This is a genomic window from Sphingomonas oligoaromativorans, from assembly GCF_011762195.1.
In the GTDB taxonomy this organism is placed as follows: Bacteria; Pseudomonadota; Alphaproteobacteria; order Sphingomonadales; family Sphingomonadaceae; genus Solisphingomonas; species Solisphingomonas oligoaromativorans.
The window spans coordinates 223,530-401,896 of record NZ_JAASQK010000005.1 but is presented as its reverse complement, the minus strand read 5'-3'; the positions used below and the strand labels follow the sequence as shown (position 1 = coordinate 401,896).

The 178,367-nt window shown below is 65.6% G+C and carries 183 protein-coding genes and 2 tRNA genes (1 of these 185 only partly in view); 102 read left to right on the top strand and 83 right to left on the bottom strand.

All coding sequences use genetic code 11. From position 1 onward, the window contains the following. Nucleotides 1-175 precede the first annotated feature (175 nt). The 3 genes from FHS98_RS12745 (at nt 176) to FHS98_RS12735 (ending at nt 2,559) form a co-directional block, all read left to right on the top strand. On the top strand, nt 176-769 hold the full coding sequence (locus tag FHS98_RS12745) for a hypothetical protein (protein WP_167105337.1): 594 nt from the start codon (nt 176-178) through the stop codon (nt 767-769). Between the two features lie 285 nt (nt 770-1,054). Continuing rightward, nucleotides 1,055-1,885, top strand: a complete 831-nt coding sequence (locus FHS98_RS12740) for a hypothetical protein (protein WP_167105334.1) — start codon at nt 1,055-1,057, stop codon at nt 1,883-1,885. Nucleotides 1,886-1,890: 5 nt separating this feature from the next. Continuing rightward, complete coding sequence (locus FHS98_RS12735) at nt 1,891-2,559, top strand: hypothetical protein (RefSeq protein WP_167105331.1); 669 nt, start codon at nt 1,891-1,893, stop codon at nt 2,557-2,559. Between the two features lie 63 nt (nt 2,560-2,622). Here the strand turns inward: FHS98_RS12735 and FHS98_RS12730 are convergent, their stop codons facing one another. Then, nucleotides 2,623-3,570 carry an HTH domain-containing protein gene (locus tag FHS98_RS12730; RefSeq protein WP_167105328.1) on the bottom strand — a complete coding sequence of 316 codons (948 nt, stop codon included), beginning with the start codon at nt 3,568-3,570 and terminating at the stop codon, nt 2,623-2,625. A gap of 194 nt (nt 3,571-3,764) precedes the next feature. Beyond that, nucleotides 3,765-3,841, bottom strand: a tRNA-Arg gene (locus tag FHS98_RS12725). A gap of 96 nt (nt 3,842-3,937) precedes the next feature. Between FHS98_RS12725 and FHS98_RS12720 the strand changes: the two genes are divergently transcribed. The 3 genes from FHS98_RS12720 (at nt 3,938) to FHS98_RS12710 (ending at nt 8,872) form a co-directional block, all read left to right on the top strand. Next, nucleotides 3,938-4,681 carry a queuosine precursor transporter gene (locus tag FHS98_RS12720; RefSeq protein WP_167105325.1) on the top strand — a complete coding sequence of 248 codons (744 nt, stop codon included), beginning with the start codon at nt 3,938-3,940 and terminating at the stop codon, nt 4,679-4,681. A gap of 62 nt (nt 4,682-4,743) precedes the next feature. Continuing rightward, nucleotides 4,744-7,065 carry a DNA topoisomerase IV subunit A gene (gene parC / locus FHS98_RS12715; RefSeq protein ID WP_167105322.1) on the top strand — a complete coding sequence of 774 codons (2,322 nt, stop codon included), beginning with the start codon at nt 4,744-4,746 and terminating at the stop codon, nt 7,063-7,065. 154 nt (nt 7,066-7,219) lie between these two features. Further along, on the top strand, nt 7,220-8,872 hold the full coding sequence (locus tag FHS98_RS12710; protein ID WP_167105499.1) for a putative bifunctional diguanylate cyclase/phosphodiesterase: 1,653 nt from the start codon (nt 7,220-7,222) through the stop codon (nt 8,870-8,872). 1 nt (nt 8,873) lies between these two features. Here FHS98_RS12710 and FHS98_RS12705 read toward each other — a convergent pair whose 3' ends face one another. Genes FHS98_RS12705 through FHS98_RS12690 form a run of 4 tightly spaced genes read right to left on the bottom strand, consistent with a single transcriptional unit; the run spans nt 8,874 to nt 11,836 of the window. Beyond that, complete coding sequence (locus FHS98_RS12705) at nt 8,874-10,082, bottom strand: CCA tRNA nucleotidyltransferase (RefSeq protein ID WP_167105319.1); 1,209 nt, start codon at nt 10,080-10,082, stop codon at nt 8,874-8,876. Further along, entirely contained in the window at nt 10,079-10,666 is a 588-nt protein-coding gene (locus FHS98_RS12700; RefSeq protein ID WP_167105316.1) for a CoA pyrophosphatase, read from the bottom strand. Before FHS98_RS12700 ends, FHS98_RS12705 begins: the two co-directional genes overlap by 4 nt. Further along, nucleotides 10,663-11,247 carry a DUF1285 domain-containing protein gene (locus tag FHS98_RS12695; protein ID WP_167105313.1) on the bottom strand — a complete coding sequence of 195 codons (585 nt, stop codon included), beginning with the start codon at nt 11,245-11,247 and terminating at the stop codon, nt 10,663-10,665. The genes FHS98_RS12700 and FHS98_RS12695 overlap by 4 nt, the downstream gene beginning before the upstream one ends. Nucleotides 11,248-11,287: 40 nt before the next feature. After that, the gene (locus tag FHS98_RS12690; RefSeq protein ID WP_341786060.1) at nt 11,288-11,836 is read right to left on the bottom strand and encodes a GNAT family N-acetyltransferase; all 549 of its coding nucleotides are present in this window, start codon (nt 11,834-11,836) and stop codon (nt 11,288-11,290) included. Nucleotides 11,837-11,971: 135 nt separating this feature from the next. Here FHS98_RS12690 and FHS98_RS12685 point away from each other — a divergent pair, with 135 nt between their 5' ends. Then, the gene (locus FHS98_RS12685) at nt 11,972-12,349 is read left to right on the top strand and encodes a dihydroneopterin aldolase (RefSeq protein ID WP_167105311.1); all 378 of its coding nucleotides are present in this window, start codon (nt 11,972-11,974) and stop codon (nt 12,347-12,349) included. After that, nucleotides 12,346-13,137 (top strand): SDR family oxidoreductase, encoded by a 792-nt coding sequence (locus FHS98_RS12680; RefSeq protein ID WP_167105309.1) that lies wholly within the window; start codon nt 12,346-12,348, stop codon nt 13,135-13,137. Before FHS98_RS12685 ends, FHS98_RS12680 begins: the two co-directional genes overlap by 4 nt. Here the strand turns inward: FHS98_RS12680 and FHS98_RS12675 are convergent. Then, entirely contained in the window at nt 13,134-13,847 is a 714-nt protein-coding gene (locus FHS98_RS12675) for a hypothetical protein (RefSeq protein ID WP_341786059.1), read from the bottom strand. The genes FHS98_RS12680 and FHS98_RS12675 overlap by 4 nt on opposite strands. A gap of 427 nt (nt 13,848-14,274) precedes the next feature. Between FHS98_RS12675 and FHS98_RS12670 the strand changes: the two genes are divergently transcribed. From FHS98_RS12670 to FHS98_RS12650, 5 genes are all read left to right on the top strand, one after another. Then, the gene (locus FHS98_RS12670; protein ID WP_167105491.1) at nt 14,275-14,934 is read left to right on the top strand and encodes an energy transducer TonB; all 660 of its coding nucleotides are present in this window, start codon (nt 14,275-14,277) and stop codon (nt 14,932-14,934) included. Between the two features lie 90 nt (nt 14,935-15,024). After that, nucleotides 15,025-15,783: a MotA/TolQ/ExbB proton channel family protein gene (locus tag FHS98_RS12665; protein ID WP_167105306.1), complete on the top strand. Its 759-nt coding sequence runs from the start codon at nt 15,025-15,027 to the stop codon at nt 15,781-15,783. Nucleotides 15,784-15,906: 123 nt separating this feature from the next. Then, on the top strand, nt 15,907-16,392 hold the full coding sequence (locus tag FHS98_RS12660; protein WP_167105303.1) for an ExbD/TolR family protein: 486 nt from the start codon (nt 15,907-15,909) through the stop codon (nt 16,390-16,392). Nucleotides 16,393-16,424: 32 nt separating this feature from the next. After that, complete coding sequence (locus tag FHS98_RS12655) at nt 16,425-16,853, top strand: ExbD/TolR family protein (protein WP_167105300.1); 429 nt, start codon at nt 16,425-16,427, stop codon at nt 16,851-16,853. A gap of 83 nt (nt 16,854-16,936) precedes the next feature. Further along, entirely contained in the window at nt 16,937-17,785 is an 849-nt protein-coding gene (locus tag FHS98_RS12650; protein WP_167105297.1) for a DUF2071 domain-containing protein, read from the top strand. A gap of 87 nt (nt 17,786-17,872) precedes the next feature. On the opposite strand, the gene FHS98_RS12645 is transcribed toward FHS98_RS12650, so the two are convergent. Next, a complete protein-coding gene (locus tag FHS98_RS12645) occupies nt 17,873-18,154 on the bottom strand; it encodes a DUF3297 family protein (RefSeq protein ID WP_167105294.1) in 282 nt (93 codons plus the stop codon). A gap of 253 nt (nt 18,155-18,407) precedes the next feature. Between FHS98_RS12645 and acnA the strand changes: the two genes are divergently transcribed. Together acnA and FHS98_RS12635 are read left to right on the top strand one after the other, a co-directional pair. After that, nucleotides 18,408-21,086 carry an aconitate hydratase AcnA gene (gene acnA, locus FHS98_RS12640; protein ID WP_167105291.1) on the top strand — a complete coding sequence of 893 codons (2,679 nt, stop codon included), beginning with the start codon at nt 18,408-18,410 and terminating at the stop codon, nt 21,084-21,086. Nucleotides 21,087-21,263: 177 nt separating this feature from the next. Beyond that, entirely contained in the window at nt 21,264-22,253 is a 990-nt protein-coding gene (locus FHS98_RS12635; protein ID WP_167105288.1) for a glucokinase, read from the top strand. Nucleotides 22,254-22,353: 100 nt separating this feature from the next. Here FHS98_RS12635 and FHS98_RS12630 read toward each other — a convergent pair whose 3' ends face one another. Next, the gene (locus FHS98_RS12630) at nt 22,354-24,492 is read right to left on the bottom strand and encodes a TonB-dependent receptor (RefSeq protein WP_167105285.1); all 2,139 of its coding nucleotides are present in this window, start codon (nt 24,490-24,492) and stop codon (nt 22,354-22,356) included. Nucleotides 24,493-24,732: 240 nt separating this feature from the next. Here FHS98_RS12630 and FHS98_RS12625 point away from each other — a divergent pair, with 240 nt between their 5' ends. Both FHS98_RS12625 and FHS98_RS12620 read left to right on the top strand, forming a co-directional pair. Then, the gene (locus tag FHS98_RS12625) at nt 24,733-25,689 is read left to right on the top strand and encodes an alpha/beta hydrolase (protein WP_167105282.1); all 957 of its coding nucleotides are present in this window, start codon (nt 24,733-24,735) and stop codon (nt 25,687-25,689) included. A gap of 38 nt (nt 25,690-25,727) precedes the next feature. Then, nucleotides 25,728-27,104 carry an MATE family efflux transporter gene (locus FHS98_RS12620; RefSeq protein ID WP_167105279.1) on the top strand — a complete coding sequence of 459 codons (1,377 nt, stop codon included), beginning with the start codon at nt 25,728-25,730 and terminating at the stop codon, nt 27,102-27,104. Here FHS98_RS12620 and FHS98_RS12615 read toward each other — a convergent pair. From FHS98_RS12615 to FHS98_RS12605, 3 genes are read right to left on the bottom strand one after another with little or no spacing between them, the layout of a single operon-like run. After that, complete coding sequence (locus FHS98_RS12615; protein WP_167105276.1) at nt 27,101-27,550, bottom strand: YaiI/YqxD family protein; 450 nt, start codon at nt 27,548-27,550, stop codon at nt 27,101-27,103. The two genes, FHS98_RS12620 and FHS98_RS12615, sit on opposite strands and share 4 nt — an antisense overlap. After that, nucleotides 27,547-29,262: a DEAD/DEAH box helicase gene (locus FHS98_RS12610; protein WP_167105273.1), complete on the bottom strand. Its 1,716-nt coding sequence runs from the start codon at nt 29,260-29,262 to the stop codon at nt 27,547-27,549. Before FHS98_RS12610 ends, FHS98_RS12615 begins: the two co-directional genes overlap by 4 nt. Before the next feature lie 48 nt (nt 29,263-29,310). After that, the gene (locus tag FHS98_RS12605; protein WP_167105270.1) at nt 29,311-30,534 is read right to left on the bottom strand and encodes a glycoside hydrolase family 27 protein; all 1,224 of its coding nucleotides are present in this window, start codon (nt 30,532-30,534) and stop codon (nt 29,311-29,313) included. Between the two features lie 179 nt (nt 30,535-30,713). On the opposite strand from FHS98_RS12605, the gene FHS98_RS12600 reads away from it, so the two are divergent. Then, nucleotides 30,714-32,117: a sugar porter family MFS transporter gene (locus FHS98_RS12600; RefSeq protein ID WP_167105267.1), complete on the top strand. Its 1,404-nt coding sequence runs from the start codon at nt 30,714-30,716 to the stop codon at nt 32,115-32,117. A gap of 55 nt (nt 32,118-32,172) precedes the next feature. Then, nucleotides 32,173-32,823, top strand: coding sequence for a glutathione S-transferase N-terminal domain-containing protein (locus FHS98_RS12595; protein ID WP_167105263.1), 651 nt, complete (start codon nt 32,173-32,175; stop codon nt 32,821-32,823). Here FHS98_RS12595 and FHS98_RS12590 read toward each other — a convergent pair. Then, nucleotides 32,816-34,246 carry an efflux transporter outer membrane subunit gene (locus FHS98_RS12590; protein WP_208402230.1) on the bottom strand — a complete coding sequence of 477 codons (1,431 nt, stop codon included), beginning with the start codon at nt 34,244-34,246 and terminating at the stop codon, nt 32,816-32,818. The genes FHS98_RS12595 and FHS98_RS12590 overlap by 8 nt on opposite strands. 282 nt (nt 34,247-34,528) lie before the next feature. On the opposite strand from FHS98_RS12590, the gene FHS98_RS12585 reads away from it, so the two are divergent. From FHS98_RS12585 to FHS98_RS12575, 3 genes are read left to right on the top strand one after another with little or no spacing between them, the layout of a single operon-like run. Next, nucleotides 34,529-35,266: a DUF2334 domain-containing protein gene (locus tag FHS98_RS12585; RefSeq protein WP_167105485.1), complete on the top strand. Its 738-nt coding sequence runs from the start codon at nt 34,529-34,531 to the stop codon at nt 35,264-35,266. 2 nt (nt 35,267-35,268) lie between these two features. Next, the gene (locus FHS98_RS12580; protein ID WP_243847999.1) at nt 35,269-36,246 is read left to right on the top strand and encodes a hypothetical protein; all 978 of its coding nucleotides are present in this window, start codon (nt 35,269-35,271) and stop codon (nt 36,244-36,246) included. A 1-nt stretch (nt 36,247) separates the two neighbouring features. Further along, nucleotides 36,248-37,423 (top strand): glycosyltransferase, encoded by a 1,176-nt coding sequence (locus tag FHS98_RS12575; protein WP_167105258.1) that lies wholly within the window; start codon nt 36,248-36,250, stop codon nt 37,421-37,423. A 4-nt stretch (nt 37,424-37,427) separates the two neighbouring features. Here the strand turns inward: FHS98_RS12575 and FHS98_RS12570 are convergent, their stop codons facing one another. The 7 genes from FHS98_RS12570 to FHS98_RS12540 form a co-directional block, all read right to left on the bottom strand. Beyond that, entirely contained in the window at nt 37,428-39,359 is a 1,932-nt protein-coding gene (locus FHS98_RS12570; RefSeq protein ID WP_208402229.1) for a potassium transporter Kup, read from the bottom strand. A 208-nt stretch (nt 39,360-39,567) separates the two neighbouring features. Further along, complete coding sequence (locus FHS98_RS12565) at nt 39,568-41,031, bottom strand: hypothetical protein (protein ID WP_167105255.1); 1,464 nt, start codon at nt 41,029-41,031, stop codon at nt 39,568-39,570. Nucleotides 41,032-41,479: 448 nt separating this feature from the next. Further along, entirely contained in the window at nt 41,480-43,705 is a 2,226-nt protein-coding gene (locus tag FHS98_RS12560; protein ID WP_243847998.1) for a M3 family metallopeptidase, read from the bottom strand. A gap of 68 nt (nt 43,706-43,773) precedes the next feature. Then, entirely contained in the window at nt 43,774-45,438 is a 1,665-nt protein-coding gene (locus FHS98_RS12555; RefSeq protein ID WP_167105252.1) for a S10 family peptidase, read from the bottom strand. Nucleotides 45,439-45,545: 107 nt separating this feature from the next. After that, on the bottom strand, nt 45,546-45,944 hold the full coding sequence (locus FHS98_RS12550) for an acyl-CoA thioesterase (RefSeq protein WP_208402228.1): 399 nt from the start codon (nt 45,942-45,944) through the stop codon (nt 45,546-45,548). Continuing rightward, nucleotides 45,941-48,004, bottom strand: a complete 2,064-nt coding sequence (locus FHS98_RS12545; protein ID WP_167105249.1) for a S9 family peptidase — start codon at nt 48,002-48,004, stop codon at nt 45,941-45,943. Before FHS98_RS12545 ends, FHS98_RS12550 begins: the two co-directional genes overlap by 4 nt. A 151-nt stretch (nt 48,005-48,155) precedes the next feature. After that, the gene (locus FHS98_RS12540; protein WP_167105246.1) at nt 48,156-48,665 is read right to left on the bottom strand and encodes a hypothetical protein; all 510 of its coding nucleotides are present in this window, start codon (nt 48,663-48,665) and stop codon (nt 48,156-48,158) included. Between the two features lie 142 nt (nt 48,666-48,807). On the opposite strand from FHS98_RS12540, the gene FHS98_RS12535 reads away from it, so the two are divergent. Beyond that, complete coding sequence (locus FHS98_RS12535; RefSeq protein WP_167105243.1) at nt 48,808-50,604, top strand: aminopeptidase P family protein; 1,797 nt, start codon at nt 48,808-48,810, stop codon at nt 50,602-50,604. 42 nt (nt 50,605-50,646) lie between these two features. Here the strand turns inward: FHS98_RS12535 and FHS98_RS12530 are convergent, their stop codons facing one another. Then, nucleotides 50,647-50,850, bottom strand: coding sequence for a hypothetical protein (locus FHS98_RS12530; RefSeq protein WP_167104270.1), 204 nt, complete (start codon nt 50,848-50,850; stop codon nt 50,647-50,649). 45 nt (nt 50,851-50,895) lie between these two features. Here FHS98_RS12530 and FHS98_RS12525 point away from each other — a divergent pair. Then, nucleotides 50,896-50,970, top strand: a tRNA-Thr gene (locus FHS98_RS12525). A gap of 282 nt (nt 50,971-51,252) precedes the next feature. Here the strand turns inward: FHS98_RS12525 and FHS98_RS12520 are convergent. After that, the gene (locus tag FHS98_RS12520; RefSeq protein WP_167105240.1) at nt 51,253-51,780 is read right to left on the bottom strand and encodes a methylated-DNA--[protein]-cysteine S-methyltransferase; all 528 of its coding nucleotides are present in this window, start codon (nt 51,778-51,780) and stop codon (nt 51,253-51,255) included. A gap of 95 nt (nt 51,781-51,875) precedes the next feature. Here FHS98_RS12520 and FHS98_RS12515 point away from each other — a divergent pair, with 95 nt between their 5' ends. The 3 genes from FHS98_RS12515 to FHS98_RS12505 all read left to right on the top strand — a co-directional run bounded on the left by FHS98_RS12515 (nt 51,876) and on the right by FHS98_RS12505 (nt 53,480). After that, nucleotides 51,876-52,148 (top strand): DUF1272 domain-containing protein, encoded by a 273-nt coding sequence (locus FHS98_RS12515; RefSeq protein ID WP_167105237.1) that lies wholly within the window; start codon nt 51,876-51,878, stop codon nt 52,146-52,148. 83 nt (nt 52,149-52,231) lie between these two features. Continuing rightward, a complete protein-coding gene (locus FHS98_RS12510) occupies nt 52,232-52,750 on the top strand; it encodes a TetR/AcrR family transcriptional regulator (RefSeq protein WP_208402227.1) in 519 nt (172 codons plus the stop codon). 34 nt (nt 52,751-52,784) lie between these two features. Then, nucleotides 52,785-53,480, top strand: coding sequence for a TetR/AcrR family transcriptional regulator (locus FHS98_RS12505; RefSeq protein ID WP_167105234.1), 696 nt, complete (start codon nt 52,785-52,787; stop codon nt 53,478-53,480). Between the two features lie 18 nt (nt 53,481-53,498). On the opposite strand, the gene FHS98_RS12500 is transcribed toward FHS98_RS12505, so the two are convergent. From FHS98_RS12500 to FHS98_RS12490, 3 genes are read right to left on the bottom strand one after another with little or no spacing between them, the layout of a single operon-like run. Further along, nucleotides 53,499-54,077, bottom strand: coding sequence for an alpha-ketoglutarate-dependent dioxygenase AlkB (locus FHS98_RS12500; protein WP_167105231.1), 579 nt, complete (start codon nt 54,075-54,077; stop codon nt 53,499-53,501). A gap of 35 nt (nt 54,078-54,112) precedes the next feature. Continuing rightward, nucleotides 54,113-54,640, bottom strand: a complete 528-nt coding sequence (mug, locus tag FHS98_RS12495) for a G/U mismatch-specific DNA glycosylase (protein ID WP_167105228.1) — start codon at nt 54,638-54,640, stop codon at nt 54,113-54,115. Then, nucleotides 54,637-55,221 carry a TetR family transcriptional regulator gene (locus tag FHS98_RS12490; RefSeq protein ID WP_208402226.1) on the bottom strand — a complete coding sequence of 195 codons (585 nt, stop codon included), beginning with the start codon at nt 55,219-55,221 and terminating at the stop codon, nt 54,637-54,639. Before FHS98_RS12490 ends, mug begins: the two co-directional genes overlap by 4 nt. A gap of 108 nt (nt 55,222-55,329) precedes the next feature. On the opposite strand from FHS98_RS12490, the gene FHS98_RS12485 reads away from it, so the two are divergent. The 4 genes from FHS98_RS12485 to FHS98_RS12470 all read left to right on the top strand — a co-directional run bounded on the left by FHS98_RS12485 (nt 55,330) and on the right by FHS98_RS12470 (nt 58,759). Continuing rightward, the gene (locus tag FHS98_RS12485) at nt 55,330-56,097 is read left to right on the top strand and encodes an SDR family NAD(P)-dependent oxidoreductase (protein WP_167105225.1); all 768 of its coding nucleotides are present in this window, start codon (nt 55,330-55,332) and stop codon (nt 56,095-56,097) included. A gap of 89 nt (nt 56,098-56,186) precedes the next feature. Continuing rightward, nucleotides 56,187-57,326, top strand: a complete 1,140-nt coding sequence (locus FHS98_RS12480; RefSeq protein ID WP_167105222.1) for an oxidoreductase — start codon at nt 56,187-56,189, stop codon at nt 57,324-57,326. An 81-nt stretch (nt 57,327-57,407) separates the two neighbouring features. Then, entirely contained in the window at nt 57,408-58,166 is a 759-nt protein-coding gene (locus tag FHS98_RS12475; protein WP_167105219.1) for an isocitrate lyase/PEP mutase family protein, read from the top strand. A 65-nt stretch (nt 58,167-58,231) separates the two neighbouring features. After that, a complete protein-coding gene (locus FHS98_RS12470) occupies nt 58,232-58,759 on the top strand; it encodes a hypothetical protein (protein WP_167105216.1) in 528 nt (175 codons plus the stop codon). Nucleotides 58,760-58,915: 156 nt separating this feature from the next. On the opposite strand, the gene FHS98_RS12465 is transcribed toward FHS98_RS12470, so the two are convergent. Beyond that, complete coding sequence (locus FHS98_RS12465; protein ID WP_167105213.1) at nt 58,916-59,563, bottom strand: histidine kinase dimerization/phosphoacceptor domain -containing protein; 648 nt, start codon at nt 59,561-59,563, stop codon at nt 58,916-58,918. Nucleotides 59,564-59,859: 296 nt separating this feature from the next. On the opposite strand from FHS98_RS12465, the gene FHS98_RS12460 reads away from it, so the two are divergent. Then, nucleotides 59,860-60,399: a helix-turn-helix domain-containing protein gene (locus FHS98_RS12460; protein WP_167105210.1), complete on the top strand. Its 540-nt coding sequence runs from the start codon at nt 59,860-59,862 to the stop codon at nt 60,397-60,399. 44 nt (nt 60,400-60,443) lie between these two features. On the opposite strand, the gene FHS98_RS12455 is transcribed toward FHS98_RS12460, so the two are convergent. Continuing rightward, on the bottom strand, nt 60,444-61,022 hold the full coding sequence (locus FHS98_RS12455) for a TetR/AcrR family transcriptional regulator (protein WP_167105207.1): 579 nt from the start codon (nt 61,020-61,022) through the stop codon (nt 60,444-60,446). Between the two features lie 323 nt (nt 61,023-61,345). Here FHS98_RS12455 and FHS98_RS12450 point away from each other — a divergent pair, with 323 nt between their 5' ends. The 16 genes from FHS98_RS12450 to FHS98_RS12375 all read left to right on the top strand — a co-directional run bounded on the left by FHS98_RS12450 (nt 61,346) and on the right by FHS98_RS12375 (nt 80,681). Continuing rightward, complete coding sequence (locus tag FHS98_RS12450) at nt 61,346-64,273, top strand: winged helix-turn-helix domain-containing protein (RefSeq protein ID WP_167105205.1); 2,928 nt, start codon at nt 61,346-61,348, stop codon at nt 64,271-64,273. Between the two features lie 134 nt (nt 64,274-64,407). Beyond that, the gene (locus FHS98_RS12445) at nt 64,408-65,289 is read left to right on the top strand and encodes an SDR family NAD(P)-dependent oxidoreductase (protein ID WP_167105201.1); all 882 of its coding nucleotides are present in this window, start codon (nt 64,408-64,410) and stop codon (nt 65,287-65,289) included. 16 nt (nt 65,290-65,305) lie between these two features. Beyond that, the gene (locus FHS98_RS12440) at nt 65,306-65,776 is read left to right on the top strand and encodes a hypothetical protein (protein ID WP_167105197.1); all 471 of its coding nucleotides are present in this window, start codon (nt 65,306-65,308) and stop codon (nt 65,774-65,776) included. 461 nt (nt 65,777-66,237) lie between these two features. Then, the gene (locus FHS98_RS12435; protein WP_167105194.1) at nt 66,238-67,467 is read left to right on the top strand and encodes an efflux RND transporter periplasmic adaptor subunit; all 1,230 of its coding nucleotides are present in this window, start codon (nt 66,238-66,240) and stop codon (nt 67,465-67,467) included. Between the two features lie 5 nt (nt 67,468-67,472). Then, nucleotides 67,473-70,679: an efflux RND transporter permease subunit gene (locus tag FHS98_RS12430; RefSeq protein ID WP_167105191.1), complete on the top strand. Its 3,207-nt coding sequence runs from the start codon at nt 67,473-67,475 to the stop codon at nt 70,677-70,679. After that, complete coding sequence (locus FHS98_RS12425) at nt 70,676-72,178, top strand: efflux transporter outer membrane subunit (protein WP_167105188.1); 1,503 nt, start codon at nt 70,676-70,678, stop codon at nt 72,176-72,178. Before FHS98_RS12430 ends, FHS98_RS12425 begins: the two co-directional genes overlap by 4 nt. 184 nt (nt 72,179-72,362) lie before the next feature. Continuing rightward, complete coding sequence (locus FHS98_RS12420) at nt 72,363-73,637, top strand: acetyl-CoA C-acyltransferase (RefSeq protein ID WP_167105186.1); 1,275 nt, start codon at nt 72,363-72,365, stop codon at nt 73,635-73,637. After that, nucleotides 73,594-74,214: a DNA-3-methyladenine glycosylase I gene (locus FHS98_RS12415; protein WP_167105183.1), complete on the top strand. Its 621-nt coding sequence runs from the start codon at nt 73,594-73,596 to the stop codon at nt 74,212-74,214. The genes FHS98_RS12420 and FHS98_RS12415 overlap by 44 nt, the downstream gene beginning before the upstream one ends. Beyond that, nucleotides 74,211-74,534, top strand: coding sequence for a winged helix-turn-helix transcriptional regulator (locus FHS98_RS18975; RefSeq protein ID WP_167105179.1), 324 nt, complete (start codon nt 74,211-74,213; stop codon nt 74,532-74,534). Before FHS98_RS12415 ends, FHS98_RS18975 begins: the two co-directional genes overlap by 4 nt. Before the next feature lie 336 nt (nt 74,535-74,870). After that, the gene (locus tag FHS98_RS12405; protein WP_243847997.1) at nt 74,871-75,542 is read left to right on the top strand and encodes an isochorismatase family protein; all 672 of its coding nucleotides are present in this window, start codon (nt 74,871-74,873) and stop codon (nt 75,540-75,542) included. Nucleotides 75,543-75,687: 145 nt separating this feature from the next. Continuing rightward, a complete protein-coding gene (locus FHS98_RS12400) occupies nt 75,688-76,476 on the top strand; it encodes a type 1 glutamine amidotransferase domain-containing protein (protein ID WP_167105176.1) in 789 nt (262 codons plus the stop codon). Nucleotides 76,477-76,515: 39 nt separating this feature from the next. Beyond that, a complete protein-coding gene (locus FHS98_RS12395) occupies nt 76,516-76,989 on the top strand; it encodes a DUF4437 domain-containing protein (RefSeq protein WP_167105173.1) in 474 nt (157 codons plus the stop codon). Nucleotides 76,990-77,141: 152 nt separating this feature from the next. Then, entirely contained in the window at nt 77,142-77,534 is a 393-nt protein-coding gene (locus FHS98_RS12390; RefSeq protein WP_167105170.1) for a nuclear transport factor 2 family protein, read from the top strand. A gap of 40 nt (nt 77,535-77,574) precedes the next feature. Continuing rightward, the gene (locus FHS98_RS12385) at nt 77,575-78,951 is read left to right on the top strand and encodes an MFS transporter (protein WP_208402225.1); all 1,377 of its coding nucleotides are present in this window, start codon (nt 77,575-77,577) and stop codon (nt 78,949-78,951) included. Nucleotides 78,952-79,001: 50 nt separating this feature from the next. Then, nucleotides 79,002-79,508 carry a DUF1993 domain-containing protein gene (locus tag FHS98_RS12380; RefSeq protein WP_167105167.1) on the top strand — a complete coding sequence of 169 codons (507 nt, stop codon included), beginning with the start codon at nt 79,002-79,004 and terminating at the stop codon, nt 79,506-79,508. Nucleotides 79,509-79,670: 162 nt separating this feature from the next. Then, nucleotides 79,671-80,681, top strand: a complete 1,011-nt coding sequence (locus tag FHS98_RS12375; RefSeq protein ID WP_167105164.1) for a LysR family transcriptional regulator — start codon at nt 79,671-79,673, stop codon at nt 80,679-80,681. Here the strand turns inward: FHS98_RS12375 and FHS98_RS12370 are convergent. The 12 genes from FHS98_RS12370 to FHS98_RS12315 all read right to left on the bottom strand — a co-directional run bounded on the left by FHS98_RS12370 (nt 80,654) and on the right by FHS98_RS12315 (nt 90,591). Then, on the bottom strand, nt 80,654-80,902 hold the full coding sequence (locus FHS98_RS12370) for a DUF2274 domain-containing protein (protein WP_167105161.1): 249 nt from the start codon (nt 80,900-80,902) through the stop codon (nt 80,654-80,656). The two genes, FHS98_RS12375 and FHS98_RS12370, sit on opposite strands and share 28 nt — an antisense overlap. 9 nt (nt 80,903-80,911) lie before the next feature. Next, a complete protein-coding gene (locus FHS98_RS12365) occupies nt 80,912-82,144 on the bottom strand; it encodes a TraB/TrbI/VirB10 family type IV secretion system protein (protein ID WP_167105158.1) in 1,233 nt (410 codons plus the stop codon). After that, nucleotides 82,141-83,151: a P-type conjugative transfer protein TrbG gene (gene trbG / locus FHS98_RS12360; RefSeq protein WP_167105155.1), complete on the bottom strand. Its 1,011-nt coding sequence runs from the start codon at nt 83,149-83,151 to the stop codon at nt 82,141-82,143. Before trbG ends, FHS98_RS12365 begins: the two co-directional genes overlap by 4 nt. Next, nucleotides 83,148-83,831, bottom strand: coding sequence for a conjugal transfer protein TrbF (gene trbF, locus FHS98_RS12355; protein WP_167105152.1), 684 nt, complete (start codon nt 83,829-83,831; stop codon nt 83,148-83,150). The genes trbG and trbF overlap by 4 nt, the downstream gene beginning before the upstream one ends. Nucleotide 83,832: 1 nt before the next feature. After that, nucleotides 83,833-85,077: a P-type conjugative transfer protein TrbL gene (gene trbL, locus FHS98_RS12350; RefSeq protein WP_167105149.1), complete on the bottom strand. Its 1,245-nt coding sequence runs from the start codon at nt 85,075-85,077 to the stop codon at nt 83,833-83,835. Next, entirely contained in the window at nt 85,074-85,334 is a 261-nt protein-coding gene (gene trbK-alt, locus FHS98_RS12345) for a putative entry exclusion protein TrbK-alt (RefSeq protein WP_167105146.1), read from the bottom strand. Before trbK-alt ends, trbL begins: the two co-directional genes overlap by 4 nt. Before the next feature lie 11 nt (nt 85,335-85,345). Then, entirely contained in the window at nt 85,346-86,092 is a 747-nt protein-coding gene (gene trbJ, locus FHS98_RS12340; protein ID WP_167105143.1) for a P-type conjugative transfer protein TrbJ, read from the bottom strand. 4 nt (nt 86,093-86,096) lie between these two features. After that, on the bottom strand, nt 86,097-88,523 hold the full coding sequence (gene trbE, locus FHS98_RS12335) for a conjugal transfer protein TrbE (protein WP_167105140.1): 2,427 nt from the start codon (nt 88,521-88,523) through the stop codon (nt 86,097-86,099). Between the two features lie 7 nt (nt 88,524-88,530). Next, on the bottom strand, nt 88,531-88,797 hold the full coding sequence (locus tag FHS98_RS12330; protein WP_167105137.1) for a VirB3 family type IV secretion system protein: 267 nt from the start codon (nt 88,795-88,797) through the stop codon (nt 88,531-88,533). Next, nucleotides 88,797-89,129 (bottom strand): TrbC/VirB2 family type IV secretion system protein, encoded by a 333-nt coding sequence (locus FHS98_RS12325; RefSeq protein WP_167105134.1) that lies wholly within the window; start codon nt 89,127-89,129, stop codon nt 88,797-88,799. Before FHS98_RS12325 ends, FHS98_RS12330 begins: the two co-directional genes overlap by 1 nt. Next, nucleotides 89,126-90,061 (bottom strand): P-type conjugative transfer ATPase TrbB, encoded by a 936-nt coding sequence (trbB, locus tag FHS98_RS12320; protein ID WP_167105131.1) that lies wholly within the window; start codon nt 90,059-90,061, stop codon nt 89,126-89,128. The genes FHS98_RS12325 and trbB overlap by 4 nt, the downstream gene beginning before the upstream one ends. A 197-nt stretch (nt 90,062-90,258) precedes the next feature. Further along, nucleotides 90,259-90,591, bottom strand: coding sequence for a hypothetical protein (locus FHS98_RS12315; protein ID WP_167105128.1), 333 nt, complete (start codon nt 90,589-90,591; stop codon nt 90,259-90,261). A 282-nt stretch (nt 90,592-90,873) separates the two neighbouring features. On the opposite strand from FHS98_RS12315, the gene FHS98_RS12310 reads away from it, so the two are divergent. Together FHS98_RS12310 and FHS98_RS12305 are read left to right on the top strand one after the other, a co-directional pair. Continuing rightward, nucleotides 90,874-91,371 (top strand): hypothetical protein, encoded by a 498-nt coding sequence (locus tag FHS98_RS12310; RefSeq protein ID WP_167105125.1) that lies wholly within the window; start codon nt 90,874-90,876, stop codon nt 91,369-91,371. Nucleotides 91,372-91,626: 255 nt separating this feature from the next. Further along, nucleotides 91,627-92,526 (top strand): IS1595 family transposase, encoded by a 900-nt coding sequence (locus FHS98_RS12305; RefSeq protein ID WP_167105122.1) that lies wholly within the window; start codon nt 91,627-91,629, stop codon nt 92,524-92,526. Between the two features lie 129 nt (nt 92,527-92,655). Here the strand turns inward: FHS98_RS12305 and FHS98_RS12300 are convergent, their stop codons facing one another. Together FHS98_RS12300 and FHS98_RS12295 are read right to left on the bottom strand one after the other, a co-directional pair. Next, nucleotides 92,656-93,042 (bottom strand): virulence factor, encoded by a 387-nt coding sequence (locus FHS98_RS12300; protein WP_243847996.1) that lies wholly within the window; start codon nt 93,040-93,042, stop codon nt 92,656-92,658. Between the two features lie 135 nt (nt 93,043-93,177). Beyond that, on the bottom strand, nt 93,178-93,774 hold the full coding sequence (locus tag FHS98_RS12295) for a hypothetical protein (protein ID WP_167105121.1): 597 nt from the start codon (nt 93,772-93,774) through the stop codon (nt 93,178-93,180). Between the two features lie 248 nt (nt 93,775-94,022). Between FHS98_RS12295 and FHS98_RS12290 the strand changes: the two genes are divergently transcribed. Then, entirely contained in the window at nt 94,023-94,247 is a 225-nt protein-coding gene (locus FHS98_RS12290; protein WP_167105118.1) for a hypothetical protein, read from the top strand. 63 nt (nt 94,248-94,310) lie between these two features. Here the strand turns inward: FHS98_RS12290 and FHS98_RS12285 are convergent, their stop codons facing one another. Continuing rightward, entirely contained in the window at nt 94,311-95,714 is a 1,404-nt protein-coding gene (locus FHS98_RS12285) for a transposase (RefSeq protein ID WP_167105115.1), read from the bottom strand. Between the two features lie 380 nt (nt 95,715-96,094). On the opposite strand from FHS98_RS12285, the gene FHS98_RS12280 reads away from it, so the two are divergent. The 3 genes from FHS98_RS12280 to FHS98_RS12270 all read left to right on the top strand — a co-directional run bounded on the left by FHS98_RS12280 (nt 96,095) and on the right by FHS98_RS12270 (nt 99,334). Next, nucleotides 96,095-97,051: an ArdC family protein gene (locus FHS98_RS12280; protein WP_167105112.1), complete on the top strand. Its 957-nt coding sequence runs from the start codon at nt 96,095-96,097 to the stop codon at nt 97,049-97,051. Then, a complete protein-coding gene (locus FHS98_RS12275; protein ID WP_167105109.1) occupies nt 97,048-97,461 on the top strand; it encodes a DUF2958 domain-containing protein in 414 nt (137 codons plus the stop codon). Before FHS98_RS12280 ends, FHS98_RS12275 begins: the two co-directional genes overlap by 4 nt. 85 nt (nt 97,462-97,546) lie before the next feature. Beyond that, entirely contained in the window at nt 97,547-99,334 is a 1,788-nt protein-coding gene (locus tag FHS98_RS12270; RefSeq protein WP_167105106.1) for a ParB/RepB/Spo0J family partition protein, read from the top strand. A gap of 128 nt (nt 99,335-99,462) precedes the next feature. On the opposite strand, the gene FHS98_RS12265 is transcribed toward FHS98_RS12270, so the two are convergent. The 3 genes from FHS98_RS12265 to FHS98_RS12255 are packed head-to-tail and all read right to left on the bottom strand — an operon-like array spanning nt 99,463 to nt 100,547. After that, nucleotides 99,463-100,083: a Shedu anti-phage system protein SduA domain-containing protein gene (locus FHS98_RS12265; protein ID WP_167105103.1), complete on the bottom strand. Its 621-nt coding sequence runs from the start codon at nt 100,081-100,083 to the stop codon at nt 99,463-99,465. Next, nucleotides 100,084-100,332: a hypothetical protein gene (locus FHS98_RS12260; protein WP_167105100.1), complete on the bottom strand. Its 249-nt coding sequence runs from the start codon at nt 100,330-100,332 to the stop codon at nt 100,084-100,086. Beyond that, nucleotides 100,329-100,547, bottom strand: coding sequence for a hypothetical protein (locus FHS98_RS12255; RefSeq protein ID WP_167105097.1), 219 nt, complete (start codon nt 100,545-100,547; stop codon nt 100,329-100,331). Before FHS98_RS12255 ends, FHS98_RS12260 begins: the two co-directional genes overlap by 4 nt. A 238-nt stretch (nt 100,548-100,785) precedes the next feature. On the opposite strand from FHS98_RS12255, the gene FHS98_RS12250 reads away from it, so the two are divergent. The 3 genes from FHS98_RS12250 (at nt 100,786) to FHS98_RS12240 (ending at nt 102,326) form a co-directional block, all read left to right on the top strand. Next, nucleotides 100,786-101,106, top strand: coding sequence for a DUF736 domain-containing protein (locus FHS98_RS12250; RefSeq protein ID WP_167105094.1), 321 nt, complete (start codon nt 100,786-100,788; stop codon nt 101,104-101,106). Nucleotides 101,107-101,270: 164 nt separating this feature from the next. After that, a complete protein-coding gene (locus tag FHS98_RS12245) occupies nt 101,271-101,732 on the top strand; it encodes a hypothetical protein (RefSeq protein WP_167105091.1) in 462 nt (153 codons plus the stop codon). A gap of 285 nt (nt 101,733-102,017) precedes the next feature. Further along, on the top strand, nt 102,018-102,326 hold the full coding sequence (locus FHS98_RS12240; protein WP_167105088.1) for a DUF736 domain-containing protein: 309 nt from the start codon (nt 102,018-102,020) through the stop codon (nt 102,324-102,326). 78 nt (nt 102,327-102,404) lie between these two features. Here the strand turns inward: FHS98_RS12240 and FHS98_RS12235 are convergent, their stop codons facing one another. Further along, the gene (locus FHS98_RS12235) at nt 102,405-102,653 is read right to left on the bottom strand and encodes a helix-turn-helix domain-containing protein (RefSeq protein WP_167105085.1); all 249 of its coding nucleotides are present in this window, start codon (nt 102,651-102,653) and stop codon (nt 102,405-102,407) included. A 182-nt stretch (nt 102,654-102,835) separates the two neighbouring features. Here FHS98_RS12235 and FHS98_RS12230 point away from each other — a divergent pair, with 182 nt between their 5' ends. The 14 genes from FHS98_RS12230 to FHS98_RS12170 all read left to right on the top strand — a co-directional run bounded on the left by FHS98_RS12230 (nt 102,836) and on the right by FHS98_RS12170 (nt 113,374). Beyond that, nucleotides 102,836-103,132: a DNA -binding domain-containing protein gene (locus tag FHS98_RS12230; RefSeq protein WP_243847995.1), complete on the top strand. Its 297-nt coding sequence runs from the start codon at nt 102,836-102,838 to the stop codon at nt 103,130-103,132. A gap of 23 nt (nt 103,133-103,155) precedes the next feature. Then, nucleotides 103,156-103,632, top strand: a complete 477-nt coding sequence (locus FHS98_RS19155; RefSeq protein WP_425057343.1) for a transcriptional regulator domain-containing protein — start codon at nt 103,156-103,158, stop codon at nt 103,630-103,632. After that, complete coding sequence (locus FHS98_RS12225) at nt 103,571-104,050, top strand: DNA -binding domain-containing protein (RefSeq protein ID WP_167105082.1); 480 nt, start codon at nt 103,571-103,573, stop codon at nt 104,048-104,050. The genes FHS98_RS19155 and FHS98_RS12225 overlap by 62 nt, the downstream gene beginning before the upstream one ends. 113 nt (nt 104,051-104,163) lie before the next feature. Then, the gene (locus tag FHS98_RS12220; protein ID WP_167105079.1) at nt 104,164-104,430 is read left to right on the top strand and encodes a helix-turn-helix transcriptional regulator; all 267 of its coding nucleotides are present in this window, start codon (nt 104,164-104,166) and stop codon (nt 104,428-104,430) included. An 8-nt stretch (nt 104,431-104,438) separates the two neighbouring features. Continuing rightward, on the top strand, nt 104,439-105,308 hold the full coding sequence (locus FHS98_RS12215) for a replication initiator protein A (RefSeq protein WP_167105076.1): 870 nt from the start codon (nt 104,439-104,441) through the stop codon (nt 105,306-105,308). Between the two features lie 187 nt (nt 105,309-105,495). Beyond that, complete coding sequence (gene parA / locus FHS98_RS12210) at nt 105,496-106,134, top strand: ParA family partition ATPase (protein WP_167105073.1); 639 nt, start codon at nt 105,496-105,498, stop codon at nt 106,132-106,134. Further along, nucleotides 106,131-106,382, top strand: a complete 252-nt coding sequence (locus tag FHS98_RS18855) for a ribbon-helix-helix protein (protein ID WP_167105070.1) — start codon at nt 106,131-106,133, stop codon at nt 106,380-106,382. The genes parA and FHS98_RS18855 overlap by 4 nt, the downstream gene beginning before the upstream one ends. Then, nucleotides 106,379-106,840 carry a DUF2840 domain-containing protein gene (locus FHS98_RS18850; protein WP_167105067.1) on the top strand — a complete coding sequence of 154 codons (462 nt, stop codon included), beginning with the start codon at nt 106,379-106,381 and terminating at the stop codon, nt 106,838-106,840. The genes FHS98_RS18855 and FHS98_RS18850 overlap by 4 nt, the downstream gene beginning before the upstream one ends. Then, entirely contained in the window at nt 106,837-107,367 is a 531-nt protein-coding gene (locus FHS98_RS12195; protein ID WP_167105064.1) for a S26 family signal peptidase, read from the top strand. The genes FHS98_RS18850 and FHS98_RS12195 overlap by 4 nt, the downstream gene beginning before the upstream one ends. A gap of 14 nt (nt 107,368-107,381) precedes the next feature. Then, on the top strand, nt 107,382-107,720 hold the full coding sequence (locus FHS98_RS12190) for a DUF736 domain-containing protein (protein ID WP_167105061.1): 339 nt from the start codon (nt 107,382-107,384) through the stop codon (nt 107,718-107,720). Nucleotides 107,721-107,750: 30 nt separating this feature from the next. Continuing rightward, nucleotides 107,751-108,356 (top strand): lytic transglycosylase domain-containing protein, encoded by a 606-nt coding sequence (locus tag FHS98_RS12185; protein ID WP_243847993.1) that lies wholly within the window; start codon nt 107,751-107,753, stop codon nt 108,354-108,356. Between the two features lie 306 nt (nt 108,357-108,662). Continuing rightward, complete coding sequence (locus tag FHS98_RS12180) at nt 108,663-108,830, top strand: hypothetical protein (protein ID WP_208402223.1); 168 nt, start codon at nt 108,663-108,665, stop codon at nt 108,828-108,830. A gap of 283 nt (nt 108,831-109,113) precedes the next feature. Then, complete coding sequence (locus FHS98_RS12175; protein ID WP_167105455.1) at nt 109,114-110,859, top strand: relaxase/mobilization nuclease domain-containing protein; 1,746 nt, start codon at nt 109,114-109,116, stop codon at nt 110,857-110,859. Nucleotides 110,860-111,538: 679 nt separating this feature from the next. Then, nucleotides 111,539-113,374 carry a cation:proton antiporter domain-containing protein gene (locus FHS98_RS12170; RefSeq protein ID WP_167105055.1) on the top strand — a complete coding sequence of 612 codons (1,836 nt, stop codon included), beginning with the start codon at nt 111,539-111,541 and terminating at the stop codon, nt 113,372-113,374. A gap of 125 nt (nt 113,375-113,499) precedes the next feature. Here FHS98_RS12170 and FHS98_RS12165 read toward each other — a convergent pair whose 3' ends face one another. The 5 genes from FHS98_RS12165 to FHS98_RS12145 form a co-directional block, all read right to left on the bottom strand. Beyond that, nucleotides 113,500-113,796 carry a hypothetical protein gene (locus tag FHS98_RS12165; RefSeq protein ID WP_167105052.1) on the bottom strand — a complete coding sequence of 99 codons (297 nt, stop codon included), beginning with the start codon at nt 113,794-113,796 and terminating at the stop codon, nt 113,500-113,502. 98 nt (nt 113,797-113,894) lie between these two features. Beyond that, nucleotides 113,895-114,053, bottom strand: coding sequence for a hypothetical protein (locus FHS98_RS12160; RefSeq protein WP_167105049.1), 159 nt, complete (start codon nt 114,051-114,053; stop codon nt 113,895-113,897). Continuing rightward, nucleotides 114,050-114,439 carry a hypothetical protein gene (locus FHS98_RS12155; protein WP_167105046.1) on the bottom strand — a complete coding sequence of 130 codons (390 nt, stop codon included), beginning with the start codon at nt 114,437-114,439 and terminating at the stop codon, nt 114,050-114,052. The genes FHS98_RS12160 and FHS98_RS12155 overlap by 4 nt, the downstream gene beginning before the upstream one ends. 190 nt (nt 114,440-114,629) lie before the next feature. Then, entirely contained in the window at nt 114,630-115,484 is an 855-nt protein-coding gene (locus tag FHS98_RS12150; protein ID WP_167105043.1) for a transglutaminase family protein, read from the bottom strand. 43 nt (nt 115,485-115,527) lie between these two features. After that, nucleotides 115,528-115,785 (bottom strand): GlsB/YeaQ/YmgE family stress response membrane protein, encoded by a 258-nt coding sequence (locus FHS98_RS12145; protein WP_167105040.1) that lies wholly within the window; start codon nt 115,783-115,785, stop codon nt 115,528-115,530. 292 nt (nt 115,786-116,077) lie between these two features. On the opposite strand from FHS98_RS12145, the gene FHS98_RS12140 reads away from it, so the two are divergent. The 7 genes from FHS98_RS12140 to FHS98_RS12110 all read left to right on the top strand — a co-directional run bounded on the left by FHS98_RS12140 (nt 116,078) and on the right by FHS98_RS12110 (nt 121,165). Continuing rightward, nucleotides 116,078-116,662 (top strand): DUF4142 domain-containing protein, encoded by a 585-nt coding sequence (locus tag FHS98_RS12140; RefSeq protein ID WP_167105037.1) that lies wholly within the window; start codon nt 116,078-116,080, stop codon nt 116,660-116,662. A 69-nt stretch (nt 116,663-116,731) separates the two neighbouring features. Further along, nucleotides 116,732-117,178, top strand: coding sequence for a ferritin-like domain-containing protein (locus tag FHS98_RS12135; RefSeq protein WP_167105034.1), 447 nt, complete (start codon nt 116,732-116,734; stop codon nt 117,176-117,178). A gap of 72 nt (nt 117,179-117,250) precedes the next feature. Continuing rightward, complete coding sequence (locus tag FHS98_RS12130; protein WP_167105031.1) at nt 117,251-117,640, top strand: PRC-barrel domain-containing protein; 390 nt, start codon at nt 117,251-117,253, stop codon at nt 117,638-117,640. 191 nt (nt 117,641-117,831) lie between these two features. After that, nucleotides 117,832-118,854 (top strand): sensor histidine kinase, encoded by a 1,023-nt coding sequence (locus tag FHS98_RS12125; protein WP_167105028.1) that lies wholly within the window; start codon nt 117,832-117,834, stop codon nt 118,852-118,854. 239 nt (nt 118,855-119,093) lie between these two features. Then, complete coding sequence (locus tag FHS98_RS12120) at nt 119,094-119,504, top strand: low affinity iron permease family protein (protein ID WP_167105452.1); 411 nt, start codon at nt 119,094-119,096, stop codon at nt 119,502-119,504. A gap of 133 nt (nt 119,505-119,637) precedes the next feature. After that, the gene (locus FHS98_RS12115; RefSeq protein ID WP_167105025.1) at nt 119,638-120,174 is read left to right on the top strand and encodes a hemerythrin domain-containing protein; all 537 of its coding nucleotides are present in this window, start codon (nt 119,638-119,640) and stop codon (nt 120,172-120,174) included. A gap of 52 nt (nt 120,175-120,226) precedes the next feature. After that, nucleotides 120,227-121,165, top strand: a complete 939-nt coding sequence (locus FHS98_RS12110) for an NAD(P)/FAD-dependent oxidoreductase (RefSeq protein ID WP_167105449.1) — start codon at nt 120,227-120,229, stop codon at nt 121,163-121,165. A 12-nt stretch (nt 121,166-121,177) separates the two neighbouring features. Here the strand turns inward: FHS98_RS12110 and katE are convergent, their stop codons facing one another. Then, nucleotides 121,178-123,406 carry a catalase gene (gene katE, locus FHS98_RS12105; protein WP_208402222.1) on the bottom strand — a complete coding sequence of 743 codons (2,229 nt, stop codon included), beginning with the start codon at nt 123,404-123,406 and terminating at the stop codon, nt 121,178-121,180. A gap of 259 nt (nt 123,407-123,665) precedes the next feature. Here katE and FHS98_RS12100 point away from each other — a divergent pair, with 259 nt between their 5' ends. The 5 genes from FHS98_RS12100 to FHS98_RS12080 all read left to right on the top strand — a co-directional run bounded on the left by FHS98_RS12100 (nt 123,666) and on the right by FHS98_RS12080 (nt 128,189). Further along, nucleotides 123,666-124,412 carry a Crp/Fnr family transcriptional regulator gene (locus tag FHS98_RS12100; protein WP_167105022.1) on the top strand — a complete coding sequence of 249 codons (747 nt, stop codon included), beginning with the start codon at nt 123,666-123,668 and terminating at the stop codon, nt 124,410-124,412. Between the two features lie 2 nt (nt 124,413-124,414). Then, a complete protein-coding gene (locus FHS98_RS12095; protein ID WP_167105019.1) occupies nt 124,415-124,621 on the top strand; it encodes a hypothetical protein in 207 nt (68 codons plus the stop codon). After that, the gene (locus tag FHS98_RS12090) at nt 124,614-125,090 is read left to right on the top strand and encodes a hypothetical protein (protein ID WP_167105016.1); all 477 of its coding nucleotides are present in this window, start codon (nt 124,614-124,616) and stop codon (nt 125,088-125,090) included. The genes FHS98_RS12095 and FHS98_RS12090 overlap by 8 nt, the downstream gene beginning before the upstream one ends. 757 nt (nt 125,091-125,847) lie before the next feature. Next, a complete protein-coding gene (locus FHS98_RS12085; protein ID WP_167105013.1) occupies nt 125,848-127,842 on the top strand; it encodes a conjugal transfer protein TraG in 1,995 nt (664 codons plus the stop codon). Further along, a complete protein-coding gene (locus tag FHS98_RS12080) occupies nt 127,839-128,189 on the top strand; it encodes a CopG family transcriptional regulator (protein ID WP_481883004.1) in 351 nt (116 codons plus the stop codon). The genes FHS98_RS12085 and FHS98_RS12080 overlap by 4 nt, the downstream gene beginning before the upstream one ends. A gap of 92 nt (nt 128,190-128,281) precedes the next feature. Here the strand turns inward: FHS98_RS12080 and FHS98_RS12075 are convergent, their stop codons facing one another. Together FHS98_RS12075 and FHS98_RS12070 are read right to left on the bottom strand one after the other, a co-directional pair. After that, complete coding sequence (locus tag FHS98_RS12075; protein WP_167105010.1) at nt 128,282-129,784, bottom strand: site-specific integrase; 1,503 nt, start codon at nt 129,782-129,784, stop codon at nt 128,282-128,284. A 272-nt stretch (nt 129,785-130,056) separates the two neighbouring features. Then, entirely contained in the window at nt 130,057-130,524 is a 468-nt protein-coding gene (locus FHS98_RS12070; RefSeq protein WP_167105007.1) for an Lrp/AsnC family transcriptional regulator, read from the bottom strand. A 122-nt stretch (nt 130,525-130,646) separates the two neighbouring features. Between FHS98_RS12070 and putA the strand changes: the two genes are divergently transcribed. The 8 genes from putA (at nt 130,647) to FHS98_RS12030 (ending at nt 143,103) form a co-directional block, all read left to right on the top strand. Further along, nucleotides 130,647-134,291 carry a trifunctional transcriptional regulator/proline dehydrogenase/L-glutamate gamma-semialdehyde dehydrogenase gene (gene putA / locus FHS98_RS12065; RefSeq protein ID WP_167105004.1) on the top strand — a complete coding sequence of 1,215 codons (3,645 nt, stop codon included), beginning with the start codon at nt 130,647-130,649 and terminating at the stop codon, nt 134,289-134,291. A 57-nt stretch (nt 134,292-134,348) separates the two neighbouring features. After that, entirely contained in the window at nt 134,349-134,822 is a 474-nt protein-coding gene (gene ybaK / locus FHS98_RS12060) for a Cys-tRNA(Pro) deacylase (RefSeq protein ID WP_167105001.1), read from the top strand. 104 nt (nt 134,823-134,926) lie between these two features. Continuing rightward, on the top strand, nt 134,927-136,006 hold the full coding sequence (locus tag FHS98_RS12055) for a catalase family peroxidase (protein WP_167104998.1): 1,080 nt from the start codon (nt 134,927-134,929) through the stop codon (nt 136,004-136,006). Next, a complete protein-coding gene (locus tag FHS98_RS12050) occupies nt 136,003-136,539 on the top strand; it encodes a cytochrome b (RefSeq protein WP_167104995.1) in 537 nt (178 codons plus the stop codon). Before FHS98_RS12055 ends, FHS98_RS12050 begins: the two co-directional genes overlap by 4 nt. 91 nt (nt 136,540-136,630) lie before the next feature. Continuing rightward, nucleotides 136,631-137,698 (top strand): LacI family DNA-binding transcriptional regulator, encoded by a 1,068-nt coding sequence (locus tag FHS98_RS12045; RefSeq protein ID WP_167104992.1) that lies wholly within the window; start codon nt 136,631-136,633, stop codon nt 137,696-137,698. Nucleotides 137,699-137,869: 171 nt separating this feature from the next. Continuing rightward, the gene (locus FHS98_RS12040) at nt 137,870-139,510 is read left to right on the top strand and encodes a DUF5597 domain-containing protein (protein WP_167104989.1); all 1,641 of its coding nucleotides are present in this window, start codon (nt 137,870-137,872) and stop codon (nt 139,508-139,510) included. Between the two features lie 19 nt (nt 139,511-139,529). Beyond that, nucleotides 139,530-142,391, top strand: coding sequence for a TIM-barrel domain-containing protein (locus tag FHS98_RS12035; RefSeq protein WP_167104986.1), 2,862 nt, complete (start codon nt 139,530-139,532; stop codon nt 142,389-142,391). Between the two features lie 64 nt (nt 142,392-142,455). Next, nucleotides 142,456-143,103 (top strand): MOSC domain-containing protein, encoded by a 648-nt coding sequence (locus FHS98_RS12030; protein ID WP_167104983.1) that lies wholly within the window; start codon nt 142,456-142,458, stop codon nt 143,101-143,103. On the opposite strand, the gene FHS98_RS12025 is transcribed toward FHS98_RS12030, so the two are convergent. After that, nucleotides 143,100-143,357 carry a hypothetical protein gene (locus FHS98_RS12025; protein ID WP_167104980.1) on the bottom strand — a complete coding sequence of 86 codons (258 nt, stop codon included), beginning with the start codon at nt 143,355-143,357 and terminating at the stop codon, nt 143,100-143,102. The genes FHS98_RS12030 and FHS98_RS12025 overlap by 4 nt on opposite strands. A 53-nt stretch (nt 143,358-143,410) precedes the next feature. Next, nucleotides 143,411-145,051: an alpha-L-fucosidase gene (locus FHS98_RS12020; RefSeq protein ID WP_167104977.1), complete on the bottom strand. Its 1,641-nt coding sequence runs from the start codon at nt 145,049-145,051 to the stop codon at nt 143,411-143,413. A gap of 147 nt (nt 145,052-145,198) precedes the next feature. On the opposite strand from FHS98_RS12020, the gene FHS98_RS12015 reads away from it, so the two are divergent. From FHS98_RS12015 to FHS98_RS11985, 7 genes are all read left to right on the top strand, one after another. Then, complete coding sequence (locus FHS98_RS12015; protein ID WP_167104974.1) at nt 145,199-146,419, top strand: MFS transporter; 1,221 nt, start codon at nt 145,199-145,201, stop codon at nt 146,417-146,419. Between the two features lie 38 nt (nt 146,420-146,457). Then, nucleotides 146,458-147,978, top strand: coding sequence for a FumA C-terminus/TtdB family hydratase beta subunit (locus FHS98_RS12010; RefSeq protein ID WP_167104972.1), 1,521 nt, complete (start codon nt 146,458-146,460; stop codon nt 147,976-147,978). A gap of 271 nt (nt 147,979-148,249) precedes the next feature. Beyond that, nucleotides 148,250-148,918, top strand: a complete 669-nt coding sequence (locus FHS98_RS12005; RefSeq protein ID WP_167104969.1) for an outer membrane protein — start codon at nt 148,250-148,252, stop codon at nt 148,916-148,918. A gap of 79 nt (nt 148,919-148,997) precedes the next feature. Then, complete coding sequence (gene uvrB / locus FHS98_RS12000; RefSeq protein ID WP_167104967.1) at nt 148,998-151,199, top strand: excinuclease ABC subunit UvrB; 2,202 nt, start codon at nt 148,998-149,000, stop codon at nt 151,197-151,199. 71 nt (nt 151,200-151,270) lie between these two features. Further along, nucleotides 151,271-151,825, top strand: coding sequence for a hypothetical protein (locus FHS98_RS11995; protein WP_167104964.1), 555 nt, complete (start codon nt 151,271-151,273; stop codon nt 151,823-151,825). Nucleotides 151,826-151,871: 46 nt separating this feature from the next. After that, nucleotides 151,872-152,021 (top strand): hypothetical protein, encoded by a 150-nt coding sequence (locus FHS98_RS11990; RefSeq protein WP_167104961.1) that lies wholly within the window; start codon nt 151,872-151,874, stop codon nt 152,019-152,021. A gap of 3 nt (nt 152,022-152,024) precedes the next feature. Further along, nucleotides 152,025-152,300 carry a DUF3175 domain-containing protein gene (locus FHS98_RS11985; protein WP_167104958.1) on the top strand — a complete coding sequence of 92 codons (276 nt, stop codon included), beginning with the start codon at nt 152,025-152,027 and terminating at the stop codon, nt 152,298-152,300. Nucleotides 152,301-152,548: 248 nt separating this feature from the next. Here FHS98_RS11985 and FHS98_RS11980 read toward each other — a convergent pair whose 3' ends face one another. The 4 genes from FHS98_RS11980 to FHS98_RS11965 form a co-directional block, all read right to left on the bottom strand. Next, complete coding sequence (locus tag FHS98_RS11980; protein ID WP_243847992.1) at nt 152,549-153,019, bottom strand: DUF2721 domain-containing protein; 471 nt, start codon at nt 153,017-153,019, stop codon at nt 152,549-152,551. 38 nt (nt 153,020-153,057) lie between these two features. Further along, nucleotides 153,058-153,639, bottom strand: coding sequence for a carboxymuconolactone decarboxylase family protein (locus tag FHS98_RS11975; protein WP_167104955.1), 582 nt, complete (start codon nt 153,637-153,639; stop codon nt 153,058-153,060). Between the two features lie 5 nt (nt 153,640-153,644). After that, the gene (locus tag FHS98_RS11970; protein ID WP_167104952.1) at nt 153,645-154,073 is read right to left on the bottom strand and encodes an OsmC family protein; all 429 of its coding nucleotides are present in this window, start codon (nt 154,071-154,073) and stop codon (nt 153,645-153,647) included. A 122-nt stretch (nt 154,074-154,195) separates the two neighbouring features. After that, a complete protein-coding gene (locus tag FHS98_RS11965) occupies nt 154,196-154,615 on the bottom strand; it encodes a hypothetical protein (RefSeq protein ID WP_167104949.1) in 420 nt (139 codons plus the stop codon). Between the two features lie 13 nt (nt 154,616-154,628). Between FHS98_RS11965 and FHS98_RS11960 the strand changes: the two genes are divergently transcribed. Continuing rightward, entirely contained in the window at nt 154,629-154,979 is a 351-nt protein-coding gene (locus FHS98_RS11960; protein ID WP_167104946.1) for a hypothetical protein, read from the top strand. 167 nt (nt 154,980-155,146) lie between these two features. On the opposite strand, the gene uvrA is transcribed toward FHS98_RS11960, so the two are convergent. The 5 genes from uvrA to lnt all read right to left on the bottom strand — a co-directional run bounded on the left by uvrA (nt 155,147) and on the right by lnt (nt 161,975). Beyond that, on the bottom strand, nt 155,147-158,065 hold the full coding sequence (gene uvrA / locus FHS98_RS11955; protein ID WP_167104943.1) for an excinuclease ABC subunit UvrA: 2,919 nt from the start codon (nt 158,063-158,065) through the stop codon (nt 155,147-155,149). 79 nt (nt 158,066-158,144) lie between these two features. Beyond that, the gene (locus tag FHS98_RS11950) at nt 158,145-158,699 is read right to left on the bottom strand and encodes a DUF2585 domain-containing protein (RefSeq protein WP_167105440.1); all 555 of its coding nucleotides are present in this window, start codon (nt 158,697-158,699) and stop codon (nt 158,145-158,147) included. A gap of 93 nt (nt 158,700-158,792) precedes the next feature. Continuing rightward, nucleotides 158,793-158,978 (bottom strand): hypothetical protein, encoded by a 186-nt coding sequence (locus FHS98_RS11945; protein ID WP_167104940.1) that lies wholly within the window; start codon nt 158,976-158,978, stop codon nt 158,793-158,795. Nucleotides 158,979-159,162: 184 nt separating this feature from the next. Then, a complete protein-coding gene (gene metK / locus FHS98_RS11940) occupies nt 159,163-160,377 on the bottom strand; it encodes a methionine adenosyltransferase (RefSeq protein WP_167104937.1) in 1,215 nt (404 codons plus the stop codon). Between the two features lie 41 nt (nt 160,378-160,418). Then, entirely contained in the window at nt 160,419-161,975 is a 1,557-nt protein-coding gene (gene lnt / locus FHS98_RS11935; RefSeq protein WP_167104934.1) for an apolipoprotein N-acyltransferase, read from the bottom strand. A 101-nt stretch (nt 161,976-162,076) separates the two neighbouring features. Here lnt and FHS98_RS11930 point away from each other — a divergent pair, with 101 nt between their 5' ends. After that, on the top strand, nt 162,077-162,505 hold the full coding sequence (locus FHS98_RS11930; RefSeq protein WP_167104931.1) for a VOC family protein: 429 nt from the start codon (nt 162,077-162,079) through the stop codon (nt 162,503-162,505). A 61-nt stretch (nt 162,506-162,566) separates the two neighbouring features. On the opposite strand, the gene FHS98_RS11925 is transcribed toward FHS98_RS11930, so the two are convergent. The 6 genes from FHS98_RS11925 to FHS98_RS11900 form a co-directional block, all read right to left on the bottom strand. Further along, the gene (locus FHS98_RS11925; RefSeq protein WP_167104928.1) at nt 162,567-162,833 is read right to left on the bottom strand and encodes a hypothetical protein; all 267 of its coding nucleotides are present in this window, start codon (nt 162,831-162,833) and stop codon (nt 162,567-162,569) included. A gap of 163 nt (nt 162,834-162,996) precedes the next feature. Further along, complete coding sequence (locus FHS98_RS11920; RefSeq protein WP_208402221.1) at nt 162,997-163,296, bottom strand: hypothetical protein; 300 nt, start codon at nt 163,294-163,296, stop codon at nt 162,997-162,999. A 73-nt stretch (nt 163,297-163,369) separates the two neighbouring features. After that, a complete protein-coding gene (locus FHS98_RS11915; RefSeq protein WP_167104925.1) occupies nt 163,370-164,740 on the bottom strand; it encodes a PQQ-dependent sugar dehydrogenase in 1,371 nt (456 codons plus the stop codon). 50 nt (nt 164,741-164,790) lie between these two features. Next, entirely contained in the window at nt 164,791-165,687 is an 897-nt protein-coding gene (locus FHS98_RS11910) for a hemolysin family protein (RefSeq protein WP_167104922.1), read from the bottom strand. Between the two features lie 95 nt (nt 165,688-165,782). Continuing rightward, entirely contained in the window at nt 165,783-166,289 is a 507-nt protein-coding gene (gene ybeY, locus FHS98_RS11905) for an rRNA maturation RNase YbeY (protein ID WP_167104919.1), read from the bottom strand. A gap of 197 nt (nt 166,290-166,486) precedes the next feature. After that, nucleotides 166,487-167,482 carry a PhoH family protein gene (locus tag FHS98_RS11900; RefSeq protein WP_167104901.1) on the bottom strand — a complete coding sequence of 332 codons (996 nt, stop codon included), beginning with the start codon at nt 167,480-167,482 and terminating at the stop codon, nt 166,487-166,489. A 186-nt stretch (nt 167,483-167,668) separates the two neighbouring features. On the opposite strand from FHS98_RS11900, the gene FHS98_RS11895 reads away from it, so the two are divergent. Further along, on the top strand, nt 167,669-168,469 hold the full coding sequence (locus FHS98_RS11895) for a GDSL-type esterase/lipase family protein (protein ID WP_167105434.1): 801 nt from the start codon (nt 167,669-167,671) through the stop codon (nt 168,467-168,469). Between the two features lie 85 nt (nt 168,470-168,554). Here FHS98_RS11895 and FHS98_RS11890 read toward each other — a convergent pair whose 3' ends face one another. From FHS98_RS11890 to FHS98_RS11850, 9 genes are all read right to left on the bottom strand, one after another. Further along, nucleotides 168,555-168,818, bottom strand: coding sequence for a hypothetical protein (locus FHS98_RS11890; RefSeq protein ID WP_167104898.1), 264 nt, complete (start codon nt 168,816-168,818; stop codon nt 168,555-168,557). 61 nt (nt 168,819-168,879) lie between these two features. Beyond that, a complete protein-coding gene (gene miaB, locus FHS98_RS11885; RefSeq protein WP_167104895.1) occupies nt 168,880-170,232 on the bottom strand; it encodes a tRNA (N6-isopentenyl adenosine(37)-C2)-methylthiotransferase MiaB in 1,353 nt (450 codons plus the stop codon). Between the two features lie 9 nt (nt 170,233-170,241). Further along, nucleotides 170,242-170,943, bottom strand: a complete 702-nt coding sequence (locus FHS98_RS11880; protein WP_341786058.1) for a lysophospholipid acyltransferase family protein — start codon at nt 170,941-170,943, stop codon at nt 170,242-170,244. Nucleotides 170,944-171,013: 70 nt separating this feature from the next. Continuing rightward, a complete protein-coding gene (locus FHS98_RS11875; protein ID WP_167104892.1) occupies nt 171,014-171,433 on the bottom strand; it encodes a Fur family transcriptional regulator in 420 nt (139 codons plus the stop codon). Nucleotides 171,434-171,504: 71 nt separating this feature from the next. Continuing rightward, complete coding sequence (locus FHS98_RS11870) at nt 171,505-171,921, bottom strand: Ros/MucR family transcriptional regulator (protein ID WP_167104889.1); 417 nt, start codon at nt 171,919-171,921, stop codon at nt 171,505-171,507. Between the two features lie 100 nt (nt 171,922-172,021). Continuing rightward, entirely contained in the window at nt 172,022-172,522 is a 501-nt protein-coding gene (locus tag FHS98_RS11865) for a GNAT family N-acetyltransferase (protein WP_167104886.1), read from the bottom strand. Beyond that, nucleotides 172,519-173,145, bottom strand: a complete 627-nt coding sequence (gene tsaB / locus FHS98_RS11860; protein ID WP_167104883.1) for a tRNA (adenosine(37)-N6)-threonylcarbamoyltransferase complex dimerization subunit type 1 TsaB — start codon at nt 173,143-173,145, stop codon at nt 172,519-172,521. Before tsaB ends, FHS98_RS11865 begins: the two co-directional genes overlap by 4 nt. 4 nt (nt 173,146-173,149) lie before the next feature. Next, on the bottom strand, nt 173,150-173,740 hold the full coding sequence (locus tag FHS98_RS11855; protein WP_167104880.1) for a malonic semialdehyde reductase: 591 nt from the start codon (nt 173,738-173,740) through the stop codon (nt 173,150-173,152). 34 nt (nt 173,741-173,774) lie between these two features. Further along, the gene (locus FHS98_RS11850) at nt 173,775-174,350 is read right to left on the bottom strand and encodes a NifU family protein (RefSeq protein WP_167104877.1); all 576 of its coding nucleotides are present in this window, start codon (nt 174,348-174,350) and stop codon (nt 173,775-173,777) included. Nucleotides 174,351-174,761: 411 nt separating this feature from the next. On the opposite strand from FHS98_RS11850, the gene FHS98_RS11845 reads away from it, so the two are divergent. Beyond that, the gene (locus FHS98_RS11845) at nt 174,762-176,327 is read left to right on the top strand and encodes a DEAD/DEAH box helicase (RefSeq protein WP_167104874.1); all 1,566 of its coding nucleotides are present in this window, start codon (nt 174,762-174,764) and stop codon (nt 176,325-176,327) included. 61 nt (nt 176,328-176,388) lie between these two features. On the opposite strand, the gene FHS98_RS11840 is transcribed toward FHS98_RS11845, so the two are convergent. The 3 genes from FHS98_RS11840 to FHS98_RS11830 form a co-directional block, all read right to left on the bottom strand. After that, nucleotides 176,389-177,018, bottom strand: a complete 630-nt coding sequence (locus FHS98_RS11840) for a DedA family protein (RefSeq protein WP_167104872.1) — start codon at nt 177,016-177,018, stop codon at nt 176,389-176,391. A gap of 48 nt (nt 177,019-177,066) precedes the next feature. Beyond that, a complete protein-coding gene (locus FHS98_RS11835; protein WP_167104868.1) occupies nt 177,067-177,951 on the bottom strand; it encodes a DMT family transporter in 885 nt (294 codons plus the stop codon). Nucleotides 177,952-178,022: 71 nt separating this feature from the next. After that, on the bottom strand, nt 178,023-178,367 hold the 3' portion of the coding sequence (locus FHS98_RS11830) for a TlpA family protein disulfide reductase (protein WP_167104866.1). Its footprint extends 150 nt past the window's final position; the window shows 345 of its 495 coding nt (coding positions 151-495); its start codon lies beyond the right edge, outside the window; the stop codon is at nt 178,023-178,025.

Sequence of the window (178,367 nt, the reverse complement as noted above, 5' to 3'; positions counted from 1 at the left end):
CCCCCATGACCTGATGATCAAACAGGCGGCATGAACGACAACCGGGATTAGCTTAACTCAGCCGCCAAACTGTCCAAGAAGGCGGGACCACCTCAAACCTTCTTCGGTCCCGACCGTATGGTTCGACGATCCTCTCGGCGATGATCGGGCGACCGATGGTCTAATCAGGACTTCGATGCGGCGCATCGCACGCGTTGCCGTTCTCGCAGCCGATGTCGGCGCTCGGTTTACGCGGGAGGGAATCGAGCACGATCCAGCCGCATGGCTGATGGCGCCGCGCCGCTTGTTTGGAGGAGGTAGTGCGATTTTCGCCTGCCAGGACCGCGATAATTTCATCCGGGGTCTGTTGCTCCACGGACTTTCGCTCGGATTGGACGCAGATCCTGGGCTGATTGATGTGCTGCTGACTGAAGAGGCGAGCTGCTCAGATACAGAAGAGCCGATGGGTGGTGGGGGTCGGAAAGGTGGCAAACCTGCCCTCTATTCCGCTGTCGTTGTTGAGGTCAGCGAGGGAGAGGTGCTTCTCGCCTTCTTCGCCACAATCGCGCCGTCCAGGGCGGCATTCGAAGATCGGCTGCGCATCCGTTTGGGAACCTATGAAGCGGCTCTGGCAGACGTGCGAGAAGGATTTGAGGCTTCGGAGCAGGTTGTCCGATCGCTTGTTCCCCAAGCCCTGTCAGACGTTCTTGAAACGATAGCGGCTGACCCGTCAGCCGCAGATGATGGTGGGATCGACGTTTTCCATCGTCAGCGATTGTCGCATCGATGATCAAACCTTTGGAATGTAAGCAGGAGTCGTCCGAAGATTATGCGGGTGCCTGTCCGGCCGGACAAATTTCAGTCACAAATCGTGCAGAATTGAGCCATCTCGGGCGTGATATCGCTTCATCTCGGGGATGCGCTCAAATAGAGGGTGCCGATTCCGAGTTCGGGGGTGGTTGAGTTGATTGAAAAGCGTAGCCGATTTCTGCGGCGTTATCAGTTTCGGTTCTCACCGAGGGCGCGTAATGGGTATGTTCTGCCGATAACGGCAGCGGAGGGGCAGCTTTCCGTCTTGGACGCTCTGCGTGTGGCGCAGAGGAGCAAGAAGCTTTCGGTGAGGCAACCCAACGGGGATGACGTCGATCTGATTGCGATCGTCCATGACGAGAAGGCGAAGCTACTGACTTTGCTGTTCCACCGGACGAGCCCCGATGCGGCCGATCCCGCGTATCGAAAGGTTATCGAGGATCGGATCTCCCTTCGGCAGACTACGAAGGAGCGTGACGAGGAGCAGGCGGTGTCAGCGCATCTGGTGATCGACACCCGATCATTTGAGGCTGGGGCATATAACGCAGCGCTGGAGGAAATGCCGGGTCTGAGCCTGAGCGTCGTAAAGCAGATCATCGCCGGCGCACTAACCGACTATAAATATGCCTATGAGGATAAGAAGGGGAACGAACAGGAGACGTATTCGACCTTCAAGGCCTTGGGGCAGAAATCAGAGAATTTGACGGACGCCCTGAAGAAGAAGGGCTCGATCAATTATTTGACGCTCACTCGCACGAAGATTCCAGATGCGCCTGATAGCGAGGGCATCGCGGAACCGACGCTTGAGCGTTTGCGCTATAAAATCGTCGGTGACCCGACTTCGAAGGGCTGGCGGGAAGGGCTCGCCAAGTTCGTGACGAAGGTCCGCGAGCAGGAGTGGGACGATGTCTCATTGGATCTCAGCCTTGATGATGATCGTCACCGGACGGTGAAGCTCGAGCGCGAGGCGGAAGCGGCAGAAATCATGTTTGTGCGAGCCGAGCAGGTTGTTGTCAGTCGGGATCTCACGCCGTGCACGATGGAGGTCGTTCCGGAGCTGGTTGAGGCTGCTCAAAAGCTCATGGCGAAGGGCTGAGGGCGATGGGGCTCACCGGCTTCCCGCTTCGCTACCTCACCCTGGAGGATGCACGCGGTCGTCGCCTGGTGTGGCGAGACATGCCGGGGATGCTGGGGCTGTTGGCGTTGATGTCGCTGCCGTTCCTGTTCATTCCCGGCGCCAATTTTTTCCACAAGGACGGATTCGTCGACAAGATCGGCACTTTCTCGTCTGTGCTAACTGGCTTTTACGTGGCCGGTCTGGTGGCGGTGGCGACGTTTCCTCGCAATCTTGATGGTCTCGATAAAGTCATCGAGATCGGTGCGATCCTGCTTCCATCAGCAGATGGAGAACGCGAGCGTCTGACGCGCCGCGAATATGTGTGCGCGATGTTCGGCTATCTGGCCTTCATGTCGATGATCGTGACGATCGTCGCCATTGGCTGCGTTACGGTGTCGGATTGGTTTCAGCATATATCCGGCCTGCACGCGACAATTGGCAACAGGCAGGTGGGCATTCCGAGGCGATGGTTGCGGGGGGTCCCGCTGGTTGGCGGTAACATCGTGTTGTCGAGCCTCTTTATGACGACGATCCGAGCGCTCTATTATTTGATCGATCGCCTATACGTGACGTCGCCCAAGCCGCTTCCCCGGCCAATGGGTGTTGAGGCATCCTCTGAATCGACACCGCCGTCGGAAGAACCGATCAGATAGCTCAGTCCGTGGTGCGGATCCGTTGGTAATCGATAGCGGGTCGATCGAGCATCATGACGGCTTTTAATTTCGGTCGAAGACAAAGCTTTGGGGCTGAGCGGATAATTGCGACGGATTTGTAGTCTCGGGCGCCGTGCTGAGGTGATCGAGCACGGCGCGCGAATAAAGATCGAGGCGATCGATGCCGAGGGGCGCCTCTGCATCGATCCAACGGAGGTCGCGCACCGAGAGGCTACGGGCGTGCCCTTCGAACCAGTCATCCGCTTCGTAACGCACGATGCCTAGCAGAAGCGGGCCGCCGCGACCGCCGACTAACGAAAAGCCCATGACTTGGGCGATCGGCTCTTGGCGACTAGAGAGCGCGATTTTTTCGGTGCCGATGTGCATCGACAGCGTTGTGATGCCGCGATTGACGACGCCGTGGTTGTTCAGGTCAAAAAGCGTCTGATCGTCGTCGTGCACGGGTGCGGGAAAGCCAAGCGCCTTCCGCCTGTAGACACGTTCTGAGCCGATTTTCTGACGGCGGTGCTCGTAGCTCAGCAGCTGTCCGCGCCTTGTGACGTAGACGACAGACCACACGGGGACGAAGTTTTGGCCAGGCGGCTGATCAACCGGTGCGAAGTGCATTTGGTTGGCGTTGAATCGGCGGACGTAGGGGCTGGTGTTGTCGCGATCCAATGCGGATGCGATCTCCATGGGCGCGAACATCTGCTTTGGCTGGTATCGTCGCGAACGGCGCGAGACGAATATACGCCGCCGCTCAGCCGGAATGGTTAGATCATCGAGCTGGGAGCGCAGAAGGAAGCGGCCGGGGGCAGTCCGAACGAAGCGACCGTGCTCGTTTCGAACATCCTTGGCGAGCCTTGTGAACAACGAAGCAGCGACGGATCGCCCGTGGAAGCGATGGGGAAGTCTCCCTGACCCACGAGCCGCTTCGGCGATTTCCGCCGCTGAGAGCGGTTGGCGGAATTCAAGCATGATGGATTCGGCGATGGAAAGGAGAGTCGTCACGCGGCTCGTTATGGCGTGCGGCGACCGATGATGTGTTAACTATGTGGTTGCCGGCGTTGGATTTTGATCACCAGCCTCTCGTGCTCTGATCCGTGGTTCTCCCGCCCTTGATCATTCAGGGCCGCAGGAAAAGGCGCTGCAAGGGTGGCTGGGGGGGCAGGGTAAGGTTGTCCCAACACCAGCCGACTTGAAATTGGCGCGCCCGGCAGGGTTCGAACCTGCGACCACAAGCTTAGAAGGCTAGTGCTCTATCCAACTGAGCTACGGGCGCCCATCGGTCGCCTTAGCCCGGATTGCGCGGGCTGGAAACCGCGATACTGTGCCCGGCCATGACGACTGCGCAACAACCGCTCCGCCCGGCCACGCGATGAACGACGTGTCCCCCATCCAGCCCGTCGAGGCCGGCACGCTCCATGGCCGGCCGATGCGCTATTACGATTTCACCATGGCGGCGTTCGTCACCATCCTGCTGCTCTCCAACGTGATCGGCGCGGGCAAGGTGGCCAAGGTGGATCTGCCCGTGATCGGCGAATGGCCCTTCGGTGGCGGCATCCTCTTCTTCCCGGTCGGCTATATCCTCGGCGACGTGCTGACCGAGGTGTACGGCTATGCCCGCGCGCGGCGCTGCGTGTGGGCGGGGTTCGGGGCGGTGCTGTTCATGGCGTTCATGTCGTGGGTGGTGGTGTCGCTGCCGCCCGCGCGCGACTGGACGGGGCAGGCCGCTTACGAGCAGGTGTTCGGGCAGGTGCCGCGCATCGTCTTCGCCTCGGTCGCGGCCTTCTGGGCGGGGGAGTTCGTCAACTCCTACGTCATGGCCAGGATGAAGATCCTGACGCGCGGCAAGCATCTGTGGACGCGCACCATCGGATCGACGGTGTGCGGGCAGGCGGTGGACAGCCTCGTCTTCTATCCGCTTGCCTTCCTCGGCGCGCCGAGCTGGACGCCGGCGCTGGTGCTGAAAGTGCTCCTCACCAACTGGGCGCTGAAGGTGTCGTGGGAGGTGATTCTCACCCCCGTCACCTATGCGGTGATCGGCTTCCTCAAGCGCAAGGAAGGCGTCGACGTGTTCGACGAGCATACCAACTTCACGCCGTTCCGCACCGCGCTTTGAGCGAGAACATAACGGGACGTTGGCGCTTCCCAAGCGCGGGGAGCGCCTGCTAACCAGAGGGCATGGCCTCGACCGACATCATCGAACCCGAACCCTTCACCGATTCTCCCTTCGATGAGGCGCTGTCGCAGCGCTACCTCGTTTATGCGCTCTCGACGATCACGGCGCGCTCGCTGCCGGACGTGCGGGACGGGCTGAAGCCGGTGCATCGCCGGCTGCTCTGGGCGATGCGGTTGCTGCGGCTCGATCCGGCGGCGGCCTACAAGAAGTGCGCGCGCGTCGTCGGCGACACGATCGGCAAGTACCACCCGCATGGCGACCAGTCGGTCTATGACGCGATGGTTCGCCTCGCGCAGACCTTCTCGCTGCGCTATCCGCTGGTCGACGGGCAGGGCAATTTCGGCAATGTCGATGGCGATAACGCCGCCGCCTACCGGTACACCGAGGCCCGCCTGACCGCGACCGCCGTCGATCTGATGTCGGGGCTCGACGAAGGCACGGTCGGCTTCAAACCCACCTACAATGGCGAGGAAGAGGAGCCCGAGGTCTTCCCCGGCCTGTTCCCGAACCTGCTCGCCAATGGCGCGGCCGGCATCGCGGTCGGCATGGCGACCTCGATCCCGCCGCACAACGCGGCCGAACTGATCGACGCCGCGATCCACCTGATCGAGCATCCGGGCGCGCCGACGGCCGATCTGCTGCAATATGTGCAGGGGCCGGACTTCCCGACCGGCGGCATCGTCGCCGACGGCCCGGCCACCATCCGCGAAGCCTATGAGACGGGCCGCGGCGCCTTCCGCACCCGCGCGCGCTTCGCCGAGCCGGAGAAGCTCTCGGGCGGCACCTGGCAGCTCGTCATCACCGAAATCCCCTATCAGGTGCAGAAGGCCAAGCTGATCGAGCAGATCGCCGCCCTCATCACCGAGAAGAAGCTGCCGATCCTCGCCGACGTCCGCGACGAATCGGACGAGCAGATCCGCATCGTGCTGGAGCCGCGCAGCCGTACGGTGGACGTCGATACGCTCAAGGACAGCCTCTACCGGCTGACCGACCTTGAGGTGCGCGTGCCGCTCAACCTCAACGTGCTGGACGCGACGCGCACCCCGCGCGTGATGTCGTTGGCCGAGGCGCTGTCGGCCTATGTCGCGCACCAGATCGAGGTGCTGGTCAATCGCTCGAAGCACCGGCTGGCCAAGATCGACGACCGCATCGAGCTGCTCGACGGCTTCCTGATCGCCTATCTCAACCTCGACCGCGTGATCGAGATCATCCGCGGCGAGGATGAGCCCAAGCCGATCATGATGGCCGAATTCGGCCTCACCGACCGGCAGGCCGAAGCGATCCTCAACATGCGCCTGCGCAGCCTGCGCCGTCTTGAGGAGATGGAGATCAAGAAGGAGCGCGACGCGCTGGCCAAGGAGCGTGACGGCCTCGCCGCACTGCTCGAAAGCCCAACGAAGCAGCGCAATCGCCTCAAGAAGGATCTCGCCAAGCTGCGCGAGCGCTATGCGCCCGAGACGGCGCTGGGCGCGCGCCGCACGACGGTGGCGGAAGCCGGCCCGGCGCGCGAAATCCCGCTGGAGGCGATGATCGATCGCGAGCCGATCACCGTCATCCTCTCCCAGCGCGGCTGGATTCGCGCCATGGCGGGGCATCGCGATCTCGCGGCCGCCGATACGCTGAAGTTCAAGGAAGGCGACGGGCCGCTGTTCGCCTTCCACGCGCAAACCACCGACCGGCTGCTGCTGGCGGCGGCGAACGGGCGCGTCTTCACGCTGGCGGCGGACAAGCTGCCGGGCGGGCGCGGCTTCGGCGAGCCGGTGCGCCTGATGGTCGATCTGGAGGGCGAGGGCGCGCCGGTGGCGTTGCTCCCCGTGGTGCGTGGCGGAGGCGAGGATCGCGTGCTGGTCGCCTCGTCGGACGGACGCGGCTTCCTCGCCAAGGTCGCCGACATCGTGGCGGAAACGCGCAAGGGCAAGCAGGTGCTGAACCTGCGTCCCGGCGCGGAGTTGCGCCTCTTCCGTCCTGTCGTGGCGGGCGCCGATTATGTCGCGGTGGTTGGCGACAACCGCAAGATGGTGGTCTTCCCGATCCGCGAGCTGCCCGAGATGGCGCGCGGTTCGGGCGTCCAGCTCCAGCGCTACCGGGACGGAGGGCTGTCGGACGCGATGGCGATCGTCTTCGCGGGCGGCATCAGTTGGGCGATGGGTGGCGAGACCGGCCGCGTCCGCACCGAGTCGGACCTCACCCCATGGCGCACCGCGCGCGGGGCAGGCGGGCGCATGGCGCCGCTGGGCTTCCCGCGCGACAATCGCTTCGGGCAGGTGACGCCGCCTTCGCCGCCGGCTCCCGCGGCAGAAGAAATCAGCGAAAGCAAAGATTAACCCGATCGATGTACGCCTGATGGCCATGCGTATGGCTGAGGCTAGTCGGGAAAGCGAAACGCCGCCTGAGGAGAGGGCGGTGCTGGGTGTCCTGCGGCCTGTGCCGGAGGCGACCCTGCCCAGCAACGTCTCGCCCGAAGCCTGGGCTCATGCGATGCGCGTGCGCGAATCCTTCCTGGAGGCGCTGCCGATCGCGGCGGCCATGGTTTCGGCGCTGCCCTCCGGCCAGTTCGAGCTGGGCGTCTGCAACGAGCGCTATCAGCAGCTCGATTCGTCGCGCCCCTCGAACCAGCCGCTGCCGGTGATCGCCTGCCACGATATCGTGCGCGGGCTCCAGACATTCTTCCAGAGCGGCGGCGAGGAGCCGACGCGATTCGAATGGCGCGACGGCGATGCCGTGTCGGGCCGCCATTTCCACGTCAACATCGCGTCGCTGATCCGGATCACGGGCAGTCCGCCGCGCTGCCTGCTGACGCTGGTCGATCGCACCACCGAGATCGAGAATGCCCGCTCGCTGCGTGCCGAACTGCTGCACGACAGTCTGACCGGCCTGCCCAACCGCAGCGCCTTCGCGGAAGCCGTGGACGATGTGATGGCCGAGGGCGCGGGCGCCAGCTACGCCGTGCTGCTGGTCGACCTGTCGCGCTTCAGCCGTATCAACGAGAGTTTGGGGGGCGTCGCGGGCGACGAGGTCATCATCACGGTGGCGCGGCGGCTGATCTCGACGCTGCGTGCGGGCGATCTGCTGGCGCGCATCGGCGGGGACGAGTTCGGCATCCTGCTGCGGCTCAGCCACGGGCCGGACGATGCGCCGGCGGCGGCGCGGCGGATTCAGGCGGTGCTTTCCACGCCCTTCCGGCTGGCGCGGTTCGAGGTGGGGCTCGAATGCGCGATCGGCTGCGCGCTGGTCGGCGAGGAGCAGACCAGCGGCGAGGAGCTGGTGCGCAACGCCCAGTTCGCGCTGAAGCGCGCCAAGTCGACCGGACGGGTCGAGGTCCATCATCCCGGCGAGGCAGCCTGCGCGCGCTACAAGCTCGATCTGGAGACGGAGCTGCGCCGCGCCATCGATCAGGGCGATCTCAGGCTCGCCTACCAGCCGATCATCGATCTGGCGGCGAACAGGATCACCGGTTTCGAGGCCCTGTCGCGCTGGAAGCATACGACGCGCGGACCGATCGATCCGGGCGAGTTCATCCCCGTGGCGGAGGAGGCGGGCCTGATCGTGCCGCTCGGCCGCTGGGCGCTCGACAGTGCGCTCTCGACGCTGGCGGCGTGGGACAAGGATGCCGGCGGCCCGGTGCCGCTGTCGATGAGCGTCAACGTCTCGGCCATCCAGCTCGCGCGCGACGATGTGCCCGGCATGATCGCCGCCGCGCTCGCCACCCACGGCATCGCGGGAGAGCGGCTGACCATCGAGTTGACCGAAAGCGCCATCGTGCAAGACCCGGATCGCGCCACCCGCGCGCTTCAGGCGCTGCGCGGCCTCAACGTCCGCGTCGCGATGGACGATTTCGGCACCGGCTATTCCAGCCTCAGCTATCTGCGGCGCCTGCCGATCGACAATCTCAAGATCGATCGCAGCTTCGTCTCCGGGATGCTGGCCGATCGCGACAAGGTGGCGATCGTGCGCGCCGTGCTCAGCCTCGCCGACGCGCTCGGCATGACGACGACCGCCGAGGGCATCGAGACGATCGAACTGTCCCAGACGCTGGCGGCGCTTGGGTGCAGCCATGGGCAGGGCTATTTCTACTCGATGCCGCTGCCGGCCGACGAGGCCGCCGCTTACTGGCGCAGCCGGCTCGGCTGAGTCAGCCGGCCGGCCCCACCACCGCCGTCACCGCTTCGCGCGCATAGCCGTCGAGAACGGCTTTGGCGGGAAAGCCTTCCCGAACCCAGCGCTGCTCGATCGCGCGGAGCGTCGTCGCGACCGCAGGGCCGGCCGTCAGCCCCATCGCGATGAGATCGCCGCCGGACAGCGGGAAGGACGGGCGCTGCCAATGTTCGATCCGGCGCGCGGCCTGGGGCTCGTCGGCGAGCAGCAGCCGGTCGACCGCCGATTCCACGCCGATCGCATAGGCTTGGCGTTCGGCCACCGTGGTCCCGTCGGGCTCGGCGGCGAGCGCGAGCCGCTTGCGCTCCAGCTTGGAGAGGCGCAGCCGCGCCGCCACCTGCTCGGCGACGACGGGCGAGGGGGGGAGCAGCGCGGCGAGCCTCCGCAGGCCGTCGGGCGCGACGCCGGCGGCGCGTTCGGCCGATAGCAGGGCCGCGAGCCGGGCGGCATCGGTGATCTCGGGGACGACGGGCGCGAACAGGCCGCCTTCCAGCATCGCCTCCACCGTCGCCAGAGGATCGGCGACCGCCAGCAACTTGACGAGTTCGGCGGCGATCCGCTCGCGCGAGAGCGCCATCAAATCCTTCGCGCGCGCCACGCAGGCGGCGTAGGACGCCGCGTCCGGCGTGCCCTTGCCGAAGCGGGCGTGGAAGCGGAAGAAGCGCAGGATACGCAGATGATCCTCGGCGATGCGCTGCGCGGGCTCGCCGATGAAGCGCACACGGCCTTCGGCGAGATCGTCGAGCCCGCCGAAATAATCATGCACCTCGCCGGTCAGCGGATCGGCGGAGAGGGCGTTGATCGTGAAGTCGCGCCGCGCCGCGTCCTCCTGCCAGTCCTCGGTGAAGGCGACGGTGGCGTGGCGGCCGTCGGTCGCGACGTCGCGGCGCAGCGTCGTCACCTCGAAGGACTTGCCGCCCACCACCACGCCGATCGTGCCGTGGGCGATGCCCGAGGCCGAACTCCAGGTGTTGAGCCCCGCGGCCTGCGCGCGGCTCTCCACCTCCTGCGGGGAGAGGCGGGTGGCGACGTCGATATCCTGCGGAGCCTGCCCCAGCAGCGTGTCGCGCACCCAGCCGCCGATATAGCGCGTGGCGCCGCCGGCACCGTCGAGCGCCTCGATCAGGCGCTCAAGCCCCTGCGGATCGGTCACGGGCGGGGGGACGGGAACGGCGCGCGCGGTCATGCGCCGATCCGGCGGCTGAGATTGACGATCATCGCGGCGGTGGCGCCCCAGATCCGGCGATCCTGCCACATGATTTCGTAGTAACGGCGCATCTGTCCCCGGAATTCGGCTTCGGCCTGTATCTGGTTGGCGGGATCGAGCACGAAGCCGAGCGGCACCTCGAAGATGTCCGCCACCTCGAACTCGAGCGGCACGAGCGGCAGGTCGGGCGGCACCACGGCGACCACCGGCATGATCGAGAAATTGGTGATGGTGCGATAGGGCGCGTCGCAGCCGATCACCGAGACGAGGCCGCGCGGCAGGCTGATCTCCTCGCACGCCTCACGCAGCGCCGTGTCGACCGGGTCGATGTCGGTCGGGTCGGCGCGGCCGCCGGCGAAGGCGATCTGCCCCGGATGCTTGCGCAGCGCCTCGTTGCGCCGGGTGAGCAGCAGGCCGGGCTCGGGCCGGTCGGTGATCGCGACCAGCACGGCGGCGGGCACCGGAGGCTCGTCCGTCAGAGGCGGGGCGGCATCGCCCGCCAGCGGCGCCGGGATATGGGCGCTGGCGTGGAAGCGGGAGCGGATGGCGTCGACGGCGCTCACGATTCCGCCTGCTCCAGCGGGAAGAAGGTGCCGTCGCTCCACAGCCCGATCGCGCCGCCGGGGCCGGCCGGCCCGGTGATGGCAAGGTCCGCCAGCGCATAATAGACCGGCCGCGCCACCAATGCGTCGAGCCCGTCGCGCACACGCAGATACGGGTGCGCGCCATGGCCGCGATCCTCGATCGTCAGCGGATGCTCGGGGCCGAGGAACAGGATGTCGCCGACATTGGTGCGCAGCGCGATGCGGCTGGTCTCGGCCGAGCCCTCGCTCTCCATCTCGACCGCGACGAAGGGCGCGTCGTCCACCGCGATCGAGAGCTTCTCGACCGGCGTCACCAGCACATGGCCGCCGTCCGCCTCGCGCCGGAGCAGGGTCGAGAACAGCCGCACCATCGCCGGCCGCCCGATCGGCGAGCCTTCGTGCAGCCAGGTGCCGTCCGCGAGGATCCGCATGGCGCTGTCCCCGCAATGCTCCGGGTTCCAGCGCTCGACGGGGGGAAGCTGTCCTTCGGCGGCGAGCCTGGCGATCTCGCTCAGCGACAGGCCGGCGATCGCATCGGGGGGAGGGGCGGTAAGCGGCATCGCCACTCCCCTAAAGCGATTTTCCCTCGGGGGGAAATGTTCAGCCGCGTGGGGCCAGCCGCCCTCGCGCCGGAAGGCTCTGCCCCTCGTCGAGCCGGGCGAGAAGGCGTCGGCGCTCGAACGGGCCGGGCAGTTCCCATCCCCCGGTCGCCTCGGCCGTGAAGCCGAAGGGGCCGTAATATTCCGGGTCGCCGATCAGCACGGCGGGGATACCGGTTCCGTCGATCGCGGCGAGCGCGCGACGCAGCATCGTGCGGCCGATGCCCTCGCTGCGGCGATCGGGGTGGACCGCGATCGGCCCGACCAGCCAGAGCGGCGTCACGCTGTCGTCTTCCCCGACGAGGGCGAGAGGCCAGCTCTGGAGCGAGCCGACCAGCCGGCCATGCTCGTCGAAGGCGGCGCAACTGGCGACGGGTTCGGCGGCGACGCCGTCTCGCAGGCGATAGGCGGTGCGTTGGCGTCGCTCGTGGCCGAAGGAGAGATCGAGCAGGGCCTCGATCGCCCTGCCATCCGCCAGCCCCAGCGGCGCGAGATGGGCGCCATGCGCCTCCGCAGCCTTGATTGCGCCTGTAGCCGTCACCGTATCCACCCGTTCCGATCCTCCTTGTGCGATTCGAAAGGCTGCGCGCTCTAGCGCTTCCTGGGCGCGCTGTGAAATCCGTGCGCCTTGCCGCCCGCGCATGGGCTGGCTAGGCGAACGCCATTGCAGATGGATGAAAGCGATATGGCGTACGATCTTCTTCAGCTTGAGGTCTCGGGAATCGAGACGATGGTGCTGACCGGCATCTATTCGGAGGAGACGCACCTGCCGCAGCCGCTGCGTGTCTCGGTGACGGTGGACCTCGCGCTGCCGGAGGCGAAGTTCGCGCCCGATACGCCGCTTCATCAGTCCAAGAACTATATGGACCTCAAGAAGGCGGTGACCGAATCGCTGCCCGAGGGCCTGCATTTCACGCTGGTCGAGGCGGTGGCCGAGCATATCATCGCGGCCATGTTCGCCGGGGACGAGCGGGTGCGCCGCGTCGAGGTGAAGATCGTGAAGCTCGCCATCTCGCAGGGCGGCGAGGAGATCGGCATCCGTCTGGTGAGGCATCGCGCGTGACGGCGGTGCGCCCGCTGGCGCTGGTGACCGGCGGTTGCCGGCGGCTGGGGGCGGCGCTGTGCGCGGCGCTGGCCGAGGCGGGCTACGATCTCGCCATCCACAGCGGCGCAATCTCCACGCCCGAGGCGGGGCTGGCCGAGCGGCTGGCGGGCGCGGGCGCGGTGTGGCGCCACTTCGCCGCCGATCTCGCGGACGAAGCGGCGGTGGCGGACCTGTTGCCGGCGGTGGAGGCCTCCTTCGGCCGCGCGCCGGCCCTGCTCGTTAACAATGCCGCGCGATTCGAATACGACTCGCCGGAATCCGTTACGCAGGCGGGGATGCTCAGCCATTATGCGGTGAACAGCGCCGCGCCGGTGCTGCTGGCGACCGCGCTCGCCGCCAGGGCGGGGCCGGCGCACCGCGTGGCGATCGTCAACATCCTCGACCAGCGCATCGCCGCGCCCAATGCGGACCAGTTCAGCTACACGCTGTCCAAACTGGCGCTGGCGGAGGCGACGACCATCCTCGCGCGGCGATTCGCGCCCTATGTTCGGGTCTCCGCCGTGGCGCCGGGGCTGACGTTGCCGACCGCCGATTATGACGCCGCGCGGCTGGCCGAGGCGGCGAAGCGGATGCCGCTCGCGGCGCTGCCCGCTCCGGCGGAGATCGCCGAAGCGGTGCTCTATCTGGCGCGCGCGCACGCGGTGACGGGGCAGACGCTGTTCGTCGACGGCGGCGCCCATCTCTGCCATTTTCCGCGCGACTTCCTGTTTCTGGAAGGCGGAGAGGAGGGCGAGACGCGGGCCTAGTCGGCCGGCGCCTCCGCTCTCGTCGTGGTGCGGCCGCAGGGGCCGAGCCCCTTCAGCACCAGCCGGTAATCGTCGCGCGCCTGCGCCGCGTCGTCGGCCGCCTGATCGGCCACCGCGTCGTCCGGCAGGGTCGACGGAAGCCCGCAGGCGAGGCGATACCAGAGCAGGGTCTCATGCTTGGGCGCCGCCGCCTGATCGTCGACGATCTCGCCGAGCGACACGGACCAGCGCGGATCTTCGCCGGGATGACGCTGGATATTGAGCGAAACCGGGCGGTTATCCGCGGTTTTCAGGAAAATCTGGGTCTCGCCCTCGCCGGGAATGCTGCCCGCGACGTGGAAGGCGTGGCCCACCCCCGTCACCACCGGCGGCGCCGAGGGGGAATTCGCCTCGGACAGGATCGCGCGGAGCCGCTGCTCGCGCTCGGGCGTCCATGCCAGTTGCGCCTTGCGGGAGACGAGCTGGAGCGTCCCTGCCTTGCCGGGAATCGGGCGGGCGAGCAGAATCAGTTTCTGCTTCTTGAGCTTCGGAGGGTGATTCGCGGCGTCCAGCGGCATGTCCACCAGCCAGGAAACGGTCGCCGGGAGGCCTGTGCGACCCGCGATCAGCGCATCGACATCACCCTCCACATAGAATCGCACATATCCCGGCGCGACCCCCACCGCATCCGGCCCCTTGAGGTGGATCGTGTTGCGCACGGTGACGATCACGGTTGCGCGTGCTGCAAGTGCGAGATCGGTCAGGTCTGCATAGCTTTCCGCGGCAGAGTTCTGCGATAGCGCAGGTGTCTGCGAAGATGCTGCGCTAGCGAAGGTCAAGGCGCCGAATAGGAGCAGGCCTGCCAATTTCGGCTGACATTTCATGGGCGACCAACCTCCACTCTTCAATCTGTCATGGTTCGTAATGCACCCTTTTTCCCTGCCGTTTTGGCTCGCGGGATTCAAGGGACGGAGGAGAATATGACTCCCGGGATGCCAAGACATTGCCCGATCGTATATGTAAGGGATGGACATCAAATCGATCGCTGCATAGCATGAAGTGACGGCAAGGGGGGTCTGACGGCCCGCGATGTTTCGCGGCCATCTGACCCCCATTGCCATGCCGCAGCCTTTCGACAGCACGGAGTGGCTCTCTTTAATGGCCTACGTCGACCAAAATCAGAGTAAGGAGAAGACGATCGCGGCGGTTATCACCGCGATCCTCATCGCCGCTGTCGGCTACGCATTCTACACTGGCCTCGCCTTCAATATCGTTAAGAAGGTGGCCAAGCAGATGACCGTACTCGACATCAAGGAACCGCCGCCCCCGCCTCCGAAGCAGCCGCCGCCCCCGCCGAAGGAGCAGCCGAAGGTCGAGTCGCCGCCGATTGTCACGCCGCCGCCGATCGTGCAGCCGCCGGTCGTTACGGCGCCGCCGATCGTGACGACGCCGAACCCGCCGCCGGCGCCGATCATCCAGGCTCCGCCTTCGCCGGCCCCCCCTCCGCCGAAGCCCAGCGCTGCGGTCCGGGCCAAGCCGCGCGGCAGCTTCCAGTCCCTCATGTCCACGGATGACTATCCGCCGTCGGCGCTTCGCAACAACGAAGCGGGAACGGTCGGGTTCAAGCTGGATGTGGGTACGGACGGGCGTGTCACCAACTGCACCGTCACGTCTTCGAGCGGCTTCGCCGATCTTGACCAGACGGCCTGTCGCCTGCTGACGAAGCGCGCGCGCTTCACGCCGGCGAAGGATGCGGGAGGTGCCGCCATCGGGGACTCGTTCTCGAGCCGCTTCACCTGGCAGATTCCGAAGGACTGAACCTGATCCGGCCGGTGGCTTCCCAAGAACACCGGCCGCCCGATCGCGTTTTTCCTCAATTCCGATTCTTATCTCAAGGAACCGACGACAATGACGACCCCCGCTACCGCCGCCGCCGGTGCCAATCCCTACGGTCTGGTCCCCGCTCTTCAGCAGGGCGGCCTCATCACGCAGACCGTGTTCGGCCTGCTGGTGGTTTCGCTCGCCTTCTCGCTGTTCATCATCTTCTCGAAGCTGTTCGAGCAGCAGAAGATCATCAACCAGGCGAAGAAGGTTCGCGGCTCTTTCTGGAGCGCGCCGAACATGCGTGACGCGGCCGCCAAGCTCGACAAGAACTCGGCCTATCGTCAGATCGTCGACGACGGCATCATCGCCGAGGAGCAGCACTCGAAGCTGACCGATCCGATCGACCAGCACGAGTGGATCCACAGCTCGATCATCCGCAGCCAGAACTCGATCGCCTCGAAGCTCGGCACCGGCCTCGCCTTCCTCGCCACCGTCGGCTCGACGGCGCCGTTCGTGGGTCTGTTCGGTACGGTTATCGGTATCTACCGCGCGCTCATCAAGATCGGCATGGCCGGTCAGGCCTCGATCGACGCCGTCGCCGGCCCGGTCGGTGAAGCGCTCATCATGACCGCGCTCGGCCTCGCCGTCGCCGTTCCGGCGGTGCTCGGCTACAACTGGCTGGTCCGTCGTAACAAGACGATCATCGAAGGCCTGACCGCTTTCGCCAACGACGTTCATGGCTACATGATCTCGAACGGCGCGGTGCGTCCGTCCTACGGCACGACCAAGGTTGGTCAGCCGAAGGTCGCCACCACCGCTTCGGGCGTGCAGACCAAGGCGTAATCCGGTGACGGCCGCCGCCTCTCCTTCGCGGAGGGCGGCGGCCGTGGCAGGCGGGCTCCGGCCCGTCCGCCGCGGTTACAAGGCGCCTCAGGGCGCTCGCGAGAACGATAGGAATCTTATCCGATGGCAATGAGTGTGGGAGCCGAGGGCGGCGACGACGTGCCAATGTCGGACATCAACACGACGCCGCTCGTCGACGTCATGCTGGTGCTTCTGATTATCTTCCTGATTACCGTGCCGGTCGTGGTGCAGACCGTGCCGCTCAAGCTGCCCAACGTGCGCAACGAGCCGACGCAGACCAAGCCGGAGAATGTGAACCTCTCCGTCAAGGCCGACGCCGCGGGCACCTGCGAAGTCTATTGGGGTCGCCAGAAGGTGACCTCGCAGGAGTTGCTCGACCGCTCGGTGGCGAAGCTCAAGGCCCAGGTCGACAAGCTCGGCGGGCCGGCCAACGTGACCCCGGACAACCTGCCCGAGGCGCATATCCGTGGCGACGTGAACACCCCCTACAAGTGCATTGGCGGGACGGTGACGATGTTGCAGCGGGCCGGCTTCCTGAAGGTTGGCTTCATTTCCGAGCCGCCGCCGGGTGGCAATCCGCGCATGTAATGCCGGCTCGAGCAATTCTGGAGTAACGACCAATGGCAATGGCCGCAGGCACCGCCGAAGGCGAGCCCATGATGGACATCAACACGACGCCGCTTATCGACGTCATGCTGGTGCTCCTCATCATGTTCATCATCACCATCCCGATCCAGACTCACGCCGTGAAGCTGGATCTGCCGGTGAACACCAACACCAATCCGCCGCCCATCAACCCGACCAAGAACACCATCTCGACCGACGCGGCCGGGGCGATCTTCTGGAACGGTCAGCCGGTGCCGGATCTGGTGACGCTGCGTCAGTATATCGATCTGACGAAGAACCTGCCGGACGAGCCCGAGCTGCATCTGCTGCCGGACCCGAACACCCGCTACGACACCATCGACAACATCCTGGCGGTGGTGAAGAAGTCGCAGGTCGGCAAGTTCGGCTTCGAAGGCAACGAGCGTTACGCCGACGCCTTCTGATCCGGTTCGATCGGACGAAGAATATAAGGGCGGTCCCAGCGATGGGGCCGCCCTTTTTTTATTGACTTCCCGCGGGAGCGCGCATGATCGCCTGTCGTTATGTCGCCTCGACCCCCGGATGGATGGGGCGTTGCCAGGAAGGGCTGGCCAATTCTCCGACGCTACGGAGCCTCAGGCGGAAGATATTCCGCCATATTCCGTTCCCCGTGCTCGCCAGCGACGTGCGGGACGTCCTCTACGCGAACTGGCTTGTTCCCGTAGAGGCGGTGGCATCCCTCGTTCCGCCCGAGATCGAGTTGACTGATATCGATGGCACCGCGCTGCTGACCGTATTGAGCTACCGACATCACCACTTCGGGCCGGCGCTTGCCGGGCCGCTGCGCGTGCTTTTCCCGTCACCGCTCCAGAGCAATTGGCGCCTCTATGTGCGGGCCGTCAGGGGAAGGACACCGCCTCGTCCCACGGTGCTGTTCATCCGCAACATCTTCGATCAGCCGCTCTACGCCGTCGGGACACGCTTGTTCAGCGATGCGTTGCCGTCCCTTCTTGCCGGGCGGTTCAAGCATCAGCGCGAGGCCGGGACATGGGAAACGACGATCGACGACGCCAGCGGCGCAGGTGATATCGTACTGGTTGCGGAGGAGTGCGATCGTCCGGCCTTGCCGCAGTCCTTCGCATCTTTCGCTTCCGACTGGGCGGAGGCGATCCGCAGGATTTGCTTGCAGGATGCGGCAATCGCCCATGTCGGGGACATCGGCCGGCTCGCGAGGGGCGATATTGACCTGCCGATCGATCCCGTCACCGCGAGGCCGCTCCATGTCCTTCGTTATGAACCGGGGCCGTCGCTGCGGAACTGGGGGGCGACTGCCGAGCCCTTTTGCTTTGGCATCCCGGCCGTGCGCTTTCGCGTATTGGGCGAGCAACTGACCTAAAGGCTGCGGGGTCGACGGAAACAGAAAGGGATTTGTCCGGTTTTGCGCCGGCACCCACCCGACAGGGTGGGGCCGGAGCAAATGGCCTCAGGCTTCGCCTTCAGCCACATCATTGCCGGCCGCGTCCGCTGCCGGGTTCTGGAAATACGGCTCAACCTGACCCTTGAGCTTCAGCGTCATCGGCATCCCGTTGCGATCGAGCGAGCGGCCGGCGGCGACCTTGATCCAGCCTTCGGAGACGCAATATTCCTCGACATTGGTCTTCTCGACGCCGTTGAAGCGGATGCCGACGCCGCGCTGGAGCACTTCTGCCACATAAAGCGGGCTGCGCGGGTTGACGGAAAGCCGGTCGGGGGGAGTGTCGCTCATCGAAATCATCCGCTGTTGAGGAGAAGGGCCGCACGGCCCGATGCCGCGGGCTGATAGCCGGTTCGCGCCCGCTTTCCAAATTCTCGTCGGCCGGCCCGGCGGAATGGCTATGCCTCGCTTCCAGATCAGAATGTACGATTGCAATTTTCGCATGTCGAGAGGAGGGCAACGGTTCATCGCGCCCTTTCCCCCGGATAAGCCCCTTGCTAAGGGCCTCGCCAGATATTCCCTTCCCCAACACAGGAACCGCGCCATGACCGCGATCGGACAGGACACTCTCTCCACCCGGGATACGCTGGAAGTCGGGGGCAAGACCGTCCACTTCTACTCGCTGGAGAAGGCGGCCGCGCAGATCGGCGATGTGTCCCGTCTGCCCTTCTCGATGAAGGTGCTGCTCGAGAACCTGCTCCGCTTCGAGGACGGCACGACCGTCACCGTCGACGACATCAAGGCGATGGTGCAGTGGCTGGCCGACAAGACCAGCGAGCGCGAGATCCAGTATCGCCCGGCCCGCGTGCTGATGCAGGATTTCACCGGCGTGCCCTGCGTGGTCGATCTTGCCGCGATGCGCGACGCGATGAACCATCTCGGCGGCGATGCGCAGAAGATCAATCCGCAGGTGCCCGTCCACCTCGTCATCGACCACTCGGTGATGGTCGACGAGTTCGGCACGCCCAAGGCGTTCGAGGACAATGTCGAGCTGGAATATCAGCGCAACTCGGAGCGTTATGAGTTCCTGAAGTGGGGCTCCAAGGCGCTCGACAATTTCAAGGTGGTGCCGCCGGGGACGGGCATCTGCCACCAGGTCAATCTGGAGCATATCGCGCAGGCGGTGTGGACCAGCGAAGCCGCCGACGGCTCGACTGTCGCTTACCCCGATACCTGCGTCGGCACCGACAGCCACACCACGATGGTGAACGGCCTCGGCGTGCTCGGCTGGGGCGTGGGCGGCATCGAGGCGGAAGCCGCGATGCTCGGCCAGCCGGTGTCGATGCTGATCCCGGAAGTCGTCGGCTTCAAGCTGACCGGCGAGCTCAAGGAAGGCATCACCGCGACCGACCTTGTGCTCACCTGCACCCAGATGCTGCGTGCGCGTGGCGTGGTCGGCCGTTTCGTCGAATATTTCGGTCCGGGCCTTGCCTCGCTGTCGCTCGCCGATCGCGCGACGCTCGCCAACATGGCGCCGGAATATGGCGCGACCTGCGGCTTCTTCGGCATCGACGAGAAGACGCTCGATTATATGCGCCTGACCGGCCGCGACGAGGATCAGATCGCGCTGACCGAGGCCTATGCCAAGAAGCAGGGCCTGTGGCTCTCGGCCGACATGGCGGACCCGGTCTTCACCGACACGCTTGAACTCGACATGTCGACGGTCGTGCCGTCGCTCGCCGGCCCGAAGCGCCCGCAGGACAAGGTCGTGCTGACCGAGGTGGACGACACCTTCAACGCCGATCTCGCCAAGGTCTACAAGCATGAGACCGCCAAGCGCGTCGCGGTCGAGGGCAAGGATCACGACATCGGCGACGGCGACGTCGTCATCGCCGCGATCACGAGCTGCACCAACACGTCGAACCCGTCGGTGCTGGTCGCCGCCGGCCTCGTCGCGCAGAAGGCGAACGCGCTCGGCCTGAAGCCGAAGCCGTGGGTGAAGACCTCGCTCGCGCCGGGCTCGCAGGTCGTGACCGACTATCTCCAGAAGTCGGGCCTCCAGACCGATCTGGACGCGATCGGCTTCAATCTGGTCGGCTATGGCTGCACCACCTGCATCGGCAATTCCGGTCCGCTCGCGGAGCCGATCTCGAAGGCGATCAACGGCAACGACATCGTCGCGGCCTCGGTCCTCTCGGGCAACCGCAACTTCGAGGGCCGCGTCTCGCCGGATGTGCGCGCCAACTTCCTCGCCTCGCCGCCGCTCGTCGTCGCCTATGCGCTGAAGGGCACCGTCACCGAGGATTTCACCACCACGCCGATCGGCACCTCGAAGGACGGCCAGCCGGTGTTCCTCAAGGACATCTGGCCGACCAACGCCGAAGTCCGCGCGCTGATGGACGCCAATATCGACCGCGCCATGTTCTCGTCGCGCTACGCCCATGTCTTCTCGGGCGACGCCAAGTGGCAGGCGATCGACGTCACCGGCTCCAACACCTACGCCTGGAACCCGGCGTCGACCTATGTCGCCAACCCGCCCTATTTCGAGGGCATGGGCATGGCGCCGAAGCCGGTCGTCGACATCATCGACGCGCGCCCGCTCGCGATCTTCGCCGACTCGATCACCACCGACCACATCTCGCCGGCCGGCTCGATCAAGGCGGACAGCCCGGCGGGCCGCTACCTGACCGAGCATCAGGTCGCCCGCGCCGACTTCAACAGCTACGGCTCGCGCCGCGGCAACCACGAGGTCATGATGCGCGGCACCTTCGCCAACATCCGCATCAAGAACGAGATGGTGCCGGGCATCGAAGGCGGCATGACGAAGTACGTCCCCACCGGCGAGGTCGAGGCGATCTACGATGCCGCGATGCGCTACAAGGCGGACGGCACGCCGCTCGTCGTGGTGGCGGGCAAGGAATATGGCACGGGCTCTTCGCGTGACTGGGCGGCCAAGGGCACCACGCTGCTCGGCGTCCGCGCGGTCATCACCGAGAGCTTCGAGCGCATCCACCGCTCGAACCTCGTCGGCATGGGCGTGCTGCCGCTCCAGTTCGCGGACGGCGTCGACCGCAAGACACTGAAGCTCGACGGCAGCGAGAGCTTCACCATCCGGGGCGTCGCGAACCTGCGCCCGCGTCAGACCGTGACGGTGGAGCTGACCCGCGCCGACGGCTCGAAGGAAACCTTCGAGACCCGTTGCCGGATCGATACCGTCAACGAGCTGGAATATTTCCTCAACGGCGGCATCCTGCCTTATGTGCTGCGCAAGCTCGCGGCGTAACGGCTAAGGCCTTCCGAGGCTCGATCGAGGGGCGGGGCGCGGCGTCAGGCTGCGTCCCGCCCTTCGCGTTTTCCCTGTCCGAAGGACCATTTCGCTTCCTCTCGCGTTCTTTACGCCCCGGCAAGGCGCGCTGGCGTAGGGTGCGCCGCAAGAACATAGAAGGTTGAGAGGATTGCCATGTACGGGTTCGTCGATGACGAGAGCCGGCTCGCCATCGTGGGCGACGTCGGGCGCCGGGCGGTGCGTCTGGGGCTGACCGACGGCGAGGGACGGCTGCGCCGCGACACCATCTGCTCCTATGGCCCCGGCGAACAGAGCACCATTGCCGGCGCGCTCGCCGCCTTCGGGCAGGCGCACCGCCTGCCGCGCCTGCCGCGCCGCTGCGCCATCGCGGTATCGGGCGCCCCGGTGGGCGAGACGATCGCGATCACCAACAGCCGCTGGTTCATCTCCCGCTCGGGCCTGCGCGCCATGCTCCAGGCCGAGCCGCTGATCCTCAACGATTTCGCCGCCAATGCCTGGGCGCTCACTCGCCCCAACGGCGCGGAGCGGCTGCGCCCGCTGGAAGGAGCGATCCCGGCGCTGGAGGAGGTGGGCACGACCTGCCTGATCGGTATCGGCAGCGGCCTCGGCGTCGCCGTCATCATGCGCGACGGAGCCGGGCGGCCGCATGTGCTGCCGACCGAGGCGGGGCATTGCCATTTCATGAGCGGCTGCCCCGAGCTTGCCCCCGTGCTCGCCGGCCTCAACGACGGACGCGGGCCGCTGACGGCCGAGCGCCTGTTGTCGGCGGACGGGCTGGCGGCGCTCTATCGCTGGTATGCCGCGCAGGAGCGGTGTGCGGTGCGCGGCACGTTGCCGGCCGAGATCGCGCGCTCCGCCGCCAGCCATGGCGACCGCGCGGCGCGGCTCGCGGTCGACAGCTTCGCGACGGCGCTCTGGTATTTCGCCGGCAACATGGTGCTGGCCTATGGCGCGTGGAACGGCGTGGTGCTGACCGGCAGCGTGACGGCGGCGCTGCGCGATCTGCTGCGCCAGCCCGCGCTGACGCAGCATTTCATGCTCCATGGGCCGCACCGCCGTGCGTTGGCGACGGTGCCGCGCGCGACGGTGGAGCTGGATCATGGCGAACTGGAAGGCGCCACGCAGGCGCTGCTCGCCAGCTAGAGCGATTTCGAAGCAGATGGAATCATCTGCTGACTCAGAAATCGCGTAAAATCAAAAATCTAGAGCGGTCATCCGATGCGATCGGATGGCCGCTCTAGGTTCAGATATCCTTGGTGATGCCGACGAACACGCCCCGGCGCGGGCCATATTGCGGCGCGCCGACGCCGACGCCGGTTCCGTCGCGGATCTCGTATTTATGGTCGCCGATGTTGGTGACGTCGACGCGGACCTCGATCCCCGGCGTCTCGAACTTGTGGCTCGCGGTCAGGTTGAACTGGGCGTAGCCGGGCAGCGCATCGCCGTTCGGCACCGCGCCGTCGGTGCGCAGGCCTGAGCCGTAGAGCATGTCGCCGCCGATCTTGGTGCCCGCCAGGAAGCCGTCGCGGAAGCTGTAGGAGATGCCCGCGGACGCCGTGTAGGTCTGGTCATGATCCAGGTAGATATAATGGTTCTGGATGTAGGCGAGGTCGGCGGGATCGAAGCTGAACTGGCTGGAGACGATGTCCTTCCCCTGCGCCTTGGCATAAGCGAAGTTGCCGTACACCAGCCACGGCCCGCGCTGATAGGTGATGTTGCCCTCGACGCCGTGGATGCGCCCGCGGCGATAGTTGAAGGGCGTCAGGATGATCGGCGCGCCGAATTGTCCCTCGTCGACCAGATTCTTCGAGGTGCGGTAATAGCCGTCGATGCTGACCGTCACGGCGCCAAGCTTCTGCTGGGCGCCGACGTCGAAATAATTCTGCCGCTCGGCGAAGGGCGTGGTGTTGACCGCGCCGTCGGGCGCGGCTGCGCTGGTGCCGGCGAATTTCGAGATGCTGGTGGTCGCGACATTCTCGAATGGCGGCGGCGAGAAATAGCGGGCGTAGCCAGCGTGGAGCGTCGTGCCATGGCCTGCCTCCCACACCGCGTTCACACGCGGGCTGAACTGCTGCTCGCAGCGGAAGCCGCAATAATGATCGTAGCGGCCGCCGAAATTGAGCGTGACGGCGGGGAGCACCTTCCACTCGTCCTGAAGGTAGACGCTCTCGGTCCACTCGGTCTTGCCGCTATTGTCGACGATGCCGATCGGCTGGCCGGTCTGCGCGCCCGTGTCGTCCACCGGGAAGACGAAGGTGTCGGTGTCGCTGGTGCCGCGATCGCGGCTGATGATGACGCCTGCGCGCAGCGTGTGGTGGTCGGAGAGCTTGTAGGCGGCCTCCGATTGCAGGCCGACGGTGAAGTCCTGCTTCTTGGCCTGCTGCGCCTGCCCGTTGAAGAGCAGCTCGCCGGTGATGTCCGGGCGATAGACCAGTTCGGAATAGCGCGCGTAGAGCGAAGTCTGCCAGGTCAGCGGCCCGGAGTCATGGAGCCATGACAGCGCGCCGAAGCCGGTGCGCTCAAGCTGTCGCTCGTTGAGATCGTCGGAGAGATAGTCGGTCTGGCCGCCGACGTCCCAGCCCGCGTCCGGGTGCAGCCCGCGTGGGTTGGGGATCTGGAAATAATCGTTGGAGAAGCCGCCGATGAACGAGATCCGGTCCCCGTCGCCGAGGATATGATCGACATAGGTGAAGGCATTCACCTGATCGGTCTTGTCGTGCAGCGGGGTGGAGGAGCCGTCGACGCTCTCGATGCCGAGCCCGTTGTGGCGATAGCTGCCCGAGACGAAATAGTTGGTCGCCCCGTCCGATCCGCCATATTCGGCGCTCGGCTCGATCCAGTCATGGCTGCCGCCGTAGAGCGAGATGTCGCCCTTGTTCTGGAAGCCGGTCTTGGTGGTGATGTCGATGATGCCGGCGGTGCGCAGACCATATTGGGCGGGCAGCGCGCCGGTCAGCAGGTTGAAGCTGTTGATGAGGCGCGGCGACAGCGTCTGGCCGAAGACGGCGAGGCCTTCCGGCAGGATCGTGCCGTTGATGCGATATTGCAGACCGTTGTGATCGTCGCGGACATGAAGCTGGCCGAACCCGTCCTGCACCACGCCGGGAATCTGGAGGATGAGCTGGTTGAGCGGCTGGTTGTCGCCGCCGGGCAGCGCCTGGATGGTGGCATTGTCCACGCCATAAGCGGTCGCGCCGAGCGAGGGCTGGATCGCGGCGCGCGCGGCGTCGAGCCGTTGGCCGGTGACGACGATCGCCGGCGACGAATCGGCGGTGCCGCCGGTGTCGGCCGTGGGAGCGACGGTGGAGACCTGCGCGAAGAGGGGGGAAGTGAAGAGGGCAAGCGAGGCGGCACTCAGCAACAGAAGCGACTTCGGCGGCATGTCGGTCTCCGGGGGGATCGACGGTGAGATAGTGTAACATGACATTTCATGGGAAGTGACAAATGGGTAATGGGAAGAAATTCGTGGCGGTGCGGAATCCGTGCAACGGTTTGATGTTTCGGCATAAGCTCTTTCGCCCGGTGCGCTCTCGTCGCACGCGCGAATAATCGTTTCGGCGGGGTTGCGATTCCAGGTCGGCAGGCGTCTGCTGGCGGCGGCTCAGCGGTGTGGAGTGATCGGATGAAGGGCTTCGTCGTTGCGTCGCTGCTGTCGATGTCGCCGGCCATCGCGCAGGCAGCGCCCGTCGAGAGTTTCGTCGAGGCGCCGGGTCCGCAGGGGCCGCTCAAGGGCACGATGCTGGCGCCGGAGGCGAAGGCCGCGCCGGTCGTGCTGATCCTCCCCGGCTCGGGGCCGACCGATCGGGATGGGAATAGCCGGCTGGGCATCAGGGCCTCGACCTATCGTCTGCTGGCCGAAGGGCTGGCGGCGCGAGGCATCGCCTCGGTGCGGATCGACAAGCGCGGCCTTGGCGGCAGCGCGGGCGCCGTGGCGGACGGCAATGCCGTCACGATGGAGGATTACGCCACCGATGCGAAGGCGTGGGTCCAGACGATCCGCGCTAGGACGGGCGCTCCCTGCGTCTGGCGGCTGGGGCATAGCGAAGGCGGCACGATCGCGTTGGAAGCCGCGCAATCCGCCACGGACATCTGCGGCCTGGTGCTGGTCTCCGCGCCGGGGCGCCCGCTCGGTGAAGCCTTGCGCGCGCAGCTTCATGCCGGCCTGTCGGATGCGTCCCTCCTCCGGCAGGCCGACAGCGCGATCGATACGCTGGAGGCGGGGCGGAAGGTGGATGTGTCGGGGATGCCTCCGGCTATCCGGTCGCTCTTCGATCCGCGCGTACAGGGCTATCTCATCGACGCGATGGCGATCGATCCGGCCAGGCTCGCCGCCGCCTATAAAGGGCCGGTGCTGATCGTGCAGGGCGCGCGGGATATCCAGGTGTCGGTGGCGGACGCGCAGGCGCTCAGGCAGGCGCATCCCGCCGCGAAGCTGGTGCTGCTGCCCGATGCGAACCATGTGCTCAAGGCCGTCGCCGATGACACGCGCAGCGCCAACGTCGCCACCTATGCCGATCCCTCGCTGCCGCTCGCGCCGGGCGTGGTGGACGCGATCGCGGGCTTCGTGACCGCCCGATAGGCCTTGCCAAAGCCGCCCCGCTCGGACAGGCGGAGGGCATGACCGGGATGCAGGCTGAGCAGCACTGGTGGCGCAGGGAGGCGAGGGCGACGGTGGCGCTCGCTTATCCCCTCGTGCTGACCAACCTCGCGCAGGCGCTGATCCCGGCGACCGACGTGGTGCTGCTCGGCTGGGTCGGGCCGAAGGCGCTGGCGGCGGGCGCGCTCGGCGTCAATCTGTTCAACGCCTGCATGATCTTCGGCGTCGGCCTGATGATCGCCGCCTCGCCGATGATCGCCCGCGCGCTCGGCCAGCGATCGCATAACGTCCGCGATGTGCGCCGCACCGTCCGGCAGGCGCTGTGGACGGCGGTGGCGGTGGTGATCCCGATCTGGCTGCTGCTCTGGCACGCCGAGGCGATCCTGCACCTGTTCCGGCAAGACCCGGAGCTGTCGCACATGGCGCAGCAGCTCGTCCGTCCGATGATGTTCGGGATGCTGCCGCTGTTCGGCTATCAGGTGCTCAAATCCTTCGTCTCGGCGCTGGAGCGGCCGGGCTGGGCCTTCGCCGTCGGCGCGAGCGCGGTGATCTCCAACGCGCTCCTCAACTATGGCCTGATCTTCGGCCGTTTCGGGCTGCCCGAATGGGGGCTGTTCGGCGCGGGGCTGGGCAGCACGATCTCCAACAGCGTGATGTTCGGCGGGCTCGCGATCGTGGTGTCGCGGCATCGGATTTTCCGGCGCTACCATCTGTTCGGCCATTTCTGGCGCGCGGACTGGCCGCGTTTCCGCGAGGTGTGGCGGCTGGGCCTGCCGATCGCGGTGACGCTGGGCATGGAGGTGACGATCTTCAACGCCGCCGTCTTCCTGATGGGCCTGATCGGCGAGGCGGAGCTGGCGGCGCACGCGGTGGCGATCCAGATCGCGTCGCTCTGCTTCATGGTGCCGCTCGGCATCGGGCAGGCGACGACGGTGCGGGTCGGCATCGCTTATGGGCGCGAGGATCGCGTCGGCGTGGCGCGCGCCGGCTGGTCGGCATTCGGGCTGACGATGGTCTTCATGATCTGCCTGGCCGCGATGATGCTGCTGGCGCCGCGCTTCCTCGTGGGGCTGTTCCTGGACGTCCACAACCCCGCCAACGCGCATGTCGTGGCGCTGGCGGTGGCCTTCCTGACGGTGGCGGCGCTGTTTCAGATCGTCGACGGCGCGCAGGCGGTGGGGGCGGGCATGTTGCGCGGCATCCATGACACCGCCGTGCCGATGCTCTTCGCCGCGTTCGGTTATTGGGGCGTGGGGCTGGGCACGGCGATCCTGTTCGCGTTCCACTTCGGCTGGGGCGGCGTCGGCGTGTGGATCGGCCTTGCGACCGGCCTTGCCTCGGTGTCGGTGCTGATGATGACGCGCTGGGCGCGACGCGGGCGGCTCGGCCTGATCTAGCGAGAGAGCCGGACCAGCGCCTCATCGAGCGACTGGAGGAAGCGCGAGCGATCCTGTTTCGAGAAGGGCGCGGCGCCGCCGATCTGGTCGCCGCCGGCGCGCAGGTCCGCCATGATCGCGCGGGTGGCGATGGCGCCGCCGATCGAACTCGTCGTGAAGGGCTTGCCGGTCGGCGCCAGCACCGTGGCGCCCGCCTTGAGGCAGCGATCGGCGAGTATGATATCCGCCGTCACCACCACCGCGTCCGCCGCCGCCAGTTCCGCGATCCGGTCGTCGGCGGCGTCGAACCCGTCGCTCACCGTCTCGCGGGTGAGGAGCGGGTGCGGCGGCACGCGCAGGAAGCTGTTCGCCACCAGCGTCACCGGCACTTCCCGGCGGAAGGCGACCTTGTAGATCTCCTCCTTCACCGGGCAGGCGTCGGCATCGACGAGGATGCGGGGGATCATCCCCGCGGGCGATAGGGCGCGCGCGGCGGACGGGCGTTGCCGCCGGGGCGACGGGGGCCGCCCGGCCCACCCGGCCCGCGGCGATGCGGACCGCCCGGCCCGCGAGGCCCACGCGGCGGCGGACCACCGGCGGCCGGCTCGATCAGCACATCGCCTTCCTCGTCGCTGCCGGCGGTGCGCTTGAGCGAGGCCGAGAAACGCTGGGCGGCGGCGGGATCGATCTCGAACAGGGTGTGATCGGCGGCGATGCGGATCGCGCCGATTTCCTGCTTGGTGATGTGGCCACGGCGGCAGAGCAGCGGCAGCAGCCAGCGCGGATCGGCGTTCTGCGCGCGGCCGATGTTCATCTGGAACCACACGCCTTCGACACGATCCGCACGTTCGCGACGCTGTGGCGCGTCCGACTGCTCCAGCAGTGCCTCGGGCGCCGGCATCCGCCCGCGATAGGCGCGGACGAGGGCGGCGGCGATATCCTCGACGCTGCGCTCGGCGACGAGGCGCTCGGCGATCGCGCGATCCTCCTCGTCCGTCTCGATCGGCTGGAGGAGGGTTTCGAGCAGGCGCTCGCGATCGGCGGCGTGGACCTGCTCCGGCGTCGGCGCGGAGATCCACTCGGCCGGGATGCGCGCGCCACGCAGCATCATGTCGACCCGCCTGCGGCGCGGATAGGGCACGATGAGGGCGGCGATGCCCTTCTTGCCGGCGCGGCCGGTGCGGCCCGAACGGTGCTGGAGCGTCTCCGCGTCGCGCGGCAGCTCGACATGGACCACCAACGTCAGCGACGGCAGATCGATGCCGCGCGCCGCCACGTCGGTGGCGACGCAGACCCGCGCCCTCTTGTCGCGCAGCGCCTGGAGCGCCTGGTTGCGCTCGGACTGGCTGTGCTCGCCCGACAGCGCCACGGCCGAGAAGCCGCGATCGACGAGGCTGGCGTGGAGATGGCGCACCGCGTCGCGGGTCGCGCAGAACAGGATGGCGGTGTCCGGCTCGTGGAGGCGAAGCAGGTTGACCACCGCATTCTCGATGTCGGCGGGAGCGACCGTCACGGCCTGATAGCTGATGTCGCCATGGCCGCGATCCTCGCTCACCGTCGAGATGCGGAAGGCATCCTTCTGGTAGCGCTTGGCGAGCGCCACGATCGGCTTCGGCATCGTCGCCGAGAAGAGCAAAGTACGGCGGCCCTCGGGCGTCGCGTCGAGCAGTTCCTCGAGATCCTCGCGGAAGCCCATGTCGAGCATCTCGTCGGCCTCGTCGAGGACGGCGACCTTGAGCTGCGACAGGTCGAGCGCGCCGCGCTCCAGATGATCGCGCAGGCGGCCGGGCGTGCCGACGACGATGTGCGTGCCGTTGGAGAGGTTGCGGCGCTCGCGGCTGGCATCCATGCCGCCGACGCAGGTGGCGATCCACGCGCCCGCCTTGCCATAGAGCCACATCAGCTCGCGGCTGACCTGGAGCGCCAGCTCGCGCGTCGGCGCGATCACCAGCACCTTGGGCGCGCCGGACGGGCCGGCGGTGCCGTTCTCGTTCAGAATCTGCGCCGCCATGGCGAGGCCGAAGGCGACCGTCTTGCCCGATCCCGTCTGCGCCGAGACGATCAGATCGCGTCCGTCGGCCTCCGGCTCGATGACGGCGGCCTGGACGGCGGTGGGGGCGGCATAGCCGCGCGCGGACAGCGCCTCGGCGAGCGTGGCGGGCAATCTGGAGAAGGGCATCGGTCGCAGATGGCGTTTTCCGCGCCAAGTGCAAGGCCTTTCGTGCATTCAGGGGCGGAGTACGACCATCGAGACGGCGTGTGGCGCCACCGAAACGGCGTAAGAGCTGGCCTTCTGCCCGAGATCGCGATGCGCCCAGACATCGCGCGCGGAGAGCTTCAATGCCGGCGGCAGGTCCAGCATCGCCCAGTCGGCGCGAATCGTGCGGGGCGTATCGCCACGGTTGAGCAGCAGCAGCGCGCGGCCGCCGCCGGCCAGCGGCTTCATCCACACCTCGCCGTCGCCATCCTTCGCGACTCGGTGGCCCTGACGGCCGAGCGCGTCCTGATCCACCGCGATCACCTCCCGGTTGGTGAGGATGGCGCGAATCTCGGGCGTCATGCGCGCCACGTCGTTGCCCGCGATCAGCGGCGCCGCCATCGTCGACCAGAGCGAGAAATGGGTGCGATATTCCTCGGTGGTCATGCCGCCATTGCCGACCTCCAGCATGTCGGGGTCGTTCCAGTGGCCGGGGCCGGCATAGGGCCAGAGCGGCTCATTCTGGTCGACGATCCGCATCATGCCGTTCGAATAGGTGACGGTGCCGTCCCATTTGTCGGTGATGTCGCCGGTGGTGCGCCAGAGATTGCCGATCTTCTCCGCCCACAGCCACGCCTTGTTCTGCCCCCATTCGCACATCGAGAAGACGATCGGCCGGCCTGTGGCGCGCAGCGCGTCCGCCATCAGCGCATAGGCTTCCTCGGCGTTGCGCGTGCCGGTGGAGCACCAGTCATATTTCAGATAGTCGACGCCCCAGCGTGCATAGGTGGCGGCGTCCTGATATTCATGCCCCTGGCTGCCCGGCCGCTTGCCGCAGGTGAGCCGCCCCGCATCCGAATAGATGCCGAATTTCAGCCCCTTCGAGTGGACATAATCGGCCAGCGCCTTGATGCCCGAGGGGAAGCGGCTGGCGTCGGCGGTGATGAAGCCATCCTTGTCGCGCGCGCCCTGCCAGCAATCGTCGATCACGACATATTGGTAGCCGGCGTCCTTCATCCCGCTGGCGACGAGCGAATCGGCGGTCTCGCGGATCACCTGCTCATTCACCTTGCAGGCGAACTTGTTCCAGCTATTCCAGCCCATCGGCGGGGTGAGCGCGAGGCCGTTGGCGGTGCGGCCAGGCTCCTGGCTCGGCGGCAGGCGGTTGGGATCGGGGGCATCCTCAGCACACGCCGCCCCGACCAGGCTTGCTCCAGCCATCAAGCCCAGCATCACTCGGGGCAGCTTCCGCATCTGTCTCTCCCTGTTATCTAAAATGATCTTATAATTTATGGCCGAGAGACAGGCTGTCCCGCAATGCGGATTTGCAGCGCGCTGGGCATCTGTTACGCAACGCCTCGTCGCGCTAGCGGAAGCGTCCGCCCGCGATCATGCGGCACGACGGGCGTGGACGCGAGAACGGGAGAGGCGGAATGCGCGCAGGCGCAAGCAACAATATGGGTTTCATCGTCCTCATCAGCGGTGTGGCGACGATCGGCGGCTTTCTGTTCGGATTTGACAGCGGTGTTATCAACGGCACCGTCGAGGGTCTCCAGCAGGCTTTCCATACCGACAGCGCGGGCACTGGCTTCAACGTCGCCTCCGTTCTTCTGGGCTCCGCGGCGGGTGCGTTCGCGGCGGGCCGGCTGGCTGACGTGTTCGGCCGCCGCGCGATCCTGCTGCTCGCCGCCGCGATGTTCGTGCTGAGCGCGCTCGGCGCCGGCGCGGCCTCGGGTTCGGCGATGTTCATCCTCGCACGCATCATCGGCGGCTTCGCGGTGGGCGCGGCCTCGGTGCTGTCGCCGGCCTATATCTCCGAAGTGACGCCGGCCGCCACGCGCGGCCGCCTCGCCTCGATCCAGCAGATCATGATTATCATCGGCCTGACGGGCGCTTTCCTGTCGAACTATGTGCTGGCGCAGGTCGCGGGCTCGTCGACCGCGCCCTTCTGGGGCGGCTACGAGGCGTGGCGCTGGATGTTCTGGATGCAGACCATCCCGTCGGCGATCTTCTTCTTCGCGCTGCTCTCGATCCCGGAAAGCCCGCGCTTCCTCGTCGCCAAGGGGCGTCGGGACGTCGCGCTCGGCGTGCTGACCCGCCTGATGGGGGCCGACGCCGCGGAAGCCAAGCTGGCCGAGATCGACGCTTCGCTGAACCACGATCACCGTCCGCGCTTCGCCGATCTGATCGACAAGAACACCGGCAAGATCCGCAAGATCGTGTGGACGGGCATCGGCCTCGCCACCTTCCAGCAGTTCGTCGGCATCAATGTCGTGTTCTATTATGGCGCGGTGCTGTGGCAGGCGGTCGGCTTCTCGGAGGCGGATTCGCTCAAGATCAACGTCGTCAACGGCGCGCTCTCGATCGTCGCCTGCCTGCTCGCGACCAGCGTGATCGATCGCCTCGGCCGCAAGCCGCTGCTGCTGATCGGCTCGATCGGCATGACCATCACGCTCGCCAGCGTCGCTTATGCCTTCTCGACCGGCGGGCTCGATCCGGCGGGCAAGCTGGTGCTGTCGCACGGCATGGGCATCTTCGCCCTGGTGAGCGCGCTCGCTTATGCGGCGCTGTTCAACCTGAGCTGGGGGCCGGTGATGTGGGTCATGCTGGCCGAGATGTTCCCCAACCAGATCCGCGGCGCGGGCCTGGCGGTGAGCGGGCTGTTCCAGTGGACGGCCAACTTCATCATCACGCTGACCTTCCCGATCCTGCTCCACTCGGTGGGCCTGACCAGCGCCTATGGCCTCTACGCGCTGTTCGCCCTGCTCTCGATCATCTTCGTGGTGAAGATGGTCCACGAGACGAAGGGCATGGAACTGGAAGCGATGGAAGGCTGACAAGGGATCGCCGGGCGGCGTGGGTCGTCCGGCGATCACGCATGGGAGGGTCGAGATGCTCGTTCTGCATAGCTGGACCACCCCCAACGGCCGCAAGGTGCCGATCCTGCTCGAGGAACTGGGCCTCGCTTACGAGGTCCATTTCGTCGACATCTCGAAGAACGAGCAGTTCGAGCCGGACTTCCTGGCGATCTCGCCGAACAACAAGATTCCCGCGCTGGTCGATTATGGCGCGGAGGACGGGCCGCTCTCCATCTTCGAAAGCGGCGCGATCCTGACCTATCTCGCCGACAAATATGGGCGCTTCCTCGCGCCTCGGGGCCATGCCCGCTGGAAGGCGATGGAGTGGCTCAACTGGCAGGTCGGCAGCCTCGGCCCGATGCTGGGCCAGCTCGGCTTCTTCGCGGTGCGCTCGAAGGAGAAGGCGCCGCTCGCCATCGATCGCTTCACCGAGGAAGCCGGCCGGCTGCTCGGCGTGCTCGAACGGCGGCTCGGCGAGACGCGCTACCTCGCCGGGGACGATTACACGATCGCCGACATCGCCGCCTATCCCTGGATGGTGACCGCCACGACCGTCCAGAAGGACGTGCTGGCCGATATCCTCGCCGGCAAGAAGGCCATAGCCCGCTGGATGGCGGAACTGGCCGCCCGCCCCGCCGTGCAGCGGGGCATGGCGATCAAGCCCCCGCCCAGGGGGATTAGCTGATCCCGCCGCCGAGAGCGCTGTAGAGCGTCACCAGGTTGGCCTGTCGCGCCAGCCGCGTCGTCACCAGCGCCTGCTGCGCCGAATAGAGCGTCCGTTGCGCGTCGAGCGTCGTCAGGAAGCTGTCGATGCCGTTGCGATAGCGCGCCTCCGAGAGCTTCGCCGCCGTATCGGCGGCCGTCGCGCGGGCGGCGCGGGCCGAGACCTGCTCCTCGATCGTGCCGCGCTGGGCCAGCGCGTCGGAGACCTCGCGGAAGGCGGTCTGCACCGATTTGCGATAGGTCGCGACGGCCGCGTCCCGGCTCGCCTCGGCATAGCGGAGATTGGCCTTGTTGCGCCCGAAGTCGAACAAGGTGAGCGCGCTCGATCCGCTTGCGTTCCAGGACCATGTGCCGCCCGTGAACAGCCCGGACAATGCGCTCGACGCCGATCCCGCCGCGCTCGTCAGCGAGATGGTCGGGAAGAAGGCCGCGCGGGCCGCGCCGATATTGGCGTTCTCGGCCTTGAGCTGATCCTCCGCCGCGATCACGTCGGGGCGCTTCAGCAGCACGTCGGAGCTGACGCCCGCCGGAAGCGACGCGAGTGTGAAGTCCGCGGTGCCGAGGCCGCTTGGAAGCTGCGCGGCCGGCACGGTGGCGCCGACCAGCAGGTTGAGCGCATTCTGGTCCTGCGCGATCTGGGTGGTGAGCTGGGCGACGTCGAAACGGGCGTCCTGAAGGTTGGTCTCGGCCTGCTGGAGATCGAGTTCGGAGGCGACCCCCTTCTCGAACTGCGCGCGGGTGAGGTCGACCGATTGCTGGAAGCTCGCCAGCGTCTGCCGCGACAAGGCGAGCTGATCCTGATCGGAGCCGAGCGTCAGCCAGGCCGACGCGATCTCCGCGATCAGGCTGATGCGCGTCGCGTCCTGCGCGGCCTGCGTCGAGAAATATTGCTCGCGGGCCGCCTTGGTGAGGTTTCGCACCTGCCCGAACAGATCGAGTTCGAAGGACGAGATGCCGAGGTCGGCGGCATAGCTCTTGGTGGTGCCGCCGGTGTCGTGTGGGCCGCTGGCGCCGGAGCCGACGCTGGCGCCGTTCGATCCGCTGTGGCGGATGCTGGCCGTGCCCGAGGCCCCGATGGTCGGCAGCAGGTCGGCGTGCTGGGCGCGATACTGCGCGCGCGCCTGGAGCACATGCGCGGCGGCGAGCTGGAGATCCTGATTGTTGGCGAGGCCTTGCGCGATCACCTGCCGCAGCCGCTCGTCCGTGAAGAAGCTGCGCCAGCCGATCGCGGCCGCGTCGGTCGCGGTGGCGCTGGCCGCGGCGTAGGCCGGCCCCTGCGGGAAGGCGGACGGGACGGCCGGGGTCGGCCGCTTGTAATGCGGCGCGAGATCACAGCCGGCGAGCAGGGTGGTGGCCAGAAGGCAGGCGGCTAGGCGACGGTACAAGATGATCTTCCCGTGAGCAGCGCTTCCCCTTGGCGCCATGCTCAACACCAGCGGCGCGCGCTTGGCAAGCGTTCCTGTCATCGAACTGCCCTTCCAGCGCATTACGGTAGCTTCATTTGGCGCGGTCCTGCGGGGATGGTAATTCCGCCATGAACAGGCGCCGAATGGTGTGGCGCGTCGAGGAGCGCAGTCCGGGTGAGATGCGCAACCTGGGTGTCGAGAGTGTCCGATCTGAAAAGCCGATCCCATGCCGATCCCGCAACCGTCCGCTCCGGCGAGCGGATGGTGCTGGCGTCGATCCACGACGTCGGCCCGCGCTTCGAGGCGCAGGTGGACGCGCTGGCGGACCGGCTGTCGCGCCATCTCGGCGGCCCGCGCTTCGCGATGCTGGTGGTGCCCAACCATTGGGGCCAGGCGCCGCTTGGGCAGGCGCGCGCCTTCCAGGCCAAGCTGCGGGATTGGGCGGATCGCGGCGTCGAGATGTTCGTGCATGGTTGGTTTCACAAGGACGGCGGCGGCCACAGCGGCGCGGCGGGCTTCAAGGCGAAGCATATGACGGCGGGGGAGGGCGAGTTTCTCGGCCTCTCGCGGACCGAAGCATTGCGCCGGATGCAGGACGGCCGCGCGCTGATCGAGGACATCATCGGCCGCCCGACCGTGGGTTTCATCGCGCCGGCGTGGCTCTACGGCCCCGGCGCGCGCGAGGCGCTGGGCGAGGCGGGCTTCGCCATGGCGGAGGACCATATGCGCGTCTGGCGCCCGTCCGACGGGGCGGTGCTGGCGAAGGGACCGGTCGTCACCTGGGCGAGCCGCAGCCCCGCGCGCATCCTGAGTTCGCTGGCCTTCGCGGCGCTCGCCCGCACCGCGCTGCGGCCGCTGAAAACGCTGCGCGTCGCCGTTCATCCCGGTGACACAACCGTCACATCATTGCTCGATAGCATCGATGCCAGCCTGTCCGCGGCCGTGCGGCATCGTCGGGTGGGGCGCTATGCCGATCTGTTGACGAGGGCCGACGCTTGAAGATGAGTGCTTCCGAAGGCCTCGTTCTGGAGGCCGAACACCAGCTCCTGGACGGCTGGATCGGCGAGGACGGGCAGACCCCGACGCCGGAGCTGGAGGCGCTCGCCGCCGGCGCGCCGCGCTGGCGCCAATGGCTCGGTCCGCTGCTGTCGCTCACCATCGTGGGCAGCGTTCTGTTCAAGATCGGCGGCGTCGATTTTGGTAGGATATGGGCCATGCTGCCGGCCAACCCGCTCTTCTGGCTGCTGTTCGCGACCGCCTATATGGCGCAGCCGCTGAGCGAGTGGGTGATCTTCCATCGCCTGTGGAGGCTGCCCGGCAGCGCGATCCTGCCGCTGATGCGCAAGCAGGTGGGGAACGAGATCCTGCTCGGCTATATCGGCGAGGTCTATTTCTACGGCTGGGCGCGCCGCAATTCGGAGTTCGTGGCCGCCCCCTTCGGCGCGATCAAGGACGTCACGATCCTCTCCGCCATGCTCGGCAATCTCACGACGGTGGTGGCGCTGGCGATCGGCTGGCCGCTGCTCGCGCGGCTCCCCGCCGGCCTGCATGTGCAGGCGCTGAGCGGGTCGATCGGCGTGGTGATCGTCACCTCGCTCGCGGTGATGCTGTTCCGGCGGCGGCTGTTCAGCCTGCCGCGTCTGGAGCTGTGGTTCATCTCGGCGCTGCATCTCGCGCGCATCGTTGGCGGCACGCTGCTGCTGGGCGCGATGTGGCACCTGCTGCTGCCGGCGGTGCCGCTGTCGTCCTGGGTGATGCTGGCGACGCTGCGCCTGCTGGTCAGCCGCCTGCCGCTGATCCCCAACAAGGAACTGGTGTTCGCCGGCCTCGCGCTCTTCCTGATCGGCCGCGACGCGGCGGCGGCGGATGCGATGGCGCTGATGGCGAGCCTGTTCCTCGTCACCCACCTCGTCGTCGGCGTGACGCTGGGCGCGACCGAGCTGGCCCAGACCGCCCGCCGCCGCGCGAGCTTCGCCTGACATGCGGATCGTCGACGTCTGCGCCTTCTATGCCCCGCGCGGCGGCGGCGTGAAGACCTATGTCGACCGCAAGCTCGCCGCCGGCCCCGCGCATGGCCATGAGATCGTCGTCGTGGCGCCGGGCGACGAGGATCGCACGGAGATTCGCGGCCCGCACGCGCGCATCGAATATCTGGCGGCGCCGCGCTTCCCGTTCGATCGCGCCTATCGCTATTTCCCGGATCAGGAGATGATCCATGCGGCGCTGGACCGGCTGCGCCCGGACATGGTGGAGGCCTCCTCCCCGTGGCGGACGGCGGAGGCGGTGGCGAGCTGGCGGGGCTCCGCGCCGCGCGCGCTGATGATGCACGCCGATCCGCTGGCGGCCTATGCCTATCGCTGGTTCGGGCAGGTCGCGAGCCGCGAGGCGATCGATCGCGGGTTCGACTGGTTCTGGCGGCACCTCCGCCGCCTCGACGCGCGCTACGATCTCGTGGTGAGCCCCAGCCGCAGCCTTGCGGAGCGGCTCGCCGAGGGCGGCCTCCAGCAGGTCGTGACCAACCCGCTCGGCATCACGCCGGGGGAATTCTCCCCCATGCGCCGCGATCCGGCGTTGCGGGCGCGTTTGCTGGAGCGTTGCGGGCTCGGCCCGGACGCCACGCTGCTGCTCGGCATCGGCCGCCACGCGCCCGAGAAGCGCTGGCCGATGGTGGTCGATGCTTGCATGGCCGCCGGTTATGAGCGGCCGGTCGGCCTCGTGCTGGTCGGCGACGGGCGGGAGCGGGCGAAGGTCGTCCGCCATGTCGGCGAGAATCCGCATGTGCTGATGCTGGCCCCGATCACCGACCGCCCCGCGCTGGCGGGCCTGATGGCGAGCGCCGATGCGCTCATCCATGGTTGCGAGGCGGAGACCTTCTGCCTCGTCGCGGCGGAGGCGCGGGCCTCGGGCCTGCCGCTGATCGCGCCGGATCGCGGCGGCGCCTCGGATCAGGCGCGCGACAGCGGCGGCGAGGTCTATCGCTCGGCCGATGCGGGCTCCGCGGCGCAGGCGATCCTGCGCTTCCTCGATCGCGGAGTGGAACGTCTCGGTGCCGAGGCCCGGGCGAGGGCATCCGCCACCCGCACGCTCGACGCGCATTTCGCGGACCTGTTCGTCCGCTACGAAAGCCTCGTCTCGGCCGCGCGCCGCGCCGCCTGATCCCTCAGATCTCGACCTGACTGCCGAGTTCGACCACGCGGTTGGGCGGCAGCTTGAAGAATTCCATCGCGCTTTCCGCGTTGCGGAGCATCCACGAGAACAGCCCCTCGCGCCACAGCGCCATGGCGGGCCGCTGCGCCGCGATCAGCGTCTGCCGGCCGAGGAAGAAGCTCGTCTCCATCAGGCGGAAGGGCGGGCCGCAATCGGGCGCGCGGGTGAGCGCCGCCGGCACGTCGATCTCCTGCATGAAGCCGTAGCGCAGCACGATGCGGAAGAAATCCGGCCCGAGCTGTTTCACCTCGACGCGGTTCCGGTCGTCGACGATCGGCTGGCCGACGATCTTCACCGTCAGGATCACGATCCGCTCGTGCAGCACCTTGTTATGCTTGAGATTGTGGAGCAGCGCCGGCGGCGCGCCCTCGGGCGAGGCGGAGAGGAACACCGCCGTGCCCGGCACGCGCTTCACCGACTTGATCGCGGACTTTATGAAGATATCGAGCGGCATCGCGCTTTCGAACAACCGCTCGCGCAGCAGCCGGCGTCCCGTCGCCCAAGTGGTGAGCGCGGTGAAGGCGCCGGCGCCGACCAGCAGCGGGAACCAGCCGCCATCCGGGATCTTGGTGAGGTTGGACGCGAAATAGGCGCCGTCGACGATCAGGAAGGCACCGATCAGCAGGCTCGCCGCCCAGCGGTTCCACTTCCAGATGGTCAGCACCAGCACGCCCAGCATACAGCTCGTGATGACCATCGTGCCCGTCACGGCGATGCCATAGGCCGAGGCGAGGCTGCCCGAATTGCGGAAGCCCAGCACCAGCAGGATGACGAAGCCCAGCAGCAGCCAGTTGACCAGCGGGATGTAGATCTGCCCCTGCGCGGTGGCGCTGGTGTGACTGATCTTGAGGCGCGGCAGGAAGCCGAGTTGCACCGCCTGCTGCGTCACGGAATAGGCGCCGGTGATGACCGCCTGCGACGCGATCACGGTGGCGATGGTGGCGAGGCCGACCAGCGGCAGGCGCGCCCAGTCCGGTGCCATGCGGAAGAAAGGATTGTCGATCGCGCTCGGATCGTCGAGCAGCAGGGCGGACTGGCCCAGATAGTTCAGGAGCAGGCAGGGGAAGGCCACATAGAGCCACGCCACGCTGATCGACTTGCGGCCGAAATGGCCCATGTCGGCGTAGAGCGCCTCGGCCCCCGTCACCGCCAGCACCACCGAGCCCAGCGCGAGGAAGGCGAGCTTCGGGTCCAGCAGGAAGAAGTTGAGCGCCCACCACGGGTTGATCGCGCCGAGGATGCGCGGATCGCGGACGATGCCGCCGAGCCCCATCGCGCCGATCACGAGGAAATAGAACAGCATGATCGGCCCGAAGATGCGGCCGACCCTGGCCGTGCCCCGCGACTGGATCAGGAACAGCCCGATCAGGATCAGCAGCGAGACGGGCACCACGAAGGCGTCGAAGCCGTTGCCGACCACCTCCAGCCCCTCGACCGCGGAAAGCACCGAGATGGCGGGCGTGATGATCGCGTCGCCATAGAACAGCGCCGTCGCCATCACGCCGAGCAGCACGATGCCGCGCGTCCACTTGCCCTTGTCGCGGTTGCGCACGATCAGCGCGAGCAGCGCGAGGCTGCCGCCTTCGCCGTCATTGTCCGCGCGCATCGTGACGAGGACGTACTTGATCGTCACGACCAGCGTCATCGTCCAGAAGATCAGGCTCAACACGCCGAAGATATGCGGTCGGTCGATCGCCAGCGGATGCGGCCCGGCGAAGCTCTCCTTCAGGGAATAGAGCGGCGAGGTGCCGATATCGCCGAACACGACGCCGATCGCACCCATAGCCAACGGCACCAGCTTGCCGTTGCCATGGCCGGCATGGCCGCCCGGATGGTCGTCATGGCCGCTGGAGGGGCTCGAAGGGGAGGCGAGGGCTTGCTGCATAGGATCAATGACGTCTTTGCTGCATCGCGGAATCGCGAAGCCGGCGGCCTATGGGCTTTCGGGCAGGGGAAATCTACCGGGAAATATCGATCTGACCAGTCGGCTCCGACAGTCCGATGGTCAAAAAAGAGGCCCGCCGCACGAAGCGACGGGCCGAAAGGAAGGGAGAACGCCGCCTGTGTCGTCCGGCGGGCGCGTCCCCGGGGGATTAGAAGCGGAACTGGCCGAACAGGCCGACTTCGTCGTAAGTGCCATGGCCACCGAGCAGCGTGCCGGCCGGGTTGGCGCCACCGATCGTGCCGTTGGTCGTGCTGACGAGGCCGTTGTCGACGCTGTCGCGCTTGTAGACGAGTGCGAGGTCGACAATCTTGGTCGGCTCGTACTGGATGCCTACGTTGTAGTAGTGATCCTTGGTGTTCGAATTCAGGTTCTGCGCGGTGCCGATCTTGTTCGGCTTCACCCAGTCGTAACGACCGAACAGGCTGAATTTCTTGGCGAAATTCACGTTGCCGAACACCGAGTAGCCCTCGGCCTTGTCCTGCGTGGTGGCGGTCACGCTGTTCCAGTTCTTGGCGTAGAGATATTCGCCGCCGATGTTGAACAGGCTGTTCTTGTAGCCGATGAGGGCGTCGCCGCGCTTGGCGTTGTGGTGGGTGACGGTGCCCTGCACATCGTTGCCGCGCTTGCCGGTGTAACCGCCGACGGCCGCATAGAAGCCCTTGTACTGCGCCGAGACACGGCCTTCGACGTCGACCGAGTTGGTGACCTTCACGTTGCGATAGCCGCCGCCGTCGACGACCGAGACCTGGTAGCTCAGGATGCCGCCGGCGAGATCGCCGAGGACGTGGACACCCCAGTCGGACGAGGTGCCGAAGCCGTCACGCTCGGACATGATGTTCTCGATGTGGCGATAGCCATACTGGTTTTCCACATAGGGAATCCAGGGCAGATCGGCCGCGCCGAGGCGGACGATGAAGGCCGGGTTCAGCTTCGCCTGAAGATAGGCCTTCTTGATGAAGAAGCCCTTGCCGACGATGGCGAGGTTGTTGACGTTCGAGGTGGTGCCCGCCGCGCCGTTGCTGACGTTCGGCGTCTGGAAGTTCGAGTTGGCGGTCTGGCCGACGACGTTCGCGGCGTCCATCGTCAGGTTGGCCGAGAAGGTGCTGTCGAACGTGTGATCGATGCCGAGGTAGAAGCGCTTGATGTTGAAGCCGGTGCCGTTGCCGGCCTGCTTCACGCCGTTCGACTTCTGATCGATGTTCGAGAAGTTGAAGTACATGCGGCCCGAGATGGACGTGTCGTTCGCCCACGCGCTCTTCGACTTCGGCTGCTTGGCGAGCGCGGTCTTCACCTCGGTCGGCACGGCGGCCTGCGCGGCGGCGGCCTGCGTCTGGGCGGCCTGCGCGGTGGTGGCGGCGGTGGCGGCCTGCGTCTGCGCGGCGCTGATCGCGGCGGTCGCCTGGGCCTGGTTCTGCTCGGTGTTGTCGAGGCGCTGGGTCAGAGCCTGAATCTGCTGGCGAAGCGCCTCGATCTCGGCGTCACGCTTGTCGGCCTTCGGGGCCGCATGATGGACGACCTTCTTCTTGGTGGCGGCAGCAGCCGGCGTGGCGCCCGCAACGACAAGCGCGATGCCGATACCCGCTCCGGCGAGCAGGTTGAGCTTCGTGTTCATGAATAACCCCTTTTTTCCAGCCCGCCGCTCGCGAGCCTTCGGGGCGTCCGGTAGAGATGCTGCGTGACTCAGGGGTGATAGAGCCGTGTCACTTTCATTACGGTCCGGGAGGGCGGCCCGGACTGTGACAAAAATGTCGAGCGGTGGACACGGTGCCCAGGGGGGCGGTCACCGCCCCGCATTTCCTCGCGAAGCGGCCGGATTTCCGCCGGATTCCGATGCGGGATGTCGGCGGGAGGAGCCGTCAGGGCGGTTCCCGCGGGAGGAAGCTGCGGCTGTTCCCGACGGGGCGCTGGCCGGGTCGCCCTGTCATATTTTCGGGGCGCGGATTGCGCCATGGCTTTGGCGATTCGCCGGAGCCGAACATGGTGATGGGAAAAGGAGCGGGCTCTGCGCCGACACGCTGACGCGCCGACGCAGAGCAGGGAAGCACGCCCCTAAAGAAGGATCATTTCGCGTCGGGGACGGGGAAGCCCTCGAAGCGGAGCGTCGCGTCGATCTTCGGATCGCGCCCGCGGAAGTTGCGGAAGGCGACGGCCGGATCGACCGTGTTGCCCACCGACAGGATGGTGTCGTGGAAACGCTTGGCGGTCGCCGGATCCCACGGGCTGCCGGCTTCGGTGAAGGCCTCGAACGCATCATGATCGAGCGTCTTGGCCCACAGATAGCCGTAATAGCCGGCCGCATAGCCTTCGCCCGAGAAGATGTGGCCGAACTGCGGGATGCGATGACGCATCACGATCTCGGAGGGCATCTTCAGCTCGGCCAGCGTGGTCTTCTCGAACGCCTTGGTGTCGATCGGCGTGTCGCCGGCGAGGTGCAGCTTCATGTCGACGATCGCGGAGGCCTCGGTCTCCACCACCGAGAAGGCGGTGTTGAACTTCTCGGCCGCCTTGATCTTGGCGACGAGTGCGGCGGGCATCTGCTCGCCCTTCTCGTTGACGAGGAAGTGCAGCACCTCGGGCGTCGTCAGATAGTTCTCGTTGAACTGGCTGGGGAACTCCACGAAGTCGCGCGCCGTGTTGGTGCCCGACAGCGACGGGTAGGTGACGTTGGAGTTCAGCCCGTGCAGCGCATGGCCGAACTCGTGGAACATGGTGTCCGCGTCATCCCACGACAGCAGCACCGGCTGGCCGGGCGAGGCCTTCACGAAATTGGCGTTGTTGGAGACGATCGTCGGCACGTCGCCGTCTACGCGGCTCTGCTCGCGATAGGCGTTCATCCACGCGCCCGAATTCTTGCCGGCGCGGGCATAGGGGTCGAAGTACCACAGGCCGACGTGGCTGTTGCCGCGCTTCACCTCGTAGACGGTGACGTCGCTCTGATAGACCGGCAGGCCCTTCACCGGCGTGAAGGTGAAGCCGTAGAGCCGGTTGGCGGCGTAGAACATCGCCTCGCGGACATGGTCGAGCTGAAGGTAGGGCTTCACCTCGTTCATATCGAGGTCGTACTTCGCCTTGCGGACCTTCTCGGCATAATAGCGATAGTCCCAGGGCTGGATCTGGAAGCCGCCATGCTCGGCGTCGACGATCTTCTGCATCTCGGCGACATCCTTGTGGACCTGCGCCACCGCCGGCCACCACATCGCCATTTCGAGATCGAGCGCGTTCTGCGGCTTCTTCGCCATGGTGTCGGCGAGGTGCCAGTCGGCATAGGTCGGGTAGCCGAGCAGATGGGCCTTCTCGGCGCGCAGCTTCAGGATCTGGCTGGCGATCGCGTTGTTGTCGGTCGCGCCGCCATTGTCGCCGCGCGACGTCCACATGCGGAACGCCTTCTCACGCAAGCCCCGGTCGGACGAGTAGGTGAGGAAGGGCTCGGCTGCCGAGCGGGTGTTGGCGATGCGATACTGGCCGGCGGGGAGGTTGTGCGCCTTGGCATCCTCCGCGAAGCCGTCGACCAGCGCCTGCGGCAGGCCGCCGAGCTGATCCTTGGTGACGACGAGCGCGTAATTCTCCTCGTCCGCCAGCTCGTTCTGGCTGAACTTGGTGTAGAGCGTCGCGAGCTGCTGGTTGACGTCGCTGAGCTTGGCCTTGTCCGCGGCCGACAGCTTCGCGCCCTGCTGGGTGAAGTTGTTCCAGTAGAACCAGACGAGCCGCTGCTGCTCCGGCGTCAGCTTCGCCTTGGCGGGCGAGTTGTAGACCGCGTCGATGCGCGCGAAGAGCTTGGCGTTCTGGGTGATCTTGTCCTGGAAGGCGGAGAGTTGCGGCGCGAGCCTGGTCTCGATCGGCTGGAACGCCGCCGTGTTCATGTTCCCCTGCCAGATGTTGAAGAAGGCGAAGGCTCGGGTCAGCGGCTTGCCGGCCTTCTCCATGGCGACGATGGTATTGTCGAAGGTCGGCGCCGCCGGGTTGTTGGCGATCGCGTCGATCTCCTTGAGGTTCATCGCCATGGCGTCCGCGAAGGCGGGCTCGAAGTCGGCGATCTTCACCTTGTCGAACGCCGGCACGCCGCCATAGGGGCCGGTCCACGGCGCAAGCAGCGGGTTGGTCGAGGCGGTGGCGGTCATGGCGGGCGCCTTCCTGGGGGTGGCGGCGGTGGCGGCGGTGGCGGTGGTGGCGATCAGCCCCGCGCAGCTCACGCCGAGCATCAGCGTCTTCATCATGTCGTGGTAAACTCCCCTGTGCGCCGCCGTCGCACGGCGGCGCCCGTTTTCGCGGGCCAGTGTATTGCCCATGCGAGACAGCATGGGGCTGCGCGGGCGCCCGGTCAATCCGCTGCGGAAAGAGGGGCGCCCGCGCGGGCTCAGTTCGGCCCGTTGCCCGGCGCGTGACCCGACGACAGCGAGGGCGTCGCCGCCGTGCGGCCGGTCACCGCGCTCGACACCACCTCGTCATAGAAGGCGGCGAGATCGCGGTGCAGCGCGTGGAGCGCATCCGGGTTGAGATAGGCCATGTGGCCCGACGGATAATAACGGAACTCCAGATTCTGCGCCTGCGCCGGCTGGAGGTCCATATGCTTCAGATCATATTCGGTGCCGAAGAAGGGCGTCGCCATGTCGTAATAGCCATTGAGCGACAGGACATGGAGATAGGGATTGGTCCGCATCGCCGCGGACAGGTCCACCGCCACGTCGGGCGAGGTCTGCGGGCGGGGGCTGCCCGGCGCCTTGTGCGTGAAGTCCCACTTGAAGCCATCCAGCCCATAAGCGGAGACGCGGTAGGGCATGTCGGTCTTGTAACCCAGCTCGCGCACCACATAGTCCTGGAAGCTGGCGATGAAGGCGCCCGAGATGGCCGTATCCGAGGCGTCATATTCGGGGCGCTCGCCGGCCGCGTCCGAATCGATGCCGGTGTAGCGGCTGTCATAGCGGCCGACGGTCAGCCGCTGGTCGCGCAGCAACTCCTTCTGGAAGCGCGAGAGGTCGACGCGCAGATTGGCGTTGAGGATGAAGGCCGGCGAGAGGCCGGTGAACGCCGCCATCTGCTGCGCGATCTCGGCGCGCTTGGCCGGATCGAGCGCCGATCCCTGCGCCAGCGCCGCCGCATAGGGGCCGGCGGCGAACTGGCGCGCCTGCTCGACGAAGGTGGCGACGTCGGCGGGCGGGTTCGGCACCTTGTGATGATACCAGGCGGTGGCGGCGAAGCTCGGCAGATAGTTGATGTAGATCTGGTCGAAGCCCGGCTGGCGGATGCCGTAGTTCAGGATCGACGAGAGGATGATGACGCCGTTCAGCGCCATGCCGCGATCCTGCAACAGATAGGAGAGCGCGCCCGATCGCGTCGTGCCGTAGCTTTCGCCGAAGATGAACTTCGGAGACTGCCAGCGGGCGTTCTTGGTGACATAGCGCATGATCGCGCGGGCGAAGCCGTCGGCATCCTGATCGACGCCCCAGAAGTCGCTGCCCTTCTTGTCGCCCAAGGGGCGCGAATAGCCGGTGCCGATGGCGTCGACGAAGATCAGGTCCGACTTGTCGAGCAGCGTGTCGCGGTTGGGGCCGAAGCCATAGGGGGCGGGGCGGATATATTCGGGGTTGGCGGTCTGCACGCGCTCGGGCGCGAAGCTGCCCATGTGCAGCCACAGCGTCGAGGAGCCGGGGCCGCCATTGTAGAAGAAGGTCACCGGGCGGCGGCTGTAATCCTTCACGCCGTCGGCCGTGTAGGCGACGTAGAAGACCGAGGCGATCGGCTTGGCCTCGTCGTCGCGGATGGTGAGCGTGCCGGCGGTGGCGGTGTATTTGATCGGGCCGCTCTGCGTCGTCGCGACATGGTGGGTGACGACGGTCTGCTCCTCGACCGGCGCCTGCACCCAGCCGGCGGCGGCGTCCGCCTCCTTGTCCTGCTGATGCAGGGTGGCGAGGTCGGTCTTGCCGGGCTTGGCGTTGCCCTTGGCGACGGGCTGGGCGGCGAGCGCGGGCAGGCTGAACGCCGCGGCGAGCGCGAGGAGAGGCAAATGGAAACGGTTGCGCATCGTGGGGGGGTATCCCTGGTGTCGTTATCGTTGGTGCGCGGACTGGCCCCCCGGCCCCGGACCACACACCCGTATAACAGCGGCTCGGGCCGCGATGCGCAACCCCTTTAGAGGAAGCGCTCGGTGATCGCCTGCGGGATGCGCGCGGGGCGGCCGCTCGCCACGTCGATCATCGCCCAGGTGGTGCGCGAGCGGACATGGGGCTTGCCGTCTTCGCCGATGAACTCGATGAAGCGATCGAAGCGGGCGCCCGTGGGCGCATCGCCCACCCATGTCCGCGCGGTCACCCGGCCGCCGGGGCCGAGCGCGCGGAGATAGTCGATCTCGTGCCGCGTCACGACCCAGACATAGGCCGCCACCTGCCCGGGCGTCGCCGCCGACACCCAGTGCGCGGTCGCGACGTCCTGAATCCAGCGCACCCATGCTGCATTGTTGACGTGGCCGAGTTCGTCGATCTCGGCCTCCGTCGCCTCGAAGCCCATCTCGAAGACGGGGCGGTCGCTCATCCGAGCGCCTCGATCATGAAGGCGTAGGCCTCGGCCTTCTCGGTGATCGCCTCGTAGCGGCCCGACTTGCCGCCATGGCCCGCGCCCATGTTGATCTTGAGGAGGAGCGGGTTGGCGTCGGTCTTGGTCGCGCGCAGGCGGGCGGCCCATTTGGCGGGCTCCCAATAGGTGACGCGCGGATCGTTGAGGCCGCCGGTGATGAGCATCGGCGGATAGGCCTGCGCGCTCACATTGTCGTAAGGCGAGTAGCTGCGGATCAGGTCGAAGGCGGCCGGGTCGGTGATCGGGTTGCCCCATTCGGGCCACTCGCCCGGCGTGAGCGGCAGGCTCTCGTCCTGCATGGTGTTGAGCACGTCGACGAACGGCACGTCCGCCACCACCGCGCCCCAGAGATCGGGATCGGTGTTGGCGACCACGCCCATCAGCTCGCCGCCCGCCGAGCCGCCCTGGATGGCGATGCGGCCGGGGCTCGCGAAGCCGGCGGCGATCAGGCCCTTCGCGGCATCCGAGAAGTCGTGGAAGGTGTTCCAGCGCTTCTCTGCCTTGCCGTCCAAGTACCAGCCATAGCCGAGATCGTCGCCGCCCCGGATATGCGCGATCGCACACGCCCAGCCGCGATCGAGCAGCGACAGGCGGTCGGCCGAGAAGCCCGGCGGATAGGCGAAGCCATAAGCACCATAGGCATAGAGGAAGACCGGGCCGAGCCCGTTCTTCTCGAAGCCCTTGCGATAGACGACCGATACGGGAATCGCCTTCCCGTCGCGCGCCGGGACCATCAGGCGCTCGGTGGCGTAGAGGCTGGCGTCATAGCCCGACGGCACCTCGCGCACCTTGCGGACGGTGAGCCGGCGGGTGTCGGCGCTGTAGTCGTACACCGTGTCCGGCGTGACCATCGAGGCATAGCCGATGCGATAGTCTTGCGTGTCATACTCGGGATTGGTGCCGAGGCCGGCGGTGTAGCTTGCCTCGGGGAAGGGCACGCGATGCTCCTCGCCCTCGTAGGTGCGCAGGCGAATCTGGTCGAGGCCGTCGACGCGCTCCTCGATGACGATGTGGCGCGCGAAGCTGGAGATGCCGCGCAGATAGACGCTGTCCGATCCGGCGATCACCGTCTCCCACTGATCCGGCGTCTCGGGGGAAGCGGAGGCGAGGCGGAAGTTGATGTGATCGTCGTTGGTGAGGATCCAGAGCCTGCCGTGCGCGCTATCGACGCTGTACTGGCGCTTCTCCTTGCGCGGCGAGACCAGCAGCGGCTCGGCCAGCGGATCGGCGGCGGGAAGCAAGCGGAGTTCGCTCGTCTCGTGATCGTTGGTGCCGACGACGATCCACTGCCGGTCCTGCGTGCGGCCGAGGTGGACGTTGAAGCCGATGTCCTGCGTCTCTTCATAGAGCGTCGGATCGGCCTCGGGATCGGTGCCGAGCCTGTGGAGACGCGCGCGGAACGTCCGCCAGTTATCGTTGACCTCGGTGTAGGCGACGGCGTCCGAACCCGCCGACCAGACCACCGCGCCGTTCACGACGCTGCTGACCGTCTCGATATCCTCGCCGGTCGCGAGATCGCGGATCTTCAGCGTGAAGCGCTCGGCGCCGCTGGTGTCCACAGCATAGGCGGCAAGCCGGCCGTCCGGGCTGATCGAAAGCGCGCCCAAACGGAAATAATCGTGGCCCTGCGCCTCCTTCACCTCGTCGAGGATGATGCGGGCTTCCTCGGTCGAGCCGGTCGGGCGGCGGAGCCAGCGGCGATATTGCGCGCCCGTCTCGAACGCCCACCAAGTGTCCCAGTCGCCATCCTTGCGGGGGACGGAGGCGTCATCCTCCTTCATCCGGCCCTTCATCTCGGCGAAGAGCGTGTCGACCAGCGGCCGCACCGGGGCCATGGCGGCCTCGAAATAGGCATTCTCTTGCGCGAGGTAGGAGAGGATCGTCTCGTCCGAGATGTCGGGATAACCGGCGTCCTTCAGCCATGCATACTCATCGGAGACGGTGCGGCCGTGGCGCTCATAGCTGTAAGCATGACGGGCGGCGACCGGCGGGGTGGGGAGCTTGGCGGGATCGATCATGGCCGCTTTGTGGGGGCGGTGCGCGCGCCGCGCAAGCGTTACCCCTTCCGTCACCCTGACGGAGGTCAGGGTCCATTCGCGCTGCGCGAGAAGAGGGGACGGAGCGCGAATGGACCCCCGATCAAGTCCGGGGTGACGATGGAAGGCAGGATCAGAGAATGCCGTCGATCAGATGATCCATCTGCTGGCGCGGCTGCGGCGTGTAGCCCGAACGGCCCGAGGCGGGGCCGGCCCGGCACTGCGATTGCGGCGCGGGGCCGCCGGCGCAACTCGTCCGGGCGAGCGCGACCTTCTGAAGCTCGGTGCGCCGCGCATCCGCCGCCGTATCGAGCTGATGCAGCCCCGTGACATATTGATGCCCCGTGGCGGTGCCGAGGCCGAGCGCTGGCCCCCAGCGCTCCAGCTCGACGAAGCGGCTGCGGACGTCGAGTTCGTTGCGCAGCTTCTGCACCTCCTGCCGCTTGGCGAGGAGTTGCGCGTCGAGCGCGGTGCCCTGGCTGCGCACGGCGGCGACGTGCAGCGAGAAGAGATAGAGGCCGATCCCCGCCAGGATCAGCAGGCCCAGCACCGCGATCGACGCCACCACCGCGAGGCCCTGCCCCATCGGCGGGACGGCCGAGCGTCCCCGCAAAGCCCGATCCTGCATATCAAGGCCGACCATGATCCCCGTTCCCGGTCGTTGTCGTGCATTAACCATGACTCGCCCAGCATGAACGGCCGATGAGCCGAGCCGATCCCCAACCCCGGAGAATCCGTCTTCCGGCGATCTTTCTCCGGCCCGCGAAGAGGACTATCTAGGCGCCATGTCCACTTATGCTGATCGCCTCGCCGCGCTGCGCGACGAGCTTGCCCGCCGCCGTCTCGACGGCTTCGTTGTGCCGCTCACCGACGAGCACATGTCCGAATATGTCGGCGCCTACGCCCAGCGCCTTGCCTGGCTGACCGGGTTCGAGGGTTCGGCCGGCACGGCCGTCGTGCTGCCGGAGGAGGCCGCGATCTTCGTCGACGGCCGCTACACGCTTCAGGTTCGCGAGCAGGTCTCGGCCGATCAGTGGAGCTATCAGTCGGTGCCGGAGACGTCGGTGTCGTCGTGGCTCAAGGATCATGCGCCGCAGGGCGGCCGCATCGGCTACGATCCCTGGCTGCACACCAAGGGCTGGGTCGAGGCCGCGAAGAAGGCGCTCGCCGCCCGCGGCGCCGAGCTGGTCGCGGTCGAGACCAATCCGATCGACGCGGTGTGGCCGGATCAGCCGCTGCCGTCGGACGCGCGCCTTGTCGTCCAGCCCGATGCGCTGACCGGTCAGTCGGCGGCGGCCAAGCGGCAGGATGTGGCCGACTGGCTCACCAGGGAAGGCGCCGACGCGGTCGTCCTCTCCGCGCTCGATTCGATCGCGTGGGCGTTCAACGTGCGCGGCACCGACGTCAGCCGCACGCCGGTCGCGCTGGCCTATGCGCTGCTCAAGGCGGACGCGACGGCCGAGCTGTTCGTCGATCCCGACAAGGTGGACGAGGCGGTCGCGACGCATCTCGGCAACGCGGTGCATGTCCGCCCGCGCGACGCGTTCGGCGGCACTCTGGCGAGCCTTGCCGGGCAGCGCGTGATGGTCGATCCCGAACGCGCCGTCGCCGCGATCTTCGACAGCCTCGCCGAGGCCGGCGCCAAGGTCAGCGAGACGCGTGACCCGACCGTGCTGCCCAAGGCGATCAAGAACGGCGTCGAGATCGCCGGCAGCAAGGCCGCCCATGTCCGCGACGGTGCGGCGGTGACGCGCTTCCTCCACTGGGTCGACACCGTGGCCGCGAACGGCGGCGAGGACGAGCTGACGGCCGCCGCGAAGCTCGAGGCCTTCCGCGAGGAGACGGGCGCTCTCAAGGATCTGTCGTTCGACACCATCTCGGGCTCCGGCCCCAACGGCGCGGTGGTCCACTACCGTGTCTCGGAGAAGACGGTGCGCCCGATCGAGCAGGGCACGCTCTATCTGGTCGATTCGGGCGGGCAATATGTCGACGGCACCACCGACATCACCCGCACCGTGCCGATCGGCACGCCGACCGCGGAGATGAAGGACCGCTTCACCCGCGTCCTCAAGGGCCATATCGCGCTTGCCCGCGCCATCTTCCCCAAGGGCACGCGCGGCAGCCAGCTCGACACGCTGGCGCGGCAATATCTGTGGCAGGCCGGCCTCGATTACGCGCATGGCACGGGCCATGGTGTCGGCAGCTATCTGTCGGTGCATGAAGGCCCGCAGCGCATCGCGACGCCGGGCAGCGGGCAGGCGGGCGGCGACGAGCCGCTGCGCGCCGGCATGATCCTCTCGAACGAGCCGGGCTATTACAAGACCGGCGGCTACGGCATCCGCATCGAGAATCTGGTGCTGGTCGAGGAGCAGGCGATCGAGGGTGCCGAAAAGGCGATGCTCGGCTTCCAGTCGCTGACGCTGGCGCCGATCGACCGCCGTCTGGTCGAGGTGGCGATGCTCTCGCCCGAAGAGCGCGCATGGCTCGACGCCTATCACGCCCGCGTGCTGCGCGAGATCGGCCCGCTGGTCCCCGCCGACGTGCGCGGCTGGCTGGAGCAGGCGACCGCGCCGCTCGTCTGATCCGTCCGGGGCGGCGGTGGCCCGGACGGGTTGCCGCCGCCCTTAGCGGCTTTTCTCCGGCGGCGATTCGGGTTGCGGGGTTTCCGCTTCCTTCTCGCGCGCCTGTTCCTTGCGGCGGCGGAGATTCGTGCGCAGCGCCTCGGCGAGGCGCTTTTCCCGATCGGTCCTGGCGTCCATGATGCTGCGGTTAGGCGGATTGCAGAATGTTGTGCAAGCCCGCTTGACGGGGCGCGAAGCTTTCTCCATAGGGCCGGCCTCGCCACCGCCCAGCGGCGGCGGAAATCGGGCCGTGCTGCCGTAGCTCAGTGGTAGAGCGCATCCTTGGTAAGGCTGAGGTCGTGAGTTCAATCCTCACCGGCAGCACCAGCTTCCCCGCTAAAATCAACGAGTTAAGCCTCCCCTTCGGGGGCTCCCAAGCCGGGTAATGTGGCGCGGAAGCAACGCGGAAGCAGGGCTTCGGAAACGATTGGCGCTCGCTGGCCGCTGTGGCGTAGATCACACCTAGTTTCACATGGAGGGATCCATGCCCCGAAGCGTCCATCGCGCGGGAAGAGTCGCGACCCTGCCGCATTAACGGCGGAAATCTGAGCAGCAGGATCGTGCCACCTGTGGATCGTCCAAATTGTCGTAGAGTGCAGAGGACTCTAGTCAGCGTAGCGTCGGAGAATCATCGACGACGGGGGGGGGGCGACGCTCCAACTCGAGGAGATAGCGCTTTGCCTCGATCCCACCTGCAAAGCCGGTCAGTCCGCCGTTATGGCCAATGACACGATGGCAGGGCGCGACGATGGAGATCGGGTTACGTCCGTTAGCGGCGCCGACGGCGCGGTAGGCGATCGGCCTGCCGATAGCGCGCGCAATGTCAGCATAGCTGCGCGTTTGCCCGAACGGAATGTCCAGCAGTGCGGACCAGACCTGCCGCTGGAAATCGGTGCCCCGAAAATCGAGCGGCAAATCAAATTTTTGCAAAGTGCCCTCAAAATAACTGGCGAGCTGGTGCTGGACTTCTCGAAGAAGAGCATTGTCTCCCTCCTGAGCCATCGCTGCCACGGGCACCCGGCGGGGCCGGTCGTTTTCCCATAGAATCGCGACCAATCCTTCATCGCTCCCAACTAGGCGTAGCGTACCCACCGGCGACGGCATTGGCTTGTATCGAAGTGCTCCAACACCCAACATATCGTTGCCTCAAAATTGATCTAGCGATAGATAGATATGGTTTATCGCGTGATCGCCAACCCGGCGATGCCACGCTTCGACACGGGAGACGGCGTATGCTGGACCTTCGACCCAATTGCGAATGCTGCGACGTGAACCTGCCGCCAGACACACCCGACGCGATGATCTGCACGTTCGAATGTACGTTTTGCCGGGATTGCGCCGAGGGCGCGTTGAACGGCGTCTGCCCGAATTGTGGGGGAGACCTGCAGTCGCGTCCGATCCGACCCGACGCGATGCTGGAAAAGTATCCGGCATCGACGACGCGCACACGGCGGTCGGCAAGCTGTCCTCAGCCATCGTCGGCAGAGGCTGCGGGGCAGGCCTAAGCGCTCGATTAGCACTCTTCACCGAGCGATTGTAATTTCGGTAAAACCGTCTATCTATCAAAAGATAGTCAAAGGGATTCAATATGAGCGAAGTTGCCACTGCCATTATGGATGCGGCCGAGAAGCGGATGCGGATCGGCGGATTTGGCGGATTCAGCTTCCGCGAAATCGCGGCCGACGTCGGCGTGAAAAGCTCGAGCGTCCACTACCACTTCCCCACCAAGGAAGACCTCGCGGCTGCGGTCGTTCGCCGCTACGGGGAATGGGCGTCCAACTTTATCGACGAGGCGCTGCTGGTCGATCCAGATCCCGTGAAGGCGTGGACCAAGGCTTTCAGGGGCACAATCGTCGCGGGCACGATGTGTCCATGCATCGTGATGGGCGCGGCATCTCAGGACCTTCCGCCCACCGTTGCTGCGGAGGTGCGCCGCTTTTTTGAGATGCACGCGAAGAAGATGGCCGATGCCGGTCTTGATCCTGAGCAGGCGAGTGAGCTGTTGGCCACCATAACGGGCGCCTCCGTCCTCGCGAACGTCTTCTCGGATACCGCGGAATATGACCGTGCAACGCACGATCTGCTGCCGGAGGCGGTCGCGGCCTGATTGGCCGCGAGGCCAAGTGGGGCGAGCGGTGAACATGCAGACATCCCTCGCACCATGTTCCGACCAACATGTGGCCCGCGGCCGACCACGCGAATTTGATCCCGACACGGTTCTGGCAGCGGCACTGCGGGCATTCGTGACACACGGCTATGCCGGCACCAGCATCGCGGAACTGACCAAGGCGATGAACATCGCGCGCCCGAGCCTCTATCACTGCTATGGCAGCAAGGAGGGCCTCTTCAAGCGCGCGCTGGCGCTCCATGCCCACAAGCATCTGACCTATCTGCACAGGCTGCTCGAAGCCAGGACGATCCGCGACGTCGTGGAAGAATTGCTCCGCGATGCCATGGCCGGAGCGCAGCTTCCCTGCGAGGCGCACGGGTTCATGGGCTTGCTGACCTCCTTGTCGACTGGGCCCGACGACGAAGGTGCACGCCGCGAGGTGGCTGCGCATCAAGCCGGCATCATCGAGGTTCTGGCGGCGCGTTTCGAGCGGGCCCGAAGGGAGGGCGAGCTGCCTGAAACGGCTCACCCCACGACGCTCGCCTATTTCCTCCAGGCCCTTGCCCACGGGATCGCCGTTCAGATCCGCAACAACGTTCCCGGCGAAGATCGTTACGAGTTGCTCCGCGTAAGCCTTAGGGCGTTTGGCCTTCGCGCTGGCTTTGAGGCAGACGGGCCTCCTCCGGCGCTGACGACATCGCGCCGTCGCAAGTCTGTCGCGGCCTGACCGAGCGCTAAGCGCTTCCTAGACGTCCTTGGCGCTGTGCCCTGGACGGAAAGTCCGCAGCGTCACCGAGAAGCGCCGGCTATCCATCGCCGCGATGCTGTGCTGCCAGCGATTGCGAGCCGGACCATGCAATAAATAGGCAGATCGCGGTTCGATCAGCACCGACCGTCGCTCCCAGCCTTCCCCTTCGCGCCGACGCAGCCGCAACGCGCAGGGCGAGAGGAAGGAGATGGCGACGATATCTTCGAAGGTCGGCCGATCGCGATGCCAGCCGATGCCCGCACCCGGGGGGTATTCCGTCACCATCACCTGTTCGAACATGTCCGCAGGCACGCCGGCGATCGCGCTTGCGATCTCGGCTAAAGGCCGCAAGTGCGCCGGGATGCCCGCGTCGGCACGCGGTTGCTGTCCCGCGAAAACGTAGCGATGCCCGTAGGTGAAGATACGGCGATTGGCCCGGTAGCCATGAAATTCGAACGGCTGCAGGGGCAGGCTTTCGAACAGACCTACCAGCTCGCGTTCCTCAGCCGTCGATAACACGTCGGGCAGGTAGCGGAAGCCTTCCGGCAGCTCTGGCGCACCGAACAGATCGGGCATTCCGACCGCGATTGGTCGGGGCGTGCGACTCGGCATTATCGAGTCTGCCCGCGATCGATCAAGATCGTGGTGCGCAGCTCGGAAAAGGCACTTACGAGCGCATCGAGGCTGAAGGCACGGTTCAAGCCGCTCGGGTTGGGCAGAACCCACGCAATCGCGCCCGCAAAAGGCGAAGGCTGCAAACCCCAGCGGATCTCCGGCGCATCGAGCATGGCAGCGATCCCGCGCTTGCCGAGGAAGGCGATCGCCCGAGGCCGATACCGTCGCACCGTCGCTTCCAGATCGGGTCGCGCGGCCTTGAACTCGCGCAGAGGAACGTCGGCGCCCCGCCTGGTCGGCCGGTGGACGACAGCGGTGATACCACAGCCATATTCGAGCAGGGACCGCTCTTCCGACGGATCAAGGCGTCGGGGAGTGAAGCCGGAGAGGTAGAGCGCTTGCCAGAAGCGGTTGCTGGCGCTCGCGAAACTATGCCCTCCCGCAGCGACGTCGGGCGGGGGATTGAGACCGCAGAAGACCACGTCGAGAGCCGACGCCAGAATGTCGGCCTCGGTCGTGCTCACGCGCGCAGCTTCTCCGCTGCATGAGGTTTCCGGTTCAGCAATGCCAGCGGCATCAATGGCGGGGCGTCATTGTCCGTCAGGGCCGCCGCAGCGTGATCGAACGCCGCAACTTCCCCATAGGCGCGCGCGAGGATGAGAGCGCCTTCGAGCGTCGCCAGGACCGCGAAAGCGCGTTCTTCGGATCCGCCGAGTCGCTGCGCCAGATCCTCGACAGCCTTACGGAAGAAATTCTCGATCTCTTCCGCAACCTCGACCGGCAAACCGCCCGACTCGGCCCCCAGCATTCCGCTCAGGCACATGCCGCCATCGTGCTCAATCGAGCGACGGAACGCGGACCGATATACGGCGATGACGTCCTCCCCGCTTTCCCCGGGCTGCGGCGCGACATTCTCCAGGAAGCGCTCAAGATAGCGCCTCGCCACCGCGGCCGCCATGTCGGCCTTGGTGGGGAAATGGTGGTGCACACTGGCGCTTTTGATCCCGATCTTGGCCGCAAGCTCGCGAAAGCTGAAGCCGTGATAGCCGGCCTCGCGCATCCGCTCCTCTGCCAGATCCATCAACTTCTCTGCGGTTTCACTCACGATACGACTCCTTCTCTCTATCGATAGATAGACGTTGACAGCGGACTTTTCCAGTCATATTCGGTGTGCATCGACTACCTACCGATAGATAGCATACGGAGATTAGCAATGCGTTTCGAAGGCAAAGTCGCGATCGTCACCGGCGGTAACTCGGGAATCGGCAAGGAAGTGGCCGCGCGCTTCGTCCGCGAAGGCGGTTCCGTTGTGCTGAGCGGACGCGATTCGAGCAAACTCGACTCGGCCGCGCGGGAGATTGACGCGACCGGCTCCCACGTCGCGATCATCACCGGCGACGTGGCAGACCCCGAAACCGGCGCAGCGCTCGTCAAAGTCGCGCTCGATCGGTTCGGCCAGCTCGACGTGCTCTTCAACAATGCCGGCATCTTCAAGCCGACACCTTTTCTCGAGGTCGACGCGGCCGAGCTGGACCGGATGCTCGACAGCATCCTCAAGGGGACGTTTTTTACCGCCCAGGCGGCGGCACGCGCGATGAAGGGCCGCGGTGGGGCGATCGTTCAGACAGGCTCGATGTGGGCCCTGCAGGCGATCGGCGCCACGCCATCGTCAGCCTATTCGGTCGCAAAGGCTGGCGTCCACGCCCTCGTCAAAAATCTCGCGATCGAGCTGGCGCCGGACAACATCCGCGTGAACGCGATCGCGCCGGCCGTCATCGAGACGCCGGTCTACGACACCTTCCTCTCGCCCGAGCAGGTCAAGGCGGTGCTGCCGACGTTCAATGCGCTGCACCCGCTCGGCCGCAACGGTCAGCCCGCCGATGCGGCGGAAGCCCTTCTGTTCCTCGCCTCCGATCAGGCGAGCTGGATCACCGGCGTCGTCCTCCCCGTCGACGGCGGTGTCATGGCCGGTCGGCAATAGCCCCCCCCGACCGATCGGCCTGGCGATGGCGGCGGGATCGTCCCCCCTCGGTTCCGCCGCCACCTCATCAAGCTTCAAGGAGATCAACCGTGACCAAGACCACCACCGCCCAGCTCTTCACGCCGATCAAGCTCGGCGACGTAACCCTCAAGCATCGTGTCGTGATGCCGGCACTCAGCCGGCTGCGCGCCCACTGGCCCAGCGCCGTTCCTTCAGACCTAATGCTGGAGCACTATAGTCAGCGCGCGTCCGACGGCGGCCTCATCATCACCGAGTCAACGGCAATCGCCCCGGAAGCGCGCGCCTATCATGCCGCGCCGGGCATCTGGAATGATGCGCAGGTTGCAGCCTGGAAGCGGATCACCGACGCGGTTCACGCCAAGGGCGGGGTCATGTTCGTCCAGCTCGGCCATGCGGGCCGTGCCACCAGCGAGGCACTGACCGGCATTCAGCCGGTGTCCGCCTCGGCCGACCCCACCTTCACAGAGAATCCCAATGTCGTCGTGACCACGCCCGAGGGTCTGGTTCCGCCGTCACCGCATCGCGCGCTGGAAATCGACCAGATCGCTGGGATTCTCGGCCAGTATCGGCTTGCGGCGCGGAACGCAGTGCGAGCCGGCTTCGACGGGATCGAAATCTTCAGCGCTCAGGGCCATCTCGTCGAACAATTCCTGCAGGACGGCAGCAACAAGCGGGCTGACCGCTACGGCGGCTCCGTCGAGAACCGGACGCGCTTCCTGATGGAGATCGTCGATACGGTCGCTGGAGTCATCGGCCGCCACCGGGTCGGCGTCCGCATCTCGCCGAGCAGCACCTTCAACGGTATGAGCGATAGCGATCCGCAGGCCCTTTTCGAGTATGTCGCCGAACGGCTCGATCGGTTCGGCGTGGCCTATCTTCACATCATCGAGCCGCGCATCAGCGGTGCCGATACGGTCGCCGAAGGACAGGACGCGATCGCTGCGAAGGATCTCAGCCGTATCTTCCGCGGCACGATCATCGCGGCGGGCGGCTTCACGCCTGAATCCGCCGAGGAAGCTGTTGCCGATGGCGTCGCCAGTCTTGTCGCATTCGGCCGCCACTTCACATCCAACCCGGATCTGCCTGCCAGGATCGAGCACGGTCTGCCGCTCACGCCCTACGACCGCAACACGTTCTACGGCGGCGGTGCTCAGGGCTACGTCGACTTCCCCGCTTACCATGCCGAAGCGGTGCTCGAGCTGGCCTGAGACGCGCTTCCGACCCGGCCAATCCCATTCGTAACAACGCGAGGGGTCGCCCCTCGAATCAGTTCAACCAAGGAAATGACGATGACCCAATCCGACAAAGCAACCGCGTTCGCCAAGCTCCACGTCAAGGGCACTCCCGTGGTCCTCTACAATGCGTGGGATGCCGGCAGCGCCAAGGCGATCGAGGCCGCCGGTGCGAGGGCGATCGCGACCGGAAGTTGGTCGGTTGCCGCAGCACAGGGCTATAGCGATGGCGAAGATATTCCGCTGGACCTCGCGCTCGCGATCGTCGCGCGCATCACGGCGTCTATCCAGGTGCCGCTGACGGTCGATTTCGAAGGCGGGTACAGCGACGACGATGCCACGCTGGTCGAAAATATCGGTCGCCTCCTCGACCGCGGTGCGATCGGGATCAATTTCGAAGATCGGGTCGTCAAAGGCTCGGGCCTTTATGGCATCGATCGGCAGGCACGACGGATCGGCGCGATCCGCAGCGCCGCCGACAAGCGCAGGGTTCCGCTGTTCATCAACGCTCGGACCGATCTGTTCCTCGGCCGGGGCGGTGAGCCCGCGTCTGAGGTCGGCGCCGCACTCGAACGGGCGAAGGCCTACGCCGCCGCCGGCGCTTCGGGATATTTCATCCCGGGCCTGAAGGACGAAGGCCTGATTAGCCGGATCGTCGAGGGTTCGCCTCTGCCGGTCAATGTCATGGTAACGGAGGGCGTTCCTGCCAACGAGCGGCTCGCCGACCTTGGCGTCGCCCGGATCAGCTACGGCCCGATCCCGTATATCGAAACGCAGCAGTCGCTCCAGAAGGCAGCGACGGACATCTACGCCTGATCGGCGCGGTCCTCCGCGACACGCTCGCGGAGGACCAGCCGGCGAGCATCAAGGGGAATATCCTCATGGCCTATCTCGATCTATCCGTGGACGAGCTGCACATCGCACCGTTCATCAGCCGACCGGTGGAGCAACCTCGTCGCGGGTTAAGCGCCACGGAGCGGGAAGCGGTGAAACTGGCGCGCTTGGACAAGCTCGGCAGCCTGAGGCCTGCAGGTCGACTTCACCGCATGTCGCAAATGGTATTCGGCCTTTCGCGTCGATCCAACTGGCTTGCGGACCCACGGTTGGAGGCCCTGAGGCGGTTCGGAGTAGCGATCGCGCATGGCGGCTCTGCCGTCGTCGAGCGCGAGGAAGCGCAACTGAAGGCGCTGGGCTTCTCCGAGAGCCAGGTCGCGAGCGCCGCGGCACTGGCATCCGGTTTCCGTTCGCGTCGCTCTTCGAGGTCGGTGGGGATGTATGCTTCCCTGAGTGCGACCACCGTCGGAATCTTTGTATGGATCGACCGCTATCTTGGCGATCCTCAGGTTTCCTTGATGCTGGCGCTGGTGCTCGCGCTGCCGGTTTGGGCGATCGCTGCACCGCGATCCTAGACGGTACGTGGCGCCGGCAGGGGTAGGCTTTCCGCTTTCCTCTTGCACCAAATCCGCGGCGATGTCTTGCACGTGCAAGTCTGGCCTTCGCCTTACAATCTGCGTGAGGGGTAACTGAGGCTGCACCGTGCAAGACCGTTACCACCCGATCCCGCCTCACCCCGCCCGGGCCTGCTCGATCGAGTTGCTCACCGGTACAACGAGACCCACGGCGATGCGTGTGCCATGGACGTGGCGCTCCAAGCGTCCACCGATCTGATCGGCCAGGATATCGATGATGGCCTGACCGGCGCCGGTGCCACGCTTTGAGTCAGCGCAGCTCTCGTTCACGACGGAACACACGAGATTGTGGTTGCATGAGCGCAGCTCCACCGCGATTTCGCCACCATGGCGGCCGTGCTTGGCGGCGTTGATGAGAAGCTCGATCAAGATCAGCCCGATGCGCCAGGCGCGCGGTGCCGGGAGGGTGATCGCAGGACTCCGGCAATGCAGGACGAGCCGATAATCAAAAGTCAGGGCTCGCGATGCCGCCCCACAGACGCCTTCCAGATAGTCGGTGACTTCGAGGACGCCGGTTAGAGGCGCCTGAAGGGCGCGGTGCACTTCGGCTACCGCATAGAGGCGATCCTTCGCTGTTGTCAGCGCGGCGCGACCTTTGGCGTTCGTGATGCCCGATGCGGCGACTGAGAGGCCAGCGATCGCAACCGCGTACTCGTTCAGCATCCGATGGTTATATTCCTGCAGCAGGATGATCGACCCGGGCGCGTCGATCGCTGTCTCGAATGTGGCTTGAACATCCAACATGTGAAGCTCCGGGAAATTGCGAGCATCGATTGCCAGAGCCTCGGGGAACCGGATTGATATTTGACGCCGCGTTTGGACGTCTGCGGCCGGCGACACGGCCCGACATCGCAATCAGATGCCTGCGCCTCTGATCGTGCCTAGTGACCGCGACATAGCCACGCCGCGATAGGTCGCGGCGCCGGCCGGCGGGAGACCTTACACCGCGCCGACCCATTCCTTACGCCGCCTTACGCCTTCTTATTGGCGCTAGAAGGGGTCCAGAGGTCAGTTGAGCATGTTCTACCAAGGATGCGAACATGTCCGACGCTCACTTCACAACCGCGCATATCGCACCGTTCGACAATTTGCTGGTGGCGCGCCTGCTCGCATCGGCTCTTTCCATGTTCGACGTCGACCAGGGCGCGGCCCGTCGTCATATCGAACGCGCCTACACGGTGGCTCACGGTGAGGTCACGCCGCGCCCCTGCAAGGGTTTGCTGGCAGATTGGCAGGTGCGGCGGGTCGAGCAATTTGTGGAAAGCCAAATCGACACCCCACTGCGCATCTGCGAAGCGGCTGACAGCGTGAGATTGAGCGCGAGTTATTTCTCTCGCGCTTTCAAAGCGTCTAAAGGCATCCCTTACTCCGAATTTGTGGCAAATCAGCGGATCGTGCGGGCTAAGGAGATGCTCCTGACCACAGACCTTCCGATCGCTGAAATCGCCTTAGCCTGCGGTTTCGCCGATCAATCTCATATGACGCGCCTTTTCCACCGTGCCGTGGGCCTGCCACCGCGTGCTTGGCGCCATCAAAATGCCCAGGAACCCGTCGATCTCATCGAGACCGATGCAGCGTAACGGTCAGCGTAGCCTGGCGCTGACGGTAGAGCCCGCTTACGCCATCAGCGCGAGAACAGGCCGGACGCTTCAAAACCCGCTATGACTTCGTCAAAGGCGGCAGCATCGCCGCCCAAGCCGTGCGCGATCAGTTGTGCCCCTTCAACTGCCGCGTAAATCGCGAACGCGCGCTGCCCCAACGGCTCGGCACCCATGCGAGGATGCTTGATGCGAAGCATCTTTGAGATCCACGCAACGTTCAGATCCTTAAAGCGCCGGATCGCTGCCCTCACAGGATCCGGCAGGCCACTTATCTCGGCAGACATAACACCGGCTACGCACATGCGGTTGCCGTCGTCGAACCCCGATCGGAACATCGCAATATAGCCTTTGATCAACGTCTCATAATTTTGGGTCTGGCTGAAAAGGTCTTCGAAAAACGCTTCCTGATCCGCACAGCGTCGATCGAGGAGCGCCTGAGCAAGGTCCGGCTTCGTGGGGAAGTGGTAGTGCACGCTGGCGCTCTTCACCCCTACTTCTGAGGCGAGATCACGGAAACTCAGCGCGGTATATCCGTGGGTTTCGACGGTAGTTCGCGCCGATCGAAGGATTGCCTCGCGGGTGTCGGTTCGTGCTTCGGTCATAATGTGTAACTGCGTACAGCGGAGCGCCCCCCCTAGCAACTCGACCGATAGATAGAGAATCTCGGCGCTGCTCTGAGGACATGCTGGCGACGATGACACCCACGATTTCGAACCGGCCGGTCTACCGATAGATAGCTTATGATGGCTTGACCGCTGCACCGCGACGTACGACAGCTTCATTTATCAATCGATAGGTCAGGAAGTTACTCCGGTTCGACGCATCATGCCAATCAAGAAGGTTATTGGCCTCAGTTACAGTTCCCACGCCGCGGCTTGGCGATCGTCGCTGCTCAGGCGCATTACAGCGTCCTCGGCAGCACCGCATGACCACCTCTGACATGGACGGTCCGAAGGGTTCTTCCGCCGATTGGATCGCTTTTGGCGATCACGTTGTGTTTCCGACCGACCGCATTCTCAAGCGGGATGGACGGACGGTCCAGATCGGCGACAAGGCGCTAGATTTGCTCTTGGCGCTGCTCAACGCACAGGGCGAAATCCTCTCTAAATCGGACTTGGCCGAACGGGTATGGCAGCGCCCTTACATCGAAGACGCCACGATACGCGTCGCAATCGGGTCGTTGCGCAAGGTGCTCGGGGCGCCACCTGATGGTGGCGAATATGTGATCAACGTCGTCGGCCGCGGCTACAGCTTTTCATCGGCCGTCCCACTTGAACGTTGGCCAGCCCATTCCGCCGAAGTCCCCAGCCGGCCGCCGATCGGGCTCGGCGCTCTCGGCCGATTACCACCTCTGCTGACCCCTGTTTTCGGCCGCCGGCGCGACATACAGGCAATTGGCGACCTGCTTGCGACGCGTCGGTTTATAACCGTGGTCGGTGCTGGCGGCATCGGTAAAACCACCGTCGCTATCTCTTGCGCATCCCTGCGGAACGCAGCCGAGGACGGTGTCTGTTTCGTTGATCTCGCGCCAATTCGGGACCCAGCTCTGGTGCCGGCACGCATCGCCATGGCTCTTGGTGCCGAGCAAGCGGCGGCTGACCCAGGAGCGTTCCTTTCCGATCGGCTGGCGCACAGCCGTCTCCTCCTCCTCCTCGATAATGGGGAACATGTTGCCGGCACTGCGGCATCCGTAATCGAGGATATTCTGAATGCTGCGCCACGCGTGACCGTGATGGTCACGAGCCGAGAGCCTCTGGGGGCAGAAGGAGAGACGATCTATAGGCTCAACCCGTTGAGCGTACCGCAAGAGGGGTACGGTCTGAGTGCCGAGCAAGCCTTGTCCTACGATGCCATCGAGCTGTTCGTGGACCGTGTGCAGGCGGGCTCTCCCGACTTCACGCTGACGGACGCGCTCGCACCCACCGTCGTCGATATCTGTCGGAGGCTCGACGGCGTTGCCTTGGCGATCAGACTGGCGGCCGGTCGCGTTCCGGCCTTTGGCGTGAAGGGTATCGCCACCCTGATCGAAGACAAATTCCGCCTCCTTTCACAAAGCGCCCGCGCCGCGCTTCCGCGCCATCAGACGCTGGAAGCGACGTTCGATTGGAGCTTTGAACTCCTTACGCCGACGGAACAGGCGTTGCTTACGAGGATCGCGGTCTTTGCCCATTTCTTCACGCTGGACGCGGTACAGCAGGTCGCCGCGCACGAGGAAGAAGCGCTTGACCTTGTCTTGGTTACGATCGGCGATCTTGTTGCCAAGTCGCTGGTCGTTTTCATCGAAGACGAGGACGGCGCACGATATCGTCTACTCGAAACGGTGCGCGGGTTCGCGCTTGCGCGCCTCGGAAACGGCGAGGAGCGTCGCGCGACCGCCCGTCTCCACGCCAGCTACGTGATAAGTCGGTGCGAGAGATATCAAACCGAGAAAATCAAGTCACGTGACCGTCATGCTGCGGCAATCGCCCGATCGACGCTGGATGATGCGCGCTCCGCTCTTCAATGGTCGGTCGAAGATGCCGACTGGGAACTAGCATCGGCATTGGTCCGCGTGGCCGGCCCGCTTCTCACGCAGCTTGGTTACGCCAAGGAGGTTGGAACCTGGATTGAACGGCTGCTCGACGTCGAAACTGACCTGCGCAAGCGGCTCGACCTCATGATCAGCCTCGGGGGGGCCCTTTGGCTTTCCTCACCGGAAGACGTCACGACGATCAAAATATATGGCGACGCCTACGCCCTTGCCCGGGATTTAGGGGATGTTTCTGCGCAGCTACGCGCTGCGTGGAGCGTGATCATGACCAGTTGCTCGGCCAGGCGGCCGCGCGAGGCGATCGATGCAGCGGCGCAGCTCACCGAAGGGTTCGACGCTTCAACCGATGGCGAAGCGGTCAACAACGAGGGCTTGATCCGCGCATTGGCTGGAGTCAGCCGCCATCTACTGGGCGATTATGCCGCATGCGAGCGTAACATTCGATGGCTGTTGCACCATTATCCGGCGGAGAGCCGAGTCATAGAATCCGGTCCCTACCTCTATGACCCCCGGCAAATCGGAAGACCCTTTCTGTCTTGGATCGAATGGTTCTCCGGCCGCATGTCTGATGCCGCCGCAACCTCCAGCCTCGCGATCGCCGGGTCCGGCGACAATGTGCCCTCGATCTTCAATAACACCATCAGAGCGGCCTTTCCGGTTGCTGTCGGCAGTCGGCGCTGGGCGGCCGCGTCACAGTATCTCGAGACCTTACGGCGCCTGTGCACGGATCGTCCGGACTGGCGCGCCTGGACCAATGCATTGCAGGATATTCTTTCGATCCATCGCGACCGATCGACCGATGCCTTGGCGAGGTTCGAGGAGTTCGTCACCGGACGCGAGCCCTTCCACGGGTTCAAGCGGCAAACCTGGTGCTATGTCCAGTTGCTTGAAAACTACATGTCCTTCGGAAGGGTCGAGAGCGCGCAAAGTCTGTTGAACGAACTGCTGACCTTCATCGAACGGGAAGAAGGCAACTGGTGGCGGTCACACCTGATTGCACTCGATGCCACCCTCCTCGCCCGTTACGACCCAAGGGCAGCTTTCCATCGATATCAGGAGGCGATTGCGCTCGCTGAAGCCGAAGGGTCGTTGCTCGTAGCGCTCAAGGCCGCACTGGCCGCGCGTGCGATAGCCGTCGATCACGCTGCTCGTGTCGAGGCGAGAGCCATTGCCGAGGCAATTTATCAAAAACTGATCGAAAGCGCTCCAGCCGCCGGCGAGCGCGAAAATCGCGCCCTTGTTCGATCCGTGCTCTTGGCGGACCGCCGAATGCAGCGCGCGGTGTTGACGGCGATGGAAACGGACGAGCGTGCGGTCGCCTAGCTGACGCGCCGGCGTCAACCGGGGGCCGCGCAGATAGGTGCTGACCTTCCATCGGGAGCGTCAGCGTTCAAGACGGTGAAGCGACCGAGGGGCGAAGGATGCGCTTTCCTCTTCCGAGTTGCTCGCGGCCGCACATGCCAAAGAATATCCTGATTACTGGCGGTGGCGGGCGCTTCGGACGCGCCGCAGCGTCAGCGCTCGCCGAGGCGGGGCACCGAGTGTTCGCATCGATGCGAGAACCGACCGGTCGAAATCGTGAGCAAGCGAACGCGCTGTGGGCTCAAGGCATCGATGTGCTGGAGATGGACGTCACCGACGACGTGTCGGTCGAGCGCGGCGTTCGCAATATTCTGGCCAAGGCCGGACGGATCGACGTGCTGGTGAACAACGCGAACGTCACTGCGATCGGTGCGTGCGATGCCTTTTCTGCCGACCAGGCCCGCCATCTGTTCGACACGAACGTAGTCGGAGCCTTCCGCTTGTCGAAGGCGATCCTGCCCGCAATGCGCCGTGCCCAAGATGGGCTCATCATCAACATTGGCTCGATCCTGGGCAGGATCTCACTGCCCTTCATTGGCCTCTACGGCGCGAGCAAATTTGCCATAGAGGGTTTTACCGATGCCCTGCGCTACGAGGCGGCGCCGTTCGGCATCGACGTTGTGCTGATGCAGCCGGGCGTAGATCCGATCGCGATGTACGAATGCGCGCAGCTTCCTGCCGATCGCGCGCCCCCTTCGTCGGATGGCCTGCCCCTCAGGTCCTCAGATGCCCTGTTCGATCAGATCATGGAGCACTTCAAAGGCTGTGACGGACCCGAGCCGACTGATCTCGCTATGCAGCTTGTCACGTTGGTCGCGGCGGATAAGGGCTCCCGCCCCCGCCGAATAGTCGTCGGCCCATCGTATGGCATCGACGAAATCAATCTGCTGACCCGCAGGATCCAGGCGGGAGCTTGGGGCGCCCTCGGCATGAACGGTCCCGACGCACCGCCTACCGATGGCAGGCCGAAATCGTAGAGGCATCACATTGGGCGTGGCCTATCTCGAGGTTCGAACAAGCGGAGCGGCTCCGGCCTCGGTGCATCCACGAACGGTCGGACATCCACGCGATGGCCTTGATGACCGTGAACGCAGTGCCCTTATGCTGGCCAGGATCGACGGCAAGGAGACCCTTCGCGGTTCCTGCCGCCTCCGTCGCCTTTCGCAAGTTTGCTTTGGCCTTCCGCTTCGACCCAACACGCTCGCCGATCCGCGTCTGGAGGGATTGCGGCGCTATGCCGTTGCGGTAGCGCACGACACGGACCCGGCCGCACAGCGTGAACGTGAGCAACTCATCTGCCTTGGCTTCTCGGAACGTCAGATCCTGACCGCCGCGAGGGTGGCGATCCCCTTTCGGCTGAAGCCCTCCGGTGGACTGCGGGACCTTATCTGCCGCACCATGACAATGGCGAAGCAAGCGCTCGCAGCGGGCGCATTACCTTCCTCGTCTGGGGGATTTTCCTGACGGGTGCAGCCTCTCGTCTATCTATAGATAGATAGTGGTTGACTCCTGATATCTGACTCGGCATATCCAGATTCGTAACCGATCGACCGATAGATAGACGATTGCGAAAGGGTGGGTTGAGCTATGAGGAACTTCGTACGCGGATCGCCGAATCTTGCACCGTGCAAGGGCTCGCCGCCCAAAACTGCGGTCTCGCCGATCCCGCGCGGATCTCGCCGCCATGACCGATGACTGATCTCTAAACGGGCGCGGCACGTCCGTCGTTGAGGGGTCATCGGTCAAGTTAGAGACCCAGCCTTCAAGACGGTCGTCGCCGTACCGACCATCACTGCCTGATCCTGAAACGGAAAGACGTCCGCTCTCGATACGGGATGCGGGAGTAGCGGCGTGCGGCCTTCTGAAGCCGACATTTCCGCTCTCGGTCCCCGTCGAAGGGAGGCGCAAACCGAACGAGGGACACCGTGACATACACCGAAACCATCGACGAAAGCGGCTCCACCGCTCAAAACGACCCTTCCAAGCGGCGCACCAAGATCTGGCTCGCGGCCGGAGCAGGCCTCGCCTTGCTCGTCGGCCTGGGTGAAGTCGGCTCACACCTGTTTTTGGCGCCACCGCCGGCCGCAGCCGCCCCCGCGCCCGTCGTGACGGTCAGCACGCCGCTTCAGCGCGGCGTCGACCAGAGGTTGAGTTTCCTCGGCCAGCTCGCGGCGATCAAATCGGTCGAGGTGCGCGCACAAGTCGGTGGGACGCTCACTGCCGTCAATTTCAAGGACGGCGAGGTGGTCCGACAGGGCCAGCTCCTCTTCCAGATCGACCCGGTTCCCTACCAGATCAAGGTCGACCAGGCCCGCGCGGCACTCGAAAGCGCGAACGCGCGCCTGGCGCTTGCCAACCGCGAGTTTGCCCGCGCCCAACAGTTGAAGGCGACCGACGCCGGAAGCCAGGAGAATGTCGATCAGAAGCTCGCCGAGAAGGCCGCCGCTGTCGCGGGTGTCGACGGCGCGAAGGCGACCCTGCACGATGCGATGTTCGATCTTCAGAAGACCCGTATCACCGCGCCGTTCACCGGCCGCATCGGCACCCATCTGGTGTCCGCGGGCAATCTGATCTCAGGCAGCCGCGCTGCCAGCAGCCCGACCACGTTGTTGACCACGATCGTCTCGCTCGATCCGATTTGGCTGAATTTCGACATGAGCGAAGCCGATTACGCGACCTTTGAACGAGAGCGCGCTAGCCGGCCCGGCCCTCTCGCCAACAGCGTCGAGATCGCGCTTGGCAGTCAGTCAGACTACACGATCCATGGCACGCTCGATTTCATGGATAACGCGATCGACCGCGCGAGCGGCACGATCCATGCGCGGGCGACCATCCAGAATAGCGATGCCAAACTGACGCCCGGCGCCTTCGCGCGCGTGCGGCTGGCGGTGTCCGCCCCTGAGCCTGCGCTGCTGGTGCCCGACGCGGCCGTCCTCTCCGATCAAAGCGACCATGCGGTGTTCGTCGTCGGCAAGGATAACGTTGCGACCCAGAAAAAAGTCGAGATCGGCGCCCTTCGAGGCGGCCTCCGGGTCATCAAGTCCGGTCTCGCAGCGACGGATCGCGTCATCATCGACGGCATCCCGACCGTGAAGGCCGGCGCGCCCGTCACACCCCAGGCCGGCGCAATCCGGTTCGCAGCCGATCAGGACTGACCGCCATGAGAATCGCCCATTTCTTCATCGATCATCCGCGCTTCGCGGCCGTGCTGAGCATCTTCATCACGATCGCAGGCCTCGTAACGATGCTCTTTTTGCCGATCGCGCAATATCCGAGCATCGTCCCTCCCACGATCGACATCACGACCAGCTTCCCCGGCGCAAGCGCCGAGACCATCGCGCGCACCGTTGCCACGCCGCTCGAGCAAGCCGTGAACGGCGTCGAGAAGATGGATTACATCACCAGCCAATCGACTAGTGACGGCAACCTTACCACCACCGTTTACTTCAAGATCGGCAGCGATCCGAACGTCGACCTGATGTTGACGCGCAATCGCGTCGAGGACGTTCTGTCGCGGCTGCCACCCGAAGTTCAGCTCCAGGGCGTGCACGTCAACAAGACAATCAAGGCTCTGGTGCTCGGCGTCCACGTCTACTCGCCAGACGGATCGCGCAGCCCCGAATATCTGAGCAACTACATGCTCAAAATCCGCGATCAGATCGCGCGCTTGCCGGGCGTCTCGCAATTCTGGTCGGTCGGCCAGCGCGATTATGCGATGCGTGTCTGGATCGATCCCGACAAGGCCGCCGCCTACAACATCAGCGCCAGCGAGATCCTCGCCGCGCTTCGTGCCCAAAACGCTCAGGTTTCGACCGGGCGTTTGAACGCCCCCCTCGATGGGGCGAAGTCGGACGGAGCCTATGAGGTCAACGTCGAAACGCAGGGACGTCTTACGAGCCCTGAGGAATTTGGCGCCGTCATCGTCAAGTCTGACCCCCAGGGTCGTGTCACCCGCATTCGCGACATCGGCCGGGTCGAACTCGGTGCGTCCGATTACGGCAGCAAGGCCTACGCCAACAAATATGTTTCGACGCCCTGGTGGGTGATCGCGACCCCCGATGCGAACGTCGTACAGGTCGAGAAATCGGTCTGGGCGAAGATGGCCGAGCTGAAGAAGAGCTTCCCCAGCGGCGTCGACTATCTCAACATCTACGATCCGACCACCTTCGTGTCGCAGTCGATCGACGAGGTGATCATCACGATTGTGATCGCCATCGCCCTCGTCGTCGGCGTGGTTTACCTGTTCCTGCAGAGCTGGCGTGCAACGATCATTCCGGTTGTCGCCATCCCCATCTCTCTGCTGGGTACCTTCACCCTCCTCGCTCTGACGGGCGGCTCGATCAACAACCTCTCGCTGTTCGGGATCGTGCTTGCAGTGGGTATCGTCGTCGACGACGCGATCGTCGTGGTCGAAAATGTCGAACGCAACATGGCACTCGGCATGAATGCACGCGACGCCACGCGCCAGACGATGAGCGAAGTGTCGACCGCTCTAATCGCGATCGCCCTTACCCTGTGCGCGGTGTTCGTGCCGACCGCGTTCATTCCGGGCATATCGGGCCTCTTCTTCAAGCAATTCGCGATCACGATCGCAGCGTCGACGATCATCTCCTGCTTCGTATCGCTCACGTTGAGCCCCGCGCTGTGTGCGGTGCTCTTGAAGCCTCACGCCGCACCTGACCAGCATGTCGAGCCGCGCGGGCTTCAGAAGTATCTCGGAGGCTTCTTCCGCCGCTTCAACCTTGGCTTCCTCAACATGTCGAACCGCTACGCCCGACTGACCGGTCGCGCGGTCCGCAAGACCGGAATCATGCTGGTGGCCTATCTTGTGCTGATCGGCCTCACCGGCTTCCAGATGTCGCGCATGTCGAGCGGGTTCATTCCCGAATCCGACATCGGTTATCTCGCGACGGTCATTCAGTTGCCGCCGGGTGCGAGCCTGGAGCGCACGGACAAGATCGTGCGCCAGGTCAACGATATCGCACTCAGCCTGAAGACCCCAAAGGGCGAAAATCTGATCGGTGGCACTTCGCCGGTTTCGGGTTTCGATATCGTCACCAACACCAATGCCCCGAACGTCGCCACCGTGTTCACCGGCCTGCCGTCGCTCTACGGCAAGCACATCCGCGGTACGGACGCGCACACCGTGGTTGCTGCAATGAACAAGGCGACGGCCGGCATCAAGGACGCCGCGGTCTTCACCCTGATGCCCCCGGCGGTCCAGGGACTCGGCTCTCCGGGCGGCTTCACGCTGGAAGTAGAGGACCGCGCCGGTCTCGGACCCGAAGCGCTGGCCAAGGCGACGAACGCCCTCGTCGCGGCGGCTCAGAAGGACAAGACCTTCGGCAGCGTCTTCACGGTCTACAACTCCGGCGCGCCTTCGGTCTACGCCGACATCGACCGGGAGAAAGCTGAGAAGCTCGGCCTGACCCCGACCGACATCTTCTCGACCATCGGCCTCTACAACGGCTCGCAATACGTGAACGACTTCAACTTCTTCGGTCGGACCTACCCGGTCTATGTGCAGGGCGAGAAGCAGTTTCGCTCGACCAAGGAGGATCTGGGCGAACTGAAGGTGCGGAACGCCTCAGGCGACATGGTGCCGGTCAGCGCGGTCACGACCTTCAAGGACCAGACGAAGCCGTACCGCGTCCCGCGCTACAACCTCTATCCGTCGGCCGAAATCATCGGCGTCGCCGCTCCGGGTGTTGCCTCTGGCACGGCGATCAAGCGGATGGAGCAGCTCGCTAACCAGACGCTCCCCGCCGGCATCAGCTACGAGTGGACGGACCTTGCTCACCAGCAGCAGTCACAGACCATCTCTCCAACCTTCATTTTTGCGGCGTCGGCGCTGTTTGTCTTCCTCGTGCTCGCTGCCCAGTATGAGAGCTGGAAGGTTCCGCTCGCGATCCTGATGATCATCCCGATGTGCCTCCTGGCATCGTCAACCGGCTTGCATCTTCGCGGGATGCCGATCGATATCCTCGCCCAGATCGGCTTCGTGGTGCTTCTGGGGCTTGCAGCCAAGAATGCGATCCTGATCGTCGAGTTTGCTCGTCATCACCAGGATCACGAGGGCAAGACGCCAGAAGAAGCGTCTGTCCTGGCAGCTCGCGAGCGTCTGCGCCCGATCCTGATGACGTCGATGGCGTTCATCGCTGGCGTTTTCCCGCTCGCGATCGCCTCGGGCGCCGGGTCCGAAATGCGGCAAGCCCTCGGCACGGCCGTCTTCGCAGGCATGATCGGTGTGACCGTCTTCGGGTTGGCCTTCACCCCTGCCTTCTACACCGTCGTCCGGAAGCTCGGGCTCAAGAAGCGGCCGGCGCCCATTTCCCCCGTCACCGAAGCCCATGGGAGGCTCGCATGATCACGAACCGTCGTCTCAATCGCCTCGCTGGGATGAGTGTCATGCTCATCCCACTGGCCCTCAGTGCCTGCATGGTGGGGCCGAATTACGAGAAGCCCGCCACGGCCCTCGCGCCGTTCCACAATGCTGTCCCGGCGTCGGCGACGCCGGCCGCCACGGCCCCGCTCGCGCTGGACAGTTGGTGGACGGCCTTCCACGATCCGATGCTGGCGACAGTCGTCCAGCGCGCTCTCGACCAAAACCTCGACCTTGCCGCCGCCTATGCACGCGTCCAGCAGGCCCGGGCGGTCGCAAAGGGCGCGGGCGCGCAGCTCCTGCCGACGATCGACGTCGGTGGCAGTGCCACGGCAAACCGCGCCAGCCTGCAAACGCCGATCACGAGCCTGTCCAGCCAGGTTCCGGGGTTCCGCCGCAATTACGAGGAATACTCGGTCGGCCCAAGCGCAAGCTGGGAAATCGATCTCTTCGGCGGACTGCGGCGGGGAGCACGGGCAGCGAGCGACGAAGAGTCGGCGGCCGAGGCGGATCGCGTCGGCACGCGGATCACCGTGGTCGCCGATGCCGCTGACGCCTATCTGCAGATCCGCGGCTATCAGGCTCGCCTCGCCGTCGCGCTCGATCAGGTGGCCAATGACGAACGACTCCTGAAGCTCGTCCGCGATCGATATGCGGCGGGCTCTGGTAACGGCCAGGAGATTGCCGAGGCCGAAGCTTTGCTCCGGCAGGCGCGATCGAGCATTCCGACGCTTCGGATCGGTCTCGAAGTCCAGCTCAATCGGCTCGATGTGTTGATGGGAGCCCAGCCGGGCACCTACGCGCAGGAATTGAGCACCGTCCAATCGATCCCCGGCATTCCCGCAATACCGTCCGATCGGCAGCCCACTGACATGCTTCGCCGGCGTCCCGACATCATCGCCGCCGAGAGGCGGTTAGCCGCATCGAATGAGCGGATCGGTGCTGCGATCTCCGACTATTACCCGAAAATCTCGCTTTCGGGCGCTCTAGGATTCGACAGCATCAGCGCGAGTAACCTCTTCACCAAGGGCGCTTTCGCGGCGACGGGCGGCGGCTTGATCCGCTGGCGCCTGTTCGACTTCGGCAAGGTCGACGCCGAGGTGAAGCAGGCTCGGGGCGCAAATGCCGAGGCGCTGGCGGTCTACCGCCAGACCGTGCTGCATGCAGCCGAGGACGTGGAGAACGCGCTGGTGACGCTCTCACAGACCCAGGTTCGTGTCAGCGAGGTCCAAGCCCAGGTGGCGGCTCTCACGAAGGCACGCGATCTCGCTCAGCAGTCGTACAAGGCGGGTTCGATCCCGCTAACCGATGTCATCAACGCCGATCAGCAGTTGCTCGTCGCGCGCGATGTGCTGGACAGTGAGCGGGCTGGAACCGCCCGTTCGGCAGTCGCCGTGTTTCGAGCTTTTGGCGGAGGATGGTCGCCACCCACCCGGCAAGCTGAGGCGGACGTCCCGACTTTGATGGCCAAATCCGGGGGATAAGGCTTGCACCGTGCAAGCCCAACGACGCCGATGAGGCTTGCACGGTGCAAGTCCAGCAGGGCGGTGGCGGCTTGCACGGTGCAAGCCCACCCACCCTCCAATGACACCGCCGCAAGCGGTGGAATGGAAGGGATCGAAGTGAAAAGCCGAGGAGGCTGTCGCTTAATGCCCAAGGAGACAATCGATGACGCGCTTCAATCAGGACATCTTTCTCGCCGCTGGCCTGCGCACACCCTTCGGCCGCGGTGGGGGCGCCCTCGTCGGCTATGACGGCATCAGCCTATCGGTCCCGGTCGTGCGCGCCATGGCCGAGCAACTGACGACCCAGCGTCCTGACCTAGTGCTGTGGGGCACGGTCATCCCCAATCTCGGGTGGAGCAACATCGCCCGCGAGATCTGGCTGGACGCCAAGCTGGACCCGACCGTCCCATCCTTCTCGGCTGTGCTGGCCTGCGCCACGAGCATCACCGCCGCCTTCGCCGCGGCGGGAATGATCGGCGGCGACACCGATGTCGTGCTAGTCGGCGGGGTGGAGACGATGAGCCGCCCCTCAATAGGCCTTACAGCGGCCGCCAGCGACCGTTTGCGTGCTCTCTTCGCCAAGGACCCGGCCGAAGCCCTAAAGGCCCTCAGCAGCCTTTCTCCGGTCGATTTCACCCTTCCTGCAAAAGGATGGGCGAACCGTATCACCGGCCGCACCATGGGCGACCATATGGAGGAGACCGCCCAGGAGTGGGGTATCACCCGCGAAGCGCAGGACGCATGGGCTTATGAGAGCCACAGGCGTGCGGTCGCGGGCTGGGAACGGGGCTTCTTCGACGATCTTGTCATCAAGCTTCCCGAGCTTGCCCGTGATGCGAATCCCCGCGCCGACACGTCGCTTGCAAAACTGGCGACGCTACCGCCGGCCTTCGACAAGACGAGCGGCAGAGGATCGCTGACCGCAGGCAATTCGTCGCCCATCACCGATGGCGCTGCCGGCGTATGGGTCCTCTCGGCGCAGGGACGTACGCGGCTTCCAGATGGGATACCGACCGCGAGGCTCGTCGACTATGAGCTTGCTGCCGTCGACTTCAGCGACGGACTGCTGATGGCGACGCCGTTCGCTATACCTCGCCTCCTTGATCGCAACGGCCTCGGCTTCGAGGACATCGATCTATGGGAGATCCACGAGGCGTTCGCTGCTCAGCTTCTTGCCAATGTCGCAGCGCTCGAGCGCCCGGGCTGGATCGCTGAGCGCGTGGGCATTTCACGCGACTTCGGCCATTTCCCTTGGGAGCGGGTCAATCCGAACGGTGGTTCGGTTGCGATTGGTCATCCCTTCGGTGCGACCGGCGCCCGAGACCTTAGTCAGACGGTCAAAGAGCTGGCTGCGATGCCGAAGGGTTCGCGGGCGATCGTGAGCGTGTGCGCCGATGGCGGAGAAGGCGCCGTGGCGCTGCTCGAAAGCCTGGGATAAACGCGCGGTGAGCGATCCGATACGCTGCGCCTGGGCGGGCACCGACCCGCAGATGCAGGCCTATCACGATCATGAGTGGGGCGTGCCGCAGCGCGATTCCCGCACGTTGTGGGAGATGCTCGCCCTCGAGGGCTTTCAGGCGGGGCTTGCGTGGATCACAGTGCTCCGCAAACGGGAAGCCTTCCGCAAAGCGTTCGCGGGCTTCGATCCGCGCAAGGTAGCGGGCTTCACAGAGATCGACATTCTCCGTTCGCTTGCTGATCCCGGGATCATTCGCTCGCGCGCCAAAATCGAGGCGACGATCGCCGGCGCCAAACTCTGGTGCGATATGGAGGATGCCGGCGAGAGCTTCGCGGAGTGGTGCTGGTCGTTCACCAACGGCAAGGTGGTGACGGGTGACGGGACGACGCTACCCGCCAGCACCCCACTTTCTCAGACGGTCTCCAAGGCGATGAAGCAACGCGGCTTTAAATTCGTCGGGCCGACGATCGTCTACGCCTGGATGGAAGCTGTGGGCATCGTCAACGACCATGCCGCGCAGTGCTTCCGGCGGAAGCCTGTGGGCGACCTGGCGTGAAACCCCGTCGGATCGAAGATGAGGTCTTCCAGCACCTCTCGGGCCGTTGGGCGCTACAGATTCTCCTCTCGCTCAGCAATGGCCCGTTGCGGTTCATCGATCTGCGCCGCGCTATACCAACGGTGAGTGCCAACACCCTCACCACCAGACTGAGGGAGCTGGAGGCTATAGGCTTTGTCGAACGACGTCAGCTTCCGCCGCCCACCTCGATCCAAGTGTACGACCTCGGCGAATTTGGCCGCGGCTTGCGCCCGACGCTTGAGCATCTGGCGCTGTGGAAGGCCGATCTCTGTTGCTCAGCTTTCGCTCTTCGCCGCTGATCCAGACGCTGTTGCTGTGTGCGGATAACCCAACCAGAGGGGCCGCGGCCTCCTGGTTCAAAATCGGCGGCAGCCTTCAAGAAGCAGGGCGGTCCTGAGTTCAGATAAGTCCAGCCGGATTCCCACGTTCATCCCGGTCGTGGGTGTTTCTGGATCGAGGCGAGACGATGACCGCGATCAACCGCTCCCAAACGGATGGTCAACTTTCTTCCGCTCTATCGGTAGATAGGCATTGACTCGCCCGGAAGCCCGCCGTACCAAGATGCACGTCTATCGATCGATAGATAGCGAGATTCTGAGGAGACTGAAGTCATGTTGTTCGAGCACAAGGTCGATATGGACATCACGGCCGGCCGTACCGCGCTGGTCCTGGTCGACATCCAAAACGACTTCCTCACCGATGGCGGAAAATATTTCGTCATGATCGAGGAGCTGATGAAGGCCAACAACGTGAACGCCAATCTGGAGACGCTCCTTCAGACCGCGAAGGATCACGGCTACCCGGTGTTCATGTCGCCGCACTATTTCTTCCCGCACGACCATAAGGGCAAGACCCGCCTCAGCCCGATGGAGGATCTCGCTCTCCACGGCGGCGTCGTGCACCGCCACAGCCCGCTTCACACCGACGACGTGCCCGGCGGCGGTGCCGACGTTCCCGAGCGCTTCAAGAAGTACATGGAAGACGAGAACACCACCGTCGTCTCGCGCCATGTCACCTACGCGCCGACCAACGATCTGGCGCTGCTGCTGCGCCGCCAGAAGATCGAGACCGTCATCATGGCCGGCCCGGTCGCCAACCTCTGCCTTGAAGATCACATGCGCAACCTGATCCGGGACGGCTTCGAGACCATCATGGTCCGCGATGCGGTCGCCGCTGCCGCGAACGAGGAAGGCGCCGGCTACGATGCCGCGATGATCAACTGGCGTTTCATGGCCAATGCGGTGTGGAACACCGATGAAACCGTGAGCCGAATGATCGCGGCGGCCAAGACGCCCGCAGCCGTCTGATCCAATCCGGCCCGACAAGGCCGGTCCCAGCGAAGTGACGAAGACCGAAGGCGGCGCGGCAATCGGGCCGCGCCGAAGGGCGGCTCGCGTCCATTCCGCACCACTAGCAAGCACGACAGCTTCTTTTCAACGACAGGAAAATATCATGACCAAAGGCACCATTCTCGTCATCGGTTCGAACGGCACCCAGCTCGAAGCCAAGGGCGGCGGCACGATCACGATCGGCCAGTTCCTCAACGAAACTGCGGTTCCCCTGATGACGCTCGTCGCGGCGGGCTATGATTTCGTCCTCACCACCCCGACCGGCGAAAAGCCGACCATGGATCAGGACTCCGACGCGCTGATCTACTTCGCGAACGACGATGACACCCGCACCAAGGCGCGCGACTTCTTCAACAACGATCCGCGCATGAACGACGTCCGCACGATCCGCTCCGAGATCGAAGCCGGTCTCGATCGTTTCGCCGGCGTCTTCTTCCCCGGCGGCCACGCGCCGATCGTCGACGTGATGCAGGACCCGGACGCGGGCGAGGCGCTGCGCTATTTCCACGGCGCCAACAAGCCCACTGCCGCGATCTGCCACGGGCCGATCAGCATTCTCGCCGCGCTCGATCATGCTCGCGAGTTCCGTGCTGCCCTGATCGATGGCGACAAGATCAAGGCCCACGAGCTGGGCAAGGGCTGGCAGTATGCCGGCTACCGCATGACCGTCTTCTCGCGCAGCGAGGAGGAATATGCGGAAGAGAACGTCTTCCACAAGCAACTGATCTTCAACATGCCCGACGCGCTTGAAGCCGCCGGCGCCACGGTCGTCAACGCGGACAATTTTACATCGTTCGTCGTCGTCGATCGCGAGCTGATCACCGCTCAGAACCCGATGTCGGACCACGAGCTGGCCGCCAAGTTCATCGACGCGCTGGAGAAGGCGGCCTGAGGCCGCCTTCGACCACCCTAGCCAACCAGGAGATCCATCATGAAACTACGTTCTCTGGCGCTCGTCGCCGCTGCCGCCATCTCGTTCGCCACCGCCTCGCAGGCCCAGGATGCCGCCGCCTATCCCCCGAAGAATGACGGGACGTCGGTGGTGCTCCCGGAGGCGCACTTCAAATTTCAACCCAGCGGCGCGAAGGGCGCCACTCCGAACAAGGGAATTCAGTATTCCAACGTCTGGGGGGATGTAACGAAGGGCGCCCACGGCGCGTTCTTCCTCTTCGATCCCGGCTTCAAGAGCTACGTCCACACTCACACCTACGACTATTACGCGGTCGTCATCAAAGGCACGCTCCAGAATTACCAGCCGGGCCAAAAGCCCGACAATCTGGTCGCCGGTTCCTATTGGTATCAGCGCGGCGGGGAGAAGCACACGACCGCTTGTGTGTCCAAGACTCCTTGCGAAATCTACATCGTCCAGAGCGAGAAGTTCGACGCGCAGAATTTCCCCGGCTAGTCGGCCGCCCCTCACCGTCAGACCGGGCTCTCCCACGCGGAATCTCCCGCGATCGCGGAGAGCCCGGCAGGTGATTTAGCGCTGCCCGTCCCCCTCCAGCCCCTTTTCGCTCGCGCCACGACGGCCAGCGACCCAATCGACAGGACATCATCATGACGACCGAAACCATTGCCGAGCAGAACAAGAAAACCGTTCTCGCTTTCTACAAGGAAGCGCACTTCGACGGTGACGTCGACGGCGCGATCGCCCGCTACGTCGGCGACACCTACACCCAGCACACGGCCGGCGCCGAAGATGGTGTCGAGGGCCTGCGGACCTTCATCAACGGCTTCCTGGCCGCTTTTCCCAACGCAAAGGGCGATATCCGCCGCGTGCTGGCCGATGGTGATCTGGTCGCGGTCCACGCGCACTGGACCGGCCTGGTCAGCGAGAATGGGGACGTTGGCGTCGACCTGTTCCGCGTCGAGAACGGCAAGCTCGTCGAGCACTGGGACGTGTTCGCTCCCGTCCCCACCACCTCGAAGAATGGCAACACCGTCTACTGACTCGCGCCCCCGGTGATCAGTGGCCCCGCGGGAGCCGATTATGGCCAAGTTTGGAACCATCGCGATGAACCGACCGACCTCACCCCTCACATCGGCCGTCAATCGTACGGGTTCAGGCCCTGATCGGCTCCTTGCCGATTGCCCTTCCGATACACAGCCCAGTACGGGCGATCGCTTCTTTGGCTGGCGCGTCGTCGCGGCCGCCTTCACCGTCGCCGTTTTTGGTTGGGGCTTTGGTTTCTACGGTCCACCCGTCTATCTGGAGGTGGTACGGCAGGCGCGCGGTTGGCCGATCGCCCTCATTTCGGGGGCCGTGACACTGCACTTCCTCGTCGGCCTCGCGATCATCCCCAATCTCCCCCGGCTCTACCGCCGCCTCGGCCTGCCGATAGTCACCTTCGCTGGCGCGATCGTCATGGCGATGGGCGTTCTCGGTTGGGCGGTCGCAACCGCTCCGTGGCAGCTCTATGTGGCGGCACTCCTGTCGGGCGCTGGTTGGTCGACGCTCGGCGCTGTCGCCGTCAACGCGATCGTCTCCCCATGGTTTGCCGCGAAGCGCCCCCAAGCGCTCGGCATTGCCTTCAATGGCGGCAGCGTCGGCGGCGTGATCTTCTCGCCGTTCTGGGTCGCGCTGATCAACCGTATCGGCTTTGCCTCGGCCGCCGTGGTGGTGAGCATCGTCATGCTCGCGACCGTGGGCGCGCTGGCGGCTTTGGTGCTGGTGCGAACCCCGGAAGGGCTCGGCCAGGCGCCCGATGGCGCGACGGCTGCAGACTCACCGGCCAGCGCCATCCTGAACCCCGAAGCGCCGATCGCAGTCGTCCATCTTCACCTCTTTCATGATCGCGCGTTCCTGACGCTGTGCATCGGCATGACGTTGGCGCTGTTCGCGCAGACGGGGATCGTCGCGCATCTTGTCTCGGTGCTGGCGCCGACGCTCGGGCGGCAGGGAGCGGGTCTGACGGCGGGCGCGGTCGGCGTCACTGCCGTCCTTGGCCGCCTCGCCGTCGGATCGCGGGCGGACGCTAAATCGAACTGGCGCGCTATCGCCTCGTACAGTTTGCTGGCGCAGGCTTTGGGATGCGGCGTGTTGATGCTCGCGCACGGAAGCCCTGCGCTTCTCATCCTCGGCGCCGTGCTCTTCGGCCTTGGTGTCGGCAACGCCATCTCGGTCCCGCCGGTCATCGCCAATCTTGAGTTCCCGCGCGAGGATGCGGCCCGCGCCGTCGCGCTGATCGTCGCCATTTCACAGGGGGCTTATGCTCTGGCGCCAGCGATATTCGGCCTGCTTCGGCAGGTCTGGTCGGACGAGATCATTTTCCTCACGGCCGTTGCCATCCAGCTTGCCGGCATCGCCGCCTACCTTTTGGGCCGCGGCGCCGACGCGCTCAGGCGCGGCCGCGAGAGTCTCGACTGACCATCGGTCCCCGGACCGAGCTTATGACGTCCAATAACGGGAGTGAGCCAATGTACTACGAAGCGATCCAGCAATGCGTGCAGAGTCTCGAGAACCTCGAAAGCTTCCTCGACAAGGCGGAAGCCCAAGCTGAGGCCAGAAAGTTCGACGTCGCGGTACTGATGAGCGGACGCCTCGCGCCGGACATGAAGCCGTTGATCTACCAGGTGCAGAGCGCGTGCGATTACGTCAAAGGCGGCGCAGCCTGGCTGTCGGGGCAAAAGCCGCCCAAGCACGAGGATACCGAGCAGACGATCGCCGAGGTGCGCGCTCGCATCCGCAAGACCATCGATTATGCGCGGAGCGTACCGGCGGTGAGCTACGTCGATGCGGAAAGCCAGAAGATCAGCCTGTCATGGGCGCCGGGTAAGGTGCTCGGCGGGAGAGATTATCTCCTGCAAATGGTCATCCCCAACGTCTATTTCCACATCGCGATGACTTATTCGATCCTGCGTAAGGATGGAGTGGATGTCGGGAAGATGGATTTCCTCGGAGCCATCAATTTTGTCGACGCCTGACGTCGGACGGACCGACCCCCTGCCGCGCCGTGCTCCCTGGCGGATAAAATTTGCAAGAAATGTCGTCTATTGATCTACGGGCCGTGGTGGCCGCCGAGTCAGTATGATGAAATACCTTTTGTGTAATAACGCATAAAGTCCAGCGAAAATACACAATTTAACATGAGTATTCTCTGGATATTTTACTATTATGTGAAGGATCTTAGCGTGCTTGTAGCTGATGGCGCCAAAAGTTCATCATATGATCTTCTGTCGCCATTCCTGCGCGGCATTGATCTTCGCCACCTACGGTACGCGTTGATGGCTGCGCAGCTTCGAAGCTTCAACAAGGCTGCTGCATCGCTCAACATCAAGCCGGCAACGCTAAGCCAGCACATTTCATTCCTTGAAGGGCAGTTTGCGACGCCTCTTTTTCGGCGATCGCCGCGGGGCGTCGTGCCGACAGACGCCGGAGAAGTACTGCTCGCATCGGCTCGGCGTGTCCTGAACGAGATGGAGGGTCTTTACGAAAAGACACGCGCCGTAAGCCAAGGAAGGGCGGGCGCCGTTGCGATCGGTTTCGTGACTTCAATATCGGCCGGCAACCTCAGGTCATCCTTAATCGGATTTCATGACGAATATCCCGAGATTCATTTGCGTGGGATCGAAGATGATCGGTATCGACTTTTTACCAAGCTAGATAGCGGTAGTGTGGATGCGCTCATCATTAGCGGATCAGCGGAACTAGCAGACACACAGAGTTTGAATCTTTGGAGCGAGCGTATGTTCGTTGCGCTGCCGAGCGCCCATCCTCTCGCATCTCGTGAACGCATTTACTGGTCGGACCTCCATGGCGAGACATTTGTAGCGCCCAAGACCACAGCGGACGACATCGAAGCGATGGTTCGGACGAGGCTCGCGCAACCTGGGAAAGAGCCGCAGATCATAATTACTGAGGTGAGCCGTGAGACAGTCCTCGGCGTCGTCGGAATGGGTCGTGCGATCACGCTGGTCTCGGCCGGCTCGCTGGGTATGACCATCGACGGGGTCGCTATCCGGCAGCTTTTTGACGGCACCGGCCCACACCTCCTGAGCTTCTCGGCGTATTGGCGCGACGACAACCGCAATCAGGCCCTATCCACCTTTCTACACTTTCTTCGCGACCGCTATTCGCTCGCACCGCCACGAGATTGAAATGCCGTCTTTCGCGCACGCGCGAAACCGCGGTCGGTCGCCATGAACCGCTCCAGCATCGGCGGAATTAGACGCGCAGGCTCAACAGGCTCTGCGTCGCCAGAGGATTGAGCGAGCAAGGCGCCGTAGATTTTCAGGTCGCGTAGCACGGCCGCAGGTAGCTCGATCGTGAGCTTCGCGGGCCGTTCGTCGGCGAGCGGCCCAAGCTTTAACGTGGTCATGTCCGCCTCCTATTGGTGCTGCCAGGGCTCGAGCACGAGATCGTGCGTCACCATAACCCGCACGGGAAAGCCCGGCCTGATCGTAAGCGTCGGCTGAATGTTGAGCTGGCGCTCCACGACCTGTTGCCCCGTCTGGCTGAACGATTGGGAAGCGCCGGCGCGAAGGGCCTGGGCGAGATTGTTCTCGCTCTGCGACGTGCCGGCTTCGGACCCCACGCTCAACAGCGTCGATAGGACCGCGGCCTTGAACAGCTGCCCCCAGTGGTTGTTCACCCGATCTTCGAGGCCGGCATGGCCCGCCGCGTCGGCGCCGGGCTGACGCTCCAGAACGATTGATCGTCCGTCGGGCAGCAAAAGGCGGGTCCAGGCAAGAAGCAGCCGACGCTGGCCGAAGGCGACCGAGCTGTCATACTCGCCGATCAGCTTGGCGCCCTGCGGAATGAGCAGAATTAGCCCGGTCGGGCTGTCATAAACGTTCTGCGTCACCTGCGCCGTGATTTGACCGGGCAAGTCCGAACGCAGCCCCGTGACGAGCGCGGCCGGAATGACGCTCCCCGCCTGCAAGATGTTCGGCGATGCCGGATCGACGACGCGATCGGAACTGGTGGTGCGCTTGTCGGGGGCCTGGGCGAGGAAGGCGCGCTTTGTGTCCTGACCGTTAGGATCGGGCGTCGGAGCGTTGCCGGAGTTGTTGGCCGGCGCGCCGGAGCCGGCAGGCAACGTCTCGGCGATCGTCGTCGCGGCCTGGGCCGGCGTCGTGCTCGTGAACAGCTTGCTCTCCCGCGCAGCCTCACGAACCTGAACTGCCCGCTGGCGGGCCTGCTGTCGCGCCGTCTCGGCCGGACTTTGCGCGGCAGCAGCCGATGCGCCACCCATTCCGGGAGCCGGTACGACCTTGCCCTGATTCTGCGCATTGACGATCGGACGGCCAAGATCGCCCGGGAGTGGCGGCCCTAAACGGGGGACGTCGCCATAGTCCTTGGGCATCGCCCCGATCTTGTCCGCCGTATTCCGGCTGTCCGTGTTGTAGAGTTCGGTGCCCGGTTTCGCGTGCTGCGGACCGAGCGCATAAAGCAGGGCTCCGCCAACACTCAGCGCGGACACTGATCCCAGGACAATGAGCGCCTTGCGCGAGAGGCGGACGACACGGGGCGGATCGCCGCGCAGCCGAAAGGCGCCGGGATTGGGCGCCGGCGCGGGCGGCTCCGGAGCCGCTTCGTGAGCCTCGTCCTCCGCGCTCATTTGCGTCGCCCGTCCGTGCGGGTGATGCGGACCACCTGGCTCGACTTCTTGTCGCCCATGCGCAACTCGGCCGCGCCGAACAGCCGGTCGACGACCATATGACGGCCCGACACGCGATAATTCACCAGTTCGCCGCCGCCGGCAGGGTCGACGACGAACAGGGGCGGCATCTCTCCCTGGGCGATGCCTGCGGGAAATTCGATGAAGACCTGCCGCCCGTCATCGAAGGCGCGCAGGGGGCGCCACGGCGGATTGTCCCCCTCGATGGCATAGCGGAAGTTCAGGGCATCGAGGTCGACGCCAGCAGCGATTGGCTGAGCCGCCTGTGCGGTCGCGTTGCGGCCTCTGAGCGCAATCAACTGATCCTGGGGATAGCGCCACGAGACCGAGGCCATGTAGGTGCCGGGGGTTGCCCGCAGCTCCAGATGATAGGTCCGCCGGTCCGTGTTGATGACGAGGTTCGTCATAAGATCCTTCTCGGTCGGCTTCAGCAGGATATGGACCCGTTGCGTCGGGCCTTGTCCGCTGGTCGTATCGCCGATGATCCAGCGAACGGTGTCACCGGCAGCAACTGGCCCGCTTCCGGTCAGCGTCTCGCCCTCTTCCAGCGCGATGTCTGTCACCTGGCCGGGCGCCGCGTAGACCTGATAGAGCGCGCCATCGGTATAGGGATATTCCTGGATCGCGTTGACGAAGCCGGAGCGGCCAGGCTGGACGCGCGCGGCGGCGTTGGCCAGCGCGACGCGCGTGGTCGGATCGGTCGGTTCGGCGCTCACGAGCGGTCCGGACGGCAACGGCTTGAGCTGCCCAGGCAGCGGCAGCGGGGTCGGCACCGCGACGACCTCGACCGGCCTCGGCGGATCGGGAAGCGGTGTGGCCGCAACCGGCGAAGGCGTGTCGAGCGAGATGACCGGCGGCTTGCGCGCTGTGGCGCAGCCCGTGGTCGCAGATACGGAAATCAGGAGAGCCGTAAGCGGGCCAGCCCTACGGCGATGCGAGCAGATCATTCGGCCAGCTCCTTCGACCAGTTGATGGCGGTGACGTACACGCCAAGGGGATTCTTCCTCAGACCGTCGGGCGTCGTCGGCGGCTGGAGCACTACGGTCAGGATCGCCGACCAATGCTCGGTCGCGGCGAGGCTGCCGTCCTGAAAGCGGCGCTCGACCCACGCGACACGGAAACTTGATGGGGACGCGCGGATGACGCTCGACACGTCGGCCTCGACCTGGACCTTGCCGACGTTCGCGAACGGGTCGTTGTCGCGGGCATACGCATTGAGCGCGAGAGCGCCGGTGTCGGTCGTGAAGTTGTAGGCACGCAGCCAGTTCTGCCGCACCACGATCGGATCGGCGGGCAGCGACCGCGTGTCTTCGATGAACCGCGCGAGGTGGTACGCGATCTGAGGATCGGTCGGATGGTAGCCGGCCTCCGCCGGCGCAACGACGGTTGCCTGGCCGAGCTTGTCCACCTCGACCACCCAGGGGACGACGCTACCGCGCAGGGTTTCCCAGACGAGGCCGCCGGCCAGCCCGCCGGACAGGAACAGCGTGCCGAAGAACGCCAGTCGCCAGTTGCGCGCCTGCACTCTCGCCGATCCGATGCGATCGTCCCACACCTGCGCGGCCCGTTGGTAAGGCGTCTCCGCGGCTGGCGTGTGCCCGTAACGGATATTAGGCCGTCGAAACATATCAGCGATCCCGGTCCGAGAGGTCGATCGAAGCACCGCCGCCGCCCCGGTCGCCCGAGCGGAGACTGTGAATGGCGGCGCCGGCGCCTTGGCGCATCTGCTGCTCGCGACGCATCTTGCTCGCCCAGGCCGGCGACGCAGACGCCGCTGACGAGCTCGCCGCAGCAGCCGAGCCGGATTGCGCGGCTGCATATTGCTGGCGGAGCGAATTCGCGGCCTGGCGAAGCGGGCTGACCATCCCGGATCCGGCTGCGCGCGCGACACCCATCATGCCGCCGCTGCGATAGGCGGCCGAAGTACGACCGGCGGTCGCCGCGGAGCCGCGAGCCGCCCCGCCGATCGCGGTCGCCGTCCCGGACACCGCCATGCCGGCACCGGCGGCGCCGACTGCCGCGAGGCCGCCTGCGGCCAGAGCGGTGCCGACAGCGGCGCCGGCGCCGAGCTGGGGACCACCGGAGATCAGGCCGTTGGCGATGCTGGGGCCGAAGATGCCGAGCCCGAGCAGCGCCAGCGATGCGAGCAGGATCGCCAGCACCTCACTGATCGTCGGCACCGGCCCCGCGAAGCCAATGGTGAATTGCTTAAAGAGACCGCTGCCGATGCCCACCACCACGGCCAGGACGAGGATCTTCACGCCGGACGCGACGACGTTGCCGAGCACCTTCTCCGCAAGGAAGCTCGTCTTGTTGAAGAGTGCGAAGGGGATGAGCACGAAGCCGGCGAGCGTCGTCAGCTTGAACTCGATGATGCTGATGAAGACCTGCACCGCGAGAATGAAGAAAGCGAGAATGACGAGCAGCCATCCGATCATCAGCACCGCAATCAGAACGAAATTGGCGAAGAAGCTGGTGAAGCCCATCATGGTGTTCGCGGCGTCCAGCATCGGCTGTGCCGCATCGATCCCCGCCGCGGCGAGGTGGCTCGGCTGGAGGAAGGTGGCTTCGTCGATCTGCGATCCGCCGGCCTTCAGACCGAGGCCCGCGAAGCTCTCGAAGACGATCTTCGCCAGACCGTTGAAGTTGCCGATCACGAACGCGAAGAAGCCGATGTAGAGCACCTTTTTGACGAGGCGGTGCATCACGTCCTCGTCTGCGCCCCAAGCCCAGAAAAGGCCGGCGAGCGTGACGTCGATGACGATCAGGGTGGTCGTCAGATAGGTGACGTCCCCGCGGACCAGTCCGAACCCGGAATCGATGTAGCGGGTGAAGGTCTCGAGGAATTGATCGATGACGCCGGTATTGTTCATCGGCGACCTCCGAGAAATTGGCGGCGCACCTCGGCCCAGGTGTCGAGGCAGGCTTGGTCGGGCTTGTCGGTGGGGCCGAGCTGGTTGCAGCGCTTGAGTTCGGCGCTCAGCCTGTCCGCCGCCGTCTTGTCCGGCGTGGCCGTGACCGGTGCCGGCGGCGTGCTCGAATGGCCGCCCATCTCCATCGCGATGGTCGCCGCGACGATCAGGCCAACGATCGCCGCCGTGACCGCGAGCTTGCCGGTGCGCGCCTCCATCGCCCGACCCGTCAGTTGTGGAACGCCGAAACGGCGTAGGGCTGATAGGTCGACCGCTGGCTGAAGCGCCGATATTGCTCCTGACCCTGCGCCTCGGCCGTGGCCTGACGCGCCGCTTCCAGATCCTGGGCACGCCCCTGCGCGGCGACGGCGGCGGTGAGGTCGGAGAGCTGCTGCGACTGGAGCGCGAGCAATTCGTTCCCAGCCTGTGCCGCCTGCAACGCTCCGGTCGCGCTGTGGCTCGCGGTGAGCAACGTGGTCATCGTGCTCTTCGACGTGTCGATGTTGCCGACAACGGTCGCCTGGGTCTTCAGCGCATCCTCGAACCCGGCGACGGACGTCTGCCACCGCGCCTGCGCGCCGTCGATCAGCGCCTGGTCGGATCCTGACAGCGCGCCCGAGCCATAGCGGCTGGTGAAAGCGGACTGGATCGACTGCACGTTGTACGCGATCTGCTGCGCCTGGGAGAGGAGCTGCTGCGTGCGCTGAATCTGATTCTGAATCTGCGAGATCGTCGAGAACGGCAGGCTCGCCAGATTGCGCGCCTGATTGATGAGCGAGTTCGCCTGGTTCTCTAGGCTCTGAATCTGATTGTTGATCTGCTGGAGCGACCGCGCCGCCGTCAGCACGTTCTGCGCATAGTTGCTGGGGTCGAACACGATCCCGCCGAACTGCGCATCGGCCGGCGTCGACGTGATCGCGAGCGACGCCGCCGCGGCGGCCGAGAGGATGATGTGGCGTACCTTTGGACGAATCATGGCATCACTCCGCTTGGCTGTCTTGAAGAAGGTCGACCGCCCACGCGGCGTCGCGCTCGGCCAGCCAGGCGGCGGCGAAGCCCTCCTGGCCATGTTCCTCGATGAGATCGCCGATCCTGACCTGATCGGACTTGGAGGACGCGGCGGTGAAGGCGAGCGCGACCTCGCCAAGCCCCAGCTCGAACAGCCGGTTGCCGCGACGGGACTGGCAATAATAATCACGCTTGGGTGTCGACCGGCTCAGGATTTCGATCTGGCGATCGTTGAGGCCAAAACGCCGGTAGATCGCCGTGATCTGCGGCTCGATCGCGCGCTCGTTGGGCAGGAAGATGCGGGTCGGGCAGCTTTCCACGATCGCCGGCGCGATGCTGCTGGTCTCGACGTCCGCAAGGCTCTGGGTCGCGAAGACGACGCTCGCATTCTTCTTGCGCAGCGTCTTGAGCCACTCGCGCAACTGCGCCGCAAAGGCCGGGCTGTCGAGGACGAGCCAACCTTCGTCGATGATAATGAGGGTTGGCGATCCATCGAGCCGGCGCTCGATCCGGTGGAACAGATAGGACAGAACAGCAGGTGCAGCGGCCGAGCCGGACAGGCCCTCCGTCTCGAACGCCTGGACCGGATTGGTGCCGAGATCCTCCAGCTCCGCGTCGAGCAGCCGGCCGTAGGCGCCGCCCAGGCAATAGGGCGCGAGCGCCTGCTTGAGCGCCTGGCTTTGCAGGAGCACGGTGAGGCCAGTCAGCGTGCGTTCGCCGAGCGGGGCCGAGGCGAGCGAGGTGAGGGCCGACCACAGGAGATCCTTGATCGCCGGATCGACCGTCACGCCTTCCTGCGCGAGCACCGCTGCCACCCATTCGGAGGCCCACGCACGCTCCGACGGATCGTCGATCCTGGCGAGCGGCTGAAGCGTGACCGCCGTGCTGGTCGTGTCGTCGAGCGCGCCACCCAAATCCTGCCAGTCCCCACCCATCGCCAAGGCGGCCGCGCGGATCGACCCGCCGAAATCGAAGGCAAAAATTTGCGACCGGGGATAGCGGCGGAACTGGAGCGCCATCAGCGCAAGCAGCACCGATTTGCCCGCGCCGGTGGGCCCGATGATGAGCGCGTGGCCGACGTCGCCGACATGAAGCGAAAACCGGAACGGAGTCGAGCCTTCGGTTTTCCCGAACAGCAGCGGGGGTGCTGCAAAGTGCTCGTCCCGTTCCGGGCCTGCCCACACGGCAGACAGCGGAATCATGTGCGCGAGGTTCATTGTGGAGATCGGCGGTTGCCGCACGTTGGCATAGACATGCCCCGGCACGGAGCTGAGCCACGCCTCGATCGCGTTCATTCCCTCCAAAATGGAGGTAAAGTCGCGGCCCTGGATGACCTTCTCGACCAGTCGCAGCTTTTCCGCCGCCATGCCGGCGTCTTCGTCCCAGACCGTGATCGTGGCCGTGACGTAAGCCTGGCCCACCGCGTCCGCACCCAGCTCTTGCAGCGCGAGGTCGGCATCGGCGGCCTTGTTGGCGGCATCGGAATCGACGAGCACCGCCGCCTCGTTGGTCATCACCTCCTTCACGATGGCGGCGATCGACTTCCGCTTGGCGAACCATTGGCGCCTGATCTTAGTCAGCAGCTTGGTGGCATCGACCTTGTCGAGCATCACCGCGCGCGTCACCCAGCGATAGGGGAAAGCAAGGCGATTGAGATCGTCGAGAATGCCGGGAAAGGTCGATGCGGGAAATCCGACCACGCTCAGCGTGCGCAGGTGATGCTGCCCGAGACGAGGTTCCAGGCCGCCTGTCAGCGGTTCGTCGGCGAGCAGGGCGTCGAGGTGCATCGGCGTTTCCGGCACGCGGACGCGATGTCGGCGGGTCGAGATGGTGGAATGAAGATAGGTGAGTGTCTCACCATCATCGAGCCACGCGGTTTCCGGCATGAAGCCTTCGAGCAGATTGAGCAGCCGATCGGTCTGATCGACGAAGCCCCGCATCAGCTCCCACGGATCGACGCCACTCTTGTCGCGCCCCTCGAATAGCCAGCCCTCGGCGCGCGACGCGTCCTCAGCCGGCGGCATCCACAGCAACGTCAGGAAATAGCCGCTCTCGAAATGGGCGCCTTCCTCGGCAAATTGCTCCGCGCGCTCGCGGTCGACCAGCGCCGACACCGGATCGGGAAACGACGAGGACGGATAGCCTTGCGCGGGCATCCGCTGGGCCTCGACGAAGATCGCCCATCCCGATCCCAGTCGACGCAGCGCGCCGTTGAGGCGGTGCGTCACCGACACGAGCTCCGCTGCCGTCGCGGAATCCAGGTCCGGCCCACGGAAGCGGGCGGTCCGCTGGAACGAACCGTCCTTGTTGAGCACCACGCCCTCGGCGACGAGAGCGGCCCAGGGCAGGAAGTCGGCGAGGCCCGTGGCGCGGCTGCGATATTCGGTGAGGTTCAGCATGGCCGCCTCACGATCGCATCCAGGCCGGGTAGCGGAGGTGACGCCGGGCGACGTCGATGAACTGCGCGTCGCGCTTGGCGCCCCAGACTGCCGCCGCGTGGCCGATCGCCCACATGACGAGTCCCGGTATCCAGAGCCGGAGCCCCAGCGCCATCGCGGCGGCGAGCGTGCCATTGGCGATCGCGACGGAGCGCGGTGCGCCGCCGAGCAGGATCGGCTCGGTCAGCGCCCGATGCACCGGGGCGTGAAAGCCGGGGATGCCGTCGGGCTCCATCAGACCAGGGCTCCGCCACCGAAGCTGAAGAAGGTCAGGAAGAAGGAGCTGGCCGCGAACGCGATCGACAGGCCGAACACGATCTGGATCAACCGCCGGAAGCCACCCGACGTGTCGCCGAACGCGAGTGTCAGACCGGTCACGATGATGATGATGACCGCGATGATCTTTGCGACCGGCCCCTGTATCGAGTCCAGAATCTGTTGCAGCGGTTGTTCCCACGGCATCGACGTGCCGGCAGCATCGGCGTGGCCTGGGAGAAGCAGGAGCGGCATCAACGTGACCGTAGCCAGGAGGCGCGACGGCAGTTTCGGATCTCGGATGGCGATCATGGGGCGACCTCCCTGAGGTTGGTGACGAGGCTGGACAGGCGGTATTCGCCTTGCGCGTCGAGACCATCGACGCGGGCGAGTTCGGCGAGACGACGTTCGTGACCGCGGCCCTGGAGCACGGCGATCAGGTTGATCGTTTCGGCGATGAGCGCGCGGGGGACCGTCAGCGCGGCCTCCTGAATGAGCTGCTCCATGCGGCGGAGAGCACCGATCGCGGTGCCGGCATGGATGGTGCCGACGCCGCCGGGATGCCCGGTGCCCCATGCCTTGAGCAAGTCGAGCGCCTCCGCGCCGCGCACCTCGCCGATGGGGATGCGATCGGGTCGAAGGCGGAGCGACGACCGGACCAGATCGGACAGGGTCGCGACGCCATCCTTGGTGCGCAGTGCGACGAGGTTCGGCGTCGCACATTGCAGCTCGCGCGTGTCTTCGATGAGGACCACGCGGTCCGACGTTTTCGCGACCTCGGCGAGCAGTGCGTTGGTGAGCGTCGTCTTGCCGGTCGAGGTGCCGCCGGCGACAAGGATGTTGGCGCGGTCGGCGATACCCTTGCGGAGCGTCGCGGCCTGCAACCGCGACATGATTCCGCGCTCCACATAGTCGTCGAGCGTGAAGATCGCGACCGCCGGCTTGCGGATCGCAAATGCCGGGCCGGTGACGACGGGCGGTATCAGTCCCTCGAACCGCTCCCCCGTTTCCGGCAGCTCGGCGGACACGCGGGGCGCGCGTGCGTGGACTTCGGCACCGACATGATGCGCCACCAGGCGGATGATGCGTTCGCCATCCGACGGCGAGAGAATGGCACCTGTGTCGACAAGGCCTTCGCCCAGCCGATCAACCCAGAGGCGACCATCGGGGTTGAGCATGACCTCGACGACCGATGGTTCGGACAGAAAGCCGATGATCGCGGGACCGAGCGCGGTGCGAAGCATCTTTGCCCCGCGCGCACTTGCCTCGGATCGAAACGGTTCGACTGCCACAATGCTGCCCTTTCCCCCCGGATCGGAGGGATCGATCGGGGGCGAGCACTTAAAGAGAGGCAGTCGGGCCGCAGATCAACAACACACTTGCGGCGTCGAACCATAGCGCAAAAAGACAAGCAAACGGCGGTTCCGGTGCGCCGCCTACTTTAGTTTGACCTGATGATGATCGATGGCGGTGGGTCAGAACCGGTTTCTGCGCGAACGCGTCGTATCTCGGCGATCCCCAATCGCAACTTCTTGGCCACACCTTCCGAGAGAGCGCGGATGTCGCGCGGCGTATCAAGCCCTGGCACCCCTTCGAGGAACTCGGCGAGCAAAATGGTCAGCGCTTCGCAGACTTCGGTAGATCCGATGTAGAGCGTGTCGCCGTTCTCGCCTGTTAAAGGGTCTGGCTCTGGAACAGACACCTCACAGATGGCCCGAACCATGGCGCGACGTAGCCTTGCGACATAGTCTTCCTGATGATCGGTTGCTGCCATCGTGCACTCCTGCGGCCGTTTTCCCATAACCCGAGGCTTGCCTCAACCACGGTTCGTGGGGGAAAGTCTTCCCATAGGCGCTAACTTAACGCGATTAGCCGCCGGCGCCCGACACAATGGTTGGTCAGCGGTCGACCAAGCCTTGCCCCCTTGGGCCACATTGCTGCACCTGGAAGCGGCCGAGCTCAGGCTGCGCCAACGGGGCCTCTACGGAGCTATCATGGGCTTCCGCCACGACGCCGTTCGCTCTAATCTGCGAAGGATCGCGTACCGGAGGGTTTGATGCTGGCCGTTCTGATCACGCTTGCCGCAATCACGTCGGGAGGCACGACGCCTGTGCCAGAGGGGAACGTCGAGACAGCCCTTTCCCGTTGTCTCGGGTCTTTTTCGGCCAAGTTGCCGCCACCATCGGATGCAGCACAAATACCACCCGGGCTCATCGAAGGGACGGCAGTGCGCGTCGTCCCGGTGGAGGGCGCGGCTCAGACTTTTTCCTATGAAGGCACCAGTCCGCGAGCAATGACATGCGGCGTGGCGATCTACGGGCCGGTCAGCCAAGAATTGCGACAACGGATAATTGCGCTGATCACGGGTAGCCCGAAGTGGAAGCCCCATGCGACCGACGCTTATGATCTATCCAAGCGATTTCCCGGTGCGGAAGAGGCATATTGGGGTGACCCGTTCGCTCCAAGTATGAATGGGGTGGCGATGCTGGTCCGGAAACCGAACGCTCAAGCGCCGACACTGGAGGTCCAATATCATTCTGTAATGGTGCAATAGATCATGCGTTCGGTCCTTTTGCTGAGCCTCTGTGTCAGCGAATTTGTTTGTTCGTCGGTAGCTATTGCGTCCACACCTGTGAGCGTGAGCGGTGCACGCCAAAAGGTGCTCGCTGTCGCCGAAAAAAGGCTGAGCCATTCAGCACGGCAAAGAAGGTCCGGGGTGATTCTCAAACTTGATCATGCTGATAAAGGTAGTTTCTTTTTGGCGTTTATCCCCTTGACCCACGTTCGGGTTTCGGGCATATGATGACGCATGAGCAAGAAGCCCTCCGCCGTTGTCGCCATGTCGGTTCGCGAGTTCTTCGCTCGCTTCCCTAACGACGACGCCTGCCTCGTTCACATCATGAACGTGCGCTTTGGCGGCACGACGATGGATTGCGCGGCGTGCGGCGTAGAAGGCGAGTTTCACAAGCTGCGCGATCGTCGCGTCTATGCCTGCCCGCACTGCCTGCACCAGATCGCACCGACTGCGAACACGATCCTGCATGACACCCGCACGCCGCTCGTTTCGTGGTTCTATGCGATGTATCTCTTCGCCACCACGCGCCACGGTGTCAGCGGCAAGGAACTCCAGCGCCAGCTCGGCGTGACCTACAAGACGGCTTACCGGATCGGGATGCAAATCCGCACCCTGATGGGCAAGGCGGATTTCGACGGCCTGCTCTCGGGCCATGTGCAGGCGGACGAGGCCTATGTCGGCGGTCGTCGCTCTGGCGGCAAGCGTGGCCGTGGCGCGGCTGGTAAGACGATCGTGATGGGGATGCAGGAAGAGGGTGGCCCGCTCGTCACCCGTATCATTCCCGACGTGAAGAAGCCGACGCTGCGCGCGGTCGTGAACGAGGTTGTCGAGAAAGGTTCGGTCGTCTCGACGGACGAACTGATGTCCTACGGCTTACTGGAAGGCGACGGCTACGTTCACGGCTCTGTGAAGCACGCCGCGAAGGAATGGAGCCGCTACGACTACCGGCAGGGCGTCACGCACTCCACCAACGCCGTGGAGGGCTTCTGGCGGCTGTTCAAAGCGTCGGTGCGCTCAACCCATGTCCAGATCAGCGGCAAGCACATGGCGCGCTATCTGGACGAGTTCACTTTCCGCGCGAACCACCGCGAGCGGATGAACGCGATGTTCGATCTGATGGTTGCGGCGCTGTAGCTTTCGCGACTAATCGGTCGAACTCGGCTGGGTCGGCCGGGCCAACACCATCGCGTTCCGCTTGGGTGATGAAGTCCTCTAACCGTCCTTCGGCGAGAGCATCGGCTAAGGTGAGGCGCTTGTCAGGTTTCAAGCCGCATTCTCACCATTGAGACGAAGGCGATTGCTGAGCAACGGAAGCAAATCGTTATCCTCGTCCACGCGAAGCATCCGAAGATCCCTCACGGCGCGGCCGAACCAAGAGAACCGGCGGTCGGCATCCTGAACTGCCAACACGCAACGGACAGCATCTGAATCCTGGTCGCCGAAATAGACGCTTCCCTGCACCCGCCCAAAGCCGTGCTCAGCGAACACACTTTGGATTTTTGCATAGCAGGTGCCGCGCCAGCTCGCGCCGCACATTGCTTCCGCAATCTTTCCATCGAGATCGAAGGTAATCGCGTACACTCTCTTGGCCCTCTTATATGCCGCCTGCGGCGGCGCCATGCGCTTCTGATTGAGACGCACAACGGACATGAGGAACCCTTTCGGAAAGCGGGTGGATACCCGTCTCCTATAGACGAATCCCTCAGGATTTGCTAGCAGAGAGCCGTGGCAGGGAGCGATCCCCGCCACGGCGTCCACTAGCTCTCTAACAAGAGCAATGGGTAGCTAAGGGGTTGCCGCCCCCGCCACCCGAAGGAATGATGGCTCATTCCGGTGGTCTCCTTCTTCTTGCGCGTGCAGCGCGGTTTCTGAGGCGTCCACGGCATCCGCTGCGGACGCCTCATTTATTGGGCGGGCATATTTGCCCACGATCTCAAGGGCCGTGTGAGGATCGTTTACCGTCCATCCAGCCTTCCCATGACTCGTAATGTCTATGCTGCGAGACAGCAGGGCTCCCACCGCATTGATTTTGTTGTCGCCGGTGATGCCGACATTCATAGACTCGAGAATCTCGACCAGCCGTCGCGTCTTGATCGGCATCTGGGGCGTAAGGAGCATGGCCCTCATGCACTCTGCTATGATCGTGCGTCCATAATCGCCGAACCCATCCATCCCTACTTTCGGCCTCGGGCTGGCGGCAGGCTTCTTCTCGGCGACCGCATTAGCCGAGGCAATTTCGATGGCTGAGGTTTCGGCGATTGTGGCGTTAGGCTCTGCCGCCGGCTCAGCACCATACGCCGCGAGCAGGTCGCGAACGGCCTTAAGCTTGCGCTCTAGCTCCCGTTGCTCAGCCCGCATGCGAGCGATGAACTCTGCTTCCACAGCGATGACTCCTAAACCTCAGGAACGCCATATACGGGAACGAACGGGGAATTGGAAGTGTGGCGTTACACGTCATAGCTCACAATACGGTCGTTTCGGCTGCGCAAAATGGCCCGGAAAAGCGGGCCGCCTTGCCGATTACGTGGTATCGGCGATATGCAGATATCTTTATATGGGATTTCGCGTCACCGCGTGGCGGGCAAGAAGGATGTAGGAATCATGATCGGGCTAGTGGCGATGGCGGCGGTATGGTGACGACGACCAACATGCTTCTCGCGCTGATCGAGAAGAGGCCGGGATTGACACAGCAGCAACTCGTCGAAGCGCTCTTCGGCGACTATGCCGACTCTCGACAGATAATTGGCGAGATCAGGGCGCTGTTGCAGATAAGGATGATCGATCGAACCGGGCTTGGTGAGCGGGGCGATCCCTACAGATATCGCCTATTCAAGCCACGCGGGATAAGCGGCTAAGCGCAACGTGTGTGTAGGGGGTAAACGCCTTCTTTTTTGATGCCCATGCCGCTCATCCTTGCCTTACCGGCCAAGACGTTTGTTCAAGCCTGATTGGTCATTTCCGGATTGATCGCCAGAGCGGCATGGTATTCGATGAAGATGTAGAGCCGGAACATGCGGTGTCATAGTGCGCGTAGCTGGCTGAACTGCGATATCCTTCGTCGGGGTGGCTCGCATAGGGTTCTGGCGGCGCCTGCGAGGCTTTGTCCGATCCCGGTGAGGCGAACTTCTCCGAGGATCGCGACCAGAAGTACGTTCCTCAGGATTTTTTGGATTCGCCACAGCGACAGGTGCGCGCCCGGCGGTGGCGCCGACGCAGGGGGGAAAAGCGAGGCTGTCGGCGACGGCCTCGTCGATCAACAACCCGGCGATGAGATATGCCGCGAGCCATGAGCGGGCGAGTTGGCTGTCGCGCGCCGGAAGCGCATCGATTCCGAGCCCGCTTTTGAGGCGTTTGAACGCCAGTTCGATCTGCCACCGCAGGCGATAGGTCGCGATCGCATTGTCAGGAGACATCTCCCGTGCGGGAACCGAAGTCAGCAATAGTAGGAAATCCGCAGATGCGACCGTCAAGGGATTCGGGTTCGCTGCCACCCGCTGCTTCCTCCTATGGTCAAACCATATTGCCTTGCGAGTTCGTTCCGACGAAGCCTCGTCTTTGCGCCGGATGATCAGACGGCAACGGAATGTTGAGGCGCCGGGCACCCCGCGTTTACGGCCGGAATGATCAACCAGCACTTCATGTTCGGCGATTTCTCCAGGTTGCATCCCAGCGTATAGGGCATTCCAATCCAGCCGTGCGCCGGTTGGTGTCAGCAATCGGATCGCGGACCAGCCGATCCGCATGATGAAGTCCGCTCCCATCTCACGAACATGCATCAACCCCGGCGTCCGGGCATATCCTCGGTCTGCCAAGACGAGATCGCCCTTTTCGAAGGTGTGGCGCGACAGGTTCTCCCCACCATGCGTATCACTGATTTCAAGTTGGCTGAACCGCCCTTCGGCCGGATCATAAGTTGCATGAAGCCGCCAGTTCGTGCCGGGTTTGCCTGATGAGCGGATCACGCTGCCATCGACGATCCGCAGCCGTCGTTCGGCACGCCCCTCGCGGATATTATCGTTGAGCAAGGATGCGGCGATATAACTCAACCAGTCGTTGGCCCCTTTGAGGCGTTTCAACAGGCCGACATCCGACAAATGCGCGATATCGCATCCGGCCGCCCACGCCGCTGCAGACCGTAGGCTCATTCCGCCTGGCCCATAGGCTAGTGCCAGCCGGAGCATGGTCGCGCCATCCCGCACTACCCGCCTGCGCTTCAACGCGCCGTGCTCGCGCGCGCTTTGGTCGAGATCCAGATTGGCCGGCAAACGCGACAGCAACGCACGCCATGCAATGTCGAAATGGGGATGGGTTTCGGAGTCCATCCTCCTCATGAATCACAGACCGATTCTTGCCGTCCACCCCTAAGTTAGCGCCTATGGGAAAGTCTTCCCCTGCCGATGAGCCGTGCCGTCTCCTCGGACCCCTTCTGCAGGGGCTGCGCCCCCGCAACGCCCCCATCTGATGACGCCGCGCCTGGGCGCGGCGGCGTCGTTGGAGCCTCTCCCGTAGAGCGGGGTGCGGCCGGCACTCCCTGCTAGGCCCGCCACGGCGGCCGGCAAGCCTTGGCTTCGCCCGGCTGCTCCACTGCGTTGCGCCCGTTCCGGTGCCGCCCGCCGCTCGAAGCGGGCCTCTTCGGTCGTCTCGCCGTCCACCCCCCGCTTCCGGGGAGGCTTGCTGTTTTTGGGCGGGATGGAGGACACCGATGGCCAAGAGCATCAACCGTCGCGCGCGTGGTGAGGCCGCACAGGCTGCCGCGCAACCGACGACCAACCTTTACGACGACATCACCGCCAAGATCATCGCGGAACTGGAGGCGGGGCGTTTCCCGTGGGTCCAGCCTTGGGGCACCGCTGGCGCGATCAATCCCGGCCTTCCGCGCAACGCGCTCACCGCCCGCAGCTATTCGGGCGTCAACGTCCTGATCCTTTGGGGCGCCGTCATCGGCGGCGGCTATTCCCAGCAATCGTGGCTGACCTTCCGGCAGGCGCTGGAGGCGGGCGGTTGCGTCCGCAAGGGCGAGAAGGGAACGACCGTTGTCTATGCCGACCGCTTCATTCCCAAGGGCGAGGCCGAGCGCGCGCAGCGGGCAGACGAAGACCCCCGCGCCATTCCCTTCCTCAAGCGGTTTACCGTGTTCAATATCGACCAGTGCGAGGGTTTGCGGCCCGGTCTGGCGACCGATCCCCAGCCGCTTCCTGAACGCGAAATCGTCCCAACCGCCGAGGCGCTCATCAAAGCCTCAAATGCGGATTTCCGTATTGGCGGGAATAAGGCTTTCTACGCCCCGACCCCCGATTTCATCCAAGTGCCGCCGCAACCGGCCTTCTACGACCAGATCAATTACTACCGCACCGCACTACACGAACTGACCCACTGGACCGGGCACACCTCGCGTCTGGTCCGCAATCTCTCCGGTCGGTTCGGCACCAAGGATTATGCCCGCGAGGAACTGGCGGCTGAAATGGGTTCGGCCTTCCTCTGCGCGGCGCTGGGCATCGTGCCGACCGTCCGTCACGCCGACTATCTGGCAAGTTGGCTCGAGGTGTTGCGCGAGGATAATCGCGCGATCTTCCGTGCGGCATCTGCCGCCAGCAAGGCCGCCGATTTCCTTCTCTCCCTGCGCGACGCCGCCATGACCGAGGGAAGGATCGCGGCATGATCGACCTTCCCACCGACATCTTCGACCGGCTGCGCGCCAACGCCGACGCCACGCGCGCGGCGCAGATCGAGGGGCTTCGCGAGCCGGATCATCATCCCGTGCTTAAACTGTTCAACCCGCTGGGCGCGGCAACATGGATCGCGACCGAGCTGGACGAGGATGGCGACGTCCTGTTCGGCTTGGCCGACCTCGGCTTCGGATGCCCGGAGCTGGGTAGCTTCTCGCTCCACGAGATCGGCAGCGTCCGGCTTCCGTTCGGCCTCGCCATCGAGCGCGACATCGCGTTCGAGCCGCTCGCCCCGATTTCGCGATGGGCCGACACCGCCCGCCGTGAAGGCTCGATACTCGCCGCCGAGGCGGCCCTTCGATCCAACCCCCTTCCGAGCGATCCGACCCCGGACCTCGGCTGACGCGCGGCGCGTACCCGCCGCAACCCAAGCCGGTCCCGCCCATCTTGGCCGATCAACGGGACCGGCGCTCACAAGGAGCAGTGCCATGAAACTCGATTTCGTCCCCTTGAACAAGCTGACCGACAGCAAGGCCAACATGCGGTGCGGCCGCAAGGCCCCCGACGTGTCCGACCTGATCCCGTCCGTCCGCGCGCGCGGCATCCTCCAACCGATCATCGTGCGCCCGCAGGGCGAGGGCGATCTTTCGGAGGTGGTGGCGGGCCGCAGGCGCTGGCACGCGGCGCTCGCCGTCGCTGCCGAGCATCCCGACGCCGTGCCCGATCACATCGCGCTGGTGCCCGCCGCGATTATCGAGCCGGGCGACGATGCCGCCGCCTTGGAGGCGTCCATGTTGGAGAATATGGCGCGGCTCGACCCCGACGAGGTGAAGCAGTGGGAGAGCTTCACGGCGCTGGTGAAGAAGGGGCGCAGCGTCGAGGACATCGCCACGACCTTCGGCCTGCCCGAGCAGACCATCCGACGTGTGCTGGCGCTGGGCAACCTCATGCCCCGCATCCGCGACCTCTATCGCCGCGAGGAGATCGACGCGACGACGGTGCGTCACCTCACGATGGCGAGCAAGGCCAAGCAGCAGGAATGGCTGGCGCTGATCGACGATCCCGACACCCGAGCGCCGACCGGGCAATATCTGAAAAGCTGGCTTCTGGGCGGGCAGACCATCCAGACGGGCGTTGCCCTGTTCGACATTGCCGAAGCGGGCGGCCCGGTCGTGACCACCCTGTTCGGCGACGACGCCTATTTCGGCGATCCGCAGAGCTTCTGGGCGGCGCAAAATGCCGCCGTCGAGGCGCGCCGCGATGCCTATCTCGCCGAGGGCTGGACCGATGTCGTTGTCGTCGAGCCGTCCGAGCATTTCCATTCGTGGGAATATGAGAAGTCCCCCAAGCGAAAGGGCGGCAAGGTCTATATTGACGTGCGGAGCAGCGGCGAGGTGACGTTCCACGAAGGTTATCTTTCGCGAAACGAGGCCCGCAAGCGCGAGAAGGCCGGGCAGCCGGGCAGTCTCACCAAGGTCGCCCGGCCTGAGATCAGCAGCACCATGCAGACCTATATCGACCTGCATCGCCATTCCGCCGTGCGTGCCGACCTTCTCAAGCACCCGTCCGTCGCGCTGCGTTTGATGGTCGCCCATGCCATCGTCGGGTCGCACCTGTGGCGCGTGTCGCCCGACCCGCGCACCTGCCGCAACGACGCCGTGACCGAGAGCGCCGAGGGCTGCGATGCCGAGGCGAGTTTCGATCAGGAGCGCCGCGCGGTGCTCGGCTTGCTCGACTTCTCGGCCGAGGAGCCCAACGTCACCGGTGGCAACGGCGACAAATACGGCGTCGCCGGCGTGTTCCTCCGCCTTCTCGCGATGGAGGATAACAGTGTGATGCGTATCATCCCCATCATCATGGGTGAGACGCTGGTGGCCGGAAGCGCCGCGATCGAGGCCGTGGGCGGGACGATTGGCACCGACATGGCGAACTGGTGGGCGGCGGATGCCGCCTTCTTCGACCTGATCCGCGACAAGGAGGTGATGGCGCGGATCGTCGCCGACGTGGCGGGCGAACGGGTTGCCAGCGCCAATGCGGGCGAGAAGACCAAGACGCTCAAGGCCATTGTCCGCGGTTATCTCGACGGCGCCGACGGCCGCACCAAGGTCGAGCGGTGGGTGCCGCGATGGATGCGCTTCGCGCCGTCCGGCTACACCGAGCGGGGCGGCATCGGGACCGTCAAGGCCCACGCCAAGGTCGAGGCGGCGCGGGCCGCACTCGCCGAGGCCGAAGCGGGGCCGATGGCTGAGCCGGAGGAACAGCGCCTCGCGGCCTGATATGGGAGGGGCGGCCGACTGGCCGCCCTTCGTCAAAAATCGCGGGCCGTGCCCTGCCGCCTTGGTGGCGTCGGGGCACGGCCCGATCGCAATTACAGATTTGCACGTCGACGGATTTCAGGAAATCCTCAGGACCACGTCTTCGCCACGGCGAGATTGTCCTCCATATATTGAACCATCTCGTCATAGGTGAGGACGAGTGCGGTCTGGCCCCCAACTTTCAGATGATCGCGACGATGGGTGAAGCGATCACGCTCGACCGCGTCACGCAGGCTCGCATCGCGGCCGCAGATCACCGCATAGGTACTCGCGTTGATGGGGCCGCCGAAGCCTGCCAACAGCGTCTTGTCGCTCGGATGGTCGGCGCGAACCCAGGCCCAATCGATGACCTGGCTGAAACCATGCTCGATGCGTGGCGCCCAATAGCGATATTGTGGGGTGCCCTTTTTGAAGATGCTGTTCTCCATCGCATCCTCGAACTCGATCAGCCCAAACCGACGTGTGCCATTGTTGCCGAGCACAAGGTCGGTCCGAAACATGCCTTTGAGGGCCAACTCGAACTTGATCATGTCGGGCGCTTCGAGGCCCAAGGTCGATGCCAGCAAGCACGCCATATGCGGGCGCGCCTTGATCTCGGCGACGATAGCGGTCTCGCCGACGAACGTTATCGTCGAGAACCACGCCTTGAAGGAGGTGAGTTCCGCGTCGGCAAGCTTGAGATTGAACTTGATGCTGTCGAACGCGCTCATTCAGGCCTGAGCGTAGGACCGGTCGACAATCGAGATGATCTCGGGCTTCTTTTTCGCCGAGCGCCGCCACAGAACGCGCTTGTCGCCGAGCCGGGACACAAACCGACCATCGGCGGTCGGGGCCGTATTCGCCGGCAGGTTGACGTCGTTGCTCGAAAACAGACGCGTCAGAGCGGCCTTCTCCGGCGCCGGGAGAAGGGCCATCTGCGCAAGGGCAGAGTAGGAGACGTTGAACTTTCCAGCGCTCATGCCTCGGATATAGCGATTCGCCCCTTCTTTCGCCAGTCCCGCAACACATCCGGACGCCGGGTCGAAACGATGGCGTAGAGAAGCGAGAACAGGGACAGCGGCGTCGGCGCCGCGTAGCAATTCCAATCCAGCAGAGCCGGCCTGGTGATGACCTTGGCGGCTGTGGCGGCTTGATACCCGCCGTAGCGGCGGTTCGTCTCAGACAAGGCGGCCATCTCGCATCGGCTTGTGCGTGGACCTGGGCGCGTCACTCGGCCCCTGACGAAACCATCGGTCGTCACTGATTTCCCCGCCGGCCATGCCGGCTCCTCGCGCCCGCTTTGCTCCAAATCAGCGCCCACCTCCGGTCCGCCGCTGCGCTCCGGCCCCAAGGGGTTCGCGGGACCAAGTGCGCTCCCGATCGGTCCGCACGCCGAAGCGGATTGGCCGCTGGCGATCATCAGGAGACGAACAATGCCCGCAATCGGTTATGTCACCAAGCAGCCCAACGGCGGTTTCAAGGGTCAGCTTCGCACCCTGGCGGTTCGCGCCGACATCGAGATCGTGCCCAACCGCAGCAAGACCGGCGATCAGCCCGACTATCGCGTCCTCTCGAATGGCTTCGAACTTGGCGGCGGCTGGATTCGCACCGGCGAGGTGTCGGGTCGCGAATATGTACGGGTCAGCCTGTCCGCGCCCGAACTCGGCAGCGCCCCGCTCTACGCCAACCTCGGCCGCGCTGCCGGTCAGGACGATGACGGCGCCTACGCCCTCATCTGGAACCCCGGTGAGTGATCGATCGCCCCGCGCCCAAGGGCGCGGGGTGGCCAACCCCGGCATCTTCGACGGTCGCGGCGGACTTCGCCGGGGTCGTCGATCATGCTATGCTGCATCTGCATCGTGCGCTGTGGTGGTGGTGGAGAGCGCGTCCCTCGATCCGTTCGTTACGGAGGACGCTTATGCTGCTCGCTTTGATCTTGGTCGCGGCCATCACGCCGCTGCTCTGCTGGCTGCTCTTCTCCCTCGCATCGCTCGCGCTCCCTCTATTCGTGGCCGTCGCTATCGGCCATGTCGCTTGGCAGAGCGGAGCCGGCCTGTTCGGCGCATTCGTGATCGGAGCGCTCGCCGGCGGTGCCACTCTTTTCGCCGGCCAGTTTCTCTTCGCCACGGTGCGCAGCTCGTCATCGCGCCTGGGTATCGCGCTGATCTTCGCCGCTCCCGCAGCCGTTGCCGGCTATAGCGCCGGTCACGGTCTCGCCGCGATCGGCGGAGGATCGGCATCCTGGCAGCTCGTCCTCGGCGCGGGCGCCGGTCTCTGTGTCGCGCTGGCCGCCATCGCACGCCTTGCCGCCGGCCTCCCGGAGCCACAATCGGGGCCCGCTCATCATCCGACGCTGGGTGCACCCTCGATCCAACCCTGACGTCCGAAACGGCGATATCCCATACAGACCCCCGCACACTCACCGCACCCGCGGCCTACCCGACGGCTGATCTGGCCGGGGCACGCTGGCGCTCGCCCGACCGGGCAACGGGCGCACGAAGCTTTCTTCCCCTGGTCATTCGACCATTCCTCGCGAGGCAAGAAAGCCCCGTCCGCCCGTCCTCCGCTGGCGCTGCGGGCTGACACTGCCCGGCCGGATCGGCCCCGGCCCTTCGATCGCCATCGAGGCCGCGATGGGCGCGGCTTCCGGGCGAAGGAGGTTATCATGGCAATGATCGGCACATTCCGTAAAGCGGGCAGCGGTTTCGAGGGCTCGATCACCACGCTCTCGGTCCAGCGCGCCAATGTGCGGTTGGTGAAGAATGAGGAAGACCGGAGCGACAAGGCTCCCGACTATCGGATCTTCGCGGGCGAGGCCGAGATCGGCGCTGCCTGGGAGAAAGTCGCGCAGAACGAGCGTCCCTACCTCTCCTGCAAGCTCGACGATCCCAGCTTCACCGCCCCGATCTATCCCTCGCTGTTCGAGGAGACGGACGGGGGCTTCACCCTCAAGTGGACGCGGTCGGGTCGCTAACCCGTCGCAGGCCGGTCGGCGGAGACGCTGGCCGGCCTTGCGAGTCGGCGTGACTCAGTAGATGCGTATTTCAGTAATTCAGGAGCCTTGATCTCGATGGGTCTGAGCACTCTCCGCATAGTCTTCATCGAGCAATTGCGCGGGCCGGACGTTCAGTGCCTCGGCAAGCTCAAGCAGTCGGATGAGCGTGAGGTTTTGACCGCCGCGTTCGATCACGCTGACATATTGTTGGTCAGCGCCAATTCGCTCCCCCACCGCCTCCTGGCTAAGCCCAAGAGCGGTACGGTACCTTCGGGTGTTGAGCGCGGCGACCATGCGGATGTCCATCCACAGGTTAGAAACGGGTCGCCGCGCGGCGCGCCACGTGCTATAACACGTGACGACCAGCGCCCAGCGTGGCAGCAAATGCCGTTCGCTTTTTCAATTGGCCGGATAAATGTCGCCGGCCGCACGAAAAAAGGCCGTCCGAGTGGGCCGTTTCAGCGGCACGCCTGTTGCTTCGCGGGGCTATGCTGATCGTCATGGGCGAGCGCGATCTTCTCGATGTGGCGCCATCCTCAGACAAGTTGACCGAATATGATGAACGGCATCTTGAAGACTATCTGCGTCTCCTCGACGCGGACACGGAGGGCGCCGACTGGCGTGAAGCCGTGACCCACATTTTCGGTGTCGATCCAGAGCAGGACCCCGAGAAAGTCCGTCGATTCCACCAGACCCATCTTGATCGGGCGCGCTGGATGTCGCGCATCGGCTACCTCCAACTCGCCGCGCGCGGACATGACAAGCCCAATCGAAAGCCGAAATAACATCCAATATGGCTTAAGTTGGCATGCCACTTTACTGGTGGTCTATTGAACGCGCGATAGGTCTTCTCTCGCGCCGATTTGTTGTGCTGCTCTCTCAATTCCGAGGCTGCAAAGATACGCCCGGCAGGAGAAGGCAGCGTATGGGTCTTCCATCTAACTGGCGCTCACCGGCATCTGCCGAAGACTACGCCAATCACGACTTTGCCGACTTTGCTCAAGAGTTCTTGAGACGCAACCCTGACTACCAAGCAGAATACAGGCAAGCCGACGAGATGCCTCCAACGGACGACGAGCCCAATAGACGCGAAGCGATCGCCAACAAATGGGGGTTATCCTTTCGCCTTCGATCCCAGCCTCGATCCTCGCGACGCCCCGGCGCTTTGGTGTCCGCATGCGACCCCCGCTATTCTCACGCTTGGCCCCGCGCCGGCACCGCTTTTGGAATCACCGCTCTCCCTCGATCATTTACGCCCCATTTCCTCTGCTTGGCGGTCGCCTGACGAACAGCATCTCGTCGCCGACGACGGGCACGGTCGGCACCGCCTGGTGCTGCGCGCGCCGGACCGAGGGCAGCCGCTCACACTTCTGCTGCCGGTCGACACCGAGATGTCGATCCGTCTCGACGCGGCCGCGCGCCTGACGCACAGCGCCGGCGCGACGGCTGCCTACTCCCCGACGCCGCTCCAGCGCACTCGGCTGGTCCTGCTGATCCACATTCTCGATGCGATCGATGAAGGACTGTCCAAGCGTGAGATCGCAAGACGTCTCATCTACCGCAACATGCCGGAGCTTCGCGGAGCGACATGGAAAGGGTCGTCGGAGCGGCGGCGGATTCACCGGCTGGCGCTGGAAGCGCTGCGCCTTCGCGATAACGGCGTCGCCGACCTTCTTCACGGCCGCCTGCACCCTCCTGGGTGACAAAAGGCGGGGCGCCGATTCCGCCACTCCCCTCGGCCGCCGAATGTTCGCCAGCCTGTCCTTCGATCGTCGCTCACAGCCGCCTGCGGCCGTGAGAGCGCAGGAGATTGAAGATGCAGCCCTCAGTAACGAGGCCTAGCCCCCAGTTCCTCCGAACGCCCGATGCCGCCGTCCACCTCGGCCTATCGGCGCGGACCCTTGAAAAACATCGCTGCTACGGCACGGGGCCGGTGTTCCGGAAACTCGGCGGCCGGATCGTCTATGCGATCGAAGACCTCAACGCCTGGGCGGCGCTCGGCACGCGCCGGTCGACGTCGGACCCCGGCGTGGGCATCGTCCACCCGGCCAAGCGCCGCCCGTCCGAACCCGTTCGTCGCTGACGCCGGCGATGACCATGCGTGCAGGGCGCCTGCAACTCGACCTCTTCCGTTCGATTCCCGGCGACATCGCGCCGCGCGATTCCCAAGATCTCATGGCGTGGCCCTTCTTCAGCCTCGCGAAATCAAAACGGACAAAGCCAATCGACTTCCGGCTGGGTGACACCTGGATCTTGGTCGAGGCGACCGCAGAGCATGGCATGGCGACCATCTGGGACGCCGATGTGCTCATCTGGGCAGCAAGCCAGATCGTCGAAGCCCGCGATGCCGGACGGCCGACATCGCGCCTCATGGCGACGACGCCGCATGAAATCCTGACCTTCATAGGTCGCGGCACGGGGCGCGACAATTACGATCGGCTCAAGGCGGGTCTCGATCGCTTGCAATCCACGACGATCGCCACCTCGATCCGCCAGCCGCACCAGCGTCGCCGGCACCGCTTCAGTTGGGTCAACGAGTGGAAGGAGCGGCTCGACGGGACCGGTCGACCACTCGGCATCGAGCTGATCCTTCCCGACTGGTTCTATGCAGGCGTGCTCGACCAGGCGCTCGTGCTCACGATCGACCGGGCCTATTTCGACCTCACCGGCGGTCTTGAGCGATGGCTCTATCGGATCGTGCGCAAGCATGGCGGCAAGCAGGCGGGCGGCTGGAGCTTCGACGTCGCGCATCTCCATCTGAAGTCCGGCGTGCTCTCACCACTCAAGCGGTTCGCGTTCGAGCTGCGCGCGATCGTCGTTCGCCAGCCGCTGCCCGGCTACACGCTCGCGCTGGAAACTGTGCTCGGGCGCGAGCGGCTCAGCTTCGTCGCCATCCCGGAAGACCCGCTCGATTTCGCCTTCCGACGGTGGTCACCCAAGGCTGTGGATAACCGGCGATGAGGGTCGTCCTATCAGGAACCGGCGGAGTCGTCCGATCGGGAACCGCAGAGTCGTCCTATCCGGAACCCGACTTCGGCATAACCAATGGAAATCATTCGCCGATTCAGGTCCCTTCTAACGATGCTAACAAAGAGTCCTTCGGACTCTTACTAACGTGGGGCCGGTTTTCGATCGGACGGGTGGCACGATGATCGTCGCGCTGCTCAATCAGAAGGGCGGTGTCGGCAAGACCACGCTCGCCCTCCACTTGGCCGGCGAATGGTCCCGGCTAGGCAAGCGCGTGCTGCTGATCGACGCCGATCCCCAGGCCTCGGCGCTCGACTGGTCGGAGCAACGCAGTCACCAGGGTTTCGATCGGCTGTTCGGCGTCGTCGGGCTTGCGCGCGACACTCTGCACCGCGAGACCGCCGAGCTGGCGCGAAGCGTCGACCATATCGTCATTGATGGCCCTCCGAGGGTCGCCGGGCTGATGCGATCCGCGCTCTTGGCAGCGGATCTCGTCCTGATCCCGGTGCAGCCGTCGCCGCTCGACGGCTGGGCATCGGCAGAGATGTTGTCGCTCCTGCGCGAGGCCCGCATCTTCCGACCCGAACTGGCGGCGCGCTTCGTGCTCAATCGCTGCGGTCCCCGCTCGGTGCTCGCCCGCGAAACCAGTGCGTCGCTCGCCGACCAAGATCCACCGTTGCTGCCGTCAATGATCGGCCAGCGCGTTGCCTTTGCCGAAGCCATGCAGAACGGGCGATTGGCCTTCGAGCTGGAAGAGACGAGCCACGCCGCGCGCGAGATCGCCTGGCTTGCTGCCGATGTCGATGAGACCGCACGGTGAGCGCGCAACGGCCTCGTCGCTTCGCCAGCCGCCCCGGCGACGCCGAGCAGTGGGTGCGAGCGGCCGAGCATCCCGCCACGACCGCTGTCGCCGCAAATCCCTACACGGCGCGCCTGACGATCGACATCACGCCAGACCTGCGCCGTCGCCTGAAACTTGCGGCGCTCCAGCAGGGGCAAACCGTCGCCGACATGCTGCGCGCGCTCTTCGAGCGCGAGTATGCAGAGGTCGCAGGGGGCCAGCCATGAGCGCTTCCACGCTCGTTTCCCTGACGTGGATCGAGGGCGAGATCGAGCAATGGCTCCGGTTTGGCCGCGAGATCGGCGACCGCATTGTCGACCGGCGCCGTCGCGAGTTGAGCTTCGCGCCTGGCAGCATTTTCGCGCTGGTTCGATGGACCGCCAACGAATTCGGCACCGCGACGTCGGATATCGCCATCGTGCGCGCCGTCTCACCGGGCGAGCCATATTCGACGACCCCGTTAGTCGATCCCGGCGCCGAACTGCTGCTCGCGACATCGAGCTGGCGGCGCGTCGAGACCGTGCTCGCGGCGATCGACGCGGTCGAGGCCGCCGGGGTCGATCCTTGCGACGCCGCGCCCGATCATTGGCGGCACGTCCACAACCGGATTGCGGCCGGTATGCGACCGCGAGCGTATTCGCCGAGCCGCCATCGGGCTTGGCAGCTTCGGAGCGCGGTCGCATGAGGCGCGGGCTCATCGTGATGGCATGCGCGCTCGGCGTCGCCGCGATCGTGGCGCCCGTCGTGCACAAGATCGACACACGCTTCCTCTGGAATGCGACCGCGAGCACGCCGATCGGCCTCTATCGTGTCGACCCGCTCAAGACGGTCAGGCGTGGCATGATGGTCGCGATCCGGCCAAGCCCGGCAACCGCCAGACTGGCCGCCGAGCGGCACTATCTCCCGCTCGGCCTGCCGCTCATCAAATGGGTCGCGGGCGCCAATGGCGATTTCGTCTGCCGCGCCGGCGTGACGATCACCGTCGACGGCAAGGCCATCGGAACGGCGCGCCTGCGCGATCGTCTCGGGCGCCCGCTACCACAGTGGCAGGGCTGCGCATGGCTCGGGCCGGACGACGTATTCGTGATGAACACGGACGTGCCCGACAGTTTCGACGGCCGTTATTTCGGCGTCCTGCCGCGATCTTCGATCCTCGGCCGCGCGGTCCCGGTGTGGACGGACGCACGCAGCCACGACCCCGCTCACACCTGAAGAGGAGAGTTGCCATGACGCAGATTGGCGAGTTCATGAAGACGATGGACGGCTATCAGGGGCGCGTTCGAACGCTCAACATTGAGGCCGACCTCACCATCGTTCCGGCCGAACCGCAGGACGGCGGGAACGCGCCCGATTATCGCATCCACCTCGGGGCGACCGCCGAAGGACCGGAGGTCGGCGCGGGCTGGCGGAAGGTCGGCGAACGCGCCGGCGAGTATGTCGCGCTGCAAATCGATTGCCCGACATTGCCTCGGCCAATCCGCGCAAACCTGTTCCAGTCGACACAATCGCCGCGCGATCATGTGCTCCTCTGGAACCGTCCCACGGCCCGCGAAGAGCGCCCCTGAGCCATGCGTCGGGTCCGGCTCATTGCGGCCATGCTGCTGATCGCCTGCGATGTTCCTGCCAATGCGGATGCGCTGGCCCGGCCGTCGCCGATCGCCGCGATCGTGACCGAGGCGGCGCAGCGTGCCGGCATTCCGGAGTCGTGGATATGGTCGGTGATGCGGATCGAGAGCGCCGGCGACATGCACGCCGTCAGCCGGGCCGGCGCGATGGGCTTGATGCAACTCATGCCCGCGACGTGGGCCGATATGCGATTGAGGCTTCGCCTCGGAAGCGATCCCTTCGATCCGCACGACAACATCGTGGCTGGCGCATTCTTTCTTCGCGCGATGCACGATCGGTACGGCGAGCCAGGTTTTCTGGCAGCCTATAATGCGGGGCCGGGCCGGTACGAGGATTACCTCTACCGTCACCGTCCGCTTCCCGCCGAGACGACCGCCTATCTCGCGCGGTTGGCGCCAGCGGTCAGGTCTGCGCCGGTCGCGGACCCGAACGCCTGGACGCGGGCTTCGCTCTTCGTGAGCGCGTCGCCCGACAGGATTGGTGCCTCGCCGGTGCCGGCGAACGACAAGCCCAATGCTCCAGCACCAACCGCCGATCCGCTTTTCGTTCGCACGGCCAATGCTGTCTCGCGCTGACCACCAGCCCTCGGAAACGCTCCGCAAGATCGCACCGTCGCTGGGGGTGGCGCGTGTGGAGAGGGAGATTTCTGCTCAGACTTGCCGAGCATCTGTCAGGGACCGGGCCGCCTCAAGGACGACGGGGCCCCACCATTTTTCCCGGCGATCGGGCGGCAGCTTTTCACCGGCGGCGTTGCGACGCGCCGGAAAAAATCGTGACCCCCATCGCCGCTGACGCGGTCGCAGGCGTACCACCTGCGATCCTTGACCCGACCCGATCCCTGCCAGGCGGCGACATCGTCTTTCTCAAATCAGGAGGCGATGATGGCGCTCTACGATCATATCCAGGAACTGCGGGCCGAGCTTTCGGGGTGCTGCGATCCGGCCGAGTCGGCGCAGATCGAACGCGAGCTGAAGGCAGCGTGGTCGGAGTTCGAACGGCTCGCGGCGATGCGGCCGTGGGACATCCCGGGCGAGACACGGATCGGCTGACTGGCACGATCCAGCGAGGCGGGTGCGGCGTCGACGAGGCGCCGTGCCCGCCTTTCTTTTTGTCTTCGCGAGGGGATCGAACAGGAAGGACACAGGGGGAGAAGGCAGGGAAGAGACGATGGCGAGATAAAAGCAGCGCCGGCTTGGCCGGGCTATGTGGTTGGCAGATCAGGGTTTTTGCGTATGGCAAGCCCGCCTCGCGGCTGGCGCCCGGCAGGATTTTTCCAGCGTTTTCAACGCATCACGCGACGGCACCGTGGCCAGAAGCGCGGATTTCCGCACCATGAGCCGGGATGACGGAGAGTTCGAGCCTCATGTCGGGCGAACCCGTGATGCCGGTCGCGCCAGCGGCCGAAAGGTCCAGTCACTGTCCGCCCAGGTGCGACGGGCGGCGGCGAAGGCAGGCTACGCACGCCGCGCGCCAGGGCGCAGGACAAAGGGCACGGGATCACGGGGGAGAGGGAGAGCGGCGGCGCTCCGCGCGCGATTCCGTGCCAACGGTCGCCGGGTGGTCATCAAGGCTCGCGTGGTGCGCCACTCCGGTGCCCGCTTCCGCGCCGCGCCACTCGGGCGGCATGTCGCTTATCTGAAGCGCGACGGCGTAACGCGCGACGGGCGCCCTGCGGACCTCTTCGATGCTCGGTCCGATGCGGCGGACGGCGACAGCTTCGCCGATCGCAGCGGCGACGATCGTCACCATTTCCGCTTCATCGTGTCACCCGAAGATGCCGCCGATCTCGCCGACCTGAAAACTTTCACCCGCGAGCTGATGGCGGACGTGGCGCGCGACCTCGGCACCGGCCTCGAATGGGTCGCGGTCGATCATTGGAACACCGACAACCCGCACGTCCACATTCTCGTGCGCGGACGCGCAGACGACGGCACCGATCTCGTCATGGACAAGGATTATATTCGAGAGGGTATGCGCTTCCGCGCGCAGGAGCGCGCGACGCTCGAACTCGGTCCGCGCAACGCACGCGAGATTGCGTTAGCGCTCGATCGTGAAGTCGACGCCGATCGCTGGACGAGCCTCGACCAGCGGCTCCGCGAGATGGCCGACGACGCCGGCGGCGTGATCGACCTGCGCCCCGGCGCCAACAGCGACGCTGGCCGGCGACGACTACTTGCCAGGGCGGCGAAGCTCGATCGGATGGGGCTAGCCGAGAATGTCGGGCCGGCAGTGTGGGCGCTGAAGCCCGACATCGAGCAGACCCTCCGCGACCTCGGCGACCGCGGGGATATCATCAAGACTATGCACAAGGCGATTGGCCGAACCCTGGCAGCTGCCGATCCTGCTCGATTCGCCGTCCATGAGATTGCTCCCAATGATCCTGTGATCGGCCGGCTTGTCGAACGCGGTCTACACGATGAGTTGACCGGCACCGCGTACGCCGTCGTCGACGGGACGGACGGCCGTGTCCATCATCTCCGCTTCGAAAATTTGGAGATGACGGGCGACGGCAAGCCGGGGTCGATCGTTGAGCTTCGACGCTGGACCGATCGGCGCGGCGACGATCGGCTCTCGCTCGGCGTGCGATCCGATTTGACCCTGTCCGAACAGGTGCGGGCGCGAGGCGCGACCTGGCTCGATCGCCAGCTCGTCGACCGCGACCCCGTGGTCGGAAATGCCGGGTTTGCGCGGGAGGTTCGCGAGGCGATGGACAAGCGAGCTGACGTCCTTGCGAAAGATGGCTTGGCGCGCCGTGATGGACGTCGCCTTGTCATTGCGCCGAACCTGATCGAGACGTTGCGCACGCGCGAACTTGCCGAGGCGATCGGAGACATCGAGCGCACGACCGGCCTCGCTCACCGGCCTTCTGCATCGGGGGATCATGTCAGCGGCCTCTATCGCGAGCGGGTCACTCTTTCGTCTGGCCGTTACGCCATGATCGACAACGGGCTTGGCTTTCAGCTCGTGCCGTGGCGGCCGGCGATCGAAGGGCATCTGGGGCGGCAGATCAACGGCGTTATGACGCGCGGCGGAAGTGTGGATTGGACGCTAGGTCGAGGAAAAAGTCTGGGCATCTGACCGCCGGTTGCGACCAGAGCTGGTCGTTCAGATCATAACCCGTAAACGTCAGGTCTAGCCGAAGGCGGTCGATAGCGGATGGCGAACCGGACGGTCAGCAATGCGCCCCAAAGTCGGACGCTCAGTCGCGGATCAGCGCTACCTAAAAGCGTACGAAACTCATTCAGGTAGCTCAACGATCAGCAAATAGTCGAATCTTTCCCGGCGCGCCAAACACCGCCGTTTGCCGTCGATTCCTATCCTAGCGCCGCCCCGGCTACGCTGGCATAGTAAAGCCGGGCAACCAGTACGGAACAGGAGCTCGAATTATCCCACGGGGCCGCTTCGCGCACCCAAAGTAGATCATTCAACTACATCTTGGGCACGCTCGAAAGCGGACATCCTCCCTGTTTTGCCGAACGTCGGGGAAGAACGCATTCCGCTGGTTGGCTCTGTCGCATGGATCCATCAAAACTCCCCTTCGTTCATATCGCCATCGCTGGAAGCCTAAGAGGCTGGGCGAACGTCGCTTCCTTCGAAGCGGCTCATCGCTTTGCTCGGCGGATTGGTGTAGGGCTAGCTCCTCATCGTTATCGACTAAATGACTTGGTACACGCGATGGCGCTTCGCGCCTCGCTCGGGTCCGTCTGTCGGTGATTCACCGAGCGCGTCGGCAGGCGAGCTCTCGGAGGGGACGCCGATGCCTCATGACACGAGCCTCATCGCCACGATCGTCATGGGGCTCGTGCTCGCTTTCATCGGGGGTTTCGTCGCGATCAGGCTGAAGCTGCCCCCGCTGGTCGGGTATCTTTTGGCAGGCATTGCGGTCGGCCCCTTCACGCCGGGCTTTGTCAGTGATGCGGGGCTGGCGGAGCAACTTGCCGAGATCGGTGTGATCCTCCTGATGTTCGGTGTGGGCCTGCATTTCTCGGTCAAGGATCTTCTTTCCGTGCGGCGCATCGCGATCCCGGGGGCTGTTGCGCAGATAGCGGTCGCGACCTTGCTCGGCGCGGGGCTGGCACACCTTTGGGGCTGGTCACCGGGTTCGGGCATCGTCTTTGGTCTTGCGCTCTCGGTTGCCTCGACGGTCGTGTTGCTACGCGCGCTGGAACACCGCAACACGCTGGATTCGACAAATGGCCGCATCGCCGTCGGCTGGCTGATCGTCGAGGATTTAGCCATGGTTCTGGCGTTGGTCCTACTTCCAGCGCTTGCTGGCGTTCTGGGCGATAACGCCAGCGCGGGTAGCCAGGCGACCGTCGGCGCTATCGCGCTCGCCCTGCTGCGCACGCTGGCGAAGGTTGCGCTGTTCCTGGCGCTGGTTCTTGTGGTGGGCACGCGAGCGGTACCTTGGGTGCTGGAGCGTGTCGCCCGGACCGGATCGCGTGAATTGTTCACGCTGTCGGTGCTCGCGACTGCACTGGGCATCGCCTATGGATCGGCCGCGCTGTTCGGCGTTTCCTTCGCACTAGGGGCCTTCTTTGCAGGCGTGGTGCTCAACGAAAGCGACTTTAGCCATCAAGCGGCGGCGGATTCGCTTCCACTGCAAGACGCCTTCGCAGTCCTGTTCTTCGTCTCGGTCGGCATGCTGTTCGATCCTGCCGTGCTCTTGCGCGATCCGCTGGAGGTCCTCGCGGTTCTGGCGATCATCCTGATCGGCAAGTCGGTAGCGGCCTTTGGTATCGTGCTGGCCTTCGGCTATCCCGTCCGAACGGCGCTGACGGTATCGGCAAGCCTAGCCCAGATCGGCGAGTTCTCTTTCATTCTGATCGGACTTGGTGTCGCGCTCCGGCTGGTTCCCGCGGAAGGCAGGAATTTTGTGCTGGCCGGAGCGCTACTCTCGATCACGCTCAATCCGCTGGTCTTCGTCGCCTTTGACAGGCTCGAGCGATGGTTGCGTCGGCATCCACGCATCCTGTCGATCCTTGAGCGTGGCGGCGGGCAGACCCTGTCCGCATTATCGGAACCATCCGATAATGGCCCTCGTAGCCATGCGATCATCGTCGGCTACGGGCGGGTCGGCCGCGTGGTTGGCAAGACGCTCAAGGACCAGAATCTGTCTGTCATCGTCGTAGACAAGGACCGGCGACGTGTCGAGGCGCTCCGGGCGCGCGGCGTGGCGGCGATATATGGAGAAGCCTCGACACCAGGGATTCTCGCAGCCGCCGGCATCGCCCAGGCGCGCCTGCTCGTGATCGCGACGCCCGAAGGTTTCCAGACGCGGCGGATCATCGAGATCGCCCGTGAACTCAATCCCGGAATCGACATAGCGGTACGGACACATAGCGAGGCCGAGGTCGCGCATCTCGAGAGCGAGGGTATCGGTCTTGCGATCATGGGCGCGCGCGAGTTGTCATTCGGCCTGACGGAATATGCCCTGCGCAGCCTTGGTGTCTCACCGAGGCGGGCGGCGGAGATCATCCAGAATGAACGCGTGTCCGGCGCGGGCGGCGCGTTTGAGCGGCGGCCCGAGATTCCTGCACGGGAAGCGCCGGAGCTACGGCATCGTCGTGCGGACGATGAAGATTCTGACTGAAAGGGCTGCTAAAACAGGTGCGTGTCACGCTTGCCACCTGCCGCCATACACCAAGGTAGCACTTCCACTCAATTGCGGGCGGGGCGCCGTGACTGCGGCGGACGATGGCTCTTCCGAAGGCTTTGTTAGGTGTTGCCGAAGCCTCTATCCGGATTCTCGCTGAACAGCCTGTCTTCCTCCTCGGGGAACCGATGCTTTTGAAGAGCCGCCATTTCCGCAATGACGCGCGTCCGTTCGCGACGTGCTTCCCGGCGTTCGGCGGCTAGGGCCTCAAGCCCCCATGCTTTGGCTGCTTTCCCAGCGACGGTGCGGACATTTTCCAAAACCGCTTTGGCCGCGCGATCTTGTTGATATGCCTCCTGGACCCGGCATAAGGTGGATGAGAGTTCCATGAGAAGTCCTTTCTCAATAGCCAGCGTCATTTTTGACGCTGCGGTAAAGTCCTTTCGCTAGCGATGCGCTCGGCTGTCGGGCATTGATCCGGATGCTTGCGCCCAACCGTAGAACGCCCGTGGCTGTTTCACGAGGGCGGCGCGTCTCGCTTTGCCTGAGCGATCGCGTCGCTGAGCCGCGAATAGCGATAGTCTTTGTAGTGGAACTGTTCTGCCGGGACACGGGTGATCCCGTATTTGGCCATGAGTTCGGCGACGGCGGTGTCGTCTGGCCCTGAAATGCTCATTGTCGTTGCTCCTGCGCTTCGAAACTGGCTTTTCGCTCGCGCATGGCGTCGAGCTTCGCCGTCAACTGGCGGAGAACCCGCGAGCGATGCGCGTATGTGTTGTACCGTGTTCCCACCCGGCCACTGGCAAAATCGCGGGACAAGGTGCTCGCCATGAGGCGGACCTCTGTCGTGAGCCGCTCAATTTCGCCATCGGCAGTTGTGAAAGCTCCCGATGAGCCACTCGCCCTGTCCAAACGAGGGAGGTGTCCGCCTTCGTTTTCCCAGCTTTCTTCCGGGGATTGATCGGCATCGCGCCGCGCACAGACCTGGATCGGGAGCGTGGAAGGGGGCAGCGGAAGACCCGCTTTGCGCGTGCTCGCAGCGCTGGCGCCGTCATGGACCATAGCTCGTCTCCGGCTATGAGCGGGAGCACGAATCATCTCTCAGCCGCACCTGCGCTCAAGGCATGGAGTGCGATAGAGCTCATATGGGGGGTGCGAGGCCATATTGCTATGTATGGGCGGTCCTTATGCCGATCCTTGAACGAATTGAGCCCAGATTGCCGACACTTTACCCGGATGGAGATGGCCGACATCAGCTCAGGTCGACATCTACGGTCATGCTCTCAAGCATGTTCGTCGGCCCTGCATAGCTGCCGCTGACCGGCATTATTTGGCCAATGTCCCGCCCTACGGCCACCGGAACGAGGTTGAACCCGCCGACGCTGCGATTGGTCGGATCGAAGGTGATCCAGCCGGCGCCGGGCAAATAGACTTCGGCCCAGGCGTGGGTCGATCCGGCCCCAGCCTGGCCAATCAGATTTTCCGCGCGGTTATCGAGGTAGCCCGAGACGATCCGTGCGCCGAAGCCGAGGCTGCGGGCCGCCTCGACGAACAGCATCGCGAAATCGCGGCATGATCCCCAACCCCGATCCAGTGTCTCCACCGGCGATTGCGTGCCTTCGTCATCACGGGACTGGTAGGCGATCCAGCCCGAAACGCCCGTGCTCAGATCCTTGAGGAGAGCGAGTGTGTCGGTCGGATTGCCATCGACGAATGCCTGCGCCCAGTTGCGCAGCCTCCCCGCTGCATCCGAATATTGCATAACGGTCAGGCCGCCGAGATCCGTCCAGTCGCTATCGCTATATCGAAAAGGATAGTGGATTGCGGACGCCGCGATATCGAACACTGGCCAGGCGACGGCGCCAACATTGAGAACCGTCTGGCTTTCGATCACCAGGCTCTCGGTGGTCGCGGAGAATACGGCCGTTGCGACAGCGTTCCCTGCCACATCGCGCGCCCAGGAAACGCTCGCCTCAGGCGTGATGTGCAGTTGGAAGGACACAAGCGCGACATCATGTCCCTCGCGTGGGCGCAGCATCAGGCGATGCGGTCCCAACTGGACCGGCAGACGATAATGATAGGATGTGCGGTGCCGGATGGTCAGCATGATCGAGCGTTCGCGGGACGCATGACGCCATCCACTCGGGTGCTCAGCGCACCGACCCGCGGCGAACCAGATTGACGATCGCGAGCAATATGATCGAACCCGCCAGTGAAACGAGGAAGGTGGTGATCGTAAGCGGCGCATTGTTGATGTCGCCTCGCGCAAAGATCAAGCCGCCGATGAAGGAGCCGACGATACCCACCACGATGTTGAGAAGGATACCCTGCTGACCGTCCGTCCGCATGACCACGCTTGCGAGCCAGCCGATGATGCCACCGACCACAAGCCACATGATAATTCCCATGATCGTTCTCCTATGCCCAGAAGACGTCGCGGTCAGATTGACTTGTCATATCCGGAATGGTCCTAACTCCTCGAAGAATGAAGCGTTCCTGAAGATTGCGTAATCAGACCGGTTTTTACAGCGACCCAATCACGATTTATTTCGATGGCCTGTAACGTTTTTTCTCCCGGCGCGTTATCTGAACGCTCCAAGCGATGCCTTCCATCCTGGATGGTGCGTTTTCAGCCAAAAGAACAGACCGTCTTTCTCGCCGGCAGAGCCCCGCGGGTTGCACGTCTGTAAGGAACATCAAATGAAACGTGCAGTTTTCGCCGTCCTCCTCGGGACGGCAGCGCTTGGCGCCGCGGCGGTCGCGCCAGCCCAGTCCACGACGCCGGGCACGACGGGCAGCTATTCCAGCCTGAATGTCGGCGCCGCTCCCATCCACGGCCTCGACGCTCCCGCCTTCTCGGCCGCAGCCTCCGATGCCAACCAGTTCCAGATCGCGGCGAGCCGCCTCAGCCTGAGGCGGTCGCAGCGCAGCGACGTCAAGGATTATGCCCGGCGCCTCATTTCGGAATCGCGGACTTCCCAGCAGACGCTGATGGCGTCGCTGAGCAATGACCAGCGCAAGATCGTCAGGCCGACCACCCGCCTGTCGGCCGACCGCGCCTCGATGCTAAGAATGCTCCGCGATACGCCCCGCAGTTCGTTCGACAATCTCTACCTTACCCAGTCCGCGCAGGTGCAGCAGGGCAACTGGGCGACTTACAAGGGCTATGCCGAGGATGGCGCCGACCAGTCGTTGAAGCAGGTGGCCGGCAACGGCGTGCCGATCATCGAGCAGCAGCTCCAGCAGGGCAACGCGCTGCTGCCTTCGGCGCTTTCGGCCAACTGAAAATGTGGCCGGTCCGGGCAGGTTCGAACCTGTCCGGCCCACCAAGCTACCAAATCGAAGGATCCAGACATGAACGACAAGCATGACATTTCCGTACTGAACGGAATGATCACCACGACCCTCGACAGCATGAAGGGATTCGAGGACGCCGCCGAAGATGCGGAGAGCACCCGGTTTGCGGCGATGTTCGCCGATTTCGCGCGCGACCGCGGACAGGTTGTTGCTTCCCTGCAGGCAGAGGTGGAAGGGCTCGGCGGCAAACCCGAAAGCAGCGCCAGCTTCCTTGGTGCCGCGCACCGCAGCTTCATGGACCTGAAGCAGGTGCTCTCTGGCAAGAACGACAAGGCGATCATCGAGGAAGTCGAACGGGGAGAGGATCACATCAAGGCGAAGTTCGAAGACGCCCTGAGGGATACGACCCTGCAACCGGCCACCCTCGCGGTCATCCGCGAGGGCTTCGCTTCAGTAAAGGCCGGTCATGATCAGGCCCGCGCACTCAAGCATGGTCTGATCTGAGGCAAGGCCCAATTTTCGGCGTGGCGGGCAAGCGTCTGCCGTCCCAGATAGTCAACGAAACGGAGAATGGCCATGGCCACCAATGCAGAAATCCCCGTTCAGGTCTCTGTCGGCAGGCGCGTCCTGATCTCCGCCGACGATGTGCGCGGCAAGGCCGTGCATGGCCGTGACGGTGACAAGCTCGGCACCGTCGACAAGCTCATTCTGGACGAGTGTACCGGGCAGGTCGCCTATATCATTCTCTCGACGGGGGGCTTCCTCGGGCTGGGGCAGAGCTATCACCCCATTCCTTGGGCGGCATTTCGCTATGACGAGAAGCGGGGTGGATACGCGGCGGCGATCGACAAGCGGCTTCTAGAGGGCGCTCCCAGCTTTCGGCCGGATTCGGCTCCTGTATTTGACGAGGCCTACGGTCGCCGGGTGACCGACTATTATCAGCTGCCGCCCATGGACATCGCCTGATCCGGTCTTTCTTCGCGGGCGGGCCAGAAAGGAATGCTTGCCCGGTGTCGAATGGATGCCGGGTTGGAGTATGAACCATGCTATGTTGCGACTGCAAGCCCGTGCGCTCCACGAGGGCGTCCGGCTCGCGACTATCCGGATTCGGCTTTCATACCGCTAGCTTTCCGGCCTCCCGGAAAGGGGGCATTACCATGACTCGGACCCACCCCGACGTCGCGCGCGATCTGGCGCTGGCGATCCTTGCTTCGTCCGCCGCGCCGGCGCTTCTGCTCGACGGGGAGCTGACCGTTATCTCCGGCAGCACATCCTTTTATCGCGCCTTCGGCCTTGAACCTCCGAATGTGGCCGGACAGCCGCTGTTCAAGCTCGGCGCGGGCGAGTGGGATGTGCCTCAGCTCCGCTCGCTGCTCAGCGCCACCCTCTCCGGGCATGCAAGGATCGAGGCCTATGAGATGGACCTCAAGGGTTACGTCTCATCCCGGCGGCTCGTCCTCAATGCCCAGAAGCTCGACTATGGTGATACGGAGCAGGTCCGCCTGCTCCTGACAATTTCCGACGTCACTGAGGCGCGCATCAGTGAGAAGCTCAAGGATGACCTGCTGCGCGAAAAGGCGATCCTGCTGCAGGAGCTACAGCACCGCGTCGCCAACAGCCTCCAGATCATCGCCAGCGTGCTCATGCAGAGCGCGCGGCGGGTACAATCCGAGGAGGCAAGAGGTCATCTCCACGATGCCCACAACCGGGTCATGTCGATCGCTACCCTCCAGCAACAACTCGCAGCTTCCAGGCTGGGCGATGTGGAGCTGCGGGGTTACTTCATCCAGCTTTGCGAGAGCCTCGGCGCATCGATGATCCACGATCATGACCAGATGTCGATCATGGTGACCGCCGATGGCAGCAGCGTGAAAGCGGACATCTCGGTCAGTCTGGGGCTGATCGTCACCGAGCTTGTGATCAACGCGCTCAAACATGCGTTTCCGCGTGGTCGTAGCGGCAGGATTCTGGTCGATTATCATGCGCATGAAAGCGACTGGACATTATCTGTCAGCGACAACGGCGTCGGAACGCCCGAGACCGTCGCCGACGCCAAGCCGGGTCTCGGCACCAGTATCGTGGAAGCCCTGGCTAATCAGCTCGACGCCACCGTCGAAACCGAGGGCGGTTGTCCCGGAACCACGGTATCGATCACGCACGCGAAGGCTCGAACGTCCTGACAGCAATAAAGGCGGATTGGATCCGCTTGTAGAGCCAATGAGTGTGGCGGCATCGATCTGCTATGCGTCAGCTCGCCTTTAGCAATGCCGTCGGACGCGGCATCCTCATAGTCGGCACCGTGCAAATCAATCTGTGATAATATGAGAGCAATGGCGTGTGCGTGGAGCGCCGATTATTCCTGCGGCGCCATCGCTCCCTCGCGCCGATCTCTCCGCGCCGATGGCGCAGGATTGTACGCATGGATCGCTTCTTTACGCTGGTTGCGACGCGATCGGCTTCGCTCATGGGTCAGCCGCTCGCCTTCATTATCTCGACACTTCTGGTCATCATTTGGGCCGCGAGCGGCCCGTTTCTCCATTATTCGGATACCTGGCAGCTGATCGTGAATACCGCGACGACGGTGCTGACCTTCCTTGCCGTCTTCCTTATCCAGAACAGCCAGAACCGGGACGGTGCGGCGATGCAGGCGAAGCTCGACGAGATTCTCCGGGCGCTCGACAAGGCGCGCGTCGAATTCGTCGGCATCGAGCACCTCACCGACGCGCAGATCTGCGAAATCCGCGACGCCCTGGAAAGCGACATCGAGAGCGAGAATGATCGGGCCAGGACCGTGGAGCGGACCGTCGAGGCGCTCCTCAAGCGTTATTAGGGCGCTCGCTTCAGGGGAAGTGCCCTTGTAGCCGGAATCGTACTGACGGATGTTAATTCTGCGCCGGCTTCGGGCTCCTCGCGCACGGTAGCGGGTTTTCTCAACGACGATCCGCATCAAGAGGAGATGAATCATGGCCGCAACCAAGACTGCTGCGAAGCCGACCAGCACCACCAGGACCAAGCCAGTCTCGAAAACGGCGCGCAAAACGGCCCGGGCGGCCGCCAAGCCCGCCGACGCGATCAAGCTGCTGAAGGACGATCACAAAGAGGTGAAGGGCTATTTCAGGCAGTATGAGAGCCTTGAGGATGAGGCCGAGAAGCAGGCGCTGGCCGACAAGATTTGCCTAGCGCTGACTGTCCACGCGCAGATTGAGGAGGAGATCTACTATCCCGCGGCCCGCGAGGCGATCGACGACGATGATCTGCTCGACGAGGCCGAAGTCGAGCATGCCAGCGCCAAGCAGCTGATCGCGGAAATCCAGTCGATGAAGGCGGGCGACCGCCTGTTTGACGCCAAGGTCACGGTGCTCGGCGAATATATCGACCACCATGTCGAGGAGGAGGAGAGCGAGATGTTCCCGGAAAGCCGCGACAGCGATCTCGACCTCAAGGCGCTCGGCGCCCAGTTGGCCGAGCGAAAGGCGGAATTGATGGCCCAGACGGCGTGATGGTTCAGGCATCCGCATGGCGGCGGATGTCCGACCCTCCGGGCCTCCCATGATGACCGAGCGAGATGGGTTGCGGCCCAAGTTCGATTATGATTGCCTGATCGTTGGCGGCGGCCCCGCCGGGCTAACCGCCGCGATCTATCTTGCACGCTTCCATCTCTCGGTGCTCGTCGTCGATGCCGGGAAGAGTCGCGCGGCGCTCATCCCGCTCAGCCGCAATCATGCAGGCTTCCCGGAAGGCATATCGGGCGCCGAGCTGCTCGATCGGATGCGCGAACAGGCCCGGGCCTATGGCGCCGAGCTGCGCGAAGGGCTCGTCATCGGGCTTCAGCGGTCGACCACCGGATTCACCGCACAGATTGAAGACAAGAGGCTGCGGGCCAAGACGGTCCTGCTGGCGACCGGCGTGATCAATCGCCGGCCGCCGATGACGGATGATGCCTGTCACGACGAGGGGCTGGCTTCCGGGCGGTTGCGTTATTGTCCAATCTGCGACGGATACGAAGTTACCGACCGGCGCATCGCGGTGCTCGGAACCGGCGAACGCGGCTGCAACGAAGCACTTTTCCTGCGCAGCTACAGCGCCGACATTGCCCTGGTCGCGCCTTACCAAAGCCACGCTCTTGATAACGAACAGCGTTCGCTGCTCATGGATGCGGGTATCCGTATCGCAGGGCAATGCTCGGCCTTGCGACTTGTCGACGGCGGGATCGAGCTTGTCGTCGATGGCCAGCCGGAGCGGTTCGACACGCTCTATCCCGCGCTCGGCTCGGATATCCGTTCGGAACTGGCTGGACAGGTGGGGGCATCCCGTTCCGCCGATGGCTGCCTGACGGTCGATGCGCACCAGCGCACCGACGTCCCAGGACTCTACGCGGCGGGCGACGTCGTGCTCGGGCTCGACCAGATCAGTCACGCCATGGGCGAAGGCGGCGTCGCCGCGACCACGATCCGCAACGACCTGGCCCGGAAGACGCCGCTCCGCCGATAGGCAGTCGCTCCCTTATGCGGGCGGTTGCGCGTCGAGATCGACGTTGAGCTCGCGTGGCCAGTGGCGCAGCGAACGGCACGCTTCGATGAATGCCACGGCATCTCCGGCCTTGCTGAGCGGTAGGCAGGCTTCGTCGAGATCCTCCGCTATACCCGCCTTGGCGAATATCGTCTCAGCCTCGGCGCCGAGGCCGATATATTTGCAGTGCGCAAACGCATCTGTGGCGAAGTCCCTGGCCGCCGCGTCGAGCGACAACAAAGCCGCCCCCTTGGCGGAGACGAGGACCGCGACCGCGTCGAACAGGACCGAAGGGCCGCCATCGATCTTGTGCTTTGCCGCCACGGTCGTGCCATCCGACAGAGTGACGCCTACGATCTTGGGTGCGACGATCTCATAGACCGCTCCCTCGGCTTCCACCGCCTCGAGCAATGCGTTGAAGATGGACGCATCAGCGCCATCGGTCAGCAGGATGCCAAGCTTGCGGCCCTTGAAACTGGCTGGTCCGTTCTTGACGATGCTGAGCTTGTCGGACGGCGGGAGGTCCGTGATCGGCTCGCGCGCGGCGATCGCGGGGTCCGGCAAGGCGAGCCCCAGGCCATCGGCAACCGTCGCGGCAAGCGCCGCGTCGATATTGAGCAGGTGCGACACCGTGCGCGAGCGGATATCGGGGCGCTCCACCTTCGAGAGCTCGAACACCAACGCATCACCGATATGCTTCTGCTCGATCGGCGTCTGGCTGACGAAGAACTGCCGCGCCTGGCTGTAATGGTCGGCGAAGCTCTCCGAGCGCACACGTTGCTTGGGACCGTCGGCCTCCTCCGCGAAGCTGCTGAAACCACGCACCGGATCCTCGCGCGGCCCGCCCTGCGCCGCCCCCCAGCTGTTGGGTTCATAGTTGGCCCGCCCTTTGGGATTGCGCATCGCCATGTGCCCGTCCTGTTGAAAATGCGCCATCGGGCACTTGGGCGCATTGATTGGGATGTGGGTGAAGTTGGGGCCGCCCAGGCGTTTGATCTGGGTATCGAGATATGAGAAATTGCGTCCCTGCAGCAGCGGGTCGTTCGAGAAATCGATGCCCGGCGGCACGTTCTGGGTCATGAACGCGACCTGCTCGGTCTCCGCGAAGAAATTGTCGACCACCCGGTCGAGCACCAGCCGGCCGATAACACGGATCGGCACCTGTTCCTCAGGGATCAGCTTCGTCGCATCAAGGACATCGAACTCGAAGCTGTCGGCGAAATCATCATCGAACAGCTGCACGCCCAGCTCCCATTCCGGGAAGTCGCCGCCGTTGATTGCGTCCCACAGGTCTCGGCGATGGAAATCAGGGTCAGCACCGTTGATCTTGACCGCCTCGTTCCAGACGACCGACTGGAGGCCCTGCTTCGGTTTCCAGTGGAACTTGACGAAGGTCGACCTGCCTTCGGCATCGACCAACCGGAAGGTATGGACGCCGAAACCCTCCATCGTCCGGAACGAGCGTGGGATCGCGCGGTCGGACATCGTCCACATGATCATGTGGAAGCTTTCGGGCGTCAGGCTGACGAAGTCCCAGAAATTGTCGTGGGCGGTCTGCGCCTGTGGAAAATTGCGATCGGGTTCCGGCTTGGCTGCGTGGATGAGGTCAGGGAACTTGATCGCATCCTGGATGAAGAAGACCGGGATGTTGTTGCCGACCAAATCCCAGTTTCCTTCCTGGGTATAGAGCTTGACTGCGAACCCGCGCACGTCGCGCGCGAGATCAAAGGAACCCTTGGAGCCGGCGACCGTCGAGAAGCGCACGAACGCCGGCGTGCGCTCGCCGACGCGCTGGAAGATGTCGGCGCGGCTGACGTCGGCCAGGCTGTCGGTCAGCTCGAAAAAGCCGTGCGCACCATAGCCGCGGGCATGGACCACACGCTCGGGGATGCGCTCATGGTCGAAATGGAAGATCTTCTCCCGGAAGTGGCTGTCCTCCAGAAGCGTCGGACCACGCTCACCCTGCTTGAGGCTGTTCTGGTCATCGGCGACCGGAATGCCCTGCTGGGTGGTCAGCGTCGCCACGTCGCCATCGGCAACCTGATGTGTCTCGCCGCCATCCGCCTGCGGTTCGCCGTAGGAAAAGGAGATCGCGGCGTCCTCGGGTACGGGCGATGCCTTTTGCGGGGACTCTCCTCCGACGTCGGCTCCCACGAGATCGGGCGGCGTAACTTTGCCGGCGGATTCCGGAGTCGCCTTGGGCGATGCGGGCTTCTTAGCCATGATGATATCCTCGTCGGTTGATTGAGAGTCGAAACGGTGAGGCCGGGTGGCTGCGCGCCGGGCACGCAGCCACGATGCCGCTGCCGGGTGTGACCGAAGAACCCGCGCGAGCTGGCGAGGTTGCCGGCGCCACACCAAAATTAACCTGCGTCATCACGATTGCGCCCAGGCCCCGCGCAACGCGCAGCGATGTCACCCGTTAGGGAGAGGCACAGAATCAGCGCTGATGCATCTTGGCCCGACGGGAGGATGGTCAGCCATGTTCACCGAACGTTTCCTCAGGGACAAAAGCGGCGTCAGTCTGGAGCCCGCTGAGCGGGACAGGCTTGAGGCGGCCATCAGCGAGATTCAAACCCTCGCGCCCCGGCGGACGGTCGTGCGCGCGGGCGAGCCTATCGATCAAAGCACACTGCTGGTCGAAGGAATCATGTCGCGTTACATCGACGACCGGCATGGCCTCCGGCAACTGGTCGCTGTGCATTTGCCTGGCGATTTCGTCGATCTGCACGCCTATCCGCTCAAGATACTCGACCATGATGTTGCGACGATGACCGCGGTGACGATCGCGATCGTGCCGCACGCCGAGCTCGACGCGATCACCCGCGAGATGCCGCAGCTCACGCGCAAGCTCTGGTTCGCCACGCTCGTCGATGCAGCGATCCATCGCGCCTGGCTGTTCCGCTTCGGTCGGCTCGACGCGATCGGCCGGGTGGCGCATTTCCTGTGCGAAACCAATGCCCGGCTCGTCTCGGCGGGTCTCAGCGATGGCCGCCGCTTCGCGCTCGGTCTCACCCAGACCGATCTCGCCGAAATCTGCGGTCTCACCAACGTGCATGTGAACCGGGTGATGCGGCATCTGCGCGAAGAGCGGCTCTGCATCTTCCGGTCCTCGCTCGTCGAAATCCTCGATCCAGAACGGCTGGCGACGCGCGGGCAGTTCGACCCCGCCTATCTCTATATCGACCACAGAACACCCGCGCACTCGTCCTCCAACCCAAGGCCATAGTCATGCCCGCACCACCCGCAGTTCCGCAGCCCCAGAGTGAACCCGGCATCGCCAACGCCGAGGATGGCCTCGTCGTCCTCGACGGACCCAATGGGGTGGCCATAACGATGACGGCCGATGCCGCGGCACGAACCGGGCACAGCTTGATCTCGGCCGCCGTGATCGCCGAGCGGCAGATCGCGGACAGAGCGGAGAGCGACGATGTTTGATCCTTTCTCCACCTGGAATCGCCTGCTGGTGGCAGGCGCCTCTGTGACGCGCACCAACATGCGCGCGGTGGAGACGCTGACCGCCGCCAATGCCGTGGTCGCCGCACGGGGCAAGATCATCGAGGCGGCGGTACGCTCGCCCCTGACCGGCGACCACGCGGAACTGGGGCGGATGGTGCCCGAAAAGGTGGATGCCTTCTCGCGCGCGGGGTCCGCGACCGTCACTGCCTGGTGGGAGGCGCAGTCGGCCTGGGCTCGCCATATGCAGCATCTTGGCGGCATGGCGATGCGCGGTCGTCCGCCCACGCCGGCCGAGCTTGCCGATCTCGGCAGCCGCGCGGCCACGCTGACGCTGGAGTCGATCGAAGCTGCCGCGAGGCTCGGATCGACGGCGCTCGCACCGGTTCACCGCAAGGCGACGGCCAATGCCCGGCGGCTCAAGCGCAAGACAGCGCGGCGCTCCCGGTAGCGGATCGGCAAGCCGCGAGATTCATATTGATCCGTGTTGATTTCGTGATGTCGGCAGGAACGCCGGGCATTCGAGCCGGTTCTTCGGATAGTGCCACGCTGCTGCCCCCGTTCAGGAGTTCAGCCGAGATGTCGTGTTCACGACCGGCATGGCCGATGGGAAGATCATCATGTCGTCGCCTGCCGCAAGGCCGATCTCGCCTACCGCAGTCCTCATCTTCCCAAAGCGACATTCGCAAGCGTCTTATGCGACGTCTTGCATCCACGTCACGTCCGTTTCTCAGAGGTATTGGGTTGGAGCGGACTAACTGCTCAGGGCTCCTAGTCATAGCTCCAGCGAGTCGGAAGGGCGACGTAGTGCGGTGATCTGCGCTCGTTAGCGGTGCAAGCGAAGTAGAAACGGCGACACATATTCGTTATGTTTGTCCTGCGCGGGGCCGCCGGTTGATGGAAGTGAACCGAGCCCCGCTTGTCCTGGGTTCAAGATATGTCGGCTATGGCGCCTTGCATGCCGGAACCTGCCGCTCCGCAATCGGCCCAACTTCTGTCGTTCAGCGATGTCGGTCTAGCAAAGGCTGGATGGCGGCCACTAACAGAACCCGCCGTTCGAAAGATCGGTCTGGAACGACTGCTTGGTCCCAAAGGCGGTCTGGGCACCCACGACGCTGTCGCTTCTTTTTGTACGAAGCAGTGCGACGAGCCTAGGTTGGGCCTTGATTGCTAGCCATCGTCGTCCTCGGTTGCGGAGGGAGGCGAGCATGTCAGCAACGAAGATCCTCTGGGGCCAAGTGATCGTTGTTCTTCTTGTTGCGCTCGCCTGTATCTGGGGGGCTACGCAATGGACCGCGGAGGCGCTCGCCTATCAGTCCGAACTCGGCCGGCCTTGGTTCTTCCTGCTCAGCCGACCGATCTACCCGCCTTTCGCGTTCTTCTACTGGTGGTTCGCCTTCGATGCATACGCACCAAGAATCTTCGTTAAGGGCGCGGCGATCGCTGCCTCCGGCGGTATTCTCTCGATCGTGATCGCGATCGGCATGTCGGTCTGGCGCGCACGGGAAGCAAAGCTCGCCCACACCTATGGTTCGGCACGATGGGCAAACGAAAAGGAGGTCAGGTCTGCCGGGCTGCTGGGCGAGGAGGGAGTGGTGCTCGGCTTGCTCCGCCGCGCGTATCTACGCCATCGCGGGCCAGAACACGTCCTTTGCTTTGCGCCGACGCGGAGCGGCAAAGGTGTGGGGCTCGTTATTCCGTCGCTGCTTACCTGGGCCGACAGCGCGATCGTACACGACATCAAGGGTGAGAACTGGCAGCTCACCGCCGGATTTCGCGGGAAGCACGGCCGCGTGCTCCTCTTCGATCCGACCAACCCTGCATCGTCCGCCTACAATCCGCTTCTGGAGGTGCGGCGCGGAGAATGGGAAGTGCGCGACGTGCAGAACGTCGCGGACGTGCTGGTCGACCCAGAGGGAAGTCTCGAAAAGCGGAACCATTGGGAAAAGACGAGCCACGCCCTGCTCGTCGGTGCGATCCTCCACGTCCTTTACGCAGAGAGCGACAAGACGCTCGCCGGCGTCGCTGCTTTTCTTTCCGATCCAAGGCGCCCGATCACCAGCACGCTGCGCGCTATGATGACGACACCGCACCTGGGCGAGGCAGGCGTACATCCGGTCGTCGCGTCGGCCGCCCGCGAGCTTCTCAACAAGTCAGAGAACGAGCGGTCGGGTGTCCTTTCGACGGCCATGTCGTTCCTCGGTCTCTATCGAGATCCGATCGTCGCTCGCGTCACACGCGCCTGTGATTGGCGCATTTCGGACCTGATGGACAGCACTCTCCCCGTCACCCTCTATCTGGTGGTCCCGCCATCCGACATCAGCCGCACGAAGCCGCTGATCCGCCTGGTGCTCAACCAGATTGGTCGGCGGCTGACCGAGGAATTGACGCCGAAGCCCCGCCGCCATCGAGTCCTGTTGATGCTCGACGAGTTTCCGGCGCTAGGCCGGCTCGACTTCTTCGAGAGCGCGCTCGCATTCATGGCCGGCTACGGCATCAAGGCGTTCCTGATCGCGCAATCGCTCAATCAGATCGAGAAGGCTTATGGCCCCAACAACGCGATCCTCGATAATTGCCACGTTCGGGTATCCTTCGCCACCAACGACGAAAGGACGGCGAAACGGATTTCGGATGCGCTGGGCACCGCGACCGAGATGCGCGCGATGAAGAACTATGCTGGCCACCGGCTTTCGCCCTGGCTTGGTCATCTGATGGTGTCGCGCACGGAGACCGCTCGTCCGCTCCTTACCCCGGGCGAGGTCATGCAACTACCGCCGAGTGACGAGATCGTGATGGTGGCGGGGATTTCCCCCATTCGCGCCTTGAAGGCGCGATATTACGCGGACCGGCGCCTGGCTCGCCGCATCTTGCCACCACCGAACCCGCACTTCGCAGCACCCGGCCATCGCCCCGCAGACGACTGGTCCGGCATGAGGCCGGTCGCGCCGTTCGCACCGCCGGCACCGCCGCCCACCTCTTTCGAGGCGGACGAAGGCGACCAGGACAATGCGGGCATTCGCCGCGAGCCCGAATTGCCGCAGCATGAGGAGATCGTGGCTGCGACAGTCCCCGTTCGTCACGAGTTCGATTTCGAGGATACTGACGGGGCCGAGGACGGCACTCGCAACTTTGCGTTGCGCGAACGGCTCGTCAGCTCGGCACGACAGGCGTCACTCGACCCCGACGATGGGATCGCGCTTTGACCGGGTTGCGGATCAAACAGACATTCCGCCTACCGCCCGAGCTTGCACGGGATCTAGCACAACACGCCCGATCCCGCCGAGTATCGCAGGCCGCAATCGTTGAGGCGGCGCTTTCGTCGTTCCTCTCGCCGGACGGCGCCGACCGGCTGGAGGCGGCAATCAGCCGTCGCCTCGACCGGCTCGGTCGACAGCTTGACCGCATGGAATGGAACGTCGGCCTCGCCAACGAAACGATCGCGCTGTTCGTTCGCTTCTGGCTCACCGCAAATCCACCGATGCCCGACGACGCGCGCAGCGGCCCAGGCAATGGGCAAGGAGCGTTGGGAGCGATTCGTCGAAGCACTTAGCCGCCGGATGGAATCGGGACCGCGCCTGCTGGATGAGATCAGCCGTGACATCGCCGGGTCCAAGCCGGAGGCCGACTGACCGTTTCAAGCGCTCAGGCCGCGCGCCGCTCTTCCTCTTCGGGTAGAGCGCCCTTCCACGCGACGAGGGCCTGCTTGGAATAGACGACCCTGCGCCCGATCTTCTGAAACGCCGGTCCAGTGCCCTGCCAACGATAGGTTTGGAGCGTGCCGACGGTCATCCCGAGGAGCGCCGCTGCCGCCCGCGTGTCCATCCATTTCGTCCGGATGATCGAACCGAGGATCGGATCGCACGTCGCGGCCATGCCAGCCTCGTCGTCCCAGAAGTCTTCGGCCGGGGCCTCGACTTCTTCCAGATCAGTCGCCGCCTCTTCTAGCTCCAGATGATGAGCGATCCTGTCAGCGATCCGATCAGCGGCGGATTTCACCGGATGATCGGCCAAGTGTGCGTAACGCTCCGTTGTCTTCGCCGAGCGATGGCCGAGCAGGGCACCGATAATCAGCAGGCTATCGCCATTGTTCGCACCGACCGAGGCGAAGCTATGGCGCAAGTCGTGTATCCGGACGTCCTCCAGCTCCGCAGACTTGCGGATGCGGGTCCATACCGACTGAAGATCGGTGACGTGCGTCCCCGCTGTGCGACCGGGAAAGACGTGCGGGTTGCCCGGTCGGGGGGACAGCGACGTGATCAGCCGAAGCGCGGGTGCGCCAAGGTGGACGACCTTCGCCCCGGTCTTGCTATCGGGGAGCCGCAGGCATTTGTGAAAGCGATCGATCCACTCCCACCGGAGCGAAAGGATCTCATTCTTTCGGCATCCGGTCAGGATCAGCATCCTGATGGCGGCAATGGCATACTCGCTCTCCACGCCGAGGGAGGCCGCCGCCGCGAGAACCCCGCCCAAGCGATGCAGCTCGACGGGCGAGAGGAACCGCTCCAGCTTCTTGCCAGGATATTTCTTGATCCCAATCGCCGGGTTGTCCGCTCGCAGCCGCTCGTCAACCATGTAGGTGAACGCCGCGCTTAAGGTGTTTATCACGCGGTTAGCGGTGCCCTTGCCCCCGCGCACCCTCGACTTGGATCGTGGCCCACGCTTCGTGGTCTTCGCGCTCTTTCCTGCGGCGATGTCGCGAAGGAGCTGCTGCACGTCACCGCGGGTGAACGTGGAGAGGAGGTGATTGCCCACCAGCGGCTTAATATGGTTCTCAATGTTCGAGCGCGCCTGCCGGATTGAGCTGTCCTTGGCGGTCGCCAGACCCTCCTCCAGATACAGGTCGCACGCATCACCGATCGAGAGCGTGGCAGCGTCGCGCTTCTTCTCGTCAGCGGGATCGATCCCGGCGGCGACCTGGCCGAGGAGGGACTTCGCCTCCCGTCGCGCGGTCTCCACGGTCCAGACCCCATGACTTCCGATCGTAACGCGACGGGTGCGCTTTCCGATGCGGTACTGGATGAGGTAGCTTCGACGTCCAGACTTAAAAACGCGGAGCCCGAACCCTTGCACGTCGTCGTCCCAGACAAAGAGATCAGCGTCGATGGCTTCGGCGCTTTCGACAACGCGCTTGGTCAGTTTCGGCATATGCCAGTTCCCACTCTCGGCACCCACTTCCGCGGAAGCAGAGCGGAAGCAATCGGACGGAAATTCGATCGTAGAAAAGGATACATCTGGCGGCCGCGCATTGCAAGATTTCTAGCGTTTATCGGGCTTTATCGTAGGATTGGCTTTGATAGGAAAGCTACGGCGGGCGCCTATACTTCGATTGGTAAGGCTGAGGTCGGGAGTTCAATCCTCCCCGGCAGCACCACCGGCCCCTCCGACATCGGCGAAGCGGATCGCCCCTCGCGGCGCGGTCACCCCACCTCCTGAACCGTCTCCATCGCCACGAAGGTGGAGGTGCTGGCGACGTGCGGCAGGCTGGAGATCTTCTCGCCCAGCACGATGCGATATTTGCGGATGTCGGTGGTGCGCACCTTCAGCAGATAGTCGAAGTTGCTCGCGATCATATGGCATTCCTCCACCTCGCGGATCTTGCGCACCGCCTGATTGAACTCGGTGAGCGCCTTCTCGCGCGTGTCGGAGAGCTTCACCGTGGCGAAGGCGATATGGTCCATGCCGAGCTTGCCGGCGTCGACCAGCGCACGGAAGCCGCGGATCACGCCCTCGTCGATCAGCCGCCGGAGCCGCACCTGGCAGGGTGTCTTGGACAAGCCCACCTGTCGCGCCAGTTCGGTCACAGTCATGCGGCCGTCGCGGGTGAGGGCATCGATGATCTGATGATCGAAGCTATCCAGTTCGACCTGGGAATCGCGATTTTTCATTCCAATCGACTTTCGATTGCTAGAAATATGGTTCATTCGATCTGAATATCGCTGATATGCGGTCTGATCGCCAGACGATAATGGAGTAGGATGCGCGGGTCCATCCGATCGGGGCTCCCATCATGTCGTCTTCCGGCCAGCTTGCACGTCCCTTCGCGCATTTCGCGCCGCCGATCCGCCCGCAGTCGCCGCTGCGTCAGGCGATCACGGCGGCCTATCGCCGGCCCGAGGTCGAGGCGATGGCGCCGCTTCTGGAACGCGCGACGCTGCCCGACGATACTCGCGCCGCCATCGCCGGAACGGCGCGCACGCTCGTCTCGGCCCTGCGCGCCAAGCACAAGGGCGACGGCGTCGAGGGCCTCGTGCAGGAATATGCGCTGTCGAGCCAGGAAGGCGTGGCGCTGATGTGCCTCGCCGAGGCGCTGCTGCGCATCCCCGACAACGCCACCCGCGACAAGCTGATCCGCGACAAGATCGGCGGCGGCGACTGGAAGGCGCATCTCGGCAATGGCCGCTCGATCTTCGTCAACGCGGCGACCTGGGGCCTCGTCGTCACCGGCAAGCTGGTCAACAGCGTCAACGAACAGGGGCTGACGGCGGCGCTGACCCGCCTTGTCGCGCGTTGCGGCGAGCCGGTCGTGCGGCGCGGCGTCGACATGGCGATGCGGATGATGGGCGAGCAGTTCGTCACCGGCCAGACCATCGACGAGGCGCTCCGCCGCGCCCGGCCGCTGGAGGCGAAGGGCTTCGGCTATTCCTACGACATGCTCGGCGAAGCGGCGATGACCGGTGCCGACGCCAGGCGCTATTATGCCGACTATGAGGCCGCCATCCACGCGATCGGCAAGGCCTCGGCCGGGCGCGGCGTCTATGGCGGGCCGGGCATCTCGATCAAGCTTTCGGCGCTCCACCCGCGCTATTCCCGCGCGCAGAGCGACCGCGTGATGGGCGAGCTGCTGCCGAGCGTGCAGGCGCTCGCCAAGCTCGCCGCCTCCTATGACATCGGCTTCAACATCGACGCGGAGGAGGCGGATCGCCTCGAGCTTTCGCTCGATCTGCTGGAGGCGCTGGCGCTCGATCCGGCGCTGAAGGGCTGGAACGGCCTCGGCTTCGTGGTGCAGGCCTATGGCAAGCGCTGCCCCTTCGTGCTGGACTTCATCATCGACCTTGCCCGTCGCGCGGAGCGCCGGATCATGGTCCGCCTCGTCAAGGGCGCCTATTGGGATGCCGAGATCAAGCGCGCGCAGGTCGACGGCCTGAGCGACTTCCCGGTCTATACCCGCAAGGTCCACACCGACATTTCCTACGTCGCCTGCGCCCGCAAGCTGCTCGACGCGCGCGATGTGATCTTTCCGCAGTTCGCCACCCACAACGCCCAGACGCTGGCGACGATCTACCATCTCGCCGGGCCGGACTTCGCGATCGGCGACTATGAGTTCCAGTGCCTGCACGGCATGGGCGAGGGGCTCTATGACGAGGTGGTCGGCGCCGAAGGGCTCGGCCGTCCGTGCCGCATCTATGCGCCGGTGGGCACGCACGAGACGCTGCTTGCCTATCTCGTCCGCCGGCTGCTGGAGAATGGGGCGAACTCCTCCTTCGTGAACCGTATCGCCGATCCGGCGGTGTCGATCGACGATCTCGTCACCGATCCCGTGGACGTGGTGCGCGCCATGGCGGTGCCCGGCGCCACGCATGACGGGATCGCGCTGCCGGCGAGCCTCTACAGCGACCGACGCAATTCGTCCGGTCTCGACCTCGCCAACGAGAACGAACTGGCCGCGCTGACCGGGGTGCTCCAGCAGAGCGCGTCGCGTCTGTGGACCGCCACGCTCGCCGAGGCGGCCGATGACGAAGCGGGGCGGCGCGACGTACTCAACCCGGCGGATCATCGCGACGTGGTCGGCTGGGTGCGCGAGGCGACGCCGGACGAGGCGCGCTTCGCCGTCGCCCGCGCCGCGCTGGCGACGGCCGGCTGGGCCGCCATTCCCGTCGCCGAGCGCGCCGCCCGTCTGGAACGCGCCGCCGACGCCATGCAGGCGGACATCGCGACGCTGATCGGCGTCCTCGTCCGCGAGGCGGGCAAGTCGGTGCCCAACGCCATCGCCGAGGTGCGCGAGGCGATCGACTTCCTGCGTTATTATGCCGGGCAGGCGCGCACCACGCTGGAGGGCAACCGCCCGCTCGGCGCGGTCACCTGCATCAGCCCGTGGAACTTCCCGCTGGCGATCTTCACCGGCCAGATCGCGGCCGCGCTGGTCGCGGGCAACACCGTACTCGCCAAGCCCGCTGAGGAGACGCCGCTGATCGCCGCCGAGGCGGTGCGCCTGCTGCACGAGGCGGGCATCCCCGCCGATGTGCTCCAGCTCGTGCCCGGCGCGGGCGAGGTGGGCGCGGCGCTGGTCGACGCGGCGGAGACGGCGGCGGTGATGTTCACCGGCTCCACCGACGTGGCGCGCCTGATCCAGAAGACGCTCTCGGGCCGCCTCTCCGCGCATGGCCAGCCGATCCCGCTGATCGCCGAGACGGGCGGGCAGAACGCCATGATCGTCGACTCCTCGGCGCTGGCCGAGCAGGTGGTGGGCGATGTCATCGCCTCCGCCTTCGACAGCGCGGGGCAGCGTTGCTCGGCGCTGCGCATCCTCTGCCTTCAGGAGGATGTCGCCGATCATGTGCTGAAGATGCTGAAGGGCGCGCTCAAGGAGCTGGCGCTCGGCGGCACCGATCGCCTGAGCGTTGATGTCGGCCCCGTCATCACGCAGGAGGCCAGGGAGACTATCGAACGCCATATCACGGCGATGGGCGCGCGCGGCCACCGGATCGAGCAGATCGGCCTCGCGCCCGGCGCCGAGCAGGGCACCTTCGTGCCGCCGACGATCATCGAGATCGATCGCCTCGCCGATGTCGAGCGCGAGGTGTTCGGCCCCGTGCTGCATGTGCTGCGCTTCCACCGCGATCGGCTCGACACGCTGATCGACGAGATCAACGCCAGCGGCTTCGGGCTGACCTTCGGCCTGCACACCCGCCTCGACGAGACGATCGCGCACGTCACCGGCCGGGTGCAGGCGGGCAATCTCTACATCAACCGCAACATCATCGGCGCGATCGTCGGCGTGCAGCCCTTCGGCGGGCGCGGCCTTTCGGGCACCGGGCCGAAGGCGGGCGGGCCGCTCTATCTCGGCCGGCTGGTCGAGACGGCGCCGGCGCTGCCGCAGGGCGGCGCGGCCGAGCCCGCCGTCCACGCGTTCGCCCGCTGGCTCGCCGCGGAGGGCATGGACGATGCCGCGCGGCAGGCGCGTGACTATGCTGGCCTCTCCCCGCTCGGGCTGGAGCGCGAGCTGGAAGGGCCGGTCGGCGAGCGCAACCTCTATGCGCTCCATCCGCGCGGCCGGGTGCTGCTGCTGCCGTCGAGTGGGCGGGGGCTCTGCAACCAGCTCGCCGCGCTGCTCGCGACGGGCAACCATGCGGTGATCCCCGCGACGCCCGAGTGGCAGCGGATGCTCGCTCATGTGCCGTCGCCGGTGGCCGAGCGGCTGAGCTGGGCGGCCGACTGGAAGGCCGCCGGCCCCTTCGCGGGCGCGCTGGTGGAGGGCGATGCCGCCGCCATCCGTGAGGCGCTCGGCGACATCGCGATGCTGCCGGGGCCGGTCGTGCCGGTGCAGGTGACGGGCGAGGGCGCGATGCCGCTCAACTGGCTGCTGGAGGAGGTTTCGACCTCGATCAACACCACGGCGGCCGGCGGCAACGCCAGCCTGATGGCGATCGGCTGATCCGCGCGAAGAGGGCGTGGTTGACGCGGGCCGCCGCGATCCGCGATAGCCACGCCCATGTCGAAGGCCACGCGCGCCACGCAGGCGCTGGAGAAGGCGGGCATCGCCTTCTCGCTCCATCGTTACGACTATGACCCGGCGGCCGACCGCATCGGGATGCAGGCGGCCGAGGCGCTGGGCGAGGCGCCGTCGCGCGTGCTCAAGACGCTGATGGCGCTGGTCGACGGCAAGCCGGTCTGCGTGATCCTGCCCTCCGATCGGGAGGTGGCGATGAAGCGCCTCGCGGCGGCGGCCGGCGGCAAGTCCGCGCAGATGATGAAGCCCGCCGATGCCGAGCGGATGACCGGCTACAAGGTCGGCGGGATCAGCCCCTTCGGCCAGATGCGGAGCGTGCCGACCTTCCTGGAGGAGGCCGCGCTCGGTGAGGAGCAGGTCTATCTGAACGGGGGGCAGCGGGGGCTCCAGATCCGGCTCGATCCGCGCCGGATCGCCGAGGTGCTGAACGCGAAGGCCGCCGCGCTCGTCGCCTGAGGCCGCCCATCTTTTTGTAACCCCGATGGAGACGGTTGCGAAACAGCTCGAACAATGAAACGCTGAGCGTCTACAGCGTTCGGGTTCGAGCCATGGAGCCGCCGATGCCGCCTTCTTCACCTTCGCGTAGTCCCTGGCCTGCTTTCGCGCTGATCGGCGTGGCGGTGGGCCTTCTGGCGCTGGCTTTCCTGTGGGTGGCGGGCTGGCTCCAGCCATCGCGCATCGGTGGCGGCAAGCTGGCGGATTCGCTCGAATATAACGCCGGCAAGCATCCCGGCTGGCGGCGCGCGCATACCAAGGGGTTATGCGTCACCGGCCATTTCGATTCCAACGGCGCGGGCGTCGCGCTGTCCAAAGCCAGCGTGTTCCGGGCGGGATCGGTGCCGGTGCTCGGCCGCTTCTCGACCGGCGGGAGCGATCCCTTCGGCCCCGACGGCCGGCCGACCTTCCATTCGCTGGCGCTGGCCTTCCACCTTCCGCGCGGCGAGGAGTGGCGGACGGCGATGGATCACACGCCGATCTTCCCGGTGGCCAATGCGGCGGACTTCGTGGCGCTCCAGATCGCGAGCAAGCCCGACCCGGTGACCCACAAGCCCGATCCGGCGAAGATGAAGGCCTATCTCGCCCAGCATCCCGAGACACAGGCCTTCCTCGATTATATGGCGACCGCGCCCTTGCCCGCGAGCTTCGCCACCGGAACCTATTACAGCATCAACGCCTTCCGCTTCATCGACGGCAACGGCCAGTCGCGCGCCGTGCGCTGGCAGTTCGAGCCGGAGACGAAGGGCGGTGACCTCGACAAGAAGACGCTCGATCAGCAGCCCGTCGATTTCCTGTTCGACGATCTGATCGCGCGGGTGAAGCGAGGCCCGCTGCGCTGGCACCTCGTCATCGTGCTGGCGGACGCCGGCGACCGCACCGACAACGCCACCGTCGCGTGGCCGGCGAATCGCCGCCACGTCGACGTCGGCACGCTGGTGCTCGACCGGGCCACGCCCGAGGAGACCGGGGGGTGCCGCGACATCACCTATGATCCGCTGGTGCTGCCGAACGGCATCGCGCCCTCCGACGATCCGCTGCTGGCGGCGCGTTCCGCCACCTATGCCGCTTCCTTCCATCGCCGCGCGGTGGAGGGGCCGCACCCCGACGCGATCAGCCTTGCCGCCAAGGGAGGCCAGAAATGAGCACCCGTCCCGACCGCTTCAGCCCCGTCGCCCGCACGCTCCACTGGACGATGGCGGCGCTGATCCTCGCCATGCTGTTCATCGGCGTCGGCATGGTGTCGACCGCCGAGCCGCTCTATCCGACGCTACTGGCGTGGCATCGGCCGATCGGCGCGCTGATCCTCGTGCTGGCGCTTATCCGGCTGGGCTATCGCCTGCACCATCCGGCGCCGCCGCTCCCGGCCGATCTGCCGGCGGTGCAGAAGCTCGCGGCGCACGGTTCGCACTGGCTGCTCTATGCCACCATGATAGCGATGCCATTGATCGGCTGGTCGATGCAGTCGGCAGGCGGCTATCCGGTGCGGCTGACGACGTGGCTGGTGCTGCCGCCGATCGTGCCGCGCGACATCCTGCTCTACGGATTTCTGCGCTCCGCCCACACGGTCGTCGCTTATTGTTTCTTCGCGCTGATCCTCGTCCATCTCGCCGCGGCGCTGGTCCATGCCCTGATCCGGCGGGACGGCGTGTTCGAAAGCATGGCGGGTGGACGCTAGTTATTGCGGGGAATTGTTTGCAGAGCGCTCCGGGTTCATTAGGAACAGCAACGTGCGGCCTTCCGCACGGCCTATGAATACGGAGCGTTGATTGACCCGGAAACCGACGCGCAGGCAAAGCTCGGCGCCCACCATCGCCGACGTCGCCCGACTGGCGGGCGTGTCGCCCATGACCGTGTCGCGCGTCATCAACGGCGAGACCAATGTTCGCGATACCACGCGCGAGGCGGTGAACGCCGCGATCCAGCAGCTCAACTATGCGCCCAATCCGGCGGCGCGCAGCCTCGCGGGGGCCGAGCAGATCCGCATCGGCCTGCTCTACAGCAACCCCAGCGCCGCCTATCTGAGCGAGTTCCTCGTCGGCGGGCTGGAGCAGGCGAGCCGCGCCGACGTGCAACTCGTCATCGAGAAATGCGATGTCGGCCCGCATGAGGTGGAGGTGGCGCGCCGCCTGGTCGCGAGCGGAGTCGACGGCGTGATCCTGCCGCCGCCGCTCTGCGACGCGGCCGACGTGATCGCCGCGCTGGCCGAGAGCGGCACGCCGGTCGTCGCCGTGGCGAGCAGCCAGCCCGCCGATCCGGTCAACGCCGTCAGCATCGACGACTATCAGGCCGCTTTCGACATGGCGCGCCACGTCGCGCGGCTCGGCCACCGCCGCATCGGCTTCATCATCGGAAATCCCAACCAGTCGGCCAGCCTGCGCCGCCTCGAAGGCTATCGCGCCGCGCTCGACGCCGCCGGGCTGGAGGCGGACGAGGCGCTGGTCCAGCAGGGCATGTTCACCTATCGCTCGGGCCTCGACGCGGCGGAGCGTCTGCTCGATCTCGCCGACGTGCCGACCGCCATCTTCGCCAGCAATGACGACATGGCGGCGGCCACCGTCGCGGTGGCGCACCGGCGTGGGCTGGACGTGCCGGGCGACCTCACCGTCTGCGGCTTCGACGACACCGCGCTCGCCACCACCATCTGGCCCGAACTGACGACGATCCGCCAGCCGATCGCCGAGATGTCGCGCGAGGCGGTGGACCTGCTCGTCCGCGATATCCGCGCGCGCCGCAATCACCGGCCCGAGCCGCGCCGCCATCTGCTGCTCGATTTCGAACTGGTCCGCCGCCAGTCGGACGCGGCGCCCCGTCGGCGGCCGCGCGACGCCCACTGACCAAAAGTCCGAGTTTCACGGGTGGTGATCGGCTTTCATACTTGACGCGATGCGACCCCGGCTCGATTGTAACGCTACCAGGGACGGACGATCGGTCGGCCGGGGGGATGGGGCCGCGCTCGCGCGCGCCTTCGCCCGGCGGAGGCGGGGTCCGCGTGAAGGGAGAGGTTGATGATCGAGACGATGCCGTTCGCGCGCGCGATGCGCCGGATGCTGCTGGGGCTTTCCGCGCTGGCGCTGCCGGCGATGGCCTCCGCCGCGCCCTCCGAGCTGCCGCGCATCGTCAACAAGGACGGCCATCACGCGCTCTTCGTCGACGGCGCGCCCTATCTGATGCTGGGCGCGCAGGTGAACAATTCGAGCAACTGGCCCTCGGCTCTGCCCAAGGTGTGGCCGGCGATCGAGCAACTTCATGCCAACACCGTCGAGGTGCCGATCGCGTGGGAGCAGATCGAGCCGAAGGAAGGCCAGTTCGACTTCTCCTTCCTCGACACCCTGCTTTCGCAGGCGCGCGACCATGACGTGCGGCTGGTGCTGCTGTGGTTCGGCACCTGGAAGAACACCGCGCCGAGCTATGCGCCGGACTGGGTGAAGCTCGACAACAAGCGCTTCCCCCGGATGCTGAACGAGAAGGGCGAGGTGCATTACGCGCTCTCCCCCTTCGCCAAGACGACGCTCGACGCCGATCGTAAAGCGTTCGTGAAGCTGATGGAGCATCTGAAGGCCGCCGATCCCGACAACCGCGTCATCATGGTGCAGGTCGAGAATGAGACGGGCACCTATCAATGCGTGCGCGATCATTCGCCGGCGGCGGAAAAGGCGTTCAACGCGCCCGTGCCGGCCGACGTGGCGAAGCACATGGGCGTGAAGGGCGGCACCTGGCGGCAGGCCTTCGGCGATCATGCCGACGAATATTTCCACGCCTGGGCGATCGCCTCCTACGTCGATGCCGTCGCCAAAGCGGGCAAGGCGGTGAAGCCGCTGCCGATGTACGTCAACGCCGCGGTGCCCGATCCGCTCAAGCCCAATCTCGATCCCAGGAACTATGCCAGCGGCGGCCCCACCTTCCAGACGATCGACATATGGAAGGCGTCCGCGCCCGACATCGACGTGCTGTCGCCCGACATCTACAACCACGATCACGCCGCCTACATGAAGCTGCTCGATTTCTACGAGCGGGCGGACAATCCGCTGTTCATCCCCGAAACGGGCAATTCGAAGGATTATGCCCGCTTCTTCTTCCCGGTGATGGGCCGCCACGGCATCGGCTTCTCGCCGTTCGGGATGGATTTCACGGGTTATTTCAACTTCCCGCTCGGCGCCTCCAAGCTCGACCCGGAGACGGTGGAGGCGTTCGCCGCCAACTATCGGCTGTTCCGCCCGATGGACCGCGTCTGGGCGAAGATCGCCTTCGAGAAGAAGACCTGGGGCGTCGCCGAACCGACCGATCCTCATGCGCAGCACAAGCAGGAGATGGATCTCGGCCGCTGGAAGGCGATCGCCACCTTCGGGCAGGGCATGTTCGGCTTCGATCCGCCCAAGGGCAATCCCGAGCCTTCGGGCGGCGCCGTGATCGCGGAGCTAGGGCCGAACGAATATCTCGTCACCGGCTATCACACCCGCATCAACTTCGAGCTGGCCGCGCCCAGGCCCGGCGAGCACATGATTATCGACCGGATCGAGGAAGGCCATTTCGATGCCGCCGGCCAGTGGGTGTTCGAGCGCCTCTGGAACGGCGACCAGACCGATTACGGCCTGAACTTCACCTCGGTGCCGCAGGTGCTGAAGGTCCGCCTCGCCACCTATCGCTGATCGCGCGGAGCCGCCTTTCATGAGTCTTCGTCTCGTCTCGGGGCTGGCGCTGGCCGCCGCGCTTGCCTCCGCCGCGCACGCCGGCACCGTCCAGCGCACCGCCGACGGTGTGATCGTCACGCCCGATCGGGGGGCCGAGAAGGCCGTCCGCCTTCAGGTCTATGGCGACGAACTGATCCGCGTCACCGAAACGCCGACGCCGAGCCTTGCTCTGCCGGCGAGCCTGATGGTGGTGGCGCACCCCGTCACCACCGGCTTCACGGTGGAGGAGCGCGCCGGCCACGTCGTGCTGAAGACGGCGAAGCTCAGCGCCGAGGTCGATACCGCCGACGGCCGCGTCCGTTTCCGCGATGCGGCCGGCCAGGAGACGCTGGCCGAGAGCGGCGAGGCCGGCTTCGCGCCGGTGACGGTGGAGGGCCAGCCCTATACCGCCGTCCGTCAACAGTGGAACAGGGGCACCGACGAAGGCCTCTACGGCCTCGGCCAGCACCAGAATCGCCAGATGAACTACAATGGCGAGGATGTGGAGTTGGCCCAGCACAATATGGACGTGGCGGTCCCCTTCGTCGTGTCGACGAAGAATTACGGCATCCTCTGGGATAACAATTCGATCACCCGCTTCGGCAATCCGAAGTCTTATGCCGCTGTCGGCGACGATGCGCTGAAGGTGACGGGCGAGGGCGGCCAGCCCGGCTTCACCGCGCATTATTATCTCGACGGCAAGGAGGTGGTGACGCGGCAGGAAGCCACGATCGACTATCAGTATATCAAGGATCAGGCGAAGTGGCCGGCGGCCGCGAAGTCGCAGACGGTCGCGGCCACGGGCGGGCAGAACACCGCCGGCAACGCCGTTCAGAAGCAGACCGTGGTGTGGACCGGCAACGTCACCGCCGACAAGACCGGCGTCCACAAGTTCCGCCTCTACGTCTCCAGCTATGTGAAGGTCTTCGCCGACGGGCAGGAGATCGTGAACCAGTGGCGCCAGAACTGGAACCCCTGGTATCGCAACTTCGAGCTGCCGATGACCGCCGGAAAGCCCGTCGCCATCCGCATCGAATGGGAGCCCAACGCCGGCTATATCGGCCTCGTCCATAACGATCCGCGTCCGGCGGAAGATCTGCACTCGATCGGCTTCGCCTCCGATGTCGGCCATGCGGTGGATTATTATTATGTCGGCGCGAGCAGCATGGACGGCGTGATCGCCGGCTATCGCGCGCTCACCGGCAAGGCGGTGATGATGCCGGAATGGGCCTATGGCTTCTGGCAGAGCCGCCAGCGCTACAAGGATCAGGACGAGATCCTGGGCGTGCTCTCAGGCTATCGCTCGCGCGGGTTGCCGCTGGATAATGTCGTCGAGGACTGGTTCTACTGGCGCGAGGATGCGTGGGGCAGCCACGAATTCGATCCCGCGCGCTTCCCCGATCCCAAGGGGATGATTGACAGGCTCCACGCCGGGCACGCCCATTTCATGATCTCGATCTGGCCGAAATTCTATCCCACCACCGACAATTACAAGGAACTGAAGGCGGCGGGCGCGGTCTACACGCGCAATCTCGACGCGCACGAGCATGACTGGGTCGGCAAGGGCTACGAGAATACCGACTATGATCCGTATAATCCGAAGGGCCGCGCCATCTATTGGCGGCAGGTGAAGGAACGGCTCGCGGTGCTGGGTGTCGACGCCTGGTGGATGGATGCGTCGGAACCCGACATCCACTCCAATCTCAGCATCGAGCAGCGCGCCTATCGCATGGGGCCGACGGCGATGGGGCCGGGCGCCGCCTTCTTCAACAGCTTCCCGCTGGTCCATGCCGAGGGCGTCGCGGACGGCTGGCGCCAGTTCAAGCCGGACACGCGCGGCTTCATCCTCACCCGCTCGGGCTTCGCCGGGCTCCAGCGGACGGGGGCGGCGGTGTGGTCGGGCGACGTGGCGGCGCGCTGGGACGATCTGCGCAACCAGATCTCGGCGGGCGTGAACTTCTCGCTCTCGGGCATCCCCAACTGGACGCACGACATCGGCGGCTTCGCGGTGGAGGATCGCTACAGCAGGCAGAACCCCGCCGATGTGCCGGAATGGCGCGAACTCTATACGCGCTGGTTCCAGTTCGGTGCCTTCTCGCCGCTGTTCCGCAGCCATGGCGAGTTCCCCTATCGCGAGATCTATGAGATCGCGCCGGCCGGTTCCGATACATACAAGACCTTGGAATATTACGACAAGCTGCGTTACCGGCTGCTGCCCTACATCTACACGCTGGCCGCCGACACCTATGCCAAGGACGGCACGATCATGCGCGGCCTCGTCATGGACTTCCCGAAGGATCGGAAGGTCTGGTCGATCGACGACCAATATCTGTTCGGGCCTTCGCTGCTGGTCGCGCCGGTCACGCGGTTCAAGGCGCGCTCGCGCGACGTCTATCTGCCGGCGGGGACGGACTGGTACGACTTCTACGCCGGCACGATGCAGCGGGGCGGGCGGACGGTCACCGTCGACGCGCCCTGCGAGCGTATTCCCGTCTTCGTCCGCGCGGGCTCGATCCTGCCGACCGGGCCGGAGATGCACTATACCCGCGAGAAGATCGACGCGCCGATCACGCTCACCGTCTATGCGGGCGCGGACGGGCAATTCTCGCTCTATGAGGATGACGGCACGAGCCTCGGCTATCAGCAGGGCGCCTTCGCCCGCGTGCCGCTCAAGTGGGACGACAGGAGCGGCACGCTCAGCATCGGCGCGCGGCAAGGGCATTATCCGGGCATGGTGGTGACGCGGACCTTCCGCATCCGCTGGGTCGGCCCGAACCGGCCCCGCGCGCTCGATCTCGACGGGCCGGCGGACGTGACCGTCACCTACACGGGCAAGCCGCTGACGGTGCGACGGAAATAGGCGCCGGCGACCGGCGGATGCATTCGGTCTGGATGCGCCCGCCGGTCGATCCTATCATGCCGGCATGACCAGCCTCCATTCCGTGCAGATCGGCAGGATTGCTCCGCTGGGGCCGGAGGACGTGCCGAGCGGTTTCGTCAAGCGCGCCACGCCGGACCGGATCGCCGTCGCCCCGCTTGGCCTGATCGGGGACGAACAGGCCGATCTCACCGTCCATGGCGGGCCGGAAAAGGCGGTCTATGGCTATGCCGCCGGCCATTATGCGCGCTGGCGGGCGGAATTCCCCGAACATGCGGAGCGCCTCGTCCCCGGCGGCTTCGGCGAGAATCTGACGATCGAGGGGCTCGACGAGGACGCGATCTGTGTGGGTGACGTCCACCAGATCGGCAGCGCGGTGCTTCAGGTCTGCCAGCCGCGCCAGCCCTGCTTCAAGCTCGCGCTCCATTTCGAGGACAACCGGATGCCGAAGGCCATGGTCCGCACCGGCCGCGCGGGCTGGTATTATCGCGTGCTCGAAGAGGGCGATCTGGGCGTGGGCGACGATGTGCTGCTGGTCGAGCGGCCCCAGCCGGCCTTCCGCTTTTCGCGACTGGTGACGATCGTCAGCCGGGGGGCTGCGACACAGGCCGAGATGGCGGCGCTGGCCGGGATGCCGGAGCTGGCATCGGGGTTGCGCGCGCGGGCGCAGGGGCGCTGGCGGATTTCAGCCTAGTCGAACGACTTTTCCAGCTCGGCGATCTCGAACGCATGGCTTTGCCATTTGCGCTGCTTCGAGGCGTCCGCGGCGGCGGCCTTCTTGCGCTTCGCGTCGGCGAGCGACTTGGTGTGGCCCCAGAAAACCTCGGTCTTGCCGTCGGCGAGGATCGCCACGATCCGCCAATAATGGGTGAAAGGCGCGTTGGTCGGCCCGATGCGCTTGACGTAGCCGTCGGGCATCGTCGCCGTCAGATAATATTTCCTCGCCATGGCGAGCGAGCCTCTAACAGGGCGGCGACCGGGCCGGAAGCCGCCCTTCCTCCTCAGGCGAGGCCGCGCCCCTTGATCCGCAGGCCCGGCACGAAGGCTCCGGCGGTTGGCGCGGGGAGGGTGAAGCGCAACGCGTCGTCATCCTGCCGGAAGTCCACTGCGCCGCCGCCGTTGAGCGTCAGCTTCTCGATGACGCCGCCGCCCGCCGCGCGCTTGCCGAGGCAAGCGATCTTCGCCTCGCCGGCCGGCCAGTCGAGCAGGAAGAGGTTGAGCCCGCCGCCGCCCGCCGTGATGCGGATATCCTCGGCGGTATAGGGCTTCATCGCCTCCTCGCTCTGCATCCCCTGCGGAGGGACGTTGGGGCCTTCGCCGAACACGCGCCACGGCCGCGTGCCATAGATGCCAGCGCCGTTCACCGCGAACCAGCGGGCGAGATCGGCGAGGATCTGCTCCTCGTCGCTGTCGATCGTGCCGTCTCCCTTCATCGGGATCGAGAGCAGCAGGTTACCGTTCTTGGCCACGATGTCGCACAGGCGCTGCACCACCGCCTTGGCGGGCGTGTAGCCATGGCGCTCGAACAGCGCGCGGTCATAGTGCCAGTTGCCGATGCAGGTGCAGGTCTGCCACGGCAGCGGGTGGATGTCCTTCGCGAAGCCGCGCTCGATATCCTCGACGATGCCGTAGCGCTGGTAAGGCGAGAGCTGCTTGGCGTTGAGCACCACGTCGGGCGTGCCGTGCCAGCCGATCGCCTGGTTGTAATAGTCGGCTGCCGCCTCCAGCCCGACATCGCCGAAGGGCAGGCGATAATCGTCGAAATAGACGAGGTCCGGCCGATATTTGGCGACCAGATCCTTCTGCCGCGCCAGCCACTTGGCGACATAGGCCCGCCCGCGCGCACCCGGCGGGGCGTAATCGATCCACTGCCCGTCATGCGCGTCGTGCCACGCGTTCATCGACTGGATCGAGCGGATGCCGTCCGGCGGCGCGAAATAAGGGCCGTTGTAGAGTTCCTGCGGGTCGAGGCCCTCCCACCACTTGCCCGCGCCGTCTTCCTTGCGGAGCGTATAGGCGTCGTAGCGCCTGCCCCTGAGCGGGCCTTCCGCGTCATAGCCATAGGCCGTCTGCCACCAGTGCCAGCTATGCGCGCTGTGGTTGGAGACGCCGAACTTCAGCCCCTCGGCGCGCGCGATCTTCTCCCAGGTGCCGATGATGTCGCGCTTGGGGCCGACGCGCAGCGTGTTCCACGGCTGGTGCGCGCTGTCGAAGGTGTCGAGATTGTCGTGATGGTTGGCGAGCGCCACGAAATAGCGGGCGCCGGCCTTCTTGTAGAGGCCGATCAGCGTCTCGGGCTCCCAATGTTCGGCCTTCCAGAGATTCTCGATCTCCATGAAGCCGAAGCGGGTGGGGTGGCCGTAGGTCTTGACGTGATGCTCGTAATAGGGATTGCCCTGGATATACATCTGGCGGCCGTACCAGTCGCCGAACTCGGGCACGCACTGCGCGCTCCAGTGCGCCCAGATGCCGAACTTGGCATCCCGGAACCATTCCGGCGTCTTGTAGGAAGCGACCAGCGAGTTCCAGTTGGGCTGGACCGGACCTGCCCCCGAACTGGCCCCCGGACCCGCCATCGCCCGCGTCGCGCCGAGCAGGACGGCGGTGCCTCCGGTCTGGAGCAGATGGCGGCGTGACAGCATCCTCGAATCCCATTCATCTGATAATTCGAGAATGCGCTATCAGTCCGGCCCGCGAAAAGCCATCGCGGGACTCGCATGTCGGCATCCGAGCCCCTAAATGCGGCCGGCGCGCCGCGGTGCAGCATAGGCCCCCAAGCGAGAGACGCGATGCACGATACGTCCCATGCCCCTGCCCAACGCCCGGCCGTCTCCCCCGGCATCACGCCGGCGGTGACCTTCGCCTGTGCGGTGGCGTGCGGCGTGATCGTCGCGAACCTCTATTATGCCCAGCCGCTCATCGCCCTGATCGCGCCGGAGCTGCATCTGCGCCCCGGCATAGCGGGGCTGATCGTGACGCTCACCCAGCTCGGCTATGCGGGCGGTCTGCTGTTCGTCGTGCCGCTCGCCGACCGGGTGGAGAACCGTAAGCTCATCCTCGCGACCATCGGCATCGTCGCGGTGGCGCTGGCGGCACTGGCGGCGGCGCCCTCGGCGGAGGCGTTCCTCGCGGCATCGGTGGCGGTGGGGTTCTGCTCGGCGGGCGTGCAGGTGGTCATCCCCTTCGCCGCCTCGCTGGCGCGGGAAGAGACGCGCGGACGGACGATCGGCAACGTCATGTCTGGCCTGCTCGCGGGCATCATGCTGGCGCGGCCGGTGGCGAGTCTGATCGCCGAGGTGGCGGGCTGGCGCGCGGTGTTCGGCGTTTCGGCGGTGGCGATGCTGGTGCTGGGCCTGTGGCTCGCCCGCGAGCTGCCCGAGCGGCGGCCCCGCAGCGGCCATGGCTATGGCGAGATCCTGCTCTCGATGTGGCACATCCTGAAGCGTGAACGGCCTTTGCAGCGCCGTGCCGTCTATCAGGGCTTCGTCTTCGCCATCTTCAACCTGTTCTGGACATCGGTGCCGCTGCTGCTCGCCGACGCATTCGGCTTCGGCCAGACCGGCATCGCGCTGTTCGCGCTGGCGGGGGCGGCGGGCGCGCTGACGGCACCGATCGCGGGGCGGCTGGGGGACCGGGGCTATATCCGCCTCGGCACGGCCGGCGCGCTGGCCACCATCGCGGCCTCCTGCCTGCTCGCGGGCTGGGCGGGGGCGCTGCATTCGCTGGCGCTGCTGGTGGTCTTCGCGCTGACGCTGGACGGCGCCACGCAGGTCAATCAGGTGCTCGGCCAGCGCGTGATCTTCTCGCTGCCGGGCGAGGACCGGGGGCGGGTCAACGCGGTCTACATGACGATCCTGTTCGTGCTGGGCGCCTGCGGTTCGGCGATCGCGACGCTCGCCTATCATGCGGCGGGCTGGTGGGGCGCGATGGGCGCCGGGGCGGTGCTGGGCGGGATCGTCCTGTTGCTGTTCGCCACCGAATGGCTGGAACGGCGCGCCCAACGGGACTAAGGCGCGTCGCAAATGTCCATCGGAACGGGAATGCAGCCGTGACCACCATCATCCGCGAAGCCGACCTGATCGAGAGCGTCGCCGACGCGCTCCAGTTCATCTCCTACTATCACCCGATGGACTATATCCGCGCGCTGGGTAAGGCTTATGAGGCCGAGCAGTCGCCCGCCGCCAAGGACGCCATCGCGCAGATCCTCACCAACAGCCGCATGTGCGCGGAGGGGCATCGCCCGATCTGCCAGGACACCGGCATCGTCACGGTGTTCGTGAAGTGGGGACAGGGCTGCGTGCTCGATAGCGAGAAGTCGCTTCAGGAGGTCGTCGACGAGGGCGTGCGCCGCGCCTATCTCCACCCGGAGAACCGCCTGCGCGCCTCGATCGTCGCGGACCCGGCGTTCGGCCGCAAGAACACGAAGGACAACACCCCCTCGGTGATGCATGTCGAGATGGTGCCCGGCAACCATGTCGACGTGACGGTCGCGGCCAAGGGCGGCGGCTCCGAGAACAAGTCCAAGTTCGCGATGCTCAACCCGTCGGACTCGGTGGTCGACTGGGTGCTGGAGCAGCTTCCCAAGATGGGTGCCGGCTGGTGCCCGCCGGGGATGCTCGGCATCGGCATCGGCGGCACCGCCGAGCAGGCGATGAAGCTCGCCAAGGAATCGCTGATGGGCGATATCGACATGGCCGAGCTGAAGCAGCGTGGGCCGCAGAACGATGTCGAGGCGTTGCGCATCGAGCTGCATGACAAGGTCAACGCGCTCGGCATCGGCGCACAGGGTCTGGGCGGCCTTGCCACCGTGCTCGACGTCAAGATCGAGACCTGGCCGACGCACGCCGCCTCCAAGCCGATCGCGATGATCCCGAACTGCGCCGCCACCCGCCACGCACATTTCCATCTCGACGGCTCCGGCCCGGCCTTCCTCGAAACGCCGAACCTCGACGAGTGGCCCGCCGTCGAGTGGAAGCCCTCGAAGGAGGCGATCCGCGTCGATCTCGACACGCTGACGCCGGACGTGGTGCAGAGCTGGAAGCCGGGCGACCGCCTGCTGCTCAACGGCAAGATGCTCACCGGCCGAGATGCCGCGCACAAGCGCATCCAGGACATGCTCTCGCGCGGCGAGGAACTGCCCGTCGAGTTCAAGGGCCGCGTGATTTATTATGTCGGCCCGGTCGATCCGGTGCGCGACGAGGTGGTCGGCCCGGCCGGCCCCACCACGGCGACGCGCATGGACAAATTCACTGGCATGATGCTCGATCAGGGCCTGCTCGCGATGGTCGGCAAGGCCGAGCGCGGGCCGGTCGCGATCGAGGCGATCAAGAAGGCCAAATCGGCTTATCTGATGGCGGTCGGCGGGGCGGCCTATCTCGTGTCGCGCGCGATCAAGGCTTCGAAGGTCGTCGGCTTCGAGGATCTCGGCATGGAGGCGATCTACGAGTTCGACGTGGCTGACATGCCCGTCACCGTCGCGGTCGACTCCACCGGCGAGAGCGTCCACGCCACCGGCCCGCTGGTGTGGCGCGAGAAGATCGCCAAGGAAAAGCTGCTCGAAAACGCCTGACCAGCGGCGGCGGGATGACAGGGAAGGGGAGGTCCGCCGGCGCGGGGCTCCCCTTCGTCATGAGGGGCGCCCTTGCATTGCCGTGCCACCGCCGCAGCCCTGCCCCATTTCGTTCATGGGGGTGACAGAAACCGTGCCCCGAGGGTCACAGTTTCGTTAAGGCTCAGGGAAAACGGGATATTCCGGGGAACGATCAAGGCCTCTGATCGACTGATCCCACAGGTGCCACCCGCAAAGGTGACGCCATGACGGTAGCTTGATGAGGTCTAGTATGAAGACGATCCTGTTCGCGTCGGCCGCGTTTCTCACGGCGGTTGCGTCTCCCGCTCTGGCCCAGCAGACGGCTGCCCCGGCCGACGGCCCGAGCTTCGCCGGCCCCCGCGCCGAGATTTTCGGCGGCTGGGATCGCGTCGGCACGCGCACCCGCTTCGACGACGGCAGCACCCGCGTCACCGACCGCTCGCACCGCAATGGCGCGACGGCCGGCGCGCTGCTCGGCTATGACATGCCGGTGGGCGATCGCTTCGTCGTCGGCGCCTTCGGCAGCTACGCGATCTCGACCGCCAAGGATTGCAGCTATGGCGCGCCGGCGGGCGAGCTGAACGGCTGTCTCAAGGCTGGCCGCGAGATCGAGGGCGGCGCACGGCTCGGCGCGAAGATGGGCGACAAGGCGCTTGTCTATGCCAAGGGCGCTTATGTGAACGGGCAGCTTCGCGGCACCTTCTCGGACGGCGTGGACTATGTCTCTGGCCATGCCAATCGCGACGGCTGGCGCGCGGGCGCGGGCGTGGAATATGCGGTCAACCGCCATGCCTATGTGAAGGCGGAATATGATTATACCCGCTTCAACAGCTTCCGGGCGGACGAGATCGGCCTCCCCGACACCCGCGTGCGGTTCGACCGCAATCAGGTGCTGGCGGGCGCCGGCATCCGCTTCTGATCGATCGGCCCCGCCTGCGTGATGCGGGCGGGGCCATCCCGCCGTTGCGGCGTTCGCCTTTCGTCCCCATATTCGCCCCATGCCGATCGAGATTCGCACCAGCCTTGAGGAATCCGACCTCGGGCAGAGCTTCGTTCCCCATCGCCCGGCGCGACCGGAGAAATCCGAAGGCGGCAAGCCCTTTCGCCTCGTCTCCGATTACGAGCCCTCGGGCGACCAGCCGACCGCTATCGCCGAGCTGACCGCCGCCGCCGACGAGGGCGAGCGCACGCAGGTGCTGCTCGGCGTCACCGGCTCGGGCAAGACCTTCACCATGGCCAAGGTGGTGGAGAAGCTCCAGCGGCCGGCGCTGGTGCTGGCGCCGAACAAGATTCTCGCCGCCCAGCTTTATGGCGAGTTCAAGCAGTTCTTCCCCGACAATGCGGTGGAGTTCTTCGTCAGCTATTACGACTATTATCAACCGGAAGCCTACGTCCCCCGGTCGGACACCTACATCGAGAAGGAAAGCTCGGTGAATGAGGCGATCGACCGGATGCGCCACTCCGCCACGCGCTCGCTGCTGGAGCGCGACGATGTGCTGATCGTGGCGTCGGTGTCGTGCCTCTACGGCATCGGCTCGGTCGAGACCTATTCGGCGATGACCTTCGCGCTCAAGAAGGGCGATACGGTCGACCAGCGCGAGCTGATCCGCAAGCTGGTGGCGCTCCAGTATAAGCGCAACGACGCCGCCTTCGCGCGCGGCGCCTTCCGCGTGCGTGGCGACAATCTCGAGCTGTTTCCCTCGCACTATGAGGACACCGCTTGGCGCTTCACCTTCTTCGGCGACGAGATCGAGAGCATCACCGAATTCGATCCGCTCACCGGCAAGAAGGTCGCGAACCTCGATTATGTGAAGGTCTATGCCAACTCGCATTATGTGACGCCGGGGCCGACGCTCAAGCAGGCGACCGAGGCGATCCGCCACGAACTCGGCGAGCGGCTGAAGGAGCTGGTCGGCGCGGGCCAGTTGCTGGAAGCGCAGCGGCTGGAGCAGCGCACCAACTTCGATCTGGAGATGATCGCGGCGACGGGCTCCTGCGCGGGCATCGAGAATTACTCGCGCTTCCTCACCGGCCGCCTGCCCGGCGAGCCGCCGCCGACGTTGTTCGAATATCTGCCCGAGAACGCCATCCTCTTCGTCGACGAGAGCCACCAGACCGTGCCGCAGGTCGGCGGCATGGCGCGGGGCGACCATCGGCGGAAGATCACGCTCGCCGAATATGGCTTCCGCCTGCCGTCCTGCATCGACAACCGCCCTCTGCGCTTCAACGAGTGGGACGCGATGCGCCCGCAGACCATCGCCGTCTCCGCGACGCCGGGGCCGTGGGAGATGGAGCAGGCGGGCGGCGTCTTCGCCGAGCAGGTGATCCGCCCGACCGGCCTGATCGACCCTCCGGTGGAGGTGCGCCCGGTCGAGCATCAGGTCGACGATCTGGTGCAGGAGTGCAAGGACACGGCGGGGAAGGGTTATCGCATCCTCGTCACCACGCTCACCAAGCGTATGGCCGAGGACTTGACGGAGTATCTCCACGAGGCGGGGCTCAAGGTCCGCTACATGCACTCCGACGTCGAGACGCTGGAGCGCATCGAGCTGATCCGCGACCTCCGGCTCGGCGTCTATGACGTGCTGGTCGGCATCAACCTGCTGCGCGAGGGGCTCGACATCCCCGAATGCGGGCTGGTGGCGATCCTTGACGCGGACAAGGAGGGTTTCCTCCGCTCCGAGACGTCGCTCATCCAGACCATCGGCCGCGCCGCGCGCAACGCCGAGGGCCGCGTGATCCTCTATGCCGACAGCATCACCGGCTCGATGGAACGCGCCATGGCCGAGACCGAGCGCCGCCGCGAGAAGCAGGAGGCCTACAACCTCGAGCACGGCATCACGCCCGCCACGATCAAGCGCAACATCACGGACATCGTCGGCCACCTCGCCAGCCGCGATCAGGTGACGGTGGATACCGGCATCGAGGACGCGCCGCACATGGTCGGCCACAACCTGCGCGCGTATATCGAGGATCTCGAAAAGCAGATGCGCAAGGCCGCCGCCGACCTGGAGTTCGAGGAGGCCGGGCGTCTCCGCGACGAAATCCGCAAGCTGGAGCAGGAGGAACTGGGCCTGCCGGTCGAGCAGCATCGTGCCGCGCCGCGCGGTAACTCCACGCTCGGCAAGCCCGGCACGCGCCAGACGCGCTACGGCAAGGCAGCGGCGGCGCGGGCGGAGAAGCGCGCACGCGGTCGGTGATCGGCGGCATCCTGTCCGATCTTCGCCGACCAAGCCTTGCCCCCGTCGCAATAGGCCGCCATGGATCGGGCATGATGATGCGGCGTATCGGGCGCGTTTCCCGGCAGGGGGCGGTTCTTCTCACCATGGCGACGCTGGCGGCCTGCACCTCCACGCCGCCGGCTCCCGCGCCCCGGCCCGCACCTCCGCCGCCTCCGGTCGCGCTGCCTCCGGCCCCCGTCCAGCAGGACTGGCGCGATGTGCCGCTGACGCCGGGGCGCTGGTTCTGGCATGGGGTGGCGGGGCAAAGCTCGATCGCGCAGTTCGGCGTGCCGGGGCAGCCGATCGTGTTCGCGCTGCGCTGCGATTTCGCGACGCGCGCCATCCTCTTCTCGCGCGCCGGCAGCCTGGCCACGCCCACGGCGGCGATGCGGTTCACCACATCCTTCGCGCCCTTCTCGCTCACCGCCGGCAGTGGGGGAGGTCAGCCGTCGGCGATCGTCGCGCAGGCGACGGCGCGCGATCCGCGCATGGATCAGCTCGCCTTCAGCCGCGGGCGCTTCCTCGTCGACGTGCCCGGCCAGCCGCGCCTCGTGCTTCCCGCCTGGCCGGAAGTGGCGCGCGTGATCGAGGATTGCCGTTTCTAGCAACCCTCCGTGCCTCTCCTTCGTTGGACCCCCGAGGAGAGGGACGATGATCCGCAAGCTCAAGAGCGGCCAGTATCGCATATACGCGCGGCACAAGGATCCAGAGACGGGCAAGCGCCGCCATCTCGGCACGTTCGACACCAGGGGCGCGGCCGAGAAGCACGAGCGCGAAATCCAGTATTTCAAGCGGCACTGAGCCATGGCGCAGCAGCACTGGTCACAGCAGGCGACCAAGCATTCGAACGCGCTCGATCTCGATCGCGAGGTGTTCACCCGCGACGATCCGGCCGAGATCGCCGCCTCGCTCAAGCATTCCGCCGAGCATAGCCGAAGGCGGCGCGGCACGCCGTACCAGTCGGCGATGTCGATGCTGAGCTTCTACATCAATCGCGCGGGCGGCACGCTCGAACCGAAGCAGAAGAAGACGCTGGAAGCGGCCAAGGACGAGCTTCGCCGGCTGTTCGGCAGAATTTGATTCAGGCTGGCCGCAAAGGGGCTTGCATCGGGATTCGGGATGATTCATCCTTCGTCCTGTCCCGTTAACTGGCGAAAGGAGGTGACCGATGTCTCATGGTTCAGCCGAGAGGTCGGTTCAGTCCGTTCGGGAGATGTCGCGCTAGGCGCGGCCGGAAGTCTTCCGGGCCGGTACTCCGGTCGCTGACCATGCGGGACCGCCGGGGGCAACCTCGGCGGTCTTTCTCGTTTGCGGGAAATCGCCTCGTTTCAGAGCTTGTCGCGTTCCAGCAGATCGTTGCGCACGCGGATGCTGCGGTTGGCGAAATGGACCTCGAACAGGAACAGGCCGAGCGTCGCCACCAGCAGGATCATCGCCAGGATGAACAGCGCCGCCACCGACCGGCCGAAGCCCATCCCGAGCAGCCGCGCCAGGAACAGCCCGCCCACCACCAGACAGACCGCCACCGCGCTCACCGTGCAGAGCGTGATCGCCCAACTGATGATCGACATGCGCCGATCGAGCAGGCGCAGCTCCCATACGGCGCGCGATCGGTCGAGTTCGGAAAAGCGCTCCTCGATCCAGCGCGAGCGGTCGACCACGCGGCTGAGCCGCGTCGCCAGCAGATTGAGCAACTGCCCCAGGCCCGCGAGCAGGAACACCGGCGCCACCGCAAGCTGGATGGTGTGGGCGATCGTCTCGGCGGCCGGCATCGGCATGGGAAGGGGCGGGGTGGCCATATCCGTCGAGGATGGCGGCCCCCCGCCGGATAAGTCAATCAGTCGCGCTCGGGCACGGGCACGTTGAAGCCGTTGAGCGTCATCGACACGAGGCAATAGAGGCCGACCAGATAGATCAGCTCGTTGGCGCCGTGCTGGCCGAAGGTCTTCACCGCAAGGCGATAGACCGGCTCGGGCAGCACGCCGCCGTTCACCAGCGCGAAGGCGACGTCATAGCCGACGCCTTCCTCCGGCGAGAGATCGGTGGGGCGGGAGCCGGACACGAGCGTGGCGAGGCGCATGTCCGACATGCCGTCCTTCTCGGCGACGGCGATATGGGCGTAAAGCTCATAGGCCGCGTCGAAATGGGCGCCCGTCACCAGGATGGCGATCTGCCGCACCGGATCGGGCAGCGTCGCCTCCATCGACATCGCCTTGGTCAGCTCCCACACCGCGCCGCCGATGCGGGGCTCATGGAGCCAGGGGTTCCATGGCCCCATCAGCGCGCCTTCCTCGGCGGTGCCCTCGGGCGCGACCGTGATGAAGGCGTTGAAGTTGGACGAGATGCCCTTCTTCATGTCGGCGTAGAGCGGCTTCTGCTCCTCGGTGAGGTCGGCCGGCGCGATCAGCGGAAGGCGCATGAGGCTCAGCCCTCCAGCGTGGCGTCGAGGGTGATCTCGGCGTTCAGCAGCTTGGAGATCGGGCAGCCCGCCTTGGCGCCGGCGGCGATCTGGTCGAACTGCGCCTGATCGATGCCCGGCACGCGCGCGGTGAGCGTCAGCGCCGATTTGGAGACCTTGAAGCCGTCGCCATCCTTCTCCAGCGTCACCGCCGCCCTGGTGTCGAGCGTGCCCTCGGTGTAGCCCGCGCCGGCCAGCGCGAAGGACAGCGCCATGGTGAAGCAGGAGGCGTGCGCGGCGGCGACCAGTTCCTCCGGATTGGTGCCGGGCTCCTCGCCGAAGCGGGTGGTGAAGTCGTAGGCCTGATCCTGAAGCACGCCCGACTGGGTGGAAACACGGCCCTTGCCGTTTTTGCCGAGGCCTTCGTAACGCGCGGTCGCTGTGCGGATCGTCATCGGAATCTCCGTTCGTCGGGTTGCAGGGTTGCGCCTCAGCCATCCTCCTCTGACCAACATCCGGTGAAGCGGGACGATGCGAGGACCGTCCCGAGACCCGGTGCGTTGATCGTGCATGAGAATTAGCCGCGGGAGAAGGCGTGATGATGACTCCTGACAAGGGCGGGAAACCGCACCTCAACGCCGTAGGCCAGCCCGAGCCGGATACCGGACAGCCGGTCGAGCCGTTCGAACCGGGGCGCCCCGTGGGAGAGCGGCAGGATGGTCCGGGTGCTGCGCCGCGTCATCGCGATCGCCACGATGCGCTGCCCGTCGGCAGCACGCAGGCGAGCCGGGGCGGGGCGGCGGTGCGTCCGGCCGATCCACCCGAACATCGGCACGAATGACGGGCGTCCGGCTTCCCCGTCCTGTTCGAGGCCGGTCGCTTCATGGCCATCCTTTCCCGAGCGGCGCTGAGAGGCATCGCCGGAATTGCTGCGGCTGCGTGCATGTTCTGCACGCACAGGTTCCCATTTCACATTTGAAATGACAGCGTAGGACACTATCTCGCGCTCCATGAATGACACCGCTGGCAAGGCCGGCGACATCGGAGTGCCCCACATGCGTCGTTTCCTCGTTCCCGCCCTGCTGTTCGCGTCCGTCGCCGCCCCGGCGCTGGCTTCGGATGTCCACACCTTCACCCGCGATGGTGACCGCTACAGCTATACCGCCGATCGTCTGGCCGATGGCTCGATCCAGCTCAACGGCCGCGTCGAAAGCACGGGCGACGCGTTCAAGCTGCATGTGGCGAACAGCCGCGTCAACGGCCGCATTGGCTTCAGCAACGTGTCCTTCACGGTTTCGCACAAGCTGATGGCGCAGCTCGACACCGAGGTGCCGGCCAACCAGGCGCTGGCCGCCAACTGAGTTTTGTGCCCCGCCTCCGGGCGGGGAAGGTTGCGTATGGTTGCGTGATCCGCACCAGCGGATAGTTCGGAAAGCCCCGTGACGATCTCCCCCTTTCGTCACGGGGCTTTTTGCGTCCGGGCGAGATCGGCGCGGGAAAATGCGGGCGGACCTCGCCGAACGGCCTGTTATTCGGCCGCCACGCGCTCACCCTTCGCCATCTCCAGCAGCGGCTTGAGATACGCGCCGGTATAGCTCCGCTTCTCCTTCACCACCTGTTCGGGCGTGCCGGTGGCGACGATCTCGCCGCCCTTGTCGCCGCCTTCGGGGCCGAGGTCGATGATCCAGTCGGCGGTCTTGATGACCTCCAGATTATGTTCGATCACCACCACCGTATTGCCCTGCTCGACCAGCGCGTGGAGCACCTCCAGCAGTTTGCGCACATCCTCGAAATGGAGCCCCGTGGTGGGCTCGTCGAGGATGTAGAGCGTGTTGCCGGTGGCGCGGCGCGACAGCTCCTTGGCGAGCTTCACGCGCTGCGCCTCGCCGCCGGACAGGGTGGTGGCCTGCTGGCCGACCTTCACATAGCCGAGCCCCACCTCGACCAGCATCGCCATCTTGTCGCGGATGCCGGGCACCGCCTTGAAGAACTCGACCGCGTCCTCGCAGGTCATGTCGAGCACGTCGGCGATCGACTTGCCCTTGAAGGTCACTTCCAGCGTCTCGCGGTTGTAGCGCTTGCCGTGGCAGACGTCGCAGGTGACGTAGACGTCGGGCAGGAAGTGCATCTCGATCTTGATGAGCCCGTCGCCGCTGCACGCCTCGCAGCGCCCGCCCTTGACGTTGAAGCTGAAGCGGCCCGGCTTGTAGCCGCGCGCCTGTGACTCCGGCAGCCCCGCGAACCAGTCGCGAATCTGGGTGAAGGCGCCGGTGTAGGTCGCCGGGTTCGAGCGCGGGGTGCGGCCGATCGGCGACTGGTCGATGTCGATCACCTTGTCGAGATGCTTGAGCCCCTCGATCTTCTCGTGCGCGCCGGCCAGCACGCGCGCGCCGTTCAAGGTCCGGCTGGCGGAGGCGAACAAGGTGTCGATCGTGAATGTCGACTTGCCCGAGCCCGACACGCCGGTGATGCAGGTGAAGGTGCCGAGCGGGATCGAGGCGGTGACGTCCTTCAGGTTGTTCGCCTTCGCGCCCTTGACCGTCAGCTTCTTGCCATTGCCCTTGCGGCGTTCGGACGGCACGCCCACTGCGCGGCGGCCGGCGAGATAGTCGCCGGTCAGGCTATTCTCGTTGGCGAGGATGTCGTCGAGCGAGCCTTCGGCCACCACCGCGCCGCCATGGACGCCGGCGCCCGGCCCCATGTCGACGATATGGTCCGCGGTGCGGATCGCATCCTCGTCATGCTCGACGACGATCACGGTGTTGCCGAGATCGCGCAGGCGGCGCAGCGTCACCAGCAGTCGGTCATTGTCGCGCTGGTGGAGGCCGATCGAGGGCTCGTCGAGCACATAGAGCACGCCCGACAGCCCCGAGCCGATCTGCGACGCCAGACGGATGCGCTGGCTCTCGCCGCCCGACAGCGTGCCCGAGGTGCGGTCGAGGTTGAGATAATCGAGGCCGACATTGTCGAGGAAGCCGAGGCGCTCGACGATCTCCTTGAGGATGCGTTCGGCGATCTGCTTCTGCTGGTCGTTCAGATGGTTGGGCAGGTCGCGGAAGAAGGCCAGCGCCGGGCCGACCGCGCGGCGGGTGGCGATCGAGATGTCCTCGCCCGCGATCTTCACCGCGCGCGCCTCGGGCTTGAGGCGGGCGCCTTCGCACACCTCGCAATGGCGCGACGACTGGTACTTGGACAGCTCCTCGCGCATCCACGCGCTCTCGGTCGAGAGCATCCGGCGTTCGAGATTGCCGATCACGCCTTCGAACGGCTTCTTCACCTCATAGGATTTGCGCCCGTCCATGAAGCGCAGCGTCACCGCGCGGCCCTTCGAACCATGGAGGATCAGGTCGCGCTGTTCCTCCGTCAGCTCGTTCCACGGCGTCGTGAGATCGAAACCGAACTCCGCCGCGAGGCTGGAGAGCACCTGCATGTAATAAGGCGAGGGCGGATTGCTCTTCGCCCACGGCACGACCGCGCCCTGCTTGATCGACAGATGCTCGTTGGGGACGACGAGGTCGGGATCGAAATAGAGCTTCTCGCCCAGGCCATCGCAGGCCGGGCAGGCGCCCTGCGGCGCGTTGAACGAGAAGAGGCGCGGCTCGATCTCGGCGATGGTGAAACCCGAGACGGGGCAGGCGAACTTCTCGCTGAAGGTGATCCGCTCGGCCACCCCCTCGGGCAGCGCCAGCGCCTTGATGCCCTTCTTGAGATCGGCGGTCGGCTGCACCTCGCCCAGCACGTCGGCATAAGCCAGCCCCTCGGCCAGCTTCAGCGCCGTCTCGAAGCTCTGCGCGAGGCGCGTCTCGATATCCGGGCGGACGACGAGGCGGTCCACCACCACCTCGATGTCATGCTTATACTTCTTGTCGAGCGCGGGAGCTTCCTCGATCTCGTAGATCGTGCCGTCGATGCGGACGCGCTGGAAGCCGTCCTTCTGCCACTCGGCCAGTTCCTTCTTATACTCGCCCTTGCGCCCGCGGACGACCGGCGCGAGCAGCAGGAAGCGCGTGCCCTCGGGCAACGCCATGACGCGATCGACCATCTGGCTGACCGTCTGCGCGCTGATCGGCAGGCCCGTCGCGGGCGAATAGGGGATGCCGACCCGCGCCCACAGCAGGCGCATATAGTCGTAGATCTCGGTGACCGTCGCGACCGTCGAGCGCGGATTGCGCGAGGTCGTCTTCTGCTCGATCGAGATGGCGGGGGAGAGGCCCTCGATATGATCGACGTCGGGCTTCTGCATCAGCTCGAGGAACTGGCGCGCATAGGCCGACAGCGACTCGACATAGCGGCGCTGCCCCTCGGCATAGATGGTGTCGAAGGCGAGGCTCGACTTGCCCGAGCCCGAAAGCCCCGTGATGACGATCAGTCTGTCCCTCGGCAGATCGAGATCGACACCCTTGAGATTGTGCTCGCGGGCACCACGGACGGAGATGTGAGTCAGCATGGGGCTGATTTGTTCCATATTTGTTCGAGGAGGGCAACCGCTCATGAAGTGGGTCGCCCATGCGGAAAGTGCAAGCGCCTCAGCCGCCCTGCCAGACGCGGACCGCCTCGATCGGATGGACGAGCATCAGCACGTTGAGCGTCAGATTGTCGCGGATCGCGGCGAGCGCGATCAGTTCCAGCGCGAGGCCCAACGCCACCGATCCCCATGTTGGCAGCCGCCGGGCGATGAGGAAGCCGGCGATCATGAACAGGATATCGCTCATCGAGTTCAGGACGGAGTCGCCGGAATAGCCCCACGCCATCGTCGCGGCGCGATAGCGATCGATGATGATGGGCGAGTTTTCGAGCAATTCCCATCCCGCCTCGATCGCCGTCGCCAGCACGAGCCGCCGCCCCACCGGCCAGCGCCGCGCGACCAGCCAAAGGCCTCCGTAGAAGAGCAGGCCGTGGACGAGGTGGCTCAGGCTGTACCAGTCGGCAATCTGCTGGCTGTTCTCGGGGCCATGGACGGTGCCGGTCCACAGCGCGACATGGCCGCATGGGCAGAGGAGCGAGCGGCCATTGGCCCACTCGATGAGCCCGGCGGCGAGCAGGATGAGCAGCACGAAGAGCGCGTGCCGGTGCCGGATCATGCCCGCCACGGGGCCGCCATGGATGCCGGTGGTGATCGGACGGTCCATGGCCGCCATCCTGCCCCGATGCGCGGCGGAGCGCCAGCGACTCGCCTATGCGGCGGACTCGCCCGCGCGATGGGTCAGCACGCGGCGCGCGCGACACCAGATTTCGAAGCTGTGTTCGGGATAGGTCTCGTGGCCGACACGGATCGCATCCTCGTCGGTCTTCACCTGCAAGTCGTTGCCATTGACGATCTTCCCCGTGGAATCGTCGAGGCCATAGAGCCGATAATGCATGAACCGCTCCGCCATGTGCAGGTCAGAGCACTATACCATCTCTCGTCGCCGGCACCTGCGGAAGACGGCCGGCGATGGAGGCATCATAGCAGATCGGAGGCCTTGCATACTAAGGCAGATCAAGTTGCCGGCAGATTCGTTCGGGCCGGCGCGGAGGGCATCCCCGCGCCGGCCCGGCATCGGATCAGAACGCGGCCTTGAGCGCGTCGACGAGGTCGGTCTTCTCCCAGGAGAAGAAGTCGCCCTCGGGCTGGCGGCCGAAATGACCGTAGGCGGCGGACGCCTGATAGATCGGCTTGTTGAGGCCGAGATGCGTGCGGATGCCCTTCGGCGTCAGGCGCACGAGCTTGGGCAGCACCGCCTCGATCGCCGCCTCGTCGACGGTGCCGGTGCCGTGGGTGTCGACATAGATCGACAGCGGCTCGGCGATGCCGATCGCGTAGCTGAGCTGGATGGTGCAGCGCTTGGCGAGGCCCGCCGCGACCACGTTCTTGGCGAGATAGCGCGACACATAGGCGGCCGAGCGGTCCACCTTGGTGGGATCCTTGCCCGAGAAGGCGCCGCCGCCGTGCGGGGAGGCGCCGCCATAGGTGTCGACGATGATCTTGCGGCCGGTGAGGCCGGCGTCGCCGTCCGGCCCGCCGATCTCGAAGCGGCCGGTCGGGTTGACGTAGATCTTGGTCTCGTCGGTGATGAAGCCTTCCGGCAGCACGTCGGTCATGACGCCGACGACATAGTCGCGAAGCTCCTTGTAGAGCTCCGGCGAACCCTCGTTGCCGTCGTAGAAATAGCCCGGTGCGTGCTGGGTCGAGACGACCAGCGCGGTGGCGCGGACCGGCACGCCGCCCTCATATTGGAGCGTCACCTGGCTCTTGGCGTCGGGCTCCAGGAAGGGGACGACCTTGGCGTGGCGATCCTTCGCCATCTTCTCGAGGATGCGGTGCGAGTAATAGAGCGTCGCGGGCATGTAATCGGGCGTCTCGTCGGTCGCGTAACCGAACATGATGCCCTGATCGCCGGCGCCTTCGTCCTTGTTGCCGCTCTCGTCGACGCCCTGCGCGATATGTGCGGACTGGCCGTGGAGATTGTTCTCGAAGTCGAAGGTCTGCCAGTGGAAGCCCGACTGCTCATAGCCGATGCGCTTCACGGTCGCGCGGACGGCGGCTTCGATCTCGTCGAGCGCGCCCGGCGCCCACCGGTCGTTCTCGAACACGCCCTTGCAGCGGATTTCGCCGGCCAGGACGACCTTGTTGGTGGTCGTCATCGTCTCGCAGGCGACGCGCGCCTCCGCATCCTTGGACAGGAACAGGTCGACGACGGCGTCGGAGATCTGGTCGGCAACCTTGTCGGGATGGCCTTCGGACACGGACTCGGACGTGAAGAGATAATCGCTGCGCATCGTTTCGGATGATCCTTGGAAGGAAGCAGTTAGAGGAAGCTTTATATAAAGCTCTCTTTATATCGCCTAGCGCCAAATGCCAGCCCACCCAGAAGGAGGGCTATCAGCAGCACCGCCCAGTTGCCGATCCGGGCGAAAATCGTCGGCGGCAGGGCGGCGGGCATCGGCAGCTCCACCATTCCCATGGCGTGCGCGGGCAGGCTCTTGAGCAGGCGGCCGTCGGCATCGATCAGCGCGGAGACGCCGTTGGGCGTGGCGCGGGCGATGGGAATGCCCTCCTCGATGGCGCGCAGCCGCGCCTGCGCCAGGTGCTGCACCGGGCCGGACGGGCCGAACCACGCATCGTTCGAGGGGTTGAAGATGAAGGCCGGACGATGCGCCTCGTCAACGACATGGCCGGAGAACACCATCTCGTAGCAGAGCTGCATCCCGACGGTGCCGAAGCCCGGCAGGTCGATGCTCCGCGGGCCGGGGCCGGGAATGAAGTCCAGCACGCCGGGCACGAGCCGCGACACGCCGATGCGCGAGAGGATCGGGCGCATCGGCAGATATTCGCCATAGGGGACGAGGTGGGCCTTGTCGTAGCGCGCGATCAGCCGCCCGCCCGCGCCGATCGCGAAGATCGAGTTGCGCGCGGCGATCTCCTCGCCGGTCGAGTCGCGGATCGGGGCTTCGCCGCCGCCGAGCAAGATGTCGTTCGGCCCGAGGATCGAGGCGAGCCGGGCGCGCGCGGCGGGGTCTTCCTGCACATTGTCCTCGATCGCCGACTCGGGCCAGAGGATCAGGCGCGGCTTGGTGCCGGGGATGCCCGACAGCGCCTGAAGCCGGGCGAGGTGGCGGGCGGAAAGTTCGGGCGCCCAGCGCTCGCCCTGCCCGATGTCGGGCTGGACGAGATGGACCGTCGGTCCCTTGCCTGCGGGCGGCGGGGCGGGGGGATCGAAACGCAGCAGAACCGCAGGCACCGCATAGAGGCCGACCAGCAGGCCGAGCCCGATCGCGCCGGGAATGTTGGCGGCGCTCAGGACATTGGCGCGGGCCAGTGCCTCGCGCGGGCGGGTGGCGAGGATCAGGATGAAGCCCGCCGACGCCACGACAAGGCCGGACAGCGCATAGGTGCCGGTGATCCGCGCAAGGTGCGCGAGCGGCAGGTCCACCACCGAGACGGCGATGGGGTTCCACGGGAAGCCGGTGAACATCGTGCCGCGCAGCCACTCGCTGAGCGCCCAGCTCGCGCCGAGGAACAGGGTGAGCGTCGCCGCCCCGCCGCCGATCCGCTTCGTCGCCCACCAGGCCGAGGCGGTCGCCAGCGCCGGATAGAGCGCGAGATAGACCGAGAGCAGCGCCACCGCGACCCAGCCGAGCCAGGCCGGCATGTTGGCCTGATAGGTGAAGGCGGTGGCGATCCAGTCCAGCCCCAGCACGAACTGCGCGAAGCCGAAGCACCAGCCGATCGCGGCCGCCTGCTTCCACGTCCCGGCCCGGCCGAGGAACAGGAAGAGCAGCGCGAAGGAGAGAAGGGTCAGCGGCCACAGCCCATAGGGCGCGAAACCGAAGGCGGACAGCAGGCCAAGCGCGAGGGCCGAGAGAAGCGGTGCCATGCTGCGTCCGCTAACCTGCCTCGGCCGCGAATGCCAGCGGATCGCGTCCGGCCGCTCGCGGCGATCTTCCCGCGGCGTTTCGAGGGGGCTACGAGGGGGCCATGACGATGCGTCCCTTCCATCTCGCCTTCCCGGTGCATGATCTCGATGCCGCGCGGGCCTTTTACGGTGGCCTGATGGGGTGCCCGGAGGGGCGGAGCGCCGACTCGTGGATCGATTTCGATCTCTACGGTCACCAGATCGTCGCCCATCTCGATGCCTCGCGCGCGTTGTCGGAGGATGCGACGGCCAACCCGGTCGACGGCCATGACGTGCCGGTGCCGCATTTCGGCGTCGTGCTGGGCTGGGAGGAATGGCGGGCGCTGGCGGCTCGGCTGGAGGCGGCGGGCGTCTCCTTCGGCATCGCGCCGCACATCCGTTTCGTCGGCCAGCCGGGCGAGCAGGCGACAATGTTCTTCCGCGATCCGTCCGGCAATGCGCTGGAATTCAAGGCATTCCGCGATCCGGCCAAGCTGTTCGCCACCGCCTGACCGCCATGACAAAAGGGGCCGGGCGTTTCCACCCGGCCCCTTCGGCCATCAGCCGGCGCGATCACCAGCCGTAATAATTGCCATAGCCATAACCGTAGTCGCGGTGGTGGCGATGGCGCCACTCGCGCTCACGTTCGTGGCGCCAATGATCGCGGCGCCAGTCGCGGTCGTGACGGTCCCAGCGATGATGGCGGTCCCAACGATGATCGTGGCGATCGCCATAGCCATAGCCGTTGCCGTAATACTGGCCGGCGGCGATGGCCGGCGCGGAGACCGCGCCCGTGGCCAGCGTGGCGGCGGCAGCAAAGATGATGAGACCCGTTCGCATGGAAAATCTCCTTTCGCGATGACGGGAATCACTTTGCATCCGTCGTCATGAACTTCGCCTGAGGTGGATGTTCAGTGAAATGAAAGTCATATTGGGAAGAGGATAAAGAAAAAGCCGGACGTTTCCGTCCGGCCTCTTCGGATGATGTGCTCAGGATCGGCGATCAGCGCCGATGACCCCGGCCGTGCCAGCCATGGCCATAGCCACGGCCGTAATAACCGCGATGATAATAGCCGCCGCCGTAATAATGGCGATACCCGCCATAATAGCCGCCGTAATAGACCGGCGCGTAGCCATAATAAGCGGGCGGGTAATAGCCGGGATAGTAACCGCCATAATAGGCCGGATAGACCGGCGCCCCGATGCCGACCGACACGAAAGTGCGCGCGGAAGCCGGGGTGGCGACGATGGCGGAGCCGGCCAGTGCGGCCGCCGCGGTGAGGGCAACAGGCATGATGCGCATGACAGCATCTCCGATTCGTTCGACGTTAACCTCTTTTACGAGGAGGCAACTGAACGCCGGATGAGAGGCGCATTCACCAGCCAGCAAGCCTTTGGGGCACGGCGGCGGCCATGCGCGTCGGCGCCTGTCCGCCGGCCGGGGTGACGCGCCACACGACATTGCCGACATCGTCCGCGACCAGCAGGTCGCCCGGCTTGTCGATCACGACGCCCACCGGCCGCCCGCGTGCCTTGTTGCCGACCAGGAAGCCGTCGAGCACGGTCGTCGGCTTGGCGCCGGTCGGATGGCCGGCCGAGAAGGGCACGAACACCACCTTGTAGCCCGACGGCGGGTTGCGGTTCCACGAGCCATGCTGGCCGATGAAGGCGCCCTCGGCATAGCCCGGCCCGAGCCGCTGCCCGGTCGCAAAGGTGAGGCCGAGCGAAGCGGTGTGCGCGCCCAGCGCATAATCCGGCGCGCGGGTGTTGCCGACATAATCCGGCGCCGGCGCCTTCACGCGGGCGTCGACACGGCTCCCCCAATAGCGCCAGGGCCAGCCGAAGAAGTCGCTGTCCTCCACCGAGGTCAGATAATCGGGCACGAGATCGGAGCCCAGTTCGTCGCGCTCGTTCACCACCGTCCACAGCCGCCCGTCGGACGCCCAGCCCATGCCGTTGGGGTTGCGCAGCCCGCCCGCGAAGATGCGGTGCGCGTGGGTCTTGGGATCGACCTCCCAGATGGCGGCGCGGCCTTGCTCGGCGGCCATGCCGTTCTCGCCGACATTGGAGTTGGAGCCCACCGTCACATAGAGCTTCGATCCGTCCGGCGAGGCGATGACGTTCTTGGTCCAGTGATGGTCGATCGGGCCGCCGGGCAGGTCGACGATCTTGACGGGGGCGGCGTGGATCGCCGTCTCGCCCGGCTGATAGGGGAAAGCGAGCAGCGCGTCGGTGTCGGCGACGTAGAGCGTGTTGCCCACCAGCGCCATGCCGAACGGGCTGTGGAGATCGTTGAGGAAGGTGGTCTTCACATCGGCCACGCCATCGCCATCGGTGTCGCGCAGCAGCGTGATGCGGTTGGCCGACGGCACCGCCGAGCCCGCCTTCTTGAACAGCCAGCGCTGGACGGCGCCGCGGATGCCCTTGGCCTCGCCCGGCTGAGGCGGGGCGCTGGCCTCGGCCACCAGCACGTCGCCATTGGGCAGCACCGCCAGCCAGCGCGGATGCGAGAGATCTCGCGCGAAGGCGTTGACCGCGAGGCCGGTGGCGGGCTTGGGCGTCTGCCCGTCCGCCCAGCCGACGACGGAGGCCACCTTCACGGTGGGAATCCAGTCATGCACCTCGTCGGGCAGCGCGGGGTTGGGGCCTTGCCCCGCCGACTCGTCGAGTGTCGCCCTGTCGCCGCAGCCGGCGAGCAGAAGTGCCATTGCCAGCGACGGAAGCAGGGTGGGCTTCAGCAGGTGCATGAGGCAATCTCCCACGGGCCGCCGGCGGACGCCGGGGCCAGGGGAGAACATCACTCTTCTTCGGCCGGTTCCGCAATGGGCGGATGAAGGCGCAGGCGGGTGACGCGACGATGGTCGCCACCGGTCACCTCCAGCGTCCAGCCGCTGTCATGGACGAGCCTGTCGCCGACGCGCGGGATACGGTCTGCGATCAGCGAGGCGAGGCCGCCCAGCGTGTCGACCGGCTCGTCGGTCTCGGCCAGGCGGGGGTCGATCGTCTCGGCGACGTCCTCCAGCTCGGCGCGGGCATCGGCGTCCCAGCAGCCGTCGTCGAGCGGCACCAGCAGTTCCACCGGCGCGTCGTCATGCTCATCCTCGATGTCGCCGACGATCTCCTCGACCAGATCCTCGATCGTCACGAGGCCCTCGGTGCCCGAATATTCGTCGACCACGATGGCGAGGTGGGTGCGGTGGGTGCGCATCTCGGCCAGCAGGTCGATCACGCCCATCGATTCGGGGACATAGCGCGGCTGGCGGATCAGCGCGGAGATGCTCTCCGGCTTCGGCGCCTTGCCGGCGAGGATCGCGAACACGTCCTTGATGTGGATCATGCCGGTGACGGTATCGAGCGTCTCGCGATAGACGGGGAGGCGCGAATGGCCGGCCTCGGCGAAGAGCGCAACGAGCACGTCGAAGCTCGCATCCTCCTCGATGGCGATGATGTCGCCGCGCGGCACGGCCACGTCGCGGACGGTGCGCTCGCCGAAATCGAGCAGGTTCTGGAGCATGATGCGTTCGGCCGGCGACAGGTCGCGGGCGTTGGGCGCGTCGTCCTCATGCTCCTCGATCGCCTCGGCGATCTGGTCGCGCAGCGTCGGTTCGGCATCTTCCCCGAACAGCAGGTGGCGCAGTCCCGACCACAGGTTCCCGCCTTGTCCGGCGGGGCTTCTACTGGAATCGTCAGGCATGGTGGTGGTGGAGAACCCCTTGTTGCTTGTGGCCTGCAATGTACGGGCGCGGGCGGGGGCGAGTCGAGCCACCTTTACGCGCCCGTTCGGACGTTTCAGCCATCGTCGACCGCATAGGGATCTTCGATGCCGAGCGAGGCCAGCGCATCGCGCTCGGCGGCTTCCATCTCCTCGGCATCCTGATCGGTCATGTGGTCGAAGCCGAGCAGGTGGAAGGTGCCGTGGACGACCAGATGGGTGGCGTGCGCCTCGACGGTGACGCCCTTCTCGGCGGCCTCGCGGACGCAGACGCCATGGGCGAGCACGATGTCGCCGAGCAGCACCTCGCCGTCGTCCGAATTGTCGAGCCCTTCGAGCAGGTCTTCCTGCACCATCGGGAAGGAGAGGACGTTGGTCGGCTTGTCCTTCTGCCGATAGTCGCGGTTGAGCTGATGCACCTCGTCGTCGGAGGTGAACTTGACGGAGACTTCCACCGTCATCGGATCGGTGAGGAAGCGGGCGTCGGGCGAATGCGCGATCGCGGCGCGCACGGCGCGGTCGGCCAGTTCGGTCCAGCGATCGGATTCGGGCCAGCCCTCGGCATCGGTTTCGACTTGCAGCATTCCTCACTCCGTCATCCCGGCAAAGGCCGATCCGCGCGCGCTACGCCCTAACGGAGGTGGAGCGTCAATGGCAGAGGCTTTGCTCTTCCTCCGTCACCCCGGACCTGATCCGGGGTCCAGAGCATCAGGCGAAACGACCGGGGCTCTGGATCCTGACGTTCGTCAGGATGACGGATGGAAGACAAGCGAGCGGACGATCAGGCGTCCGGCCCCTCATAGGCCTCGACGATCTTGCCGACGAGCGGATGGCGGACCACGTCGGCCGCGCCGAAGCGGATCATCGTCATGCCGGGGATGCCCTCCAGCTTGCCCACGGCGTCCGCCAGGCCCGATTTGCCGATCTCGGGCAGATCGACCTGCCGGGGATCGCCGCACACCACCATGCGGCTGTTCTGGCCGAAGCGGGTGAGGAACATCTTCATCTGCGCGGGCGTGGTGTTCTGCGCCTCGTCGAGGATGATGAAGGCGTCGCTCAAGGTACGGCCACGCATGAAGGCGATCGGCGCGATCTCGATCTCGCCGGACGCCATGCGCCGCTCGACCTGCTCGGTGGGAAGCATGTCGTAGAGCGCGTCGTAGAGCGGGCGGAGATAGGGATCGACCTTCTCCTTCATGTCGCCGGGCAGGAAGCCCAGCCGCTCGCCGGCCTCGACCGCCGGGCGCGACAGGATCAGGCGGTCGACCTGCCCCTGGATCAGCATCTGCACCGCCTGCGCGACCGCCACATAGGTCTTGCCGGTGCCCGCCGGCCCGAGCGCGAACACGATCTCGTCGCGGGCCAGGGCCTCCATATAGCGGATCTGGTTGGCTGAGCGCGGGACGATCGTCTTCTTGCGCGTGCGGATCATCACGGCGGGCGGCTGGCTGACATCCTGCCGGATGATGCCGTCGAGCGTCGGCTCGGCCGACATGGCGATCACGGCGTCCACCGCGCCGGTATCGATCTCCTGCCCCTGCGTGATGCGGTTGTAGAGCCCGGTCAGCACGTCGCGGGCACGGCCGATCTGCTCGGCGACCCCTTCGATGACCAGCTTGTTGCCGCGCGCGGAGATATAGACGCCCAGCCGGCTCTCGATCGCGATCAGGTTTTGATCGTATTCGCCGAACAATCGGCCGAGGAGCTGGGGCTTGTCGAACAGAACCTCGATGCGGGCACGTTCGCCGGCCTGCGCGGGTACGGGCTTGCGGCTCATTCGATCCTTTCGAGCTTGAGTGCTGTCCCCAAGGTGAGCCTGCATCATGACAATTGCTAGTGCCCAAGCGAAGCCTTTCGCGCTCGCCCTCGCGCGATGCAGCCGGGCCACAGTCGCGATGGAAGTAATTTCATTTGTGAAATCTTATTCCATCAGTAGGTTGGGGATGACGACAAGGAGAGGATGATGGCGGGACGGATTGCGGGCTGGGTGTTGGCGATGGCCGCGGCGGCGCAGGTGGCGGCGCCGGCGATGGCCGAACATTATCAAAGCTCGCCCGAGCGGCGCACCGTGCAGGAGAAGGACTGGGGGCCGTGGCTCGGGCCGTTCCGCGCCAAGCTGGTGCCGAGCCTGATGCAGGATTTCGGCGAACGCTATCTCTACGCCCCCGCCGATGCCGCGCTGCCGCCGCCCGCCAAGGGGGAGAAGCGCGTCGTCTTCCTCGGCGACTCGATCACCGATCTTTGGAACCTTGGCAGCTATTTCCCCGGCAAGCCCTATGTGAACCGGGGCATCGGCAGCCAGGTGACCTCGCAGATGCTGCTGCGCTTCCATCAGGATGTGGTGGCGCTGAAGCCCTCCGTCGTCGTGATCCTCGCGGGCGTCAACGACGTGCAGGGCTTCATGCAGCAGGAGACGGCCGAGAGCATCGAGGCCAATGATGAAGCGATGGCCGATCTCGCCGACGCGCATCATATCCGCGTGGTGTTCGCCTCGATCCTGCCGGTCAACGACTATAGCGAGAAGGCGCGCGACGTGGTGAAGGAGCGCCACCCGGACGAGCTGCGCGCCATCAACGCGTGGCTCAAGGCGTTCTGCGCGCGGCGGGGCTATGTCTATGCCGACTATTACAGCGCGCTGGTCGACGAGCATGGCCTGATGCAGCGCGGCCTTACCGAGGACGGCGTCCATCCGCTCGCGGCGGGCTATGCGAAGATGGCGCCGATCGCCGAAGCCGCGATCGGGAAGGCGCTGGCGAAGCGCTAACGCTTCCTATCTCGCGAAACGAGAATGAATCCCGACCTTCGTCAGGATGACGAGGAAGGACGAGGTCAGAAAATAATGATCCGGGTCAGGGCTTGGCGGGTGCCGCCTTGGCCCCGCCGCCGATGCCATAGCGCACGATCACCGGCTTCTGGCAGCCGTCGACCGAGTGGATGACGGTGAGCTGCTCGTTGGCGGGCGGCAGTTCGCCGAGCCGGTGGAAGCCGGCTTTCCCCTTGTCCTCCGCGAGCTCGGCCCGATCGCGGATGCAGCCGATCTTGTCGGCGGGATGCGTGCCGGAAGCGGCCGCGGCGGCGGGCAACAGCGCAAGCAGCAGGGCGAAGCGAATCATGGTCCCCTCCCATGGATCGGACCATGCTCCGCCTTATGCGCTGAACCGCGTTTGAATGCGCTCAGGCGAGCGCGAGGCCGCTGATGCTGTTCGGCCCGGCGGCCACGATCTCGACATCGACCATGTCGCCGATCTTCGCCTCTGTCTGGAGATGGACCGACTGGAGCCAGGGCGACTTGCCGAGCATCTGCCCCGGCAGCTTGCCGGCGCGCTCGATCAGCACGCGGGTGCGGCGGCCGACCGTCGCCGCGTTGAAGGCGTGCTGCTGCCTGTTGAGCAGCGCCTGAAGCCGCTGGAGGCGCTCGTCCATCACATCCGCGGCGATCTGGTCGGCCATGGTGGCGGCCGGCGTGCCGGGGCGGGGGCTGTATTTGAAGCTGAACGCCTGCGCGTGGTTCACTTGGCTCACCAGCGCGAGCGTGGCGGCGAAATCCTCCTCCGTTTCGCCGGGGAAGCCGACGATGAAGTCCCCCGACAGCGCGATATCCGGCCGCGCGGCGCGGACACGCTCGATGATGCGCAGATAGCTTTCGGTCGTGTGGCTGCGGTTCATCGCCTTGAGGATGCGATCCGAGCCGGCCTGCACGGGGAGATGGAGGAAGGGCATCAGCTTCTCGACATCGGCGTGCGCGTCGATCAGGGCCTGCGTCATGTCGTTGGGGTGGCTGGTGGTGTAGCGGATGCGCTCCAGGCCGGGCAGCCGGTCGAGCGCGCGGATCAGGCCGTCGAGGCCCTGCACCGCGCCCTTCTCATCCTCGCCTTCCCAGGCATTGACGTTCTGGCCGAGCAAAGTGATCTCGCGGGCGCCGGCGTCGATCAGGGCCTTGGCCTCGTCGACCACATCGCCCCATGGGCGCGAGACCTCGGCGCCGCGCGTATAGGGCACGACGCAATAGGTGCAGAATTTGTCGCAGCCTTCCTGCACGGTGAGGAAGGCGGTCGGCCCGACCTTGCGGCGCGCCGGCAGCGCGCCGAACTTGGACGCGGCGGGCATGTCGGTGTCGAGGGCGTTCTTGCCGGCGGCCGCATCGGCGACGAGCTGCGGCAGATTGTGATAGGCCTGCGGGCCGACCACGATGTCCACCGCCTTGGCGCGGTTCGGAATCTCGGCGCCTTCCGCCTGCGCGACGCAGCCGGCGACGGCGATCAGCGGCTTGGGCAGCGACGCTTCGTTGGCGTTCTTCACGATGCGGCCGATATCCGAATAGACCTTCTCAGCGGCCTTTTCGCGGATATGGCAGGTGTTGAGCACCACCAGATCCGCCGCTTCGCCCTCGGCCGCAGCCCGCATCCCCTGTGCGCCCAGCAGCTCGGCCATGCGCTCGCCGTCATAGACGTTCATCTGGCAGCCGAAGGATTTGACCGAATAGGTCTGGGGCTGGGCGCGCGGAGTCGAGGTCTGGGGGGTGGACATGGCGCGCGCCTATACAGGCTGCGCGTCGTCCTCGCAAAGTGCCTGCCGGATCGCCTCGCGCGCGGCGTGGGTGAGCGCCTTGCGGTCGGGCAGCGCGGCGGGGTCGATCGGATCGAGGAAGTGCAGCGTCACGCGCCGCCGGCCGGGCAGGCCGAGCAGCCGCATCGCCTCCGCGCCCACCGGGAGATCGCCCTCCCACGCGACCAGCGGCGCATCCTCATAGTCGATCGCGAGCGGCTGGAGCCTCATCCCCGGTCGCGGCGGCAGCAGCGCCTCCATCAGCGAGGCGCGAAAGGGGCCGACATGATGGCCATGTCCCGTGCCGCCTTCGGGAAAGAGCGTGACGGGCAGCCCCTCGGCCAGCGCGGCGCGGACGCGGTCCGCCTGTTCATGCACCCGCCCGCGCTCGGTGCGCGCGACATGGACGGTGGCGTGGAGGCTCGCCAGCCAGCCGATCAGCGGCCAGTGCCGCACCTCGTCCTTGGCGACGAAGCGGCTGTTGGTCGCCCCGCCGATGAGGAGGATGTCGAGCCAGCTCAGATGGTTGGCGACATAGAGCACGTCATGGGCGAGCGGCCGCCCCACGATCCGCACCTCCGCGCCCGCGATCCAGGCGGTGGTGCGCAGGAAGCGGCGTGGCCAGGGGGAGGGGCGCCGCGCCAGCCGCCACAGGCCATGCAGTGGCAGGCAGGCGAGCATCAGCAAAGCCACCGACGCGATCCGCCGCCACGCCCGCAGCCTGGCGGGCAGGGTGCCGGCACGCGGGGGCAGGCCTGCGCGGTCAGTCCTTGCGGCTGAGGGGGACGCCGTAAAGCTCCATGCGATGATCGACGAGGCGGAAGCCGAGCTTCTCGGCGATGCGCTGCTGGAGCGCCTCCACTTCCTCGTCGACGAATTCGATGACGCGGCCGGTCTCGACGTCGATCAGATGATCGTGATGCGTCTCGGGCGCGGCTTCGTAGCGCGAGCGGCCGTCGCCGAAATCGTGGCGCTCCAGGATGCCGGCCTCTTCGAACAGGCGGACGGTGCGGTAGACGGTCGCGATCGAGATGCCGGGATCGATCGCGGAGGAGCGGACATGCACTTCCTCGACGTCGGGATGGTCTTCCGCCTCGGACAGGACGCGGGCGATGACTCGCCGCTGTTCCGTGATCCGCAGGCCCTTTTCGGCGCAGAGCGCCTCAAGATCGATCTTACGCATGAGGGGAATGTAGGGATTTCGATGGTCGACGGGAAGCGCGAATGGTTCGCACCTCCCGCCGGACCTATCGATCAGCGCGACTTGCGGCGGCGCGTGCCGAGGCCGATCTTCTTGGCCAGGGTGCGGCGCTGCTCGGCATAGTTGGGGGCGACCATCGGATAGTCGGCCGGCAGGTTCCACTTGGCGCGATACTGTTCAGGGGTCATCTGATAGTGCGTCATCAGATGGCGCTTGAGCATCTTGAGCTTCTTGCCATCTTCGAGACACACGATGTAGTCGGGCTTCACCGAAGACCGGATCGAAACCGCCGGCTCCTGCTTCACTTCCGGCTCGGGCGCGCCGAGGCCGAGCTGGGTGAGCGCGCCATGGACGTTCTGGATCAGGCCGGGGACATCCGCGACCGCGACGCTGTTGTTGCTGACGTGGGCCGAGACGATGTCGGCGGTGAGCGTGATGAGCGTTTCGGTCATGTCAATGACGTCGGACATACTGATTACCTCGTACTATAGGGACGCTGCACTCTGGCCCCTGGGGGTAGGCTGAAAATCCTCTGTCCGATGTTGGGACAGCGCGCAAGTGTATTTGTCATCAACTTGCGTTCATTGTCTCCACGTCGAGCGGACATGACAAAGTGATTGCGTCGAAAACGCGCCCATCCTTGCCGCGATAATAGCGACTGCGGCGGCCGATTTCGATGAAGCCGGCGGCACTATAGAGAAAATGTGCCGGATTGCCTTCGCGCATCTCCAGATGGAGGCGCGTCGCGCCCCGGATGCGGGCGCCGTCCGCCACGGTGTCCAGCATCAGCCGGCCCACGCCGGCGCGGCGCTCGTCCGGCGCGACGGCGAGCAGCAGCAGCTCCGCCTCGTCCAGCACCACGCGGGCGAGGGCGAATCCGGCGGCGCGCCCATCGACCCGCGCGAGCAGCAGCCAGACGCCGCCCAGGCCCAGGATTCCGGCGCATTGCCCGCGCGTCCACGCCTCGCCGAAGCAGGGTTCGAAGGCGGCGTGCATCGTCACCATCACCTCGTCGAGGTCGGCGGAGCCGCCGACGACCACTTCGGGAAGGGAGGCGCGCGCGGTGCTCATGCCGCCTTGGGCTTGGCGTCCGGCGGGCGGCCGTAGATCGGCTGCGGCGGGAGCGTGCGGAAGGCTTCGGGCAGGCGCGCGGCGTCGGCCGCCTCGGGCAGGATGTCGAGCGCCTCGCCGGTGCCGCGCGCGGCGACCAGCGCCTCCGCGCCCGATCCCGCGATCACTGCGTCCGGCGTGAACGCAGCCGCTTCGGCCGGGGGCAGCGACACCAGATCGCTCGACGCCGCGAACGGGCGGGCGGCGAAGCGCTGGACGAACAGCTCGCCATGGCCGCCGGTGAGCGCCACGGCGCAATGCTCCAGCTCCGGCCGATCCGCGAAGCAGCGCACCGCGACCAGCGCCATCGACGAGCAGCCGGCGACGGGGGCGGACCAGCCCATGCCCATGCCGATCGCCGCCGCAAGCCCGACGCGCACGCCGGTGAAGCTGCCCGGCCCGCAATCGGCCAGCACCGCCGATGGCGTGACCCCACCGGCCTCCGCCAGCAGGGCCTCGACCATCGGCACGATGCGCTCGGCATGGCCGCGGCCGACCAGTTCGCGCATCGCATGGACGACGTCGCCGCCCTCGATCAGAGCGGCCGAGCAGGCCGCGGTCGCCGTGTCGATCGCGAGCAGCATCGGATCAGGCGATCCGGGTCGCCTCTTCGAAGCCGAGCCGCGGATTGCGGCCATGCAGCGTCGAAGGGTCGCCATAACCCAGCGTGCAGATGAAGTTGGACCGGATTTCGGTGCCCGCGAAGAAGGCCTCGTCCACCGCCGCGTTGTTGAAGCCGGACATCGGCCCGGTATCGAGGCCGAGCGCGCGCGCCGCGATGATGAAATAGGCGCCCTGAAGCGTCGAGTTGCGGAAGGCAGAGGCCTCGATCAGCGGCTGGTTGCCCGCGAACCACGAGCGCGCGTCGGTGTGAGGGAAGAGCGTCGGCAGCTTGTCGTAGAACGCATAGTCCATGCCGATGATCGCGGTGACCGGCGCCTTCAGGATCTTGGGCGGATTGGCGCCGCCGGACAGGCCCGCAAGCTTCGCCTTCGCCTCGTCCGACACGCACCAGACGATCCGTGCGGGCGATTGATTGGCGGATGTCGGCCCCATCTTCGCCAGATCCCAGATCGCGCGGAGCGTGTCTTCGCTCACCGGCCGATCGGTATAGCCGTTGTAGGTGCGAGCTTCGCGAAAGATGAGATCAAGGCCGGCATCGTCGAGGGTCTTGGTCATGTAGGCTCCCGATACGGAACGAGGGACGGGAAGGTCAGACCGCGCGGACGTCGGTCACTTCCGGGACATAATGCTTCAGAAGTTGTTCGATGCCCTGCTTCAGCGTCGCCGTCGAGGAGGGGCAGCCCGAGCAGGCGCCGTGCATCGCCAGATAGACCGTGCCCTTGGTGAAGCCGCGATAGACGATGTCGCCGCCGTCGCGCGCCACGGCGGGCCGCACGCGGGTGTCGATCAGATCCTTGATCTGGTCGATGATGTCGGCGTCGGCGGGGTCTTCGCCGAAGTCCTGATCGTCGGCGGCCACCTCGATGCCGTTGCCGCCGCCGGCGCGGAACAGCGGCGCGCCGCCCGCGAAATGGTCGAGCAGCACGCCCAGCACCTGGGGCTTCAGGTCGCGCCAGTCGCTGCCCGGCGCGGCCGTGACGGAGATGAAGTCCCGCCCGTAGAACACGCCTTCGACATCGCCGAGCGCAAACAGCGCCTCGGCGAGGGGCGAGGCCTCGGCCTCTTCCGGCGTCGCGAAATCGCGGGTGCCGGCGTCCATCACCGTGCGGCCGGCGAGGAATTTCAGCGTCGACGGATTGGGCGTCGTTTCGGTTTCTATCAGCATGGCCCTCAATTGGTACGTCCCGGCCGGCTGTGCAAGGCTTGCGCGCGTCAATTGGCGGCTTGTTCCACCCGCTTCATGCTTTCTCCCCCACGGCGCGATATCATCGGCCGTTCGCGGGCAGGGGGCGGGCATGGGCTCCGCAGGGTGGAGAGGTCATGTATCGAGGGCCGAAAGGCCGCTGAAAGCCGGGTCATGTTGCAATTGCGAGCGGATTGGCCCATATGCGCGCCGGCGTCAGCGGCCGAAACGACCGCCGGACCGTCGCTGCGTGATTCGATCGCTCCCTACGGGCGATCCGAGCGCACGGTCCCTCGATGACGCTTTGCCTGAAGGCTACCCTTTTCACGCGGGTCGTCATCGAACCCGCCGCCGCGTGTTCGCATGATCTGCGAACCCGCGCCGTGCCTTTGCATGGAAGACATCCATTTGACCCAATTTTCCGACCTCGGGCTTGCCGCGCCGATCCAGCAGGCGCTCGCCGCCGAGGGATATGTGACGCCGACGCCGATCCAGGCCCAGGCCATCCCGCAGCTCATGGAAGGCCGCGACCTTCTCGGCATCGCGCAGACCGGCACCGGCAAGACCGCCGCGTTCGGCCTGCCCGCGCTGCATCATCTCCACAAGCACCCCAAGCCGCGCCCCGTGCGTGGCTGCCGTATGCTGGTGCTGGCGCCGACGCGCGAGCTGGCCAGCCAGATCGCCGAGAGCATGAACACCTATGGCAAGGGCCTGCGCCTGTCCGCCATCACCGTATTCGGCGGCGTGCCGATCAACCGCCAGATTCGCCAGCTTCAGGCGGGTGTGGACATCCTCGTCGCCACCCCCGGCCGCCTGCTCGACCTCATCGACCAGCGCGCGCTGACGCTGAAGGACGTCGAGATCTTCGTGCTCGACGAGGCCGACCAGATGCTCGACCTCGGCTTCATCCACTCGCTGAAGCGCATCGTGCCGCTGCTGCCGAAGAAGCGCCAGTCGCTGTTCTTCTCGGCCACCATGCCCAAGACGATCGGCGAGCTGGCCGACAAGTTCCTGACCGATCCGGTGAAGGTGGCGGTCGCCCCCGTCTCGACCACGGCCGAGCGTGTCGACCAGTATCTCACTTATGTGAACCAGCCCGAGAAGCAGGCGCTGCTCACCATGAAGCTGCGCGAGTTCGAGATCGGCCGCGCGCTGGTGTTCAGCCGCACCAAGCACGGCGCGGATCGCATCGTCCGCCACCTGACCGCCGCCGGCCTCGCCTCGGGCGCGATCCACGGCAACAAGAGCCAGCCTCAGCGTGAGCGCACGCTGGCCGACTTCCGCTCGGGCAAGGTGCCGATCCTCGTCGCGACCGACATCGCCGCGCGCGGCATCGACGTGGACGGCGTGACCCACGTCTTCAACTTCGACATCCCCGATGTGCCGGAACAGTATGTCCACCGCATCGGCCGCACCGCTCGCGCGGGCGCGGCGGGCATGGCGCTGGCCTTCGTCTCGCCGGACGAGCGCGGCAATATGCGCGACATCACCAAGCTCACCCGCGTGCATCCCACCGAGCTGCCTCTGCCGGAGAATTTCGTCGTCGAGCAGAAGCGTCTGCCGTTGCCGGCGATGGGCAGCCGCGACGATCGCGAGCGTGATGCGCTCGGCGCGCGGGGCCGCAACGATGGCCGTGGCGGCGGCCGGGGCCGTCCGCAGCATGGCCAGGTCCATCGCGGCGGCACCAACCGCGAGACGTCGCGCGATGCGTCGCCGCGCGGTCCGGTGGCCAATCCGCTGGGCGGCCGGGGTCATTCGGGCAATACGCGTCCGGGCGGCTGGAGCCCCGTCGATGGTCAGGCCGATCGCGGCGATCGTGCCGCCCGTCCTCAGGGTGAGCGGGCTGCCATGCGTGGCGATCGTCCGGTCCGTGGCGATCGTCCGGGCGGCGGCCGTCCCTTCCGGGGCGGTGGCAATCGTGGTGGCCAGCCGGGTGGCGGCGCGCCTCGCCCGAGCTGATCCGTCAGCCAGCGGGCAAAGGAAAAGGCCTCCCCGGATATCGGGGAGGCCTTTTTTCGTATCAGCCTTTCCGAAGCGCCCGCACCCGGTGCCACACATAGAAGGCGCCGAGCCCGAGGATCGCCGCCACCACCACGGCATCGAGCTTGTGGAGAATCTCGCCCAGACGCGGATCGGTGCGCCACGCGACGCCCAGCCGGTCGCCCACCAGCGCCAGCGCGAAGCACCAGGGCCAGCTTCCCACGAAGGTGTAGATGTGGAACTTCGCCTGGTTCATCCGCGCCATGCCGGCGGGGAAGGCGATGAAGCTGCGGATCACCGGCAGCAGCCGCCCGATCAGTACCGCGAGGCTGCCGAAGCGGGCGAAGAAGCGTTCCGCCTTGTCCAGCTCGTCGGCACCGATCAGCACCCACTTGCCCCAGCGCAGGATGAAGGGGCGTCCGCCATATTGCCCGGCGAAATAAGCCGGGATCGAGCCGAGGTTGCACCCGATCGCCCCCGCCGTCGCCACCGCGAGCAGCTCGAAGCGGCCGGTCGACACCAGATAGCCCGAGAAGGGCATGATGATCTCGGAGGGCAAGGGGATGCAGGCGCTCTCGATCCCCATCAGCAGGACGATGCCGGCATAGCCCATGGCGGAGATGACGGAGATGATCCACGTCGCGACGTGGCCGAGGAGCGTGTGCAGCATGGCCCGAGCCTTGGTCGAGCGGGGCGGACTTGTCTAGGCCGTGCAGGATCAGGCGGGCTCGGGCGGCGGCGCGGCACCGCGCGAACGGGCGAGCAGCACGCCGCCGAGCGCGAGCGGGAAGCCGGCGAGCTGGATCGGGCCGAGCGTTTCCCCGAAGAAGGCCCACGCCTCGACGGCGGCGAGCGCGGGGACGAGCAGCAGCAGGCTGCTCACCCGCGTCGCCCCCTGATGGCGCAGCATCCACGACAGCAGCGACAGCGCCGCCGCCGAGAGAAGCAGCACGGACCAGGCAAGCCCCGCCCACAGCGTCGGCGAATTGTCCCACCGGCCATGTCCGAGCAGCAGCGCCGCGACGATGGCGACGAGCGTGCCGGTGGCGTTCTGCACCGCGCCGGCGCTGCGGAGCGGATCGGCGGCGAGATGGGCGTGCTGGATCATCGTCGCGCCCGCCATGGCGAGGATCGACAGGATCGCCACCCCGGCCGCGGCCAGCGGCAATGCGCCGCTGCCCTGCTGGAGCGCGGGCGTCAGCACCATCGCCATGCCCGCCACGCCGACGCCGAGCCCCATCCAGCCGCGCCCATGCAGCCGCTCGCCATGGATCAGGAAGGAGAGGAAGGCCACGATCAGCGGCTGGAGCGCGCCCAGCAGCGACATGATCCCCGCCGGCATCTTGTGCTGCACCGCCCACCAGCTTCCGGTCAGGTAGATGCCGGGCAGCATCGATCCGGCGAGGATGTGGAGCAGCAGCCTGCGCCCGCGCGGCCAGCTCTCCTTCGAGGCGAGCGCGATGCCGGCGAACAGCAGCGCCACCAGTCCCATGCGCACCACGAGGAAAAGCTGCGGATCGGCATGGGGCACCACCGCCCGCGCGGCGATGAAGCCGGTGGACCAGATCAGGACGAAAAGCGCGGGCGCTGCGGCTGCGAACATGGCGCCGCTCCTGGGGGAAGGGAGCCCCGCTGTCGAGCGGATTGGCCTTGGGGCTCCGACAGCCCTGCTTGTCAGGGCTCGGCGAGCAAAGGCCCGATCACCCGATCCAGCGTCGCCGCGTCGAAGGCGCCGGGCTCGGCCCAGCGGATCACGCCATGGCGATCGATCACGATGTTGGTCGGCACCCCGCCGAGCGGGCCGAGGCCACGCCCCTCGATCCGGTGGACCAGCGGGAAGGAAAGCGCGCCGGCCAGCGGCTTCAGGGCGGATTCCGCCACCGAATCCTCGGTCGCCACCGCGAAGATGCGCAGGCCCTCCTGCGCGTGACGGCGGTTATAGTGGTCCAGCGCGGGCAGCTCCTGCCGGCAGGGGCCGCACCATGTCGCCCAGAAATTGAGGACGACCACCTGCCCCCG

Excerpts from the sequence above, each read along its gene's own strand:
- FHS98_RS11895 (WP_167105434.1), top strand. The coding sequence starts at position 167,669 with ATGGCGGGACGGATTGCGGGCTGGGTGTTGGCGATGGCCGCGGCGGCG.
- FHS98_RS12570 (WP_208402229.1), bottom strand. The coding sequence starts at position 39,359 with ATGCAGCAAGCCCTCGCCTCCCCTTCGAGCCCCTCCAGCGGCCATGAC.
- FHS98_RS12520 (WP_167105240.1), bottom strand. The coding sequence starts at position 51,780 with ATGTTGGGTGTTGGAGCACTTCGATACAAGCCAATGCCGTCGCCGGTG.
- FHS98_RS12260 (WP_167105100.1), bottom strand. The coding sequence starts at position 100,332 with ATGAGCGCTGGAAAGTTCAACGTCTCCTACTCTGCCCTTGCGCAGATG.
- FHS98_RS12405 (WP_243847997.1), top strand. The coding sequence starts at position 74,871 with ATGGACATCACGGCCGGCCGTACCGCGCTGGTCCTGGTCGACATCCAA.
- FHS98_RS12505 (WP_167105234.1), top strand. The coding sequence starts at position 52,785 with ATGCAGACATCCCTCGCACCATGTTCCGACCAACATGTGGCCCGCGGC.
- FHS98_RS12620 (WP_167105279.1), top strand. The coding sequence starts at position 25,728 with ATGACCGGGATGCAGGCTGAGCAGCACTGGTGGCGCAGGGAGGCGAGG.
- FHS98_RS12090 (WP_167105016.1), top strand. The coding sequence starts at position 124,614 with ATGTTTGATCCTTTCTCCACCTGGAATCGCCTGCTGGTGGCAGGCGCC.
- FHS98_RS12710 (WP_167105499.1), top strand. The coding sequence starts at position 7,220 with ATGCGCGTGCGCGAATCCTTCCTGGAGGCGCTGCCGATCGCGGCGGCC.
- FHS98_RS12240 (WP_167105088.1), top strand. The coding sequence starts at position 102,018 with ATGGCAATGATCGGCACATTCCGTAAAGCGGGCAGCGGTTTCGAGGGC.
- putA (WP_167105004.1), top strand. The coding sequence starts at position 130,647 with ATGTCGTCTTCCGGCCAGCTTGCACGTCCCTTCGCGCATTTCGCGCCG.
- FHS98_RS12585 (WP_167105485.1), top strand. The coding sequence starts at position 34,529 with ATGGTGCTGGCGTCGATCCACGACGTCGGCCCGCGCTTCGAGGCGCAG.
- FHS98_RS12100 (WP_167105022.1), top strand. The coding sequence starts at position 123,666 with ATGTTCACCGAACGTTTCCTCAGGGACAAAAGCGGCGTCAGTCTGGAG.
- FHS98_RS12595 (WP_167105263.1), top strand. The coding sequence starts at position 32,173 with ATGCTCGTTCTGCATAGCTGGACCACCCCCAACGGCCGCAAGGTGCCG.
- FHS98_RS12460 (WP_167105210.1), top strand. The coding sequence starts at position 59,860 with ATGTCCGACGCTCACTTCACAACCGCGCATATCGCACCGTTCGACAAT.
- FHS98_RS12180 (WP_208402223.1), top strand. The coding sequence starts at position 108,663 with ATGGCGCTCTACGATCATATCCAGGAACTGCGGGCCGAGCTTTCGGGG.
- FHS98_RS12280 (WP_167105112.1), top strand. The coding sequence starts at position 96,095 with ATGGCCAAGAGCATCAACCGTCGCGCGCGTGGTGAGGCCGCACAGGCT.
- FHS98_RS12625 (WP_167105282.1), top strand. The coding sequence starts at position 24,733 with ATGAAGGGCTTCGTCGTTGCGTCGCTGCTGTCGATGTCGCCGGCCATC.
- FHS98_RS12545 (WP_167105249.1), bottom strand. The coding sequence starts at position 48,004 with ATGATCGATCCCGCCAAGCTCCCCACCCCGCCGGTCGCCGCCCGTCAT.
- FHS98_RS12660 (WP_167105303.1), top strand. The coding sequence starts at position 15,907 with ATGGCAATGAGTGTGGGAGCCGAGGGCGGCGACGACGTGCCAATGTCG.
- FHS98_RS12695 (WP_167105313.1), bottom strand. The coding sequence starts at position 11,247 with ATGCCGCTTACCGCCCCTCCCCCCGATGCGATCGCCGGCCTGTCGCTG.
- FHS98_RS12530 (WP_167104270.1), bottom strand. The coding sequence starts at position 50,850 with ATGGAGAAAGCTTCGCGCCCCGTCAAGCGGGCTTGCACAACATTCTGC.
- FHS98_RS12135 (WP_167105034.1), top strand. The coding sequence starts at position 116,732 with ATGAACGACAAGCATGACATTTCCGTACTGAACGGAATGATCACCACG.
- FHS98_RS12330 (WP_167105137.1), bottom strand. The coding sequence starts at position 88,797 with ATGGAGCCCGACGGCATCCCCGGCTTTCACGCCCCGGTGCATCGGGCG.
- FHS98_RS12035 (WP_167104986.1), top strand. The coding sequence starts at position 139,530 with ATGAGTCTTCGTCTCGTCTCGGGGCTGGCGCTGGCCGCCGCGCTTGCC.
- trbB (WP_167105131.1), bottom strand. The coding sequence starts at position 90,061 with ATGCTTCGCACCGCGCTCGGTCCCGCGATCATCGGCTTTCTGTCCGAA.
- FHS98_RS12395 (WP_167105173.1), top strand. The coding sequence starts at position 76,516 with ATGAAACTACGTTCTCTGGCGCTCGTCGCCGCTGCCGCCATCTCGTTC.
- FHS98_RS12095 (WP_167105019.1), top strand. The coding sequence starts at position 124,415 with ATGCCCGCACCACCCGCAGTTCCGCAGCCCCAGAGTGAACCCGGCATC.
- FHS98_RS12745 (WP_167105337.1), top strand. The coding sequence starts at position 176 with ATGCGGCGCATCGCACGCGTTGCCGTTCTCGCAGCCGATGTCGGCGCT.
- FHS98_RS12470 (WP_167105216.1), top strand. The coding sequence starts at position 58,232 with ATGGCCTATCTCGATCTATCCGTGGACGAGCTGCACATCGCACCGTTC.
- FHS98_RS12610 (WP_167105273.1), bottom strand. The coding sequence starts at position 29,262 with ATGCCCTTCTCCAGATTGCCCGCCACGCTCGCCGAGGCGCTGTCCGCG.
- tsaB (WP_167104883.1), bottom strand. The coding sequence starts at position 173,145 with ATGCTGCTCGCGATCGACACGGCGACCGCGGCCTGCTCGGCCGCTCTG.
- FHS98_RS18850 (WP_167105067.1), top strand. The coding sequence starts at position 106,379 with ATGAGCGCTTCCACGCTCGTTTCCCTGACGTGGATCGAGGGCGAGATC.
- FHS98_RS12150 (WP_167105043.1), bottom strand. The coding sequence starts at position 115,484 with ATGCTGACCATCCGGCACCGCACATCCTATCATTATCGTCTGCCGGTC.
- FHS98_RS12120 (WP_167105452.1), top strand. The coding sequence starts at position 119,094 with ATGGATCGCTTCTTTACGCTGGTTGCGACGCGATCGGCTTCGCTCATG.
- trbE (WP_167105140.1), bottom strand. The coding sequence starts at position 88,523 with ATGCTGAACCTCACCGAATATCGCAGCCGCGCCACGGGCCTCGCCGAC.
- FHS98_RS12630 (WP_167105285.1), bottom strand. The coding sequence starts at position 24,492 with ATGCCGCCGAAGTCGCTTCTGTTGCTGAGTGCCGCCTCGCTTGCCCTC.
- acnA (WP_167105291.1), top strand. The coding sequence starts at position 18,408 with ATGACCGCGATCGGACAGGACACTCTCTCCACCCGGGATACGCTGGAA.
- FHS98_RS12450 (WP_167105205.1), top strand. The coding sequence starts at position 61,346 with ATGACCACCTCTGACATGGACGGTCCGAAGGGTTCTTCCGCCGATTGG.
- FHS98_RS12165 (WP_167105052.1), bottom strand. The coding sequence starts at position 113,796 with ATGACGCTGGCTATTGAGAAAGGACTTCTCATGGAACTCTCATCCACC.
- trbJ (WP_167105143.1), bottom strand. The coding sequence starts at position 86,092 with ATGATTCGTCCAAAGGTACGCCACATCATCCTCTCGGCCGCCGCGGCG.
- FHS98_RS12500 (WP_167105231.1), bottom strand. The coding sequence starts at position 54,077 with ATGCCCGATCTGTTCGGTGCGCCAGAGCTGCCGGAAGGCTTCCGCTAC.
- FHS98_RS12370 (WP_167105161.1), bottom strand. The coding sequence starts at position 80,902 with ATGACCACGTTAAAGCTTGGGCCGCTCGCCGACGAACGGCCCGCGAAG.
- katE (WP_208402222.1), bottom strand. The coding sequence starts at position 123,406 with ATGGCTAAGAAGCCCGCATCGCCCAAGGCGACTCCGGAATCCGCCGGC.
- FHS98_RS12145 (WP_167105040.1), bottom strand. The coding sequence starts at position 115,785 with ATGGGAATTATCATGTGGCTTGTGGTCGGTGGCATCATCGGCTGGCTC.
- FHS98_RS12275 (WP_167105109.1), top strand. The coding sequence starts at position 97,048 with ATGATCGACCTTCCCACCGACATCTTCGACCGGCTGCGCGCCAACGCC.
- FHS98_RS12115 (WP_167105025.1), top strand. The coding sequence starts at position 119,638 with ATGGCCGCAACCAAGACTGCTGCGAAGCCGACCAGCACCACCAGGACC.
- FHS98_RS11950 (WP_167105440.1), bottom strand. The coding sequence starts at position 158,699 with ATGATCCGGCACCGGCACGCGCTCTTCGTGCTGCTCATCCTGCTCGCC.
- FHS98_RS11945 (WP_167104940.1), bottom strand. The coding sequence starts at position 158,978 with ATGCATTATCGGCTCTATGGCCTCGACGATTCCACGGGGAAGATCGTC.
- trbF (WP_167105152.1), bottom strand. The coding sequence starts at position 83,831 with ATGTTTCGACGGCCTAATATCCGTTACGGGCACACGCCAGCCGCGGAG.
- FHS98_RS12155 (WP_167105046.1), bottom strand. The coding sequence starts at position 114,439 with ATGGTCCATGACGGCGCCAGCGCTGCGAGCACGCGCAAAGCGGGTCTT.
- ybaK (WP_167105001.1), top strand. The coding sequence starts at position 134,349 with ATGTCGAAGGCCACGCGCGCCACGCAGGCGCTGGAGAAGGCGGGCATC.
- FHS98_RS12030 (WP_167104983.1), top strand. The coding sequence starts at position 142,456 with ATGACCAGCCTCCATTCCGTGCAGATCGGCAGGATTGCTCCGCTGGGG.
- FHS98_RS12230 (WP_243847995.1), top strand. The coding sequence starts at position 102,836 with ATGCTGATCGTCATGGGCGAGCGCGATCTTCTCGATGTGGCGCCATCC.
- FHS98_RS11835 (WP_167104868.1), bottom strand. The coding sequence starts at position 177,951 with ATGTTCGCAGCCGCAGCGCCCGCGCTTTTCGTCCTGATCTGGTCCACC.
- FHS98_RS12425 (WP_167105188.1), top strand. The coding sequence starts at position 70,676 with ATGATCACGAACCGTCGTCTCAATCGCCTCGCTGGGATGAGTGTCATG.
- FHS98_RS11865 (WP_167104886.1), bottom strand. The coding sequence starts at position 172,522 with ATGAGCACCGCGCGCGCCTCCCTTCCCGAAGTGGTCGTCGGCGGCTCC.
- FHS98_RS12400 (WP_167105176.1), top strand. The coding sequence starts at position 75,688 with ATGACCAAAGGCACCATTCTCGTCATCGGTTCGAACGGCACCCAGCTC.
- FHS98_RS11980 (WP_243847992.1), bottom strand. The coding sequence starts at position 153,019 with ATGGCCACCCCGCCCCTTCCCATGCCGATGCCGGCCGCCGAGACGATC.
- FHS98_RS12160 (WP_167105049.1), bottom strand. The coding sequence starts at position 114,053 with ATGAGCATTTCAGGGCCAGACGACACCGCCGTCGCCGAACTCATGGCC.
- FHS98_RS12685 (WP_167105311.1), top strand. The coding sequence starts at position 11,972 with ATGGCGTACGATCTTCTTCAGCTTGAGGTCTCGGGAATCGAGACGATG.
- FHS98_RS12515 (WP_167105237.1), top strand. The coding sequence starts at position 51,876 with ATGCTGGACCTTCGACCCAATTGCGAATGCTGCGACGTGAACCTGCCG.
- FHS98_RS12650 (WP_167105297.1), top strand. The coding sequence starts at position 16,937 with ATGATCGCCTGTCGTTATGTCGCCTCGACCCCCGGATGGATGGGGCGT.
- FHS98_RS12560 (WP_243847998.1), bottom strand. The coding sequence starts at position 43,705 with ATGGGCAATACACTGGCCCGCGAAAACGGGCGCCGCCGTGCGACGGCG.
- FHS98_RS12235 (WP_167105085.1), bottom strand. The coding sequence starts at position 102,653 with ATGGACATCCGCATGGTCGCCGCGCTCAACACCCGAAGGTACCGTACC.
- FHS98_RS19155 (WP_425057343.1), top strand. The coding sequence starts at position 103,156 with ATGCCACTTTACTGGTGGTCTATTGAACGCGCGATAGGTCTTCTCTCG.
- FHS98_RS11925 (WP_167104928.1), bottom strand. The coding sequence starts at position 162,833 with ATGCGAACGGGTCTCATCATCTTTGCTGCCGCCGCCACGCTGGCCACG.
- FHS98_RS12040 (WP_167104989.1), top strand. The coding sequence starts at position 137,870 with ATGATCGAGACGATGCCGTTCGCGCGCGCGATGCGCCGGATGCTGCTG.
- FHS98_RS11975 (WP_167104955.1), bottom strand. The coding sequence starts at position 153,639 with ATGCGCCTTCCGCTGATCGCGCCGGCCGACCTCACCGAGGAGCAGAAG.
- FHS98_RS12270 (WP_167105106.1), top strand. The coding sequence starts at position 97,547 with ATGAAACTCGATTTCGTCCCCTTGAACAAGCTGACCGACAGCAAGGCC.
- FHS98_RS12265 (WP_167105103.1), bottom strand. The coding sequence starts at position 100,083 with ATGAGCGCGTTCGACAGCATCAAGTTCAATCTCAAGCTTGCCGACGCG.
- FHS98_RS12110 (WP_167105449.1), top strand. The coding sequence starts at position 120,227 with ATGACCGAGCGAGATGGGTTGCGGCCCAAGTTCGATTATGATTGCCTG.
- FHS98_RS12025 (WP_167104980.1), bottom strand. The coding sequence starts at position 143,357 with ATGGCGAGGAAATATTATCTGACGGCGACGATGCCCGACGGCTACGTC.
- FHS98_RS12705 (WP_167105319.1), bottom strand. The coding sequence starts at position 10,082 with ATGACCGCGCGCGCCGTTCCCGTCCCCCCGCCCGTGACCGATCCGCAG.
- metK (WP_167104937.1), bottom strand. The coding sequence starts at position 160,377 with ATGCGCAGCGATTATCTCTTCACGTCCGAGTCCGTGTCCGAAGGCCAT.
- FHS98_RS12390 (WP_167105170.1), top strand. The coding sequence starts at position 77,142 with ATGACGACCGAAACCATTGCCGAGCAGAACAAGAAAACCGTTCTCGCT.
- FHS98_RS12070 (WP_167105007.1), bottom strand. The coding sequence starts at position 130,524 with ATGAAAAATCGCGATTCCCAGGTCGAACTGGATAGCTTCGATCATCAG.
- FHS98_RS12575 (WP_167105258.1), top strand. The coding sequence starts at position 36,248 with ATGCGGATCGTCGACGTCTGCGCCTTCTATGCCCCGCGCGGCGGCGGC.
- FHS98_RS12300 (WP_243847996.1), bottom strand. The coding sequence starts at position 93,042 with ATGTCCGTTGTGCGTCTCAATCAGAAGCGCATGGCGCCGCCGCAGGCG.
- FHS98_RS12635 (WP_167105288.1), top strand. The coding sequence starts at position 21,264 with ATGTACGGGTTCGTCGATGACGAGAGCCGGCTCGCCATCGTGGGCGAC.
- FHS98_RS12720 (WP_167105325.1), top strand. The coding sequence starts at position 3,938 with ATGAACGACGTGTCCCCCATCCAGCCCGTCGAGGCCGGCACGCTCCAT.
- FHS98_RS12445 (WP_167105201.1), top strand. The coding sequence starts at position 64,408 with ATGCCAAAGAATATCCTGATTACTGGCGGTGGCGGGCGCTTCGGACGC.
- FHS98_RS11920 (WP_208402221.1), bottom strand. The coding sequence starts at position 163,296 with ATGCGCATCATGCCTGTTGCCCTCACCGCGGCGGCCGCACTGGCCGGC.
- FHS98_RS12005 (WP_167104969.1), top strand. The coding sequence starts at position 148,250 with ATGAAGACGATCCTGTTCGCGTCGGCCGCGTTTCTCACGGCGGTTGCG.
- ybeY (WP_167104919.1), bottom strand. The coding sequence starts at position 166,289 with ATGCTGCAAGTCGAAACCGATGCCGAGGGCTGGCCCGAATCCGATCGC.
- FHS98_RS12365 (WP_167105158.1), bottom strand. The coding sequence starts at position 82,144 with ATGAGCGCGGAGGACGAGGCTCACGAAGCGGCTCCGGAGCCGCCCGCG.
- FHS98_RS12085 (WP_167105013.1), top strand. The coding sequence starts at position 125,848 with ATGTCAGCAACGAAGATCCTCTGGGGCCAAGTGATCGTTGTTCTTCTT.
- uvrB (WP_167104967.1), top strand. The coding sequence starts at position 148,998 with ATGCCGATCGAGATTCGCACCAGCCTTGAGGAATCCGACCTCGGGCAG.
- trbG (WP_167105155.1), bottom strand. The coding sequence starts at position 83,151 with ATGATCTGCTCGCATCGCCGTAGGGCTGGCCCGCTTACGGCTCTCCTG.
- FHS98_RS11900 (WP_167104901.1), bottom strand. The coding sequence starts at position 167,482 with ATGAGCCGCAAGCCCGTACCCGCGCAGGCCGGCGAACGTGCCCGCATC.
- FHS98_RS12290 (WP_167105118.1), top strand. The coding sequence starts at position 94,023 with ATGGTGACGACGACCAACATGCTTCTCGCGCTGATCGAGAAGAGGCCG.
- FHS98_RS12735 (WP_167105331.1), top strand. The coding sequence starts at position 1,891 with ATGGGGCTCACCGGCTTCCCGCTTCGCTACCTCACCCTGGAGGATGCA.
- FHS98_RS12485 (WP_167105225.1), top strand. The coding sequence starts at position 55,330 with ATGCGTTTCGAAGGCAAAGTCGCGATCGTCACCGGCGGTAACTCGGGA.
- FHS98_RS12420 (WP_167105186.1), top strand. The coding sequence starts at position 72,363 with ATGACGCGCTTCAATCAGGACATCTTTCTCGCCGCTGGCCTGCGCACA.
- FHS98_RS11870 (WP_167104889.1), bottom strand. The coding sequence starts at position 171,921 with ATGTCCGACGTCATTGACATGACCGAAACGCTCATCACGCTCACCGCC.
- uvrA (WP_167104943.1), bottom strand. The coding sequence starts at position 158,065 with ATGCTGACTCACATCTCCGTCCGTGGTGCCCGCGAGCACAATCTCAAG.
- FHS98_RS11915 (WP_167104925.1), bottom strand. The coding sequence starts at position 164,740 with ATGCACCTGCTGAAGCCCACCCTGCTTCCGTCGCTGGCAATGGCACTT.
- FHS98_RS12140 (WP_167105037.1), top strand. The coding sequence starts at position 116,078 with ATGAAACGTGCAGTTTTCGCCGTCCTCCTCGGGACGGCAGCGCTTGGC.
- FHS98_RS12130 (WP_167105031.1), top strand. The coding sequence starts at position 117,251 with ATGGCCACCAATGCAGAAATCCCCGTTCAGGTCTCTGTCGGCAGGCGC.
- FHS98_RS12605 (WP_167105270.1), bottom strand. The coding sequence starts at position 30,534 with ATGCGGAAGCTGCCCCGAGTGATGCTGGGCTTGATGGCTGGAGCAAGC.
- FHS98_RS12215 (WP_167105076.1), top strand. The coding sequence starts at position 104,439 with ATGACCATGCGTGCAGGGCGCCTGCAACTCGACCTCTTCCGTTCGATT.
- lnt (WP_167104934.1), bottom strand. The coding sequence starts at position 161,975 with ATGGCACCGCTTCTCTCGGCCCTCGCGCTTGGCCTGCTGTCCGCCTTC.
- FHS98_RS12285 (WP_167105115.1), bottom strand. The coding sequence starts at position 95,714 with ATGGACTCCGAAACCCATCCCCATTTCGACATTGCATGGCGTGCGTTG.
- FHS98_RS12465 (WP_167105213.1), bottom strand. The coding sequence starts at position 59,563 with ATGTTGGATGTTCAAGCCACATTCGAGACAGCGATCGACGCGCCCGGG.
- FHS98_RS12170 (WP_167105055.1), top strand. The coding sequence starts at position 111,539 with ATGCCTCATGACACGAGCCTCATCGCCACGATCGTCATGGGGCTCGTG.
- FHS98_RS12175 (WP_167105455.1), top strand. The coding sequence starts at position 109,114 with ATGAGCCGGGATGACGGAGAGTTCGAGCCTCATGTCGGGCGAACCCGT.
- FHS98_RS11930 (WP_167104931.1), top strand. The coding sequence starts at position 162,077 with ATGACGATGCGTCCCTTCCATCTCGCCTTCCCGGTGCATGATCTCGAT.
- FHS98_RS12540 (WP_167105246.1), bottom strand. The coding sequence starts at position 48,665 with ATGGTCGGCCTTGATATGCAGGATCGGGCTTTGCGGGGACGCTCGGCC.
- FHS98_RS12555 (WP_167105252.1), bottom strand. The coding sequence starts at position 45,438 with ATGCGCAACCGTTTCCATTTGCCTCTCCTCGCGCTCGCCGCGGCGTTC.
- FHS98_RS12550 (WP_208402228.1), bottom strand. The coding sequence starts at position 45,944 with ATGAGCGACCGCCCCGTCTTCGAGATGGGCTTCGAGGCGACGGAGGCC.
- FHS98_RS12375 (WP_167105164.1), top strand. The coding sequence starts at position 79,671 with ATGAGTATTCTCTGGATATTTTACTATTATGTGAAGGATCTTAGCGTG.
- FHS98_RS12510 (WP_208402227.1), top strand. The coding sequence starts at position 52,232 with ATGAGCGAAGTTGCCACTGCCATTATGGATGCGGCCGAGAAGCGGATG.
- FHS98_RS11910 (WP_167104922.1), bottom strand. The coding sequence starts at position 165,687 with ATGCCTGACGATTCCAGTAGAAGCCCCGCCGGACAAGGCGGGAACCTG.
- FHS98_RS12475 (WP_167105219.1), top strand. The coding sequence starts at position 57,408 with ATGACCCAATCCGACAAAGCAACCGCGTTCGCCAAGCTCCACGTCAAG.
- FHS98_RS12055 (WP_167104998.1), top strand. The coding sequence starts at position 134,927 with ATGCCGCCTTCTTCACCTTCGCGTAGTCCCTGGCCTGCTTTCGCGCTG.
- FHS98_RS12655 (WP_167105300.1), top strand. The coding sequence starts at position 16,425 with ATGGCAATGGCCGCAGGCACCGCCGAAGGCGAGCCCATGATGGACATC.
- FHS98_RS12385 (WP_208402225.1), top strand. The coding sequence starts at position 77,575 with ATGGCCAAGTTTGGAACCATCGCGATGAACCGACCGACCTCACCCCTC.
- FHS98_RS12310 (WP_167105125.1), top strand. The coding sequence starts at position 90,874 with ATGCTGGCCGTTCTGATCACGCTTGCCGCAATCACGTCGGGAGGCACG.
- FHS98_RS11875 (WP_167104892.1), bottom strand. The coding sequence starts at position 171,433 with ATGCGTAAGATCGATCTTGAGGCGCTCTGCGCCGAAAAGGGCCTGCGG.
- FHS98_RS12185 (WP_243847993.1), top strand. The coding sequence starts at position 107,751 with ATGCTGCTGATCGCCTGCGATGTTCCTGCCAATGCGGATGCGCTGGCC.
- FHS98_RS12600 (WP_167105267.1), top strand. The coding sequence starts at position 30,714 with ATGCGCGCAGGCGCAAGCAACAATATGGGTTTCATCGTCCTCATCAGC.
- FHS98_RS12665 (WP_167105306.1), top strand. The coding sequence starts at position 15,025 with ATGACGACCCCCGCTACCGCCGCCGCCGGTGCCAATCCCTACGGTCTG.
- FHS98_RS12305 (WP_167105122.1), top strand. The coding sequence starts at position 91,627 with ATGAGCAAGAAGCCCTCCGCCGTTGTCGCCATGTCGGTTCGCGAGTTC.
- FHS98_RS11840 (WP_167104872.1), bottom strand. The coding sequence starts at position 177,018 with ATGCTGCACACGCTCCTCGGCCACGTCGCGACGTGGATCATCTCCGTC.
- FHS98_RS11850 (WP_167104877.1), bottom strand. The coding sequence starts at position 174,350 with ATGCTGATAGAAACCGAAACGACGCCCAATCCGTCGACGCTGAAATTC.
- FHS98_RS12580 (WP_243847999.1), top strand. The coding sequence starts at position 35,269 with ATGAGTGCTTCCGAAGGCCTCGTTCTGGAGGCCGAACACCAGCTCCTG.
- FHS98_RS11990 (WP_167104961.1), top strand. The coding sequence starts at position 151,872 with ATGATCCGCAAGCTCAAGAGCGGCCAGTATCGCATATACGCGCGGCAC.
- miaB (WP_167104895.1), bottom strand. The coding sequence starts at position 170,232 with ATGTCCACCCCCCAGACCTCGACTCCGCGCGCCCAGCCCCAGACCTAT.
- trbL (WP_167105149.1), bottom strand. The coding sequence starts at position 85,077 with ATGAACAATACCGGCGTCATCGATCAATTCCTCGAGACCTTCACCCGC.
- FHS98_RS12430 (WP_167105191.1), top strand. The coding sequence starts at position 67,473 with ATGAGAATCGCCCATTTCTTCATCGATCATCCGCGCTTCGCGGCCGTG.
- FHS98_RS11890 (WP_167104898.1), bottom strand. The coding sequence starts at position 168,818 with ATGATTCGCTTCGCCCTGCTGCTTGCGCTGTTGCCCGCCGCCGCGGCC.
- FHS98_RS12050 (WP_167104995.1), top strand. The coding sequence starts at position 136,003 with ATGAGCACCCGTCCCGACCGCTTCAGCCCCGTCGCCCGCACGCTCCAC.
- FHS98_RS12245 (WP_167105091.1), top strand. The coding sequence starts at position 101,271 with ATGCTGCTCGCTTTGATCTTGGTCGCGGCCATCACGCCGCTGCTCTGC.
- FHS98_RS12075 (WP_167105010.1), bottom strand. The coding sequence starts at position 129,784 with ATGCCGAAACTGACCAAGCGCGTTGTCGAAAGCGCCGAAGCCATCGAC.
- FHS98_RS12190 (WP_167105061.1), top strand. The coding sequence starts at position 107,382 with ATGACGCAGATTGGCGAGTTCATGAAGACGATGGACGGCTATCAGGGG.
- FHS98_RS12415 (WP_167105183.1), top strand. The coding sequence starts at position 73,594 with ATGGCGGAGAAGGCGCCGTGGCGCTGCTCGAAAGCCTGGGATAAACGC.
- FHS98_RS12670 (WP_167105491.1), top strand. The coding sequence starts at position 14,275 with ATGGCCTACGTCGACCAAAATCAGAGTAAGGAGAAGACGATCGCGGCG.
- FHS98_RS11970 (WP_167104952.1), bottom strand. The coding sequence starts at position 154,073 with ATGACGATCCGCACAGCGACCGCGCGTTACGAAGGCCTCGGCAAAAAC.
- FHS98_RS12125 (WP_167105028.1), top strand. The coding sequence starts at position 117,832 with ATGACTCGGACCCACCCCGACGTCGCGCGCGATCTGGCGCTGGCGATC.
- FHS98_RS11995 (WP_167104964.1), top strand. The coding sequence starts at position 151,271 with ATGATGATGCGGCGTATCGGGCGCGTTTCCCGGCAGGGGGCGGTTCTT.
- FHS98_RS12645 (WP_167105294.1), bottom strand. The coding sequence starts at position 18,154 with ATGAGCGACACTCCCCCCGACCGGCTTTCCGTCAACCCGCGCAGCCCG.
- parA (WP_167105073.1), top strand. The coding sequence starts at position 105,496 with ATGATCGTCGCGCTGCTCAATCAGAAGGGCGGTGTCGGCAAGACCACG.
- FHS98_RS11845 (WP_167104874.1), top strand. The coding sequence starts at position 174,762 with ATGGAAGACATCCATTTGACCCAATTTTCCGACCTCGGGCTTGCCGCG.
- parC (WP_167105322.1), top strand. The coding sequence starts at position 4,744 with ATGGCCTCGACCGACATCATCGAACCCGAACCCTTCACCGATTCTCCC.
- FHS98_RS12325 (WP_167105134.1), bottom strand. The coding sequence starts at position 89,129 with ATGATCGCCATCCGAGATCCGAAACTGCCGTCGCGCCTCCTGGCTACG.
- FHS98_RS12615 (WP_167105276.1), bottom strand. The coding sequence starts at position 27,550 with ATGATCCCCCGCATCCTCGTCGATGCCGACGCCTGCCCGGTGAAGGAG.
- FHS98_RS12455 (WP_167105207.1), bottom strand. The coding sequence starts at position 61,022 with ATGACCGAAGCACGAACCGACACCCGCGAGGCAATCCTTCGATCGGCG.
- FHS98_RS12255 (WP_167105097.1), bottom strand. The coding sequence starts at position 100,547 with ATGGCCGCCTTGTCTGAGACGAACCGCCGCTACGGCGGGTATCAAGCC.
- FHS98_RS12535 (WP_167105243.1), top strand. The coding sequence starts at position 48,808 with ATGTCCACTTATGCTGATCGCCTCGCCGCGCTGCGCGACGAGCTTGCC.
- FHS98_RS12315 (WP_167105128.1), bottom strand. The coding sequence starts at position 90,591 with ATGGCAGCAACCGATCATCAGGAAGACTATGTCGCAAGGCTACGTCGC.
- FHS98_RS11985 (WP_167104958.1), top strand. The coding sequence starts at position 152,025 with ATGGCGCAGCAGCACTGGTCACAGCAGGCGACCAAGCATTCGAACGCG.
- FHS98_RS12195 (WP_167105064.1), top strand. The coding sequence starts at position 106,837 with ATGAGGCGCGGGCTCATCGTGATGGCATGCGCGCTCGGCGTCGCCGCG.
- FHS98_RS12250 (WP_167105094.1), top strand. The coding sequence starts at position 100,786 with ATGCCCGCAATCGGTTATGTCACCAAGCAGCCCAACGGCGGTTTCAAG.
- FHS98_RS12015 (WP_167104974.1), top strand. The coding sequence starts at position 145,199 with ATGCACGATACGTCCCATGCCCCTGCCCAACGCCCGGCCGTCTCCCCC.
- FHS98_RS12380 (WP_167105167.1), top strand. The coding sequence starts at position 79,002 with ATGTACTACGAAGCGATCCAGCAATGCGTGCAGAGTCTCGAGAACCTC.
- FHS98_RS11960 (WP_167104946.1), top strand. The coding sequence starts at position 154,629 with ATGAATGACACCGCTGGCAAGGCCGGCGACATCGGAGTGCCCCACATG.
- FHS98_RS12565 (WP_167105255.1), bottom strand. The coding sequence starts at position 41,031 with ATGAACACGAAGCTCAACCTGCTCGCCGGAGCGGGTATCGGCATCGCG.
- FHS98_RS12220 (WP_167105079.1), top strand. The coding sequence starts at position 104,164 with ATGCAGCCCTCAGTAACGAGGCCTAGCCCCCAGTTCCTCCGAACGCCC.
- trbK-alt (WP_167105146.1), bottom strand. The coding sequence starts at position 85,334 with ATGGAGGCGCGCACCGGCAAGCTCGCGGTCACGGCGGCGATCGTTGGC.
- FHS98_RS12020 (WP_167104977.1), bottom strand. The coding sequence starts at position 145,051 with ATGCTGTCACGCCGCCATCTGCTCCAGACCGGAGGCACCGCCGTCCTG.
- FHS98_RS11855 (WP_167104880.1), bottom strand. The coding sequence starts at position 173,740 with ATGACCAAGACCCTCGACGATGCCGGCCTTGATCTCATCTTTCGCGAA.